The 192,465-nt window shown below is 41.9% G+C and carries 179 protein-coding genes, 4 tRNA genes, 4 rRNA genes, 2 pseudogenes and 2 riboswitches (1 of these 191 cut by a window edge); of the genes and pseudogenes, 124 read left to right on the top strand and 65 right to left on the bottom strand.

Translation table 11 applies throughout. The features are described 5' to 3' along the window. The first annotated feature begins 109 nt into the window (after positions 1 to 109). The 6 genes from rrf (PCIT_RS16265) (at position 110) to PCIT_RS16240 (ending at position 5,620) form a co-directional block, all read left to right on the top strand. Positions 110 to 224: ribosomal RNA gene (rrf, locus tag PCIT_RS16265) — 5S ribosomal RNA — on the top strand. Positions 225 to 538: 314 nt separating this feature from the next. Then, entirely contained in the window at positions 539 to 1,156 is a 618-nt protein-coding gene (lexA, locus tag PCIT_RS16260; RefSeq protein WP_010366343.1) for a transcriptional repressor LexA, read from the top strand. Between the two features lie 293 nt (positions 1,157 to 1,449). Further along, positions 1,450 to 2,595 carry a cytochrome c oxidase subunit II gene (coxB, locus tag PCIT_RS16255; protein WP_010366345.1) on the top strand — a complete coding sequence of 382 codons (1,146 nt, stop codon included), beginning with the start codon at positions 1,450 to 1,452 and terminating at the stop codon, positions 2,593 to 2,595. After that, on the top strand, positions 2,592 to 4,178 hold the full coding sequence (ctaD, locus tag PCIT_RS16250; RefSeq protein ID WP_010366348.1) for a cytochrome c oxidase subunit I: 1,587 nt from the start codon (positions 2,592 to 2,594) through the stop codon (positions 4,176 to 4,178). The genes coxB and ctaD overlap by 4 nt, the downstream gene beginning before the upstream one ends. Continuing rightward, complete coding sequence (locus tag PCIT_RS16245) at positions 4,178 to 4,735, top strand: cytochrome c oxidase assembly protein (protein ID WP_010366349.1); 558 nt, start codon at positions 4,178 to 4,180, stop codon at positions 4,733 to 4,735. The genes ctaD and PCIT_RS16245 overlap by 1 nt, the downstream gene beginning before the upstream one ends. Before the next feature lie 9 nt (positions 4,736 to 4,744). After that, entirely contained in the window at positions 4,745 to 5,620 is an 876-nt protein-coding gene (locus PCIT_RS16240) for a cytochrome c oxidase subunit 3 (protein WP_010366351.1), read from the top strand. Here PCIT_RS16240 and PCIT_RS16235 read toward each other — a convergent pair. Then, complete coding sequence (locus tag PCIT_RS16235; RefSeq protein ID WP_084622691.1) at positions 5,508 to 5,828, bottom strand: DUF2909 domain-containing protein; 321 nt, start codon at positions 5,826 to 5,828, stop codon at positions 5,508 to 5,510. The two genes, PCIT_RS16240 and PCIT_RS16235, sit on opposite strands and share 113 nt — an antisense overlap. A gap of 13 nt (positions 5,829 to 5,841) precedes the next feature. On the opposite strand from PCIT_RS16235, the gene PCIT_RS16230 reads away from it, so the two are divergent. The 13 genes from PCIT_RS16230 (at position 5,842) to PCIT_RS16170 (ending at position 18,222) form a co-directional block, all read left to right on the top strand. Continuing rightward, positions 5,842 to 6,564 carry an SURF1 family protein gene (locus tag PCIT_RS16230; RefSeq protein ID WP_010366352.1) on the top strand — a complete coding sequence of 241 codons (723 nt, stop codon included), beginning with the start codon at positions 5,842 to 5,844 and terminating at the stop codon, positions 6,562 to 6,564. 5 nt (positions 6,565 to 6,569) lie between these two features. Then, positions 6,570 to 7,061 (top strand): hypothetical protein, encoded by a 492-nt coding sequence (locus PCIT_RS16225; RefSeq protein WP_040698087.1) that lies wholly within the window; start codon positions 6,570 to 6,572, stop codon positions 7,059 to 7,061. A gap of 5 nt (positions 7,062 to 7,066) precedes the next feature. Continuing rightward, a complete protein-coding gene (locus PCIT_RS16220; protein ID WP_040698077.1) occupies positions 7,067 to 8,065 on the top strand; it encodes a COX15/CtaA family protein in 999 nt (332 codons plus the stop codon). Beyond that, positions 8,062 to 8,964: a heme o synthase gene (cyoE, locus tag PCIT_RS16215; RefSeq protein WP_010366357.1), complete on the top strand. Its 903-nt coding sequence runs from the start codon at positions 8,062 to 8,064 to the stop codon at positions 8,962 to 8,964. Before PCIT_RS16220 ends, cyoE begins: the two co-directional genes overlap by 4 nt. After that, positions 8,964 to 9,557, top strand: a complete 594-nt coding sequence (locus PCIT_RS16210) for an SCO family protein (RefSeq protein WP_010366359.1) — start codon at positions 8,964 to 8,966, stop codon at positions 9,555 to 9,557. The genes cyoE and PCIT_RS16210 overlap by 1 nt, the downstream gene beginning before the upstream one ends. A 170-nt stretch (positions 9,558 to 9,727) precedes the next feature. Next, the gene (locus tag PCIT_RS16205) at positions 9,728 to 10,000 is read left to right on the top strand and encodes an STAS domain-containing protein (RefSeq protein ID WP_010366361.1); all 273 of its coding nucleotides are present in this window, start codon (positions 9,728 to 9,730) and stop codon (positions 9,998 to 10,000) included. 9 nt (positions 10,001 to 10,009) lie between these two features. Further along, positions 10,010 to 10,372: a response regulator gene (locus tag PCIT_RS16200; protein ID WP_010366363.1), complete on the top strand. Its 363-nt coding sequence runs from the start codon at positions 10,010 to 10,012 to the stop codon at positions 10,370 to 10,372. 14 nt (positions 10,373 to 10,386) lie between these two features. Beyond that, positions 10,387 to 12,462, top strand: coding sequence for a chemotaxis protein CheA (locus PCIT_RS16195; RefSeq protein WP_010366365.1), 2,076 nt, complete (start codon positions 10,387 to 10,389; stop codon positions 12,460 to 12,462). Next, on the top strand, positions 12,459 to 12,968 hold the full coding sequence (locus PCIT_RS16190) for a chemotaxis protein CheW (RefSeq protein ID WP_010366367.1): 510 nt from the start codon (positions 12,459 to 12,461) through the stop codon (positions 12,966 to 12,968). Before PCIT_RS16195 ends, PCIT_RS16190 begins: the two co-directional genes overlap by 4 nt. 12 nt (positions 12,969 to 12,980) lie before the next feature. Then, on the top strand, positions 12,981 to 15,689 hold the full coding sequence (locus PCIT_RS16185; RefSeq protein ID WP_010366370.1) for a methyl-accepting chemotaxis protein: 2,709 nt from the start codon (positions 12,981 to 12,983) through the stop codon (positions 15,687 to 15,689). A gap of 49 nt (positions 15,690 to 15,738) precedes the next feature. Further along, positions 15,739 to 16,563, top strand: coding sequence for a CheR family methyltransferase (locus PCIT_RS16180; protein ID WP_010366371.1), 825 nt, complete (start codon positions 15,739 to 15,741; stop codon positions 16,561 to 16,563). Then, the gene (gene cheD / locus PCIT_RS16175; protein WP_010366373.1) at positions 16,553 to 17,170 is read left to right on the top strand and encodes a chemoreceptor glutamine deamidase CheD; all 618 of its coding nucleotides are present in this window, start codon (positions 16,553 to 16,555) and stop codon (positions 17,168 to 17,170) included. The genes PCIT_RS16180 and cheD overlap by 11 nt, the downstream gene beginning before the upstream one ends. Before the next feature lie 8 nt (positions 17,171 to 17,178). Continuing rightward, positions 17,179 to 18,222 (top strand): protein-glutamate methylesterase/protein-glutamine glutaminase, encoded by a 1,044-nt coding sequence (locus tag PCIT_RS16170; protein ID WP_010366375.1) that lies wholly within the window; start codon positions 17,179 to 17,181, stop codon positions 18,220 to 18,222. Positions 18,223 to 18,243: 21 nt separating this feature from the next. On the opposite strand, the gene PCIT_RS16165 is transcribed toward PCIT_RS16170, so the two are convergent. Next, complete coding sequence (locus tag PCIT_RS16165) at positions 18,244 to 19,284, bottom strand: polysaccharide deacetylase family protein (protein ID WP_010366377.1); 1,041 nt, start codon at positions 19,282 to 19,284, stop codon at positions 18,244 to 18,246. A gap of 39 nt (positions 19,285 to 19,323) precedes the next feature. Between PCIT_RS16165 and PCIT_RS16160 the strand changes: the two genes are divergently transcribed. Next, positions 19,324 to 20,592 (top strand): MATE family efflux transporter, encoded by a 1,269-nt coding sequence (locus PCIT_RS16160; RefSeq protein WP_010366379.1) that lies wholly within the window; start codon positions 19,324 to 19,326, stop codon positions 20,590 to 20,592. On the opposite strand, the gene PCIT_RS23160 is transcribed toward PCIT_RS16160, so the two are convergent. After that, positions 20,537 to 20,812: a hypothetical protein gene (locus PCIT_RS23160; RefSeq protein ID WP_040698071.1), complete on the bottom strand. Its 276-nt coding sequence runs from the start codon at positions 20,810 to 20,812 to the stop codon at positions 20,537 to 20,539. The two genes, PCIT_RS16160 and PCIT_RS23160, sit on opposite strands and share 56 nt — an antisense overlap. A gap of 7 nt (positions 20,813 to 20,819) precedes the next feature. Beyond that, positions 20,820 to 21,395, bottom strand: coding sequence for a Fe-S biogenesis protein NfuA (nfuA, locus tag PCIT_RS16155; RefSeq protein ID WP_010366383.1), 576 nt, complete (start codon positions 21,393 to 21,395; stop codon positions 20,820 to 20,822). Positions 21,396 to 21,541: 146 nt separating this feature from the next. Here nfuA and PCIT_RS16150 point away from each other — a divergent pair, with 146 nt between their 5' ends. Next, complete coding sequence (locus PCIT_RS16150) at positions 21,542 to 24,094, top strand: M14 metallopeptidase family protein (protein WP_010366384.1); 2,553 nt, start codon at positions 21,542 to 21,544, stop codon at positions 24,092 to 24,094. On the opposite strand, the gene PCIT_RS16145 is transcribed toward PCIT_RS16150, so the two are convergent. After that, complete coding sequence (locus tag PCIT_RS16145) at positions 24,074 to 24,754, bottom strand: ComF family protein (RefSeq protein WP_010366386.1); 681 nt, start codon at positions 24,752 to 24,754, stop codon at positions 24,074 to 24,076. The two genes, PCIT_RS16150 and PCIT_RS16145, sit on opposite strands and share 21 nt — an antisense overlap. A 63-nt stretch (positions 24,755 to 24,817) precedes the next feature. On the opposite strand from PCIT_RS16145, the gene bioH reads away from it, so the two are divergent. The 3 genes from bioH to PCIT_RS16130 all read left to right on the top strand — a co-directional run bounded on the left by bioH (position 24,818) and on the right by PCIT_RS16130 (position 26,884). Then, positions 24,818 to 25,555, top strand: coding sequence for a pimeloyl-ACP methyl ester esterase BioH (gene bioH / locus PCIT_RS16140; RefSeq protein WP_010366388.1), 738 nt, complete (start codon positions 24,818 to 24,820; stop codon positions 25,553 to 25,555). Between the two features lie 101 nt (positions 25,556 to 25,656). Then, the gene (locus tag PCIT_RS16135; RefSeq protein WP_010366389.1) at positions 25,657 to 25,965 is read left to right on the top strand and encodes a hypothetical protein; all 309 of its coding nucleotides are present in this window, start codon (positions 25,657 to 25,659) and stop codon (positions 25,963 to 25,965) included. A gap of 16 nt (positions 25,966 to 25,981) precedes the next feature. After that, entirely contained in the window at positions 25,982 to 26,884 is a 903-nt protein-coding gene (locus PCIT_RS16130) for a putative metalloprotease CJM1_0395 family protein (protein WP_010366392.1), read from the top strand. A gap of 106 nt (positions 26,885 to 26,990) precedes the next feature. On the opposite strand, the gene PCIT_RS16125 is transcribed toward PCIT_RS16130, so the two are convergent. Both PCIT_RS16125 and greB read right to left on the bottom strand, forming a co-directional pair. Further along, positions 26,991 to 29,312: a Tex family protein gene (locus PCIT_RS16125; RefSeq protein WP_010366394.1), complete on the bottom strand. Its 2,322-nt coding sequence runs from the start codon at positions 29,310 to 29,312 to the stop codon at positions 26,991 to 26,993. An 89-nt stretch (positions 29,313 to 29,401) separates the two neighbouring features. After that, entirely contained in the window at positions 29,402 to 29,878 is a 477-nt protein-coding gene (gene greB, locus PCIT_RS16120; protein WP_010366396.1) for a transcription elongation factor GreB, read from the bottom strand. 194 nt (positions 29,879 to 30,072) lie between these two features. On the opposite strand from greB, the gene ompR reads away from it, so the two are divergent. From ompR to PCIT_RS16105, 3 genes and pseudogenes are all read left to right on the top strand, one after another. Next, on the top strand, positions 30,073 to 30,792 hold the full coding sequence (gene ompR, locus PCIT_RS16115) for an osmolarity response regulator transcription factor OmpR (protein WP_010366398.1): 720 nt from the start codon (positions 30,073 to 30,075) through the stop codon (positions 30,790 to 30,792). 8 nt (positions 30,793 to 30,800) lie between these two features. Next, positions 30,801 to 32,114 (top strand): annotated as a pseudogene (gene envZ / locus PCIT_RS16110) (two-component system sensor histidine kinase EnvZ). Between the two features lie 122 nt (positions 32,115 to 32,236). Then, positions 32,237 to 32,995: a Rossmann-fold NAD(P)-binding domain-containing protein gene (locus PCIT_RS16105; RefSeq protein WP_010366400.1), complete on the top strand. Its 759-nt coding sequence runs from the start codon at positions 32,237 to 32,239 to the stop codon at positions 32,993 to 32,995. Here the strand turns inward: PCIT_RS16105 and hutC are convergent. Beyond that, positions 32,992 to 33,705, bottom strand: coding sequence for a histidine utilization repressor (gene hutC, locus PCIT_RS16100; protein WP_010366401.1), 714 nt, complete (start codon positions 33,703 to 33,705; stop codon positions 32,992 to 32,994). The genes PCIT_RS16105 and hutC overlap by 4 nt on opposite strands. A gap of 108 nt (positions 33,706 to 33,813) precedes the next feature. Between hutC and hutI the strand changes: the two genes are divergently transcribed. Continuing rightward, the gene (hutI, locus tag PCIT_RS16095) at positions 33,814 to 35,040 is read left to right on the top strand and encodes an imidazolonepropionase (RefSeq protein WP_040698064.1); all 1,227 of its coding nucleotides are present in this window, start codon (positions 33,814 to 33,816) and stop codon (positions 35,038 to 35,040) included. 128 nt (positions 35,041 to 35,168) lie between these two features. Next, a complete protein-coding gene (locus PCIT_RS16090; RefSeq protein WP_010366406.1) occupies positions 35,169 to 36,830 on the top strand; it encodes an EAL domain-containing protein in 1,662 nt (553 codons plus the stop codon). Between the two features lie 5 nt (positions 36,831 to 36,835). Here the strand turns inward: PCIT_RS16090 and PCIT_RS16085 are convergent, their stop codons facing one another. Both PCIT_RS16085 and rraA read right to left on the bottom strand, forming a co-directional pair. Next, a complete protein-coding gene (locus tag PCIT_RS16085; RefSeq protein WP_010366408.1) occupies positions 36,836 to 37,894 on the bottom strand; it encodes a formimidoylglutamase in 1,059 nt (352 codons plus the stop codon). A gap of 6 nt (positions 37,895 to 37,900) precedes the next feature. Beyond that, complete coding sequence (rraA, locus tag PCIT_RS16080; protein ID WP_010366411.1) at positions 37,901 to 38,404, bottom strand: ribonuclease E activity regulator RraA; 504 nt, start codon at positions 38,402 to 38,404, stop codon at positions 37,901 to 37,903. 167 nt (positions 38,405 to 38,571) lie between these two features. On the opposite strand from rraA, the gene PCIT_RS16075 reads away from it, so the two are divergent. From PCIT_RS16075 to PCIT_RS16065, 3 genes are all read left to right on the top strand, one after another. Next, entirely contained in the window at positions 38,572 to 39,093 is a 522-nt protein-coding gene (locus tag PCIT_RS16075) for a phosphatase PAP2 family protein (protein WP_010366412.1), read from the top strand. Beyond that, entirely contained in the window at positions 39,090 to 40,142 is a 1,053-nt protein-coding gene (locus tag PCIT_RS16070) for an MJ1255/VC2487 family glycosyltransferase (RefSeq protein WP_010366414.1), read from the top strand. Before PCIT_RS16075 ends, PCIT_RS16070 begins: the two co-directional genes overlap by 4 nt. 132 nt (positions 40,143 to 40,274) lie before the next feature. Next, entirely contained in the window at positions 40,275 to 42,155 is a 1,881-nt protein-coding gene (locus PCIT_RS16065; protein ID WP_010366416.1) for a methyl-accepting chemotaxis protein, read from the top strand. 175 nt (positions 42,156 to 42,330) lie between these two features. Here PCIT_RS16065 and PCIT_RS16060 read toward each other — a convergent pair whose 3' ends face one another. From PCIT_RS16060 to priA, 5 genes are all read right to left on the bottom strand, one after another. After that, a complete protein-coding gene (locus tag PCIT_RS16060; RefSeq protein ID WP_010366418.1) occupies positions 42,331 to 42,705 on the bottom strand; it encodes a gamma-butyrobetaine hydroxylase family protein in 375 nt (124 codons plus the stop codon). 57 nt (positions 42,706 to 42,762) lie between these two features. Continuing rightward, complete coding sequence (hslU, locus tag PCIT_RS16055) at positions 42,763 to 44,091, bottom strand: HslU--HslV peptidase ATPase subunit (protein WP_010366420.1); 1,329 nt, start codon at positions 44,089 to 44,091, stop codon at positions 42,763 to 42,765. 11 nt (positions 44,092 to 44,102) lie between these two features. After that, positions 44,103 to 44,621 (bottom strand): ATP-dependent protease subunit HslV, encoded by a 519-nt coding sequence (hslV, locus tag PCIT_RS16050; protein WP_010366422.1) that lies wholly within the window; start codon positions 44,619 to 44,621, stop codon positions 44,103 to 44,105. A gap of 78 nt (positions 44,622 to 44,699) precedes the next feature. Then, on the bottom strand, positions 44,700 to 45,242 hold the full coding sequence (locus tag PCIT_RS16045; protein ID WP_010366423.1) for an SPOR domain-containing protein: 543 nt from the start codon (positions 45,240 to 45,242) through the stop codon (positions 44,700 to 44,702). 6 nt (positions 45,243 to 45,248) lie between these two features. Next, a complete protein-coding gene (gene priA / locus PCIT_RS16040; RefSeq protein ID WP_010366425.1) occupies positions 45,249 to 47,420 on the bottom strand; it encodes a primosomal protein N' in 2,172 nt (723 codons plus the stop codon). A 228-nt stretch (positions 47,421 to 47,648) separates the two neighbouring features. On the opposite strand from priA, the gene rpmE reads away from it, so the two are divergent. Both rpmE and PCIT_RS16030 read left to right on the top strand, forming a co-directional pair. Next, a complete protein-coding gene (gene rpmE, locus PCIT_RS16035; protein ID WP_010366427.1) occupies positions 47,649 to 47,861 on the top strand; it encodes a 50S ribosomal protein L31 in 213 nt (70 codons plus the stop codon). 548 nt (positions 47,862 to 48,409) lie between these two features. Next, a complete protein-coding gene (locus tag PCIT_RS16030) occupies positions 48,410 to 49,663 on the top strand; it encodes a malic enzyme-like NAD(P)-binding protein (RefSeq protein ID WP_010366430.1) in 1,254 nt (417 codons plus the stop codon). A 110-nt stretch (positions 49,664 to 49,773) separates the two neighbouring features. On the opposite strand, the gene PCIT_RS16025 is transcribed toward PCIT_RS16030, so the two are convergent. Next, positions 49,774 to 52,224 carry a penicillin-binding protein 1A gene (locus PCIT_RS16025; protein ID WP_010366432.1) on the bottom strand — a complete coding sequence of 817 codons (2,451 nt, stop codon included), beginning with the start codon at positions 52,222 to 52,224 and terminating at the stop codon, positions 49,774 to 49,776. A gap of 134 nt (positions 52,225 to 52,358) precedes the next feature. Here PCIT_RS16025 and PCIT_RS16020 point away from each other — a divergent pair, with 134 nt between their 5' ends. From PCIT_RS16020 to PCIT_RS15980, 9 genes are all read left to right on the top strand, one after another. Beyond that, entirely contained in the window at positions 52,359 to 53,438 is a 1,080-nt protein-coding gene (locus PCIT_RS16020) for a pilus assembly protein PilM (protein ID WP_010366433.1), read from the top strand. Then, entirely contained in the window at positions 53,426 to 53,998 is a 573-nt protein-coding gene (locus PCIT_RS16015) for a PilN domain-containing protein (RefSeq protein WP_010366434.1), read from the top strand. Before PCIT_RS16020 ends, PCIT_RS16015 begins: the two co-directional genes overlap by 13 nt. A gap of 19 nt (positions 53,999 to 54,017) precedes the next feature. Beyond that, complete coding sequence (locus PCIT_RS16010) at positions 54,018 to 54,623, top strand: type IV pilus inner membrane component PilO (RefSeq protein WP_010366435.1); 606 nt, start codon at positions 54,018 to 54,020, stop codon at positions 54,621 to 54,623. Next, positions 54,623 to 55,162, top strand: a complete 540-nt coding sequence (locus tag PCIT_RS16005) for a pilus assembly protein PilP (protein ID WP_010366436.1) — start codon at positions 54,623 to 54,625, stop codon at positions 55,160 to 55,162. The genes PCIT_RS16010 and PCIT_RS16005 overlap by 1 nt, the downstream gene beginning before the upstream one ends. Next, positions 55,146 to 57,227: a type IV pilus secretin PilQ gene (locus tag PCIT_RS16000; RefSeq protein ID WP_420492149.1), complete on the top strand. Its 2,082-nt coding sequence runs from the start codon at positions 55,146 to 55,148 to the stop codon at positions 57,225 to 57,227. The genes PCIT_RS16005 and PCIT_RS16000 overlap by 17 nt, the downstream gene beginning before the upstream one ends. A 162-nt stretch (positions 57,228 to 57,389) precedes the next feature. Beyond that, entirely contained in the window at positions 57,390 to 57,908 is a 519-nt protein-coding gene (gene aroK / locus PCIT_RS15995; RefSeq protein WP_010366439.1) for a shikimate kinase AroK, read from the top strand. Positions 57,909 to 57,934: 26 nt separating this feature from the next. After that, entirely contained in the window at positions 57,935 to 59,005 is a 1,071-nt protein-coding gene (gene aroB / locus PCIT_RS15990; RefSeq protein WP_010366441.1) for a 3-dehydroquinate synthase, read from the top strand. Next, on the top strand, positions 59,005 to 60,429 hold the full coding sequence (locus PCIT_RS15985) for an AAA family ATPase (protein ID WP_010366444.1): 1,425 nt from the start codon (positions 59,005 to 59,007) through the stop codon (positions 60,427 to 60,429). Before aroB ends, PCIT_RS15985 begins: the two co-directional genes overlap by 1 nt. Before the next feature lie 51 nt (positions 60,430 to 60,480). Then, a complete protein-coding gene (locus PCIT_RS15980) occupies positions 60,481 to 61,314 on the top strand; it encodes a Dam family site-specific DNA-(adenine-N6)-methyltransferase (protein ID WP_010366446.1) in 834 nt (277 codons plus the stop codon). Positions 61,315 to 61,332: 18 nt separating this feature from the next. On the opposite strand, the gene PCIT_RS15975 is transcribed toward PCIT_RS15980, so the two are convergent. Beyond that, a complete protein-coding gene (locus PCIT_RS15975) occupies positions 61,333 to 61,512 on the bottom strand; it encodes a DUF2970 domain-containing protein (RefSeq protein WP_010366448.1) in 180 nt (59 codons plus the stop codon). Between the two features lie 12 nt (positions 61,513 to 61,524). Beyond that, the gene (locus tag PCIT_RS15970; protein WP_010366450.1) at positions 61,525 to 61,827 is read right to left on the bottom strand and encodes a hypothetical protein; all 303 of its coding nucleotides are present in this window, start codon (positions 61,825 to 61,827) and stop codon (positions 61,525 to 61,527) included. Between the two features lie 184 nt (positions 61,828 to 62,011). Between PCIT_RS15970 and rpe the strand changes: the two genes are divergently transcribed. The 6 genes from rpe to rrf (PCIT_RS15940) all read left to right on the top strand — a co-directional run bounded on the left by rpe (position 62,012) and on the right by rrf (PCIT_RS15940) (position 71,065). Further along, positions 62,012 to 62,695, top strand: coding sequence for a ribulose-phosphate 3-epimerase (rpe, locus tag PCIT_RS15965; protein ID WP_010366452.1), 684 nt, complete (start codon positions 62,012 to 62,014; stop codon positions 62,693 to 62,695). Beyond that, a complete protein-coding gene (locus tag PCIT_RS15960; RefSeq protein ID WP_010366454.1) occupies positions 62,692 to 63,360 on the top strand; it encodes an HAD-IA family hydrolase in 669 nt (222 codons plus the stop codon). Before rpe ends, PCIT_RS15960 begins: the two co-directional genes overlap by 4 nt. 22 nt (positions 63,361 to 63,382) lie before the next feature. Beyond that, positions 63,383 to 64,387, top strand: coding sequence for a tryptophan--tRNA ligase (gene trpS, locus PCIT_RS15955; protein WP_010366456.1), 1,005 nt, complete (start codon positions 63,383 to 63,385; stop codon positions 64,385 to 64,387). 1,727 nt (positions 64,388 to 66,114) lie between these two features. Further along, a 16S ribosomal RNA gene (locus PCIT_RS15950) occupies positions 66,115 to 67,654 on the top strand. Positions 67,655 to 67,922: 268 nt separating this feature from the next. Then, positions 67,923 to 70,811 (top strand): 23S ribosomal RNA (locus tag PCIT_RS15945). A gap of 139 nt (positions 70,812 to 70,950) precedes the next feature. Beyond that, positions 70,951 to 71,065, top strand: a 5S ribosomal RNA gene (gene rrf, locus PCIT_RS15940). The 16S, 23S and 5S rRNA genes sit together here, the layout of an rRNA operon. A gap of 267 nt (positions 71,066 to 71,332) precedes the next feature. Here the strand turns inward: rrf (PCIT_RS15940) and glnG are convergent. The 4 genes from glnG to glnA all read right to left on the bottom strand — a co-directional run bounded on the left by glnG (position 71,333) and on the right by glnA (position 75,936). Further along, entirely contained in the window at positions 71,333 to 72,727 is a 1,395-nt protein-coding gene (gene glnG, locus PCIT_RS15935) for a nitrogen regulation protein NR(I) (protein ID WP_010367127.1), read from the bottom strand. A gap of 22 nt (positions 72,728 to 72,749) precedes the next feature. After that, complete coding sequence (glnL, locus tag PCIT_RS15930; protein ID WP_010367125.1) at positions 72,750 to 73,805, bottom strand: nitrogen regulation protein NR(II); 1,056 nt, start codon at positions 73,803 to 73,805, stop codon at positions 72,750 to 72,752. Between the two features lie 105 nt (positions 73,806 to 73,910). Further along, a complete protein-coding gene (locus tag PCIT_RS15925) occupies positions 73,911 to 74,414 on the bottom strand; it encodes a DUF4124 domain-containing protein (protein ID WP_010367123.1) in 504 nt (167 codons plus the stop codon). Positions 74,415 to 74,529: 115 nt separating this feature from the next. Next, the gene (gene glnA, locus PCIT_RS15920) at positions 74,530 to 75,936 is read right to left on the bottom strand and encodes a glutamate--ammonia ligase (protein ID WP_010367120.1); all 1,407 of its coding nucleotides are present in this window, start codon (positions 75,934 to 75,936) and stop codon (positions 74,530 to 74,532) included. Between the two features lie 453 nt (positions 75,937 to 76,389). Between glnA and typA the strand changes: the two genes are divergently transcribed. Next, entirely contained in the window at positions 76,390 to 78,213 is a 1,824-nt protein-coding gene (gene typA, locus PCIT_RS15915) for a translational GTPase TypA (RefSeq protein WP_010367118.1), read from the top strand. A 68-nt stretch (positions 78,214 to 78,281) separates the two neighbouring features. On the opposite strand, the gene PCIT_RS15910 is transcribed toward typA, so the two are convergent. From PCIT_RS15910 to PCIT_RS15890, 5 genes are all read right to left on the bottom strand, one after another. Further along, positions 78,282 to 79,130 carry a CZB domain-containing protein gene (locus tag PCIT_RS15910; RefSeq protein ID WP_010367115.1) on the bottom strand — a complete coding sequence of 283 codons (849 nt, stop codon included), beginning with the start codon at positions 79,128 to 79,130 and terminating at the stop codon, positions 78,282 to 78,284. A 43-nt stretch (positions 79,131 to 79,173) separates the two neighbouring features. Continuing rightward, entirely contained in the window at positions 79,174 to 80,280 is a 1,107-nt protein-coding gene (locus tag PCIT_RS15905) for an ABC transporter substrate-binding protein (protein WP_010367113.1), read from the bottom strand. Continuing rightward, positions 80,252 to 82,339 (bottom strand): tRNA(Met) cytidine acetyltransferase TmcA domain-containing protein, encoded by a 2,088-nt coding sequence (locus tag PCIT_RS15900; protein ID WP_010367111.1) that lies wholly within the window; start codon positions 82,337 to 82,339, stop codon positions 80,252 to 80,254. The genes PCIT_RS15905 and PCIT_RS15900 overlap by 29 nt, the downstream gene beginning before the upstream one ends. After that, positions 82,317 to 84,482, bottom strand: coding sequence for a DNA helicase II (gene uvrD / locus PCIT_RS15895; protein ID WP_010367109.1), 2,166 nt, complete (start codon positions 84,480 to 84,482; stop codon positions 82,317 to 82,319). Before uvrD ends, PCIT_RS15900 begins: the two co-directional genes overlap by 23 nt. Before the next feature lie 148 nt (positions 84,483 to 84,630). Then, positions 84,631 to 85,578 (bottom strand): chemotaxis protein CheV, encoded by a 948-nt coding sequence (locus PCIT_RS15890; RefSeq protein ID WP_010367107.1) that lies wholly within the window; start codon positions 85,576 to 85,578, stop codon positions 84,631 to 84,633. A 185-nt stretch (positions 85,579 to 85,763) separates the two neighbouring features. Between PCIT_RS15890 and PCIT_RS15885 the strand changes: the two genes are divergently transcribed. Together PCIT_RS15885 and PCIT_RS23155 are read left to right on the top strand one after the other, a co-directional pair. Further along, positions 85,764 to 86,825 (top strand): potassium channel family protein, encoded by a 1,062-nt coding sequence (locus tag PCIT_RS15885; RefSeq protein ID WP_040696501.1) that lies wholly within the window; start codon positions 85,764 to 85,766, stop codon positions 86,823 to 86,825. Beyond that, on the top strand, positions 86,822 to 87,025 hold the full coding sequence (locus PCIT_RS23155; RefSeq protein ID WP_010367103.1) for a hypothetical protein: 204 nt from the start codon (positions 86,822 to 86,824) through the stop codon (positions 87,023 to 87,025). The genes PCIT_RS15885 and PCIT_RS23155 overlap by 4 nt, the downstream gene beginning before the upstream one ends. Here the strand turns inward: PCIT_RS23155 and PCIT_RS15880 are convergent. Continuing rightward, positions 87,022 to 87,474: an EVE domain-containing protein gene (locus PCIT_RS15880; protein WP_010367101.1), complete on the bottom strand. Its 453-nt coding sequence runs from the start codon at positions 87,472 to 87,474 to the stop codon at positions 87,022 to 87,024. The genes PCIT_RS23155 and PCIT_RS15880 overlap by 4 nt on opposite strands. 170 nt (positions 87,475 to 87,644) lie before the next feature. Here PCIT_RS15880 and tesB point away from each other — a divergent pair, with 170 nt between their 5' ends. Next, a complete protein-coding gene (tesB, locus tag PCIT_RS15875) occupies positions 87,645 to 88,508 on the top strand; it encodes an acyl-CoA thioesterase II (protein WP_010367099.1) in 864 nt (287 codons plus the stop codon). Positions 88,509 to 88,558: 50 nt separating this feature from the next. On the opposite strand, the gene plsB is transcribed toward tesB, so the two are convergent. After that, positions 88,559 to 90,985, bottom strand: a complete 2,427-nt coding sequence (gene plsB, locus PCIT_RS15870; RefSeq protein ID WP_010367097.1) for a glycerol-3-phosphate 1-O-acyltransferase PlsB — start codon at positions 90,983 to 90,985, stop codon at positions 88,559 to 88,561. Positions 90,986 to 91,366: 381 nt separating this feature from the next. On the opposite strand from plsB, the gene rpsJ reads away from it, so the two are divergent. From rpsJ to rpsQ, 11 genes are read left to right on the top strand one after another with little or no spacing between them, the layout of a single operon-like run. Beyond that, positions 91,367 to 91,678, top strand: coding sequence for a 30S ribosomal protein S10 (gene rpsJ, locus PCIT_RS15865; RefSeq protein WP_010367096.1), 312 nt, complete (start codon positions 91,367 to 91,369; stop codon positions 91,676 to 91,678). 27 nt (positions 91,679 to 91,705) lie between these two features. Next, positions 91,706 to 92,341: a 50S ribosomal protein L3 gene (gene rplC / locus PCIT_RS15860; RefSeq protein ID WP_010367093.1), complete on the top strand. Its 636-nt coding sequence runs from the start codon at positions 91,706 to 91,708 to the stop codon at positions 92,339 to 92,341. Between the two features lie 17 nt (positions 92,342 to 92,358). Further along, positions 92,359 to 92,961: a 50S ribosomal protein L4 gene (gene rplD, locus PCIT_RS15855; RefSeq protein WP_010367090.1), complete on the top strand. Its 603-nt coding sequence runs from the start codon at positions 92,359 to 92,361 to the stop codon at positions 92,959 to 92,961. Then, positions 92,958 to 93,260, top strand: coding sequence for a 50S ribosomal protein L23 (gene rplW / locus PCIT_RS15850; RefSeq protein ID WP_010367088.1), 303 nt, complete (start codon positions 92,958 to 92,960; stop codon positions 93,258 to 93,260). The genes rplD and rplW overlap by 4 nt, the downstream gene beginning before the upstream one ends. Positions 93,261 to 93,277: 17 nt before the next feature. Then, positions 93,278 to 94,102 carry a 50S ribosomal protein L2 gene (gene rplB, locus PCIT_RS15845; protein WP_010367086.1) on the top strand — a complete coding sequence of 275 codons (825 nt, stop codon included), beginning with the start codon at positions 93,278 to 93,280 and terminating at the stop codon, positions 94,100 to 94,102. 16 nt (positions 94,103 to 94,118) lie between these two features. Continuing rightward, positions 94,119 to 94,397: a 30S ribosomal protein S19 gene (gene rpsS, locus PCIT_RS15840; RefSeq protein ID WP_010367084.1), complete on the top strand. Its 279-nt coding sequence runs from the start codon at positions 94,119 to 94,121 to the stop codon at positions 94,395 to 94,397. A gap of 12 nt (positions 94,398 to 94,409) precedes the next feature. Then, positions 94,410 to 94,742 carry a 50S ribosomal protein L22 gene (gene rplV / locus PCIT_RS15835; RefSeq protein ID WP_010367080.1) on the top strand — a complete coding sequence of 111 codons (333 nt, stop codon included), beginning with the start codon at positions 94,410 to 94,412 and terminating at the stop codon, positions 94,740 to 94,742. A 12-nt stretch (positions 94,743 to 94,754) separates the two neighbouring features. Further along, positions 94,755 to 95,456, top strand: a complete 702-nt coding sequence (gene rpsC, locus PCIT_RS15830; protein WP_010367078.1) for a 30S ribosomal protein S3 — start codon at positions 94,755 to 94,757, stop codon at positions 95,454 to 95,456. 13 nt (positions 95,457 to 95,469) lie between these two features. After that, the gene (rplP, locus tag PCIT_RS15825; RefSeq protein WP_010367077.1) at positions 95,470 to 95,883 is read left to right on the top strand and encodes a 50S ribosomal protein L16; all 414 of its coding nucleotides are present in this window, start codon (positions 95,470 to 95,472) and stop codon (positions 95,881 to 95,883) included. Continuing rightward, positions 95,883 to 96,074, top strand: a complete 192-nt coding sequence (gene rpmC, locus PCIT_RS15820; protein ID WP_010367076.1) for a 50S ribosomal protein L29 — start codon at positions 95,883 to 95,885, stop codon at positions 96,072 to 96,074. The genes rplP and rpmC overlap by 1 nt, the downstream gene beginning before the upstream one ends. Next, positions 96,074 to 96,331, top strand: a complete 258-nt coding sequence (rpsQ, locus tag PCIT_RS15815; protein ID WP_010367075.1) for a 30S ribosomal protein S17 — start codon at positions 96,074 to 96,076, stop codon at positions 96,329 to 96,331. The genes rpmC and rpsQ overlap by 1 nt, the downstream gene beginning before the upstream one ends. Positions 96,332 to 96,794: 463 nt before the next feature. Here the strand turns inward: rpsQ and metJ are convergent, their stop codons facing one another. Beyond that, positions 96,795 to 97,115 (bottom strand): met regulon transcriptional regulator MetJ, encoded by a 321-nt coding sequence (metJ, locus tag PCIT_RS15810; protein WP_010367074.1) that lies wholly within the window; start codon positions 97,113 to 97,115, stop codon positions 96,795 to 96,797. Positions 97,116 to 97,410: 295 nt separating this feature from the next. Here metJ and metB point away from each other — a divergent pair, with 295 nt between their 5' ends. The 4 genes from metB (at position 97,411) to PCIT_RS23150 (ending at position 102,358) form a co-directional block, all read left to right on the top strand. After that, on the top strand, positions 97,411 to 98,634 hold the full coding sequence (metB, locus tag PCIT_RS15805) for a cystathionine gamma-synthase (RefSeq protein ID WP_010367073.1): 1,224 nt from the start codon (positions 97,411 to 97,413) through the stop codon (positions 98,632 to 98,634). A gap of 4 nt (positions 98,635 to 98,638) precedes the next feature. Then, on the top strand, positions 98,639 to 100,987 hold the full coding sequence (gene metL, locus PCIT_RS15800) for a bifunctional aspartate kinase/homoserine dehydrogenase II (RefSeq protein ID WP_010367072.1): 2,349 nt from the start codon (positions 98,639 to 98,641) through the stop codon (positions 100,985 to 100,987). Between the two features lie 272 nt (positions 100,988 to 101,259). After that, the gene (locus PCIT_RS15795) at positions 101,260 to 102,099 is read left to right on the top strand and encodes a hypothetical protein (protein ID WP_010367070.1); all 840 of its coding nucleotides are present in this window, start codon (positions 101,260 to 101,262) and stop codon (positions 102,097 to 102,099) included. A 16-nt stretch (positions 102,100 to 102,115) separates the two neighbouring features. After that, complete coding sequence (locus PCIT_RS23150; RefSeq protein ID WP_010367068.1) at positions 102,116 to 102,358, top strand: hypothetical protein; 243 nt, start codon at positions 102,116 to 102,118, stop codon at positions 102,356 to 102,358. Between the two features lie 72 nt (positions 102,359 to 102,430). Here PCIT_RS23150 and PCIT_RS15790 read toward each other — a convergent pair whose 3' ends face one another. The 5 genes from PCIT_RS15790 to dapA form a co-directional block, all read right to left on the bottom strand. Continuing rightward, on the bottom strand, positions 102,431 to 103,456 hold the full coding sequence (locus PCIT_RS15790; protein WP_010367066.1) for a phospholipase A: 1,026 nt from the start codon (positions 103,454 to 103,456) through the stop codon (positions 102,431 to 102,433). Between the two features lie 199 nt (positions 103,457 to 103,655). After that, positions 103,656 to 104,768, bottom strand: coding sequence for a succinylglutamate desuccinylase/aspartoacylase family protein (locus PCIT_RS15785; protein WP_010367064.1), 1,113 nt, complete (start codon positions 104,766 to 104,768; stop codon positions 103,656 to 103,658). A gap of 10 nt (positions 104,769 to 104,778) precedes the next feature. Continuing rightward, entirely contained in the window at positions 104,779 to 105,984 is a 1,206-nt protein-coding gene (locus PCIT_RS15780; protein WP_010367062.1) for a PLP-dependent decarboxylase, read from the bottom strand. Continuing rightward, positions 105,984 to 106,724: a 2,3,4,5-tetrahydropyridine-2,6-dicarboxylate N-succinyltransferase gene (locus PCIT_RS15775; RefSeq protein WP_010367060.1), complete on the bottom strand. Its 741-nt coding sequence runs from the start codon at positions 106,722 to 106,724 to the stop codon at positions 105,984 to 105,986. Before PCIT_RS15775 ends, PCIT_RS15780 begins: the two co-directional genes overlap by 1 nt. 10 nt (positions 106,725 to 106,734) lie before the next feature. After that, positions 106,735 to 107,619 (bottom strand): 4-hydroxy-tetrahydrodipicolinate synthase, encoded by an 885-nt coding sequence (gene dapA / locus PCIT_RS15770; protein WP_010367058.1) that lies wholly within the window; start codon positions 107,617 to 107,619, stop codon positions 106,735 to 106,737. Between the two features lie 113 nt (positions 107,620 to 107,732). After that, a riboswitch (Lysine riboswitch) is annotated at positions 107,733 to 107,939 on the bottom strand. A 150-nt stretch (positions 107,940 to 108,089) separates the two neighbouring features. Here dapA and PCIT_RS15765 point away from each other — a divergent pair. After that, positions 108,090 to 109,799, top strand: coding sequence for a response regulator (locus PCIT_RS15765; RefSeq protein WP_010367056.1), 1,710 nt, complete (start codon positions 108,090 to 108,092; stop codon positions 109,797 to 109,799). Here PCIT_RS15765 and PCIT_RS15760 read toward each other — a convergent pair. Together PCIT_RS15760 and PCIT_RS15755 are read right to left on the bottom strand one after the other, a co-directional pair. After that, positions 109,796 to 110,416: a hypothetical protein gene (locus tag PCIT_RS15760; RefSeq protein ID WP_010367054.1), complete on the bottom strand. Its 621-nt coding sequence runs from the start codon at positions 110,414 to 110,416 to the stop codon at positions 109,796 to 109,798. The two genes, PCIT_RS15765 and PCIT_RS15760, sit on opposite strands and share 4 nt — an antisense overlap. Positions 110,417 to 110,572: 156 nt before the next feature. Continuing rightward, the gene (locus tag PCIT_RS15755) at positions 110,573 to 111,457 is read right to left on the bottom strand and encodes a TraB/GumN family protein (RefSeq protein WP_040696495.1); all 885 of its coding nucleotides are present in this window, start codon (positions 111,455 to 111,457) and stop codon (positions 110,573 to 110,575) included. Positions 111,458 to 111,975: 518 nt separating this feature from the next. On the opposite strand from PCIT_RS15755, the gene ilvG reads away from it, so the two are divergent. The 8 genes from ilvG (at position 111,976) to can (ending at position 121,351) form a co-directional block, all read left to right on the top strand. After that, entirely contained in the window at positions 111,976 to 113,625 is a 1,650-nt protein-coding gene (gene ilvG, locus PCIT_RS15750; RefSeq protein ID WP_010367050.1) for an acetolactate synthase 2 catalytic subunit, read from the top strand. Next, complete coding sequence (gene ilvM, locus PCIT_RS15745; protein WP_010367048.1) at positions 113,622 to 113,864, top strand: acetolactate synthase 2 small subunit; 243 nt, start codon at positions 113,622 to 113,624, stop codon at positions 113,862 to 113,864. Before ilvG ends, ilvM begins: the two co-directional genes overlap by 4 nt. Positions 113,865 to 113,898: 34 nt before the next feature. Next, on the top strand, positions 113,899 to 114,825 hold the full coding sequence (locus PCIT_RS15740) for a branched-chain amino acid transaminase (protein WP_010367046.1): 927 nt from the start codon (positions 113,899 to 113,901) through the stop codon (positions 114,823 to 114,825). A 91-nt stretch (positions 114,826 to 114,916) separates the two neighbouring features. Next, positions 114,917 to 116,773, top strand: coding sequence for a dihydroxy-acid dehydratase (gene ilvD / locus PCIT_RS15735; protein ID WP_010367045.1), 1,857 nt, complete (start codon positions 114,917 to 114,919; stop codon positions 116,771 to 116,773). A 2-nt stretch (positions 116,774 to 116,775) separates the two neighbouring features. Continuing rightward, positions 116,776 to 118,317, top strand: a complete 1,542-nt coding sequence (gene ilvA, locus PCIT_RS15730; protein ID WP_010367043.1) for a threonine ammonia-lyase, biosynthetic — start codon at positions 116,776 to 116,778, stop codon at positions 118,315 to 118,317. Positions 118,318 to 118,383: 66 nt separating this feature from the next. Then, complete coding sequence (locus PCIT_RS15725; RefSeq protein ID WP_010367041.1) at positions 118,384 to 119,478, top strand: ABC transporter substrate-binding protein; 1,095 nt, start codon at positions 118,384 to 118,386, stop codon at positions 119,476 to 119,478. 25 nt (positions 119,479 to 119,503) lie between these two features. After that, complete coding sequence (locus tag PCIT_RS15720; RefSeq protein WP_010367039.1) at positions 119,504 to 120,682, top strand: methyltransferase; 1,179 nt, start codon at positions 119,504 to 119,506, stop codon at positions 120,680 to 120,682. 12 nt (positions 120,683 to 120,694) lie between these two features. Beyond that, on the top strand, positions 120,695 to 121,351 hold the full coding sequence (gene can, locus PCIT_RS15715; protein ID WP_010367037.1) for a carbonate dehydratase: 657 nt from the start codon (positions 120,695 to 120,697) through the stop codon (positions 121,349 to 121,351). A gap of 2 nt (positions 121,352 to 121,353) precedes the next feature. Here can and ubiK read toward each other — a convergent pair whose 3' ends face one another. Continuing rightward, a complete protein-coding gene (gene ubiK / locus PCIT_RS15710) occupies positions 121,354 to 121,617 on the bottom strand; it encodes a ubiquinone biosynthesis accessory factor UbiK (protein ID WP_010367035.1) in 264 nt (87 codons plus the stop codon). 102 nt (positions 121,618 to 121,719) lie between these two features. Further along, positions 121,720 to 123,201 (bottom strand): PKD domain-containing protein, encoded by a 1,482-nt coding sequence (locus PCIT_RS15705; protein ID WP_010367033.1) that lies wholly within the window; start codon positions 123,199 to 123,201, stop codon positions 121,720 to 121,722. Positions 123,202 to 123,431: 230 nt separating this feature from the next. On the opposite strand from PCIT_RS15705, the gene PCIT_RS15700 reads away from it, so the two are divergent. Beyond that, complete coding sequence (locus PCIT_RS15700) at positions 123,432 to 123,719, top strand: two-component regulator propeller domain-containing protein (protein WP_010367031.1); 288 nt, start codon at positions 123,432 to 123,434, stop codon at positions 123,717 to 123,719. Positions 123,720 to 124,039: 320 nt separating this feature from the next. On the opposite strand, the gene PCIT_RS15695 is transcribed toward PCIT_RS15700, so the two are convergent. Further along, complete coding sequence (locus tag PCIT_RS15695) at positions 124,040 to 125,077, bottom strand: IS110 family RNA-guided transposase (RefSeq protein ID WP_192992814.1); 1,038 nt, start codon at positions 125,075 to 125,077, stop codon at positions 124,040 to 124,042. A gap of 5 nt (positions 125,078 to 125,082) precedes the next feature. Here PCIT_RS15695 and PCIT_RS15690 point away from each other — a divergent pair, with 5 nt between their 5' ends. Then, on the top strand, positions 125,083 to 128,901 hold the full coding sequence (locus PCIT_RS15690; RefSeq protein WP_192992813.1) for a hybrid sensor histidine kinase/response regulator transcription factor: 3,819 nt from the start codon (positions 125,083 to 125,085) through the stop codon (positions 128,899 to 128,901). A 75-nt stretch (positions 128,902 to 128,976) separates the two neighbouring features. Continuing rightward, positions 128,977 to 130,992, top strand: coding sequence for a DNA helicase Rep (rep, locus tag PCIT_RS15685; RefSeq protein WP_010365508.1), 2,016 nt, complete (start codon positions 128,977 to 128,979; stop codon positions 130,990 to 130,992). On the opposite strand, the gene PCIT_RS15680 is transcribed toward rep, so the two are convergent. The 3 genes from PCIT_RS15680 to elbB form a co-directional block, all read right to left on the bottom strand. After that, positions 130,981 to 133,557, bottom strand: a complete 2,577-nt coding sequence (locus PCIT_RS15680) for a diguanylate cyclase domain-containing protein (RefSeq protein WP_010365511.1) — start codon at positions 133,555 to 133,557, stop codon at positions 130,981 to 130,983. The genes rep and PCIT_RS15680 overlap by 12 nt on opposite strands. A 153-nt stretch (positions 133,558 to 133,710) precedes the next feature. Beyond that, positions 133,711 to 134,100: a c-type cytochrome gene (locus PCIT_RS15675; protein WP_010365513.1), complete on the bottom strand. Its 390-nt coding sequence runs from the start codon at positions 134,098 to 134,100 to the stop codon at positions 133,711 to 133,713. A 177-nt stretch (positions 134,101 to 134,277) separates the two neighbouring features. Next, positions 134,278 to 134,928, bottom strand: coding sequence for an isoprenoid biosynthesis glyoxalase ElbB (gene elbB / locus PCIT_RS15670; RefSeq protein WP_010365515.1), 651 nt, complete (start codon positions 134,926 to 134,928; stop codon positions 134,278 to 134,280). Positions 134,929 to 135,361: 433 nt separating this feature from the next. On the opposite strand from elbB, the gene polA reads away from it, so the two are divergent. Further along, positions 135,362 to 138,109 (top strand): DNA polymerase I, encoded by a 2,748-nt coding sequence (gene polA / locus PCIT_RS15665; RefSeq protein WP_010365517.1) that lies wholly within the window; start codon positions 135,362 to 135,364, stop codon positions 138,107 to 138,109. A gap of 75 nt (positions 138,110 to 138,184) precedes the next feature. Here polA and PCIT_RS15660 read toward each other — a convergent pair whose 3' ends face one another. From PCIT_RS15660 to PCIT_RS15645, 4 genes are all read right to left on the bottom strand, one after another. Beyond that, a complete protein-coding gene (locus tag PCIT_RS15660; protein ID WP_010365519.1) occupies positions 138,185 to 138,700 on the bottom strand; it encodes a DUF2489 domain-containing protein in 516 nt (171 codons plus the stop codon). Further along, positions 138,700 to 139,278 (bottom strand): Der GTPase-activating protein YihI, encoded by a 579-nt coding sequence (yihI, locus tag PCIT_RS15655; protein ID WP_010365520.1) that lies wholly within the window; start codon positions 139,276 to 139,278, stop codon positions 138,700 to 138,702. The genes PCIT_RS15660 and yihI overlap by 1 nt, the downstream gene beginning before the upstream one ends. Further along, on the bottom strand, positions 139,275 to 139,952 hold the full coding sequence (locus PCIT_RS15650) for a class I SAM-dependent methyltransferase (protein ID WP_010365522.1): 678 nt from the start codon (positions 139,950 to 139,952) through the stop codon (positions 139,275 to 139,277). Before PCIT_RS15650 ends, yihI begins: the two co-directional genes overlap by 4 nt. Before the next feature lie 655 nt (positions 139,953 to 140,607). Next, positions 140,608 to 141,240: a c-type cytochrome gene (locus PCIT_RS15645; protein ID WP_010365524.1), complete on the bottom strand. Its 633-nt coding sequence runs from the start codon at positions 141,238 to 141,240 to the stop codon at positions 140,608 to 140,610. Positions 141,241 to 141,547: 307 nt separating this feature from the next. Between PCIT_RS15645 and yihA the strand changes: the two genes are divergently transcribed. Further along, positions 141,548 to 142,186, top strand: a complete 639-nt coding sequence (gene yihA, locus PCIT_RS15640; RefSeq protein WP_010365526.1) for a ribosome biogenesis GTP-binding protein YihA/YsxC — start codon at positions 141,548 to 141,550, stop codon at positions 142,184 to 142,186. A gap of 29 nt (positions 142,187 to 142,215) precedes the next feature. On the opposite strand, the gene PCIT_RS15635 is transcribed toward yihA, so the two are convergent. Together PCIT_RS15635 and PCIT_RS15630 are read right to left on the bottom strand one after the other, a co-directional pair. Then, positions 142,216 to 142,734: a DUF1285 domain-containing protein gene (locus tag PCIT_RS15635; RefSeq protein WP_040696913.1), complete on the bottom strand. Its 519-nt coding sequence runs from the start codon at positions 142,732 to 142,734 to the stop codon at positions 142,216 to 142,218. Next, positions 142,718 to 143,290 carry a YceI family protein gene (locus PCIT_RS15630; protein ID WP_010365530.1) on the bottom strand — a complete coding sequence of 191 codons (573 nt, stop codon included), beginning with the start codon at positions 143,288 to 143,290 and terminating at the stop codon, positions 142,718 to 142,720. The genes PCIT_RS15635 and PCIT_RS15630 overlap by 17 nt, the downstream gene beginning before the upstream one ends. Before the next feature lie 672 nt (positions 143,291 to 143,962). Here PCIT_RS15630 and PCIT_RS15625 point away from each other — a divergent pair. The 8 genes from PCIT_RS15625 (at position 143,963) to speD (ending at position 151,758) form a co-directional block, all read left to right on the top strand. Continuing rightward, positions 143,963 to 144,544 carry an anthranilate synthase component II gene (locus PCIT_RS15625; protein ID WP_010365532.1) on the top strand — a complete coding sequence of 194 codons (582 nt, stop codon included), beginning with the start codon at positions 143,963 to 143,965 and terminating at the stop codon, positions 144,542 to 144,544. A gap of 39 nt (positions 144,545 to 144,583) precedes the next feature. After that, positions 144,584 to 145,759, top strand: a complete 1,176-nt coding sequence (locus PCIT_RS15620; protein ID WP_010365534.1) for an HDOD domain-containing protein — start codon at positions 144,584 to 144,586, stop codon at positions 145,757 to 145,759. 311 nt (positions 145,760 to 146,070) lie between these two features. Next, complete coding sequence (locus PCIT_RS15615; RefSeq protein ID WP_010365535.1) at positions 146,071 to 147,282, top strand: aspartate aminotransferase family protein; 1,212 nt, start codon at positions 146,071 to 146,073, stop codon at positions 147,280 to 147,282. Positions 147,283 to 147,352: 70 nt separating this feature from the next. Beyond that, complete coding sequence (gene astA / locus PCIT_RS15610) at positions 147,353 to 148,369, top strand: arginine N-succinyltransferase (protein ID WP_010365537.1); 1,017 nt, start codon at positions 147,353 to 147,355, stop codon at positions 148,367 to 148,369. Positions 148,370 to 148,385: 16 nt separating this feature from the next. Then, a complete protein-coding gene (astD, locus tag PCIT_RS15605; RefSeq protein ID WP_010365539.1) occupies positions 148,386 to 149,858 on the top strand; it encodes a succinylglutamate-semialdehyde dehydrogenase in 1,473 nt (490 codons plus the stop codon). Positions 149,859 to 150,034: 176 nt separating this feature from the next. Next, a complete protein-coding gene (locus PCIT_RS15600; protein WP_192992818.1) occupies positions 150,035 to 150,370 on the top strand; it encodes a DUF3802 family protein in 336 nt (111 codons plus the stop codon). 80 nt (positions 150,371 to 150,450) lie between these two features. Beyond that, complete coding sequence (locus PCIT_RS15595) at positions 150,451 to 150,864, top strand: OsmC family protein (protein WP_010365542.1); 414 nt, start codon at positions 150,451 to 150,453, stop codon at positions 150,862 to 150,864. A gap of 84 nt (positions 150,865 to 150,948) precedes the next feature. Continuing rightward, a complete protein-coding gene (gene speD, locus PCIT_RS15590) occupies positions 150,949 to 151,758 on the top strand; it encodes an adenosylmethionine decarboxylase (protein WP_010365545.1) in 810 nt (269 codons plus the stop codon). A 59-nt stretch (positions 151,759 to 151,817) separates the two neighbouring features. Here speD and PCIT_RS15585 read toward each other — a convergent pair whose 3' ends face one another. Next, positions 151,818 to 153,920, bottom strand: a complete 2,103-nt coding sequence (locus PCIT_RS15585; RefSeq protein WP_010365547.1) for a TonB-dependent receptor — start codon at positions 153,918 to 153,920, stop codon at positions 151,818 to 151,820. 99 nt (positions 153,921 to 154,019) lie between these two features. On the opposite strand from PCIT_RS15585, the gene PCIT_RS15580 reads away from it, so the two are divergent. The 8 genes from PCIT_RS15580 to PCIT_RS15545 all read left to right on the top strand — a co-directional run bounded on the left by PCIT_RS15580 (position 154,020) and on the right by PCIT_RS15545 (position 161,612). Beyond that, positions 154,020 to 154,415 carry an acyl-CoA thioesterase gene (locus tag PCIT_RS15580; protein ID WP_010365549.1) on the top strand — a complete coding sequence of 132 codons (396 nt, stop codon included), beginning with the start codon at positions 154,020 to 154,022 and terminating at the stop codon, positions 154,413 to 154,415. Between the two features lie 89 nt (positions 154,416 to 154,504). Next, on the top strand, positions 154,505 to 154,915 hold the full coding sequence (locus tag PCIT_RS15575; RefSeq protein ID WP_010365551.1) for an META domain-containing protein: 411 nt from the start codon (positions 154,505 to 154,507) through the stop codon (positions 154,913 to 154,915). A gap of 29 nt (positions 154,916 to 154,944) precedes the next feature. Beyond that, positions 154,945 to 155,045: riboswitch (TPP riboswitch) on the top strand. A 135-nt stretch (positions 155,046 to 155,180) separates the two neighbouring features. After that, positions 155,181 to 157,133 (top strand): phosphomethylpyrimidine synthase ThiC, encoded by a 1,953-nt coding sequence (gene thiC, locus PCIT_RS15570; protein ID WP_010365552.1) that lies wholly within the window; start codon positions 155,181 to 155,183, stop codon positions 157,131 to 157,133. A 111-nt stretch (positions 157,134 to 157,244) separates the two neighbouring features. Next, positions 157,245 to 158,270 (top strand): FAD-dependent oxidoreductase, encoded by a 1,026-nt coding sequence (locus tag PCIT_RS15565; RefSeq protein WP_010365554.1) that lies wholly within the window; start codon positions 157,245 to 157,247, stop codon positions 158,268 to 158,270. Beyond that, a complete protein-coding gene (gene thiS / locus PCIT_RS15560) occupies positions 158,267 to 158,461 on the top strand; it encodes a sulfur carrier protein ThiS (RefSeq protein ID WP_010365556.1) in 195 nt (64 codons plus the stop codon). The genes PCIT_RS15565 and thiS overlap by 4 nt, the downstream gene beginning before the upstream one ends. Before the next feature lie 3 nt (positions 158,462 to 158,464). Continuing rightward, the gene (locus PCIT_RS15555; RefSeq protein ID WP_010365558.1) at positions 158,465 to 159,253 is read left to right on the top strand and encodes a thiazole synthase; all 789 of its coding nucleotides are present in this window, start codon (positions 158,465 to 158,467) and stop codon (positions 159,251 to 159,253) included. Between the two features lie 57 nt (positions 159,254 to 159,310). Next, a complete protein-coding gene (thiE, locus tag PCIT_RS15550) occupies positions 159,311 to 160,831 on the top strand; it encodes a thiamine phosphate synthase (protein WP_010365560.1) in 1,521 nt (506 codons plus the stop codon). Next, positions 160,824 to 161,612: a HesA/MoeB/ThiF family protein gene (locus PCIT_RS15545; RefSeq protein WP_010365562.1), complete on the top strand. Its 789-nt coding sequence runs from the start codon at positions 160,824 to 160,826 to the stop codon at positions 161,610 to 161,612. Before thiE ends, PCIT_RS15545 begins: the two co-directional genes overlap by 8 nt. A gap of 68 nt (positions 161,613 to 161,680) precedes the next feature. On the opposite strand, the gene asd is transcribed toward PCIT_RS15545, so the two are convergent. Beyond that, positions 161,681 to 162,550: an archaetidylserine decarboxylase gene (asd, locus tag PCIT_RS15540; protein WP_040696905.1), complete on the bottom strand. Its 870-nt coding sequence runs from the start codon at positions 162,548 to 162,550 to the stop codon at positions 161,681 to 161,683. Positions 162,551 to 162,601: 51 nt separating this feature from the next. Then, on the bottom strand, positions 162,602 to 163,660 hold the full coding sequence (rsgA, locus tag PCIT_RS15535; protein WP_010365567.1) for a small ribosomal subunit biogenesis GTPase RsgA: 1,059 nt from the start codon (positions 163,658 to 163,660) through the stop codon (positions 162,602 to 162,604). A gap of 205 nt (positions 163,661 to 163,865) precedes the next feature. Here rsgA and orn point away from each other — a divergent pair, with 205 nt between their 5' ends. The 18 genes from orn to alr all read left to right on the top strand — a co-directional run bounded on the left by orn (position 163,866) and on the right by alr (position 175,465). Then, positions 163,866 to 164,411 carry an oligoribonuclease gene (orn, locus tag PCIT_RS15530; RefSeq protein ID WP_010365568.1) on the top strand — a complete coding sequence of 182 codons (546 nt, stop codon included), beginning with the start codon at positions 163,866 to 163,868 and terminating at the stop codon, positions 164,409 to 164,411. Positions 164,412 to 164,515: 104 nt separating this feature from the next. Continuing rightward, a tRNA-Gly gene (locus PCIT_RS15525) sits at positions 164,516 to 164,591 on the top strand. 24 nt (positions 164,592 to 164,615) lie between these two features. Beyond that, positions 164,616 to 164,691: transfer RNA gene (locus PCIT_RS15520), tRNA-Gly, on the top strand. 35 nt (positions 164,692 to 164,726) lie between these two features. Next, positions 164,727 to 164,802, top strand: a tRNA-Gly gene (locus PCIT_RS15515). A 181-nt stretch (positions 164,803 to 164,983) separates the two neighbouring features. After that, entirely contained in the window at positions 164,984 to 165,325 is a 342-nt protein-coding gene (gene rpsF / locus PCIT_RS15510) for a 30S ribosomal protein S6 (protein ID WP_010365570.1), read from the top strand. A 36-nt stretch (positions 165,326 to 165,361) separates the two neighbouring features. Next, on the top strand, positions 165,362 to 165,688 hold the full coding sequence (gene priB / locus PCIT_RS15505) for a primosomal replication protein N (protein ID WP_010365572.1): 327 nt from the start codon (positions 165,362 to 165,364) through the stop codon (positions 165,686 to 165,688). Positions 165,689 to 165,698: 10 nt separating this feature from the next. Beyond that, positions 165,699 to 165,926, top strand: a complete 228-nt coding sequence (gene rpsR, locus PCIT_RS15500; protein ID WP_002962753.1) for a 30S ribosomal protein S18 — start codon at positions 165,699 to 165,701, stop codon at positions 165,924 to 165,926. 35 nt (positions 165,927 to 165,961) lie between these two features. Next, complete coding sequence (gene rplI, locus PCIT_RS15495; RefSeq protein ID WP_010365594.1) at positions 165,962 to 166,414, top strand: 50S ribosomal protein L9; 453 nt, start codon at positions 165,962 to 165,964, stop codon at positions 166,412 to 166,414. 325 nt (positions 166,415 to 166,739) lie between these two features. Next, the gene (locus PCIT_RS15490; RefSeq protein WP_010365596.1) at positions 166,740 to 167,153 is read left to right on the top strand and encodes a type IV pilin protein; all 414 of its coding nucleotides are present in this window, start codon (positions 166,740 to 166,742) and stop codon (positions 167,151 to 167,153) included. Next, entirely contained in the window at positions 167,140 to 167,604 is a 465-nt protein-coding gene (locus PCIT_RS15485; RefSeq protein WP_010365598.1) for a GspH/FimT family pseudopilin, read from the top strand. Before PCIT_RS15490 ends, PCIT_RS15485 begins: the two co-directional genes overlap by 14 nt. Continuing rightward, positions 167,601 to 168,065 (top strand): type IV pilus modification PilV family protein, encoded by a 465-nt coding sequence (locus PCIT_RS15480; RefSeq protein WP_010365600.1) that lies wholly within the window; start codon positions 167,601 to 167,603, stop codon positions 168,063 to 168,065. Before PCIT_RS15485 ends, PCIT_RS15480 begins: the two co-directional genes overlap by 4 nt. Continuing rightward, a complete protein-coding gene (locus tag PCIT_RS15475) occupies positions 168,065 to 168,580 on the top strand; it encodes a PilW family protein (RefSeq protein WP_010365602.1) in 516 nt (171 codons plus the stop codon). Before PCIT_RS15480 ends, PCIT_RS15475 begins: the two co-directional genes overlap by 1 nt. Positions 168,581 to 168,587: 7 nt before the next feature. Beyond that, on the top strand, positions 168,588 to 170,396 hold the full coding sequence (locus PCIT_RS15470; protein ID WP_021032238.1) for a polymer-forming cytoskeletal protein: 1,809 nt from the start codon (positions 168,588 to 168,590) through the stop codon (positions 170,394 to 170,396). A gap of 444 nt (positions 170,397 to 170,840) precedes the next feature. Continuing rightward, the gene (locus tag PCIT_RS15465; RefSeq protein ID WP_010365605.1) at positions 170,841 to 171,404 is read left to right on the top strand and encodes an RNA polymerase sigma factor; all 564 of its coding nucleotides are present in this window, start codon (positions 170,841 to 170,843) and stop codon (positions 171,402 to 171,404) included. Next, entirely contained in the window at positions 171,397 to 171,870 is a 474-nt protein-coding gene (locus PCIT_RS15460) for a hypothetical protein (RefSeq protein WP_010365607.1), read from the top strand. Before PCIT_RS15465 ends, PCIT_RS15460 begins: the two co-directional genes overlap by 8 nt. A gap of 9 nt (positions 171,871 to 171,879) precedes the next feature. Continuing rightward, complete coding sequence (locus PCIT_RS15455) at positions 171,880 to 172,824, top strand: DUF4097 family beta strand repeat-containing protein (protein ID WP_010365609.1); 945 nt, start codon at positions 171,880 to 171,882, stop codon at positions 172,822 to 172,824. A 121-nt stretch (positions 172,825 to 172,945) separates the two neighbouring features. Continuing rightward, entirely contained in the window at positions 172,946 to 174,325 is a 1,380-nt protein-coding gene (dnaB, locus tag PCIT_RS15450) for a replicative DNA helicase (RefSeq protein WP_010365611.1), read from the top strand. A 60-nt stretch (positions 174,326 to 174,385) separates the two neighbouring features. Then, a complete protein-coding gene (alr, locus tag PCIT_RS15445; RefSeq protein ID WP_010365613.1) occupies positions 174,386 to 175,465 on the top strand; it encodes an alanine racemase in 1,080 nt (359 codons plus the stop codon). 14 nt (positions 175,466 to 175,479) lie between these two features. Here the strand turns inward: alr and PCIT_RS15440 are convergent, their stop codons facing one another. From PCIT_RS15440 to PCIT_RS15430, 3 genes are all read right to left on the bottom strand, one after another. Next, positions 175,480 to 175,908 carry a secondary thiamine-phosphate synthase enzyme YjbQ gene (locus PCIT_RS15440; RefSeq protein WP_010365615.1) on the bottom strand — a complete coding sequence of 143 codons (429 nt, stop codon included), beginning with the start codon at positions 175,906 to 175,908 and terminating at the stop codon, positions 175,480 to 175,482. Next, positions 175,905 to 176,372, bottom strand: coding sequence for a chemotaxis protein CheX (locus tag PCIT_RS15435; protein WP_010365617.1), 468 nt, complete (start codon positions 176,370 to 176,372; stop codon positions 175,905 to 175,907). Before PCIT_RS15435 ends, PCIT_RS15440 begins: the two co-directional genes overlap by 4 nt. A gap of 80 nt (positions 176,373 to 176,452) precedes the next feature. Then, positions 176,453 to 176,887, bottom strand: coding sequence for a transcriptional repressor (locus PCIT_RS15430; RefSeq protein WP_010365619.1), 435 nt, complete (start codon positions 176,885 to 176,887; stop codon positions 176,453 to 176,455). Between the two features lie 470 nt (positions 176,888 to 177,357). On the opposite strand from PCIT_RS15430, the gene PCIT_RS15425 reads away from it, so the two are divergent. After that, a complete protein-coding gene (locus PCIT_RS15425; protein WP_010365622.1) occupies positions 177,358 to 177,849 on the top strand; it encodes a hypothetical protein in 492 nt (163 codons plus the stop codon). Positions 177,850 to 178,331: 482 nt separating this feature from the next. On the opposite strand, the gene PCIT_RS15420 is transcribed toward PCIT_RS15425, so the two are convergent. The 5 genes from PCIT_RS15420 to PCIT_RS15400 all read right to left on the bottom strand — a co-directional run bounded on the left by PCIT_RS15420 (position 178,332) and on the right by PCIT_RS15400 (position 182,959). Next, positions 178,332 to 178,408, bottom strand: a tRNA-Ile gene (locus PCIT_RS15420). 217 nt (positions 178,409 to 178,625) lie between these two features. Then, the gene (gene accC, locus PCIT_RS15415; protein WP_010365624.1) at positions 178,626 to 179,969 is read right to left on the bottom strand and encodes an acetyl-CoA carboxylase biotin carboxylase subunit; all 1,344 of its coding nucleotides are present in this window, start codon (positions 179,967 to 179,969) and stop codon (positions 178,626 to 178,628) included. A 26-nt stretch (positions 179,970 to 179,995) separates the two neighbouring features. Further along, complete coding sequence (gene accB, locus PCIT_RS15410; protein ID WP_010365626.1) at positions 179,996 to 180,454, bottom strand: acetyl-CoA carboxylase biotin carboxyl carrier protein; 459 nt, start codon at positions 180,452 to 180,454, stop codon at positions 179,996 to 179,998. A 19-nt stretch (positions 180,455 to 180,473) separates the two neighbouring features. Then, on the bottom strand, positions 180,474 to 180,935 hold the full coding sequence (aroQ, locus tag PCIT_RS15405; RefSeq protein WP_010365628.1) for a type II 3-dehydroquinate dehydratase: 462 nt from the start codon (positions 180,933 to 180,935) through the stop codon (positions 180,474 to 180,476). Between the two features lie 227 nt (positions 180,936 to 181,162). Next, the gene (locus PCIT_RS15400) at positions 181,163 to 182,959 is read right to left on the bottom strand and encodes a protein-disulfide reductase DsbD (protein ID WP_010365630.1); all 1,797 of its coding nucleotides are present in this window, start codon (positions 182,957 to 182,959) and stop codon (positions 181,163 to 181,165) included. Positions 182,960 to 183,356: 397 nt separating this feature from the next. On the opposite strand from PCIT_RS15400, the gene PCIT_RS15395 reads away from it, so the two are divergent. The 3 genes from PCIT_RS15395 to groL all read left to right on the top strand — a co-directional run bounded on the left by PCIT_RS15395 (position 183,357) and on the right by groL (position 185,958). Next, entirely contained in the window at positions 183,357 to 183,863 is a 507-nt protein-coding gene (locus PCIT_RS15395; RefSeq protein ID WP_010365632.1) for an FxsA family protein, read from the top strand. A 110-nt stretch (positions 183,864 to 183,973) separates the two neighbouring features. After that, positions 183,974 to 184,261 carry a co-chaperone GroES gene (locus PCIT_RS15390; RefSeq protein WP_010365634.1) on the top strand — a complete coding sequence of 96 codons (288 nt, stop codon included), beginning with the start codon at positions 183,974 to 183,976 and terminating at the stop codon, positions 184,259 to 184,261. A gap of 47 nt (positions 184,262 to 184,308) precedes the next feature. Next, positions 184,309 to 185,958 carry a chaperonin GroEL gene (gene groL / locus PCIT_RS15385; RefSeq protein ID WP_010365636.1) on the top strand — a complete coding sequence of 550 codons (1,650 nt, stop codon included), beginning with the start codon at positions 184,309 to 184,311 and terminating at the stop codon, positions 185,956 to 185,958. 313 nt (positions 185,959 to 186,271) lie between these two features. Here the strand turns inward: groL and PCIT_RS15380 are convergent, their stop codons facing one another. Together PCIT_RS15380 and PCIT_RS15375 are read right to left on the bottom strand one after the other, a co-directional pair. Beyond that, on the bottom strand, positions 186,272 to 186,724 hold the full coding sequence (locus tag PCIT_RS15380) for a hypothetical protein (RefSeq protein ID WP_010365638.1): 453 nt from the start codon (positions 186,722 to 186,724) through the stop codon (positions 186,272 to 186,274). 11 nt (positions 186,725 to 186,735) lie between these two features. After that, positions 186,736 to 187,104, bottom strand: coding sequence for a hypothetical protein (locus tag PCIT_RS15375; protein ID WP_010365640.1), 369 nt, complete (start codon positions 187,102 to 187,104; stop codon positions 186,736 to 186,738). A 918-nt stretch (positions 187,105 to 188,022) separates the two neighbouring features. Here PCIT_RS15375 and PCIT_RS15370 point away from each other — a divergent pair. Continuing rightward, positions 188,023 to 188,550 carry a hypothetical protein gene (locus PCIT_RS15370; RefSeq protein ID WP_010365642.1) on the top strand — a complete coding sequence of 176 codons (528 nt, stop codon included), beginning with the start codon at positions 188,023 to 188,025 and terminating at the stop codon, positions 188,548 to 188,550. 56 nt (positions 188,551 to 188,606) lie between these two features. Here the strand turns inward: PCIT_RS15370 and PCIT_RS15365 are convergent, their stop codons facing one another. Further along, positions 188,607 to 189,113, bottom strand: a complete 507-nt coding sequence (locus tag PCIT_RS15365) for a flagellar protein FlhE (RefSeq protein WP_010365644.1) — start codon at positions 189,111 to 189,113, stop codon at positions 188,607 to 188,609. A 666-nt stretch (positions 189,114 to 189,779) separates the two neighbouring features. On the opposite strand from PCIT_RS15365, the gene PCIT_RS15360 reads away from it, so the two are divergent. After that, positions 189,780 to 190,403, top strand: a complete 624-nt coding sequence (locus PCIT_RS15360; protein ID WP_010365647.1) for a hypothetical protein — start codon at positions 189,780 to 189,782, stop codon at positions 190,401 to 190,403. A gap of 19 nt (positions 190,404 to 190,422) precedes the next feature. Here PCIT_RS15360 and PCIT_RS15355 read toward each other — a convergent pair whose 3' ends face one another. Continuing rightward, positions 190,423 to 190,899, bottom strand: a complete 477-nt coding sequence (locus tag PCIT_RS15355; protein ID WP_010365649.1) for a hypothetical protein — start codon at positions 190,897 to 190,899, stop codon at positions 190,423 to 190,425. 93 nt (positions 190,900 to 190,992) lie between these two features. Beyond that, positions 190,993 to 191,121: pseudogene (locus tag PCIT_RS15350) on the bottom strand (ISAs1-like element ISPsesp1 family transposase); the annotation flags it as partial. A 393-nt stretch (positions 191,122 to 191,514) separates the two neighbouring features. On the opposite strand from PCIT_RS15350, the gene cysE reads away from it, so the two are divergent. Continuing rightward, a complete protein-coding gene (gene cysE, locus PCIT_RS23245; protein WP_010365651.1) occupies positions 191,515 to 192,306 on the top strand; it encodes a serine O-acetyltransferase in 792 nt (263 codons plus the stop codon). Positions 192,307 to 192,363: 57 nt separating this feature from the next. Then, positions 192,364 to 192,465: the start of a chlorinating enzyme gene (locus PCIT_RS15340; protein WP_010365653.1), read on the top strand. It continues 792 nt past the right edge of the window; only the first 102 of its 894 coding nucleotides appear in the window; the start codon lies at positions 192,364 to 192,366; the stop codon falls past the right edge of the window.

The following is a 192,465-nucleotide window of genomic DNA, read 5'->3' as shown; positions in this document are numbered from 1 at the left end:
GAAACGAAACAGCGTCGATGATAGTGTGGCAGTTGCCATGTGAAAGTAGAACATTGCCAGGCACCTAATTTAGAAAATATATAAAAATAAAAACAAAGCAAAGAATTTGCTTGGTGACAATAGCGTTTTGGACCCACCTGACCCCATGCCGAACTCAGAAGTGAAACGAAACAGCGTCGATGATAGTGTGGCAGTTGCCATGTGAAAGTAGAACATTGCCAGGCACCAAATAAGAACAACCCGCTGTAGAGATACAGCGGGTTTTTTGTGTTTAAATTTTTAAAATGACCTATCTACATTTATTTTAGAGCCATGGATTACTCACCGGCCATTTTTATTCCGATTTATACAAACTCGATCTCAGTCTCATCACCGACAATATTTTTATAGAACCGCTCACGACCAAGCTAACATTGCAAGAAAACCTCATGGCATTATTTATGTTTTGTCATGTGTATAGTTTTATGGACGAAACGTTTGCGATTTTTATGTAACTGTATATACTCACAGTAAATGTACTGTATGGAAAACCAGTTATATGCGACCTCTGACAAAAAGACAAGAACAAGTATTTGAATTGGTGAAAGTTTTCATCAAAGATACGGGGATGCCACCAACGCGAGCAGAAATTGCAGATGCGTTAGGGTTTAAAAGCGCAAACGCCGCGGAAGAGCACTTAAAAGCTTTGGCTAAAAAAGGTGTAATTGAAATGGTACCGGGTGCGAGTAGAGGGATCCGTCTGCCAGTAGAAGAAGAGCCGGAGCAATTAGGTCTACCCTTGATAGGTCGTGTTGCTGCTGGAGAGCCGATTTTGGCTGAGCAGCATATTGAAAGTCACTGTCAGGTGGATGCCGCATTATTTAAGCCTGCGGCTGATTATTTGTTGCGTGTCAATGGTATGAGCATGAGAGATATCGGGATAATTGATGGAGATCTGTTAGCTGTTCATCGAACTCAAGTTGCAGAGAATGGACAAGTTGTTGTTGCTCGCGTAGAAGAGGATGTGACAGTTAAGCGATTGGAAAAAGCAGGTAAGCGCGTATTTTTACATGCAGAGAATGACGAGTTTTCTGCGATTGAAGTTGACTTAGAGCATGAATCCTTTGCGATAGAAGGTTTAGCTGTTGGTGTGATTAGAAATGGTAACTGGATGTAATTCTCCTTGTTAGCCGCAACTTCATATAGTTAAAGGGCATATTCATGCATGAATATGCCCTTTTCATTTTTAGTACTTAGAAATTCATTTACTTAAATTCAATAACTTCCCTTCAATTCGTCTAAAAACACCCCAAAACTTGCTAATTGTTTAATTATTGACTAATTGGTTAATAGTCACACAGTGTAGTCTTCGACCTAGGTCGTAGCTAATGACAGTCATCCGATAATAAAAACATGATGCGCATTTTTAGTGAAAGGGTCATTTACTAGCGTAAAATAAAGGGGCGTCACATGAAAGCATGCCATGCTGTTGTAAGCTTATTTGCCTTGCTTATGTCTTTTGGAGCAACGAGTAACAGCGATTACAACATGCGTAAAGGAGTTACGGACATCAGCCAAAATGTCTACCAACTCCATATGACAATATTTCTTATTTGCTGTGTCATTGGCGTCATCGTTTTTGCGGTGATGTTCTGGGCACTTATCCACCATCGAAAATCAAAAGGCGCAATTGCTGCGCAGTTTCACGAAAGTACGAAAGTCGAAATTTTGTGGACTGCTATTCCATTTATTATTCTTGTCGTAATGGCCATCCCTGCAACTAAGACGTTGATTGCCATGGAAGACGCGAGCAAGGCAGATCTCACCATCAAAGTAACTGGTTCACAGTGGAAATGGCATTATGAATATATGGGACATGATGTTGATTTTTATTCGGTTCTGTCTACCCCTCGGGAGCAAATGAATGACTTAGAAGAGAAAGGAGAGCATTATTTACTCGAAGTTGATAAGGCATTAGTTATTCCTACAGGTAAGAAAGTTCGGTTTTTGATGACCTCAGATGATGTAATTCATTCTTGGTGGGTCCCTGACTTTGCAGTTAAAAAAGATGCTAACCCTGGCTTTATTAATGAAGCTTGGACCAATGTAAATGAAGCGGGGATATACCGGGGACAGTGCGCTGAACTGTGTGGTAAAGATCATGGCTTTATGCCTATTGTTGTTGATGCCAGAGCGCCTGAAGAATTTGAATTATGGCTTGCTGAGGCACAAATAGAAAAGCAGCAACAGGCAGAGGCTAGCGCAGCCTTGCTTGATAAAACATTGAGCAAAGAGGAGTTAATGGCTGTCGGGGAGCAGGTTTATATGGGTTATTGTGCAGCATGCCATCAGCCTACAGGGTTAGGCTTGCCCGGGGTCTTTCCTGCGATGAAGGGCAGTGCACTGGTTCAAGGTGACTTAAAACCACATATTGATATTTTACTCAATGGCCGCCCAGGTACTGCGATGCAAGCCTTTGGCAAACAACTGTCGATTAAACAGATTGCGGGGGTGATCACTTATAAGCGTAATAGTTGGGGGAATGATACTGGTGAAGTAATTCAGCCTAGTCAAATACAAGCAGAAATAGACGCGACTAAGGAGAAAGAGCAATGAGTACATTGGTAGATTCTCAAGACCACAATCATGACCAGCACCACACGCCAAAAGGATTTAAGCGCTGGCTGTACACGACCAATCATAAAGACATCGGTTCGTTATATTTAATTTTTTCTTTGACTATGTTCATTGTAGGCGGCGCAATGGCGATGGTGATCCGAGCTGAGTTATTTCAGCCAGGGTTACAGTTAGTCGACCCGCACTTTTTCAATCAGATGACAACAGTACACGGCTTAATCATGGTGTTTGGAGCTGTTATGCCAGCTTTCACTGGGTTGGCCAACTGGATGATACCGATGATGATAGGCGCGCCAGATATGGCATTGCCTAGAATGAACAACTGGAGCTTTTGGATCTTACCATTCGCTTTTTCTATCTTGCTCATGTCGCTATTTATGGAAGGGGGTGGGCCTGCTTTTGGTTGGACATTCTATGCCCCGTTATCTACAACGTATAGTAATGATAATACTGCGTTATTTGTATTTGCAGTCCATATCATGGGGATCAGTTCAATTATGGGCGCAATTAATGTGATTGTAACCATCGTTAACCTCAGAGCGCCGGGAATGACCTGGATGAAGCTCCCGTTGTTTGTTTGGACATGGTTGATCACGGCATTTCTATTGATTGCGGTTATGCCCGTTTTAGCTGGCGCTGTGACGATGGTATTGACGGATAAGTATTTTGGCACCAGTTTTTTTGACGCAGCTGGAGGTGGTGATCCAGTGATGTTTCAACATATATTCTGGTTCTTTGGGCACCCAGAAGTATATATTATGATTCTGCCGGCTTTTGGCATCATTTCGACCATTGTTCCCACTTTTTCTCGTAAAAAACTGTTTGGTTACGCCTCTATGGTATATGCGACTTCATCCATTGCGTTGCTTTCATTTGTTGTGTGGGCACACCATATGTTTACTACCGGTATGCCATTGGCTGGTGAGCTATTTTTTATGTATGCGACGATGCTGATATCGGTTCCCACTGGTGTCAAAGTTTTTAACTGGGTGGCAACGATGTGGCGCGGCTCCATCACCTTTGAAATTCCAATGCTGTTCTCAATTGCATTTATTGTTTTGTTCACACTCGGAGGCTTTTCTGGATTGATGTTGGCTATCACTCCAGCTGATTTTCAATATCATGATACCTATTTCGTGGTGGCACACTTTCACTATGTATTGGTCACAGGTGCTGTTTTTTCAATAATGGCCGGCGCGTATTATTGGCTGCCAAAATGGACTGGTCACATGTTTAATATTACTTTGGCGAAGTGGCATTTTTGGTTGTCGTTAGTGAGTGTGAATATTTTGTTTTTTCCTATGCACTTTGTTGGTCTTGCAGGCATGCCGCGCCGGATCCCTGACTATGCTCTGCAGTTTGCCGATTTTAACGCAATTATCAGTATTGGCGGCTTTGCTTTTGGTCTATCGCAGTTGTTATTTGTGGTGGTGGTTTATAAGTGTGCTCGTGGCGGTGAGTCGGTTCCAGATAAGGTTTGGGAAGGAGCTGAAGGCCTTGAATGGGAAGTCGCTTCTCCTGCGCCTTATCATACATTTAGCACACCACCAGAGGTGAAGTAATGGAACATGACGCGTTATTAAAGAAGTTACTATTGAGTGCAGTAGCAATGTTTGCTTTTGCTTTCGCGTTAGTACCGCTTTACGACGTCTTTTGTGATGTAACTGGTCTCAATGGCAAACCAAGCATGGAAGTGGCCGAACAAAGTCAAAAAGTTCTTAATTCAAGAATGGTTGATGTGAGTTTTACAACTCACGCGCAACAGAGCGCCCCTTTTGCTGTGAAATCTCAGCAATACATGGTGCAAGTGAAACCAGGGGAAATGACAGAAGTTACTTTTTTTGCTCAAAATTTAAGTGGTAGTGCGCGAGTGATGCAAGCAGTGCCGTCGGTATCACCTGGGAAAGCCGCCAAATATTTACATAAAATGGCTTGCTTTTGTTTTGATAAACAAGCATTTGCTCCCAGTGAACAACTTGAATTTAAATTATTGTTTTATGTAGATACTGAGTTGCCTGCGGATGTTAAAGAATTAACCCTGTCATATACCGTATTCGATATTAGTGATTCAGTACAAGCCAATATTAATGCTGCTACCGTAAATAGCGGGGCAAGTTAGGAGAAAATTGTGGACCAAAAATATGAGAACTACTTTGTGCCAGAGCAGAGTCAATGGCCAATCATAGGCGCAGTCGCCATGTTTTTAATTGCTGTCGGCGCGGGCTTAACGGTGATGCAAATTGATTCTGCAGCTTCAAGTGGTAGCTACATTTTGTATGGCGGTATTGGTATTTTGATATACATGTTGTTTGGTTGGTTCAAACATGTGATTGAAGAATCTCAAAAGGGCTTATATTCAGCACAAATGGATCGTTCGTTTCGACAAGGCATGAGTTGGTTTATTTTTTCTGAGGTGATGTTTTTTTTGGCATTCTTTGGCGCACTGTTCTATGCACGTGTTTTATCTGTCCCTTGGTTGGGGGGTGCTAGTAATAATGCTATGACTTATGAGGTGCTTTGGCCAAACTTTGAGGCCGCTTGGCCGCTTCTTACAACTCCAGGTGGTGATACTACCAATGCCATGGGCTGGCAGGGCTTACCGCTAATTAATACCATTATTTTATTAACGTCTTCAGTGACATTGCATTTTGCACATGTGGCTATGGAGCGTGATGAGCGCTTGAAACTAAAAGTATTTCTAAGCTTAACCGTGGTACTTGGTATTGTGTTTTTAGGGCTGCAGGTTGAAGAGTACAGACATGCCTACAACGATTTAAATTTAACATTACAGTCAGGCCTCTATGGCAATACTTTTTACTTACTAACGGGTTTTCATGGCATGCATGTAACGCTCGGAACCCTAATGTTACTTATTGTGCTCCTGCGCATTTTCAAGGGGCATTTGGATTCAAAGCAGCATTTTGCTTTTCAGGCGGCTGCTTGGTATTGGCACTTTGTGGACGTTGTATGGCTATGCTTGTTTGTATTTGTGTATGTTTTGTAATGACGGGATTGCTATTGAGAGGAATAAATCCGAAAAATGCGCTGCTTAAAATGAGCGCAATGACTAGGGCTGAGTAAAGCACTCTACGGCCTAAATAATGTGACATTGGTTTGCCAGATTGGTTATTAGACACCATTAAGTAAAGCGCTCTAAATAAGTTGAATAAGATAAATAACAATAAAAAAACGATAATAAATTTGACCAACATTTTAGGAGCCTATATGCGAGAAGTAAGTAAATACAAGCTTAGTTCACTTTTGGCAACTACGGCTGTTTTTGTCATTGTCGTGGTGTGTTTATCATTGGCTATGTGGCAATGGCAAAGGGCTGAGAATAAAGCACTTTTACTTGGCCAAGAAGGTGTTATTTTGACACAGGAGGAGGCACGACTAGAAGCGATGTTTGCTGATTCAGTCGATGCTATTCATAGCGCTAAGTTCAAAGTTTCAGGATCTTTTATTACGGAAAAAGTGTGGTTTCTAGATAATAAAATAGTTGCAGGGAGACCTGGGTATGACCTGATCACTTTGTTTCAAGCAAATCGTTTAAATGATGTTTTGTTGGTGAACTTGGGTTTTATCGCAGCGCCAGCACTTCGAACGTTACCAAATATACGCTTGCCAGAAGAGGACGTTGAGCTTGAGCTACAGATCAAAAGTAAAGATATTAAAGGGTTCACGCTAGCCACGCAGCCTGCAATGAGCACAAAATCTCATAATTTGCTTCAATACCTAGACTTATCCTACTTTTCAACAATCACGGGGCTCACAATTTACCCATTTGTGACTTATCAACTCGGTAATACGGTCGCAGTGGCAATACCCCATTATAAAGCTGTGGTTATGTCGCCACAAAAACATCGAGCCTATGCATTACAGTGGTTACTCATAGGGCTATCGGCGGCAGTCATAGGGTACTTTTTACACCAAAGAAAGGAGCTGTAATGATGATGAAAAACAAACCTATGTGGTTATTCCTCTTATGTTGTGCGGTCCCCTTATTGCTTGCATACACTGTGCTTTCTTTGAATTGGTTGCCGCAAAGTGCCACAAATAGTGGCAAGTTTGTAGAGGGTGAGATCACGATTTCTGATTGGCAGCAATCCCCTGATGTTTTGTGGACTATTGCGCTAAATGCCCCGGCTAATTGTCAAAATCCTTGTGAGCGGCAGTTGAATGATTTAGTAAATATTCATACGGCTCTCGGAAAGAACCAACTGCGTGTCAATTTAGCTGTATTTGGCAGGGAGTTTAAGTCTGGAAATGCGGTGAGCTATCCCAATCAGCAGAATTTAGAACCGGGCAATTTATATTTGATTGACCATAGAGGGTTGGTCGTCCTTGAATACCCACCGAGTTTGGATGTTCAGGAAAATCGAATGCGCCATAAAGGAATGCTAAAAGATTTAAAGAAATTACTTAACTATGCGCGTAGCAGCTAAGGAGTATGACGATGAACTATAGAAGAATTGCATTGTTTAGTTGTTTACTTGCTGTGGTCGTGGTTACTTTAGGCGCATATACACGTTTGAGTAACGCGGGACTGGGGTGTCCTGACTGGCCAGGCTGCTATGGCTTTGTCTCAGTGCCTACACACGCAAAAGATGTTTTACTTGCCGAGTCATTGTTTCCAAATAGCCAATTAGAGCCAAAGAAAGCGTGGATAGAAATGGTACATCGCTATTTTGCTGGTTGCTTGGGGTTGCTCATTGTATTTCTTTGTATTATTGCCCTACGTAATAAAAAGCAGAATGTATTACCCGTAAGGCTTGTGGCTCTGCTTGTTGTATTGATTGTGTTCCAGGGCGCTTTGGGTATGTGGACTGTGACACTGAATTTACAACCATTTATTGTAATGGGGCACTTACTCGGAGGTTTTAGTATTTTAGCGCTCTTGTCATTATTGTATTTTAGAGTGACAGATAGCCACGTGTTGCTCAATGATAAAGTATCCAACTCTTTTAATTGGGTGGTGGGTGTATTGATTATATTGAGCATACAAATTGCGTTGGGGGGATGGGTTGCTGCTAATTATGCCGCTCCTCATTGTACCGGACTACCTGTGTGCAACAATATTGAGCTTTTTTCTCTAGAGAGCCTGTTTCACTTGCCACTTGGTAAAGAAAATTATGAATATGGCGTACTACCCTTCGACACGAGGTTGTCTATCCATTTTGTTCATCGGCTGTGGGCACTTGTTACAGCATTAGCTATTTTTGCCATGGCATGGCGACTTTATCGAGTAGCAGTGAGTAAAACGTTTAAAATTGCAGTGTTATGGGTGGTAATACTACTGATTGTTCAGTTAACGGTTGGCTCTGCAATTGTACATCTAAAATTCCCTTTATTATTAACTCTTTTCCATAACTTTATGGCTGCCATGCTATTGGTGAGTATGGTTAGGCTTTGCTTTTTAATAAGGTGTCGGTGTCAGGAGACTATATGAAAACACTAATAATAAATCAAAGCACACCTATTTCGTTATGGATAATGGCACGTAATTATATTGCTATTTGTAAAGCAAAAGTGGTGTTAATGCTGGTGATCACAGCCTGGGTTGGTATTGCGCTTGCGCCAGAGACGGAAAGAACATGGTTTGCGCAAATTATGAGTCTCATAGGGATCGGGAGCTTAGCGGCAGCGGCAGCGGCGATTAATCATGTAGTAGACAGAGAGATCGATCAAAAAATGGCGCGAACACGGCATCGGCCTGTTGCAACCGAGCGCCTATCTGTTCGACATGCTTTGGTGTTTGCTAGTGGGTTAACTTTGATAGGCATATCCATATTGCTTGTTTGGAGTAATGTATTATGTACCGTGCTCACTTTTATGGCATTACTTGGGTATGCTGTTGTTTATACACTATTTCTCAAGCGGGCAACGCCGCAAAATATTGTCATAGGTGGGCTAGCCGGTGCTATGCCGCCATTATTAGGGTGGGTGAGTGAAACGGGGCAACTCGATGCAGAGCCATTGCTATTAGTGATGATTATTTTTGCATGGACACCTCCACATTTTTGGGCATTAGCGATTGCTCGTCGAAACGATTATAAACGCGCCAATGTTCCTATGCTTCCTGTTACTCATGGTATTCAATTTACTCAAATTTGTATGATTGTGTATACCATAGTTTTGACGCTCATTTGTGTTGTGCCATACCTGATATCTATGTCTGGCTGGTTTTATTTAATGTGTTCAAGCATTTTAAATGTATGGTTTATTGCTAAGAGCATAGGGTTGTATTTTTGGCCTTCGGATGAGAAAGCGATGGCACTTTTTCGTTTTTCAATTAGCCATTTACTGTTACTCTTTATCGCTCTTTTTGCTGATAAATGGATTGTTTAATGCGTTATTTTCTATTGATTTTTATTATGTGTTTGATGTTAGGGTGTTCTGAAAAGCCGCAAACATCAGATTTGGTCGTGCATTATACAAACCCTCAAATAGTTAAGCCTTTTGCACTAAATGATGAAAATGGCGAGATAATAACAGAAAAAAGTTTGCACGATCAATGGACTCTCCTTTTTTTGGGCTACACTAGCTGCCCTGATATATGTCCGATGACGTTGGCTAAACTGTCACAAGTTTACCAGCAACTAGAAAAAGATTATCCGGTATCTGTGTGGTTTGTGTCTGTGGATCCTCAACGTGACACGCCAGCAAAGCGTCAAGCATACATAAATTACTTCGATGATGAATTTAGAGCTTTGAGCGGGCCACACGCCCAGTTATTTCCATTCGTACGCGATATTGGATTGATATATGCGATTAATAACAGCACTGAGCAAGAATATTATGTCGATCATAGTGCGTCGGTTGCGTTAATTAACCCGCAAGGTGAGTTAGCCGCTATTTTTAAAGCAAAATATACGGTGAATGAAATCCCGCTAATCGACGTGCATACCTTAGTGCGTGACTTTAAAATCATCGCAATCTAATTGAAACCCAGCAGATATGACGACTTTAGATTGGCGTGTTAATTTATTCATGATTTCTCGCTAACACGCTAATTATTTTTACCTTTTTTGTTTTAACTTTTATGGCATTTTTTACATCTACGTCTAAGCTAAATTTATAAATATAAATTTGCAAGGACAGTGCTGCGCACATGTTAAAGCTTTCACCTGAATTGACAATCAGTCAAGTTGAAGATTTACATCAACAGCTTCGCCAAGAACTGCATGTGGAGCATGACATCTGTATTGATATATCGGAGGTAAGTCGAGCCGATACTGCCTCAATACAACTGCTATGTGCATTACAAAAGCATCTCCTGAATATCAATCATCAAATAGTTTGGCATGGGCAAAGTACTGCGTTTCATAATGCGGTTGATGAGTTAGGTCTAATAAAGTTGTTAGCCCTAGATAGTGTTAATTAAGAGGTCAGTATGAAAAAGATTTTGGCTGTAGACGATTCAGCATCTATGCGACAAATGGTCGGTTTTACATTAAAAAAAGCAGGTTTCGACGTCACAGAAGCAAAAGATGGCAGTGAAGCACTAGCGATTGCTAAACAGCAAGGGTTTGATGCGGTTATCTCTGATGTAAATATGCCGGTGATGGATGGGATCACGTTGATACGAGAGTTACGTTCCTTACCCAACTATAAGTTTACTCCTTTACTGATGCTAACAACCGAGTCTGGTTTGGATAAAAAAACGGAAGGTAAAGCTGCAGGTGCAACGGGCTGGATTGTTAAACCCTTTAATCCCGAGCAACTGCTCGCAGTGTTGAAAAAGGTTATTCGTTGAGCTAGGAGTGCCTTATGAGTATTGATTTAAGCCAATTTTTTGAAGTTTTCTTTGAAGAAAGCTTTGAAGGATTAGATGCAATGGAAGCTGAGCTACTAAATTTAGAGCCAGGTACCGAAGACTCGGAAACAATCAATACCATTTTCAGAGCCGCGCATTCAATTAAAGGTGGCAGTGGTACATTTGGTTTTACTTCAGTGTCGGATTTTACACATGTGCTTGAAACACTGCTAGATCAAATCCGAGACGGGCAGCGCCAGCTTACAGCTGAACATGTGAATTTATTGCTAAAGTCTGTTGATTGCTTGCGAGCACTGTTAAGTGCACTTCAGGCAGAACAAACGCCTGATTTAAGTGACGCTAATGATTTACGTCATAAATTTGAGGTTATTCTTGGTATGAGTGAAAGTACTGAGAACCAAGATGCACAAGCTTCCTTGCCAGTAGAAAGCGAGTCTACCTTTCAAATTGATTTTAAACCCCATCCCCATTTGTTTAAAACCGGTAATGAACCTCTTTATATGATCGGTGAGTTGGCGGAGCTCGGTGAGTTAGAAACAACGGTATTTTATGATGCGATACCTGACTTTGAAAATTTAAGCCCTGATGAATGCTTCCTAAGTTGGCGATTTTTCTTAACGACTGCTCGTACTGAAAGCGCAATAAAAGAAATATTCGAATGGGTGGAAGATGATGCACATATTGAAATTACGGTGTGTGGCGGCTTGTTTGAACATGAGGCAGAAAACGAGTCAAGTTCTCCCCCCGTAGAAGGGGGTCAGAGTACAGGTTTATCTAGTAGCTCGGTTTCCGCGCCGAAAGCGATACCCACAAAAAAAGCAGAAACTAAAAAGCCTGCAGAGCAAAGTACAACGTCTATTCGAGTTGGAATTGATAAAGTTGATTCTCTGATAAATATGGTAGGAGAGCTAGTAATAACGCAAGCAATGCTAAGTCAAATTGGCGAACAAGAAATAACCGAAACCACCATTACCTCTTTACAAGAAGGGCTCGCGCAGTTGGCTCACAATACCCGTGACTTACAAGAAAATGTCATGCGGATCAGAATGCTCCCTATCAGCTTTGTGTTTAGTCGATTCCCGAGGCTTGTAAGAGATATATCACAAAAACTAAATAAACAAGTCGAACTAAAATTAGTCGGTGAGCAAACTGAGTTGGATAAAACCGTGATGGAGAAAATTTCTGACCCCATGGTGCATTTAGTCAGAAATTCATTAGATCACGGTTTAGAAACACCGGAAGAGCGTGTTGCTGCAGGTAAAGACCCTGTAGGCATTGTTACGCTTAACGCTTTTCATCAAGGTGGTAACATCGTCATTGAAATTATGGATGATGGACAAGGGCTAAATACCCAGCGAATTAAAGAGAAAGCGATTACCAATGGGTTAGTACAGCCAGAGGATGAATTAAGTGCTGATGAAATCAACGAGCTTATTTTTATGCCTGGTTTTTCTACTGCTGATGAAGTGAGTGATATCTCAGGGCGTGGCGTAGGGATGGATGTGGTGCGGCGCAACATTCAGGCACTCAATGGCTCGGTGGAAGTATCATCAGCGCCGGGTGTGGGTTCTACGTTTACCATTCGTTTGCCTTTAACCTTGGCAATACTTGACGGTCAGTTAGTTAAAGTTGCGCAGCATACCTATATTATTCCCTTAATTTCAATTGTCGAGTCGTTACAAATTGATATCACAAAGGTGAGTCGCGTAGGTAAAGATTTAGATGTACTGCGGTTACGTGATGAATATATTCCTATCTTACGGCTTTACGACATATTTACTCATAAAGGCGCGATTGAAGAGCTTGATAAAACGCTGTTGGTGGTTGTGGAAAGCGATAATCATAAAGTAGGTTTACTGGTTGATGATTTATTGGCGCAGCAGCAAGTGGTGATTAAAAGCTTAGAAGCTAATTATCAAAAGGTGGATGGCATTTCTGGCGCGACAATTTTGGGCGATGGGCGAGTGTCGCTGATCATCGATATTAGTGGCCTTATAAAGCTCAGTGGTCTAAAGCGGCCTGGTTCTCAAGAGTTGCTTGTTGAAGCAAAGGTGATAGAGGTTGCATGATGAGTGAGCAAGCAGAATTAAATCAGCAATTGATATTGGGTGGACAGCAAGATGAAAACCAATACCTTACTTTTATGATGGCGGGTGAAGAATATGGTATGGACATTTTGGCGGTTCAGGAGATACGAGGCTGGGAAGATGCAACAGTGATACCAAATGCCCCGACCTTTGTCAAAGGGGCTATTAACTTGCGTGGCACTATAGTGCCAATTGTGGATTTAAGATTAAGATTTGGTATTGATAGCGTCGCGTATAGTCCTTTAACCGTTGTAATTGTAGTTTCTGTTGAGATTAAAGAGCAGCACAAAGTTATGGGCTTAGTCGTTGATGCTGTATCTGATGTTTACAGTATATCTGAAGAAACAGCGAAAGATGTTCCTGATTTTCAAGATTCAGACAATGCACAGTATGTGCATGGCTTGGTAAATGTTGGTGAAAAAATGGTCGTGTTATTAAATTTAGCAAAGGTGTTAGATTTAAGCGCAAATTATATGCATCATGGGTAAAGTGGAGAAGATATGAGTAGTCATAACCTACAAGGCGCGATAAGCAATAAGCTAATTTATGTTGGGATCGCTCAAGTTGCCTCTATTGCGGTAGCATTTAAGTTAATGGGTATTGAATTGTCCTTAATGACGAGTTTACTCCTACTCTTACCTATTTTTGTGACCTTAGTAGGTACTCTATATTTAAAGCAAAATTTAAGCAAGTATGCGGCCAGACTCGACTGTGTTGAGTTACTACTGCCACAGCTGAAAGTTGCTGAGCTTGATGCGATAGCGCAGATTGATTTCAGTCATTATCCACAATTAAAACAAGCTTTGTATTTACAGTCTGATAAACAAGATCAAGCTAATAAAAGCCATATTGATGGGCTGCTTCGTGCGTTGCAGGTGTGCCAAGCAAACATCATGGTCGCTGATGCTGAACTGAATATTACCTATTTGAATGATTCGGTTACGATGATGTTCAGAGAGAATCAAGTCAAGCTTAGGGAGGATTTACCCGGCTTTAATGTTGATGACTTAGTTGGTCAAAATATTGATGCTTTTCATAAAAATCCAGCCCATCAACGAGGGCTATTACGCACTTTAACGCAGGTTTATACAACCACTATCAAAGTAGCAGGGCTAACGTTTGAGTTAATAGCAACACCAGTATTTAATGACGATAATGAACGAATCGCCACGCTTGTGGAATGGAAAGACATTACTGCTAAGTTAGAGGCAGAGCAAAGGCAGCAAAAGCTATCTGCACATAATGCGAGAATTTCTAGCGCGTTAGATGTATGCCAAGCGAATGTTATGCTGGCAGATCCTGATTTAAATATTGTTTATGCTAATCATTCAGTATTAGAGATGCTCAGTGCGAATCAAACACAGCTCAGGACATCACTCCCCAATTTTGATACGAGCAAGTTAATCGGTGAGTGCATAGATGTTTTCCATGTGAATCCGAGCCATCAAAGGCATTTATTGGCAAAATTAACCCAAACATATAAGACTGATATTCAAGTAGCAGGCTTTACTTTTGGGCTAATAGCAACGCCTGTTTACGGTGATAATAATGAACGTTTAGGGACTGTGGTTGAGTGGGATGACAAGACAGAGCGTCTTGTCAGAGAGCGTAAAGAACAAGAGCAGGCAAATGAGAATTTACGCGTTAAGCGTGCGCTGGATAATGTTGCAACTAACACCATGATTGCGAATGATGAACACAACATTGTGTATATGAATAAGTCAGTTGTGCAGATGATGAGTAATGCTGAAAGAGACATTAAAAAAGACCTGCCTCACTTTGATAGTCGCACATTGGTAGGGTCGAATATTGATATATTCCATAAAGATCCGTCACACCAGCGTAGCATGTTAGAGCGACTAACATCGGTATATAAAACAGAAATTTTGGTAGGAGGTAGAACATTTGGTTTAGTTGCTAATCCTATCATTGATGCAGATGGAGAAAGAATAGGTACGGTTGTGGAGTGGTCGGATCGCACAGCAGAAGTGGCTATCGAATCTGAGGTGAATGAACTCGTTATGTCTGCAGGTCAAGGCGATTTGAGTGTACGGTTGCAAGAAGCGAATAAAGAAGGGTTTTATTTACGCTTGACACAAGGTTTAAATGAATTAGTTAGTATTGTTGATGGTGCAGTGTCTGACACTGCGCAAATGTTAGATGGACTTGCCACTGGTGATCTTACCCGTAGAGTTACAACTGAATACCAAGGTGCATTTGATAAACTAAAACAAGATGCGAATGCGACGGCGAACAAGTTAACTGAAGTACTTAATCGAATCAATTCGTCAGCGTCGCTGGTGGCCAGTGGAGCCGAAGAAATATCACAAGGAAATACTGATCTAAGTCAAAGAACCGAAGAGCAAGCTTCGTCTTTAGAAGAAACAGCGTCTAGTATGGAAGAGATGACAAGTACAGTGCGTCAAAATGCGGATAATGCAAAAATTGCTAATGGACTCGCTGAAGAAACTTGTGATAAAGCCATGCTGGGTGGTGAAGTTGTGAATCGAGCTGTGTCGAGTATGTCGGCTATTAATGAATCGAGCAAAAAAATATCTGACATTATCGGTGTGATTGATGAAATAGCTTTCCAAACTAATTTACTCGCACTCAATGCGGCAGTGGAAGCAGCAAGAGCTGGAGAGCAAGGTCGAGGTTTTGCAGTTGTTGCAGGAGAGGTTCGTAATCTTGCACAGCGTTCGGCTGGCGCAGCAAAAGAGATTAAAGATTTGATCCGCGATAGTGTTGGGAAAGTAGAAGATGGTACCATTTTAGTGAACGAATCCGGTGAAACGCTGAAGGATATCGTAGCTTCAGTTAAGCGGGTTACACAAATGATTTCTGATATAGCTGAAGCGTCTGTTGAACAAAGCTCGGGTATTGAACAAGTAAATAAAGCCGTGGCACAAATGGATGAAATGACGCAACAAAATGCTGCATTAGTGGAACAAGCGTCTGCGGCAGGCGAATCAATGTCAGAACAAGCGAACGATATGAAGCGGTTACTTAACTTCTTTTCATTAAGTGAGAATATGCAGGTCGCGAATTCAGGATTGCCTGCTGAATCAAATCAAACACAGCGAACAGTGGCAACTCGCACACCACAGCCTACAGAGCGTATAGAGTTGTCAGCACCTTCTGCATCTGCAAGCCCTGTAGCAACGGGAAATCAATTTTCTGACAGTTCAGAAGAGTGGGAAGAGTTTTAAGGGCAGTATGGCTTTTTCCTCTCTATAATCAGTTTATGGAGAGTGAAGGATGCGAGAGTTTGCATTTACAGACAGTGATTTTAAGGTGATTTCAGAGCGGGTTTATAAAGCGTGTGGTATCGTGCTTGGGCCGCATAAAAGGGAGATGGTGTACTCGCGTTTAGCGCGTCGTATACGAAGCAATGAGTTGACTTCTTTTGCAGCTTATTTGGATTATTTGGATACACATAATGACGTTGAGTTTAGTCACTTTATTAATGCGATTACGACTAACTTAACATCATTTTTTCGAGAGAATCATCACTTTGAGCATTTACATGACAAGGTTATTCCTACTTTATTAGAGTCTAATAAAGAATCTAAACGAGTTAGGATTTGGTCTGCAGGTTGCTCTACAGGTGAAGAGCCTTATAGTATTGCAATGACTTTGACTGGGTGCTTCCCTGCTTCTTGGGATGTTAAAGTATTGGCAACCGATTTGGACTCAAATGTACTGGCAAAAGCACAGCAAGGTATATACGAGCCAGTGACTATAACGGGGCTTAGTCCCGCTCAATTAAAGCAGTACTTTTTAAAAAGTGCGGATGGCAGTGCCTATCGCGTAAAGCCCCAGTTGCAACAAATGATCTCATTTAAGCGATTAAATTTACTGGAAAAATGGCCAATGAAAGGACCGTTTGACGTCATATTTTGTCGTAATGTACTTATTTATTTTGATAAAGAAACGAAAGATAATTTATTTCAGGGCTATCATCGAATGTTGGCGCGTGATGGGCATTTGTTCATTGGGCATTCCGAGACTATGGGAAAAGAGCATAGTGAATTTAAAAACCTAGGTAAGACCATGTACAAGAAGGTCTGCAATGAAGAGTGAATTCAAGCCGGTCATAAGTGGATTTGAACATGTAAAGCGGTTTTGGGACTCAAGTCGTTCTATGGTTGTTGCAAAAGTTTTACCGGGTGAGTTTTATGTGTCTAAACATAATGAGCTAATTTCAACCGTACTCGGCTCCTGTATAGCGGCGTGTATTTATGATGAGCAATTAGGTATTGGTGGCATGAATCATTTTATGTTACCGGGTGTAAAGGGCATGGAAGACGTGAATGCAGATGATCTGAATTGCAGATATGGAAATTGGGCAATGGAATATTTGATAAATGAATTACTTAAAAATGGTGCATGCAGGCATAGTTTAAAAATAAAGCTGTTTGGTGGTGGAAAAATCATTCGTTCGATGACAGATATTGGCATTGGCAATATCCGTTTTGCTAATGCTTATATTCAAGATGAGGCCTTGGAATTGGTCTCTCATGATGTAGGGGGACCATGGCCGCGTAAAGTAGTTTTTAACCCTCAGACTGGTAAAGCACAGGTTAAAAAGTTACGTCAAATGCACAACGATACGATTGAAAAACGTGAAGTGCGTTACTTACATGATATTGAAACACAAGATGCGAAAACGGATATAGAACTCTTCTAGGAGGTGCCATGATAAAAGTATTAGTGATAGATGACTCGCCTCTTATTAGAGGGATACTGACAGAAGTTTTACAACAAGCACGTGATATCACTGTTGTTGGGTGTGCAGAAGACCCTTATCAAGCAAGGGAGATGATAAAAACACTTAACCCCGATGTATTAACGCTAGATATCGAAATGCCAAAAATGGATGGGCTAAGTTTTCTGCGGAATTTAATGCGATTAAGGCCGATGCCGGTTGTTATGATTTCGACGTTAACTCAACAAGGTTCGCCTGCCACATTAGAAGCATTAGAGGTTGGGGCTATAGATTTTATTGCAAAACCTACCGTCAATGTCGCGGATCAACTTCAAGCGTATGCTTATTTGTTACAAGAGAAAATTAGAGTAGCATCTCAAGCTCGGATCAGGGCTTTTAAATCAACAGCGAGTGCACCATCAAGTGTACATGGTGAATCAGAACAGTACGATCGCAATGCAATTATCGCCATAGGCGCATCGACGGGAGGGACGGAAGCAATTAAAGAAGTGTTGATGACTTTCCCTAAACATGCTCCACCTACGGTAATAACACAACATATTCCCCCGGTATTTAGTGCATCGTTTGCTCAGCGTATGGATCGTTGTTGTACCGTTAAGGTTAAAGAAGCTGAACATGGTGACGTATTGGGACCTGGTCAAGTGTTCATTGCGCCAGGAGATAAACACTTAAAGATTGTAAAGCGTGGTTCAGTCGCTATGTGTGAGTTAGATGACACCGCACCAGTAAATAGGCATAAGCCGGCTGTAGATGTTTTATTTGACTCACTGGTGCCAATTGCAAAATCGGTAACTGCTGTGCTTTTAACCGGAATGGGCAGTGATGGCGCAAAAGGCATGTTAAAATTGCGCCAAAGTGGGGCAAAGACTGCAGCACAAGATGAAAAAAGTTGTGTTGTATGGGGAATGCCGCGAGCGGCTGTGCAGCTAGATGCTGCACAAAAAGTGGTCCCATTGAGTAAAGTCACTGAGACTTTGTTAGCGTCAGTGACAAAGCCATGTCGCAAGGCCTGAGTCACTAACAGGTTAGGTATTTTACGGTGAGTTTTTAGAGATCACCCATGGCTGAGAGTACCAGTAAAACGCACCTGATACGTTCTTAACGGGTGCCGTGCAGTTATACCTAGAGCGGCCTGATGGCAGGTGTGTAGGTGAAACCACAGACACGGTATGTTCATTTAACCAGCGTAATTCTGCCGCCCCTTTACCGGAAACGAAGCACGCAAATTGGTTCTTCTTAAAAGGTTTTTCGGTAAAAGTGAGAGTCACAATCGGTTTGGTTTCAGCCGTGACGGAGTCACTATATTTTACTGTGCCTGTCGTAAATGGGTGTGCGTGTATTTTTGTTTTTAATGTTTTTAAATTACTATAAATGCCAGATGCTGGGAAACGCGGCAAACGTGTAAAGTCGGACGTGACACCTACGGCGCCGGAATGTTGCCCTATACCGGTATAGCCTAAATCCGATACTAAACGCTGTAATGCATTATTAAATTCACCATATGGGTAGGCTAAGAGTTTCGCATTGTGACCAATCTCTTCCTTAATTCGTTGTTCTGACCAGGTGATGTCGCGACTAATTCGTGCATACCATTGGGTTTGACTCTCTCCAGGTAAGCGTTTGTGAAGGTAATCGTGCTTCGCACTGTGGTTTGCTATGAGTGCACCGCGTTTAGCGAGCGTTCTTAATTGATCCCATGTCATGACATAGCTTTGTTGCTCGTCGATGAGTTGTGGGTTAACGAAGATTGTATAGGGGTAATTAAAAGCTTCGAGAATCGGGGCTGCATCGGTAATATTGTTATCGTAACCATCATCAAAGGTGATCGCAACGGTATTGGCACTGACTTTTTCTCCTTCTTTAAGGTTATTTAATAGCGTGTCGAGAGGCACGACATTAAAGTTGTTGGTTTTTAAATACTGCAAATGAGACTTAAATGTCTCGCTACTTACAGAGGTAACAGCTGGCAGCTTTTCGCTCACGTGGTGATACTGTAAGATCACTGCTGCAAACACATTCTGTGTCATTAATATTAAGGCCAACCAAATAATATGGGTCATTTTTTTAGCAAACATAAGTCCTACCACTTCGCTTTACTCCTACTTGCGGGACCTATGATTTTATCAAATATATCAGTGCCGTTACTAGGGTTGGTTGATACAGCGGTTATTGGCCATCTATCAAGTGCACATTATTTAGCGGGTATAGCATTAGGTTCTAGTAGCATCGCGGTGTTATTTTGGCTAGCCAGTTTTTTACGTATGAGTACGACAGGTGTAATAGCTCAAGCGTTTGGTGCTAAAGATTTCAATAAAGTTAAACAATTGCTCCTTAGTAGTTTGCTGTTATCTTTACTGTTTGCTTTAACTTTAATTGCACTGAGCCCGGCGTTACTTTCGGTGATAGCTTCCTTATCAGAATCATCTGAACAAGTTATGGAGCAAGCGGGTAGTTATTTTTCTATTCGTATTTGGAGTGCTCCAGCTGCTTTATGTAATTTAGTGCTTCTTGGTTTGATGTTGGGTATGCATTATGGCAAAGGGCCATTCTATTTGGTGTTATTTACTAATTTGGTGAATATCGTACTCGATATTTTATTTGTGTTAGTGCTAGATTTTGGGGTAGCTGGTGCCGCTTGGGCATCTGTTATCGCTGATTATAGTGCGTTGGGTTTAGCCGTTGTTTTAGTTAAAAAGCTCTTTATGCGTTATGGGGTAACATGGAGTGTTAAATTTCCATCAAAAGACAGCATTGCTCGGTTATTGACATTAAACCGCGACATTTTTATTCGCTCTTTGTTATTGCAGTTGTGCTTTAGCTTTATGACCTTTTATGGTGCACGGTTAGGGGATGTGACACTCGCGGCCAATGCTGTGTTGTTAAACTTCTTGATGTTAGTGAGTTTCGCTTTAGACGGTATTGCCTACGCAGCCGAAGCGAAAGTAGGCGCAGCTAAAGGTGAAAATGATCCTTCACGAGTAAAACTATGGGTTAACGTCAGTGTTTTCTGGGGGGCGGTGTTCGCTTTGGGTTATTGTATATTTTTTGCAGTATTAGGGCCGTCAATTATTACCATGCTGACAAATATTCCAGAGGTTATCACTGAGGCAAGTATGTATTTACCTTGGCTGATTGTGCTCCCTATTATCGCTATGGGCTGTTTTTTATTTGACGGTGTGTTTGTGGGCTTGACTCGGGCTAAGGAAATGCGTAATTCAATGTTTATTGCGGTTGTGCTTGGCTTTTTTACGCCATTTTGGCTGACGCTAGAATGGGGGAATCATGGTTTATGGTTTGCAATGAGCTGCTTTATGGCGATGCGGGGTGCTACTTTGTTTTATCGTTATAGGCAGATCTGTCATCAGGGGGCATTGTTACAATAACTTGTGAAAAGCGGTTGGCGAATATGCCTATGTAGCCCCAAGCAGCAAAAAAGAGTGCTGGGGCGAGTAGCCCCAACCCAATAAGCTGAACCCAAGCATAGTGGTAATAACCATAAGCAATGCCTAATACGCTTAATGCAAATAGCCCTAAGCCAATAAAAAAACGCTTAAGGCTAAGTTTGGGGTGCTGGCCCAGTTTATAAATGACGGTTTTTAACATCGAGCGTTTAGTAGTATGAGTGGTCGCCAGCTTGGTGTTCAGTAATATCACGTACTCCGGTGATCTCATCAAACTTAGCAACCATTTCTTTTTCAATCCCTTCTTTTAGTGTCACATCAATCATTGAGCAGCCATTACACCCGCCACCAAATTGTAAGATTGCAACACCCTCAGCGGTGATCTCTACCAAGCTCACTTGACCTCCGTGATTGGCAAGCTGTGGATTGACTTCTGATACCAACATATGCTCAACACGTTCGTTTAAATCAGCATTGTCACTGAGCTTTTTCGCTTTGGCGTTCGGTGCTTTGAGTGTCAGTTGAGTCCCCATTTTATCTGTGACGAAATCGATTTCGGCTTCTTCTAAAAATGGTGCACTTTCAGCATCGACAACCGCGTCGAAGCCATTAAATGGTAGGCGAATATCGCTTTCCTCTACGGCATCTGCGGGGCAATAAGAGACACCACACTCTGCTTGTGATGTACCTGGGTTTACCACAAACACGCGAATGTTTGTCTTTTCTGCTTGATCGGAAAGCAGTTTAGCAAAATGGGATTGAGCTGTTTCTGAAATGGTTATCATAACTGTGACTATTACTTGACTAAATTACTCGGATACTTCGTATGATACTCCCCTCATCGTATTGTCGCTAGTGTTGGACGTAAAAATTTGGCAACTTATGGTTTGGCTGTTAGCGTTTAAACAATCATCAGTTTTAAGGTCTTGATATGCGGCTTGTATTATTATGTTTGGCAATGGCTATTTATTTGCCTCTGACAGTGGTGGCACAACCACTGAATTATTATTTTTCTGACGACATTCAATTTGATCCGACTATCCCCACACCGAGTGATGTTCTGGGATATGAGGTTGGGCAGTGGCATGTGCGACATGATCAATTAGTGCAATATATGCGTGTCCTGGCAGATAAAAGTGACCGTGTTGAAATAAAAACCATGGGTTATAGCCATGAGCAACGACCGTTACTGCTGTTAACGATTACAGCACCAGACAAGCTAGAACGCATTGAACAGATCAGGTCGCAGCATTTAGCAAGGCTGTCGTCTTCAGAATTGAAAGTTGACACACCGGCGGTGGCGTGGATGGGGTATAGCGTACACGGTAATGAACCCTCAGGCAGCAATGCCGCACTGCTGGTGGCCTATTATTTGGCTGCCGCGCAAGGTGACGCGGTACAGACGTTACTTAATAATACGGTTGTGTTGTTAGATCCTTCTTTAAATCCCGATGGCTTAGCACGCTTTGCGCAATGGGCTAATAGCAATCGAGGTATGAATTTGTCTGCTGATCCGCAGCATAGAGAGCATGTAGAAGCTTGGCCTTCTGGGCGCACCAATCATTATATGTTTGACTTAAACAGGGATTGGCTATTGTTGCAACATCCAGAGTCACAAGCTAGAGTGGCACAGTTCCATCATTGGAAGCCTAATGTATTAACAGATTTCCATGAAATGGGATCCAATAGCAGTTACTTCTTTCAGCCAGGCGTTGCTTCGCGCACTCATCCTTTGACGCCAAAAATGAATGTTACACTGACTGAAATATTAGCGACATTTCATGCTAAGTCGTTAGATAAAGATAAACAGTTATACTTTACCCAAGAGAGTTTTGATGATTTTTATTATGGCAAAGGATCTACCTACCCAGATGCTAACGGCGCGATTGGTATTTTGTTTGAACAGGCGAGTAGCCGTGGGCATGTTCAAGATACCGTTAACGGTCGATTGAGTTTTCCTCAGACCATAAAAAACCAACTAACGACCAGTTTATCCACATTTGAAGGTGTTATTAAAAATAAAGCGAAGTTACAAGCATATCAACAGCAGTTTTATACAGGGGCAATGGCACTCGCAAAGAAAGAAAAATTTGAAGGGTATGTGGTAGCGGCAGGTCACGACAAGCAAAAGTTTGAACAATTTTTGTCAGTGTTGTCACAGCATCAAATTGATGTGTTTGAACTGACAAAAGAGTATAAGGTGGGTAAATATCAGTATCAGAAAGGCGATATCTATGTGCCTTTATCACAATCTCAGTATCGTCTAATCAAAGCGATATTTTCAGAACAGCAGTCTTTCCAAGATAATACCTTTTATGATGTATCAGGATGGACTTTGGCACATGCGTTTAACCTACAGTTTGCTCAGGCAGCTAGCACATGGGGACTTAAGGTTGCAGACGAACCATGGCAGTCGCCTGTAAAAGAACAGTTCTCAAAATTATCAGAAACCTATGCATATGGGTTTTCATGGCAAGCATGGAATGCTCCAAAAATGCTAAATTATCTACTTAGTCATGATATTGAAGCGCGTGTCGCGATGAAACCCTTTACAGCTGAAACTGCGGGCTTACAGCATGATTTTTCAGCGGGCAGTATCATTGTTCCAGCAGGGTTACAACGTAACGCACAATGGTTATCAGTGCTTAATAATGCTCAATCGCAGTTTGCTGTAAAAATCCATCCAATAGACACGGGCTTAACGACCAAAGGCATCGACCTTGGATCACGTAATATGCGGAAGCTATCTTTACCTAAAGTCTTGCTGGTGGGTGGGCAAGGGAGTAGCCAATATGAGGTCGGAGAGGTTTGGTATCACTTAGACAAGCATCTAGGTATCGCACCAACTCTAATAGAACAGCACAGATTAGGTAAAGTCGACTTATCACGCTATAGCCATGTGATATTGACGGATGGCCGCTTCAATAAGCTATCTGATCGAGCCAAGGTTGCACTGACTGGGTGGGTAAATAAGGGCGGTGTTATTTGGGGTCACAAGCGGGGAGCAAAGTGGTTGATGGATAGCCAGCTATTAAATGCACAAAGTATCACTCGAAAGGAGATGGCTGAACAGTTCAATACTGAGGGATTACAATATGGTGCGCGTGATGCGCTAGCGGCAAAACAGCGTATTGCAGGGGCAATATTTGCGACTGAGTTAGACTTGTCTCATCCATTGTCTTTTGGCTTTCAGCGCCGCTTGTTACCCATGTTTAAAAATAGTACATGGTTACTTCAGGCCCCTGAACTGCCATTTTTACTGGTGAATAAATATACCAAAAACCCTCTTTTGTCAGGGTATGCTGCAAAAGAGAATGTCGCGAAAGTCAGTGGAAGTGCAGCTGTGGTTGCACACCGGTATGGCAAGGGCAGTGTGATTGCAAGCTCCGATAACCCCGTATTTCGAGGTTATTGGTATGGCAGTAGTCGGTTATTAACGAATGCACTCTTCTTTGGGCATACGCTATCGGTGCAAGGGCGTTAGTGCTGTTGCAATAGCATCAACTTGTAGCGCACCAGCATCTAAGCATGCTTGCGCTGCAGCACCCATCGTTGCCCCTGTGGTGATAACATCGTCTACGATGGCGACTCTTAGGCCGGCCATTGAGTCTTTGACCTGAAAGGCATAGCGTGTATTTTTTCTTCGCTGTATACCTGTTAGGTTGCTTTGCGCCTTGGTGTTATGGGTACGAAGTAAGCTTATTTTTGAGCTTAAATAGGGGTTGATACAGCTTTGCCATGTTTGGTTGACTTGATTGAACCCTCTATTAACTAACCGAGAGGTGTGCAGTGGCATGAGCACAGCGATATCAGGAGCAGTGTGTTCATTTAGCAAGTACTGTGTCCATTGGTGGATAATAACCTGCTGCAGCGCCGCTTGATAACGAGTTTGATGATGGAACTTGTAGCCACTCAGCCAACTTTTAAGCTGGCCTTCATACCAGCCACATGCCATTAACCTTGTTATATTGTCTAACTTAAAATCACGACAAATATCTGGCTGATTGAGGAGGTTTCCTTGTGAGGGGTCAAATAAACTGAGCTCATCGAAACAGTATTGGCATATTGCTTGGTTTTCAATAAGGGGGTTTTGGCAACAAATACAATAATTGGGCACGAGCCAATTAGCTACTTTCCTTAGCATGTTGGTTACTTTCCTTGGTCTTGTCGGTATCATTGTTGTAAGTTTGGTTGAGGACCTAAAAGAATGCAAAAAGAGTTAGTACTGTTACACGGCTGGGGAATGAATGCGCAAGTGTGGCAGATGATAAAGCCTGAAATTGAGCTGGTTTTTAATGGTGACGTGCGGTGTATTAATTTACCAGGTTTTGGCGGTGCCCCGAGTCCTAAATTGGACTATACGTTAGAAACGGCGGCTAACTTAGTGGCTGAACAATTAAAACCAAAAAGTATCATTATTGGCTGGTCATTAGGTGGCTTGTTTGCATTGCATTTGGCGCGTAACTTTCCAGATAAAGTCAGTAAGGTTATCTTAATTGCGTCTACGCCCTACTTTAACGAAGTAACGCAGTGGCCTGGTATACAGTCAAATGTATTAGATGCCTTTCAGGTGCAACTTGAAAAGAACACTACTAAGACTATTGAACGTTTTCTCGCTATTCAAGCGATGGGGAGTGAACATGCTAAAGAGGACATTAAAAGCTTACGGGCTTTATTAGCACAGGCCCCAGAACCAGACCCTATTGCATTAAAAGCCGGTTTAGATATTTTGAAAACACAGGATTTACGGGCTGATATGGCTAGGTTAGAACAGCCCATTTATGGTTTGTTTGGTCGCTTGGACTCTTTGGTGCCAAAAGCTGTAATAGATAAGATTCGTGGTCTAAATTCGAATTTTCACTGCGAAATTTTACCAAAAGCATCTCATGCGCCTTTTATTTCTCATCGCACTGAATTTATAACTTTCCTAAAATCAGTACTTTAAAATTATGGTATCGCGTTACGTGAAAAAGACGTAAATCATGCTTTATTTTTATGACTTTTTGCGCAATAATTAACCATATATAAAAGTTTTCGGAGCATGCTATGCCAATCGGTGATGTACTCAACAATGGGATAGAAGGCTTTAACAGAGCAACGCAAGGTATTGAGCGTGCGAGCGCTGAAATAAACCGTGCGACTATTGAAACGCAAGATGAAGGCCAGCAGGCACAGCAGCGTCAGTTGCAAGGTGCTCGTCCTGAAGAGTCTGTGACGGCGCCGGTTTCACAGTCCGCGAAAATTGATGAAGCTCTGGTTAATCTAAAAGTAGAAGAATTTAATGCTAAAGCAAACGTGCAAACTATCCGCACTGCTGACGAAGCATTGGGTACTTTAATTGATATAAAGGTATAAGTTTTACAAAAATGGTATGAGTATTGTAACGTCCTCTCCGACGATGAATTTAAATACTGCCAACGTCTACACTGAAACAGCTAGGCGCGACAACCAGCTGCGTGAAGTGATCCCCAAAGCAGCTCCTACCTCTGCAACCTTCACAGAGAACAAAGCGTTTAATGATGGTGATAAAGCAAAAGCGAACTCACCAGACGAGAGTGCTTTGTATGATAGTTCTGGCAAATTAGAACAGAACAAAACAATTGATGAAAAAGGTGCTCAAGACGGCGATGAGCGCCAGCCTAAATCTGATGAAGAGACACGCAGTGAGCAAGAACAGGCTGATGAGCAGGCTGAGCAAAAGCAAATACAAGAGCTTAAAGCAAGAGACACTGAAGTACGGTTGCATGAGCAAGCACATGCGCGCGTAGGTGGGCAATATGCCGGTTCCCCGAGCTATGAATATCAACGTGGTCCTGACGGTAATAACTATGCGGTAGGGGGGCAGGTAATGATTGATGTGGCAGAGATCCCAGGGGATCCTGCAGGCACAATCGATAAAATGCAAACTGTACGAGCTGCTGCGTTAGCACCAGCTGAACCTTCTGGTGCGGACCGAGCGATTGCCGCTGATGCAACACAAAAGCAAGCTGCTGCGCAAGCGGAATTAGCTACGCAAACCATTAGTAGAGGTAATGAAGAAGAGCAGCAGGATACGACACGAGTTGCTGGCTATGAGACGCGACGACTAGCCGAAGATGATGAAGAAATAATTGAACGCGACTCTGCTGCATTGAAAACAGAGGGTGGGCCTTACTCGGTTGCGTTACCAATTGAGCGAGACCCTCAAATACAAGCGCGTTCGTTACGCATTAGCGACTTTTATCAGCAATCAGTGCAACCCGAGGAAGTTGCTTCATTGTCGTTACAAGCATAGCTGTGATTCAGTGAAGAGCTTTGTCTAATTAAATTGTGTTAGATACCAGATAAGCATTCACAAAAAAGCCCATTCTACGATGGGCTTTTTTATTTTACTTGATTATTTACTTTTTCATTTTGGCGAAGGCTTCGGCAAATGCATTCCCCATGGCTGCATTACCTGAGTCTTTTTTTGGTTTTGCGTTGCGGCTGTGCTGCTTGGGTGCTGCTGACTTTTGCGCACTAGGCTTGTTTTTAGCCTGTGTGTCTTGTGGTGTAATTTCATCATTCAAGCGCATAGTAAAGCTAATACGTTTGCGTGCAACATCAACTTCAATCACTTTTACTTTTACAATGTCACCCGCTTTAACGACTTCACGAGGATCAGAAATAAACTTATTAGTGATCGCCGAAATATGTACTAATCCATCTTGATGCACACCCACATCGACGAATGCCCCAAAATTAGCAACATTGGAGACAACTCCCTCGAGTATCATGCCAACTTCTAAATCTGATATTTTTTCAACACCAGCTTTAAACTCTGCTGTTTTAAACTCAGGACGAGGATCACGGCCTGGTTTATCAAGTTCTTTAATAATGTCAGTGACCGTTGGCAAACCAAACTTTTCGCTGGTAAAGTCATTGGCTGCCAATTGGTTCAGTACAGCACTGTTTCCGATAAGTTCTGTGACGGGAAGTGCTTTTTGTTGTGCGATTTGTTTTACGACTGGATAAGCTTCAGGGTGCACAGATGAGGCATCTAATGGGTCTTTACCGTCGAGTATACGTAAGAAGCCTGCAGCTTGTTCAAACGCCTTTGGCCCCAATCTTTCCACTTTTTTCAGCTGGCTACGTGCAGTGAATGAGCCGTGTTCGTCACGATATTGAACAATATTGTTAGCCAGTGTTTTATTTAAACCAGACACACGTGTTAATAGGGGAGCAGAAGCCATGTTAACGTCTACACCCACAGAGTTTACACAGTCTTCTACGACCGACGTCAGTGTTTGACCCAGTTGGCTTTGCGATACATCATGTTGGTATTGACCTACACCGATAGATTTAGGCTCTATTTTCACTAATTCAGCCAACGGGTCTTGCAAACGGCGTGCTATCGATACAGCCCCACGCAGTGACACGTCTAAGTCAGGAAATTCATTTGCGGCAAATTCGGAAGCTGAGTATACAGATGCGCCAGCTTCACTGACCATGATTTTACTTAGGGCAAGCTCTGGGGCTGCTTTTAATAGCTCAGACGCCAACTTATCAGACTCACGAGAAGCGGTACCATTGCCAATGGCAATTAATTGTACTTTATGCTGACGGCATAATTGCTCTAGTGTGCGTAGCGATTTATCCCAATGGTTTTGAGGCGCATGTGGGAAAATAGTATTCGTGGCGAGTAATTTACCTGTGCTGTCGACAACCGCGATTTTACATCCCGTTCTCAGCCCTGGATCAATCCCTAAGGTAACGCGAGGTCCTGCCGGTGCTGCCATCAGCAAATCTTTTAAATTTTTAGCAAAGACGTCAATGGCGCCGGTTTCGGCGGTTTCACGTAGCGACCCGAGAAATTCATTTTCTAAATGCAGTGATAATTTAATTTTCCAGGCCCATTGCACAACGGTCATTAACCATGCACTGGCATTGGCGGATGTAACATTGAGTTGGTAGTGATCTGCTATCATTTGCGCGCAAAACTGTTGGGGCTCTGCCACATCTGGTTCTGGGTTAATAACCAATTGTAAAATACCTTCGTTACGCGCTCTTAGCATTGCTAATGCTCTGTGAGAGGGCACTTTGGTTAATTTTTCACTGTGCTCGAAATAGTCACGGTATTTGTTTCCAGAGTCTTCTTTTCCTTTAACGACTCGTGCCTCAAGTTGGCCATTTTGTTGAATATGTCGGCGAAGCTTGGCAAGCAGCTTAGCATCCTCAGCAAAGCGTTCCATTAGAATGAACTTGGCTCCATCTAACGCTGCTTTAGTATCACTGATCCCATTCTGGTCATTAACATAGTCTTGCGCTAGTTGCTCAGGAGATAATGCGGCATCACTAAATAGCGCCTCGGCCAGTGGTTCTAACCCAGCTTCAATTGCTATTTGACCTTTGGTGCGGCGTTTTGGTTTGAAAGGTAAGTATAGATCTTCCAATTCAGTTTTACTTTGCACATCATTGATGTCAGCTAAGAGTGAGTCAGATAATTTACCTTGTTCTTTAATGGTAGAGAGAATAAAGCTTCTGCGCTCCTCTAACTCTCGTAAATAGCCTAAACGTTGCTCTAATAAACGTAGCTGCGTATCGTCTAACCCACCGGTAACTTCTTTACGGTAACGGGCGATAAACGGTACGGTTGCCCCTTCATCAAGTAATGCCGTTGCAGCGATAACTTGCTGCTCTTTTGCGTTTAGCTCATGTGCTAAACGTGCAGAGATATTGCTCATGCAAAATCCTTATAAAGTTCAATGCTATACGCGTTTTTTTAGCGTACGTCTATGGTCTAACTATATCACAGCAAAAGGGAATAAGAAGCTTAGCTGATCACGTAATCAATTTTGTTAACAAACCAAGTTTTTTCGCCCTCAGGGGTATTAACAGTAAAGTCATCATCCACTTGTTTACCGAGTAAAGCTCGGGCCATCGGTGAGTCGATGGAAATGTAATCGTTGCGCTCATATATTTCATCTGGCCCAACAATTCTAAATTTTTTGCACTCTTGTGCTTCATTTTCAATTTCGACCCAAGCCCCAAAAAATACTTTACCGGCCTGTTGCTGAGAGTACTCAATAATTTTTAGATCAGGTAGTCGTTTTCTCAGATATCTAACTCGCCTATCTATTTGCCTTAGGACACGTTTATTAAATGTATAATCAGCATTTTCAGAACGATCGCCTAAGCTCGCAGCCCACGATACAATTTTGGTTATTTCAGGGCGCTTTTCATGCCATAAGTGGTCATGTTCTTGCTGTAATTTTCGGTACCCTTCAGGGGTGATCAGATTGGTTTTCATTTACTTGATTTGCTCTGAGTTCGTGCTGTGACAACTTAAATAAAAAATAAATATATGTCGAGCTTTCTAGATTAAACGGCGCTATTTTTTTGTTTGTAACGTTCCGTAACAAAACTTCTTTTAAGGTATGGTGTCTAGTTGGCATTTTTTCAATTATATTAAGCCAAGGTATTCAATAAAAAGAAGAATCAACAATGGGGAATGAAACGACCAAAGTGTTAGTCGTAGATGACGATATGCGTTTACGTAGCTTGCTAGAGAGATACTTGGTTGAACAAGGTTTTATTGTTCGTACTGCAGCCAATAGTGAGCAAATGGATCGTTTACTAGAACGTGAAAATTTTCACTTGATGGTGCTTGATCTGATGCTGCCAGGTGAAGATGGGCTATCTATTTGTCGCCGCTTAAGACAAAAAGAAAATGAGATCCCTATTGTAATGTTGACGGCAAAAGGAGATGAAGTTGATCGCATTATTGGTCTTGAGTTGGGTGCTGATGACTATATACCAAAGCCGTTTAACCCAAGGGAGCTGTTAGCAAGAATTAAAGCCATTTTACGTCGCAGAGCAAAAGAAGTGCCAGGTGCGCCTGCAGCCCAAGAAAATGAAGTGGTCTTTGGTATTTTTAAACTCAATCTAGCAACGCGCGAAATGCAAAAAGGGGACGAAGTCATTTCGTTAACGAGCGGTGAGTTTGCAGTACTAAAGGCATTGGTTAATCACCCTCGTGAACCATTAAGTCGAGACAAGTTAATGAATTTGGCGAGAGGGCGCGATTATAGTGCGCTGGAGAGAAGTATTGACGTACAAGTCTCTAGGCTACGTCGTATGATTGAAGAAGATGCAACCAACCCTCGTTATATTCAAACTGTTTGGGGGCTAGGGTATGTCTTTGTGCCTGACGGCCAAGGTTAGTTGTATTTATGAGTTTATTTCCAAAAAGTGCATTCGGGCAAACCGTTTTTTTTGTTGGGGCATTGTTACTCGTTAATCAAATAATGTCTTACATCACGGTGACTCTGTACGTGATTAAGCCGACATTTGAGCAAGCAAACCTTATGCTGGCGAAACAAGTAAAAACAGTCTTTATTGATTGGGAAGATGGCGTTGAAGTGTCTTCAGAGTTGTCTGATGTGTTTTTTGAGATAACGGGAATAGAGGTGATGACGCAAAGAGAGGCCTATATTAATGGCCTTGGTGACGCCAAAGAGTACACGTTATTGTCTAAGAGTATGTCTGAGCAATTAAATGGTTCAGCACGAGTGAGGATAAGCCAAGGAGATCCGATAGTGTATTGGGTTGAGGCACCGCAAGCACCAGGTTATTGGGTACGGGTTCCTTTAACCGGTTTTAGCGAAACAAAGTTAGAATTTTTGGTCTTTTACCTTTCTAGTATTGGATTTTTAAGTGTACTCGGTGGGTGGTGGTTTGCTCGACATCTTAATCGACCGTTGAGGGCACTTCAAACAGCCGCTGGACGAGTGGGGGTTGGGGATTTTTCAACGCGTCTTAAAGAAAGTGGTGCAACTGAAGTTATTGAAGTGACCAAGGCATTTAATCAAATGTCGAAAGGGATCGCTGAGCTTGAAAGTGACCGTCGCTTGCTGATGGCTGGCGTGTCGCATGATCTGTGAACGCCTCTCACACGTATTCGGTTAGCTACTGAAATGATGTCGGATGAAGAAGATTACCTCAAAGAGGGGATCATTGACGATATTGAAGATATGAATGCGATTATTGATCAGTTTATTGAATATTTACGGCATCATAATTCCAGTGAGATGGTACTTGAAGATATCAATACCATCGTTGAAGACGTGGTCAGTGTAGAGCAAAAACATCAGCGAACAATTCAGCTTGAAACGGAGGCATCGCTGCCAACGGTTTTATTAAATACGGTCGCATTAAAGCGAGTGCTAACGAATATGATTGAAAATGCGATCCGTTATTCCGATGGGGCTATTTCAGTGTCTACGGGGTTCAGTAAACAGCACAAATCAGTACTCATTAAAGTACAAGATCGGGGCCCTGGTATTCCAGAGAGTGAATTGGAAACTGTGTTTGAGCCGTTTAAGCAAGGAGATCAAGCTCGCGGTAGTGAAGGAAGTGGTTTAGGACTTGCCATAATTAAACGAATTGTGACCACACATGGTGGTACGGTAAGGCTCCGCAATCGCAAGCAAGGTGGGTTAAGTGCTGAAGTACTGCTGCCAGTGATGCGCTCAAGTCAAAGCTAAAATAGCAATTTTATAACGTTTTACGCGGTGATGCATAATTATATAGACACCTTTAAAGGTTTTTATTATGGCTGAGTAAAGTGTGACACTGAAGATCTGTAACTGAAATTTGGAAGTAAATTATGACGCGATTAGTTGTGGTAGGTGCAGGCTGGTTAGGGCACCCTTTATGCCAGCAAGCACGTGATTTGGACTGGCAGGTCGAAGGTACTCGGCGTAGCCCCGATGAGGCCGTTTCATTTGAACGTTATTTAGCGATGCCAAATGAGCACATTGAGCATACGCTATCTTTACATGATGCATGGTGGGTCTGTGCGTTACCACCTAGAGCCAGGCATGCTGATAGTAAGTATTTGCTTATGTTGCAGCAGGCTTTAGCGCTAAGTAAAACAATGTCCGCTCGGGGGTTTCTACTTTGTTCTAGTACAGGTGTATATAGTAATGCAGAGGGTATATATAGCGAGTATAGTGACCTTGATACTTCCACAGAGCGCCAGCAAGTATTAGTCACGGCAGAAGAGCTGGTGACCAGTCAGCAGGGTAAAGTGTTACGTCTAGCTGGATTGGTTGGTCCGGGCCGAGAGCCGGGTAATTTTGTCGCAGGGAAAACATTAAAAAGCTCTTCGCAAAGCTTGGTAAATATGGTGCATCAGCAAGATGTGATCAATGCCATTTTTACGGTATTGTCACAGTGGCGAGCAGCTCAGCCAATATACAATGTGTGTAATGCGTGGCATCCTACACGCACACAGTACTATCAAAAAAAATGTCAGGCACTTAACACCTTAGTTCCTGAATTTAGCTCTGCCGAAAAAGTGGAGCGTATTATAGATGGCTCAGCTATTTGTCAGCTGGGATTTGAATACCACCATACAATTTAGTGACGTTTAAATGTTAAATGCCCGCCTAAACGGTATTTACTGCCGGGCGAAATAAGGCGTGCAAAGCTGACGATCCCCTCTGATGACCATGTACGCCTTATGACCTGCAAACACGGCTCTTCATTGTATAAACTTAGCCATTGGCAAACTTCATTGCTTGGCATAATAGCTTCTACCGTATGGCGAGCTTCAGTTAATGGGGCAACTTGTGACAAATATTCGTGTGGCGTGATGTGATTAAAATCTTGTTGTAAATAGTGTATGGCAAGTGCTGGATTGACAAATCGTTCTTCTACTTGCAGCGGTTGCTCGTTTTCATTATGTACCAATACACTGCGATATACTTGGCTATTTATTTCTACACCGAGTGCAATTGCAATTGGTGCGACGGCCGAGATAGATTCTAACGATAAAACACTACAAGAGTACACCCCATTGCGTGCCTGTACTTCATCAGCTATGTTTTTAATTTCGAGTAACGATGATTGCGACTTAAGGCTGGCAACGAAAGTTCCTAATCCTTGGCTGCGAGTGAGTATGCCCGCTTCAGTCAGTTCGCTGAGTGCCCGTCGTGCGGTCATGCGACTGACAGAAAACTGCTCTGCGAGCTCATTCTCAGAGGGTACACGCTGATTTTCAACCCATTTTGCTGCTTGAATATTATCAATGATATGCTGTTTTATAAGAGCAAACTTGGGCGTTTGTGTCACGGCCTGAATACCTATTTTTATGAAGATATGAATAAAGGTGGCACAGATATCTTGTATATACAAGTAAGCTTGTTAAACTCAAACCAGATATTTTTTGGAGTAGTAGCAATGATTGAGCCTGATTTAGTAATTACAGATGTTAACCTTGCGACAATGGACGCAGAGCGCATTGCACCCTATGGCATGATAGAGCAAGGGGCGATTATGATTAAAGAGGGCGTGATCAGCTGGCTTGGCCTGCAAGCTGAGATGCCTGAATTTGATGCACTGGCGACCCCAGTCCACAGCGCAAAAGGGGCTTGGTTGACACCCGGACTCATTGATTGCCATACCCATATTTTGTTTGCAGGGGATCGTGCTACAGAGTTTGAGCAGCGGCTGCAAGGTGTTTCTTATCAGCAAATTGCGGAGCAAGGTGGTGGTATAGCCAGTACTGTTAGAGCAACGCGAGAAGCTGATCATGAAACGTTATTTGTTAATGCAAAGGGGCGTTTAAATAGTTTATTACGTGAAGGGGTAACGACTGTTGAAAGTAAAACGGGTTATGGCTTAGATACTGAAAATGAACTGAAGCTATTGGAAGTGAATAAGCTGCTTGCTGAACATCATCCAATTGATATACACAGTACGTTTTTAGGCGCGCATGCGTTACCTCCTGAATATAAGAATCAAGCCGATGCTTATATTGATATTGTATGTGATGAAATGTTACCTCAGGTTGCAAAGCTAAAGCTGGCCAGTGCAGTGGATGTGTTTTGTGAAAATGTGGGGTTCAGTTATGAACAAACGCGCCGAGTATTTGAAGCCGCGACAAAGTTAGGACTAAAAGTAAAGTGTCACGCTGAGCAGTTGTCCAACCAAAAGGGCACAGAGCTGGTGGCTGAGTTTTCTGGGTTATCGGCGGATCACATAGAATATTTAGATGAAGCAGGTGTTATGGCAATGGCGAAGGCTGGCACGATCGCTGTGTTGTTACCTGGTGCATTTTATTTTTTACGAGAGACACAGTTACCCCCATTAGAGTTGTTGCGTAAGCACAAGGTACCCATGGCCATTGCCAGTGATTTTAATCCTGGTACCGCACCATTATGCTCATTGCGTTTAATGTTGAATATGGGGTGTACGCTATTTAGGATGACCCCGGAAGAAACATTGCAAGGTGTTACCTGCCATGCAGCAAAGGCACTGGGTTTATCTGATAGAGGTATGCTGAAAGTAGGGATGCGAGCTGACTTTGCATTGTGGGATATTAGTCACCCAGCACAATTAAGTTACCAATTTGGCGTAAATGATCTGTTAAATCTCTGGATATTAGGTAAACTTACTCAGAATTAATTATTTATATCGGGGTGTTGATGTCGGTGTTCACATATATGTGGTCCGTCACAACTATTCCTGTAATCAACGGAATGCAACAGGGGGGGATCCCCCTTCTAGCGGCGCTGCTAGCGGGTGTAGTATTGATGGGCAGCATCGCAGCTATCGTGGTAACTAAATCCGCCAGTTTACGCATACTTCATGCATTGACTGCGAGTATAAGCTTGGCGCTCCTGGCGCTCAATACCGAATGGTTGTCGTATTTATTCGGACTTTCCCTCCTTGCGCACATTCATTTTGGCCTACGCCATGATGAAGATAATTACTTGGTACTTGCCTGTTTATCAACGGTTCTATTTATTATACTGCTTGGTGGACATATTCTTTGGCTTTGGCCTAGGCCATTAGGTATCACTGTATTGGCGGTTTTGTATCTAGGCCAACTTTACTTTATGACGCGAGAGAAAGAAGCCTCAGTGCCGCACAATGAAGTGGTGAGCGATCAAGCGCATGATATTCTTGGGTTACCCGATAGAGCGAGTTTAAGAGCCGCATTTACAGAATATAGAGTCACAGAGCCAGGGCCAGCTATGTTAGTGATGATTCGCCTTGAAGGGTTTGAACAGGTGAATCTACATTTAGGTCGAGAGTTTGGCGACTTACTCTTAGCGCAGTCTGCAAATCGTATAAAACAACAATTACAAAGCCATGATGTCGTCGCGATTGCCAATGGCAATGATATGGCGCGGGTGGCGCATTTAGGCGGGCTCAATTTTGTCTTTGTCTGTGGTCTGAGCAACCAAAAACATCTTCATGAGCAGCTAATTGACGATATCATTCGCAGTACATTGAAACCTTTCAATGTGGGTAACTGTACGTTGGAAGTGAGTGCACGCGCCAGCTATGTTAATTGCGACGAAGAACTCGGTCAATTTGACAACCTGATCACCTGTGCATTCTTGGCGCTAGATAGCCAACCAAATCGCTCGGTGTGTGCTTATCAACAGCAAATGCAAATTACGAAGTTAGAGCAACAGGCACGACTCGCTGAGCTGGCACACATTGATTTTCGCAGTGAATTTGAACTGTATTTTCAGCCGGTGATCCGCCATAAAGATGGAGAAATAGAGTTTTTAGAACTATTACTTCGCTGGCAGCACCCAAAGCAAGGTATTTTGGCAGCCGGTAAATTTATAGAAGATATTAGATTAGCAGGACTGGCTGTTCCTGTGGCGTATTATGTGATTGAGCGTGCAGCAGAGATTGCAATGGCATTGCGTATGGATAACATTCATATGCCACTGAGTGTAAACGTTTTTGGTCCAGAGATGTTGCACGAAGAGTTCATTGAATTTTTAGATAGAATCTTGCTTGAACATCATTTGCTACCGGGGGATTTGATCATTGAGTGCCCATCAGCATTATTTATGTCGCTGGATGCACAAGGCGTAGCAATGGTCGCTCGGTTGCGAAGCATTGGTGTGCGTTTGTGTGTTGATGGGTTTGGTGAAGCGCCGCTTATATTAGCGAAATTACCAAAATTGAGCGTGGATTATGTGAAAGTGGGTCGCTCTTTGACTGCAGGGCATCAACAACAAGGTCAATTTAAAAGCGTGGTGCGTGGTATGGTAGAGATGCAGCAACAACTGAACAGTAAAGTAATTTGTGAAGGGGTTGAAACACAAGAGCAGCTCAATTTTGTACAAAATCTTGATACCTTTGCTGCTCAGGGTTACTTTTTTGCAAGGCCTCTGAGCAGTGTGGGTATGATCAGTTGGTTAAAGCAATGGAAAATAGAGCATGAGTAAATAGACTATTGCTCAATGCGGGCTCGACTTGCTAAGTAACTACATACTAAACCACTGAGTACTTGCCCTGCTTCGATCATCCCTTGTGCAAGGCCTTGTGGATGATTGGCTGGCGCAGCTTCACACAGGTGTAAATAAGCCACATTGCGTTGTTCTGCTGATAATGACACAAAATGTTCAGCGTCATTCGTACTAAAACCACAATTGGTAAATGCGCTGACTGGCATACCGCTGATACTGTCAACGTCTACCTCAATCCCTAATGGTTTATCATCGGTAAAGCGCTTTAATCCGGTGGTGATTGCGTGGGTTAATGTTGCCTTTCGAGTGACTAAAATATCTTGATAACTGGTATAGGTGAATTGTGCTTTGTGTAAAGCGTCGATGATTGCCTGATTATTTTTTTGTTCATGCAAGCCGACCACATGATAATCATTAAGCATATTTTGTTGGTAAGCATAATGGAAGCCGTTACCGCTATGGCGACCTTCTATTGCTCTAAAATCAGCGTGTGGATCAAAGTTGATAGCATTGCATGATGTACCACTGGCATTATGTAACGCTTTTAAGATGCCAAAACAATTATTATGGCCGCCACCAATAATGATAGGCTCTAGCCCTGCTAAAAACACCATGCTGAGGACATCATTGACACGTTGATCTATTTCGGCGCATAAATCTCGTAATTGCGATAGCTGCTCAAGGTCTGTATTACACAAGTCGGTACTGGCGGTTTGTAAGTCGTCACAAACGATTTCACCTAATAACAAAACATTCTTTGGGTCTAAGAACTGGTTACAAGGGAGGTTTAAGAAGCGCTTTAAAAAGGCTTGCCAGCCAAGAGTTGCACCACCTTGGCCACAGTTTGCTCTAGGACCAATATCTTCATTCACGCCAATAAGTACATATTTTATACCGAACGAAGCCGCATCTTTTAATGCTTGCACCGTGGCTATATTTGTATCTAAAAAGGTCAGTGATTGCCAAAATTTACGTTCATTCTTACGTTCGGTAACGAGGCTGTTGATGTCAGCCTCGTGATATATGTGTAGGTATTCTGTCATGGTTTACTAATCTTGGGTGTCATCTACTTCAAGGAGTAATTCTTCGGCTGAGATAATTATTCCTGTACTGTCGGCATAAAGGTAGTCGTCATCGAAAAAGGAGACACCGGCAAAGTTAACGGGTATACCTTGCTCGCCAGCGCCTGAACTGTCGGCGGATACAGGAATTGACGTAATTGCTTGAATACCGATGCTACACTCTTCCAGTTCGTCCACATGGCGAACGGCACCATAAACGATAATACCTTGCCAGTTATTTTCAACCGCTAATTCAGCAAGATCAATATCAATGAGCGCCCGTCTAGTTGAGCCGCCGCCATCAATTAATAGGATGCTATCGCTACCATCTTGTCCTAGCATTGACCTGATCAATTCGTTATTTTCAAAACATTTTACAGTTTGAATACGGCCGCTAAAGGCGGTTTTCCCCCCAAAGTTAATAAACATAGGTTCGAGAACATCAACCACGTCAGCAAAATGATCACATAGGTCTGAAGTGCTGTAATCCATACTTTAAATCCTCTGAAAAAATAACAAAAGTTGGATTCAGTATACTCCCATAATTGGCCATAGCAATGCTAAACAGTAACTTACATATTAGTGTCGCAAAACTGTCACCGCTTTGTTATTTAGCTCTTCTATGCTGAAAATGTAGGCAAATAACAGGTGCATATAAAATGAAAGGTAAATTAGCACAGTTAGACACAGTTCTTTATTTTGCGGTTTTTACACCGAGCCCAAAGCATTGGTGGCGAATTGCTGCGCTGGCCTTCTCGAAAAGTGGCAATGGCGGTTTATATATTGTATTAGCATTAATATGCGCGCTGTTTTTTGAGCAATTGGGCCAACAATTTGCTTTGACTGCGGTATTGGCATTTGCAATTGAACGCCCGCTTTACTTCTTTCTTAAAAAGCGTATTGCACGTGTTCGACCGTGTGACTGTTATGCATTAAAAGCACTCTTAACGCCGGCAGATAAATTTAGTTTGCCGTCAGGCCATAGTGCAGGGGCGTGGCTTTATGCTGTGTGTATTGTCGAGCATTTGTCAGTGTACTGGTGGTTATTGTTTATATGGGCTGCTGGAGTCTCTTTGTCACGTGTGGTGGTTGGAGTACATTATCCACTGGATGTTGTTGTCGGCGCTTTAATGGGGATCGGTTGTGCGAGCTTATCTATTTTTTTAGTAGGGATGTTATGAAGATATTATATGGCGTACAAGGCACCGGAAATGGGCATATTACCCGAGCTCGAGTTATGGCTGATTGCTTTGCAAGAAAGAATGTAGATGTTGACTATATATTCTCAGGTCGTGATAACACGAAGTATTTTGATATGGCATCGTTTGGTGACTATCAAACTAAAACTGGGCTGAGTTTCAGTACGCGTAACGGGCAAGTGAATCAGATTGATACGTTAAAAAATATTAAGCTAGGTCAGTTTGTTAAAGACGTACGTCGATTAGAGGTAGACCAATATGACTTAGTGTTTAATGATTTTGAGCCGGTGAGTGCCTGGGCTGCTAGGCTTGCCAAAGTTCCAGTCATTGCGATGAGCCATCAAGCGGCTTTTCTTAGTCCGGAAGTACCTATGCATAGCCATGGCTTCTTGAAGCGTACTTTCCTAAAGCAGTTTGCGCCGGCAGATATTCACCTCGGTGTGCATTGGCAGCCGTTCTCTAAAAATATAATTCCGCCCTTTATCCCTTATGAAAAGCCAATTAACCATTGCCGTTCGATTGAAAATAAAGTGTTGGTTTACCTCCCATTTGAAGACTTAAATCGGGTGTTAGAGTTTCTACGTGATTTTCCAGATAAGGAGTTTTATTGTTATCACCCTGATGCGAAAGACTGTTCTAAAACACACATTCATTTGCGCGCACCGAGTCGAGAAGGGTTCCTCAAAGACTTAGCTAATACCAGCGGTGTAGTGGGTAATGCGGGGTTTGAACTCTCCAGTGAAGCGCTTAAGTTCGGTAAAAAATTATTATTAAAGCCGTTAGAGGGGCAATTTGAACAGCATGCTAATGCACAGACTTTACAGGATATGGGGTTTGCACGCGTAATGCACTATCTTAGTTCAGATGCACTGGAAGAGTTTTTGGTTGAGCCAAGTGGTAAAAGCATCGATTTTCCCGCAGATCCATGTGTCCTTGTCGATTGGTTGTTATCTAAACAATGGCATGATTTGGAAGGTTTACATAATTCACTTTGGCAAGGATTGCGAGTGCAGTCATCTAAAGCAGCCTAACTCCCTGCTTTATCCTATCTTTTTGCAATAGTGATGCAGAGTTTTTTCTTTAGTGTAATGCATTTGTGATACGCATTGGCACATATTCTCGGCTATACTGTTCGTTAGGTAGCAAAAAATATAGGTAACAGTATGGCCTTATTGGAAAATTTAACCATTAAACGACGCTTGCAACTGAATGCCCTTGTTGTGGGTATCGCAATGTTAGTGATGCTGTTCGTGATAATTCTAGAAGCAAAAACAATGCTCAGACTCAATGAAACCATTGAATATGCTGAAGAATTAGACATTCATGAATTGGCAATGCGTAAGTATGAGAAAAATTTCCTGTTTTATAAGGACACGGACGCCCTAGAGAAATTTGAAGCAGAGTATGCAAAATTACAGCAAAAAACAGTTTACTTAGCGGAAATATTCACTGAGTTTGATATCGATGCATCACAACTTAATGAATTCAAACGCCTTGCAGCGGCTTATAATCAAGATTTTCATGCGGTTGTGGAACTTCAAAAAGTCATTGGCTTGCACCCAAAAGATGCACTGTATGGTGAGTTAAGAGGGGCAGTTCATAAAGTTGAGACACTATTAAAACAACGCAAAAACTTCGAGTTATTGACCACAATGCTGCAGTTAAGGCGAGCAGAAAAAGATTTTATGCTGCGATTTAACCTTAAGTACTTAACTAAGTTTGATAAGTTGATTGCCACTTTTAACACACAAATTACGCAGGCAGGGTTTGATCGGTCATATCAGGAGAGTTTGTTGGCGTTAGTGGCTGAGTATCAACAAAAGTTTGGCGCATTAGTCAGTGCACAGCAAACCTTAGGGCTAAGCCTTGACGACGGTGCGTTGGGTAAAATGAAAGTTAATGTACAAAAAAGCGACCAAGTAGTTGCTGATATTGTAGAGCAAACGAAGCAAGAAATTAAACTCAATGCTGATCACACCCAATTTATGGGGATTACAATTTTTGTCGTTGCCGCTGTCATCGTAATGATTTTAGTGCTTCTAACGAGCCGCTCAATTATTCAACCAGTAGAGCGTGTTTATCAAACTATTGAGCGAATTCGCCGGGAAAATAATTTAGGTGTGACGATTGAGCAATCTGGTAATGATGAAATAACAGTGATGACGCGTGATTTTAATAGCTTAGTCGGTGATTTTAGAATTCTTATTTCAGAAGTTAATTCAGCGTTAGGCACGATTAATGATGCAACGCAGCATTTAACAGAAACAACAGCACAGACTAGCTCTGGCATGCATGAGCAATTACATGAAGCAGATATGGTGGCAACCGCAGCAACTGAAATGCAGGCGACCATTCAAGATATATCTCATAATACTGAGGCTGCTGCGCAAAAAGCAGAATCAACTAACAATAATGCTCAGCAAGGTCGTAATGAAGTAGACGCGACCATTAAGCACATTATGGTTTTATCTGACTCACTTGCGGGTGCGTCAGATGTGGTTTCTCAGTTAGAAAAAGACGGTGAAACGATAGGGTCTGTTTTGGATGTTATTCGCGGAATTGCGGAGCAAACCAACTTACTCGCGTTAAACGCGGCTATTGAGGCTGCGCGAGCAGGTGAGCAAGGTCGTGGGTTTGCAGTGGTAGCAGATGAAGTGCGCTCATTGGCACAGCGTACCCAAGACTCTACCCAAGAGATCGAAAGTATTATTTCGACGTTGCAACAACGCACGAGAGAGGTTGTCAATATTATGGAGCAATGCCGAGTACAGGGGAGTGAAAGTGTATCGCAGGCTGAAAAAGCAGGCGAGTTACTGACGTCCATAACAACAGATGTACAAACTATTATGGATATGAGCACGCATATTGCCACTGCCATTGATGAGCAAAACCAAGTAGCCTCTGAAGTGAATAAGAATGTAGTGCGCATTAGAGATATTGCACAAGTAGCCTCTGAACATGCGCAATCGAACGCGCAAAGCAGTGAAGAAGTATCAGAACAGGCCAGTGTGCTTCATCAGGCAGTCGCGAAATATAAAGTGTAAACGGCTTATATATCATTCTTAAAACGCAGCTGAACGCTGCGTTTTTTATACCTGAGATAAAGAGATATATCTGAGCATAGTAATAGGTTGGTCATTGTTGTAACGCAAAGGCCCGTTTACTTAAGTAATATGTTTTGGATTACAAATTACCTGTGAAAATCGTTTTAGCACAAGGCTACGGCATAAATTTTATCGGCACGCTATGAGCGTGTTTATTATGCTGGGCGACTCTGTCACTGTAGGTTTGCCAGTAAGTCGTGTGGTTTACACCGAGCTCTCGTAAGTATTGCCAACTGAATAGGCCTGAATTATGGCCATCATCAAAGCTGAGTCGTACCGCATAGTGGCCTACAGGCTCGAGGGTTGTAATTGCAACGGCGTGTTTATTTAATACCAGTTTACTTTGCTCAGCGCCGTGGCCTTGTACTTCTGCAGAAGGAGAGTGTGTACGCAGGTACTCACAACTTAGTGAGTAAATCATATCATCGTCAAAATGAACATCTAGTATGTTGCTTTTACGATGTAAATGGAGTTTCGTGACTAAATACATAACAATGAGTCCATAAAAAAACGGAGCAGAGGCTCCGTTTTATCATAGTTGCGCTGCTTATAAAATAAAGCGGCTTAAATCTTCATCTTGCACTAATGCATCCAGATGTTGTTCAACATACTGAGCATTAATTTCTAGTGCTTCACCATTGCGCTCTGAAGCATCAAATGAAATTTCTTCCATGAGCTTTTCCATGACAGTATGTAAACGACGGGCACCTATATTCTCGGTTTTCTCGTTTACACGCCATGCTGCTTCAGCAATACGAGTTAGCGCATCTTCTGTGAAATTGATATCCACTTGCTCTGTTTTGAGTAGTGCTTGCTGCTGCTCAGTTAACGACGCATGGGGCTCTGTTAAGATACGCTCAAAGTCTTTCGCTGTGAGTGCTTCTAGCTCAACTCGGATCGGTAATCGACCTTGTAATTCAGGGATCAAATCAGATGGTTTTGACATCTGAAATGCACCAGATGCAATAAACAGAATATGGTCAGTTTTTACCATGCCATGTTTCGTACTAACGGTAGAGCCTTCAATTAAAGGTAGTAAGTCGCGCTGTACACCTTCACGGCTTACATCTGGACCTTGTGCTTCACCACGTTTACAGATCTTGTCAATTTCATCGATAAAGACGATACCATTTTGCTCAACAGCAAATATTGCCTGCTCCTTAAGCTCTTCCGGGTTCACCATTTTAGCGGCTTCTTCTTCAATGAGTAGCTTAAACGCATCTTTGATTTTAAGTTTGCGACTTTTCTTTTTCTCACCGGTCATGTTTTGGAACATGCCCTGTAATTGGTTCGTCATTTCTTCCATACCAGGAGGTGACATGATCTCAACTTGAGGCTGTGCTTCAGCAATATCAATGTCGATCTCTTTATCGTCCAGCTGGCCTTCACGCAACTTTTTACGGAAAACTTGTCGTGTAGAAGTATTGTCAGCTGGTTGTGATTCACCCCATGCATCTTTCGCTGGCGGCAATAACGCATCTAAAATACGTTCTTCAGCGGCTTCTTCAGCTCTATGCTGATGCTTTTTAGATTGTTGCTCACGTGTCATTTTAATTGAAATATCGACTAAATCACGGATGATAGTTTCAACTTCTTTACCAACATAACCGACTTCGGTGAATTTGGTCGCTTCTACTTTTAAAAATGGGGCATTGGCTAACTTTGCTAAGCGACGTGCTATTTCAGTTTTACCAACACCAGTAGGACCAATCATTAAAATGTTTTTTGGGGTTACTTCAGCACGTAAATCATCACTTAGTTGCATACGGCGCCAGCGATTACGTAGCGCGATAGCCACAGCTTTTTTTGCTTTATTTTGACCTATAATGTGTTGATCTAATTCGTGGACAATTTCTCTTGGGGTCATTGCAGTCATGGCAATTCCTCTTACAATTCTTCGATGGTATGAAAGTTGTTGGTAAATACGCAGATATCACCTGCGATCTTAAGGCTTTTCTCAACAATTTCTGCGGCACCTAAATCGGTATTTTCTAATAAAGCAGTGGCTGCTGATTGGGCAAAGTTACCGCCGCTACCGATGGCAATTAAGTCATTCTCAGGCTGAACTACGTCACCATTACCGGTAATGATCAAAGAAGCGGTTTCATCTGCAACTGCAAGTAGTGCTTCAAGTTTACGCAGAGCTCTATCACTACGCCAATCTTTGGCCATTTCTACAGCGGCTTTTGTTAAATGCCCTTGGTGCATTTCAAGTTTACTTTCAAAGCGTTCAAACAAGGTAAAAGCATCTGCAGTACCGCCAGCAAATCCAGCGAGCACTTTGCCGTTGTATAAACGTCGCACTTTACGAGCGTTGCCCTTCATTACGGTATTACCAAGTGATACTTGGCCATCTCCACCAATAACAACTTTATTGTCACGGCGGACGCTTACGATGGTAGTCATAGTATTCCTTAATAGAGAGGCAGTTAGTGCCTCGTATTAAATTTAATTACAGCAGAGATGAGGGCGATTGGACTAAAATCAAGTCCAGCCCCAAATAGCACAGCCAACAATGTGGATCCGCTTCAATTTATTTTTGTCACTTTCGGCTTTTCGCTTACTATCATAAGGGCCTAAGCGAACGCGGTACCATACCCCGTTGCTGCCTTCAGTGCGGCGAATCTCCGCAACAAGCCCTGCAAAGGCGATTTTAGCTTTGAGGGCTTCGGCTTCAGAATATTTTCTGAGTGAAGCGCATTGCATTTGGTAAGGGCCTTGGCGTTTAATCTCTTTTACATCGACCTTTATCTCGTGGTTTTTAATTTCTTCTAAAAACTCAGGTGGGCGAGGCTTTTCAAGCACTTTATCAACTTGCTTAGCAACAGGTGCTGTTTTTTGAACAGATTCCACTTGTGCGGGATCTGCATTGGTTTTGATATACCAAAGTCCGTAAACGAATCCTGAAATTAAAACGAGTGCGGCGACCGCTAAAAACGTAGGAAACGGTTTACGTTGCGATACTGGTTTATTGTTTTTGCCTTTATTACTTTTAGGCTTTCTATTTATATAATCGTGCTGTGCCATAAATTACTAATAGGTATCCGTGGGATCTACGTCAATGCTCCATCGAATTCTATTTGCTAACTTATGCTCGCTAATGTACTGCATTAACTGAGCAAGGTAGCTATGCAAAGTAGGTCGCTCTGAGGCTTGAATATGTAATTGGTATCTGTACTTTCCAGCTACGCGCTCCATAGGGGCAGGTACTGGCCCGAGTAATTGTATACCAGAGTATGGGCTGACAGGAACCAAATCTGCTAAAAAGTCGATTACTATTTTAGAATTAGTCCCTTCAACACGTACTAATGCTAAATGCGTGTAGGGAGGAAGCGCTGCCTCTTGCCGTTCTTGTAGCGCGTAGCGAGCGAAATCTTGGTACCCGTTATTAACCAAATCTTGTAACAAAGGGTGCTCAGGGAAGTGAGTTTGCAGGAGAACCGTCCCTGGTTCGCCACTTCGTCCAGCACGCCCCGCAACTTGAGTGATTAATTGTGCCATGTGTTCTGTAGCTCTAAAGTCGCTCGAATAGAGTCCACCATCGACATCGAGCATAATGACGAGGCTGACATCAGCAAAATGATGGCCTTTGGCGAGCATTTGCGTACCCACTAATATGCGTTTTCCTCCAGCGTTGATGTCTGCAAGAGCGCCTTCCAACGCGCCTTTTCTGCGGGTTGAGTCTCTATCGATACGACTGATAGGGGTATCTGGGTAGTGTTGTTGTAAAAAATCTTCTAACTGCTCTGTGCCGAGCCCAACAGGCATTATCTGGGTACTACCACAGTCTGGGCATTGGGCTGGTACATAGCTTTGTTGTGTACAGTGGTGGCAAACTAAACGTGCCATTGCTTTGTGAAAAGTGGTGCTGGCTGAACAATGAGAGCACTCACTTAGCCAGCCACACTCATGGCACAGCAAGGTAGGCGCATAACCACGACGATTTAAAAACACCATGACTTGTTTGCCACGCGCCAGCGTATGCTCGATATGTTTGAGAGTTGCAGGTGCGAAACCATTTTGCTCAGCCTGACCTTTCATATCGATAAGTAAAAATTGGTTGTCTGCTTTTGTTTGGGCTCTTTTCGATAAGGTGAGTAATTGAAACTTCTTATCAATGGCTTTATATAGCGTTTCTAAGGCAGGAGTGGCAGTACCTAAAATAAGTGGAATGTTTATACGAGCGCATCGATATACCGCCAAATCCCGAGCATGGTAGCGTAAGCCATCTTGTTGCTTGAAAGAACTATCATGTTCTTCATCAACGATGACCATACCCAAATTTTTAAAGGGGAGAAAAATACTCGACCGCGTGCCTATTACTAGTGCGCAGCTACCTTGTTCTGAACGACGCCAAACATGTAAGCGTTCATTGTCCGTTAAATTAGAGTGCCATAAATCTATAGGTGTGTCGGGGAAGCGACGGCGAAAGCGGTTAACGGTTTGAGGCGTTAAGCCGATTTCAGGTACTAAAATTAATGCTTGTTGTCCTGAGTTGATGATGTTTTCGAGACATTGTAAGTAGACTTCTGTTTTACCACTACCAGTGATCCCTTCTAGCAAGAATGTTTGGTAGCCTTGATGTTGATTAATGACGCTGCAAGCGGCAGCTTGCTCTTCATTCAAACGCGGTTTATGAGATATTGTTCTTTGTGAGAGTGCCCATTGTGTGTCGTGTTCTAAATACTGTTTAACGAGCGCTTTGTCTTCGAGACCATCAATTTGTTGTTTTGTAAAACCTAGTGCTTTGAGCTCAGTGATACTTGAAGCGCCTGATGCGTGCAGTTGGGTTAACAATGCTTGCTGCTTCTTTGAGCGAAGTTTTGGCTGTGTGAGTCCTGACTCTGTCAAAGAGACGGTGGCAACAGTGGTTTTATCGGGGTGGTCGCCACTGCGCAGAGCGCCAGGTAAAGCGGTAAAGAGTGTTTCGCCTAATGGGTGGCAGTAATATTGTGCAGTAAAACGTAAAAATGCAATATGTTGTGCTGATAACACCGGTTCAATATCAATTATACGCGTGATGGGCTTTATTTTATTCTCGGGTACTTGAGTGTCGCTTTTTAGTGCGACCACCATCGCGACTAAACGTCGATTCGCAAAAGATACTTCGACTCTAGCGCCAATAGATACAGATTGCCCCTCGTCTAGTTTATAATCAAACGTACGGGGTAGAGGGACCTTAATTGCAACTTCAACAAAAGACATTAAAAACTCACATTCACTCGGATATGATTAATTTACTAGAGGGAGGTCTAAAAACCCAGTTTAAACTGCTTATATAAAAGTAGGTTGAGTGAAATTTAGCTAAATAGTGTATTTAGTGCTTGTAGATTGTGCTGTAGTTACATAAAATACGCGTCCAATTATTTGTATAACTACGTATGGTGCCAAACTTCGGGTTTGGAGAGCGATACGGCCTAACCAGAGGTTGCTATGAAAGAAGGTATTCACCCTAAGTACGAAACGATTAACGCATCTTGTTCATGTGGTAATAAATTTGCGACTCGTTCAACGCTATGTAAAGATATTCACCTAGACGTATGTTCTGAGTGTCACCCATTCTATACTGGTAAGCAAAAAATCTTAGACACAGGTGGTCGTGTTGACCGCTTCAACAAGCGTTTTGGTTCTCTTAGCAGTAAGTAAGACAACCCGTTTGATAAAAGCACCTACGGGTGCTTTTTTTGTGTCTTAAATTTAATGATATTATCTGTAGAGCTTAGACTCTAATTTCTATTCCTTATGTTCGGTATTTAATTTACCTCATTTCACTTTTTCAAAAGAGCTTCTATAGTCGTAGAACGGACTGAATGGTTTTTTTGCGTATCTTTGTTAGTTTTATGCATAAAAATTCAAAGTGTCGTTAAAGTTACTGTTTTTAAAATTCATTAAAGTATGCCAACTGCGGTGAAATCTCTACTTTTTTGGTCTATCTTGGTAGTTTGCTCTATTTTGGCTAGGGTGGGTTGTTTTTCATTCAATTTAGGTGGAATAAAAGTAGATGGTCAGTAGTTTTTGATGAATAAAAGCAGATAAAATAAGTTAAATACCCGTAAAAATCTGTGAAAATGCCTTGAACTAGTAAATACAGGATCGACCTGATATTGCTTGAATATATTTGCAAACAGGGTATTGTTGACTTAATTGCGGAATTTCACTCTCACTTTTAACTTCTTGCAGGAATATATCGCGTCATGTCAGACTTTCGTGAACAAGCTCTACATTATCATGCTCATCCCGTTCCAGGTAAAATCAGTGTTGAACTGACTAAGCCAGCGGAAACCGTTAAAGATTTAGCCTTGGCGTATAGCCCAGGTGTTGCCGAACCAGTGCGTGAAATCGCGGCTGATCCTGCAAACGCGTACAAATATACCGGTAAAGGTAATATGGTTGCAGTGATCAGTAATGGTACTGCCATTTTGGGCTTGGGTAATTTAGGCCCCTTAGCATCTAAGCCAGTAATGGAAGGTAAGGCACTTCTGTTTAAACGTTTTGCCGGATTAGATTCAATTGATATCGAAGTTAAGCATCGCTCGACTGAAGATTTCATTAATACTGTAGCTAATATAGCCGATACATTTGGTGGTATTAACTTAGAAGACATTAAAGCCCCTGAATGCTTTGAAATTGAAAAAGCGCTGATTGAGCGGTGTGAAATCCCCGTTTTTCATGATGATCAACATGGTACTGCCATTGTGACGGCTGCGGGCATGCTTAATGCGCTAGAAATTCAGGGTAAAGACATACAAGATGCGATCATCGTATGTTTGGGTGCCGGTGCTGCAGCCATCGCATGTATGGAGCTATTAATTAAGTGTGGTGCACAACGTGAGCACATTTATATGCTCGATCGTAAAGGCGTTATTCACACGCGTCGTGACGATTTAAATGAGTATAAGCAATTATTTGCAAATAATACGGATAAGCGTACGTTGCAAGATGTGATCTCTGATGCTGATGTGTTTGTTGGAGTATCTGGCCCTGATTTATTGTCTGCCGATGATTTAAAGCTAATGGCAGATAAGCCTGTAGTATTTGCATGTTCTAATCCAGATCCTGAAATCAATCCAGAGCTTGCGCACAGTGCACGCACCGATCTGATTATGGCCACAGGCCGTTCTGACTATCCAAATCAGGTAAATAACGTCTTGTGCTTCCCATTTATTTTTCGCGGTGCGCTCGATGTTAGAGCCACAGCGATTAATGATGAAATGAAGATTGCTGCGGTTGAAGCGATTCGTAGTATTGCGAAAGAGCCTGTACCAGAACAAGTGTTGACTGCGGCTGGTGTTGATAGCTTGGAGTTTGGTGCACAGTATATTATTCCAAAGCCAATGGACCCGCGATTATTGCCACGCATAGCTAAGGCTGTGGCACATGCAGCGATCGAGTCCGGTGTTGCGCAAATTGAGCTACCAGCAAACTATATGTCTGATTTAGAAGCCTAATTTACTTATAGATTCGCCTTAACTCAGCATCAATAACGAAAAAGCCAATCAGGTAAATGATTGGCTTTTTTGTATTTAGATATTACTGAGGCGCTTAACATGTTGATGTTTTAAAATAACTCATCTTGTATTGGCAAAGGATCATCAAATGGTGTGCTTGCACCTTTGTCTAATACATATTTGGTTGGTACTGTACCGGGTTCAAAATATTCGAAACGACTTGTGTAATCATTCTTATGACTCAGTAAACCCGTTTTTAAATCAATGCGTACTGAGATTAAACCTGGTGGTGGTTCAATGGGGGCGAGAGGCTGATTGTTGAGGGCGGTGCGCATAAACTCAATCCATGCCGGTTGTGCAGAAATAGCCCCAGATTCTGCGCCTACCAACTGATTTTTGCCTAGGTTATTGTTATATGATGCACGTCCTAATGGCTTGCTTGCATCATCAAAGCCCACCCATACCGTTGTTAATACGTTTTGATTAAAGCCACTAAACCAAGTATCTATCGACTCGTTAGTAGTCCCTGTTTTACCAGATAAATCTCGGCGTTTTAAATTCTGTGCACGCCAGCCAGTACCCGTCCAACCCGTTTTGTGTCGCCAACTGCCCCCGCCCCAAATAGCACTGTGCATAGCACTTGATACTAAGAATGCATTTTGTTCTGAGATCACTTGGGGTGCGCAGGTATGAGAGTACATCTCTAGCTGTTCTTCATCACATGCGATTAGAGGTTGCGCTGACCCCAGGGTATTACCATACGCATCTTGAATCTCACTAATAAAATACGGATCGATAAGATGACCGCCATTGGCAAAGGTGCTCATTCCTCTGGCCATCTCCAGTGGTGTCATGGCAGCACTGCCGAGCGCCAGAGATTCACTGCGATTAATGTCTTCATCTTGAAAACCAAATTTAAGTAAGTGATCAGCGCTCTTGTGTAAGCCTACACCTTGTAATAGCCTGACAGATACAACGTTTTTTGATTGTGCCAGTGCACGACGAATTCGGATCGGACCACTATACACATCGGGGCTATTTCTTGGACGCCATGCATATCGCTGGCTTTTATCCCAATGATTGATTGGTGCATCGTTAATAATGGTTGCTAGTGAGTAGTCACTTTCTATCGCTGCTGAATAAATAAAAGGCTTTATATTTGAACCAACTTGCCTTTTTGCTTGAGTCGCACGATTATATTGACTCTGTGTAAAGCTATACCCGCCTACTAAGGCTTTTATTCTGCCATCTTGTGGGTCTAGTGAGACCAGTGCACTTGATGGTTTAGGGTATTGGCTTAGTTGCCATTTATCTTTATGTTTCCTAAGCCAAATTTGCATGCCTGGTGCTAATATTTCAGCTGCTGTTTTGGGTGGTAGGCCTTGACGGGTCTGTGAAATAAAGGCACGAGCCCAGCTTAGCCCATCCCAATTTATGGTTTGATATTCACCTGACTTAGAAAGCACGGTTGCAGACTGTTCAGATATATCGGTAACAACCGCTGCTTGTAATGGAGCGATTTCTTTCACTGGCTTTAAATGCGCCAATATTGCTTGTTCCGTCCAAGGTGCTTCATTTTCAAATTGCCATAATGTTTTTTCAGGGCCACGATAGCCATGACGCATATCGTACTTGTGTAAGTTATTGACCAGTGCCTGTTGAGCGGCAGCTTGAATATCAGACTCAACGCTGGTAAAGACTCTAAACCCACTATTATAGGCTTTGTCAGTCCCATAACGCTCTACCATATAAGCGCGGACCATTTCGGAAATATAAGGTGCATAAAGCTCTATTTCTGCCCCATGGCGTTTTGCTGTAATAGGTGTATTTTTGGCTTTTTCGTAGGTTGCTTTATCTATATATTTTTCTTTAAACATTCTGCCTAATACAACATTACGACGCGCTTTTGCTCGGGTTGCACTGCGAATGGGGTTGAGCGCCGAAGGTGCTTTTGGCAGTCCTGCGATCATGGCCATTTGTGGCAATGTGAGTTCATGGAGCTCTTTGCCGTAGTACACCTGCGCCGCTGCACCAATCCCAAATGCCCGATGCCCTAATTCAATTTTATTAAGGTAAAGGGCGAGGATTTCGTCTTTCGAGAGGAGCTGTTCAATATGTAATGCGATAAAAATTTCTTTGACTTTACGTATATACGCTTTTTCACGAGTAAGGAAAAAGTTTCGAGCAAGCTGCATGGTTATAGTACTGGCACCTTGTTTCTTTTCTCCCGTACTGACTAAGACAATAAATGAACGCACAATGCCGATTGGATCGATGCCAAAATGTTCGTAAAATCGATTGTCCTCCGTGGCGAGTATGGCATCAATAAGGGGCTGTGGAATATCGTCAATTTTTACTGGAATTCGTCGTTTCTCACCGAATTGGTTAATGAGTTTGCCATCTTTGGTAAAGACTTGCATGGGGGTTTGTAATTGTACCTCTTTAAGTACCTTTACGCTGGGGATATCAGATTTGACATAATAATAAAGACTGATTAATGTTAACAGACCTAAAATAGTACAAGCGATAAAAAACTGTAAAGCTCTCTTCAATATAGTCACGGAATATTCCCTAGTTAGACTCCCAATTATAGGTAGACACTGCTAGTATATCTTGAATAAAAAATGATTAATAATAAATGTGTATATAATTATAACTTGTTCATACATAAAACAAAGGATATTAGGCGACAGCCATGCTTAGCAAACTCTTCAATAAACAAGCACCGATGATGTTCGGCATCGACATTGGCTCTCATTGTGCAAAAGCGGTGTTGCTGTCACAGTCCAATGCCGGCTATCGAGTAGAGGCTGTGGCGATTGAGCCTATCCCAAAAGGTGCAATATCGGAGCGCGCAATTCAAGATATTGAAGCCATTGGACGAGTTATCAGTAAATTAAAAAAGCGTTTACCAAAACATACCCAATATGCCGCCGTTGCTGTGTCTGGTCAGTCGGTTATTACTAAAGTGATTTTTATGGATGTTTCATTAACTGATGCTGAATTGGAGTCGCAAATTGCGATAGAAGCTGACAGCTTAATTCCTTATCCATTGGATGAGGTAAGCTTAGATTTTGAGAAAATCTCGGTGAATGAAGCGGATCCTTCACGGGTCAATGTATTACTTTCAGCTGCGAGAACAGAAAGTGTTCAAGCACGAGTTGGTGCCTTAGAAGAAGCTGGCTATAAGGCAAAAGTGGTTGATGTAGAAAGTTATGCCTTGGGTCGTTCACTAGATGTATTGTATGGGCAATTACCGTCAGATGCCTTTGATAAAGTCGTTGCAGTAATCGATATTGGGGCAGTGATCACCCTAGTTAGTGTGATCCAATCAGGTAAAGCTATTTACACCCGAGATCAAGTGTTTGGCGGCGAGCAATATACAAATAGTATTGTTGCCTACTACAATAAAAGTTTTGATGAAGCTGAAATTGCAAAAACAACTGGGGATTTACCACCTAACTATACGTTTGAAGTGTTAGCGCCTTTTCAAACTGCATTACTACAGCAAGTGCGCAGAGCGGTGCAAATGTTTATGACCACAAGTGGTAAAGACCATGTAGACTATGTTGTTCTAACTGGCGGTACTGCTTTAGTTGAAGGGTTAGATAGATTATTGGTTGATGAGTTAGGTATTCACACGATCGTTGCAGATCCTTTTGTGGATATGGAGGTGTCTCCTAAAGTAGATAGGAATGTATTGCAAAGGCATAAGCCACAATTTGCTATTGCAACAGGGCTCGCATTGAGGAGCTTTACGTCATGCCACATATAAATTTATTACCATGGAGAGAACAGCAGCGTCAGGCGTCGCAACAAAAGTTTTTAACGATTATCGGCTTAATAGTTGGCGTTGTGTTTTTAGTTATGTACTTTATTGGTGCATTTTATGATGGCTTGACTGCTGGCCAAAACATAAAAAATAGTTATTTGAAAACAGAAATTGCGAAATTAGATACTCGTATTGTTGCGATTAATGACTTAAATAAAAAGAAAGACAACTTACAGCGACGTATTCGGTTGATTGAAGAGTTACAAAGTAATCGAAACTTAGGAACACAGATTATTGATGAGATCACACGTGTTGTGCCTGCAGGGGTCTATCTCACTAGTTTAGAAAGACAAGGGAATTTACTCAAGGTGATTGGACGAAGTGAATCTAATAATCGTTTATCACAAATGTTACGGCAAGTAGAAGCGTCATACTTACTTGAGCGCCCGATAATACAGGGCATTGTAGCAGGAGAGCAGCGTTCAAGGCTATTGAGTGATTTTACTATGCACTTTTATGTGAAATCGTTTAAACAAATTGAAGAATCTCAGCGTGAGCAGTAATTTAAAGGCGGCTTAAAGAGTGAATTTTGATCTTAAATCATTGCAAGATATCGATTGGAATGAAATTGAATTAGATAACATCGGCGAATGGCCTTTTGCAGTAAAGGTGCTGTGTTGTGTTTTAGTGGTCGTGATCACACTTGCGGTAGGATATAGCTTATTAGTATCTACGTCGATTAGCCGATACGACAGCGCCGTTAACGCTGAGCAGGAATTAAGAACAAGTTACCGTATAAAGTATGCGCGTGCTAATAACTTAGATTTATATCGTCAGCAAATGCTCGATATGGAGGAGCAATTTTCACAGCTACTAAGACGCTTACCCACTTCAAATGAAACTCCAGGGTTATTAGATGACTTGACTTATGTTGGGACATCGAGCGGTCTCACGTTTTTAAAAATTGGCTGGTTACCTGAAATCACAAAAGAGTTTTATACGGAACTGCCGATTAAACTCGAAATTGTAGGGACTTACCATGAATTTGGTGAATTTGTTAGTAAGGTTGCTGAGTTACCGCGTATTGTGAGTCTACATGACTTTCAAATTGAAAATGCAGGGAATAATAATTTAGTATTCAGTGTGGTGGCAAAAACATATCGCTATGAGCAAGAGGGACGTAAGTAATGTATCGGCTTGCTTTGATAGCAATAGGAGTGCTGTTGCTGACTGCGTGTAATGATGACACTGCGGAACAAAAAGAATTTATTGATCAGATACAGGCGAGCGCTACACCCAAGGTAGAACCTATACCAAAAATGCGAGAATTTACACATTTTTCATATGATGCGGTGAGTCTGCGGAGCCCTTTTGTTGCGCCTGAGCCAGAAGTGATTGAAAGTAAAATGGTACAGGTGCGTAATTGTTTACACCCTGATCCAAATAGAGCAAGAGACCCACTAGAGAAGTACCCGTTAGATAATCTAGAGATGAAAGGCACTATCGCCACAACGAATGCAACATGGGCGTTAATTAAAGCATCAGATCAAGGTCTATATCGAATAAAACAAGGACAATATATGGGGCTTTACCACGGTGAGGTTGTTAGTGTTAATCCTGATCATATTGAACTATTAGAATTGATACCAGACGGCACAGGGTGTTGGAAAGAGCGACTAACAAAAGTAGAAATACACGAATCAGAAGAAACTGGTACAGGTGAATAACAATAAAGGTAAAATGATTATGGCTCGTAAGAGTGTGAATTTTGGTTTCAGAGCAACGATTTCTGGAATGTTGTTAGTGCTATCAGGGTTAGTTCAGGCTGTGCCTATGCTCTATGATGTGCGTTATAACCCAGTTCCAAATGAAGAAACTGAATTGCAGTTCGTTTTTGATGAGCAATTAGATATCGAACCGACTGTCACAGTGTTAAATTCACCTGCTCGACTTGCGTTATTTTTCCCCGGTGCGGAATTTGAAGAAAGCTTGAAGTCGTTAGCTGTTAATAAGGCTGGCATACAGGTTATTAAAAGTAGAATGGAAGAAAAGGGTTTTACTTTAACGGTCGTAATGGACAAGCTAAAGCTGTATAAAACCAGAGTGAAGAACAATCTCGTTTATTTGCAGGTATCGGATAACCCGATAGCTGCAGATATGACAAATGAAGCGACAGCCTCAGTTTCAACTCATATTAATACCATACAATCTATAGATTTTCGCCGTGGGGAAAAGGGTGAAGCCAAAGTACTCGCTTTTTTGCAAAGTGCCCAAGCTGCAATAGACGTTCAAGAGCGTGGCGGTAAGATCATTGCTGACTTTCACCATACCGCGATTTTAGATGAGTTACTTTATGAATTAGATGTTTTAGATTTTGGCACGGTTGTCAGTAAAGTCGAAACATTTAGAGAAGAAAACAGCAGTCGTTTAGTCATCGAACCTAACAGCGCGTTCAAATATACCTACCAGCAGCTGGATAATATTTTTACGCTGACGGTCGAAAAAGACACCGAACAACAAGTTTTTGGACAGAAAAAGGAGTATCAAGGTCAGCCAATAACGCTTAATTTTCAAGATATTCCTGTACGCTCTGTACTGCAAATAATTGCTGATACCAATAATTTCAACTTGGTTACGAGTGATTCTGTTAGTGGTAATATTACCTTACGTCTTGATGGTGTGCCTTGGGATCAAGCGTTAGATGTGGTGTTACGAGTAAAAGGGCTTGATAAAAGAATGGAGGGCTCTATTTTAATGGTTGCTCCTTCAGAAGAGTTAGCGGCCAGAGAAGCTAAAGAGTTACAAGCACGCAAGCAAGTAGAAGAGCTTGAGCCGCTGTATAGTGAGTATATTCAATTAAATTATGCAAAAGCGGAAGAATTTGCGGATTTATTAAAGACAGACATAAATAGCATTGTCAGTGATCGTGGTAGTGTATCGGTTGATAACCGCACTAATACGTTATTAATAAAAGACAGTGCACGTAGTATTGAAAGCATTCGTCGCATGGTTGAGACATTAGATGTACCGGTGAAGCAGGTGCGCATTGAATCTCGAATGGTGACGGTTAAAGACAATGTACAGGAAGATATTGGCATACGCTGGGGGTTTAATGATCAGCAAGGGTCTGATGCGATTTCAGGCTCATTAGAAGGTGCTGATTCATTGTCTAATGGAAACATACCTGACTTTACTAATCGCTTAAATGTTAATTTACCCGTTTCGGGACTATCCGCTGGGCGTATTGGTGTACACATAGCGAAGTTAGCAGATGGGACATTAATTGATCTTGAGTTATCAGCATTAGAGCAAGAGAATAAGGGTGAAATCATTGCTACACCAAGCATCACCACGGCGAATCAGAAGAAAGCACGGATTGAGCAAGGTACTGAGATCCCATATGTTGAAGCGGCATCGAGTGGTGCAACGTCAGTCAGCTTTAAAAAAGCGGTGTTAAGTTTAGAAGTAACGCCACAAATCACACCTGACAACAAAATTATACTAGACTTGATCATTACGCAGGATACTCGAGGTGATAATGTTCAAACACCAAGTGGTCCTGCTGTTGCGATTAATACACAGCAGATCCAAACACAGGTTTTAGTGGAAAATGGTCAAACTGTGGTACTTGGTGGGATATACCAACAAGAAATAACCAGTGCAGTGAGTAAAATTCCACTGTTAGGTGACATCCCTTACGTGGGAATGTTATTTAGAAATACTCGTGAAATAAACGAGAAGAAAGAATTATTGATATTTGTGACCCCAAAAATAATGCTAGATGGTCAGTAATTGTCTAGTAATCCGCTGATTTCAGGTCTAGTAGATGCTTTTTATACTATTTGACTTGAAATCGTTCACGAATTACTGAGATAATCCCCTCCTTAATTTTGGGGCCAGGTCGTTAGGCGGGGTTTTATTTCAAATTTTAGAGTTCGTTAGTACTAAAAAGATATGGCTGAGAAACGTAATATATTTCTAGTGGGCCCGATGGGGGCTGGTAAGAGCACGATTGGTCGACACCTTGCTGATCAATTACACCTTGAATTTGTAGACTCGGATCAAGAAATTGAACGCCGTACTGGCGCAGACATTGCGTGGGTGTTTGATCTTGAAGGTGAAGATGGGTTTAGAGTGCGCGAAGAAGGCGTCATTTCTGACCTAACCGAGATGCAAGGCATTGTTTTGGCGACGGGCGGTGGTTCAGTAGTCAGCAAAGAAGTGCGCAATAAGTTATCTGCGCGCGGCATTGTTGTTTACTTAGAAACTCCTATCGAGAAACAAGTTGCTCGTACACAGCGTGACAAGCGTCGTCCACTTTTACAAACCGAGGAAGCGCCAAGAGATGTTCTTGAGCGTTTGGCAGAAGAGCGTGAACCACTTTACAAAGAAGTGGCTGATCATATTGTTCGCACAGACGAGCAAAGCGCAAAAGTAGTTGCTAATCAAATTATAGATAAACTAGATTTCTAGTTAAATGACCAATCTGAGAGGGATACATGCTTGAACTAAAAGTTGAATTGAACGAGCGTAGTTATCCCATTTATATTGGTCAAAATCTGTTATCAGATAGTCGACAGTTACAACATTATGTTGGAGCATGTCGACCTGTTATTGTCACTAACCAGACTGTTGCACCATTGTATTTAGATGGGTTATTGCAAAGCTTGGACGCATGTGCGCCTTTACATATTGTATTACCTGACGGTGAGCAGTATAAAACTTTAGAGTATTTTGAACAGGTTTCAGCTTTTTTGTTGGAAAACAATTGCGGCAGAGACACGTGCTTGATTGCTTTAGGTGGAGGAGTCATTGGTGACTTAACAGGCTTTGTCGCAGCGTGTTATCAGCGCGGCGTACCCTTTATTCAAATTCCAACCACATTACTTTCCCAAGTAGATTCCTCCGTTGGTGGAAAAACTGCAGTTAATCACCCATTAGGTAAAAATATGATTGGGGCTTTTTATCAACCGAAAGCCGTTTTTATTGATACCGATACCTTAAGTACTTTACCAACGCGTGAATTTTCCGCTGGTATGGCAGAGGTTATTAAATATGGACTGATCTACGATATCGACTTTCTTACTTATCTTGAAGAGCATCATGCTCAGCTAAAAGCACTCGAAGTAAACTCACTTACCAAAGTGATTTATCGCTGTTGCGAAATTAAAGCTGAAATTGTTGCACAGGATGAGAAGGAAGCTGGCTTACGTGCATTACTGAACTTAGGCCATACATTTGGTCATGCTATAGAAGCGCAAATGGGCTATGGTAAATGGTTACATGGTGAAGCTGTGTCAGCCGGCATGATGTTAGCCGCTAAGCTTGCGTATGAGCGCAATACATTGACTGGCGAAGAGGTTGATAGAATCGCAACGCTACTTGCGCTGTATGATTTACCAATCACTATTCCGGATTGTATGACCAGTGCTGAATTCTTATTACATATGCGTAAAGATAAGAAAAACAAACAAGGTCGTATTCGATTTATTGTGCCCACAAAGCTGGGAGAATGTGCTTTAGTAGATGATGTGTCAGATGACGCGGTGAGCACTCTTATAGGCCGCTAATGCAATCTCAAATATTGCCCAGTAGAGCTGCTTTAGTAAATCGAATTGAATTACAGTTTGAATACGGGCAAAATCTAATCTGTTTGATTGGCGCATCTGGATTAGGTAAAAGCTATTTAGCAGAGTCTTTTATTACCGATAAGTATCCAGAGTTTAATAAAGCCTTTGTTAAGTTATCTGCACATACCAAAGACAGTGAACTCACCGTTCAACTGTTACAGCATAGTTTTCGCTCTCCGCTTATCGATCAAACTTTGTCATTAAGTGATAACTTCATCACTTTACATAGTGAATCTAGTTCAGGACCGTGCTTATGGGTGTTAGATGGTGCAAGGCACTTATCTGATGAGATGATCGTAGAGCTGCAGAAGCTTGCGAAGCAGACTGTAGAAAAAGTGTATATTCTCATTACCGCACAATCACCGATGATGGTACCACAAGCGTTAGATTTACACTTAGAGCCTTTGTCGCTCTCTGAATCCAAAGCATTGATGAAAATGTTTTTCTCGCAATTACCTGTCGATGAAGATCCGATTTTTCAAGCATTTCTGAGTGAATCTCATGGTAATCCCGCTGTATTATTAGATTGGCGACCTGCAGAACAACAACTGGCACAACCGGGACCAAGTAAATATACAAAAGCACAGTGGCATCTCACTCTTTTGACAGTATTGCTGGCATTACTGATGATTGCGTTTGTTTATAAAAAAGAGCTCAGTGAATTAGTACCTGAAAAGAATGAGCAACCAGCGGTTGATACTGTTCTCCCTAGTGAGCAAGTTTTTATCGGGAAAACAGTTGATGATGTTGTTATGCTAAATGCAGAGAAAGTCGCATCGACTGGTGCTCAAGATGTTATAAATGATGAAGAGCAACTTCTCGTTGTCGTCAATGATAAACCAGACTCCGTAAAAAAGGTTGGTTCTGAACCGCGTCGTGTGGCCGCTGTGTTAGCTGCATTGACAGAGCCACGTGATGAACTAAGTGGGGAAGTGATTGAAGATAATTCCGCAGAAGACACCCGAGCAGAAGCAGTTCATAAATCTATTGATCAGCCATTACTGAAAGATGTTCAACCGAAAAGAAAAGTTATGAGTTCTACCGATATCAATTCTTTGGAACATTCTCACCTAAGTTTGTTAGCGCAAGCCGATACTAACTGGGCTATCCAACTCTTAGCGGTAAAAGATAAGGTAATTGCCGATGCATTTATTACAAAGAATACACAGCGAATATTGCATCTAGAAATATACGGTACTCGTCGTTCAGAAGTTATTTGGTGGATTGTTGTACAAAGTGGCTTTACGACATTAGATAGTGCTAAACAAGCAAAAGCACAATTACCAACTGATATACTGGCCGGACAACCTTTTTTCAAAAAGCAGACTAAAATCAAGCAGGAAATTACTGAGTTTGCTCGGTAATTATCAGCTTTTAGTGTAAAATCGCGCAACTTCAAAATAATTAGAGTTTGTATGCAACAAAAGACCCGAGCCTTTTTAAAGTGGGCAGGTGGAAAATATAGTTTGGTTGAAGGCATTGCGCAGCGTTTATCGTTGGCGAGCCGTGACGCCGACACTTTAGTGGAGCCTTTTGTTGGTGCAGGATCTGTGTTCCTTAATACAGACTTTAAACACTATATATTGAATGACATTAATGCTGATTTAATTAATTTATATAATGAATTGAAGCAGCAGCCAGATGAGTTTGTGAGTGATGCACGAAAGCTATTTGTTGATTTAAACAATCATGCCGACGCTTACTATGAATATAGAAAGCAATTCAATAGCAGTGTTGATATTTATGAGCGTGCTATTTTGTTCTTGTATATGAATAGACATGGTTACAACGGACTATGTCGATATAATTTGAAGGGGATCTTCAACGTACCTTTTGGTAAATACAAGAAGCCATATTTTCCTGAAAAAGAACTCTATGCGTTTGCTAAAAAAGCCCAAAGCGCAACTTTTACTTGCCAAGGCTATGCGCAAGTTTTCAAGAGTATCCCAAAAAATGCGGTTGTTTATTGTGATCCCCCATATGTGCCACTGAGCAAAACAGCCTCTTTTACATCGTATGCTAAGGGCGGTTTTGATTTAAACGATCAAGCGACCTTGGCAAACTTAGCTGAAACGACGGCATTTGAGCGATCAACGCCAGTTTTGATATCAAATCATGACACGGTATGGACGCGTAAAATTTATAGCGAAGCTAAATTAGATGCTATTCAAGTTAAGAGGACGATTAGCCCTAAAGGGACTGGTCGGACAAAAGTTAACGAATTAATGGCGTTGTATTGTAATAACTAAAGTGTAGCTTAATGCCCGTTATCGCAAAATATAATGAACTAACAGCGCTATGCTGATTACAAAACCTAATACGAATACAATACCAATGATTAAAAACGGCAAAAATGACTCTGAGTTGAAATCGTGTTTGTACTTACCATGGCTTTGAACGCCAAAAATAGCTGCAAGAACACTTTGTACGATACTTAGTAGTCGCAAAGTGATGTCCTTTTAAAGTGGAGAAGTAAACCCATCATTGGTAGAGCTTGACTCTTTAGACCCCAGCAAAAGCTCTAAAAGATCTAAATAATGAAACTGAGCGCTGCTACTTTCTCCAGACAGCCAGGCATACCAACTGGTGTGTGCATCGTGTTTACAGGCTTGGATATCCGCAGGTGATTGAGAGGTGACGTTGCAAGCGCAACGGCTATAAAGTGAACTTATGATCTGGGAGTCATCATAGGAAATCGCTCCTAAAGATACAATCGCAATCGCTGAAAGCCCAAACATCCGTCTTTTTTGCCGACTCAACATAATAACTACTCCCCTTTCCATTATTGGTAAATAATACACAATAGGTGTTCATAAAACAAACATAATTCAACTCTGTAAATGCTTTAATTTGAGTCAGCTAAGTAAGCGCTGATTTTTGTTGGGTTAACAGCGCCAATTACGGTAAAGTTAATTTAAAAGTGAGTAACTTTAGGAAGTACATATTTTGTCTCTAGAAAGTAAATATTTAATAGCACCTTCTATTTTGTCAGCAGATTTTGCACGGCTTGGTGAAGATGTTGAGCGTGTTCTTAGTGCTGGCGCAGATGTGGTCCATTTTGATGTGATGGATAATCATTATGTGCCAAACTTAACGATTGGCCCTATGGTATGTAAAGCACTAAGGACCTATGGGATCGAAGCTCCCATCGATGTGCATTTGATGGTAAAGCCTGTTGATAGCTTGATCCCTGATTTTGCAAAAGCTGGAGCAAGCATTATCACTTTCCATCCTGAGGCGAGTGAACATATGGATAGAACGCTCAGTTTAATAAAAGATCAAGGCTGTAAAGCTGGGCTTGTTTTTAATCCTGCAACTCCATTACATTATTTGGACCATGTAATGCATAAACTCGATGTAATTTTGTTAATGTCGGTTAACCCAGGTTTTGGTGGGCAGAGTTTTATCCCAGAAACGATTGATAAACTTAAGCAAGTTAAAGCATTGATCACGGCATCTGGTCATGATATTCGCCTCGAGGTAGATGGTGGTATAAAGGTAGAAAATATTGCTGAAGTGGCAGCAGCAGGTGCTGATATGTTTGTTGCTGGCTCTGCGATATTCAATCAACCCGACTATAAAACGGTCATAGACCAAATGCGTCTAGAATTAGCAAAGGGTGAATCATGAGTTACCAAGGTGTGTTATTTGATTTAGATGGAACCTTGGTCGATAGCGTAGAAGATATGTATATGGCATTAAACCTCACGCTAACGGAAGTAGCGTATCCTATCGTCAGCTACGCGCAGGTAAAAACATGGGTTGGCAATGGTATAGCCACATTAGTGGAACGTGCATTATCAGGAGATACTGAGATAAACCCCGACTTGAGTCAATCGCTTGTCGATCATTCAATTGTCCGATTTAAGCTGCACTATCATGATATTGTAGGGGATTACGCGGCGTTGTATGCGCATGTAGAAACAGGCTTATCGGCGTTGGCGCACCTTCCAAAAGCATTAGTCACTAATAAAGACAGAGCTTTTACTGAGTTATTATTGAATAAACTAAAACTCAGCCATTATTTTGATGTATTGATTTGTGGAGATGATACCGAGAAAAAGCCAAGTCCAAAGCCCTTAATCATGGCGTGTAAATCTCTAGATCTCAATGTCGACGACGTAATGATGGTGGGTGATTCAAAGAGTGATATATTAGCAGCGAAAAATGCTAAGGTAGACGTAATAGCGGTGAAGTATGGTTACAACCAAGGGTACAATCTAGAAGATTTTAATCCAGAGTACCTCTGTGAGGGATTCTTAGATATAATCCCTATTTTAAACAAGCGAAATTAATAGTTAGATATAAAGGAACATCATGAGTAAACCAGTAGTGTTGAGTGGCATGCAGCCAACAGGTGGTATGACGATAGGCAATTATGTTGGCGCGATTAACCAGTGGCTTAACTTACAAGAAAATCATGAAAGTTACTTTATGCTTGCTGATCTTCATGCCATTACTGTACGTCAAAAACCGGAAGAACTGCGTGAGCGGGTTTTAAATGGTATTGCATTGTATGTTGCTTGCGGTATTGATCCAGAAAAAGCCGCTTTATTTGTGCAGTCTCAGGTGCCAGAGCATGCTCAGTTGGGTTGGGTCCTGAATTGTTATGCACAAATGGGTGAGCTCAACCGTATGACACAATTTAAAGATAAGTCAGCAAAACATGCAAATAACATCAATGTTGGTTTATTTTCATACCCTGCATTGCAGGCTGCTGACATTTTACTGTATCAAGCAGCACAAGTACCTGTGGGAGAAGACCAAAAGCAGCACCTAGAATTAACGAGGGACATAGCAACGCGTTTTAACAATTTATATGGTGATGTATTTAAATTACCAGAACCGTTTATTCCAGAGTTGGGTGCACGAGTGATGAGCTTGCAAGATCCTTTGAAGAAAATGTCTAAATCAGATGATAATCCCAATGCGTTTATTATGATGTTGGACGAACCGAAAAAAATTGAGAAGAAGCTCAAAAAAGCGGTCACAGACTCTGATGAACAAGCGCGGATCTATTTTGATCGAGCAGAAAAACCAGGCGTATCTAATTTACTCACATTACTTTCAGTCGCAACAAAGCGATCTGTTGCAGATCTAGTGCCTGAATACGAAGATAAAATGTATGGTCATTTAAAGAAAGATACAGCCGATGCAGTTGTAGCAATGATTGAACCGATTCAATCTCGTTTTAAAGAGATCCGTGAAGATCAAAACCGCCTTGACGAGATCATGCGAAGTGGTGCCGAGAAAGCGGGAGCGCGAGCGCAAACGACATTAAAGGCAGTATATGATGCGGTTGGTTTTATTCCTCGGCCATAATATGCCATATAAAATATAGATTTGAGCCGGAGCGTAATTAAGCGATCCGGCTTTTTTGTTTAAGTTGTTTGTATAAAAACGTATGGAGTAGTTAAACACAATATTGGAGTATGTTTTTTGTGCAAAAATTAAGGGTTTTACATCTTTTTGAGTGTTATTTATTCACTTAACTGTTTTTTTTAATTTTTCCGAAAGTAGAACATTGCCAGGCATTAAATTAGAGAAACCCGTTGCAGAGATGCGACGGGTTTTTTGCTTTCTGGGGTTTAGGAAATAGAGTTGGGGAAAGCTGCTTAGGGAAAAGGGTTAGAGAAAGCTTCGAATAAAAACCCTATGGACCCTGAAACTAGTTCAGGGAGACGGAGTTTTGTATTTAGAGGCGATGTTTTGATTTCGCCCACACAGTTGTCTTCCTGACGTAGGTCAGGATCCAAAACACTCATGCTTGCCGTTGTTATTTTTACACATTTCTGTACTTCTAAAAGGAAGTGAAAACCATGGACCCTGAAACCAGTTCAGGGAGACGGAGTATTTATTTAGAGATAGCGCTTCACTTTGGAGTCCTCCTGACGTAGGTCAGGATCCAAAACACTCATGCTTGCCGTTGTTATTTTTACACATTTCTGTACTTCTAAAAGGAAGTGAAAACCACGGACCCTGAAACCAGTTCAGGGAGATGGAGTATTTATTTAGAGACAGCGCTTCACTTTGTAGTCCTCCTGACGAAGGTCAGGATCCAAAACACTCATGCTTGCCGTTGTTATTTTTACACATTTCTGTACTTCTAAAAGGAAGTGAAAACTATGGGCCTGAAAAAGGTCCAAAGAGGTGGGGTATTTATTTAGAGATTGCGCTTCACTTTTTAGTCTTCCTAACGCAGGTCTGGGTTCTTGTTGTAGTTAAAAACTAAGTTTCAGTGTTACTCCCCCAAAAATAGATCCTAAGTAAATTTTTATTGAGTGAAATCAGAATCGAATTTTGCAGAAAAAGATTTTATAGTACGAGTTTACTTAGCTTAATCTCGAACGATGCCGGTATAGTGCAGTAAAGATTGCGAATATAATATGATTAAACTCTTAATTTTAGGCTGTGGCTTATGTCTGTTTTGGAATTAATGATGATATTTTGAGAGGTAAATGACCTAAAGGGCTTTATTATTCATTGGTGATTGAGCTGACAGTTGTATTTTACTTATCAAAGTTATCGCAATTATACGTTTTGTTGATTGTTAATTAGTCAAAAAAAGACGTTTAGCTGTTTATTTGTGCGAACAGACAAAAAGTTTAAAAAAGTGCTTGAACAAATTAATGAACGCCCTATAATGCGACCCCACTGACACGGAGCAACACGCTGAAAAGCAAATTGAAACGAGTCAGCGTCAAGTAAAACTTAAATTTAAAAACTTTTAACTTTAAGTGTTGACAAAAAAATAGGAAAGCGTAACATGCGCAGCCCTAGCGAGATAAAGCAAAGCGCTTAATCTTCGCAATGTTCTTTAAAAATATGAAGCAATCATCTGTGTGGGCACTCGTACAGATTGAGTTCTAACAGCGAACCTTCTTTCTTAGATTGAAGGAGAGCAAAAAATTTAGAGTCTCAATTGATTTTCTCTTAGGAGAAACTGAGTGACCAACAGCAATAAATTTATTTATTGGTCAATTCGTTCTTGGCAACAAGAACAAAATCAGAATTCAATGAGCACGAAACTTCGGTTTCAACAAAACTTTTAATTGAAGAGTTTGATCATGGCTCAGATTGAACGCTGGCGGCAGGCCTAACACATGCAAGTCGAGCGGTAACAGAGATAGCTTGCTATCTGCTGACGAGCGGCGGACGGGTGAGTAATGCTTGGGAATATGCCTTTTGGTGGGGGACAACAGTTGGAAACGACTGCTAATACCGCATAACGTCTACGGACCAAAGTGGGGGACCTTCGGGCCTCACGCCAAGAGATTAGCCCAAGTGGGATTAGCTAGTTGGTAAGGTAATGGCTTACCAAGGCAACGATCCCTAGCTGGTTTGAGAGGATGATCAGCCACACTGGAACTGAGACACGGTCCAGACTCCTACGGGAGGCAGCAGTGGGGAATATTGCACAATGGGCGCAAGCCTGATGCAGCCATGCCGCGTGTGTGAAGAAGGCCTTCGGGTTGTAAAGCACTTTCAGTCAGGAGGAAAGGTTAGTAGTTAATAGCTGCTAGCTGTGACGTTACTGACAGAAGAAGCACCGGCTAACTCCGTGCCAGCAGCCGCGGTAATACGGAGGGTGCGAGCGTTAATCGGAATTACTGGGCGTAAAGCGTACGCAGGCGGTTTGTTAAGCGAGATGTGAAAGCCCCGGGCTCAACCTGGGAACTGCATTTCGAACTGGCAGACTAGAGTGTGATAGAGGGTGGTAGAATTTCAGGTGTAGCGGTGAAATGCGTAGAGATCTGAAGGAATACCGATGGCGAAGGCAGCCACCTGGGTCAACACTGACGCTCATGTACGAAAGCGTGGGGAGCAAACGGGATTAGATACCCCGGTAGTCCACGCCGTAAACGATGTCTACTAGAAGCTGGGGTCTTCGGACAACTTTTTCAAAGCTAACGCATTAAGTAGACCGCCTGGGGAGTACGGCCGCAAGGTTAAAACTCAAATGAATTGACGGGGGCCCGCACAAGCGGTGGAGCATGTGGTTTAATTCGATGCAACGCGAAGAACCTTACCTACACTTGACATACAGAGAACTTACCAGAGATGGTTTGGTGCCTTCGGGAACTCTGATACAGGTGCTGCATGGCTGTCGTCAGCTCGTGTTGTGAGATGTTGGGTTAAGTCCCGCAACGAGCGCAACCCCTATCCTTAGTTGCCAGCACATAATGGTGGGAACTCTAAGGAGACTGCCGGTGATAAACCGGAGGAAGGTGGGGACGACGTCAAGTCATCATGGCCCTTACGTGTAGGGCTACACACGTGCTACAATGGCGCATACAGAGTGCTGCGAGCCTGCGAAGGTTAGCGAATCACTTAAAGTGCGTCGTAGTCCGGATTGGAGTCTGCAACTCGACTCCATGAAGTCGGAATCGCTAGTAATCGCGGATCAGAATGCCGCGGTGAATACGTTCCCGGGCCTTGTACACACCGCCCGTCACACCATGGGAGTGGGTTGCTCCAGAAGTAGGTAGCTTAACCTTAGGGAGGGCGCTTACCACGGAGTGATTCATGACTGGGGTGAAGTCGTAACAAGGTAGCCCTAGGGGAACCTGGGGCTGGATCACCTCCTTATACGATTTAGAACTTATTTGTTCGTAGTGTCCACACAGATGATTGTTAGTTAGTTTTATCCTAAGGGATTAACTAATTAATATTGCTCTTTAAAAATTTGGAAAAGCTGATAAATAAATTCTTATAGATATTCGTATCTATAAAGAGTTTTCAAAAGTAAAACAATGCCAATTAATCAATGATTAATTAGCATCTACTTTAGTATTCAATATTAACTTCTGGCGAAGTTTAAACTGTCTTTGACGATACAAACCATTTTGGGTTGTATGGTTAAGTGACTAAGCGTATACGGTGGATGCCTTGGCAGTTGGAGGCGATGAAGGACGTACTAACTTGCGATAAGCCTAGTTGAGCCAGTAAGAGGCGCTTGAGACTAGGATTTCCGAATGGGGAAACCCACCTGCTTTGCAGGTATCATATGGTGAATACATAGCCATATGAGGCGAACGCGGAGAACTGAAACATCTAAGTACCCGTAGGAAAAGAAATCAACCGAGATTCCGAAAGTAGCGGCGAGCGAAATCGGAACAGCCCTTAAGCTGTTTTGTAATTAGTGGAAGGCTCTGGAAAGTGCCACGATACAGGGTGATAGTCCCGTACACAAAAATTTATAAGCAGTGAAATCGAGTAGGTCGGAGCACGTGAAACTTTGACTGAATATAGGTGGACCATCATCTAAGGCTAAATACTCCCAACTGACCGATAGTGAACCAGTACCGTGAGGGAAAGGCGAAAAGAACCCCTGTGAGGGGAGTGAAATAGAACCTGAAACCGTATACGTACAAGCAGTAGGAGCATACTAGTTATGTGACTGCGTACCTTTTGTATAATGGGTCAGCGACTTATATTCTGTAGCGAGGTTAACCGATTAGGGTAGCCGTAGCGAAAGCGAGTCTTAACTGGGCGCTTAGTTGCAGGGTATAGACCCGAAACCCGGTGATCTAGCCATGGGCAGGTTGAAGGTTGAGTAACATCAACTGGAGGACCGAACCCACTAACGTTGAAAAGTTAGGGGATGACCTGTGGCTAGGAGTGAAAGGCTAATCAAACCGGGAGATAGCTGGTTCTCCCCGAAATCTATTTAGGTAGAGCCTCGGACGAATACTTACGGGGGTAGAGCACTGTTAAGGCTAGGGGGTCATCCCGACTTACCAACCCTTTGCAAACTCCGAATACCGTAAAGTACTATCCGGGAGACACACGGTGGGTGCTAACGTCCATCGTGAAGAGGGAAACAACCCAGACCGCCAGCTAAGGTCCCAAAGTATATGTTAAGTGGGAAACGATGTGGGAAGGCTAAAACAGCTAGGAGGTTGGCTTAGAAGCAGCCACCCTTTAAAGAAAGCGTAATAGCTCACTAGTCGAGTCGGCCTGCGCGGAAGATGTAACGGGGCTAAACATATCACCGAAGCTGCGGATTCAATCATTAGATTGAGTGGTAGGGGAGCGTTCTGTAAGCGGTTGAAGGTGTACCGGGAGGTATGCTGGACGTATCAGAAGTGCGAATGCTGACATGAGTAACGATAATGCGGGTGAAAAACCCGCACGCCGGAAGACCAAGGGTTCCTATCCCATGTTAATCAGGGTAGGGTAAGTCGACCCCTAAGGCGAGGCTGAAGAGCGTAGTCGATGGGAAACGGGTTAATATTCCCGTACTTGGAATAATTGCGATGGGGGGACGGAGCAGGCTAAGCAAGCATGGCGTTGGTTGTCCATGTGAAAGTGAGTAGGCTAATGACTTAGGTAAATCCGGGTCGTTGTTAGGCTGAGACACGAGACGAGCTACTACGGTAGTGAAGTTGCTGATGCCTTACTTCCAGGAAAAGCCTCTAAGCTTCAGATTATTTCGAATCGTACCCCAAACCGACACAGGTGGTCAGGTAGAGAATACTAAGGCGCTTGAGAGAACTCGGGTGAAGGAACTAGGCAAAATTGTACCGTAACTTCGGGAGAAGGTACGCTCTTGATTGTGATGGGATTTACTCCTTAAGCGATTGAGAGCCGCAGTGACCAGGTGGCTGGGACTGTTTATTAAAAACACAGCACTGTGCAAAATCGTAAGATGACGTATACGGTGTGACACCTGCCCGGTGCCGGAAGGTTAATTGATGGGGTTAGACTTAGGTCGAAGCTCTTGATCGAAGCCCCGGTAAACGGCGGCCGTAACTATAACGGTCCTAAGGTAGCGAAATTCCTTGTCGGGTAAGTTCCGACCTGCACGAATGGTGTAACCATGGCCACGCTGTCTCCACCCGAGACTCAGTGAAATTGAAATCGCAGTGAAGATGCTGTGTACCCGCGGCTAGACGGAAAGACCCCGTGAACCTTTACTACAGCTTGGCACTGAACATTGAACCTACATGTGTAGGATAGGTGGGAGACTTTGAAGCACAGTCGCTAGATTGTGTGGAGTCAACCTTGAAATACCACCCTTGTAGTTTTGATGTTCTAACGTAGGTCCCTGATCGGGATTGCGGACAGTGCCTGGTGGGTAGTTTGACTGGGGCGGTCTCCTCCCAAAGAGTAACGGAGGAGCACGAAGGTTGGCTAAGTACGGTCGGACATCGTACGGTTAGTGTAATGGTAGAAGCCAGCTTAACTGCGAGACAGACACGTCGAGCAGGTACGAAAGTAGGTCATAGTGATCCGGTGGTTCTGAATGGAAGGGCCATCGCTCAACGGATAAAAGGTACTCCGGGGATAACAGGCTGATACCGCCCAAGAGTTCATATCGACGGCGGTGTTTGGCACCTCGATGTCGGCTCATCACATCCTGGGGCTGAAGTCGGTCCCAAGGGTATGGCTGTTCGCCATTTAAAGTGGTACGCGAGCTGGGTTTAGAACGTCGTGAGACAGTTCGGTCCCTATCTGCCGTGGGCGTTTGAGAATTGAGAGGGGTTGCTCCTAGTACGAGAGGACCGGAGTGAACGAACCGCTGGTGTTCGGGTTGTCATGCCAATGGCATTGCCCGGTAGCTACGTTCGGAACTGATAAGCGCTGAAAGCATCTAAGCGCGAAGCAGGCCTCGAGATGAGTTCTCACTAGAGCTATAAGCTCTCTGAAGGGCCGTTGGAGACTACAACGTTGATAGGCTGGGTGTGGAAGCATAGTGATATGTTAAGCTAACCAGTACTAATTACCCGTGAGGCTTAACCATACAACGCCAAAGTGGTTTAAGCGACAGAAGTTAGTGTTACTAAAGTAGCGTTTTACAAGAATTAGTTATAGATTGATTAATATTTATCAGAATTCCAGATTTAGTTGGCTTGCGATAGCGAGTTAACACACCAGATTTGCTTGGTGACAATAGCGTTTTGGACCCACCTGACCCCATGCCGAACTCAGAAGTGAAACGAAACAGCGTCGATGATAGTGTGGCAGTTGCCATGTGAAAGTAGAACATTGCCAGGCATTAAATTAGAGAAACCCGTTGCAGAAATGTGACGGGTTTTTTGCATTTGGGGTTTAGGAACAGGAGTTGGGGAAAGCTGCTTAGGGAAAAGGGTTAGAGAAAGCTTAGAGTAAAACCCTATGGACCCTGAAACCAGTTCAGGGAGACGAACACGAAGACAAAAGGGTAAAGCTGAGAGCTGTATGAACTCACACCGTTGTCTTCCTGACGCAGGTCAGGATCCATAAAAGGGCAGTGATAGAGGAAGACATTGAGTTTAGCTAATCTCAAGCTTGAATATCACGCTCTTTCAACTTTCGGGTGAGCGTATTACGACCCCACCCAATTTTTAATGCGGCATCCTGCTTGTGCCCATTACAGGCAGTAAGTGCTGTTTTGATCAAGCGGCTTTCAAGTTGCGCTTGAATATCTGGCCAGATGTTCTCTTTCCCTTGCTTAAGTTCTTGATTGAGCCAGTTTTGAAAAGCATCTAACCAATCCCCTTCATTGGCGTGTGAACTTGGAACTTGGGATAGCTCTTCAGGCAGCTCTTGAGGGTTAACAGTTTGACTTGGTGCCATCACAGTGAGCCAGCGACAGGTATTTTGTAATTGACGAACGTTGCCTGGCCAATGATAAAGCTGCATGGCCTTTATTGAGTCTGCTGTCAGCGTTTTTGTTTCAACTTGAAGTTCTTCAGCGCTGGCGGATAAAAAGTGATGTGCTAGTGCTTCTATATCTTCAGGTCTTTCTTTAAGTGCTGGTAGTCTGAGGCGAACTACATTGAGGCGATGGAACAAGTCTTCTCTAAATTGACCTTGCTTTACTAAGGCCTCTAAATTTTGATGAGTTGCAGCAATAATTCGCACATCAACACTGACACTATGGTGCCCGCCAACACGGTAAAACTCTCCATCAGCTAATACTCGCAGTAATCTAGTTTGCACATCTAGCGGCATGTCGCCTATTTCATCTAAAAATAGCGTGCCACCGTTTGCTTGTTCAAAGCGACCTCTTCGGACACTGTCTGCCCCAGTAAATGCGCCTTTTTCGTGACCAAACAGTTCAGACTCAACTAGGTCCTTTGGTATTGCAGCCATATTCAATGCGATAAAGGTATTGTCTTTTCGTGGGCTATGATTGTGCAAGGCTCCAGCCACCAGTTCTTTGCCGGTACCTGATTCTCCATTAATTAATACGCTCATGCTGGACATGGACAGCTTTCCTATGGCCCTAAATACTTCCTGCATTGCCGGTGCTTCACCGATAATATCTGGGGTATCTTTTGACGCTTTTACCCGCTTGGTTTTTTTTGCCTGAGCATTTGCTTGATATGCGCGCTCCACTAAGTCTGCTGCATCGTTTAAATCAAATGGTTTGGCCAAATATTCAAAAGCACCTTTTTGAAAAGCGTTGACGGCAGAGTCTAAATCAGAATGGGCGGTCATGATAATTACAGGTAGGTTTGGATGAGTCTGAGTAATTTCTTCGAGCAATGCCATTCCATCTAATCCAGGCATACGAACATCTGAAATCAGAACTGACGGCTGACTATAAGACAGAGCGGTAAGTACGTCTTGGCCATTTGAGAAGCTTTCGGTGCTAAACCCTGCTCGAGAGAGTGCTTTATCGAGTACAAATCGAATAGAGGCATCATCATCAACTAACCATACTGTTTTCATTTAGTGCTCCGTACCCGCTTAATCAAAACGGTAAGTAAATATTAAATTCTGTGTGCCCTTGCCAGCTGTCGCAATCAATCATACCTTCATGTTGCTCAATCAAAGTTTGCGCAATAGATAGCCCCAACCCTGAGCCACCATCTTTATTTGTGATCATTGGAAAAAAGAGCGTTTCTTTGAGCTCATCTGCTATACCTGGTCCATTATCGGTAATTTGAATAAGGAGCGCTTTTTTCATTAATCGTTCACCACGTCGTAGTCGATGTTTGATACGTGTTGTGAGTGTGATCTTTCCACCTTTTATCAAAGCCTGTTGAGCATTGCGAACAATGTTCAAAACGACTTGTTGAATTTTTGCTTGGTCGATTGATATATCAGGTATGCTTGGGTCATAATCTTTAACTACTTTTATATTATGTTCATTGTCTAACATACTCAGCTTTATCACAGACTCCAAAGTCTGATGAATATTACAAGACGCTTTGTGCAATAGCTGATTTGGTCCGAGCAATCGGTCTACCAATTCAGTTAATCGATCTGCTTGTTCAATTATTAACTCGGCACATTGATCTCTTTCACTTTGACACCCTTCGTATTGCAATAATTGCGCCGCCCCTCTAATTCCACCCAGAGGGTTTTTAATTTCATGTGCTAAGCCTCGGATCAAAGTACGGGCTGCATGATATTGATGTAATTGATTGGATGCTTGATCAAAGCGCAATTCGTCATCAATTCTGCGACACTCTAACAAAATATAGGGCATATTTTTTTGTTGAATACGGCGAGCATGAAGGTTCAAAGTAGCAGCACGGTTATCGATGAAGACTACGTCTACTCTATGCTGCTGACAATCTACGCCGTCGAGTAGTACATATTGATTGAATCGTTCAATGTTAATATTATGGTGACTGAATGTGCCACTAAGTGGTTGCCCGATCAAACGCTTTATCCCTAAACCAAATAACTCACTGCAGCTATTATTTGCATAATGGATCATAAACTTTTCATCAAGAACCAGAACAGAAGTTGCTAAATTATGCCATAAGGTTGGGAGTAAGCTTTCTGCAGAATGTACCATAATGGGTCGCCTATAATTGCTATTGCACCATATTGGTGCGCAACCAGCATAGCACTGTTATTATTCTTTTTCCTAGTCAGTTATGATACCAAGCATAGTGACTTTTTAGTTACCAACGCTTTTACGATGTAGAAAAAAAGTCGTAGAGTCGCTTTGAGCGAGAGTTTTCCCCTGTGCGTTGTAAAGTTTGAGGACTAAAGTGTGCTCTCCCCTTGGTACATTATTGATTACAAATGTGGTACTGGTCTGCATGGGTCCCGTTGCTTTTCCATCTAAAGTTAATTGTACTTTTAATCCGTTCGTAAAGCTTGGCTCGATTTGACCTGTAACATAAATAGTACCGGTGTTTTCTCTGAGGGTTTGTTCGTTATTCGGCGAGGTAATACTTGCCGTATAGCTTGTGGCTTGTTGCTGAATTTTCGTATCAAATATTTTTGTATCAACGGCAGGCATCGTCATTGATTTATTTAATTGTACTTCTTGTGCACCTTTACGTGGCACATCTGAAAACACCCAGTTGCCATTATCGTCTTTCCAACGATATACCTTAGAATCAGCCGAGCTTGCACAGCTAATGAAAACTAAACACCCTATTATAATGAGACGCATGGACTTCTTGCCGGAGTAAAAAATATTCCCTATTACTCTAGACCTTTGTATCTTTATTTTCCATAAAAAAGCCCGCTTTAGCGGGCTTTAGAACACATATGATTTAAAAGCGCAATTAAACGCTGTAGTACATTTCAAACTCAACTGGGTGAGTTGTCATGTTCAGTTTTTCCACTTCTTGTGACTTAAGCGCAATATAAGCGTCAATAAGGTCATGAGTGAATACGCCACCTTGTACTAAGAACTCGCGATCTGCGTCTAGGCTTGACAATGCTTCGTCAAATGATGCCGCTACAGTTGGAATTTCAGCCGCTTCTTCAGCTGGTAGGTCGTATAAATCTTTATCCATTGCATCACCAGGGTGGATCTTATTCTTGATCCCGTCAAGGCCGGCCATAAGCATTGCTGAGAAAGCAAGGTATGGGTTAGCTGTTGGGTCAGGGAAACGAACTTCAATACGGCGTGCGCGTTCTGTTGGTACAACAGGGATACGAATAGATGCTGAGCGGTTACGTGCAGAATATGCAAGCATAACTGGCGCTTCAAAGCCTGGAACTAAACGCTTGTATGAGTTGGTTGATGCATTAGCAAACGCATTGATTGCTTTTGCATGCTTGATGATACCACCAATGTAGTAAAGGGCATCTTCAGATAAACCACCGTACTTGTCGCCTGCAAATAAGTTTTTACCATCTTTAGCAAGGGATTGGTGACAGTGCATACCTGAACCATTATCGCCAACAACAGGCTTAGGCATGAAGGTTGCTGTTTTACCGTACAAATGCGCCATGTTATGAATAACATACTTCATTTCTTGAATTTCATCCGCTTTCAATACCATAGTATTAAAGCGTGTTGCGATTTCGTTCTGTCCAGCAGTGGCTACTTCATGGTGGTGTGCTTCTACGACTTGGCCTAGTTCTTCAAGTACTAGACATGTCGCGCTACGCCAATCTTGGAAGTCATCAACAGGGGCAACTGGGAAGTAACCACCTTTAACGCCTGGGCGGTGACCAGTGTTGCCACCTTCATAGTCTTTATCTGAATTCCAAGCTGCTTGCTTAGAATCAATTTTATACATAGAGCCTGACATATCAGTTTTGTATTTTACATCGTCAAACACAAAAAACTCAGGCTCTGGACCAAACAAGACAGTGTCAGCAATGCCTGTTGAGCGCATGTACTCTTCAGCGCGTTTTGCTACAGAGCGAGGATCACGCTCATACCCTTGTAATGTTGCTGGCTCTACAACATCACAACGTACAATCATTGTAGTTTCTTCAGCAAATGGGTCTAATTTAACAGAAGCCGCATCAGGCATCAGTACCATGTCAGATTCATTAATACCTTTCCAACCGGCAATTGATGAACCATCGAACATTTTGCCTTCTTCGAAGAAGTCTTCATCGGCTTGGTGATGAGGAATAGAAACGTGTTGCTCTTTGCCTTTAGTATCTGTAAAGCGTAAGTCTACAAATTTAACATCATTTTCTTTTATAAAATCTAAAACCGATTGTGACATGTGTCCTCCGACTCGTGGGTTATATTTTTGTGCAGCATATTGATGCGCTATTGATAAAGTATAAGCGTGATCTATGCCAATTATCTAATTTATTGATATGAATAACAAAATAAATATTTCAATACATTTAAAGTTAAATGTTGCACCACTGTGGTGCGTAATTGTTTTGTAATGGTGCGCACTAGAATCGAATGCGCTAGTGTGGTGCATAATGAAATAAGCTTAGTGGGGTTTATCTGTTGTGCAATTTATTACTCTGAAAATCCACGAAAAAACACACTGACTTTATAAAGTCACAAAATTTATGTTGGATAAACTTTCATCCATGGCCGGAATAAGGGATAATGTGCGCCGTTTAATTCCTATATTGGGACATCTCTGGCGCGCCAACATTTAGTGAAATCGCGTAGATCGACTAGGATCACTGAGATTCAACTTTCTCTGAGTAATAATATGAGCATCGAAAAGTTAAGAAATATTGCGATTATCGCACACGTTGACCACGGTAAAACAACCCTAGTTGATAAGTTGCTAGAGCAATCAGGCACACTAGAAACACGCGGCGGTAACGAAGAGCGTGTAATGGATTCAAATGATATCGAAAAAGAACGCGGTATCACAATCCTTGCAAAAAATACTGCGATTGAGTGGAATGATTACCACATCAATATCGTAGATACTCCAGGACACGCCGATTTTGGTGGTGAGGTAGAACGTGTACTTTCAATGGTAGATTCAGTTCTTCTATTAGTAGACGCGCAAGAAGGTCCAATGCCGCAAACGCGTTTCGTAACGCAAAAAGCATTCGCATTAGGTCTTAAGCCAATCGTTGTTATCAACAAGATCGATAAGCCTGGAGCACGACCTGATTGGGTTATGGATCAGGTATTTGATTTATTTGACAACCTAGGTGCGACTGACGAACAGCTAGACTTCCAAGTTATCTACGCATCAGCTATCAATGGTTGGGCGACATTAGACCTTGATAATGAATCAGATAACATGCAACCGATGTTTGAAGCGATTGTAGAGCAAGTTGAAGCGCCAGATGCTGATCCAGCAGGTGACTTCCAAATGCAGATCTCTCAGCTAGATTACAATTCATATATTGGTGTTATCGGTGTAGGTCGTATTAAGCGTGGTTCTGTTAAGCCTAATCAGCAAGTAACAATCGTGGGTGCTGATGGCACAACGCGCAATGGCAAAGTTGGCCAAGTAATGAGTTACTTAGGTCTTGACCGTCATGAAGCTGCTGAAGCACAAGCGGGCGACATTATCGCAATCACAGGTCTTGGTGAGCTGAAAATTTCAGACACTATCTGTGATGTTAATGCTGTAGAAGCGTTACCAGCATTGTCAGTTGATGAACCAACTGTAACAATGACTTTCTCTGTAAACACTTCACCATTTGCAGGACAAGAAGGTAAGTTTGTTACTTCACGTAACATCCTAGAGCGTCTTGAAAATGAATTAGTTCACAACGTAGCATTACGTGTTGAAGAAACTGAAAACCCAGATAGCTTCCGAGTATCTGGCCGTGGTGAATTACACCTAGGTATCTTGATCGAAAACATGCGTCGTGAAGGTTATGAGCTGGCAGTTTCTCGTCCAGAAGTAATTCTTCGTGAAGTAGATGGTCAGTTAGAAGAACCGTTTGAAACAGTAACTATCGATGTTCAAGATGAGCACCAAGGTTCTATCATGGAACAACTTGGTCTTCGTAAAGCTGAAATGACGGATATGGCACCAGATGGTAAAGGCCGCGTTCGTATGGACTTCATGATGCCTTCACGTGGTCTAATCGGTTTCCAAACTGATTTCATGACACTGACATCAGGTTCTGGCTTAATGTACCACACGTTTGACCACTACGGCCCATACAAAGGCGGTACTATTGGTAAGCGTAAGAATGGTGTATTGATTGCGAATGCAACAGGTAAAGCCCTAACTAACGCATTATTCAACCTACAAGAACGTGGTAAGTTGTTTATTGGACACGGTGTAGAAGTTTATGAAGGTATGGTTATCGGTATTCATAGCCGTGATAACGACCTGACTGTTAACGCACTTAAAGGTAAGCAGCTAACAAACGTTCGTGCATCTGGTACTGATGAAGCACAAACACTTGTACCACCAATCAGAATGTCTCTTGAGCAAGCGCTTGAGTTCATCGATGATGATGAGCTAGTAGAAGTAACGCCTGAGAATATCCGTATTCGTAAAAAGTTATTGACAGAAAGTGAGCGTAAGCGCGCTGGTCGTCAAATTAAAGACTAATACAGACCGTATACGTTAAAAACGCCGCTCTTTGAGCGGCGTTTTTTTATGTGATACAAACCCACAGATTAAAATAAGCCGTAGCTTTCAGTTTCTTCTGGTTCATAGTCTTGTAGGTGGTCTGGTCTAAATATCGCACTGGGATCAATCACAACGCTGTGTGTGTCACCCCGTTTAATGAGTCCTCGCATCATTTTTTTAGTCTGTGAATCTATTTCAAAGCCCACGTTTGTCAATTCACTTAACGACTTGATTTCACTCTCTTCACAGTGAATGTTATCTTCAACTTGGTCCACCAACAACCCGATATGTGGCTGTTGCCCATCTTGTGTTGTAAATACGATGATTGGTTTATGATCTAATGAAATTTGCTCCCTAGCAGATTCAAATAAGCGAATAAGCTTCATATAAGTTGTTGATTTTTCTTTTGCTAACAACCGCTTTGCTTCTTCTACATTATCATCATGATACAGTGCAAAGATTTTATCTGGTAAGGAATGCAATTGGGTATGCGGTTTATCAAAGCGCGCGAGTATGGCTTTTAAGTCTTCATTGTCTGTTTTAAAGTGATAAAGCCACTTACCAAACTCACAATGTTTGGCATCTCTCGTTCCGCTAAACACAGAGCCATTGTTTACGCTTTGCTCTAGTGCTTGAAACCAAGATTTTTGCTCTTGCTCATGCTCCATCAATAAATCAATGAGTGCACGATTTATATCATGGGAAGATTGATTATTAAGAATAAGACCCAAATCGAAAATAGGCGTCGGAGCGCCCATGTAGTCTTTGACACCTAAAAAACTAGGGTTGCCGTTAGGTAGCGAGGTTAGGTTCCCTTCATAACGTTCAGTGAGCAAAATATCCAATATCTTTAGGGATATGGTCTTTTGTCCAACTCGAAAGTTTATTAAATCCATGTTCGCCTCTTAAAAATTATAATTATCTTTTAAGAATAGAACATTATGACGAATATGAGCGGAAAACCGGTAATTTCTTTTTATCGGTATTCAAGTTAAATAGTTCTTTTAAATCAGTGTCATGCTCTAGCATCAAAGACAGTTTATCAAGTATACATTGATCATCAAAATTCACAGGGCATTGCTGAGCTGCTTTACTAAATACAAGAGCATTTAAATACCCTTCAAACAGGACGTGATCAATTGTAATGTTTGGGTGGGCTGCGGTATGCACTCTAAACTCTTTGCATAATCGCGATGAGCAATTAAAGGGATCAGGAACAACTTCAGTGATCATCAATAGTTGCGATGACTTTATACGGGCAAGCAGTTCATTACTGGAGGCGAATGACACACTGGTATAATCGGCTTTAACTCCTTTTAATTGTGCTCGATTAATCAATTTTGCTAAAGGTTTGTATGTACCAATGAGTGCAACCGCTGTAGCCCGTGATGCTTTTATTTTTCGTAAGGCTTTATCTACGTTACTCGAATTGCGACGAAAACGGGTGATCACCGAAGGGCTAAGGCCTTTATTTGCTAATAGCTGTGTCAGGCTTTTTTCTAATGTGATCCCAAACTCATCAGCCTGAATAAATAAAGCGATATTGGTGTGCTTTCGTTCGTTGACTAGGTAATTAATTTGTTCTGCAGCTTCATCAAAATAACTCGCTCTTAAATTAAATACTTTAATTGCACGGTTGTTACGTAAAAAATCGGCACCGGAGAATGGCATAAGTAAAGAAGTTTGACTGTGTTCTAACAAGGGTCGTATTGCTGAGATTGTTGGGGTGCCCATAAAGCTAAATAAAGCATCGACTTTTTTTTCATAAATAAAGTAGCGAGTGTTATTCACGGTTCGGCTAGGCTCATACCCATCATCTAATACCAAAAGGTCTACTTTGGCACCTTTTATTCCACCATTTTGGTTAAGCTGTTCAAAATAAATATTTGCACCGGCTTTGAGTTGACTGCCGATGGCCTGCGCAGGACCGCTCAAAGCAGTAGACATCCCTAACTTAATATCTGCGGGAGCTTGTGCGAAACAATAGGTGTGTAGTATCAGATAACAGAGAGCTACTTTACTCGCTTTTAATAGAGATCCGTGCATAAAGTTCTTTCACCAAAGCTTGCAATGCAATATTAAACTGCTTTTTTGAGTGCAGCGACAGTGTTTGCTGGACCCATTCCTTAGTATTATTTTGTAATAATAGACTAATAGCTAACTGTTGGGAAATACGCGGTAAGTCTGATAGCAGTGTGGGGTGTGTTGTGATCACTTGCCAGATCATCGGTGAATATTGTTCGAGATTGGTATTTTTAGTCACGATAAAGCGAAACTGCGTAAGTAATGCGTCAGAGAGCGGTTTTGCTTTGAACTTTAGAATTATTTTGAGTATCAAGGAGCACGGCAAATCACGATAATGATTCATTAGCTGATAGTAAAATGCTTTTTCAAAGTCACTTTGCAAAGACTGTTGCTGGCACTGCAAAGCGGATTGGCTCTTGATGACCATTGCAGCATATTGCCCGCTTGACTTGTCTTTTTTGAAGCCTAATTTAACCAACTGATAGCCATTATTTTGCCAAAATTGGAGTAATTGAGAGTCGCAGCCAAAACTGCTGCCAAAGTAGTCAACTGTGTTGTTGAGCTGCTGCTCCGTATAATTTAATAACTGAGTACCTAATTGGCGTTTTTGTCGCTGTGGTGCAATGGCTATTCTGACGATTCGTGCGCAACGAGCGGATAAAAAAGCCATTTGCCCCTGAACCTGAAATAGCTGTTGGGGCAGCAAATGCCCTTGTGGCCGACGAGTCCCTTGGCTGATAGCACTTTGTATGGTTTCTTCTAACTGGCCTTCAATATTGACTAGGCATATCCCTAATATAGTGCTTTGTTGCATTACGGCAAATAGTCGTTGGCTGGGGCTATCAAGTAACTGCCTAAAGTCGTTTACTGTAGTTTGATAATGCGCGGTCACCAGCAGAGCAAAGGTTTGCTGTAGTAAAGATTCGTCTAGTTCAAGTTGTGGAGCTGTCAACTCAGTAAAGTGAATGCTATTCAATGTAGCGATAGCATCAGTCTGGTAGTGACTGTCTAAGGCAAATAAACGATTTACCGCAAATTCTAACGGATCACTGTGATTGTATCTGAGTGGCTGTGTGAGCGTAAGTTGCGTATAGGTTGTATATTTCTTTGATAGATAATCAGCAAACTTGAGTGTATACCCTCGGCCATTTCCTTCATAACCAACCAAAGTACTGGAGAAAATACACTGTGAAGCGCGTTGCTCGATAGCGACCAAAGTCGGTACTGGTAAGGTGGCGGCTTCATCGATTAACACGACTGTGTCATCTAGTGGCATAGTTAATACTTGATCGGGTGGCACATAGTGCAGATTCGCTAATTGCTTTTCATGTCCATTGTATTCTACCCCTAGCTCTAGGGCTAAATGCTTAAAGGCATTTTTTATTGCTCGGTACTGTATTGTGCAAATAACGAACTGTTGTTCAGGCATGCTGGCAGCCAACAAGCCCAGTGTTGCAGACTTTCCCCTACCTCTATCTGCACTGAGTAAGCTTGGTGAAGTAGAGCCTTTTTGTAATTGTGTACGCAGTGTTGATATAACATGCTCTTGTGTTTGGCAGGCAGTGTTTGCGTGGTTGTCTTGGGCTGCTGGTATATTAAGGTTCGCACCATACTTTTGAGAAAGTACACTGATGGGTAAACTCGGAATAAGTCTCTGCCAGCGCTTTAAAAACAGACTGCGATTAGCGTTATGGCCACAGGAAAGATATTTTTTTATCGCGGGGTCTATCCAGCTATCGAGTTGTGATAATTCAGGAAGGATGAGTATTAATAGCCCGCCTGCTTTTATGGTTCCGCTGAGCGCAGCAAGTTTATTTGGCGTGATCCCACAGTAACCATCATAAAGCGCTACTGAGAATTCCTGGCCCAATATTTCATGTATATGTTCAGGCCACTGAGCGCTTTTTAGGTTGCTATGCTGCGATAAAGCTAAAGCCTGCTCAGAAGTAGAGCTAATAAGCTGGGTGTATTGGGAAATCGCCCAGTTATGGTCGCCACATAGAATAAGCAACTGGCGATGATGGTTTTTTGCCAGTTGCGTTATAAGGGGCGTTAAATCACATGGCTTGAAGGCGTGCATATGCCGTGACTAACCACTTACTACCAACATCATCAAAATTTACTTGAATACGAGATTGCGCACCACTGCCTTCGTAATTTAAAACGGTTCCCGCACCAAATTTTGCATGTAACACCCGCTGGCCAAGAGTATAACCACTGTCTTCAAATACCGCATGAGTAACCGAAGGGCTAAATCTGCCTGTTGCGGCTGGGCGTGATACCTGCGTTTTAATTCGAATTTCTTCTACGCAGTCATCAGGTAATTCACGTAGAAAGCGTGATGGACTATGATGTTTTTCTTGTCCGTAGAGCCTACGACTTTCAGCATGGCTGATGTACAGCTTTTCCATTGCTCGGGTCATACCGACATAACACAGTCGACGCTCTTCTTCTAACCGTCCTGATTCTTCATGACTTTGCTGAGAAGGAAACATGCCTTCTTCGACGCCAACCATGAACACAAGTGGAAACTCAAGCCCTTTGGCGGAGTGCAAGGTCATCATTTGCACGGCATCTTCATGCTCGTCGGCTTGACCTTCACCAGACTCAAGGGAGGTGTAGGCTAAAAAGCCTTGTAATGGAGAACTAAAATCTTCGTCAATCGGTAGGTCATATTGACCACAGGCACTGATCAATTCTTCTAAGTTTTCGACGCGCGCACGGCCCTTTTCGCCTTTTTCAGCTTGATACATGGCCATAAGGCCTGATTGATCAATTGTCAGCTTTGCTTGCTCGGCAAGCTCCAGCTCAGTAATGTTGTCGTCTAATTGTTCCACAAGCTCAATGAATCGGCTAATGGCTGTTGCAGCTCTACCTGCTAAGTGTTTTTCTTCTATTACAGCTTTGGCGGCATACCACAACGGCATAGACTCATTGCGTGCACAATCACGGATATGGCTTAGCGTTTTATCGCCAATACCCCGTGCGGGCGTATTAATAACACGCTCAAAAGCGGCATCATCTTGTCGGTTACTGATGAGCCTTAAATAAGCCAGTGCATCTTTTATTTCTTGTCGCTCGAAGAAGCGCATACCGCCATAAATACGGTATTTTAAGCCTTCTTGTAATAATGCTTCCTCAAGTACCCGAGATTGTGCGTTGTTTCGATATAAAATGGCACAGTGCTCTAACAGGTTTCCTGCGTTTAGCCAGCTGCGTATTTTGCTGGCAGTAAAGCGCGATTCATCGAGTTCATTAAATGCGGCATAAATGGAAATCGGCTCTCCTTCTGTGCCTTCTGTCCATAAGCTCTTACCCATACGATCCGAGTTATTTTCTATCAGGGCATTTGAGGCTTTGAGTATCGTGGCGGTCGAGCGATAGTTCTGCTCAAGACGTATAGTTTCTGCATCAAAATCAATGACAAAGCGTTTTATATTTTCAATTTTAGCGCCTCGCCAGCCGTAAATACTCTGATCGTCATCACCGACAATCATCATGGTATTCTCAGTGCCAGCTAATAGCTTTAACCATTGATATTGAATACTATTGGTATCTTGAAATTCGTCCACAAGCATGTAACGAAAGCGCTGCTGGTAATGTTGCAATAAAGTGGGGTTGTGCTGCAGTAATTCATAGCAGCGCAGAAGTATTTCAGCAAAATCGACTAACCCGGCGCGATCACAGGCTTCTTGATAGGCAGTATAAACTTTGAGTAGTAGTTGCTCGTTGATATCATAGGCTTGAATATCTTTAGGACGTGCCCCTTCATCTTTTTTGGCGCTGATATACCAAGCTATTTGTTTCGCTGGCCACTTTTTCTCGTCAATATTCATTGCTTTAAGTAAGCGACGGATCATACGAACTTGGTCGTCTGTATCTAGTATTTGAAAAGATTCAGGTAAATTGGCATCACGATAGTGTGCGCGCAAAATCCGATGTGACAAACCATGGAAGGTACCGATCCACATACCACCAACTGATGATTTGATGGTTTCCTCGACGCGAGAGCGCATTTCTTTGGCTGCTTTATTGGTAAATGTGACCGCAAAAATACTATAGGGTGATGCATGTTCGACTTGCATTAACCAAGCAATACGATGTACCAGCACCCGTGTTTTACCTGAGCCAGCGCCAGCCAAAACCAACATATTTTGCAGTGGAGCGGCTACAGCCTCGCGCTGTTTATCGTTTAACCCATCGATTAATTCAGAAACGTCCATCATCACGCCTGTTATAGAAAATGAGCGCAAAGTATACCTTTGTGTACTTCGGATGCCCAGTTTAGTTCGATGTTTTGGCGTCTGAAATTATTTAAATCATTGATCGTATTTAAAAAATTAATTACACATACACTGTATAAACAGCCAGTTATTTGGCCGGTAAAACATCTTTTAAACGATTTTGCACTTCCTGAACAAGTAAATCCGGCTGGAACTTAGATAAAAACGCATTACATCCGACCTTTTCAACCATTGCTTGGTTAAAGCTGCCGCTCAAGGAAGTGTTTAAAACCACATATAAATCTTTTAAACGGGGGTCGTTACGAATTTCATAAGTGAGCCGATAGCCATCCATCACTGGCATCTCAGCATCGGTGATCACGGCGAGTAGCTCTTTATTTACATCCACGCCTTCATCAGCCCAGTTGGTAAGTAGATTTAATGCTTCTTGTCCGTCGGTTGCTGGGATGATTTCAATACCAAGCTGAGCCAGTGTATCGGCCACCTGCCGGCGTGCGGTAGGGGAATCATCAGCATGTAATATTTTGCGACCTTTAAAGTCTTCTCTGATTGACTCATCTAATATATTGTCAGAAATACCAATATCATATTCGATTATCTCTGCCAGTACTTTTTCTACGTCAATAATTTCTACAATGTGCTCTATATCATCACGGGTGACTTTAGTCAGAGCAGTGAGATAATGGTTTTTACCAACAGAGCTTGGTGTTGGCATGATGTCAGACCAAGTGGTGTTTACGATCTGGTCTACTTTACCCACTAAAAACGCTTGAATGGAGCGGTTATATTCGGTGATAACTAAGTTACAATCGACATCTCTTTCACATTCGGGCATACAAATGGCTTGTCGTAAATCAATGACGGGAATAGATTCACCACGAATGGTTGTCACGCCACACACTTTGGGGTGTGCGTTAGGCATAATATTTAAGTGTGGTAGTTTAACAACCTCTTTGACTTTAAATACATTGAGCGCGAATAAATGGCGGCTATGTAAATGAAACAGCAACAGTTCAAGACGGTTCTCACCGACTAGTTGCGTTCTTTGATCTACAGATGCTAATACACCAGCCATTAAATTAACCTATTTTCATCGTGCAATTTCATATTTTAGTATACCCAAGTTATTTCAAATTACGAGCCTATCGAAAAGTTTCCATTATTCAATGGTATCTATATGACCTGCACATGAATTTGAGCTGAGGTTTTCAAAATTAGACAAATCAAGTAATGTAACGACATATTTATTTTAGTCTCTTTATTATGATTATTTTTAAACGCTTAGTGGTTTTATTACGTGCTCATGTTGATAGAGCAAGTTGGCGCTTGTTATGTTTGATTACCTCACTGCATATGGGATTAGTGTGGGGTTTGTTAGTGCTTGCTAATGAGGAAGCGCTTTTACCCGCTAATGTATTTTTTTACTATTACATAATTACGACCTCAACTGTAGGATACGGGGACTTTAGTGCAACAACGGATTTTGGACGGTGGGTTGTTGCACTCATACAAATCCCATTTGGTTTAGGGTTATTTGGCGTCTTGCTAGGCAAAGCAGGGCAAATGGCAACTTTTTGGATAAAACGAGCAATGACTGGCGACAAAGATTACTATCATTTACGCAATCACATTATTATTTTTGGTTGGCACCCGATAAGAACAAAAAAAATAATTGATTATATCTTGGCTGATACTAAGCGCGATAATCGTCGTATTGTACTGGCTGTGACAGATACGATTGAGCACCCATTAATGAGTTACCCTGACGTTCACTTTGCACGTTTAACCAGTTTTACAGAAGATGAGCAATTATCAAGAATTGCCATTGCCAGTGCCGATAAAGTCATCATTGATGGTCAAGATGATGATCAAACATTTACCACGGCACTTAAACTGAGTCCGATGATTAAAGTAGATGCACATATTAGCGCGCATTTTCAAGATGAAAGTAAAGTGTCATTGTTGCGCTCACATTGTAAAAATGTCGAGTGTTCATCAGCAAAGTCGGCTGAAATATTAGTGCGTGCGATGCAGGACCCTGGTTCGAGTCGCGTACAAGAAGAATTACTGTCGAGCTTACATGGTGACACGCAGTTTAGTTTACAGTTACCACTGGGTGTAAAAGAGTATCAATTTGGAGAGTTATTTCCTTACTTTAAGGCACATCATAATGCTATTTTGCTTGGTGTGGCCGATGATAAAAGTGCGCAAAACTTAGATTTGAACCCGCCGTTAGATTATAAGATTTGTGCAGGGGATGTATTACACTACATAGCGCCAAGTCGTGTGTTAGCCAAAGAGGTGCTCTGGCAGGCAATATGACCTATGAACTCCTGCTTTTAGTAGGTGCTATCTGTGCCTACTTGATCCCTATTGGATTGGTTTCTGGGAGTCGTAGAACACATAAACATGAAAAGAATGGATGGCTCATTGGGACTTTATTCTTTTCATGGTTAGCGTTACTGATGTATTTTTCGATAGTTCCAAAGCAAGGTATGAGGCCTAAACGCAAAAAACCTTAACCTAGCGCCATTAGTAATTCCCACTCCAGCTCGTTGACGGGCATAATAGATAAGCGATTTGCTTTTTTAAGGGCAAGCTCGGTGATGTCATCATTGGCTTTAATAGCAGCCAGTGTAATGGGTTTTAGATGTTGTTGATATTGTATGGTGACACCGACCCATCTTGGTAAATCAGTAGTGGCTTTGGCGTCGTAGTAGTCACTACTCATATCGAATTGGTATGGATCGGCTTCAGCAGCATGAGTAACAATGGCAACCCCGACAATCGCCGGCGTTTTGCAGCTGGAGTGATATATAAATACTTGGTCACCCACCTTAACGTGGTCACGTAAAAAGTTTCGCGCTTGGTAGTTTCTGATCCCTTCCCAAAACGTACTTTGCTGTGGCGCATTTTTTAAATCATCTATCGAAAATGCATCTGGTTCTGTTTTAAATAACCAATAGGCCATGGTAATTATCCTAGTCAACTCAATATCAGATAGTGTGATAGGTTTTAATAAAGAATGGCACCCCTTAGTAAAATAAAAACCAAAACGCATGGCGTTTATTCTTATGTAACTTGGGATCGTTGTAATTTATAGTATGATTAAGATAATGAATCAACGTAGTAGGAAAGCTGATGAGTCAGGTACTAGATGACCTTCTGTCATTATTAAAATTAGAAGAAATTGAACAGGGTATTTATCGAGGACAAAGCCAAGATTTAGGTTTTCCACAAGTATTTGGTGGGCAAGTGATGGGGCAGGCATTATCGGCAGCGAAATACACTTTGCCTGAAGCTCGATATGTGAACTCATTACATTCTTACTTTTTGCGTCCAGGCGATCCTGCGAAACCTATTGTGTATGATGTTGAAACAATCCGTGATGGAAAAAGCTTTAGCACACGTCGAGTCAGTGCGATTCAATATGGCAAACCTATCTTTTATATGACGGCGTCTTTTCAAGGTGATGAAGCTGGGTTATCTCACCAAAGTGAGATGCCAAAAGTACCAGAGCCAGAAACCCTCAAATCATCTATTGAGTTTTACCAAGAGAACGCCAGCTTGATACCAGAGTCGTTGCGCCATAAATTTACTCGCGAAATGCCACTTGAAATGCGCCCAGTGGATTTTCAAAATCCATTTAAACCACAAAAAACCGCACCGCAGCGGCATGTTTGGTTTAAAGCGAATGGTGCGATGCCAGATGATCGCCGCATTCATAACTACTTGCTAGCGTACGCGTCTGATTTTGAGTTCTTACCGACGGCATTGCAGCCCCATGGCTTATCATTTATGCACCCAAGTATGCAAGTTGCGACCATTGATCATGCAATGTGGTTTCATCGTCCATTTCGATTAGATGATTGGATTTTATATAGTGTCGACAGCCCAAGTGCGAGTAATGGCCGAGGCTTAGTGCGTGGTCAGTTTTTTAATCGTGATGGGGAACTAATTGCGTCGACGATGCAAGAAGGTGTGATGCGTCAACGCGATCTGTAAGGGTCATTGTGGAGCCTGCAATGAGTCGGCTCCACAAAAACGGGTGATGTTTAGAGAGTATCGTTAATTGATTGCCAGATACTTGCAGGTAATAGGGCGTGAAGTTGGCTTTTTAATTGTGCCAACTGTTCAGTCGGTTCAATACATTTCTGGTCAGAAATACGAATAAAGCCCTGTGTCTTTAGGCTTGAAATAAACGACACCAATACCTTCTTATCAAAGAACTCCGGACTTTTAATGCCGTGCAAAGTCCCTAAACGTTTAGCCAAAACATCATTTTCAGACTCAAGGCTCGTACGTGTAAGGCCTTGATTCGAGTCAATCAAGCTTACTGTAATAGCATACCGTTGTAAGGTTAAATGACTGACTTTACCCAGCATTTCAAGTTGTGCGAGTGCGTTATTTTCTGAATGTGTCGTGGCCGTGTTACCATCAAACTTGATGAGTCCATTCTTGGTAAATGAATGGAGTATCTCTGTGATGTAGCCATCACGTAGTGGGGTTAAAAACCACTCTTTGGCAAAAAATGGATATATAAGGGCTAATTGAGTTTCACACTCTTGGACTGTCACACGGCGACAATTGACCAGTTGCTGTGCTATGACACTCGGTACAGCAAAGAGGTGAATAATGTTATTTCGATAGTAGTTAAAGAGTGTGCGCTCTTGCTCTTTTATTGCGATAATATCGCCTAACTCATCCTGTAAAACATCAAACTTATTTAACTTTAAAGCGTGCTCAATCAGTTGTTCAGCGCTGTCTGCAGGTAAAGTCACTTGTTCATTGTATTTTGCATCGCGATGCAATGAAAGGTAAAACTCAAGTTGGGCAATGAGCTTTTGTCGACTCAAGGCAAACTGGCTATTACTTAATAAAATAGTGGCGAGCAAGTTGACTGCATTCAGTGCGGCTGCACTATTTATGTTCGTCATAATACCGTCGGCTAAATCAGCCACTCGGCTATTTAACCAAGCTGGTTTTTGCACATCAGTCGGGTGTACTGCTTGATGCCAATCGGCTTGGTGTTCATTGAGATATTGGTTAACGTTAATGGGTTCACCAAAATTTAAATAACCACGACCATAGTTTTTCAAGTTCTTCATTGCTTTGAATACAGCAAATACAGACTCATTTTTTTTGTTACTTCCTGCTAACTCTTTAAGGTAGGTGTTGATCTCCATGACGTGCTCGTAGCCGATGTAAACGGGTACAATGGAAATCGGTCTATCAATGCCACGTAGCATCGATTGGATAGTCATTGCTAACATACCTGTTTTAGGCGGCAATAATCGACCTGTGCGACTACGGCCCCCTTCAGTATAAAACTTAACGGAATACCCTTTAATAAAGAGTTGACTTAAATACTCTTTGAATACGGCTGAATAGAGTTTGTTACCGGCAAAAGAACGGCGAATAAAGAATGCCCCAGAGCGTCTAAATATGCCACCGGCAGGGAAAAAGTTTAAGTTAACACCGGCTGCAATATGGGGAGGAACCAACCCTTGGTGATAAATTACGTAGGTAAGTAGCAGATAATCCATATGGCTGCGGTGACATGGAACATAAATGATTTCGTGTCCCTTATCGACCAAGTTGTGTACACGGTCGGCATACTTTATTTCTATCCCATTATAAAGCTTGTTCCAAAGCCACGTTAGGAGTCGCTCACCAACTCTCACCATTGCATCTGAATAGTTTGCGGCTATTTCTTCTAATAAATTTTGGGCATTTAACCGTGCCTCGTCATGGGTGAGCCCTTTACTCTTTGCTTCTTCAGCAATGGCTTTTTTAATGCTTGGCGATGCGAGTAAAGAGTTAAACAGTTGTTCTCTAGAAGGCAGCTTTGGCCCCGTTGCTGCTAATTTTTGACGACGGAAATGTACTCGTGCTACGCGGACCAATTTTTGTGGAAGTTCATCTACATCAGCTTTGTCGTTGATCAGTTGATTGAGTTCTATTGGCTTACTGAACCTTACTAAGTTATCGCGTCCTGAAAAAATCAGCACAAAAAGCTTTCGCAGCCAACTGGGGGTTAACGAATGCGAGAATAAAGTGCCAATACCCGGCTTTTCTTTTCCGGGGTTTCGGCCCCATAAGATTGTGACAGGAATTATTTGTGCTTGGCATTGTGGATCTAGTTGTAGCGCTTCAAAAATTTCCTTCCCGATATCGAGGGCGTTACTGGGTTTCGCTTGTTTCGCAAATAGGGGGGTTGGATTTTGCAAACCGATAAAGCGTGGCACCTCTTTCCCTGCGATGGTTTGAGGTTGTATTGGGCGTGGCAACTGTAGTTGCCTACAAACACTGTCTAGTGCTGCTATATCGGAACGAGCGTTTAAGCGCGCCACATAAAATGTGGGTAATTCGGGATTGAGTTTAAATTGCTCTACGGGGTTTTCGGGCAACAGTTTAGTTCGAACCAATAATGTATTAGCCCATCGTGACAGCTGATTTAAACCTTGCGAGAGAAGTCTCATAAAACACCACATTTAAAAATTTGCGATAGCATAGCAAGCTTTGACTGGACTGACCATTTCAGCATGCCCTGATTATAGTTATGAAAGCGGGTTGAGCAGAACCACCACAATATATAACTCCCCCTAAGATAATTGCGCAGCAGTAAATAACTTAGCATTACTTGTTGCATTTATCACCAATATCATTATAATGTGCGGACTTTCTACTGTTATAGACAGTTAGAAAGCAAATAGAGCTTGGATTTCAAGCTAAAAACAGGAACTCCGATTTGGAGTTCAATGGTAGAAATAAGAATCCCAACCGGCAAATAATTCGTTATTTTGTTCTGGTGGTATTTTTATGCTCTTTTTAAATGCTCTTTTAATTGAGGTTGTTAAAGAATGTCAAATCAACGCATTCGTATTCGCCTAAAAGCTTTTGACCACCGTTTGATTGACCAATCAACGGCGGAAATCGTGGAAACAGCGAAACGCACTGGCGCTCAGGTACGTGGTCCAATCCCACTTCCAACTCGCTTTGAACGTTTTACAATATTGACTTCTCCGCACGTGAACAAAGACGCGCGAGATCAGTATGAGATCCGCACCCATAAACGTCTGATCGACATCGTAGAACCAACTGACAAGACTGTAGACGCTCTAATGCGCCTAGACCTTGCTGCTGGTGTTGATGTTCAAATCAGCCTGGGTTAATCGGAAGATTAGAGAGGTTTTAGGAAAATGGCATTAGGTCTAGTCGGTCGTAAAGTGGGTATGACACGCATCTTCACTGAAGATGGTGTATCTATCCCTGTGACAGTTATTGAAGCAACTCCTAACCGTGTTACTCAGATCAAATCTGACGCAACAGACGGTTACAATGCGCTTCAAGTTACTGCAGGCGAGAAAAAAGCAAGCCGTGTAAACAAAGCAGATGCGGGTCATTTCGCAAAAGCTGGTGTTGAAGCGGGTCGTGGCCTGTGGGAATTCCGCCTAAATGGTGGTGAAGGCGATTTTGAAGTAGGTAATGAACTTACTGTTGAATTATTTACTGATATCAACAAAGTAGACGTTACTGGTTCTTCGAAAGGTAAAGGTTTCCAAGGTGGTGTTAAGCGCTGGAACTTCAGCATGCAAGACGCTACACACGGTAACTCTTTGTCTCACCGTGCTCCTGGTTCAATCGGTCAAAACCAATCACCTGGTAAGGTGTTTAAAGGTAAGAAAATGGCCGGTCATATGGGTGCTGAGCGTGTAACGACTCAGAATCTTGAACTAGTACGTGTTGACGCTGAACGTAATCTGCTTCTAGTTAAAGGTGCTGTACCTGGCGCTATTGGCGGCGACGTTATCGTTAAACCTGCTGTTAAAGCATAAGTCCTGGAGATTTAGTGATGGAATTAGCAATTAAAGGCGCTGGCGCGCTTGAAGTTTCCGAAGCTACTTTTGGACGTGAGTTTAACGAAGCATTGGTACACCAAGTAGTTGTTGCATATGCAGCAGGTGCTCGCCAAGGTACTCGTGCTCAGAAGACACGTTCTGAAGTTAGAGGCGGTGGTAAAAAACCATTCGCTCAAAAAGGTACTGGCCGTGCACGTGCTGGTACAATCCGCAGCCCAATCTGGCGCAGCGGTGGTGTAAGTTTTGCAGCTAAGCCGCAAGACCACAGCCAAAAAGTTAACCGTAAGATGTATCGCGGTGCAATCAAAAGCATTTTGTCTGAGCTTGTTCGTCAAGAGCGTTTAATCGTTGTTGAAAGTTTTGGTCTTGAAGCACCAAAAACAAAAGAATTAGTTTCTAAGCTTAAAGAACTTGAGCTTAAAGACGTGCTTATCGTGACTGAAGAAGTAGATGAGAATCTATTCCTATCTTCACGTAACCTTTATAAGGTTGACACTCGTGATGTAGCTGGCATCGACCCAGTAAGCCTAATCGCATTCGATAAGGTACTTATTACTGCAGGTGCTATTAAGCAACTTGAGGAGGCGCTAGCATGATCCGTGAAGAACGTCTTTTAAAAGTAATTCTTGCTCCACACATCTCTGAGAAAAGCACGATCGCTGCTGAAGAAAACAACACGATTGTTTTCAAAGTAGTAAACGATGCAACTAAAGCTGAAGTTAAAGCGGCAGTTGAGAAGCTTTTTGAAGTAGAAGTAACTGGTGTTCGCACTCTAAACGTTAAGGGTAAAACAAAACGTACAGGTCAACGTTTCGGTCGTCGTAGCGACTGGAAAAAAGCCTACGTTACTCTTAAAGAAGGTAGCGAGCTAGACTTTGTCGGCGGCGCCGAGTAATAAGGGGAGTTAGAATTATGGCACTTCAAAAGTGTAAACCAACTTCTGCGGGTCGTCGTCACGTCGTTAAAGTGGTTAACTCTGAGCTACACAAGGGTAAGCCATACGCACCGCTTTTAGAGAAAAACTCTAAATCAGGTGGTCGTAACAACAACGGTCGTATCACGGTTCGTCATATCGGTGGTGGTCATAAGCAACACTATCGTTTAATCGACTTCAAACGCACTAAAGATGGCATTCCAGCCACTGTTGAGCGTTTAGAGTATGATCCTAACCGTAGCGCAAACATCGCTCTTGTATTATATGCAGACGGTGAGCGTCGTTACATCATTGCACCTAAAGGCCTTAAAGCCGGTGATCAGATCCAGTCAGGTGTTGATGCACCTATCAAAGCTGGTAACACATTACCGATGCGTAACATGCCTGTAGGTTCGACTGTACACAACGTAGAGTTAAAACCTGGTAAGGGTGCGCAAATTGCACGCTCTGCTGGTGCATACGTTCAAATCCTAGCACGTGAAGGTCAATACGTGACTCTACGTCTTCGTTCAGGCGAAGTTCGTAAAGTTGAGTCTGACTGTCGCGCTACCTTAGGTGAAGTAGGCAATGCTGAGCATATGCTTCGTTCACTAGGTAAAGCAGGTGCTAACCGCTGGCGTGGTATTCGTCCGACAGTTCGTGGTGTTGCCATGAACCCGGTTGATCACCCACACGGTGGTGGTGAAGGTCGTACTTCTGGTGGTCGTCATCCTGTGTCTCCATGGGGTAAGCCTACTAAAGGTGCTAAAACGCGCAAGAACAAGCGTACGGATAAACTAATAGTACGTCGTCGTACTAAGTAATAGTTGAGGAATTGCCATGCCACGTTCTCTCAAGAAGGGTCCATTCATAGACCTACACTTGCTGAAGAAGGTAGAGAAGGCGTTGGAAAGCGGTGACAAGAAGCCTATAAAGACTTGGAGCCGTCGTTCAATGATCATCCCTAACATGATCGGATTGACCATCGCTGTCCATAATGGTCGTCAGCACGTACCTGTATTCGTTACAGACGAAATGATCGGTCACAAACTAGGTGAGTTTGCACCTACTCGTACTTACCGCGGCCATGCTGCGGATAAGAAAGCGAAGAAGCGTTAATAGGGGAATATGATGGAAGCATTAGCTAAACACAAATTCGCCTCTGGTTCGGCGCAAAAAGCACGTCTAGTTGCAGATCAGATCCGCGGACTTCCGGTAGATCGCGCACTAGAAATCCTGGCATACAGCCCAAAGAAAGCGGCTGTATTGGTAAAGAAAGTACTTGAGTCTGCTATTGCTAACGCAGAGCATAACGAAGGTGCTGACATTGATGAGCTACGTGTAGCTACGATCTTTGTGGACGATGGTCCTACAATGAAGCGTATTATGCCACGTGCTAAAGGACGCGCAGACCGCATCCTTAAGCGTTCAAGCCACATCACTGTTGTGGTTTCAGATAGCTAGGAGATATAAGTAATGGGACAAAAAGTTCATCCTACTGGTATTCGCCTAGGTATCTCTAAACCTTGGGTTTCTACCTGGTACGCGAGTACAAAAGATTTCTCTGGGCAGCTTTTTGGCGATCACAAAGTACGTACATTCCTTACTAAGGAATTGAAAGCGGCTTCTGTGTCTAAAATCGTTATCGAGCGTCCAGCTAAGTCAATCCGTGTAACAATTCACACAGCTCGTCCTGGTGTTGTTATCGGTAAGAAAGGCGAAGATGTTGAAAAACTTCGTCAAGCTGTAACTAAGATTGCTGGTGTACCTGCTCAGATCAACATTTCTGAAGTACGTAAGCCTGAACTTGACGCACAATTAGTTGCTGACGGTATTGCATCTCAGTTAGAGCGTCGTGTTATGTTCCGTCGTGCTATGAAGCGCTCGGTACAAAACGCAATGCGCATTGGTGCTAAAGGTATCAAAGTTGAAGTAAGTGGTCGTCTAGGCGGCGCTGAAATCGCACGTTCTGAATGGTATCGTGAAGGTCGTGTACCTCTACATACTCTACGTGCTGATATCGACTACGCAACTTCTGAAGCTTTAACCACTTACGGCATCATCGGTGTTAAAGTTTGGATCTTCAAAGGCGAAGTAATTGGTGGTTTACCACTAGTTCAAGAGCAAGAGAAGCCAGCTAAACGTGCACCGAAGAAAGCCAAAAAAAGTGCTAAGTAAGGGGTAGCGATTAATGTTACAGCCAAAACGTACAAAATTCCGTAAAATGCATAAAGGTCGCAACCGCGGTCTTGCTACAAGCGGAAACAAAGTAAGCTTCGGTTCTTTCGGTTTGAAAGCAACTGGCCGTGGTCGTATGACTGCACGTCAAATTGAAGCAGCTCGTCGTGCTATGACACGTCACGTAAAGCGTCAAGGTAAAATCTGGATCCGTGTGTTCCCAGACAAGCCAATCACAAACAAACCGCTTGAAGTTCGTATGGGTAAAGGTAAAGGCTCTGTTGAGTACTGGGTTGCAGAAATCCAGCCAGGCAAAGTACTTTATGAGATGGAAGGTGTGCCAGAAGAGCTTGCTCGTGAAGCATTCAACCTTGCAGCTCGTAAATTACCTTTCAAAACAACATTTGTAACTCGGACGGTAATGTGATGAAAGCTAGCGAACTTAAAGACAAAAGCGTTGAAGAGCTTAATGCTGAACTTCTTGAGCTTCTTCGTGAGCAGTTTAACCTGCGCATGCAAACAAGCACTGGTCAGCTAGCTCAGACTCACGAGTTAAGAAAAGTACGTCGCAGTATTGCGCGTGTTAAAACGGTTATCAACCAGAAGGCAGGTGCATAATGACTGATAAAATCCGTACTCTTCAAGGTCGTGTGATCAGCGATAAGATGGAAAAGTCTATTGTTGTAGGTATCGAACGTCAGGTTAAGCACCCGATCTACGGTAAATACATCAAGCGTACAACTAAGTTGCACGTACATGACGAGAGCAATACAGCTAAAGCAGGCGACACAGTTACTATTCGTGAATGTGCTCCTATCTCTAAGAATAAATCTTGGACTTTAGTAGACGTTATTGCACGTCCTAAGCAAGCTTAATTTTAGTTTTAAACTAATTTAAGATTTGTCTTTGAAAGCCCCGGCCTTTGGTTGGGGCTTTTGTTTTTGTAGGTCCATATAAATTCATCTATGTTCTTACTGACCTCAGCATGCTGACATTGCTTAGTGATAGCCATTGTATTGCACTATTTCACGATACCCACACAGTCTAATTACACCACTTCTATTTTACTCTGCTATTTATAAACTTGCGCTGTTATACGGTTTACAGAGCGGGTTTTAGGCAACGTGTTTTGTCATATTTGGTCGATGAACATAGGTTTTTGGATGTAAAGTGATGTGTAATAACAATTGTATTGAATTAATAAGCGTATAGTGTAATTAAGAATGAGGACAATGGGTTCGATTAGTGCGGTGATACGGTTATTTCGGGTGGTAAGCTAAAGGATGTCAAAGAGTATAAAAACGAGAAGAGGAAGCCCACGACGGGGCTTCATATTGGCTATTCTTCGTCAATGGTCGGCACTTCTAACCCCATTGATTCCATAATTTGACGTACTTCTTCTGGCACTTTTTCTGGATTATCTTTACGTAAGTCTTCGTCATTGGGTAACGGTTGACCTGTAAACGCGTGTAAAAATGCTTCACACAGTAATTCACTGTTTGTTGCATGACGTAAATTATTAACTTGTCGGCGCGTGCGCTCGTCAGTTAATACTTTTAATACGTTTAACGGTATAGATACCGTTATCTTTTTTACTTGTTCAGATTTTTTGCCGTGTTCTGCATACGGGTGAATATATTCACCATTCCATTTAGCCATAATGTTGTTGTTGCCTTTATTGTGTAGTGCCTATCCGACGGAACTATTTACTTACTGCTGCCATTATATGACATTGTTTACGATGGTCTAGGCAAAAGCCCCTTTACTTGCCATAGTAAGTATTTTATTCAATCGTACTCGCGACCATTTTTTTGAAGTGGCGAAATTTTATCGGTTTAAACAAGATAGTCAAATACTAAGTAAATAGCCATTTAGCAGTATAAATGTTTTGACTTCTAGTATTTATTAATCTAACCTTTTAGACGTCTAAACATCCAACTATCTAGGTGATGATATGAGTGAACGTAATAAATCAACCATCGCAGTACGCCATGGCATAGAAGCAGACAAGCACCATGGTGCGGTCGTACCGCCATTGTACCTTTCAACTACGTACTCATTTGCAGATTTTGATACCAAACGAGACTACGATTATGGCCGCAGTGGTAACCCTAATCGAGATATTTTAGCTGAAACATTAGCTCAGCTAGAAGGCGGTGAGAGAGGCATTATTACCGCAACGGGCATGTCTGCTGTTCACTTAGTGACGCAACTATTAAATAGCGATGATACGTTGGTGATCCCCCACGACTGTTATGGCGGCAGTTATCGTTTATTCACATCATTACAAAAGCGTGGCTTATTAAACCTAGTGGTACTCGACTTAACAAAGCCAGACAGTTATCAGCAAATTTTAGAGATCAAGCCTAAAGTTGTATGGATTGAGACACCGAGTAACCCAATTCTTCGCCTGACAGATATAGAAGCTGTGGTAAAAACCGCTAAGCAAGCAGGTGCATTAGTGGCTGCAGATAACACCTTTTTATCACCTGCATTACAAAATCCGATTAAGTTTGGTGTAGATATAGTGGTTCACTCAACCACTAAATATATTAATGGTCACTCAGACGTGGTTGGTGGTGCCGTGATCGCACGCACTGCGGAACTGGGTGAGGAGCTAGCATGGTGGGCAAACAACATTGGTATCACCGGCGCACCCTTTGATAGCTATTTAACACTTCGTGGCTTACGAACGCTGAATGTACGTTTAAAGCAGCATCAAGAAAATGCCTTGGCGATTGCCAAGTATTTGGAGCAATCGGACTATGTGAGTCAGGTGTATTACCCAGGCTTAGAGTCTCACCCACAACATGAATTAGCCAAAAAGCAGCAAGCTGGTTTTGGCGGCATGGTGAGCTTTGACATAAAAGGCGGCTTAAGTGACTCAGCTGCATTTTTGACTTCATTAAAAGAGTTTTCATTGGCGGAATCACTGGGTGGCGTAGAGAGCTTAATTTGTCATCCGGCAACCATGACGCATGCGGGTATGGATGCGACAGCGCGTCTTGAAGCAGGCGTAGGTGATACGCTGATCCGAATTTCTGTGGGTATTGAAGAATTAGATGATTTGGTGGCTGATCTAGAGCAAGCGTTTAAACGCACTACACCAGGTCAAAGCAAAGGATCTGATGAGGCAAAAACTTTTAAATTAACACCGGCTCATACGGTTTTGTGGTAGAAAAATGACAAGAGTAGTACATAAATTCGGTGGCTCAAGCTTAAGCTCTGCGTCACGCTATCAAGCCGTTGCTCAAATAATCCTTGGGCACTGTAAAAGTGGTGATTGTGTCGTAGTCTCTGCGGCGGGTAAAACCACTAATACCTTAGTTAAACTTTGGCAAAGCTATCAGCAGCAAGATCAACAAGCTTTTTCAGATGTATTGATTCAGTTGGAAAAGCACCAGTGCGAGCTGGTTGACGAGTTGTTCTCTGGCGATGTGCACCGAGCACTCAAAGGGCAGCTAGACGCTGAGTTAGTGGCCATTACTAAACTAGCTCAACAATCAGAATTACAAGAGGCGCCTTTACTTGCCCATGGTGAGTTATGGTCGGCTCGCTTATTAGCGAATTATTTAAACGAACTTAAGGTGGCCGCACGTAGCATTGATGCGCGGCAACTGTTTACGTTGCATGATGCACAGCTGCTGCATCAACAGAATAAAGCTGCATGTTACGCCCAGCTGCAAGATGCGGTGGTCTATGTGGTTACCGGGTTTATTGCGCAAGATTGCGATAAAAATACCGTAACATTGGGTCGTAACGGCAGTGATTATAGTGCCACGTTGCTCGCCAGCTATATTGATGCCAGCGCGGTATCAATTTGGACCGATACGCAGGGCGTATATAGCACTGATCCACGTAAAGTGAGTAATGCGCTGAAATACCCTAAGGTATGTCGTGCTCAAGCTAATTTATTGGCAAGACTTGGTAATCCCGTTTTGCATGCCAAAACACTCTCTCCTTTAAAAGGCAGCAACATAAAATTACAAGTGCGCAGCAGTTATGAACTTGATGCGACTCCAACAGAAATTGTCAAAGAAGGTTACAGTAAAGCAAAGCGCTTTATTACTACCTTTGAAAACCTAGACTTGGTTCGGGTTGAAAATTTGGCAAAGGGCGAAGTGCGTACGTTGAGCCAGCTTATTCAACATAGCATTCATCATTTTACTGTAAATGGTGAAGCGTATTTGCTATTGCCTGCTCCATATACCCATATTGTTGCTCAGCAGCTTGCTGGGCGTATTAATATTGTAGAAAGTAATTTGCAAGGGTGTGCATTGGTTGCACCTTCCTCAGAGCTTTCTGGGCTTAAACAGCAAGCAGAGCAACTATTCAGTGATCGCGAAGTGGTTGTTCGCTTCGTTCATCAAGACAGTGAATACGCTTTATTCTTAACTGATCAGGCGTTAGATAGCGACTTTCTGGCTATCTTACATGATAAATTGATAAATAAAGGCAGAGAGCTGGCTGTTATTATTGCGGGATTGGGTAATGTCGGTGATGTGTTTTTACAGCAATGCCAGCAACAAATTGCGCGCTTACAGTCGCAATTTGACTTAAAAGTTGTAGGGCTATTGCGCTCAAAGGAAATGGTGTTTTCACCGAGTGGTATCGAGTTGTCGACATGGCAAACGCAATGGAAAAATGAAGCGCAGAGTTACGACAGTAAGTCGCTTGTCGAACATATTGCAGAATTAGATTATGAACATAAGGTGGTGATTGATATCACTGCCAGTGAAACATTTAGCTTGCTGTACCCTGATTTTGTGGCCAGTGATTGTCATTTGATAAGCGCCAATAAATACGCCGGTACTGCCGACAGAGGTTGGTATCAATCATTACGAGAGCAGCAACGTGAGCGTAATTTACATTGGCGTTATAACACCAGTGTTGGTGCTGGTTTGCCTATCAACTTTGCCTTGGCTGATTTACAAAATAGCGGTGATGTGATCACGTCAATTGAAGGGGTATTTTCAGGTACTCTCTCATGGTTATGTAGCAGTTTTACTGCAGATCAAAAGTTTTCTGACTTAGTGCTAGCTGCACAAGAGATGGGGTATACCGAACCAGACCCTAGAGAAGACTTATCAGGTAGAGATATGCAGCGAAAGTTGCTCATATTGGCGCGTGATTTAGGGTTAGAACTTGATGTTGATGATATTGCATTAGAGCCTTTAATGCCGGTGCATTTAGCTGAAGGTAGTTGGGATGATTTTTTAGCGAAACGTGATGAATTAGACACATTTTACGCTGCGAAATACCAACAAGCCGCTGATGAAGGTAAAGCGCTGCGTTACACTGGGCAACTAAGCCTTAGCGACAGTGGCAAGGTCACGGCAAAAGTGGGCATTGCTTTTGCTGAGGCTGGCTCGGCGATTGCGAATTTAACTCCGGGTGATAATATTTTTGTGATAAAAAGTGTGTGGTATGAGCAAAACCCGCTGGTTATTCAAGGTCCAGGTGCGGGTAAAGAAGTCACTGCTGCAGGTATTCACTCAGATTTGTACTGGTTAACACAGCAACTTAAATAATATTTGGTGATCTCAATTAATTTAAAAGGTGATGCACTAAAGTTCATCGCCTTTTACATAGAACGATACTGCGCGCACTCGTTGTTCATAATTTGCATGTTAAGAACAGGATAGCGCGCATCCTTAAATAACACATCGATTTAAAAATAAAACTTAAATACTATTTCTTTCGTATTATTACCTACTAAATAATTGCTTAATATCAGCTCTTGGTCTAGCTTGTAAATTGTCAGTTAATGGATAACTGAAATTACCTATAAGGACATTAGAAAATGAAACATAGCAAACTTCTCATTATTACATTTTGTTTTTTACTTTTTTTATTTACCCACGATAGCAAAGCTGCGATAAATGTGACTTGTAATCCATGCTCTTCGGCATTGCAAATGCACACCAAAGCGGTGAGTAAAGTGAAAGAGATGACTGAGTATGACAGTGTTAGCTCTGAGTATAATGTGCATGTTATTAGTATTAAAAATGGCCTAGTTAAGTCGTTTAGGGTGACGTCTAGACCAGAGTTAGATCGTCGCGGAGAACTGGTCACTGTGGTTACCGGTCGATATACAGCAACTTCTTCAGATTTGCAGAACAGAGTGAATCAAGCGCATGTTTATTTTAATAGTATAGAAGCATCGACCACTGTGCCTGTACCGTCTTCTTCAGGATTCGGGAGTGCATGGAGTTTGTCGCAAAATTTTAGTAACCACGACAAGTTAGATAGCTGGTATCAATCTGCTTATCCACTTACGTATTGGTCAGCAAATCTTACCTCAATTGTTGGGGGCTCGTTTATTGGTCCGTTAAACGGTCTTGAACTGAGGTTTAAGTTTGAAGATGGATCGATCTTGTTAATGACAGCTTCAACATTGGGAAGTGCTGTTTTAAAATTGAATTATAAAGCTAACAGCGCGCGGGATGCCAATGGCAATAGAATCCCCGATGCTGGTGCATCGATTCAAGGCCAGTATACATTTAGCAGTAGTGCGGCTTTAGAGCGCTTTTTAGATAAGGCTGCTGAATACGGTATTGCAGTTACGGTGGTGTATAGCGAAGGTTGGATGGGCGGTAGTGGCGGTGGAAGTGTGACCATAGTGCCCATTTCTCCAGAATAATATACAAAGGTGAGACATGGAATTTTTAGAACTATTCAGGACAGGAGAACTACCGCCGATACTACTAGGCGGCATAGTATCCATAATAATAGCGCTGCCGTTTAATTTATTGATTGCGAAGTTAAAGGGTTTCAGGAAAAAGCCCGCAATAATTTCATCCTGTATTCCTATATTGAACATGTATGTATGTGTTGGTTATTTACTTGCTGCAATATTTTATCAAAGGCGAGATAAAAAAAGCCTATCTGAAGACGAGTAATGACAATAAGAAGCGCCATAAACAGGGCGCTTTTTTATATCGTGGGTCTATTTTCAGGGTAGAGCGTGGTATTTATAAAATATCGGTAAGCAGTATACCCACCCCAAATCGTTGAATGTCTGCGTTATAGTCAATCAGGCTTTCACCGTAGCCATTAAAGTATTGCGCGTAGCCACGCAGTCTACCCCAGATAGGGAATGACCAATCTAACTGTATCGCTCCTCGGTTATCACTATTGAGGTTATTTCGAGTCATAAAACCAAATTCATGCTCTTCATAACGGTATACGCCACTGAATTCAAAGTAACCCATGTATTTGTGAATATCGGGGTTATCGTCACCTTTTGCATCTAAAGGTGTCGGCTTATCATCTTCAGGAAGTCGATACCAAGGTTTAAAACTAAACACAAAGCCATTATTTTCCCATATGAAATTGGCATATAGGCGATTCCAAGAGCGAGAGTTTGGTTGGCTTCTACCATTTGATTGATGCGAAATACCCAGTACCACGGCCATTTCGTCGCCCCACAGTACATTCTCGTCATCTAAAAAATTTATCCAGAATAATTCGGGCTCATAATTTGTTTCACGAAAAGGTGAAGAAATATCTTTGTTATAAAACTGCCAATAAGATTGCAAAGTGAAACCCATATAGATGGCTTGGTCGCTATCGGAGAAGTTATTGTAAATGGGGACTTTGAGTGAAAGCTGGTATTTAACTTCAAAGTTATCTAATGGCTCACCGGCTTCTTGGTCAATGTCTTTTAGGCCATCGAAGGGGCGGTTATTCGGACTACTAATATAAGAAACCGGTAATATATAGTTACGATGATGCGGAGTCAGTACATTGCGGTTTTTTTCACTAACTCGCTCACGCGCAACACGCTTATCTAAAGAGCTGAGCTGTTTGGCTGCGTCAAGCTTCGCGCAGCGAGCTCTTAATTGTTCGACTGTTTGATTTTTATCACCGCCAATAATTTCATTGAGTATACATTGCTTAACGAGATCAATTTCATCCTGAGTGTTTGGCGTTTCGGCAAACGCAGTGAATGAAAGCCCTGAAAGTAAAGTGCCAAAAACAAGTGAACGCAGTTCCATAGTATGTTGTTTCATTGAGTATTATTGAAGCGATAAGTATACACAGCTTTGTGTTAAATGAGGATGAATAAATGAAAAGTGGCAGCCGTGGAGTAAAGGATATTGATGCTAATTTATTATAAAAAAGGGTGGCGACAGAGCCGCCATTCCTTAGTAAGCAAAGTTCAGTTTGCTTACTCTCACGCAATATGTTGATTAATTACAGCTCAAAATAGTTGGTAAAGAATTTATACAACTCTGTGCCTTGGTTGACGCTAGCGGAAGCAAAATGCAAGATTGCAATGGCATCTTGGTCAAGCGTGATCGTGTGCAGCGGTTGCTCTGATAAATAACGCTCCATTCGCAATATATGCGCAATGCTCTCACCGGCTTTTACATGGCTGCCAAGTGCCGCTGTGTACTCAACCATGCCTCCCATTGGGGCGTAATAGGCTAGGTAATCTTGCAGCATGCAGCCATAGCGTGTGATTGCTTGCGGCTTAAACGGTGAATCCAGTAATACTTCTTTATGTGTTAAGTAACTAAGTAGACTTTCAGCATCTGCTTTGGCTTCGGTTAAGTCTATTTTTTCTTGTGAGCCGAGTTCAACAGTGAACGCTTCTACTAGCACGGGAATATCTCGTCCTTGCTTTTTATAAGCGTTACTTAATGCCCACCAAGGACAAAAACACGCTTCATCGAGTGCCCCATCAAACTCATTGGGAATGAGCAGTACATGTGGAATATTAAAGTAGCTGGCGCTTGCCTTTGCATATTCAGGGCAATATAAGTGTTTTGATGAAATTGGCCCAGTGTGTAAGTCCAGTACAATGTCGGCTTCATGAGCCAAGCGTTGTAGATTTAAAGCAATGCGTTTACCTGTATTGATGCTATAGGCTGGTCCATCAAGTAGGGTCTGAGTTGCTTGTACCAAAGCAGCGGAGAATTGCTCTTTGATTTCAGTTAAAGGACTATCGAGGTGTTCCGCCACAAAGCTATCAACTAATGATAGATGACTTTGGTACATTCTATTCCAATTAGTGCCTGTAATTGGGTCAAAACGGCCTAGTGTAAATTCCCCTGACTTTTGATTACACCCAATTGGGTTGGCGTAAGGCACTAATGTAATATCACTGGCTAAAGTTTGTTGTTGCAACAGTTCGAGTAACTGATAAATAACGGCGTTGCCCTGTACCTCTGCACCGTGCATATTGGCTTGAATGTAAACGCGTGGACCGGTGCCATTGCCTTTTAAACGATAGACAGGAATGGTTAACGGTAGGCCATTTGCTATTTCACCAACTTGAATGTCTTCATGGGTAATTTTATTCATATCGGATACTCTATCTTAAATAATCACTGGCATGCTGCATGGCTCTAACTTGACTGACGCTACCGTGTTCAATCACATATTCCGCAGGTAATTCATGACATAAAAAGTATGGCATGCTTTCGGTAAAGCCGTAGGCGCCACATTGACTAAATACCAACCAATCATTTTCGTTGATGTCTTGAGGTAAGGGGTGTTGGCCTAAATGGTCTAATGCTGTGCACAGTGGCCCGTGGATCAGGTAATTACGTGTTGTAGCGTTTGAGCTGCGCAGTAATTCGCACGGAAAAGCTTGATTGGTTACTGCTGGACGAAGTAGATGATTAATACCACCAGCCACAATCAGTTGATGTGCCCCATAATTCTGTTTTTGTTCTACAACAGGGTTGGCATAATGACCAAACTCACCGACGGCATATCGTCCAAGCTCCATCCATAACTCTGTGACACCGGCTGACGCTTTAATTTGTGCAAGTGCATCGATTAATGCTGACCAAGTCAATTGGTCGTCATGCTTAGAGTAAGGGATCCCTAAGCCACCGCCTAAGTCTAATATCTCTAATTTAAAGCCTAGGTTTTCTGCCAGTGCTTTAAGTGGCGGCACCATTTGTGCCCACAGTTGGGCTAGCTTGTCTGTACTCAACATGTTGCCCCACTGGAAAATATGCAGGCCAACAAAATTGAGTGCTGGATAATTATCTAATTGAAGTGATTGCCATTGTTCTGTACCTAAACCAAACGGCGTTAAACTGTCACCACCGAGTGGGTTTTTATCACCTTCAGGCCACCGCAGTTGCACTCTAAGTAAAATGCGCAGTTGAATATTGTGCTCTGTTGCTGCTTCATTCAGCCACTGAACTTGATTGTGGCTTTCTGCCACAAAGGTACGTACCCCTTGTGACAAAAAGTGCTGGATCTGCCTTTTTGATTTGGCAGGGCCAGTATTGAGCACTCGGCTTGCATCGATGTCTTGACGTAAAACCTGATCAAGTTCACCGCTACTGGCCACATCGAAATCAAACCCTGCTTTATCTAAGGTTTGGATCACCTTCGATAAAGGATTCGCTTTAACTGCATACCATAATTTTACAACAGATTGTTCTGTTAGGGGCTTTAGGTGTGACAGTAAGCCATCTAAGTCATAAATATAGAACGGTGTATGCTCTTGTTCGGTTAACTTAGTAATGGTTTGACGCAATGGTGTGCTCAAAAAAGACATTATCGTAATACCTCTTCTAATTCTAAAGATGCATCACTTTGTTCATCGCGATATTTTACGATAAGCGCACATGACATGCTTAAGCCTTGTTCACGGCCCCATTCACTTGATGAAGGGCGAGAACCAGGAATAACAATGGCATTTTCTGGAATGGCTTCACCTTTGTCTAACTGACGTTCGTTGATACAGTCATAGACAGGAATAGTTGCTGATAAACGCACGCCAGGTGCAAGTACAGCCCCTTTTTTAACAACAACGCCTTCAACGATAACACACCCAGCACCGATGAATGCATCGTCTTCAATAACAACTGGGCTTGCGCCAATTGGTTCAAGTACGCCACCTAGTTGCACTGCGGCACTTAAGTGAACATTTTTACCAACTTGTGCACATGAACCAACCAATGCATGGCTATCGACCATAGTCCCTTCACCAATGTAAGCACCGATATTCACATAAGCTGGTGGCATGATAATAGTACCAGAAGCAACGTGTGCGCCGCGACGAACACTGCTGCCGCCTGGCACCATGCGCACACCAGCGTCAGCTGCAAACCCCTGTGGTGCAAGGTTGTGCTTATCTACAAAGCCACCTGGGAATTCGGTATTATTACCATTTTTAAAGGCTTCTAAGATCCCTTGTTTTACTTCGATGTTAGCATGCCAGTTGCCTTGCTCATCTTGTGTTGCAGCACGCACTGTGCCATTTTCTAAATTGTTTAGTAGTTCTAACCAGCTCATAATAACTGCCTTAATTCCAAGATAAAATTGTGGTGTTTGCACTGTTAATTGCCTGAGTACAAGGCAGCTCCAAGTGCGTTAAAGGGGGACGTAAATTCGGGGTGTTAAGTTTGCCTTGTGCATGCATCAATACTTTAACTGGTATGGGGTTAGCGGCTGCAAATAGGCTATTAACCGCATCGGTCCAAGTGGTAAATAGATTTGGGAAAGTACCAGCCAGTGAGCGGCGCACAAACTCAGCGGTTTGTTGTGGCCATGCATTGGCAGCGACAGAAACAAGACCCGTTGCGCCCGCCTGTGCAAAATAAGGCATTAAGCCATCATCACCACTATAAATAGCTAATTGTGGTGCGGCTTTACGGAATGCTTCAAATACTGCAATGTCACCACTGGCTTCTTTGAGTGCCCACAAGTTGGTGTGCTGCGCTAGGTTTTGGAGTACTTGAGGGTCAATCGCCACGGCACTGCGACCAGGGACGTTATAGAGCATACAAGGTAATTTAGCAGTGCTCAGTAATGTATCAAACCAGTGAGTTTGTCCGACGATACCTGGCTTTGCATAAAGTGGAGAGCCGAGTAAAAAGGCATGGATTGGCTGAGTGTTACAAAATTCAACCCACGCGATTTGTTCTTGCAAATTAGCACCACCGACAGCGACCATCAAGGGCACGTCTAGCTTCAGGCTACATACATACTCAACGATGTGTTGATGTTCTTCTGTTGTAAGCGCTAGACCTTCACCTGTGCTACCAAGGAGCAGAATGCCATTGTTCGCTTGTGCTTGTTCGCACACTAAAGTGCGTAATACGTCATAGTCAACTTGGTTATTGTCGTCGAAAGGCGTAACCAAAGCTGTCCATAAGGGATAGTTGGATAAATCGTATTGTGATTTCATCTCTACCGAACTTATATCTTGTCCGGAGTTAAGGAAGGAGCCCAAACTTCGAACAGTTAAAATTCGAAGAGCAATGGACTTAAAAATGACAAGGCTTATGGCCTTATTATTTTAAGACCAGAAGCTCTCCACCAAACTAATGTGTATGCTTATTTTATTAGCAATACAATTGGTGACAGTCGCTGGGATTCAACCCAGTCGCCCGAAACAATGACTGAGCAAATAGTCATTGTTTCTCGGCGTTAATTCCCCTCACTGCATGTCATCGGAGTTTGCTCTCCTCAATACAATTACCTGAATAACGCACCTCTTCCAGCCCTAGGCCAATGTCTACACTGTAGGTAATTACATTGGCCCTCAAATAGGGTGAGCGCACATTGAAACATTTTAGCCATCTAGGTGTCAAGTGAGCGTGTGTGAGTTTTATACTTTTTACACTACACTTAGAATGAACAAAATGGATGGGACAGATGCGTCAAATTATTAAATCGATGCGCAGCCGATATGTGATAGCAGTAGTGGTTATGGCTATTTTAGTAACATTGGCAGCGGCAGCAATGCAATATTTATTACAGCAAAAGCAACAAGATGCTGAGTTAATTAATCGTGCGGGGATGCAGCGTATGCTCTCGCAAAAAATCGCCTTGCATGTGAATCAGCTTGTTTTGTATGCGCAAGATGATAAACCGTCTGATGCGATACGTATGGAGTTAGAGAAAAGCGTTTCGACTTTCTTAATGAATCATCAATTTATTTTACGAGAAAAAGATGGTGAATATGAGTTCTTGTCTACGGAGCAGGTCTCTTTCTATTTTGCCCCTCCGGTGAATCTAATGCAGCGCAGTGAAGACTTTTTGGCACTTTATAAGCAAGGGGAATATACAGCAGAGCTTGCCTATGAAATTTCAGGAAGCGCACAAGAGTTACTATTTTACTTAAATCAAGCGGTAAAGTCTTTTGAGCATTCAGCCAATAGAAAAGTCGAGATGACGCGTATTTTTGAGTTCGTCTTTTGGGTGAGTGCGGTGGTGTTATTGTGCTTAGAAGTTGTTTACATTTTTCAGCCAATGGAGCGGCAGGTTAAGCGAGTGATAGAGTCATTAGAGCAGCAAAAACAAGAAACACAGCATGCACTTACGATGAAAACACACTTTTTGGCACGAGCGAGTCATGAATTACGGACGCCATTACAAGCGATTTTGGGGTTCTTAAACTTATACCGTCAAGATGGTAAAAATGAACAGTTGTTACAAGTAGAAGTATCAGCAAAGCAGTTGGTTAATCAATTGAATGCGATTCAAGAATTTAGTCGGTGGGAGAAAGGAGATATACCGGTCAGTGTCATTCCTGAAGAAATAACTAAAACACTGTTACAGGCAATTTCGCCCTATAAATTGGAAGCTCAAAGGAAGGGGGTGACGTTAAGGACAGAGTTTGAGTTTGACAAATCACTCAATGTAGCATGTGATCACGACCATTTGGCTTGGGTTGTTGGCCAGTTAATTGACAATGCCCTTAAGTTTACTGAGCAGGGCTCAGTGACATTAAAAGCAGCTTTATGTGAGTCACAGAATTTCGTATTAATAACCGTACTGGATACTGGATGTGGCTTTTCTGGTGCATCCCCTTTTTCGACCAATGTTGATGACACTCACTTTCAAGGGCTACAGCTAGGTTTAGTGCGATGCAAATGGTTGCTAGACGCTATGAATGCCGAAATTAATTTTGAAAAGGGGGAAAAATCGGGTACTAATGTTTACGTGAAGGTACCTATTTATATGGTTGAAGGTACCTCTAAGGGGCATACTGAACAAAAGAAAATTACCAGTTTATTGGTTGAGGATAACCCGCTTAATGCAGTAATAATTAAAAAAATACTCGAGACACTTTCAATCGGTGTAAAACATGTGGAGCATGGTTTAGCGGCCATTGATGACTTGAGTTCAAATCAATATGATGTGATTTTCATGGACTTGAATATGCCCGTTATGGATGGATTTCAAGCCATTGAATATATACGTAATTCATTGAATTTAGTGGAGCCCATTATTGTTGTTACTGCGAATAGTGAGCCTATAGAGTTAGAGCGCGCGAAAACACTTGGTGCGAATGCGACTGTGGTTAAACCATTAGATGCAAAGTCGGTACGCCAAGCGTTAACGCATGTCGGAGTCATTTAGTGTTGCACTTTAATATCACCAACGCCAACTTCAACCTCAATGCGATGGGTTCCTTTCCCATGATATAACGTCTCTGAACGGGTAATTTTTTTATGCTGCGTTGGGGCATTGACAAGACCTTTGACGCTGGTCGTGCCAACTCCGGATTCTAGGGATATAGACTGAAAATCAGCTTCGTTAGTATCAATGCTCACCTTGCCTACACCGACCTCAATATCTGCCGAATTGGCGAGTTCTGAAATTTTAACATTACCGACGCCCACTTCGATGTCTAATTGCATTGAGCTGGGAGCTTTAACTTGCCAATATTGTTTTAAATCTTTTTCAGTAATTTTAAGTGACAGGGTGTCACTTTTAGTGTGGTGATTAAGCGCTATCTCATCTAGGTTTACGTTACTATTAAACCAACTATTATTTTGTTGCGCTTCTAAGCGGATGGATACTTCAATTTTATCACCATCATAGCTTGTCATATCTAAGCTTCCAACAGGAAAGTCAATCTCAAGTTGCTGATTATTATTTGCAGCAAAGCTCTGTTTAATAGTGTGGCTTTCGCTTGCCATTACATTGAAAGATAAGCTTGTCGCAGCTGCAGTCAAAAGTAAAAATTTTTTCATAATATGCATCCTTATTGAGGGTGTTATACATATTTGACGCAGATACATCAGTAATGGTTTAAACTCGTTGAAAAATATATCTGTGAGTTAACCTGACCCCAAAGAAGCATGGTTAGATGCTTTCTCTATGGGGTGTAAATGCTGGAGTGAAATGCATTACTGCATTTTTTTGACCGTAAACCCTTGTTGTTTTAGCTGGATGAGCAAGCCGTGCTTTTCGGGTAAATGAAGGGCACCTACCGCAATAAATAAAGGCTGTTTTACAAGCTGACTAGCTAGTTGCTTTATCCAGTTATTATTACGTTCTACAAGCATCACTTTTTCACTAAATTGGCCATATTCACTGTCATCAAAGCTCAACCGGTAGTACTTACTTAAGGTTGTCATATCACCTTCTTTCCATGCACGGATTAAATCTAGAAAGTAATGTTCAATATCACCCATTTGCTTAAATGTTTCCGTTAGCATGTGATCACCTTGTGTACTGAGGTGGTTAAACATTTCAAGCTGCTGCTCTAAGGTCTCAAGTTCGATAATTGGCATTGCTTTACTTTGCGCATACTGAATAGCCTGTTTATCAATACCAAAATCATCTTTAAATCCTAATTTTTGATATTCCATTTGCAATATAGTGACCATAACCGCCCAAGGGGCAAATTGGCTAAATAGGTCAATACTAATGTTTTTCTTGGCTAAGTAGTTTGTAAGTCGCGTGTAATTATAGGCACTGATCTGGTTCTTTAGGCTTTTTGGGGGCGTTAAAAGCATAAAAGGTGCAGAGCGACGCTGAATCTCACTTGGGCTAAGTGCGTTGATATTTACTTCTACGACTAACGCGTTGGTGGCGTCTATCGCAGAGGTGATCCGCTGACTTAACCCTTCCATTGAGTGATCGCCAACATGCACAGTCCCCAATAGGTAAGATGTGACTCCCGCTTTTTCTACCTTATAGAGGGCAGGAGCTGCGTATCCTAATCGACTAAATAGTGACAGACATATTAAGATGCAAATGGTACTCACATAAGTGATAGGTTTGGGCATGGTTATCCTTAATAATTGATTGCTGGTACACATCATAATCAAACTATGAGGCAAATCATAAAAGTTTCATATGATTTTTTCGGTGAATGAAATGTGTTGTAAATAAAATATGAACACTTTAAATGCGAAAGGAATGTTGAAATTTAGGTTTTTTTATTCCTTATTACTTTTTATTTGAATATATACACCTAATTGTGTTTGTTTTGGCACTTTTAAAGCATCATTTTTATGGTTGACTTACATCAGCCTTCGGGTTACTAATAGAAAAAGAGCAAGGCTCGCTGTGAATAAGCGGGCGATTACAAGCAATAATTTAATTTGGTGATACTAAATATGTTAACAACAGCACTTACTCTAGTCGTGATTATCAACGTGGTGATTATTATTACCGCGGGGGCTAGTTAGTGCTTTAAAAAAGTATCAACGAGAAGCCCCCCGCACTGAAAAGTTCGGGGGGCTTCTTGGTTTTAGGGTTAAATTTTTAGAAATTATTGAAAAGATTGGGAATGGGGAACACGATGACAGGCGCACAATTACTTATCGACTTACTGGCCAAGCATGGCGTTAAAGAAGTCTTTGGTTATCCAGGCGGCGCGATTATGCCGATCTATGATGCACTCTACGGTGCGCCTGTAAAACATTACTTGACTCGCCATGAGCAAGGGGCTGGTTTCGCGGCGGTGGGATACGCGCGCAGCACTGGCAAGCTTGGCGTTTGTTTTGCAACTTCAGGGCCTGGTGCGACAAACCTAGTGACTTCACTTGCTGATGCCATGATGGACTCGGTGCCTTTACTCGCGATCACCGGGCAAGTGCCTACGGCAGCTATCGGTTCTGATGCTTTTCAAGAAGTTGATGTATTAGGTATGTCTTTGTCATGTACGAAACACAGTTACATGGTTGAGCGTGCTGAAGATCTGGCGGAAATATTACAAGAAGCGATGCATTTGGCACTCTCTGGCAGACCTGGTCCGGTATTGGTTGACATCCCAAAGGACATACAGCTGGCGCAAGCCCCGTTTAAACCTTGGTTGGCAAGAGAGGAGTCTTCTCCAGAGTTATTAAGCAGCGAAGTGCAAACTGCAGAAGCGTTATTGTCTGAAGCTCAGCGCCCTGTGGCGTATGTTGGGGGAGGCGTACAAAATGCGGATGCACAAGCTGAATTGATGCACTTTTTAAACAAAACTCATATGCCTGCTGTCTCTACTTTAAAAGCACTGGGTAGCGTGTTACCTGAATATGAGTATGACCTAGGTATGCTGGGTATGCACGGTGGACAAGCAGCGAACATCGCAGTGCAAGAATGCGATTTATTGGTGTGTATTGGCGCACGCTTTGATGACCGTGTGACGGGGAATTTGGCTAAGTTTGCCGCAAAAGCGAAGGTGATCCATTTAGATATAGACCCTGCGGAAGTGGGTAAGCGCAAACCCGCTGCTGCGTCATTAATTGCTGATTTAAAAACGTCTATTCCAGCCTTAGGCTGTTTTGTTACCAACGTTGAGTGGTTAAACACAGTGATGCAGCTAAAAACAACACATGCATGGCGATATGATTATCCTGGTGAAAAAGTATTTGCTCCGTATTTATTGAAAGAATTAAGCAGAAAAATGCCAAATGATGGGGTGGTATGTTGTGATGTAGGCCAGCATCAAATGTGGGTTGCACAACATATGAAGTTTACGCATCCGAGTAATCACCTCAGTAGTGGCGGTGCTGGAACAATGGGGTTTGGTTTGCCGGCAGCTATCGGTGCACAAATTGCACGGCCACAGAACATGGTAGTGACGGTATCAGGCGATGGCTCAATCATGATGAATATTCAAGAACTTGCGACGATTCGCCGTAACAATTTACCCGTAAAAATAGTGATATTAGACAATCAACGCCTGGGGATGGTACGTCAATGGCAGCAGTTATTTTTTGAAGGGCGTTATAGCGAAACTAACTTATCTGATAATCCAGATTTTGTGCAGCTAGCTGCAGTATTTGGCATACCTGGTCAGACAATTACCCATGCAAATGAAGTAGATAGTGCCATTGATGCATTAGTGAATTCAACAGGGCCTTATATTATTCATGCCTGTATAGATGACAAAGAAAACGTTTGGCCTTTGGTACCACCAGGGGCTGCGAATGATGAAATGATGACGGAGAAAGCGCAATGAAACACCAATTAACAGTGGCAGTTAAAAACCAAAGTATCGCCGTTGAGCGCTTTTTAAGAGTTGCGCGTCATCGTGGATTTCATTTGACCCAATTAGAGTTGGAGGGCCATGACGATTTGTTTCACGTCAAAATGACGGTAGACAGTGACAAGCCTATCTATCTATTAACGACACAACTGAGTAAGCTGGTTGAGGTGCAACAGGTTGATTTGCACACACTACAGCAACAGGCTATTTAAAACTAATTATTAAGAAAAGAACAAGGTATTACAAATGACTAAAACTTCGGAATTAATTTGGCACAACGGCGAGATGATCCCTTACGAGCAAGCAACGACTCATGTACTTAGCCATGCATTACATTATGGCAGCTCAGTGTTCGAAGGGATCCGCGCCTACGATACGCCAAATGGCCCGGCAATCTTTCGTTTAACGGATCATATTCAGCGTTTATATGACTCAGCAAAAATTTACCGTATGGAGATCCCATTTACCCCAGAGCAAATTATTCAGGCATGTAAAGATGCTGTGCGTGAAAATGGCTTTAAAGATGCCTACATTCGTCCATTTGCGTTCTTAGGTAATGTAGGGTTGGGTTTAAATCCGAAATCACACCTTGCTGATGTCACGGTTGCCGCCATGCAGTGGGGCGCCTATTTGGGAGATGACAGTTTAGCTGAGGGCGTTGATGTATGTATTTCTTCTTGGAATCGTTTAGCGCCAAACACCATGCCGACGGCAGCAAAAGCAGGTGGTAACTATTTGTCTTCACAGCTTATTTCTGGTGAAGCGAAGCGCAATGGGTATGTTGAAGGGATCGCGCTAGATGTAAATGGGTGCTTAAGTGAAGGTGCCGGCGAAAATCTATTCGTTATTAAAAAAGGGGTACTTTACACACCGCCGACGACTGCGTGTATTTTACCGGGTTTGACGCGTGACACCATTATGGAGCTTGCTCGTGCTAGAGGATATGAAGTACGAGAAGAGTCAATTGCGCGTGAAGCACTCTATTTAGCAGATGAGTTCTTTATGACGGGCACCGCAGCTGAGGTTGTGCCGGTTCGCAGTGTAGACCAAATTCAAGTGGGTGATGGGAAGCGAGGACCTATTACTGAAGAGCTACAAAAGGCGTACTTTGATTTAGTTAAAGGTCAAAGTGACGACAATAACGGGTGGTTAGAGTACGTTAATCAGGCATAAGATATGGAAAGCCACAGTTGCGTGGCTTTTTTGGGAATGAGGAAAAGACGGCGCTATAAAAGTAGCGACGCATAACATGAAGGGGTTTAGCATGGCCAAGTTAAGAAGCAAAACGACAACAGAAGGTAGAAAACGAGCTGGCGCAAGAGCGCTGTGGCGTGCAACAGGCATGACGGATAGTGACTTTGAAAAGCCAATTGTTGCCGTCGTCAATTCTTATACACAATTTGTACCTGGTCATGTGCATCTTAATCAGCTAAGTGACTTAATGGCTGATACTATTCGTGATGCGGGCGGTGTGCCTAGAGAGTTTAATACCATCGCTATTGATGATGGTATTGCGATGGGTCATGGCGGCATGTTGTATTCACTGCCATCACGAGATCTTATTGCTGATTCAGTGGAATATATGGTTAATGCGCACTGCGCTGATGCGATGGTCTGTATTTCAAACTGCGATAAAATCACCCCAGGCATGTTATTGGCGGCACTGCGATTAAATATTCCAGTTATTTTTGTGTCAGGTGGCCCGATGGAAGCGGGTAAAACACGTCTGGCAGATATCGACATCAAACTAGATTTGGTCGATGCTATGGTAAAAGGCGCTGATCCAACGGTGAGTGATGCAGATTCCGAGCAGGTTGAGCGTTCAGCGTGTCCAACCTGTGGTTCATGCTCAGGTATGTTTACTGCTAACTCGATGAACTGTCTATTGGAAGCGCTTGGATTGGCACTTCCAGGTAATGGTACAACGTTAGCAACCCACAAAGATCGTCAGCAATTATATGAAGCCGCAGGTAAGCGTATAGTTGCTTTGTGCAATGAGTATTATCAAAAAGATAATGATGCCGTACTGCCAAGAAATATCGCCAATAGAGCGGCTTTTATGAACGCGATGACCTTAGACATTGCAATGGGTGGTTCATCAAATACGGTATTACATTTATTAGCCGCGGCGCAAGAAGGCGGGGTTGATTTTGATATGAGCCATATCGATGAGCTTTCTCGCAAAACACCATTTTTATGCAAAGTTGCGCCGGCAACTCAGCAGTATCATATTGAAGATGTACATCGCGCTGGTGGCATGATGAGTATGCTGAATGAATTAGCGAAAGGGGATCGTTTAGATTTAACGGTAGGCCATGTTGCGGGCGGCACATTAGGCGAGGTGATAACGCGTTGGGATGCAACAGATCACAATAATGAAAAGGCACAAACCTTCTTTCGTGCTGGCCCTGCAGGGATCCGCACAACCAAAGGAATGAGCCAGGGATATCGCTGGGATACATTGGATCTCGACCGAGAGAATGGCTGTATACGTAGTATTGAGCATGCATTTCGACAAGATGGCGGCTTAGCGGTGTTATCGGGTAACTTAACACCAGATGGCTGTATCGTTAAAAGTGCCGGTGTGGTTGACGAAATGCTTGATTTTACGGGCCCTGCAGTAGTTTTTGAGTCTCAAGATGATGCGGTCGAGAGCATTTTGGCTGGTGAGATTAAAAAAGGCGATGTCATCGTCATTCGTTATGAAGGGCCTAAAGGTGGCCCTGGTATGCAAGAGATGTTGTATCCAACCAGTTATTTAAAATCAATGGGGTTAGATAGAGACTGTGCGCTACTCACTGACGGGCGTTTTTCTGGTGGAACATCTGGTTTATCAATAGGCCATGCTTCCCCTGAGGCGGCAAGTGGTGGTGCGCTGGCTTTAGTCGAAAATGGCGACTTGATCCATATTGATATTTATAATCGAGGGATTCATTTATTGCTTGATGATACGCAATTGCAAGCGCGTCGGGAAAAGCAATTGGCACGTGGTAAGGATGCGTATAAACCGTTGGACCGACAGCGTGTTGTGAGTCCTGCTTTAAAAGCGTATGCGTTATTAGCAACCAGTGCGGATAAAGGTGCTGTGCGTGACTTAGCTAAGTTAGAGGAGCTAAGCTAACAATGGTTTCACAAGAGTTAGATTATTTTCGTGCCATCATTCAAGCTGATATGTCACCGTTAGTTAAGGTGACTGAATTAAGTGAAATGAGCGCACTTTCAGAGCGTTTGGGACAAAAAATCTGGCTCAAACGTGAAGACCAGCAACCGGTTTATTCTTTTAAATTGCGTGGCGCATATCATAAGTTACAGAAACTTCCCGTGGGTAGCCAAGTAGTTACTGCATCTGCAGGTAATCATGCGCAAGGTGTGGCGTTAAGTGCAGCGCATTTGGGCCATCAAGCAACCATTGTTATGCCAGTGACAACCCCTGAAATAAAAGTGAACGCCGTGCGTAACTTTGGCGCTCAAGTTGTTTTACATGGGCATAATTTTGATGAAGCAAAAGCGCATGCGCATACATTAACTGAACAAGCTCAGGCAGTATTTGTCCCGCCTTTTGATGATAAAGACGTTATTATCGGTCAAGGGACGGTAGCACGAGAGTTGATGCAGCAAGTTAATGAGTTAGATGCGGTCTTTATTCCTGTTGGGGGTGGGGGCTTGCTTGCTGGTATGGCTGTTTATATTAAGTCATTGCGTCCTGATATCAAGATTATTGGTGTCGAAGCGCAGGAAAGTGCGTGTTTAAAAGCCGCTTTAGATGCAGGGGAGCCTGTTATTTTGCCACAAGTTGGTAGTTTTGCTGATGGGGTCGCAGTTAAAGTGATTGGCACCGAAACGTTTCGCTTAGCACAAAAGTTTTGTGATGAAGTTGTGACGGTAAGCTCAGATGAAATTTGCGCCGCCGTACAAGATATCTTTGTTGAAACGCGAGCGATTGCAGAGCCCTCGGGGGCGTTATCAGTCGCGGGCATAAAAAAGTGGAGTGCGCAAAGTAATCGGGCTGGACTGACGTTAGCAGCAGTGCTTTCGGGGGCGAATTTAAACTTTGATCGTTTACGTTACATCGCTGAGCGTACTGCGCTTGGAGCTAAAAACGAGGCTTTGTTTGGTGTGACAATTGCGGAAGAAAAAGGCAGTTTCAAACAGTTTTGCCATGATTTAGAAGGGCGTGCAATTACCGAGTTTAATTACCGTTATGCTGGTGAACATAAAGCACAGATTTTTGTTGGGGTGGGTTTGCGCGGTGGGCAAGTTGAGCTAGATGACGTAAAAAGCACATTAGAGTGTAAGGGATATGCATTAACAGATCTTTCTGACAATGAGTTGGCAAAGTTACATATCAGGTACATGGTTGGTGGCAAGCCACCTGTTGAATTGCAAGAGCGATTATTACGCTTTGAGTTTCCGGAATATCCTGGAGCCCTTGCTCGATTCCTAGATACGTTGGGGTGTAATTGGAATATCACCTTATTCCATTATCGAAATCATGGTGCGGCAGAAGGTAATGTGCTCGCGGCATTTGATATTGCCCCGAGTGACTATGAACAGTTTGATAAGCATTTATCGCAACTTGGTTATGCTTATCAAGATGAAACCAGTAATCCATGCTTTAACCAATATTTACAGGCTCCTTTTGAAGAAACTCGTAAGGTTGGGTAATTGGCAAATACAGTTTACTTTCCTATAGTTAATGGCGGTAATTTACTGGGAAAGTAACAAACGTGTATGAATAGAGTTCAGCTAGGTTTATTTATTTTACTCACGATTTGGTGTTCAAGTCTTAACGCACTTGAACCTGTAGTACTGCAGCTTAAGTGGACACATCAATTTCAGTTTGCCGGTTATTATATGGCAGCAGAGCAGGGCTTTTATAAAGAAGCGGGGCTCAAAGTCAGTATTTTACCTGCCAATCCCAGTAACCCAGATACACACTTTAAAGTGCTTTCAGGCCAAGCCCAATTCGGTGTGACACACTCCGGAATCTTGAAAGCGAAGATGCAGGGAAAACCTTTAGTGGCGATGGCTGCCATATTTCAATCGTCACCATATTGTTGGATGGTGAAAGAAAGCAGTGATATATATACGCCGGAAGACTTCGCGGGTAAAAAAGTCAGTCATTTAGGTAAAGAGGAAAGTGCAGAGCTCACCGTTATGCTCTCGCGAGCTGGAATAAATATTACAGATTTACCTATGTATGCTGGGCTTAATCCGCTGGTCGATTTTAAACGTGGGGTGTTTGATGCACTTCAAGTCTACGTGACCAATGAACCTTATAAAATGCAGCAGCAAGGAATAAAAACACGACAGATTTGCCCTAAGCAATACGGGCTGAATGTATACGGTGATATTTTGTTTACCAGTGAAAATATGCTGTCTCAAAAGCCTGATGTGGTTGATAAGTTTAAGCGAGCGAGTTTGAAAGGTTGGCGTTACGCATTATTGAATATGCAGCATAGTATTGAAGTGATACACGAAAAATATGCACGTCATAAGACAAAAGAGCAATTGAGCTTTGAAGCGGATGAACTCGCCGTCTACATTACGCATTCCGGGGGGCCTATTGGCAGCATGTCAGAGACTCGTTGGCAGTGGATCGCACAATTATACGGCCTAGATCTGACTCAGTGGGATATTATTAAATCTTCTTTTATTTATCAACGAACGCGAGACTCTGCTGAAGAAGCATGGTCTTGGATGTTAGTGTTGGCGTGTATTTTAACGCTTCTATCTTTGCCTATGTATGGCTATCTGATGTTTTTTCACAAGCGAAAATATCGCATTCAACAACTGCCCTATAAAGACGAAAACACGGTAGAATAGCGTTTTATTTTATGTGCAGTGGTTCATGTCGTTACTTTCTCAATTTCAGCAATTAGATGCTTATCTAACAAACACGCGTGATTTTTGGCAACGTGTGGCATTTGATCATTTAACCTTACCATTTAATGAGCCATTAAATCGGTTTCTATTGAATCTCGATGATGCTGAAGTAGCACGCCTTGATGCTGATCAAACTCGCTTATATGACGTGTTTTCTGCCTATATACCGGATGTTTCTTTGTTGGCATCAGTCACAGCATTGCCTTATCTCGAAAAACCAAGAGCAGTACTACCATTTTGGCTAAGTAATGGTATTAAAGGTCGCAAACTAACACAGTTGCAAGATTTCGTGAGTCATGTGCCTGAGCGGCAACTCCCGGTGTTAGAGTGGTGTGCCGGTAAAGGTCATTTAGGTCGGTTGATGGCACATTTAGGTGCACCATCTGTTCATAGCATTGAATTGCAGTCGGCTTTGTGTGAGCAGGGCGCACATAGTGCAAAACAGCAAGAACTAAACGTCCAGTTTAGTTGTGCAAACGTGCTTACTGACGATACAGATGCCTACTTTAAACCAAAACAACATGCCGTTGCACTGCATGCGTGCGGTGCTCTGCATCAAACGTTTATGAATAGAGCGACACAACATAAATGTGAAAAAATAAGCCTCTCACCGTGTTGTTACCATTTGTTTACTGAGCCGACTTATCAACCAATGAGTCAGGCTGCCAAGTTGAGTGCACTTCGTTTGAATCACAGTGACATGAAGCTGGCGTTACAAGAAACGGTGACAGCTGCGCCACGAATCGCAACTGTGAGGCGAAAAGAGGTCACTTGGCGGTTAGGGTTTGATGCACTGCGCCGAGATTGTACTGGGTCGACGGAATATATTAGTGTGCCGTCAGTTAACAAAAGCATATTTTCTGGGGATTTCTCGGTGTTTTGTCATTGGGCCGCAGAGCAAAAAGGCATCACCTTACCATCAGGCATTGATTATGCCGCTTATTTGGCACAAGGTGAGCAGCGTAAACGAGTGACAGATCGTATTGAATTAGTCAGGCATGTTTTTCGCAGAGCGTTAGAGATTTGGTTGGTACTCGATAGGGGTTTATATTTACAGCAAGCTGGGTATGATGTCAGCCTGAGTGAGTTTTGTGAAAAGCAGCTCACCCCAAGGAATGTTTTAATCCACGCTACTCGACAATAGAGGAACTCAGCGATGTGTAAGCTCGACCACTTATTAGAAAACAACCAGCAATGGGCTGAACGCGAACGAGCGAGAGATCCTGATTACTTTAAAAAACTGTTAGGCCAACAAAAGCCAGAATATTTATGGATTGGCTGTTCTGATTCACGTGTACCTGCGAATGAAATTGTCGATTTGATGCCTGGTGAGCTATTTGTGCACCGTAATGTGGCAAATGTGGTGGTGCATACTGATCATAATTGTTTGTCAGTGATGCAGTATGCAGTCGAGGTACTGAAAGTAAAACATATTATGGTGGTTGGTCATTATGGCTGTGGTGGCGTTCAAGCTGTGCTCGATGAAGCGCGCTTTGGTTTAATTGACAATTGGTTACGTCATGTTGCTGACGTCAAAGAAAAGCACCAAAGTATCATTGATAATATTACGCCGCAAAGACGATGTGATGCGTTGTGTGAGCTAAATGTTATCGACCAAGTACGAAATGTTTGCCAAACAAACATTGTGCAAGATGCATGGCGAAGAGGGCAAGACTTAACCATTCATGGTTGGGTATATGGGTTGGCAGATGGGTTATTACATGAGCTTAATGCACATGCGGCTAAACCAGAGCAAATAGCGGATCAATATGCTCTGGCTATTACACAGGTCAAAGACCGCTACGCAAAATAGCGCTATTCAGCGTGTTTGTCGCTGTCTAGCTTAGCTTCTATGTCAGCGACTTTTGCTTCAAGTTCAGCAAGCTTCTCTCGAGTTCTAATAAGTACTTTACTCTGAATATCAAACTCTTCTCTGCTGACAAAATCCATTTCAGCCAATTTGTTTTGAATGGCTTGTTTGGTTTTTGATTCAAATGTATCTGCTAAGTTTTTTACGCCTTGTGGCATATTACTTGAGATCTGTTTCGCAATTTCTTCAATTTTTGCTGGGTTAATCATCATCATTACCTATAAAAGTTGCTTGTTGCTATAGTAGCAAATGATCACAGAACAAAATAGTGAAGTGACTGGCGTATAGCCATTCACTTCACTCAGCGTTGATTAATTACAACGTAGCCATTTTTCACCGTCAGTACTACATTGTGTTACATGTGTACCATCACTTGCATAGGTATATTTTACCCACTCATTGAGGTGATTGCGCTCAGTGATAATACGGTTAGCTAAACTGTCATCAGTGAGTCTTTTAAACCATGAAGAAAAAGCAATGCTTGGTTCTTCATTGAAAAAATAACCAGAATTCCCTAAGTGGTCGATAAGTTTCTGGCTATCAAGAGACGTTGATTTGTTAGATAAGTTATACCAATCGTTTAGGTAGACCTTACTGCTATTACTGAGACGTTGATGTATTTCAGTATGGTGGTTAACCAAGTTCTCATTATGTGAGATAGAAAAAACACGTTGCTCAGTTTCTTTAAAGTCAGTTGTTGTATCACAACTTTGATTTACTCTGGGTGAGCCCGAATACCAATTACTGAGTGTAAATTTAGTCACGCCTTGCGTTATAGTCACTTGCTCATCATGGTAACAGGTATCAAATCGATTTGAGTTATTAGCTGCAAAGTCAGTTTGTTCAGTATAACTGCCATTTTCACCCCAAGGTTTTGATTCAGTGCTCCGTTGATAGTAAACAAATAGGACCTCGCTTAAGTCATCGGCCATGCGTGCATCTTCACTGATGAAAAAGCTATCATCGGAAGTGAATATTGCTATTTCTCGGTGCCATACTAACTCGTTGATACCTTCATATTCTTTTGCTGGTGCCAAATAATGGATCACTCTTACTTCACTGGCGTTTGGGTACTGCGCTTCTAATTCGATTTGCTTTTTCAGACTTGCTTGTAGTCCTAGTACAATCGATTCAGCAAGTGCTTGCGTTTCTTTGTCGCCTGTAGAGATGTAATCACTAAACAATTGGCTTTGTGAAATATTAAAACGCGCTGTGGTTGATTGAATTACATTGTGTAATTTGTTTAACAGTACTTCTCGAGAAGCATGACTTTGTTGCAGCTGTGCACAGGTCTTATTTTTAAATTCAGGAGCGTCGTTGAGTGATTGCCATAGCACAGTGGTAAGTGGAGTAATGTGCAGCATCTGATCATCAGTCAATGCTTGCAAACTCGGAGGAATAGCCATTTGATAGGCTTGGGTTACCACGCCTAAATCTTCATCAATCGCGCCAACAGGAACATCGACATACGTTGGAACATAAGCGCTACATTCATAGTCTTCTTCACTGAGCTCTAATAAATAGTTACCTTTGGTGGTGGAGAGTGTGGATGGTTCGTGTTCATCATGAATGTGGTTATTGTTAAGATCTAGCCAGACGGTTGCACCTGAAATATAGCCATCTATAACACGACCACGGCGAGTGCGTTTATTATCTTCAATCGAGACTTTATTTTGCTCTGTTGCTGTTTGATTGATCGTGGGCTTAATATTGGCATTTGCACTACCACCGCATCCTGTGATCAAGCCAATAAGTGCGGCTGTTAATACTTGGTTGAGATATGAGATACGCATATTTTCTTCCTTTGTTATGCAGTTAAAAATAGTTAATCATTGTTTTGATGTGGACAATTTTATGTTAAATACAAATTAACAGGTATTAAATATCAGTCTGTGTTGATAATAAAAAAGACTTTCTGTAAATTGAAAATATTGAACCTTTTAAAGGTACTTTTGAGCTTCTTGATATTTTTTAAATATACTTATCAATTGCTTGGCATTTTATTCGTTGGTGATAAATAAATATGACTGTGGTTTTTTTATATATTTCTCTGTTTTTCATTGCAATAAACGTATTTGCCTCGAGTGCATTTGCCGCTGTGGAAATGAATGGCAGAATTGCGTTTACCGTGCAGCATGGGTTACCGAGTAATCGTATTTTTGATATCGAAAGGGACTACAAAGGGTATATTTGGTTGGCAACCGATCAAGGGGCGGTTAGGTTTGATGGGGCCAAGTTCCTTCAATTTTCTCATAGAAAGACATATATGGACACTCCCGGTATGTCAAACAAAATAACTCTGGCGGGGTAGAATAAACTACCTCGTTTTTTCATTTCGTCGCTGCCACTGTTTGACGTTTGACCCATTTGCAATAAAGCGTTGCTCTGACATATATCCGGGCTTAACTGTTATTTCAGTGCCCCTAATGAGCTTCGAGCCTATACACCCTAATTTGAATACACCCAAGCGGTTTATATACCGTGCCTTTGCCGGGTTTTGTATAGGCAGGCTAGGCCTTTTTTCATCTAACTGTAGCGAACAATGATAGGCGATTGGCAAGTACTCTCAACACCCACTCGGGTTAAGTCACCCTTGTCTTTTACGAGCTGCTTGCCAATCTAACTTGGTGTTTAAACATTACCTTGAACCTGGTTGCATGAACGTATGGGGCGGTAATATTCATTTTTTTGAAGTAATATCCACATTAATCTTGCCAGACGATGCGCCATTGCAACCGCAGCTTTATTCACACCACGCCTTTGCTTGATGGCAGTGACCCATAGGTTCAGGTCATCGTCTTTTTTATGCGCGTGGTTCACAACCGTTCGAGCACCATGAATAAGTTGTTTTCTGAGGTACCCATCTCCACGTTTAGTAATTGTGCCCAAACGATTTGTTTCACCAGACGCATATTGCCTAGGCGTAAGGCCAAGCCAGACGCTAAAGTCTTTCGCACTTTTAAATGCTTGCCCTTTATCGATACTAGCGCTAAACGCGGAGGCAATGATAGGGCCAATCCCAGGAATTGATTGCATAATTTCTGCACTGGTGTTGTGGGTATTAGTTTGTTGAAACAAGGTATCCATTAGTTTAATTTTTTTATCATAGTTTTCTAACTCTTGTTGTACTTCTAACAACATGAGGCGAATAACAGGTTGAACATCTTGTGATAAAAGTTCATGGATATGCTTTTTGAATACAGAGTATGCTTTGGGAATGTGAAACCCAAATTCGAGGAGTAAACTTCGAGTTTGATTTATACAGGCAGTACGAGTACTGAGTAGCCTTTCTCGTATTCTATGTAGACAAAGCACAGCTTGTTGCTGTTCACTTTTTATGGGAACAAAGCGAATGTTAGGCCTTCTACTTGCTTCATATATTGCCAAACAATCATTTTTATCATTTTTGTTACCACGTACAAATGGGGTGACATGTTGTGCAGGGATTAAATTAACTTGATGACCAGAATTTAAACATGCTCTGCCCCAGTAGTGAGAGGATGAACAAGCTTCCATAACGACTTCACAAGGCGGTAAATTAAGGATTATTTCATGGAGTTTTACTCTAGAAACCCGCTTTGAGAAACAAGGTTTTCCGTGTTCATCAATTCCAAGAAGTTGAAAGACATTTTTTGCTAAATCGATGCTTAATATACTAACGTTATTCATGATGGATGCTCCTACTAACTATCGTTAAAAACACACCTTTAGTTTGGCGCATTGACGCCGATTTGGGAGTGTCCATCTCATCACCCAAATTATCTCAGTCACATTGGGTGAGAAAAATTGTCGAAGATAGCCAAAAAAGACTGTGGATAGGGGGGAAGCAAGGACTTGAATTATTAAATAAGGATGCTGATTTTTTTGAAAAAATTGCAGTTGAGTCTGAAAGTTCGGAGAATATTTATGACATACTGGAGTCGACTGATCAACAAATTTGGGTTGGTACAGAGCAAGGGTTAGGGCGAATAGTAGATGAGCAACTGATCGCTGTTTCACCATATAGCTCACCGTCAGTTCTGAATTTGGAAACTGTGCTGTCATTGACTGAAGTGGATGCTGAAAATTTATTGTTAGCTTCTAAATCAGGAGTTTACATTTTTAATAAAGAGTCTAATCATACAACACGTATTGTATTTAACTCTCAGGAGCCTGTGTATGCCGATAAAGTTGGGAAGTTACCAGATGGCACTATTTGGTTGTCTGTTCATGGTTTGGGGTTAGGCTATTACGATCCTGCTAAAAATGAAGTGCGTTTAGAACATTTAGATCTCGAAGGGTTTGAGACAACAGGGTACGTATATGATGTCACCACCCAAGGTGAGAAAGTTATTGCTGCCTCATTAAACAGTGGTTTAATAAGTATCACCTCTGCTGGTGTTGAACCTTCATCATTGTACCCTCCACTATTGACGTTATTTTCAGATGCAGACGTTAATATTTACGGCAGTTTTAATGATGGTATTTTTAAGAGTACGCCAAGTAGCCAAGCCTTTCGCAATACATTATTTAACCATGCATCACCTTACTCAAGCTATGAAATCAATGATATAGCATACCACCAGCGGGCAGTTTGGGTTGCGGATCACCTCTTTGGGTTGTGTAAATATTCAGTTGATGGAGTACGGTTAAAGTGTATTGAAAAAAGTAGCTCTGTTCATGGTTTATCTGTCGATGGAGCAGGGTATATCTGGGCGAGTATGTATGATGCACTACTCAAAATTGATCCTCGCTCAGGGCAAGTGCTGGACAGATTTGATTTGTTAGAACTTACTATTCCTGAGCAAATTTATTCTATCGGTAATAGTGCGCTTCATGAGTACTGGTTAAGTCATAGTTTTGCGGGAATAACGCACTTAAATATTCTTACCCGTAAAGTCATACGCTACGATACCGGCAACTCTCGGTTACTGAGTGATCGAGTCCATAAACTAATCATTGAAGATAAGCTATTATGGATAGCTACCTCAAAAGGCCTTCAATCTTTCGATTTAGTATCGGGTGAATTTAGTGATGCGCTCTTGCCACCACAGTCTTCTGAATTGAGCGTCTATGACTTTGCTTTAGACGACTCGCATATTATGTGGATGCAAACTAATGATGGAACGAAGGCATATGACACGCAATTAAAACGTTGGCTCGCACTGCCCAATCAAATAGCAAATATTGAAAATGCCAGTATGAATAGTGCGCACGGCCTAATGTGGTTTGCTTATGCTAAAGGCATTGTTACTTGGCATCACAAAAATCAGCAATTGCGTTACTATGATAAAGGTGATGGACTGTTTCCAAATGGGTATTTGCCCGGTGCGACGACCACAACGGAACAGGGCAAGTTGTTATTTACTTCAACGAAGGGCTTTACAGCAATTTCACCCCTTAAATTGCACGTGATGAGCTCCCGACCTACCGTGAGTGAGGTAATGGTGACGCACGCTTCAGGAGAGCAACAACGGTCTTTTAATCAATTGCAATTGCATAGTATTCCTTATGATCATGCAAGTCTGCGCTTCTCATTTGCCAATTTGAATATGCAAAGTTCGTCAAAGCACGTTTTTAAATATAAAGTACTAGGCCTTTCAGATATTTGGGTTGAATTGGCAAATGAGCGGGATTTAATTATTCCCAAATTACCTTGGGGTCAGTATTCACTGATCGTAAAAAGTACTGATAGTGAAGGGAATTGGGATCCTGTGAGTACTCAATTCGATTTCTCAGTTGCGACGCCTTGGTATGCAACGAAAGTTGCAATGTCAGTCTATGTATTTGTTGTTTTACTAGGGATCACGTTAATCTATAGAGCGCGCCTGCGTGCTCTGCGAGAAAAGCAGCAATTATTAGAACAAGAAGTGCAGCGCCAAACTGCGAAAATAGGGCGTCAAAACGAAAAGTTGAGTGCCCAAGCAAGAGATTTGTCAAAGGCAGAGTCAGAGCGCTCAAGCTTGTTACGGACATTATCACATGAATTGATGACGCCTATCACTTTGCTACAAGGGCCTGCAGAGCAGATTATAAGGCAAGAAGAGCATAGTCAGCGTGTACTGTTAGCACAGTTAATCGCGTCGAATGCTAAGCGGTTAAAAGTTTTGGTTGAGCAGTTGATGATGGTATCCAGCGAACAACCAGATAATGCAGTTATGACAAATCGGTATGATTTTTCTGCAATTTGCTTAGCGCAAATCAAAGTGTTTAATAATCTTTTAGTCAGTAGAAATATGACATGCCACATAGATATTGTGGAGGGTATCTATGTGATGGCGGGGACTGATGAACTAGAAAAGTGTGTGAGTAACCTGCTAAGTAATGCCATTAAGTATAGCCCCATGAATAGTCGCATGGAGGTTACCTTGCGCAGTTTTTCACAAAATGAAAAAGAGGTCTGTCTACTACAAGTTAAAGATCAGGGAATTGGCATAGAAGCGGGCTACTTAGAGCGTATATTTGAGGCTGAGTATAGAACATCAGCTGGGAAACAGTTCACACAAGGGCAAGGGATAGGTCTGAACTTGGTTAAAGAGTTAGTACATAAAATAGGAGGGCATATTTCGGTGTCATCAGAGCTGGGCAAAGGGAGCTGTTTTGGTATTGAGTTTGCTGTTTCTTCCCGTTTAGATCTGAATCCTATAAAAACAACATACGGCTCGGCATTCCCTGAGGAGATTTTAGACCTTAATTACAATGTCAGTATGTATGACGATACTACAGAAAGCTTGAGTAAATTGACGTTATTAATCATAGACGATACGCCCGATATGCTGAATTTTATTGTTAGTATTTTTGCACAGCAGTTTCAAGTCGTGACAGCCAAAGATGGTTATGACGGTGTATTGATGGCAAATGAAGTTTTACCAGATTTGATTATTTCTGATGTGATGATGCCAAAGCTTGATGGATTTGAATTAGTTACACAGATAAAATCAAACGAGCTCACAGGGCATATCCCTGTACTACTTCTGACTGCAAATATGAGTGATGAGAAAAAGCTCAAAGGATTAAAGTTGCATGCTAACGACTACTTACACAAGCCTTTCAGTGTACCTGAACTTGAATTAAAAGTGCGTAATATTCTGCAACTTCAGAACGCGAATAGGCAGCGTTGGCAACGTGAAATTCAACAACGCAAGTCAAAAGATTATTCACCTGAGCTATTTGATAGCGCCGCCGTATTATTTATAGCCAAAATAGATAAGGCGCTTAGTAGTCTGTATTCAGACGCTTCATTGTCAGTCTCTCAACTTGCTAAAGAGGTTGCATTGAGCGAGCGTCAGTTACATCGCAAGTTAACTTCAGTGGCTGGAGTCACGCCAAATGAATATATCCGCCAATATAGATTATTTCAATCCCAATCAATATTGCGCCGAGGAGTCAGCGTATCGCAGGTGTCTGATGATGTAGGTTTTAACTCCCCCGCTTATTTTAGTGCTTGCTTTAAAAAACAATTCTCTATGACCCCTAAACAATATGTACAAGGCATACATGATGCCGAATGTTAAGTTAACATGGTTGCTAGGCGCATAGTACGGTTTACGTTAAAATGCTGTCATTGATGGTATTTAATAAGCACGATGATGAAACTGAATCCAAAACAAGATGAAGCAGTAAAATACATAAGTGGACCATGTTTGGTCTTGGCTGGAGCAGGCTCAGGAAAAACTCGTGTTATCACGAATAAAATCGCGTATTTAGTACAAGAATGTGAATATCACGCTAAAAATATTGCGGCTGTGACCTTTACTAATAAAGCTGCGAAAGAAATGCGGGAACGGGTACTACAAACACTAGGGAAAAAAGAGTCTAAAGGATTATGGGTTTCTACGTTTCACACATTGGGCTTAGAGGTGATAAAGAAAGAGCTGAAAACTTTGGGTTATAAGCCTGGCTTTTCATTATTAGATGATCAAGATACCAATCAGCTATTAAGCGATTTAACAGAAAAAGAACTAGAAAAAGATAAGGATTTGCTGAATTTGCTGAAAATGCAGATTGGTAATTGGAAAAATGAGCTTATTCTGCCAGAGCGTGCAATACAAGATGCACGAGAGCCACAAAAAGCACTGTTTGCTCAGCTTTATGCTCGGTATCAAATTCAGTTACGTGCCTATAATGCATTAGATTTTGATGACTTAATTATGATCCCAACCCTTTTACTGGGTCAAAATGCTGCAGTAAGAGAGCGTTGGCAAAGCCGTTTTCGTTACTTATTGGTGGATGAATATCAAGATACCAATACCAGTCAATACCAACTTGTTAAATTGTTAGTAGGCGAACGTGCTCGGTTTACCGTAGTAGGGGATGACGACCAGTCCATTTACTCATGGCGAGGCGCAAAACCACAAAACTTAGTGCTACTTTCCAAAGACTTTCCGGGCTTAAAGTTGATTAAGTTGGAGCAAAATTACCGCAGCGTAAAGCGGGTGCTTAAAGCGGCGAATATATTAATTGCGAATAACCCACATGAATTTGATAAGCAATTATTCAGTGAGTTAGAAATGGGAGAGCCCATTCGTGTGATTGCCACCCGAGACGAAGAGCATGAAGCTGAGCGTGTGGTTGCTGAAATTATCTCGCATAAGTTTATGAAGCGTACTAGTTATAGAGATTATGCCATTTTGTACCGTGGTAATCATCAGGCTCGGGTATTTGAAAAATCTTTAATGAGTAACCGTATTCCCTATAAAATCAGCGGTGGTATGTCGTTTTTCTCACGCAGTGAGATTAAAGATATTATGGCGTACTTGAGGCTATTGGTGAATCAGGACGATGATAATGCATTTCTTCGCGTGGTGAATACGCCACGCAGAGAAATAGGCCCTGTGACGTTAGAGAAGTTAGGAAGCTTGGCCAATGAGCGTCATATTGGTTTATTTGCCGCCTGCTTTGAAGCTGAACTTACTCAGCGTTTAGCGGGACGTGGTTACAACGCTTTGATGGGTTTTGCACGTTGGGTTGTGGAATTATCAGATAGAGCTGTACGAGGCGATACGTTGGAAGCAGTGAAAGACATGGTACGTGAAATTAATTATGAAGCGTACTTATATGAGTCTTCACCCAGCCCGAAAGCCGCAGAGATGCGCATGAAAAATGTGTCTGAGCTGTATAAGTGGATCACAGATATGCTTACGGGAGATGCGGATAATCCGCCGATGACTTTACCTGAAGTGGTGAGTAAGCTCACATTGCGTGATATGTTGGAACGTAACGAGGAAGAAGATGACAGTGACGCCGTTCAATTACTTACGTTGCATGCATCTAAAGGCTTAGAGTACCCTCATGTATTTATGGTTGGAATGGAAGAAGGTTTTTTACCGCATCAAACTAGCATTGATGAAGAGAATGTTGAAGAAGAACGACGTTTGGCGTATGTGGGCATAACACGAGCGCAAGAAACATTGACAATGACCTATGCGAAAAATCGTCGCCAATTTGGCGATGTGTCTACCCCAGAGTTAAGTCGCTTTGTATTAGAGTTACCGCAAGATGATTTACAGTATGAAGGTAAAAAGAAAACCGTTGCGTCGCAAAATGAGCGAATGGAGCAAGGGCAGGCACGAGTTGCTAACTTAAGGGCAATGTTAAAACGTTAGTTTTTCTGACTCAGGGCGGGTATCCCGCTCTGATATATTTGTGTTATGTATCTGTTCTATATTGTGTTGCTTGCCAAAGAACCGTGTAAGACCATGACTTTCTAGTAAACTTCTAAAATTCAAAATAGCAGGCCCTTTGGCAATGACTTGCATATCCTGCAATTGGGTGACGGCTAATATTCCTTTTAACTGCGCTTCGTAGCTAGTTTGTTGCAGCACTCTTTTACTAAACGTCGAACTTAATAATACATAGGTGAATGGAATTTGACTGAGCAAGGTCAGATCACAGCGGTCTTTAGCAAAGTCATTGATACCAATTGTGTAACCTAGATTGGTGAGTGTGTTTAGGTTTTCTTGTTGTTGATTTGAAGCATAGCGAATTTCCGTTTCCTCGAATAACAAACACAATGAATGGGGCTGACGGGCTAACTTTTCGCATAATTGCGTAAAGACCTGCTGCTCTAATAATATAGTGGAGCAGGAAAGTAATAAATCTTTCCCTGGTAGACTCGCTAATTTCAGTGCTTGTTCCAATAGCTGTAATTCGATGGCAATATGTTCGGCCTTTTCAGCAGCAAATTTCTTTAATATATCAAAGCTTGTGCTGCCAAGAACAGGATGCTCCCCAAAAGCTTCCAGCATAGTTATATCATCACTGGCGAGTGTTAAATCACTAATATCCGTGCCTCTAAAGTGAGTGGGTAAGGCGCTTAAGTGATGATATTCGGGCGGCTTATGATTCCCGGTAGCAACCGTTAATAATGGGTGATAAAACTCGTAGCGACCTCTCCCCGCATTTTTTGCATAGTACATGGCTGCGTCTGCATCACGAATAATTTCATCGGTATTATGATAATGCTTATTACTGTATGTAATGCCGATACTGGCACCACTTTGCATACATACTCCTTTCATACAAAAAGGTTGTTGCATCACTTTAATAATACGTTTAGCCACATCTTCCGCTTGCTGCCGGTCACTTAAATGATCAAGTAAGATGACAAACTCATCGCCAGCCAGTCTAGCGAGCAAATCATGTTCGCGTATACACTCAGAAAAAGCTTGTGCAACCCAAATTAAAAACTGGTCGCCAGCTTGGTGACCAAGTTCGTCGTTGATCCGTTTGAATTTATCAAGATCAATAAAGAGCACTGCAAAATTATGCTCTGGGTGGCGTTGGAACTTCTGTAATGTTTTTTCTAGTTGAGTCAAAAAAAGGCTACGATTAGGTAAGCTCGTTAGTGAGTCATGATGTGCGTCATGATATAACTGTTGCTCAATTTTTTTTCGCTCTTCAATTTGCATTTGCAAGTGCATATTTGATTGTTGCAGTGCTTTTGTTTTGTCTGCAACGCGATGCTCTAATTGTGAGTGACTTGCTTTGAGTGCTTGATTTGCTAAATGTGTTTGTAATACCGATGCAATTTGGTTTGAAACAAATGAAATGAGCTCAATATCATCATGATTAAATTCGTATTTATGGTCATAAGCTTGGCAAGCAATGAGCCCGATAACTCCATTCGCAGTTTTAAGGGGGGCACCCATCCAGCTGGTCGCGAATTTTTGTAGTTTATAATGTTTAGATCGCACTACAATCTGGCTATCCACTAGCGCTTGTGCCCTTTCAATGTCAATAAGCTGACTCTGTTCAGTACTAATGACTAATTCACTATAGCCTTTAGCGAATGGTCGAGGTTTATAATCTGAGACTTCATCAACACAATAAGGGAAGCTTAGCCATCCTGTATTTTTATCATATAGGGCAATAAACAGATTATCGGCAAATGTAATGGAACGAATAATATGATGAACTTGTTGGTATACATCATCAATATCATTAAATTGTGTCGCTAATTCAGAGATCTTAAATAGGATCTGTTGGCGTTCTAGCGCGCGTTTTCTCTGATCAATTTCTTTGTTTAAAGCTTCATTACTTTGCATTAAAGCTCGGGTACGGATTTTGACCTCTGATTCAAGTAGCTCTCGCTTTTTTACCCGCTCTATCGCGGTAGCCAAATAAAGTGACATAACTTCGAGTAACTCTATTTGTTGTTCATTATAGCTTTGTTCTTTTTGATAGCTTTGAGACACCATGACACCAATAATGATTTTTTCACGGTAGATTGGTACGCCAACCCAGTGTTCAGCAGGGCTTCCAAGCGCTTTAAATAAACCCGTTTCAGCTTGTTTTTGCATTTCATCGAGGGTTAAATAAAGGGTTTTTCCTTCTCTAAAAACATGGCCAGTTACGCCTTGTGAAAAGTGATGAGCTTCGTGTAACGGTACAGCAATACCATCTTTTTCATCTACGAAATAGGATAATTCCAGTGCTTGAGAAAATTGGTTTTGCAGAACAACATAGAAACTTTTACAGGGAAGGTGTTGAACGAGAATATCGTGAATAGCAGGGTATAGCAGCGTCAATTCTGCAACCGTACTTGCTTGCTCAGAAAGAAGAATTAGAGCATGTTGCAGATGGTTGTTTTGTTTGTACTTTTTTAACAAGGACTCGAGTTTTTGGTTTTTACGAGTAAGCTTGCGCAGTAGTGCTGCGGGATCTTCCAATGATTTAACCCAAAGTTATTATTATTTGCACGAATATTAATCGTATATTTTCATTTTTATGAACAAGGGTCAAGGCAATCTTCATGATAAATTTTGAAGCGTCGTACTAAATGGGAGTTGAGCTGAAGATCTTAGAATCTTCAGCTCTAAAAGCTATTTTGCTGTCATGAAATCAACGGCTGCTGCAATTTCATCGTCAGAACAGTCCATACACGTACCACGTGGTGGCATCGCATTAAAGCCATTGATAGCGTGATCGATTAACATATCGCGTCCTTTAGTTAATCGTGTGGCCCATTCATCCGTTGTTTTCGGAGCACCAAGCGCACCAGTACCATGACAGGCAAAGCATGAAGCTTGATAAACTTGCTCACCAGAGCGAGGGCCACTTGGTACAACTTCAACAGGCGCTGCACCAGCTAAATATACAGTTCCAACAGGAGCTAAGCGTTTTTTTATTGCTTCTTCAGTTAAAGCATTGTCGTAAGGTTGCGCTATTGCCGTTGTAGATAGCAATAAAAGTGCTGCTGAAAGTTTTTTCATTTGTCTTGCCCACTTCGGTTGTGACGTGATCAATCACGATAGATGACGGAATTTTTGCCAATTATAACGCCACCTACTCATTTATAAAACGTAAACTTACTTATATCACGACAAAAAAGTCATTTTCTTGCGTTGTCGCAAAAAAGCACCTGATTGATCTGTTTTATATGTGGGATGTTAGGTCATATCAATCAGTTGTTGAATGGCTTTGGCAATGCCATTAGAGGCTTCAGAAATTGAATTAGCTAACATGTAGGCTGGGGTACTTATCACTTTATGTTCCGAGTCGACGACAATATCTGTTGCAGAACACGGGACATGTTTAATACCGAGTGCTTCAGCTGCTTTGGCTGTATTTATGTCGTTACCAATTGTAGCAACAGTTCCGCTGGGATGAATGTGACCTATTAAAGCGGGTGCAATGCACAAGTAGGCAATGGGTTTTTTTTGTGCAGAAAAATTTTGGCAAGTTTCTTTAAAGGTGTCTAATATTTTAGAGTCTGCTCCATTGAAGGCAAAGTCACTGAGGTTTTTAGCAACACCAAAACCGCCAGGCACAACCAATGCGTCAAAATCACTAATATTAAGCGTGGCTAAATCGTGAATGTCACCACGCGCGATGCGAGCAGCTTCAATTAATACATTACGTGACTCTTGTTGCTCTTCGCCATTGATGTGGTTGATGACATGATGTTGGGCTAGATCTGGCGCAAAGCACTGGTATTGCGCGCCGAGCTGTTCAATATGCAGCATGGTTAATACGGTTTCGTGGATTTCTGCACCATCGAATACGCCACAGCCACTGATAATGATCGCAATTTTTTTCATTAGATACTCTCGTCTAGTCAAATAGTAAGGGGCTTATGCTTGGGGTAGTGTAGCGACAGATAAAAATATTATAAAGGATCTTCTGTGATCTAAGATCGTTTGTGGTAGTATACCCTCCCGCTTGAAAATAGCAGCTTGATTTTTGACCGGAGTGTTCTAATATTTTTGCAGCGTAGAAATATTTTTCCACATTTTAGCGTTTTATAAGAATAAAAAAGAACTAGTATTTTCTTTTTGTTATCAAATACTTAAAACTTACGGGCGGCATTTTTATTTATGTCGGCTGCGTATTTCTGTGTTTATCTACAAACTTATCCACAGTTTACTCTATGAATTTATGACGTATTACCTGTGTATTACTCCTCGTCTTATGGTTAGCCATATGGCATGCTTACGATGTTTTTATTGAAGCTCACTTAGGATCCTCCTTATTATGTCTCAGATCCCAGAAAATCCTTTGATCTTGGTTGATGGCTCGTCTTACCTCTTTCGTGCTTATCATTCACCACCACACTTAACGAATTCTAAAGGGGAAGCAACAGGTGCTATATATGGTGTTATTAACATGCTCAAAAGTTTGTTAAAACAATATAGCCCAAGTCATATGGTTGTTGTTTTTGACGCTAAAGGTCCAACATTCAGAAATGAGATGTATAGCGAATACAAAGCAAACCGCCCACCTATGCCTGATGATCTGCGCACGCAAATTGAACCGATACACGAAATCATTAAAGCCATGGGCTTACCTTTGGTTTGCATTAGCGGGGTTGAAGCCGATGATGTGATTGGCACTTTTGCTAAAATTGCATCTGGGCAAAAGCGTCATGTATTAATAAGTACTGGTGACAAAGATATGGCTCAGCTTGTCGATGATCATGTTACGCTTATCAATACCATGACAGATACCATTTTGGATCCGCAAGGTGTCGTCGATAAGTTTGGCGTTGCGCCTGAACTGATCATTGATTATTTAGCGTTGATGGGAGACAAGGTCGATAATATTCCAGGTGTCCCAGGTGTTGGAGAGAAAACAGCCTTAGCGATGCTGCAAGGCTTGGGCTCTATTGATAATTTATATGCTAACTTAGATCAAATCGCTGGCTTAGGCTTTCGTGGTTCAAAAACTATGGCGAAAAAGCTGGAAGAGCACAAAGCTCAATTAACACTGTCATATGAATTAGCGACGATCAAATTAGATGTTGATGTAGAACAAGATCTAAATACTTTTGCTATCACTGAGACCAATAAAGATCGTTTGATCGAGTTGTTTGCTGAGTGTGAGTTTAAACGTTGGTTAGCGGATTTATTAGATGGCGCTGCAGCACCTGCAATAAATCAAGCAGATCCTACGCCTTCCGCACCTGCGATTGAAGCAAATTATGAAACGATTTTAACGCAAGCACAGTTTGATCTATGGCTAAATAAACTCAAGTCAGCAGAGTTAGTCGCATTTGATACAGAAACCACGAGTCTTGATTATATGCAAGCGGATCTCGTTGGTATGAGCTTTGCCGTAGAACCGGGTGAAGCAGCGTATTTACCTATTGCACATGATTATATGGGTGCGCCAGAGCAGCTCGATAAAGCGATGGTTTTTGAAAAAATGGGTGAAATATTAGCTGATAGCAATATTAAAAAAGTGGGTCAAAATTTAAAGTATGATAAAAGTGTTTTAGCAAGAGCGGGTCTTGAGCTGAATGGTATTACATATGACACTATGCTGGAGTCTTATGTCTTAAACAGTGTTGGCACACGTCATGATATGGACTCGTTGGCACTCAAGTACTTAGGTCATAAAAATATTTCTTTTGAGGAAATTGCAGGAAAAGGAAAAGCACGGCTGACATTTAACCAAATTGAGTTAGACAAGGCTGGACCGTATGCCGCTGAAGATGCCGATATTACTTTGAGACTGCACTTACATTTGTGGCCCCTTTTAGAAGAGCATAAAACATTATTGTCGGTTTTTAACGAGATTGAGCTGCCTTTATTAAGTGTGTTATCTGAAGTTGAGCGCACTGGTGTGCAAATAGACAGTGATATGCTGGCCCATCAAAGCGTCGAAATTGCTGCAAGATTAACTGAAATCGAAAAGTCAGCATTTGAATTGGCAGGTGAGGAGTTTAATTTAAGCTCTACAAAGCAGTTACAAGCTATATTGTTTGAAAAGCAAGGCTTGCCAATTATTAAGAAAACGCCAAAAGGTGCGCCATCAACGGCAGAAGAAGTTCTACAAGAGCTAGCTCATGATTACCCACTTCCTAAGCTGATAATTGAACATCGTGGCTTAGCAAAGTTAAAGTCAACATACACTGATAAACTCCCTAAATTAGTGAATGAGCAGACAGGTCGTGTACATACATCTTATCATCAAGCTGTTACGGCTACGGGTCGTTTAAGTTCAAGTGATCCAAACTTACAAAATATCCCTATTCGTAATGAATCTGGTCGTCGTATTCGACAGGCTTTTGTGACACAGCAAGACAAAGTGATTTTAGCTGCGGATTATAGCCAAATAGAGCTGCGCATTATGGCGCATTTGTCACAAGATAAAGGTTTATTGAATGCCTTTGAGCAAGGCAAAGATGTTCACAGTGCAACGGCTTCAGAAGTATTTTCGGTTGACTTAGCGGATGTCACGTCAGATATGCGTCGTAAAGCTAAAGCGGTTAACTTTGGATTGATATACGGAATGAGTGCTTTTGGTTTGGCACGTCAATTGGATATTCCGCGTAATGAAGCGCAGCATTATATGGATAAGTATTTCGAGAGATTCCCTGGCGTACTCGAGTATATGGAGCGTACGCGTGAAGCCGCAGCGGATAAAGGCTATGTTGAAACCTTATTTGGTCGTCGTTTACATTTACCTGATATAAATGCGCGTAATGGGGCTCGACGCAAAGCAGCAGAGCGTGCAGCGATCAATGCGCCAATGCAAGGTACCGCAGCTGATATTATTAAAAAGGCGATGTTAGATGTGTCGACTTGGCTGCACACGCAATCACGTGATGATATTCAGTTACTTATGCAGGTACATGATGAATTGGTATTTGAGATAGCTGCTGACAAAGTTGATGAGTTTGGCGATAAAATCTGTCAATTGATGTCAAATGCGGTGTCATTGGATGTGCCATTAATTGTTGAAGCAGATCATGGCGCTAACTGGGAACAAGCGCATTAATTGAAGGCGATATAATAAAAAACCGATAGCAACTCAGTTGCTATCGGTTTTTTTATAGGTTTTTTATGAGGCGTTTTACTGAAAAACCACATTCTGGCTGCTTGGCAATGCTTGAAATTCACTCGAAAGCTTTTCACAATCTGCCATTATCGCGTTTTCTAGACGCTCTTCAGCGCGCCAACGCTGTTTATCCATCTTGAAAATTTCTTTTTTAGAGTATTTCTTACGACTCTCATGCGTCGGCATATCTTTTACTTCTTCGTACATCTGATGTACGCCAGGATAGGTGTCTGATAATGATATTTCTTTATCAAAGCTATACTGTGAGATAAGCACCCATATTCTTAAACAGCCTTCAGAGTACTCACATTGTTTTTCTTTCATGGCACGGGCAAGAAGATTGATGCTATCGGCAAGCTTGGCATTACGCGTCTGACGCGCTTCTTTAAGCTTTGCTTGCTGCTCAACCTGCTTTTTTTCAATTTCTATTTTTTGTGCTTTTAATTGCCAGAGTAATTTACCCGCATAAAAAGATAGACCGGCAATAATAGCTGCACCTACTACTATCGCGATTATCCAAATTAAAGCCATTATTTTTCCTCTTCATCATCTAACCATTCATCAGCCAGATCATTACTCATTAATGATGATAATGGATCATCTTCAATCACTTCTTGTTCTTCAAACTCATCATCGATTCCTAACATCTCACATAGCTGCTGATGGCGTGCGATTGATCGGTTAAAGAACTTGGCATCTTTACCTGTAAGTAACTCACCGCGTTCGTGACGGTCTAATAAGGCCATTAAACGCTCGTCGTTTTCTAGCTGGTTTAGCTCTTGTTCAGGTGTTAATGTTTCTTTGACTTTCTTCAATTCAACCTGTGGTGCTAAGTGGCGTTGTAACTTAGGCTCTGCCACTGGTGTTACAAGTTCAGGTGTAAGAGCGATAGGCTTTTTACTACCAACACGTTTGTCTTTATTTTTGTTTGCCTCAGAACTGGATGTCTCTATTTTCGCTTCTTGGGCATTACGCGATCCTGGCTTGGCACCTTTATGCTTTTTAGTACGCTGCTCTTTAATCGCACGCAATTCACGTAGTTTATCTTTGCTCAATCTAGCTGGCCCATTGCTCGGTGCTACTTTACGATTCTTTTTCTCTCTGGTCATAGTATTTCTTCACTCAACGCCTTTGGCGCGATAGGTTTAGTTAGGATAATGACATCTTTGCCAATAAATTCGAGCTCGCAGTGATAGTGCACCGCGATATATTCAAATGTTTTACGACTAAAAAATGAGATGTGTGTCATGTCATTTTTATAATGCCAATTTGCGAAACGATCCACATCAATAACCAGCTTGGTCATTATTGCTAGTGGCGCTCCGTGCTTTAATTGGGTTAATAGTTGTATTAATGTTTTTCTAGGTTGCGCTAAGTGTTCAATGACTTCTGTACACGTTATAAAATCGTATTGGCCATTGAGTACAGATATATCATTTGCGTAGTATAGGTCATATACTGACATGTTATGACCTGCTTCAGTAAGCATTTGGGCTAATAATGGCCCAGGGCCACAGCCAAAGTCTAATCCATCACTTGCTGGCCTTAGCCGAGAAAGCAATGGTTCACTCACACGAGACAGAAAATGTCTGTAACCTAGATCTTCTAAGGTATTTTCGTGACTATCATAAATCGCTTTTTCTTGTGTTGAACTTAAATGTTGAGCACTTCCTACAAACACTAAGTGACAGTGTGAGCATTGCCAGTAATCACGACGCTTATCGCTAAAATAGTGAATAACATCATTTGAGTCACATAAGTTGCAATTGGGAGCCGGCTGCACGAAAAAACTCTTGAAAATAAATTAGGGCGGGTAGTGTAACAGTAATCAAACAATCCATAAATAAAAAGACGGTAGAGATCACTCTCTACCGCCTGCTAATCTGAGCGTCACAATCTGGACACTTCTCCCTTCGACTATTTAAGTCTTTGTTATTTTTATTATGTTGTCATCCGTTTTGTTTTTATTTTTACTTCCTTGCTTCTTTCCATATTGTTTTTATTATCTAACTTCCATGCATTTATTATTGTCGGTCTTCTCTGACACTTTATTGTTATTTCCTTTATGGTGATATCCATCCGATATCAAACTTGTCACCTACGCTTCCCTATCGACTTGTCCCTTTTATTGTTTTGCCTTGGCGACAGCAATTAATCTACGCTTTATTGAATTAGTTACAACTAATTAATAACAAAATTCTTACGCTCAGTTGTATGAGTAAAATTAAAGTTTTGTAATTACAATGATTTATATTTTTTTACTAGATTAAAATAAGTTAAAGCGCACAAATCTATATGGTCAATGTCTTACAAGGTACTTGAGATATATCGTAAGGAGGAGGTCATAAAAAAAGGTAGCCTAAGGCTACCTTTTTTACTTAAATACTATTTTTTCATCAGTACATCAGAATGTTGAGTACGACTTTGGTCGCAACTGATTAGTGCAAGCCACCCAAGTATTTAGATAAAACTTCGATGTCTTTATCAGTCAGCTTTTTCGCAATATCACCCATCATACCGTTCATGTCGTTATTACGACTGCCATCACGGAACTTTTCAAGCTGTGCTTTGATATATTCAGGATGTTGGAATGAAATTTTCGGGAATTTAGCAAGCGACGTACCGTTACCACGTGGGCCATGACACGCGGCACATGACGGAATGCCTCGCTCTGCATCACCTGCGCGATATAGTTTTTGCCCTACTTCAATAACGTCTTCTGGTGTTGTACCAGCACTCATTTTCAAAGTAGCAAAGTATGCTGCTAGATCTTTCATGTCTTGATCTGATAATGGCATCGCCATACCACTCATGACAGGCTCCATACGACCTTCGCTACCACCTGATGTCATACCAAGTTTAAATTCCTTTAACTGCTTATAGATATAATCGGCGTGTTGGCCCGCAATTTTTGGATAAATATTAACAGGTGCATTGCCATCTGGGCCGTGACACGCTGCACATGTTGCAGACTTTGCTTTACCCGCTTCGGCGTCGCCATCAAATGCTGTTGCGTTGCTTGCTGACAACGTACCAAGCAACACTGTTAAAGTTAATGCTATTTTTTTCATGGTAAATTCTCTGTTTCCGACCCTGTAATCTAAAACTCAGGCGACCCGAAAAGTACTTTTCGTGCAGCTTGAGTAAACAAACTCTATCTTTACATTGCAATTTTTACATTCTACACGATATTAAATTCTCTGGCACGTTTTCTACTCATATTAGACCTATAAATTATGAGGTTTTGACTTAGATTAAGTTTGTATGGCACGAAATGACGGTTTTTATCATGCCCCAATACTAAATGTTTACTTTTGCGCAGCGGCTATCTGATATAAACTATAGTCGTCATTGCTATTTGTTTTTGTAGGAGAGCGCGTGCTCAAATCTCGTATTAAGTATAACACTGCTAGTTTTATTACCAGTGCCCCTGATATTTCAAAGTTACCTTTAGATGAAGGTATTGAAGTAGCGTTTGCTGGTCGATCTAATGCGGGTAAGTCTAGTGCACTAAATGCATTAACGGATCAAAAATTAGCGCGCACCAGTAAAACCCCTGGACGTACTCAGTTGATAAACACCTTCGAGCTTGATGAAGAAAAGCGTTTGATAGATTTACCTGGCTATGGCTTTGCCAAGGTACCTATTGAAATGAAGAAGAAGTGGCAACGTTCTTTGGGTGAGTACCTACAAAAGCGTAAAAGTTTAAAGGGATTGGTGGTCTTAATGGATATTCGTCATCCATTAAAAGATTTAGATATGGATTTAATCAACTGGGCTGTCGATAGTAAAATCCCAATACTGGCTCTGTTGACTAAAGCTGATAAGTTAAAGCAAGGTAAGCGAAAGGCTGAAGTTCTTCAAGTAAGACGGGCTTTGGCTCAACTTGATGCCGATATTACGGTTCACGCGTTTTCTTCTTTGAAAGGGATAGGCTTAAACGAATTAGCCTGGAAATTGGATGACTGGTATTTAGGTCCATTTGTAAAAGAAGAAGCAACACAAGAGCAAGCGTAACTTTTGTGTCATCAACATATTTAACGGCGTTAAGTTAAATAGTAACGAGTATTTGCCGAGTTAAGATATGCACCTTGTATATCTTGCTCTGCAATGTCAGCCCATTGGTAGTAAACATTACGCTGTAATCTTGCGGTGAGGCCATGAGGCAGCATTAAGTAAGGCACCCATTGCCCTTTGTACTGTTTGATTTCTAATGGAAAGTGTTCGCATAAAGGCCAATGACGTCCCAAGTTATCTTCACAAACAATCACTGACCCTATATCCACTGGGTGAATATACCACGCGGTAATTAAAAAGGGTGCATCTTGAACGTCAATGACACACTGTTCAGAAGGCGTCGTTAAAGTATAAATGCCGTTTTTACAACTTAATACTGATGCGAAGAGTTTAACTAAGCCTGCTCGAGTAATTTCGCTGCCTTGGTGATGCCATTTAGCTTGGCTATCTATTGAAATATCGATAAGTCCACAAGTACTCGGTTGCCATTTTTCGGTAGGTGCATGCGGCGTTTTAAGCGCCGCCACGAGATCAGTTAGACTGTTCATTAAAGGTGAGAGTAAATGTCACAGGAACCGTGGTTGCAATACGATCTAATCCAGCAACTTTCCTCAAAGCTTCTATCCCTCGAGTTAGGTCGTATGATGCAGCATTAATTAAGATTGCACGCACAGGATTAATCTGTAGCTGACTATTGTGTTTATTTATGACCAAATCCATGGTGAAAGTTTGCTGCTGACCATGTAAGTCTAATCTAGCACTAACATTTTTGAGTATTTGTGTGCCACTTTTTAATGAGGTTAAGTGTTTTGATACATCGGCAGTGACATAAGCTTTTGGAAATTTAGCGACCTCAAAAAGCATGGCTTGCATGCGCTGATTACGGATTGGGATCATCGACTCTACGCTACTTAGGTCGATATTAAAGTGTAACTTCCCTGCATTATCTATCTGGCCTTCGAGTTTCTTAAAGTGATGATTTTCTGCGATCTGAGCTTTTTTAATTGACGTAAAGCTTAAGTCGCTTTTGGTGTGATCTAGTTGCCATGTAGCTAGAGCGTTAGTTGAGAATACACTCAGTGCGATCAGTAAAGGTTTTAACACTATGATGTCCTATTTCATACGAAGGAAAGCAATATATTATCACGCAAGAATGGAAAGAGTGTGGAAAGAAGCGAAAAACGTGGTGCAAATTTTAACGGTGTGAGAAAAACACGGCCCACCAATATAGTGAGCCGGTATAGCAATCTGGGGAGAAGCTATCAATACGGTGTATCCTCTTGCGAGAGATACATCATCAACAGGATGTCCTACAGGATGAGGACGCGCGCACTCTAACAAATAGCGCAATAGAAATAAATGCTTTTAGCAAATTTCGGGCCAAATTGATATCTCATATACATTCTATTGTTTTCTTTAACTGTTTTTTTACTTAAATGGCTTGAAAGGCCCATTCTAAAAGGGTGTTCCTATTTTGTTTTGATAGGTTCATGTGATGTGCAGAACATGATTATATTGGCTTTTTGACGCATTGTGCTGGGGTGGCCGCAGTATTCCCTGCTTAAAATTGTTACATCAATTCTGATAATGCTTTAAAATATGACTGCGCAATAGGGCCTAATTAAGGTCATAAATGATAAGCGCAGCATGCGTTGTCCAAGGTATAACGTGATCTAAGTGACTTGATGTATCTTACAACAGTTTGAATAAACACCCTTTTTAAGGGTATACCTTTATTGTAAATAATAGAAAAATGATTGAAAGAGTAATAACTGAATGCTGTTGATGATAGATAATTATGATTCATTTACGTATAACTTGGTGCAGTATTTCCAGCGTTTAGACCAAGAGGTTTTGGTGAAACGTAATGATGAATTATCTATTGCACAAATAAAAGCGCTAAACCCAGAGCATATTGTATTGTCTCCTGGCCCATGTACACCTGATGATGCAGGAGTATCGCTCAGTGTTGTTGAGCAGCTAAAAGGTATATATCCTATTTTGGGTATATGCTTAGGACACCAGAGTATAGCCCAAGCGTTAGGGGCTAAAGTGCTCAGGGCACGGCAAGTAATGCATGGAAAGACCAGTAGTATCCGTCACAATAATAAGGGGATATTCTCAGGGCTTCCTGACCCTTTGACGGTATGTAGGTATCACTCATTGATTGTTGATAAGTACTCATTACCTGATGCGCTTAAAATCACCGCATGGACCGTTGATGAATATGATGAGATAGATGAGATCATGGGCTTATCTCATAATGACTTAGCACTGGAAGGTGTACAGTTTCACCCTGAAGCGATTTTAACAGAGCAAGGTTTAGCATTACTTGATAACTTTCTCAGGCGCTTCTAATCTATAGATGTATCATGCTAAAAGCGAAATTATCCATATATGACTGAAGACACAAAGCAGGTGAGAATCGCTCAAGCTCTTGCGGAACGAGCACATGATTTATTGATTAGCCACAATTTTGCTCAGCAGCAAATTGGTTATATTCATACGCTTGAGATTAACTATGGCGAGAAAATAGCACAGCGCACCATGCTTGAAGTGGAAATCGCGGCTGCGGCAAAACGTCAACAAACTAGCACGAGCCATCATAAATATATTGCTAAAGCGAGTATTCACTTACATCAGATCATAGAGTCGTCTATTGAAACGCAGCTTGCTGATGTTGATAATATTTATTATGAAGTGGTGGGGATTCAAGATTCAGTTCCAACTATCTTAGATTTATTAGCTGTTAAGTCAGCTTCAATAGGCCGCTTGGAACCATTAGTTAACGATTTGCCTTGGCTTGGGAGAGATCTGGTATCATTGGTTAACTTACCTCAATATCGCAAGCAAAGTGCAAAAGGCACGGCAATTAAAGTTGACACGCCAGCATTAGCTTTGCGGTATCTAGGACTAGAAAACTTACAAATGGTGATCCCAACGTTCGCTATGCGTCATTGGATGCCACATTCAACAGAGCCTTTTCCTTTGTTGAAGCGTAAACTTCGCGACATGAGTATGTCAACTGCCATTGCTGCAAAAGAGTTAGCTCCTCTGTATGGTGTTAAGGAACAGCACGCTTTTACACTGGGTATGTTGGTTGATGCAGGTAAAATCGCATTAACGCGCTTGTATTTACATACCTTTGAAAAGGTATGGCAAGACAAGGTACGGATAGCACGAGATAAAAGCCATAAAGATTTACATACTGCTTTGCTGGAGTTGGGTCCTGATCCGCTATTTTTAAGGCACCTTCTGCTAGAGCGTGCACCAACGTTGTCGCGTACTTTAATCGAGAAAATGGCTTTTCGTTATCTTCCTTTTAATGCCGCAATGGAGGAGTTTACCGCGGGGTATTTACCGACAACAACAAAAAATGTCACTGACCCATTGCCTTTAACTGAAGTCGTACGAAAAGCACATGGCTATGCCCAGTATTTATCATTAAAGGACAGCCAGTTGATTGAACCGGATGAAGCTCAGGTGTGGTTTATGCACTTGGGTCTGTCACAAGAAGAGCAAAAAATACTGGCTAAATGTGCTTTCCAAAGCCTACAGCTGACTATTTTATAAAAATTAAGCAAAGTTTTTTACGACTATTCATTCATGCTTGGTTTTTATACACTCTCGAGGATGACTTGATACCCTATAGGATCTTCTAACTTTACGATAGATAGTTATTCACTCACTATGAAAATTTACCCCGATCCCTTGCATAACAAGGCCTGTGCGTAAGTCTTATAAGAGACTTTTGCTGGGTTTTCTGGAATAATAAGCGAATGAATTTTGCACCATGTGATAATTTTTGAGCAAATTACCCGTGAAGGTTCTTGCTTTTTAATCCACAATATAGGGTGCTGTACTCAACCTAATGAGGAAAATAAATGACTATTAATCGTGAACTATTTGACCAAGTAATGGTACCTAACTACGCACCTTCAGCTATTATCCCTGTGAAAGGAGAAGGCTCTAGAGTTTGGGATCAAGAGGGACGTGAGTTTATCGACTTCGCCGGTGGTATTGCGGTAAATTGTTTAGGCCATTGTCATCCTGCGTTGGTGAGTGCATTAAAAGAGCAAGGCGAAAAAATTTGGCACTTGTCGAACGTAATGACGAATGAACCGTCATTACGTTTAGCTAAAAAACTGGTTGATGCAACATTTGCAGATAAAGTCTATTTTGCAAATTCAGGTGCTGAAGCTAACGAAGCCGCATTAAAACTGGCACGTCGTTTTGCACTTGATAATCATGGTGAACACAAGTCACAAATTATTTCTTTCAATAAAGGCTTCCACGGTCGTACTTTCTTTACCGTAACCGTTGGTGGGCAGGCAGCCTATTCAGATGGTTTTGGTCCGAAGCCTGGTGATATTGCACATTGTGACTACAATGACCTTGCGGCATTTGAAGCACTTATTTCTGACAATACATGTGCTGTTATGATGGAACCATTACAAGGCGAAGGTGGAATTGTTTCTCCAGAAGCTGACTTTGTTAAAGGTGTTCGTGCACTATGTACTAAACATAATGCGTTACTGATTTTTGATGAAGTACAGACAGGTGTTGGCCGTACCGGTGACCTATATGCATATCAAGGCTTAGATGTAACTCCTGATATTTTAACTACAGCGAAAGCGCTGGGTGGTGGTTTCCCTATTGGTGCGATGATCACAACTACAGAGATTGCAAAGCATCTTAAAATCGGTACTCATGGGTCAACATATGGTGGTAACCCTCTAGCATGTGCGGTTGCTGAAGCTGCTTTTGACACAGTGAATACTGAAGAAGTACTTGCGGGCGTTAAAGCAAAAGAAGCATTATTCCGTGAATTGTTAACCGCAATCAATGATAAATACAATGTATTTAGTGAAATTCGTGGTAAAGGTTTGTTGTTAGGCGGTGTTGTTACTGAGCAATATAAAGGCCGTGCTAAAGAGTTTTTAGTGGCTGCTACGCAAGAAGGTGTTATGTCTTTAGTTGCAGGCGCAGATGTTGTGCGTTTCACGCCATCTCTTGTTATTCCTGAAGCGGATATCCGCGAAGGTATGGCACGCTTTGAAAAAGCGGTAGCCAGTGTTGTTGCTAACAACGCCTAATTCTTATTGGGGTCGAGTTTTTGGCCCCAATCTACCGTCAAGTGTATTTATTTGAGGAGTAAGCGGGCTCATGATGATCCTTCGCCCAATCCAAGAAAGCGACTATCCAGCGCTTTTAAACATTGCTCATGAATCTGGGCATGGCTTTACTTCATTACCAATTAATGAAGAGCTTTTACAAAACAAAATTGCACGCTCAGAAGCGTCATTTGAAAAACAAACAGATGTTCCCTCTGATGAAGGGTATCTGTTTGTACTTGAAGATAGTGAAACCGGAGAAGTTGTAGGGACCAGCGCTATTGAAGCGGCAGTGGGCCTTGATGATGCTTTTTATCATTATCATTTGAGTAAGGTGATCCATTCTTCGCGGACACTCGATGTTTATAAAGCAGTGGATATTCTAACGCTTTGTAACGATTACACTGGTGCAACAGAGCTATGTACTTTGTTTTTAAAAGGTGATTATCGCAAAGGCTTAAATGGCAAACTTCTGTCTAAATCGCGTTTTATGTTTATAAAGCAGCATCAGCAGCGTTTTGCTGACACCGTTATTGCTGAAATGCGTGGTGTTTCAGATGACTCAGGTCAAAGCCCATTTTGGCAATGGCTAGAAGAACATTTCTTTTCAATGGACTTCCCAACAGCCGATTATTTAACGGGCATAGGGCAAAAGGTCTTTATTGCAGAACTAATGCCGAAGTACCCAATTTACGTAAATCTCCTTAGCAAAGCAGCACAAGAAGTGATTGGTCAGGTACATGACAATACGCGTCCGGCTATTGAGTTGTTAAAAAGTGAAGGCTTCACGTTTAACGGTTACGTTGACATCTTTGACGCGGGGCCGACCGTGGAAGCAAAAGTCGACAATATTCGTACAGTGCGTGGCTCACAACAAAAAGTTGTAAAAGTTGGCAATAACGCAGGTGGTTTCCCTGTGATGATTGCTAATGATAAACTTGCTGGATATCGGGCAACGGTTGCTGATCTTCATTTTGACAGTAGCAGCAATGAAATCATCATTGGGGCTGACGTTGCTAATGCACTTAACATCGTTGATGGTGACTCTGTCAGCATCGCAACACTCTAATTTGTAGGGACTAATTATGACAACACATCCTGCTCAATTAATTAATGGCGAATGGGTAACAGGTTTAGGTACTGAGTTTAGTTCAGTGAATCCAGCTAATAACGACGTGATTTGGACTGCAAAGGCTGCGTCATCTGAACAAGTAGACACGGCAGTTAATGCGGCACGCCAAGCGTTTTTTAGTTGGAGTGACTTAGATTTTTCAGAGCGCTTAACTATTGTCAAGCGTTTTGCTGAAGTTTTAAAAGCAAATAGTGAAGAACTTGCGATTACGATTGCAAAGGAAACAGGCAAGCCATTATGGGAAACTCGCACTGAAGCGGGCGCCATGGTGGGTAAAATTGCAATCTCTGAAAAAGCATACCAAGAAAGAACTGGCACGGTAGAAAATGCAATGCCAGTAGGGCGCGCCGTAATTCGTCATAAAGCGCATGGGGTTGTTGCAGTATTTGGTCCTTATAATTTTCCTGGTCACTTACCTAATGGTCACATAGTACCTGCACTTTTAGCAGGTAATACCGTGATCTTTAAACCATCAGAGCTCACACCACAGGTTGCAGAGCTAACGTTAAAGTACTGGCTTGAAGCGGGTTTACCAGCAGGCGTGATCAATCTAGTACAGGGTGAAGTAGAAACAGGCAAAGCGTTAGCATCGCATAAAGGGATCGATGGCTTATTCTTTACAGGTTCCTCTCGTACAGGCCATATTTTACATGAGCAGTATGCCGGTCAGCCGGGTAAAATTCTTGCGCTTGAAATGGGTGGAAATAACCCATTAATCGTTAAAGGTGCGAGTGACACTAAGGCTGTTGTTCATGACATTATTCAATCGGCGTTTATCTCAAGTGGCCAACGTTGTACCTGTGCGCGTAAGTTATTTTTACCAAACGATGCGCAAGGTGATGAAATCCTAGCACACCTAATTCGTGCAACTAAAGCGATTAAAGTCGGTGACTTTGATGCAGCTGATCAGCCTTTCATGGGGTCAATGATCTCATCTCAAGCTGCTGCTGGTATGGTTGCTGCGCAACAACAGCTGCTTGATTTAGGTGCTGAAGCCCTCATTGAGCTAACGCATACTGAAGGCACTGGTTTTGTAACACCGGGTATTTTAGAGTGCTCTAATGTAACTGATTTCCCAGATGATGAGCATTTTGGTCCATTACTTAAAGTATTCCGTTTTGATGACTTTGATGCCGCAATTGAAAAAGCCAATGATACAAGCTTTGGTTTATCTGCTGGCCTTCTAAGCGATAGCGAAGCGGATTATGACTATTTCTTACGTCGTATTCGTGCTGGTATTGTGAATTGGAACCGCCCAATTACGGGTGCTTCAAGCGCAGCGCCATTTGGTGGTATTGGAGCATCGGGCAACCACAGGGCAAGTGCATATTATGCCGCTGATTACTGTGCATACCCTGTAGCTTCAGTGGAGCTTGAAAAGGTTTCTCTGCCAGGCACTCTTAGCCCAGGCCTAAATATCGATTAAAGGTACTGGTAAGCTTGGTTGACGGAATAAATTACCGTATTATCCAAGTCTTTAGAATGATAAAAAGCAGCTTCGGCTGCTTTTTTGTCCTTGTCGACGCTACAAAAGTAGCAATAGACATGAGTTTCTGCTTAAATCAATAGGAGATGTCTTTGATAGAATCAGGTGAGCAAAGTATGGTGTTGGATAAGCAGGGTTATGATGAGTTGGTCATGTACTTAACGCAAAATTTAGCCTTATTTGAAAAGCCAGGCGAAATAGTTCCTGGTGCACCAACGGTGATGGAACTAATCGAAGATGTGATTGCTGAGAATGTGATCAGGATTTGTGAACAACATACAGAATTAACGACTGAGCAGCGTAGCTTGATCGTACGTGAAGTCGATGGCATTGTATACGACTTACAAGAAGTGCTGTCGAGTGTTACTGATCAGCGCGTTACGAAAGAGCAAAATGCATTCATTGAAGAGTTTGCAGGCTTAGTAAAAAATTTGTTCGATTCAGCTGTTTAAGCAGTAGCTGCTGTAAGCAGCAAATAATTTAAATAACACCGCCTACAGGGCGGTGTTATGCTTTATAACGAGGTAGTAGTATGCAAGCAAGTGTTAAGTGGGTAGACGGCGATACGTTTATTGGCCGTTCAGAATCAGGTCACAATGTGGTGTTTGATACGGGTGCCGATGGCGCAGCACCCAGCCCAATGGAAATGGTACTAATGTCAGCGGGTTGTTGCTCTTCAGTGGATGTGGTGAGCATTTTGAAAAAAGCAAAGCAGCAAATTGAAAACGTTGAAGTGAAGTTGACCAGTGAGCGTGCAGAGTCTGCTCCTAGAGTATTTACGAAAATGAATCTACACTTTGTTGTGACAGGCACTAACGTGTCAGAAAAGCACTTGGCCAGAGCGGTTCAATTGTCAGCTGAAAAGTATTGTTCTGTTGCGTTAATGCTTGATAAAACAGTAAAAATTACGCATAGCCACGAAGTCGTAGCGAGCGACGTAAAATAACACTTTTTCATAGTCCAATTTTCGTATAAAATCCGCGAACTTTTCGTTCTGCATCGCAGATTTACAGTTTAAAGGTTGTCTATCGTGAACAAGCCCTTTGATAAAATTAAACTCCATGGCTTTAACAACTTAACTAAGAGTTTAAGCTTCAGTATTTACGATATTTGCTATGCTAAAACAGAGCAACAGCGTAAAGAATATCTAGAATACATTGATGAGCAATATAGTGCTGATCGGTTAACTGATATTTTGAAAGATGTCGTAGATATTATTGGCGCCAATGTATTGAATATCGCGCGTCAAGATTATGATCCTCAAGGGGCGAGTGTAACGATATTGGTATCGGAAGAGCCTGTTGAACAACAGACTTTTGATAGCAATGAAACACCAGGACCGTTACCTGAATCTGTGGTCGCACATTTAGACAAAAGCCATATATGTGTCCATACCTATCCTGAAGCACACCCAAATGATGGTATATGCACCTTTAGAGCGGATATTGAAGTGTCGACCTGTGGCGTGATCTCTCCACTGAAAGCGCTTAATTTCTTAATTCACTCTTTAGAGTCAGATGTGGTTACTATTGATTATCGTGTACGCGGTTTTACCCGAGACATAAGTGGTGTGAAGCACTATATTGATCATGCGATCCATTCAATTCAAAATTATATGAGTGAAGACACCAAAGAAGCATATCAAATGCTCGATGTGAACGTATATCAAGAGAATTTATTTCATACCAAGATGATGCTCAAAGAAACCGATCTTAATACCTATTTATTTGGTATTACGACCGATGATTTAAGTCGTGATGAAGAAGAAGAGATCAAAACGCGTTTGAATCGTGAAATTCAAGAAGTGTTTTATGGTCGTAATTTGCCTGACGTAGAATAATACCTAGGCATTGGTTGCAAAAAAGCGCTCACTAGATAGAGCGCTTTTTTATTGTAACTTTACAGTTGGTAGCTAAAAGTGAGCCCTGCAACGCGCGGTTCGCCATACTGTACAAACGTTTCAGTTGCATAATCTTTTAAGGCATTATTACCAAATCTAAACCCTCTAACTGGCACGTCGCGGTCAGCTAAATTACGCCCCCATGCTGTCAGCGTCCAATTATCACCATAATAGCTTAAGCTTGCGTTGATTAAATTTTGGTTACTAGCTTTGGCATTGTGGCTATCTGAGTAGTAATAGTCATCTTTGCCTTCAAAACCAATTTGAGCTTCTAGATTATCGCTAAAGAAATAGTTAGCTCGCAGCGCATATTGATACCTTGGTGCTTGGGCTTGTTCTCTGCCATTTTGATTGATGCCGCTTTGCGTCACGAAGTCTTCAATTTTGGTATCAAGATAGCCAGCACTATAGGTAAAGCTTAAGCTATCAGTATATTGAACGCTACCTTCTAGCTCTAAACCGTAATTACGGCCTTGACTTGCGTTGGCAATATAGCCGGCAAATTGCTGATCTTGTACTTGCCATGCTTTGAGCTGCATGTCATCACGATGCATATAAAATGCACTTAAGCTTAATATATGGCGCTTATCTTCTGATTGTCCTTTAACGCCAAACTCCGCATTCCAAAGATATTCCGGTGCAAAGGTAAAGTTTTCTGCGGGAATATTTAATCCTTCGTCATTTGCTTTAGCAAGCGCTTCACCATTGACCCCGCCTATCTTATAACCACGTGATAAGCTTGTGTAAATCATGGTACGTGGCACCACTTGGTATTCTAGCGCGACTTTTGCGCCCCACATGGTGTCATCTGCTTTGTTTACGATTTGGTTGTTATCAAAGTAGTCTGTGTCGTAGCGTTCTGCGCGAACGCCTGTGATCAGTGATACATTCTCAGTAAGGTCTGTGATCTTTTGGCCATATAAGGCAATTTGGCTCACACTATTGTGTGAATTAAAGCCGCTATCGTTATATTGACGCCTAAGTTCTACATCTCGACGTTGTGCATATAACCCTGTTACCCAGTCATTATTTTTACCGGATAGCTTAAACTCAAATGTACCACGCTGGTGATCGCGTGCGTAGCTGTCTTTTGATGTATAGCTGTATGGTTGTAGGCCTGGTGCGCATAATATGGGTTGTGTCAGATCACTACAGACCCAGTCTTCATCATAGCTGTAGAGCGTATCAGCGTTCAAATGCGTAGTGGCAATGTCTAAATTAACAAGTTCGCTGCCACTGTATTTAAGATTAAACGCGATGGCATTACTTTTTTGGTTATCTTTACCAGGTTCATCGGCAACACTATTTCGGCTGTTATCGAGTGTAAAGCCATCATAGCCATTATCAATATCGATGTTGTGTGCAACCAGCTCCGTTTTTAGAGTGTCACTCCACATGGTATGAATTTTAAAACGTGCAACTTGCTCATCTTGCTGGTTGGTCGGTGTATTAACATATAAATTTTCTCCGTAACCATCCGAGCGTTTTTTAAAAAAGCTGGCTCTGGCAGAAGTATCATCGGTAATACCTGTTCCTACGGCTATTCCTGCTTCTTTACCATCGTAGTTGCTCACGCCTAACTTTAGATTTAGGGCGTTTTCTAGCGTTGGTGCATTCGATTGCATATCAATCATGCCAGCCATTGCGTCGGCACCAAAGCGTGTGCCTTGAGGGCCTCGATATATAGCTACTTGCTCAACATCGAACAATAAAGCGCTACCACCAAGCCCTGAGTAATTAATCCCATCAATTAATAGACCAATACTTGGGTTTATTGGGTCAACAAATTGTGATCTTAATCCAACACCACGGATCTGAATAAAGCGTCCGCGAGAGGCGCCTGCGGTAAAGTTAACATTCGCTGCGTTATTTAGTATTTCATCTAAATAGGCAGCACCTCTAGCATTTAAGGTTTTTTGATCAAATACAGATGCACTGGCACTGAGCGTGAGTACACGTTCTTTATGAAAGTCTCCAGTGACTTCGATGGTTTCAATAGATTTATTATCAGCACCAGCAAAAGCCGGCTGAGAAAGTAATGGCAATAATGCCGTAGCAAGGCAAGAGAGTTTGAGCTTGTTCATATTTTTGAGTGGTTCCATGTGAATTGCCCACATTTTAGCAAATGCCCAGCAACTTAGAATCATTATCATCTAGAAATATGTTATAAAGCGCATAAATATTAGCTTCGGGATATGACAGTGACATTTACGGTAGATTTTAAGGTGCGTGATTATGAATGTGATTTGCAAGGTATAGTGAACAACAGTGTTTACTTTAATTATTTAGAGCACGCACGACATGAATTTTTACTGTCTAAAGGACTCGATTTTGCGGAACTTGCCGCCTGTAATATTAACTTAGTCGTGATCCGCTCCGAGGTTGATTATAAAAGTTCACTTAAGCCCGGAGACACCTTTTTTGTTGAGGTGAAAGTCGAACGTGTGAGTAAACTAAAATCACAATTTTTACAGAAAATTGTGCGGAAAATAGATGGAAAACTCATGCTTAATGCTGTGACCACATGGACATCGGTGAATGAACAGGGCCGTCCGTACCTACCAGAGGAAATAAGCTGTCTTTTTGATTCACTTTAAGTGTTTTAGCCCTAAAAACTCGGCTTTTTTCATAATTAGCAGCAAATAAGAGTGTATAATTGTCATAATTCAGTTTTATTTGGTTTACCATGAAAATCAGCATGTTTTTATGCGCATTGGGCGCTTTTTTAGTCGGGTGTGTATCAACAGGGAGCGTGAGCAATACACAGCTAAAATATACACAGTGGCAGCTTACACATATCGGGCAAGAAGCGATTGTCGACTCCTCGGTTTCTTTGCGCTTTATTGAAGCATTACAGGTAAATGGTTTTACGGGTTGTAACCGTTTTTTTGGCTTGGGTGAAATTGCAGATGGCCAGCTATTTATACGTGACATGGGCATGACCCGAAAGCTCTGTGATGAGCCGGTGAATCAAGTGGAACAAATGCTACTGAATATGTTGGAAATTGGTGTACCTGCAAAAATAGAACAGGGTGTATTAATTTTAAATGGAGAACCACGTTTAATGTTTAAATCTGCCGTTTCAGTTGCAGGTTGAGTACATCTTAAGTAGACTCCTCATTAATTCGTTACTTGTCGGAGTGCCCTTTGGGCTGAGATCGCATTCGTGCGGGATCCGTGAACCTGATCAGGCTAACACCTGCGTAGGGAACAAGCTGCCTGTATTACAAACGTAAGTTTGTAGGCTGCCTTAAATTATCATATGTTTTTTGATGCGATAATTTAGATCTTCTGGGGGAAACCTCATCTCGCTCCTTTAATGGAGTTCTGACAAGACACCTTAACTAATAATGAGGCAAGTCATGTCAAACAATAGTAGCAAGCCGTCCCGCCGTGAAACTCGTGCAGCAGCATCTGAGTATATTTATAACTTAACGGGCCAACCTTTTCCTAGTTCTCATAAAGTATACGTAGATGGCGATGCATCTGGTGTTCGTGTTGGTATGCGTGAAATCACTCAAACAGATACTTTTGTTGGCGGGACAGAAGAAAACCCTGTGTATGAAAAGAATGAGCCAATTCGAGTGTATGACACATCAGGCCCTTACACAGATCCAGATTTTGAATTAAATGTGCGAGAGGGACTACCTAAGTTTAGACAAGCTTGGATAGACGCGCGTGAAGATACACAGTGGCTTGAGTCAGTGACTTCGCAGTTCTCACAGCAGCGTATGGCTGATGAAGGGCTTGATCACCTACGCTTTGAACATTTACCAAAAATTCGCTGTGCAAAGCCGGGTAAAAACGTGACACAGATGTACTATGCACGCCAAGGTATAGTGACACCTGAAATGGAATATGTCGCAATCCGTGAAAACATGGGCCGTGCAAAACTACGTGAAGAGATTTTGGCTGAACAGCACAAAGGTAACTCGTTTGGCGCGTCAATCCCTGACTTTATTACCCCTGAATTTGTTCGTGATGAAATTGCCCGTGGCCGTGCCATTTTACCTAATAACATCAACCACCCTGAATCAGAGCCGATGATTGTTGGCCGTAACTTTTTGGTTAAAGTAAACGCCAATATCGGTAACTCTTCGGTGACTTCATCAATTGAAGAAGAAGTTGAAAAGTTAGTTTGGTCTACCCGTTGGGGTGCAGATACGGTGATGGATCTCTCAACAGGACGCTATATTCATGAAACACGTGAATGGGTGGTACGTAACTCACCTGTACCAATCGGTACCGTACCTATCTATCAAGCGTTGGAAAAAGTAAATGGTGTTGCAGAAGATCTTACGTGGGAAATTTTCCGTGACACTTTGATTGAACAAGCAGAGCAAGGTGTGGATTACTTCACGATTCATGCGGGCGTATTGTTGCGTTATGTACCAATGACGGCAAAGCGTGTGACGGGGATTGTGTCACGTGGTGGTTCTATCATGGCGAAGTGGTGTTTAGCGCATCATAAAGAAAACTTCTTATACACCCATTTTGAAGATATCTGTGAAATCATGAAGCAGTATGATGTGTGTTTCTCTTTAGGTGATGGTTTGCGCCCAGGTTCGATTGCTGATGCTAACGATGATGCGCAGTTCTCAGAGCTACGTACATTGGGTGAGTTGACCCAATTGGCTTGGAAACATGACGTGCAGGTGTTCATTGAAGGCCCAGGTCACGTGCCAATGCATATGATTGAAGAAAACATGAAAGAGCAGCTTGAGCACTGTCATGAAGCCCCATTTTATACCTTAGGTCCGTTGACGACAGATATTGCACCTGGTTATGACCACTTTACGTCAGGGATTGGTGCTGCGCAAATCGCTTGGTATGGCTGTGCAATGTTATGTTATGTAACACCAAAAGAGCACTTAGGTTTACCGAATAAAGAAGACGTAAAAGAAGGCTTGATCACCTACAAGATTGCAGCACATGCAGCGGACTTGGCAAAAGGTCACCCTGGCGCACAAGTGCGCGATAATGCCTTATCGAAAGCGCGTTTTGAGTTCCGCTGGTATGATCAGTTTAACCTAGGTTTAGACCCAGATCGTGCCCGTGAATATCATGATGAAACCTTGCCACAAGAGTCAGGAAAAGTGGCACACTTTTGTTCTATGTGTGGACCTAAGTTCTGTTCAATGAAAATTACCCAAGAAGTGCGAGATTACGCTAAAGATTTAGAGTCACGAGGTATTGATCCTAATAACGTGGGTGACGCCATCGAAATAAAAATGGTGGACGTGGAAGCTGAAATGAAAGCTAAATCAGAAGAGTTTAAAAGTACCGGCTCTGAGATTTACCACAAAGCGGTATAACGTTACGCGTTTAATTTGAGGGTTAGTAAGCCCTCACAGTTATCTCATGGCAAGTTAAATAAAGCGCTTGTCATGAGAATATCACTCTTGCGCGCAAAATAGGACGTTATGATGAACACGCCAAAAGTTGCGATTTTAGGGTTTGGCCTTATTGGGCGTGTTACCGCGCTCATGTTACATGAAAAAGCCCAACTTAGTGTATATGAAGCCAGCGATGAACATGCCAGTAATAGTGCAGGAGCGTTAGCGGCAGCAATGCTTGCACCCTTGGCTGAATCGGTTATTTGTGAAACTGATTTGGCAGAGTTAGGCCTTAAGTCAATGACAATGTGGCCAGCGCTTTTAGCGCAATTATCAGACCCCGTTTTTTTTCAGCAATCGGGTACCTTGGTTGTCGCACATGCACAAGATAAAGGCGATCTAAATAGCTTTTCTCAGCGTTTAAAGCCTTTAGATAGCCACATTGCGCACTCGCTGAGTACGGCACAAATTCGCGAACTAGAGCCTGATTTAGCAGGGCGCTTTCATCAAGGATTATATTTGCCGTGCGAAGGGCAGTTAGATAACTTAGCTTTTTATCGAGCCAGCTTTGCTTTTTTGCAAAAGTGTGATGTTTCATTCCATTTTAATCGTCAGATCACCTGCTCAGATACTATAGCTGAGACGATGTCTATTGATGGCGAACACTTTGACTGGGTCATTGATTGCAGAGGGCTTGGTGCGCAAAACGAGGCTAAGGATTTACGCGGAGTCAGAGGTGAGGTTGCGCGGGTTTATGCCCCTGAAGTGGAGCTAAACCGCCCTGTGAGATTAATGCACCCTCGCTATCCTATCTATATTGCGCCTAAGCCAAATCACGAGTTTGTGATTGGGGCAACTGAGATCGAGTCACAAGATAGGGGGCCTATTACAGTGCGTTCTACATTGGAGTTGTTATCGGCGGCTTATACTGTCCACAGTGGTTTTGCTGAAGCACGTGTCATGGCAATCAATGCTGGTTTAAGACCTGCATTTAGTGATAATCGACCGCGTATTGAACACAATGGTAATGTGATCCGTATCAATGGACTGTACCGTCATGGTTATTTACTTGCCCCAGCGGTAGTGTCTGAGGCACTTAGTAAAGGTTTGTTATGAAAGTAGTTTTTAATGGTAAAACAACGCAGTTGACTACACCAAATTTACGAGAGTTTATTTTGGCAAAGGGAGCGAAAGAGCCGTTCGCTGTGGCAGTAAATGGTGAGTTTGTACCCCGCAGCCAATGTGCAGAAACAGATTTAAAAGCGGGAGATAACATTGATTTACTTTCCCCTATTCAAGGGGGGTAAAATATGCGTGAAGATACCCCGTTAACTATTTACGGAGAGACGTTCTCTAGCCGATTATTGATAGGTTCTGCGTTATATCCATCGCCAAAAATCATGCAAGAATCGATAGTTGCAGCAGGCTCTGAAATTGTCACTGTGTCATTGCGTCGACAGAACTCAGTTTCTGCGGGTGAAGACTTTTGGCAATTAATTAAAGATACCGGATTGACGGTATTGCCTAATACCGCAGGGTGCCACAGTGTAAAGGAAGTGGTGACCTTGGCGAAGATGTGCCGTGAAGTGTTTGCCACCGATTGGATAAAATTAGAATTGATTGGCGATGAATATAATCTACAGCCTGATCCAATTGCTTTGTTAGAGGCCACTGACATCTTATTAAACGATGGCTTTAAAGTCTTGCCGTATTGCACGGATGATTTGGTTTTGTGCCAACGTTTGGCGGCACTAGGCTGTGAAGTATTGATGCCGTGGGGCGCGCCAATTGGGACCGGCAAGGGGTTGTTAAATCCTTATAACCTAAAAACCATTCGCGAACGCTTGCCTGATATGACCTTGATTGTGGATGCCGGACTCGGTCTGCCATCTCACGCTTGCCAAGCGTTAGAAATGGGGTACGATGCGGTGCTATTAAATTCAGCAATAGCTGGGGCGGGTTGCCCGGTATTGATGGCGAAGGCCTTTTCTCATGCCGTTAGTGCAGGACGCAGTGCTTTTTTAGCACAAGCGATGCCAGAAAAAGAAGTGGCAGCGCCTTCTACGCCCACGATGGGTATGCCATTTTGGCATCAGTAGTTATTGTATAAACTCGTAACTATAAATACTGAATGTGAATAATTTTAAGGAGTCTTTGTGGCTGATGTTGTATGGAGTATAGCTGGATCTGATTCTGGCGGTGGAGCAGGTATTCAAGCTGATATAAAAGCAATGCAAAGCTTTAATGTACATGCTTGTACAGTTATAACTGCGTTAACGGCGCAAAACAGCTTAGGGGTAGAAGCGCTAAACGCCATGTCAACCGATGTCATAGAATCCCAGCTACAAGCACTTATTCATGATATGCCAGCCAAAGTGATTAAAATTGGTATGTTGGCAAACGTGCAACAAATTCAATTGATTGCTGAGCATTTGAGTCATTATAAGCAAACATGGTCAGAGCCGCCGATTGTTGTTTATGATCCGGTAGCAATCGCCACCAGTGGTGATTTATTAACAGAAGAAGATACGGTTGATGCGCTGAAAGCCCACTTGTTGCCTTTGGTTGATGTGATCACACCGAATACCCATGAAACACAGCTTCTGACCGGCGTGTATTTAATCGGCCCCAGTGCGGTAAAAGAAGCGGCAAGAAAGTTACAATCTTTTGGGGTTAAATCGGTTGTCATTAAAGGGGGGCATTGGGACTTTCCCAAAGGCTACTGTGTCGATTTTGCTGTATCAGCTGAACAAGAAGAGTATTGGCTAGGTAATGAAGCGGTTGTTACGCCACATACTCACGGTACTGGTTGCAGCCTTGCATCTTCTATTGCAGCATGCTTAGCCAAAGGCTACCCACTTAAAGATGCTTTTATTCTGGGTAAAGCTTATATCAATAAAGGGTTGAGCATCGGCAGACGATATGGCGAAGGGATAGGGCCTGTTGCTCATACGTCTTTTCCTGAAGAGCTTGAATATTTTCCTCAAGTTATTGAAGCGGGAAGTTGGTTAGGTGATGAGTTAGAGTTAGAGACACCGAGTGACTTTAATTTTTCAGCGGGGTTTGCCAGTACACAGGGTGAGCTAGGTTTGTATGCCGTGGTTGATACCCTTGATTGGGTTGAAAAGTGTTTGGCTGCGGGTGTACCAACAGTGCAATTACGGGTTAAAGACGCTCAGTCGCCGACCTTAGAACAGGATATTGAAACGGCGATTACCTTAGGCAAAAAATACCAAGGGCGTGTCTTTATTAATGATCATTGGCAGTTAGCGATTCAGCACGGCGCATATGGTGTACATTTGGGTCAAGAGGATTTAGATAAAGCCAATTTAGCAGCCATTCAAAGCGCTGGGTTATGCTTAGGGTTATCTACGCATGGTTTTTATGAAATGGTTCGTGCGCATAATTATAGGCCTAGCTATTTAGCATTTGGTGCTATTTACCCGACCACCACCAAGGATATGACTGGGCAAATTCAAGGTTTAGAGAAATTACAGCACTTTGTACCACTGATGCGTGATACCTATCCTACAGTTGCGATTGGAGGGATAGATTTAACGCGTGCTGCACAAGTTGCCGATACTGGAGTGGGTAGTGTTGCTGTGGTACGAGCCATTACTGAAGCCGATGACTATGAAGCCGCAATATCTCAATTAAATGCTGTGCTTCATGGCTGAGTTTGATCACACGAATCACCGCGATATGAGTGATGAAAATTTGTTATTAACGGAGAAAGAACAGATCCGTTACAGCCGCCATTTATTGCTCAGTGAGATCGGCTTAGAAGGGCAGTTAAAATTAAAGAATGCCCATGTGTGTGTTGTCGGCTGTGGTGGGTTAGGTAGCCCAGCCCTATTGTATTTGGCCGCAGCTGGGATTGGGAAGTTAACCTTTATTGATGATGACGAAGTTGATTTGTCTAATTTACAGAGGCAAATCTTATACAAGGTAAATCACTTAGGGCAGGGAAAAGCAAAAGCGGCGAGTAAAGTGTTAGCCAGCTTGAACAATCAGATTGATGTGCAGCCAATTCATGCGCGTATTGATGCAGACAATATTATGCAACACATCGGCTCTCCTGATGTCGTGCTAGATTGTAGTGATAATTATCAAACGCGTTATTTATTAAATCGCTTTTGTTCTAAGCATCACATTATTTTGATATCTGGTGCCGCAATTGGCACGCAAGGCCAAGTGATTCATTTTGATTTTAGGCAATCATCGCCATGTTATGCATGTGTGTTTCCTCAGAGTGATCATGACGCGCCACTTAATTGCGATAACTTTGGCGTATTAGGGCCCTTGCTGGGGATGATAGGGTCGATGCAGGCATTATTGACGGTGAATATGCTACTGGGACACGTATCCGGTAGCGGTATGCGGCAAGTTGAGGCGATGGGGCTCTCGGTACGAGAATTTCAGTTGCATGTTGACCCTGAATGTCACAATTGTGGGTGACTAGGGCACCGACAGAATGACTAAAAAAGCCTGCGTTCTGCAGGCTTTTTGATAAGAATTAGCGGGTTTTAAACAGACACTCTTTGGGCAAACGGAGTCCCCATGCGAGTGGTTGTTTCAGGTAGCTCGCCTTCTAAGAAATCAGCTTCATTGGCACTCCAAGCTAAAATAACCGTTGAACCTAATTTAAAGCGACCCATTTCTTCGCCTTTTTTCAAATGAACGGCATTGGTGCCGCTCTCAGGGTAATCCCAGCTAAATACATCTTTACCAGCAGGGGGAGTGACAGTACCCGCCCAAATGGTTTCAATGCTGGCGACTATTGTTGCGCCAACTAACACCATGGCCAGTGGACCCATGGCCGTATCAAAAATGGCGACTACACGTTCATTGCGCGCAAACAAATTTGGGACATTTTGGGCGGTGAGTGGGTTGACTGAAAACAAATCGCCTGGCACATAAATCATGCGCTTTAGCACGCCATCAACTGGCATGTGAATACGGTGGTAATCTTTTGGAGCAAGGTAAATACAAGCAAATTTACCCCCTAAAAAAGGCGAGACATCTTCTTCTTTGCCACCGAGTAAAGTTTGTAGGCTGTAATCGTGGCCTTTGGCTTGAATAATTTGTCCATCAACGACATCACCTAATTGGCTAATTGCACCATCAACCGGATGAGCAACGATATGCTCATCTTCTGCAAGGGGACGGATCCCCGGTTTTAATGGGCGAGTAAAAAATTCATTGAAGGTTTTATAATGAGCGGGATCTTCATATAACGCTTCACGCATATTAATTTTGTATTGTTTTATAAAAAGCTTAATTAACTGTGTGGTTAATGCGCCCGCTTGTGCTGCTGCAAGTTTACCGACAAGGCGTGATATCGCATGCTTTGGCATGGCATATTGCATGGCAATTTTAAATTTATCCAAGTTCACTTTACGATTCCTAAAAAATTTGAATTAGTCTAACATACTTTTAGTTTACGCTTAGACGCGCGGTGCTCTAGCGCCTGCTCGGCCATCAGCCATGGACTCCAGTATGCGATGATAGCTATCAAAACGTAATTGGCTAATTTTTCCTTGCTCAACCGCTTCAATTAATAAGCAACCTGGGTCGTTCAAATGTTTACAGTCTCTAAAGCGGCATCCGCCGATATACTCTCTAAACTCTTTAAAGCAAAAAGTCACACGCTCAACATCGAGGTGCCATAAACCAAATTCACGAATACCCGGTGAATCAATGAGGTTACCGCCAGATGGTAGGTGGTGAAGTCGAGATACGGTCGTGGTGTGTTGGCCAAGCCCGCTATTTTCAGAGACTTGTTTCGTCAGAATGTCTGCATTGGGTAAAACCGTGTTCACTAAAGTCGACTTACCCACACCAGATTGGCCAACAAAAATACTGTTTTTATCTACAAGCTGCTGTTTTAATTCATCAATACCTTGCTTTGACTTATTGCTTACCAACAAAACTTTATATCCTAAGCCTCGATAAATATCGAGTACTTCTTCGATATGTTGCAGCCCTTCGTCATCTAGCAAGTCAATTTTATTGAGCACTAAAATTGGTTCAATACCCATATCTTCACAGGCGACCAAATAACGGTCGATAATTTGCGGTGTAAACTCAGGTAAGACAGCGGAAACCATTAAGATTTGGTCAATATTGGCCGCAACAACTTTGATACCATCATAAAAATCAGGGCGAGTAAGTTGGCTACGGCGCTCTTCTGTAGCTTCTATCACGCCAGCTAAATCGCCTTCACTGACTTTTGCGCGACGGAATATCACTTCGTCACCACACACTAAGTTCGAGACTGTACGACGAATATTACAGCGTAAGACTTCGCCACCGTGTGTTTCAATATCGGCATGTTGACCAAAGCGGCTGAGTACCACAGCAGGTTCGGTTGGGCCTAAGTTATCAGCCTGCCACGTGGTATCTGTCGTGTCTGCTTTTTGCTGTTTCGCTTTGTGCAAACGTTTTTGGTGGTTGGCGCTTATCCGTCTGGATTGGCCTTTACTAAGTTTCTTTTGTTTTGCCATGTTCACTTTGATCTTTCGTTCAGTAACAGGAAATTTGTTTAAATTTGCCTATTAATGTACTGTTTGTTTTGTGAGCCGCATGTAATTGGTCTATAACTCAATTAAATGCCCCGCTTTTTAAAAAAAAGCTTTAGGTCAACTGATGAAGCTAATATGATATATCTTATTGCACTGGATCTAAAGGAAAGTACCGCTAAGGTAGTTTATGTCTTTTAATGAATCAAATTTGATTTGGCTTGATCTCGAAATGACGGGGTTAGAACCAAAAACAGATAAAATACTAGAAATAGCCACAGTGATCACTGATGGCGACTTAAATATATTGGCTGAAGGGCCAGTAATCGCGGTTCATCAAAGTGATGAGCTCCTTGATGGTATGGACGAGTGGTGTACAAACCAGCACGGCCGTTCTGGGTTAACTGCGCGCTGTAAAGCCAGTAAGTTCACTGAAGAAGATGCCATTAAACAAACACTCGATTTTTTGAAAGCATGGGTACCGCCAGCTAAATCACCAATGTGTGGTAATTCAATTGGTCAAGATCGTCGATTTTTAAATAAATATATGCCAGAGCTTGAAGCGTATTTTCATTATCGCAATTTAGATGTGAGTACAGTGAAAGAGTTGGCACGACGTTGGAAGCCTGAATTACTAAAAGATGTGACGAAAAAAAGTTCACACCTTGCTTTGGATGACATCAAAGATTCAATTATGGAATTAAAGGTATACCAACAAAAATTCTTTAATCTGTAAAAAAGTGCTTGCAAAGCTTTTTTTATCTTGTAAAATCCTGCCCCGCTTAAGACGAGAAGCCTTGCGGGGTTTTTTATACCAGACTTAAGCGCGTAAGTTATAAAGCGGCACTAGCTCAGTTGGTAGAGCGCGACCTTGCCAAGGTCGAGGTCACGAGTTCGAGCCTCGTGTGCCGCTCCAAATTTTTAACTTACACATTGTGATGCGGCACTAGCTCAGTTGGTAGAGCGCGACCTTGCCAAGGTCGAGGTCACGAGTTCGAGCCTCGTGTGCCGCTCCAATTTCAAATTATATCTGTTTTGTCAGATCTGCGATGCGGCACTAGCTCAGTTGGTAGAGCGCGACCTTGCCAAGGTCGAGGTCACGAGTTCGAGCCTCGTGTGCCGCTCCAATATTTATATTCCCCTGTTTTATATTATCTTTTCGATACACTTAATTTCCTAAAAAATCTTATTGCGTATTTTTCAATCTACGCGTAAAATACGCGCTCATTTCGGCTATCATATTTAGTTCCTTGCCTTACCCCGACTGGCCGAAACGGGACAAGGCTATATTAACCGTAAGGAATATCCATGCGTCATTACGAAATCGTATTCATGGTTCACCCAGATCAAAGTGAGCAAGTACCTGGTATGATCGAGCGTTATACTGGTTCTATCACTGAAGCTGGTGGTACTATTCACCGTCTTGAAGACTGGGGCCGTCGTCAATTGGCATACCCAATCGAGAAGCTTCATAAAGCACACTATGTTCTTATGAACGTTGAAGCAACAACTGAAGTAATCAACGAGCTTGAAACTTCTTTCCGCTACAACGATGCAGTACTTCGTAACTTAGTTATGCGTACTAAAACTGCTGTAACTGAAGCATCTCCTCTTGTAAGAGAAGAGAAAAAAGAAGCAGCTACTGCTTAATCGTTATTGACTCTGGATATTGACTGAGGGTTTGCGGTGCAACAACAGGCTGACCTGTATACAAATCAATATGTGCTTTCGGGCATGATTTGTAAAACACCCAAATTTAGTCAAAGTCCTGCTGGTATTCCACATTGCATTTTTGTTCTTGAACATAAATCGATGCAAATTGAAGCAGACCTTAACCGTAATAGTTATGTTCGACTTCAAGTGGTTGCTAGCGGGGAATCATTCCAGGATCAAACTCAGCATTTATACGTTGGGCAAGCAATACAAGTCCGCGGTTTTTTAAACCGCCACGAAAGCCGAAGTGGTTTGAGTCAACTTGTGTTACATGCACAACATATTGAAAGAATTAATTGAGGAATTACTCATGGCACGTTATTTCAGACGTCGTAAGTTCTGCCGTTTTAAAGCGGAAGGCGTACAACAAATCGATTATAAAGATCTAGCTACTCTTAGAAACTATGTAACAGAAAGTGGCAAAATCGTACCTAGCCGTATCACAGGTACTAGCGCTAAATACCAGCGCCAGCTAGCAACTGCTATCAAGCGTGCTCGCTACTTAGCCCTTCTTCCATACACTGACTTACATAAGTAAGCAGCGGATTAACAGTTTTTAAAAGGTGTAGAGATATGCAAGTTATTCTACTAGACAAGATCGCTAACCTAGGTGGCCTAGGTGACCAGGTTGCAGTTAAATCTGGCTTCGCACGTAACTTCTTATTCCCGAAGGGTAGAGCAGTTCCTGCGACTAAAGCAAATATCGAAACTTTCGAAGCACGTCGTGCTGAACTAGAAGCGAAAATCGCTGAAGGGTTAGTTGCGGCTCAAGCACGCGCTGACAAACTTGAAGCATTAGCTGAAGTTACTTTAGTATCTAAAGCTGGTGACGAAGGTAAGCTATTCGGTTCTATCGGTACTCGCGACATCGCTGACGCTATCTCAGCTGTTGGTGTTGAAGTTGCTAAGTCAGAAGTTCGTCTACCTCTAGGTACTATCCGTGAGACTGGCGAATTTGACGTTGCAATCGCAGTACATTCAGACGTAACAGCTACTATTAAAGTAATCGTTATTGCTGAAGCTTAATCTTTATTAAGCAAAGCCGTGCATGCCAATGTGCGGCTTTTTAGTTTCCTTCCCCTGAAAAATAAAAACAATTCATATTTTCAGTGTAAAAATCGGTTGTTATAACAACAAAAAGATGACTACACAGGATGTACATAACCGTTTAAATTCTTAATAAGGGCATTTTGCTCATTTTATTGATTTAGATTGGGCTCGTCATAATTTTTAAATATATGCTGAATGTGATAATTTGGTTAATAAATAAGTATTAACAAACGACAACTCGGTCTATACTTGTTCCTGTTATTGGTTTTATGACAGCGTTATCATTTGTTTTGGAGTTTATGTGCAAATACGTTCATTAAAAGGGTTTACCTTAACTGAGTTACTCATCTCGGTGTTGATTGTTGCTGTGCTTGGCAGTTTGGCCTTGCCTTCTTATTTTCAGTATGTTCAAGAGAGCCGCCGTTCAGAGGCGCAGCAAAAGATGTTACAAATTGCGGCGATATTAGAACGTATTTATTCACGCAACGGGGGTTACCCTGATAGTGGTATATTTCCAATCTCACAGACAGCTGATGGCTATGATTTTGTCTATGAACATAAGAATAAACATGACGATAGTGGTGAGACGAATAGTCTTGAATTCTCATTATCGGCTAAGCCTAAAGCTGGTGGCCCGCAAGCTACAGACAAATGCGGCACGTTGACACTTAATCACCAAGGTATAAAAGGGCCAGTAGACAATGATTGTTGGTAAATATAAAAAAGTCCAGGGTTTTACGCTAATAGAGTTACTTATTACAGTAACCATTATCGCAGTACTAGCCAGCTTAGCAGCGCCTTCATTTGCAGCTTTTATCAAACAGGATCGTTTAACAACGAGTGCCAATCATTTAAGTGCTGTTTATAAATTTGCGCGTAGTGAAGCAGTTAAACGTGTTGAAATCATTACACTTACGCAAGATGAGAATAGTTGGTTGGTACAAGCAACACGCAATGATGTTGTTGTCACGCTGAAGCGTTTTGAACCGCTGCATGAAAGTATAGATGTAGGCCTAGTTGAGCGAATTGTTCGCTCCACAGGGGAACTAAACTTGGCCAGCAATATCTTAGTAACAGATAAAGATAATAGTACGACAGATTTACGCTTGTGTATTTTACAAAGTGGGCAAAGTTGGGTTGATAAGGCTGAGAACAATTGCGCATGAGAAAGAATGGTTTTTCGTTGCTAGAAGTCATGGTGTCTATGCTCATTGCTGGACTTGCCTTGTTAGGCCTTGCTGCGACGCAATTAAAATCATTACAATTTGCCAATAACAGCTTTGATTACACAATATCCCTAATACAAGGGCAGAATGCGATAGAACGCTTATGGGTACGTTTATGTGATGTGCAAACAAATAATATTGACGTTACAAGTGATGCGTTTATGGCGCAGCTAAAACCGGCACAATCAATTGCCTATCGCTATGATTTAAAAAAAATTGCTGTTAATAAGAGTAACAAGAACGATATGACTTTTACTGTGAGTTGGGTAGATAAGCGTACTATTCAATCAGGTGAAACACACTATGATATAGCAGATCAAGTAAGTTTGAATACCAGTTATATACAGCTGTATATTCCAGCAACACCATCGACACCAGTAAATGGGTGTACTGTATTATAATGAAGGGGTATACGTTACTTGAGTTAATGGTTGCTATGGCCGCAGGGATGTTTTTACTGGCAGGGGTTAGCATGTCGTACTCTGCGATTAAAAGTACCATTGTTGTTACTCAAGAACTATCTCATGCACAAGAGGTTGTGCGTTATACAAGCCAAGTGTTTACCCGCAGTATTAAGCAAACGAATGACCTGCCTATTGTTGACAATAGTGGCATTGCGTTGAGAGTACTACAAGTGAGTGGGACTCTATCATGCCATGGTGATACACCAGCATTTGATTATACTGAATACTATACGTTAGTGAGTGGGTTTCTGGTGTGTACTGTTACCCCGCAAGCTGGCGGAGACGGAGTGAGCGTTAATTTATTAAAAGGGGTTCAAGCTCTGAGTTTTAGTACTTCACACCAGGGCCGTTTAGCACGTATTACGATAACGCCTGATAATGTTCCTGCGTTATTTAAAAATGGTATTGATATTGATATTGCAGTTACCCGATTAATAGTTAGTGAGTTTTAGCGTGAATATGATGACGAGTCAGCACGGTTTCACCTTAATTAAAGTTATGCTGCTAAGCACCATGGCCAGTGTTGTGGTGTTTGGAGCCTTGCAAGAAAGTATTGTTCAAGAGCGTTTAACGGGTAACTTTCAAAAAGAGCTTAATGCAAGACTGCAAGCTGAAAAAGGCGTCATAGACAGTATCACCGCAATTAAAAACCAAAGTGATAATTCTCCCAGCATGTCAATAGCCCAATTACTCGCAACCCACGGACAGCTCGATCAGGAAGCCAATGATCTTGTTAGTGGTGCGCAATATAGTACCACGGTGACAAATCCAAGTGGTGATATTATTGAGATCCGGAGTCATGGTTCTCGCTATAACCAAGATGCAAATAGTTATCTGGTTGCACAATTTGAATATCTGCCAGCAGTAGAAGAGTCATTATTTGCTAACGCAGTTACTGGCTGTAAAGGGGTTAATTTATCCGGCAGTGGTTCGGTAGATAGCTATGATTCTTCAAAAGGCACCTATGAAGAAACTAAAACCAATAATGGCGATGTTAACACCGTGATTGGTGATTCAGATGTAGTCATAAATGGCCACTCGCCCATTAAAGGGGATGTAAAAGCGTCAGGTATTGTGTATTTAAAGGGGTCCTCTCCGGTTATCGGTAATATTCAATCGAATACTGGTGTAGATATCTCTTCAGGTAGTGGTGTTCGTGTTGTCGGCAATGTATTGTCTCGTGGTTTTGTGATGCATCGTGGTGGTACTGTGTCAGGGCATGTGCGCGCGCACGGCGATGTGACGATGAACTGGGGCAGTGATATTGCGAACGTAAGTGCGAATGAACTTGATATTCGCTATGGTGGCGTTGGTACATTTCCAGATGATGCAGCTTTTACTCAAAATGGTGTTCATTACTCGGATGAATTTTACCAATTTGACCCAACAGTAGAAGAAGTCGTGCCTCCGGTAAAAGTATACGACCCCAGCTCTCCTGATTATGATCCAAACAACCCGAATAAAGAGTGCGATCCGTTAGCACTGCCTTTGAATATGGCTGATGTAATCGGAGATAGCACAGAATATAGTGACTTTTCTATTGGCGCTCAAGAGAAGTACACTTTTACGCCCAAACATGGGTACTTTACCCAAAGTGCTACTGATATGGGGATGAGGAGTGCGAAGCCTCATGACATCTATATTTTTGATGTTGTAAAACAACAACATGGATACAGTGATGTTGATACTGAGTATGTGTTTGGCATGAAGAACTTTAATCTGGGCAGCGATGGCGAAATTGTTATCAACCCAGGAAATGCGGTGAATGATAAAGGTGAACCAACCGGTGGTGATGTAATTTGGCTGGTTGATGGTGACTTTACTTTATCAGGCCATACCAAGATCACCATCGAAGAGCATGCGACTTTGACGGTATTTGTCACAGGTAAGACAAACTTTGGTGCAAGTGCACAAATTATTACTGAAAAAGAAGGCATAGCTAAAACAGAGCATATGGTCTTTAGCATTTATTCATCTTATGATCAGGCCGATGGTATCATTGTCAATGGCGCTGCGGATCTCTATGCCTCTATTTATGCACCACTGACATCCATTCAGCTCTCTGGTAGCGGCCAGCTATATGGTTCTGTAAGAGGTGCGGTGATTAACTCTTCTGGTGGCAGCGGCGTACACTTTGATGAAATACTGAAAACATCGAGAATAGGTACTGGCAAAACAGGGAATCAAGCACAGTTAAACTTTTTAGGCTGGTCTTATAAACATGCTGAGGCATCACCGGTGAATAATGCTGACGCTTCTAGCAAATAGCTATGGTGTCATTACTCTTACTTTTACATTTATGTGATAAGAGGTAAGCTCCTCTGACATTAAGCTATATTGCGCTTAAATAATGTACTAAATAACCTCAGCTCTGGATAAGCGAATTTTCCCAATAAAGCTATTTTTCTCACTCTCGGCGTTGCTTTCATTTGTAATAGCCCGCTATTACTGCATAAAAGCGCCTTGATATCGAGCAAAGTATCATCATTGGATTGTACGTAAGTTTGCTTTTAAAACATTTTCTATTCCAAAATCCTTATTCAAACCTGAGGTTAAATAGGCTAGTCCCTCCTTACTAATCAACTTCCTTAACTTTAAAAAATATAAATCACCTTTAAACCTTTTTATCTCTTTACGACGTCTAACTTAGTAACTTGAAAGTAATGCGCATTTATATCAAGCTAGTCTGATAATAATAAAGGGAACAGGATAATGTTAATTGATGCCCAGCAGGCATTTTCAAAAACATCAGATGATGGTTCCAGTGATGCTGTTATACGCCGCGTACAAGAAGGTGATCAAGCGGCATTTGCACAGTTATACCGCGAGCACCATCGGCGGGTTTATGCACTGTGTTTGCGATTGCTGGCTGATAAAGATTACGCTGAGGATGTTACACAAGAAGTATTTGTGCAGTTATGGCATAAAATTGCACAGTTTAAAGGCCAATCAAAATTTACCACCTGGTTGCATAGCGTTACGAGCAATATTGCTATCAGTTACCTTCGACAGCACAAAAATTGGTTACAAAAAGTGGTAAGTATTGAAGGTGCGGGGATGGATGAAAGCAGTGTGACGTTATGTAAAGGTTTGAATGGGCTAGATAAACTGATAGTACGTTTACCTGAACGTGCGCGTATGGTGTTTGTGCTTCATGCAATTGAAGGCTATAGACACGAGGAGATAGCGACGATGCTCTCAATGGCTGTCGGGTCAAGTAAATCACAATATCATCGTGCTAGGCAGCTGTTAATGGAGTGGTATGACAATGAATAAACCAGATTTTGACACATTTGTTTCTCAATCAATTGCTGAGCCTAGTGAAATTGCGCCTGATAAGGATTTGTGGCCAGGCATTGAGCGGGCAATTAACGGCGAGGTTACGAGTGTTGCCAATAGCTCATATTGGCCAAAGGTCACGGGTATTGCGGCCTGCTTTATGGCTGGCTTAGTTGCTTGGCAAGTTGTAGTTAAGCAACCTGACTATGACACGATGGCGTCAATGAGCCATTTTTTTGAACAGCAAAAGCATGTTTTGTTAGTAAAGTATGAGACGCAGCCGGCGATCGTAAATGATTGGCAAATCCAATTACAGGAACTAGAGAACGCCGAGCAAGCAGTGAAGCTAGCACTGCAAAATGATCCTGAAAACGCCGCATTATTAAAGATGTTAGCGCAAGTGTATCAGCAACAATTGGATTTAATTAACAAGGTTCATGAGCCTCGTTGGCAGCAAATTTAGGAGAACAGAATGAAAAATATAGTAGCGAGTATCGCTTTATTGCCTTTGGCAGCGTTGGCGGGGGACAAGATTGACCAACAAGTTGAGGTGCCAAAAGACGGCAAGATACTGATTGAAAATCAACGTGGTGATGTAACGATAAAATCGTGGGATAAAAATGCGTTTAAGGTAACAGGTACGTTAGATGATAAAGCACAAGGCTATACTTTAGAAACGCAAGGATCTGTCACTGAATTTACCGTAAAAATGCCAAAGCGTACCCGAGGATGGAATTATGGCGGCGGCGATGGTTCGACCTTAACTATTTATATGCCTAAGACCAGTGAACTGAGTTTTGAAGGTGTAAATGTTAATGTATCGGCGACAGATTTATCAGCGGGTGCGCAATTAAAGACGGTGAATGGCAATGTTAAAGCAACAAAGTTAACAGGAAAAATCGCATTGGAGACTGTTAACGGCGATGTAGATGCCACTGATTTAGCAGGGAATATCCGCTTTGAAACCGTTAATGGTGAGATCAATGATAACAACTCTTCTGGAAAATTACGCTTTAATGCTGTGAATGGCGATATTGAAAGTAATACCAGCGCAACGGATATCAGGCTAGAGAACGTTAATGGCGAAGTTGAATTTACAATAAAAGAGCTGGAAGATTTGCGTTTGAACACGGTGAACGGCGAGATTGATATCCGCGTGGCAAAAATGGGGGGCAACGCGAGCATTAATATGGACACCGTTAGTGGTGATGTACAATTGTTTTTACCTCAAGATGTCTCGGCCCGTTTTGATATTGATGCCCACTCTGGCGGGAATATTTTTAATGACTTGAGTGAACATAAAGCAGAAAAAGCGAAATATGGTCCTTCTAGAGAACTTGAGTTTATTTTAAATGGTGGCCAAGCTGATGTTGAAATCGACACGGTCAGCGGTCGTATAGAGTTAAAGAAAAACTAAGATGCAATGCGTCGTTACCTCAAGCGTAATGACGCACATTTTAAAGATACACTATATATTGCTTTGCAGTTACCCGCCAAAAAGATAAAATGTCAGTCTTATTCGCAAAAACTGTAGTGCTATGGCTAAACCTGATCTCCAAGTCGACTCCTTAAAAGTTCCTCCTCACTCTATTGAAGCAGAGCAATCTGTTTTGGGTGGCTTAATGCTCGATAACCAAGCGTTTGACAGAGTTGCAGAACATGTCGTAGCACAAGACTTTTATACCCGTACCCACAAGCTTATTTTCGAAGCGATGGAAAAGTTGGTTGAATTAAGTGAGCCAATCGACTTAATCACTATCTCTGAGAATTTAGAGAAAAATAATCAACTGGCGATGGTGGGTGGCTTTGCCTATTTAGCAGAGATTGCGAAAAATACGCCCAGTGCCGCCAATATTGATGCGTATGCGAACATCGTAAGGGAGCGAGCGGTTGTTCGAGAGATGATTGGTGTTGCCAATGAAATTGCCGAAGCGGGTTTTAATCCAGAAGGTCGAGATAGCCATGAGTTATTAGACTTGGCAGAAAGCAAGGTATTTAAAATTGCCGAGCAGAGAACCAAAAGCAGTGAAGGGCCGCAAAGCTTACATAACATTCTAGAAAAAACGGTTGATAAAATAGAAGAGTTATATCAATCACCGCAAGATGGTATTACAGGGGTAAGCTCTGGCTATACAGATTTAGATAAAATGACCACAGGTTTACAGCCATCAGATTTGATCATTGTGGCAGCTCGTCCATCTATGGGTAAGACGACCTTTGCGATGAACCTTGCTGAGCATGCAGCGATGACGCAAGACAAGCCGGTACTTATTTATTCACTGGAGATGCCGTCGGAACAGATCATGATGAGGATGCTGGCATCGCTTGGGCGCATTAACCAAACAAAAGTGCGTACAGGTCAGCTTGATGATGATGACTGGGCACGATTGTCTTCAACCATGGGACTACTCATGGAGAAAGGGAAAATGTACGTAGATGACGCATCAGGTCTAACTCCAACAGATGTGCGTTCACGTGCTCGGCGTATTGCCCGCGACCACGGGGGGATCAGCATGATCATGGTTGATTACTTACAGCTAATGCGTGTGCCATCCTTATCTGATAATCGTACTTTAGAGATAGCAGAAATATCTCGTTCCTTAAAAGCACTAGCGAAAGAGCTACAATGTCCTGTGGTAGCGTTATCTCAGCTTAACCGTACTCTAGAGCAACGTGCAGATAAACGACCAATTAACTCTGACCTACGTGAATCAGGCTCTATTGAGCAGGATGCCGATTTGATCATGTTTATTTATCGAGACGAAGTGTATAACGAAGACAGTATGGATAAAGGCGTGGCAGAGATTATTATCGGAAAGCAGCGTAACGGACCGATTGGTAAGGTTAGGTTAACGTTCCAAGGTCAATACTCTCGATTTGATAATTATACTGGGCCAGCTGTAGACGACGAGTACTAAAGTTTGAAGTACTAAAGTTTAAAGTACTAAGCTGGCAGTATCGGGTAGTAGTGGAGCATTATGAGACTTGCGATTGCTAAAATTGATTTAGTGGCTTTGTCATACAATTTGTCAAAGACTAAACAGCTGGCGCCTCACAGCAAAGTGATGGCGGTACTCAAAGCGAATGCGTATGGCCATGGCTTAGTGACAATTGCTCAGCACCTGACGAGTGTTGATGCCTTTGCTGTCGCACGAATTGATGAAGCACTGGCTTTGCGCGCTGGAGGGGTTACAAAGCCCATAGTTCTGCTTGAAGGCTTTTTCAATAAAAGTGACTTACCGATTTTACTGGCCAATAATTTCCAAACTATCATTCATGATGAAAACCAATTGGCTATGCTGGAATCTGCAGAGCTTGATGCCCCAATCGCAACGTGGTTAAAAATTGATACAGGCATGCACCGTTTAGGGATTGAACCTGCACAGTTAGAGGGGTTTTATCATCGTTTGAAAGCGAGTAAAAATACACACAGTGCCGTGAATTTGATGACCCACTTCCCATGTGCAGATGATCTAAACAACGCCCGTACGCAAAATCAAATTACGGCATTTAAACAGCTCACTAATGATCATAATGAACAGCTTTGTTTGGCTAATTCCGCGGGGGTTTTAGGTTGGACTGAGAGTCACTGTGATTGGATCCGGCCTGGGCTAATGATTTATGGAGTATCACCCATGCTAAACTGCAAAGGTGTTGATCATGGTTTGAAACCGGTTATGCGGTTAACGACTAAAGTTATCGCGATACGTGATATACCTGCAGGAGAACAAGTAGGTTATGGCGGTCGTTGGCAAAGTAACAAAGCAGGCAAACTCGCCATAGTTGCCATGGGTTATGGAGATGGTTATCCGCGACATGCCAAACAAGGGACTCCGGTGGTTATTAAAGGGCATCGTTATGGCATTGTCGGCAGTGTCTCTATGGATATGATCACGGTTGATATTGGTATGAATAGTGAGCAGGTTGCAGTGGGTGATGAAGTCGAAATGTGGGGGCCAAATTTAGCGGTAGAGGAAGTAGCAGAGTGTGCTGATACCATTGCGTATGAATTGCTTTGTAATGTGACACCACGCGTGGGTTATCAATATATTTCGTAACGAAAAACACTTATTTAGTTTTTGGCGCCTTGTAGCGTTGCTATAACAGTTCGGCTTGAAGCATGATCTCTATGCTCACCTAAATAAATGCCTTGCCAAGTTCCTAACTGCAATTGGCCTCGTTTAATAGGGATAGTGAGTTCGCAGCCTAAGGTGCTCGATTTAATGTGCGCAGGCATATCGTCATCTCCTTCATAGTCATGCTTATAATACGCCTGACGCTCAGGTACAAAATGATTAAAATGGCTTTCTAAATCCATACGTACAGTCGGATCTGCGTTTTCATTAATCGTTAAGCTGGCGGAGGTGTGTTGGAGAAATAAATGTAACAAGCCTACGTGATAGTCTTGTATTTGCGGTAAATGCTGTACGATTTCTCCATCAATAAGATGAAAACCTCGGCGCTTTGCCGAGAGTTTTATCAATATTTGCTGCCAACTCATAAAGTGTCGAAGCTAACCTCAATATGCGCATTGCCATCTTCAGATGTGAACGGCATCATTAATTTTGCGCCATCACATTTGTGGGTAATGGTGTGCCCAGTACCCGAGACGACAATGGGTGTTGCCATTTCAAAGTCATAGCCTTTTTCACCTAGCAAGTTCTTTGCGCCACCAGTGACCATGTTGGTTATTTCTCCAACCATGTCTGTCACTTCTTCGTTTATGCCGTCAGGACGTTCGCCAAGCATGCGCTCCATGATGGTCAGTGCAAGGCTCTCATCAAAAGAAATTGAAAATGATCCTTTCGTCTGTGGACCAACCATACCGATCAAGCCTGATACATCTCCACGAGCCACTTCGTCTTTTTTGACTTTTGGCTTCCCTGGAGTCAGCTCAGTTTGTGCCATTGTCGATAGTACGTTAATTAAAGATGCCAAAAAAGGATTGATGAACTCTACCTTCATTAGTGGTTCCCTTGTTCTTTTTTATTTAATAATGCACGTTGCCAGTATATCAGTGTAGTGCTTTTTACAGGCTATTGCCTCTACTGTTTACATTTTTCGCATTGACCATGTGCTTCTATGGTTTGTGCGCTGACAATAAACCCTTTTTCTGCCGCTAAGTTATTTAATTCATGAGAAATAATACTAGAGTGTAACTCATCAACATGGCCACATGTATCACAGATCAATAGCTGAACTGGGTGAATGTGATCAAAATGATGGCAAAGCATAAAAGCATTGGCACTTTCGATTTTGTGAATGAAACCTAGCTCAGACAAAAAATCGAGTGCACGATAAATCGTGGCTGGCTTTGCACCGCTCTCTGTGAGTTTTAGCTCTTCTAATAAGTCATAAGCGCCAACACCACCTTGTTTACTTGCCAATAGGCGGAACACTTTTTCACGAATTGGTGTAAAGCGGGCCCCTTTGTTATCACAAACTTGCTTAGCTTTACTTACCAACAATTCAATATTCATAATTTAAATCCTTACACTGCTTAGCAATACTAACATATTCTTTTTAATAGTCTTGTGTTGATAAAAATTATTATTAAGTCAACAAAGTAGAATCGTATCGCTATATAGCACCGTTGCTATGGATAGGATCACATTGTAAGTGAATCAGTGCAAATGTGCGAGTTTTAGTAGAGAGATTCAAAGATGAGAGTCTGTGCTGTAATGACCCTCAGCATTCGTCGGGGGCAATTAATCTTAAAGCTGGCTACGATTAGTTTGTTACTTGTTGTATTTTTAATGCTTTTGCAGCAACTATTTACATTTGTGTTGATAGTGTTGTGCTAATTTAATGAATATGAACATATTTATATTGCTCGGAGTATAGTTTTATACGGTAATAGTCATTGTGTTCTTTGCTCGGTATTTGTGCATTTAAGTGCTAGGTACGGCTAGACGAGAGATTGGGTTTGAAAAGATATTAGGAGGTAGATATGTTTCAAGAAGCACAAATAAAGCTGAAATGTTGGTTTCATAATTTAGCTCAAAGACCTAATTATCGTCGTTATGCAAATATTGATATGGATATTGATGAAGCGTTAAAAAATAATACATATTCGCCGCACCTGTTGATCATTGATGATATAAAATCAGAAAGAGTAACGGATCAAGCTGTGGAAGACGTCTCAAAGTACACATTGAATGCACGCTCTGTCTATGTAAAGCATGTATTTATAAATGAGTTAAAAGATCAAATAAAGCCAACAATTTCGGCGTCAGATATTGATTTTTTTAGGGCGCTAGATCAAATATCTATGTACTGTTATGTTTTGGTTTATGTCAAAAACTATCAAACTAAACAATATGATAGCGCATTTTTTTTAGATGATTATGAGGCTATCCAAGGTGTAGGAAAAGCCGAGGCACAAAGTCGCATTACAGATTTAACATCTATTTCAAAGATCATAAGAACAGTATTATTGTGAGTGTAGGCCGCGTGCCCTTCTTGCTTTAGCGGGTTAGTCATGTGGTCCTTTATGTATATGCTTACTTAACCTTTATATGCATTGCTGCTGTTTTTCTACACTCCCGTTCTATGTATAAAGCTATGGATCTATAGCAATATTTGGTCATCCTTATTGGATGAACTCAGATAGATATATGATCTAGAAAACAGCTGAGTCATCTTATTAATCCAAGCAATTATTTGCTTCCAACCGGCCGTCCTTAAAATGAAAATTACCTTAAGCTTTGTACATTTAGTTTGTATAGTGCAAGGGTTCTCTAATTCGTTACAAGAAGGAGCTCGCTTCGAAGAATAAAGTGAAGTTTTGATAGTCATCATCTTTTTTCATAAGAAAAGAAATTGATACCTACTTATAGGAATATCAATAATAGTAAGTGATTTAGTAATGATGAATTGATAACTGTAAAAGGATGCTTTTAATATGAAAACTAACGAATGAAATGGTGGCCCCTCCCAGACTCGAACTGGGGACCTAACGATTATGAGTCGTGTGCTCTAACCAACTGAGCTAAGGGGCCATCAGCAATATGATAAGAAATGTCATATTGAATTTTTGCTTGAAAGTATTAGCAAGCGGGATGCAGTATAAAAACTTTTAAAAGCCTTGTCACTAGGAAATGTAATAAATTTAACTATCTGTAAATCAAACGGTTAATTTTTCTTCTATTTTAGTGAAATACCTAGATTAAAAACAAGAAAGTCGACTACAAGCCGACTTTCTGAGTTGCGATGTAATTAGGCAATGCCTAATTTCTTCTCTAAATAGTGGATGTTTGTGCCGCCATTATGGAAGTTTTCATCTGCAAGAATTTTCTTATGCAGTGGTGTATTGGTTTTGATCCCGTCGATAACGAGTTCATTTAACGCATTACGTGCACGTGCAATAGCCACATCACGGTTTTCACCATACGTGATTAATTTACCAATCATTGAGTCATAATGAGGAGGAACTGTGTAATCAGCGTAAATATGGCTGTCCCAGCGAATACCTAAACCGCCAGCAGGATGGAATCGGGTGATTTTACCTGGTGATGGAATAAACGAGTCTGGATCTTCAGCGTTAATACGACACTCAACTGCATGGCCTCTGATCACAACGTCATCTTGTGTGAATGACAAAGGTTGGCCTGCTGCGATTTTAAGCTGTTCTTTAATTAAGTCGACACCAGTTACCATTTCAGTAACAGGGTGCTCTACTTGAATACGCGTATTCATTTCAATGAAATAGAACTCGCCATTCTCATACAAGAACTCAAATGTACCTGCACCGCGATAACCAATTTCAATACATGCACGGGTACAGCGTTCACCGATGAATTTACGCATCTCTTCAGTAATACCTGGCGCAGGTGCTTCTTCAACCACTTTTTGGTGACGACGCTGCATTGAGCAATCACGTTCACCTAAGTGAACTGCATTACCTTGGCCATCAGCTAATACCTGAACTTCAATATGACGTGGGTTTTCTAGGAATTTCTCCATGTAGACCATGCCATTACCAAAGAACTGCTTGGCTTCTTGTTGTGTCAATGCGATAGAGTCAATAAGCTCTGATTCACTGCGTACAACACGCATACCACGGCCACCACCGCCGCCTGCGGCTTTGATGATAACTGGGTAACCAATACGCTTGGCGATTTGTACGTTGCGATCTTGGTCTTCAGTTAATGGGCCGTCAGAGCCTGGTACACACGGTACTCCAGCTTTACGCATCGCTTCAATAGCGGCAACTTTGTCACCCATGATACGAATTGTGTCGCCTTTAGGGCCGATGAAAATGAAGCCACTTTGCTCAACCTGATCAGCAAAGTCGGCATTTTCTGATAAAAAGCCGTATCCTGGGTGAATAGCAACGGCGTCGGTGACTTCTGCAGCTGCGATGATACGCGGAATATCTAGGTAGCTTTCAGTTGCTGCTGGTTTACCGATACAAATGGTTTCATCTGCAAGCAAGACGTGCTTAAGATCACGGTCTGCTGTTGAATGCACAGCGACAGTTTTGATCCCAAGTTCCTTGCAGGCACGCAATACGCGAAGTGCAATTTCACCTCGGTTTGCAATGACTACTTTATCTAACATAGCGTTTGCCTTCTAAAAGTGCGTGATTATTCGATGATGAATAGCGGTTGGTCGAATTCAATTGGTTCGCCATTTGCTACTAGGATCGCTTTAACCACACCCGCTTTGTCAGCTTCGATTTGGTTCATCATTTTCATTGCTTCAACGATACATAACGTGTCGCCAACATTTACTTTAGAGCCAACTTCTACATAGGCAGGCGCTTCTGGAGAAGCGGCAGTGTAAAAAGTACCAACCATTGGAGAAAGGACTTGGTGACCAGCCGGCGCAGCAGGAGCCGCAGGCGCTTCAGCTGTTGGAGCCGGAGCCGCTGCCGTAGCAGGTGCTGGTGCCATAGGCGCTGCAAACTGCTGAGGTGCAGCGACTACAGGTGCATTACTATAACGATTAATGCGTACTGATTCTTCACCTTCGGTGATTTCTAGTTCTGCAATGCCTGATTCTTCTACTAATTCGATAAGTTTTTTGATCTTGCGAATATCCATACAATGACCCGCCTGTTAGTTAATTTGAGTTATTTTCGCTGTGCAATGTGCTAATCGCAGCCATTAAAGCTGCCTGATAGCCCATTGCGCCTAATCCACATATAACGCCTTGCGCCACGTCTGAAAAGTAAGAGTGATGGCGAAAGGCTTCTCGTGCATATACATTGGTAATATGCACTTCATAAAAAGGTATAGAGACACTTAATAATGCATCGCGCAGTGCGATACTCGTATGTGTAAACGCTGCGGGATTAATGATAATGGCATCTATTTTTTGCCACGCACCATGTATTGCATTTATAAGCTCTGCTTCGCTGTTGCTTTGCAGGTGTGTGAGCGTCACATTGTGCTGTTTTGCGTAGTCAGTTAAGGGCTGCATAATGTCGTTTAGCGTCTGTGTGCCATATTTCTGCGGCTCGCGGCGCCCTAGCATATTCAAGTTAGGGCCATTTAAGACTAAAATCTGTAACTGTGTAGACATAATGCGTGAAATTCCCTTAAATATAAAACTAACGAGTAATTTAGCTTGCTCTATAAGTTAACTTAAGCTGTTCAACAAGAAATAGCAACTTTTTCTCACGTTCGCAGACTATTATAGAGAGTTCGAGGTAAATAGCAGCAAAATACTGGTCTAATGAGCAGATGTGAGAAATAAATGAAAATAACGCAAAAGAAGAGAAAGTGAGCCTTTCTCTTCTTTATTCGACTTTATTGAAGAGCGGTACGGACTTTTTGAAGGTGAGCGGCAAATTCATCGGCATCTAAGTAGCCGGTGACTCTAAGCTCAGGCATTTCATTGCCTTGTTTATCAAAGAACAAAATGCTGGGCAGACCAAACACCGTGTATTCTTCCATGATCTCAATGCTGGTCTCATTTGTTTCGGTTAGATCAAGTTTCAATAGTGAGAAATGTTTAAACTCAGCTTGGACGTTCTCTGCTGGGAAGCTATATTTTTCAAACTCTTTACAGGCAACGCACCAGTCAGCATACAAATCAACCATGGCAATTTGACCGTTGTTATTGGCCTCACTGGTGGCTGCTTTCAACGCTGCAAGGTCTGCTAGTAGGTTAAACTCTTTTTTACTGACTGCGTCAGCGGACTGTACCGTGGTATTTTGACTAGGCAACAATACTTGTTTTGTTGTTAACGCACTAACGAGCAATAACACACTAGCGCAAGCCCATAATAGGGTTTTCAGTTTTCCAGCCGTTTGCGTGCTTTGCCAATAGTGCAAATACAGCGCTGTTGCAGCCATTAAGCCTGCAGCCATCAGTAAAATGGTGTTAAAGTCTAAAATACGCTCAAGCAGAATGAGCGGAACCACGAGCATGATGAATCCAAACAGTGTTTTAACTTGCTCCATCCAACCACCAGCTTTGGGTAGTAGCTTACCACCTGATGTGCCGAGCAGTAATAAAGGTAATCCCATGCCCAAACTCAATACATACAGTGTAACGCCACCGACAACATAGTCACCGCTTTGCGCAACATAGAGCAATGCCGCTGATAAGGGAGCGGTAGTACAAGGGGAAGCAATTAAGCCTGACAATACACCCATAGAGAAGACGCCAAAGTAGCTGCCACCTTGTTGCTTATTGCTGACAGAGGTCAGTTTATTCATCATGCTGCTAGGCAGCTTTATTTCGTACCAGCCAAACATCGACATGGCGAGAAGTACAAACAGTAAACTAAAGCTAATTAGTACAGCAGGGTGTTGAATATACCCTTGCACTTGGCCGCCCAGAGCCGCAACAACTAAACCCAGCGCAGCATAGGTAACTGCCATCCCTTGAATATAAACAAACGATAAGCGAAATGCTTTTTTAGTCGATAAGCCTTGTTGACCAGCAATGAGGCTTGAAAGGATTGGGAACATGGGAAACACACACGGGGTAAAGGCTAAGCCAACCCCAACAGCAAAGAAGATAGCTAAATTCGTTAAAAAGCTTTGCTGAGCAAGTTGCTCTGCAAAAGAAAGGTCTTCTGAATTTTCACTTGTCTCGTTTGACACTACAGCATCTGTTGTGTTGCTCGTATCGATGCTACTGCTTGCATTTGATGAGCTTAACAGTGGCGTTAATGGGATTGTGATCACTTCGGGCGGGTAGCAAAGCCCAGCCTCCGCGCAGCCTTGATAGCGTACTTTAACAACGGCACCTTCTTTTATATCGCTTAACTTTGACACTACGGAAAAGGAATCAAAGTACACGGGGGTTTTGCCAAAGAACTCGTCTTCAATAATAACGCCTTCGGCAAAGGTTGGGATTTTGATGCTCGCCTCTTTGGCGATGATCTCAAGCTTCTTCTGATAAATGTAATATCCAGGTTCTATATCCCAGCCAATAAATAGAATGTTACCTTGCTGATCAAAGTCAAACTTGAATGCTTCATCAACAGGTAAAAATGTGTCTTGTTTAGGTGCTAACAGGCTGTCGAGTACAGTGTTTGTTGCATGCACTGGCAATAGCCATATTAAAGAAAAAAGAAAAACCAACAATCTCATTAATTGAGTACCTCATCTATATCAGAAACAATCTTTTACTATACGCTCAATTCAACGATTAAGTGCTGATATGATCTGACTGTGTTTAAACAACAGCGTTGTTGTCCTGTGTATTACTTAATTTGCCGTAATTAGGCAGACCCTGATGTATAACGGTTTGTTCCCATCAGCGGCAAGTTTTTGTTACATATATATTCAGCCAACATAGTGATGTGCGAATGATAGGCGCATTTTCTTAAAACACCGGTGTAATTGTGGCATCATACAGACATCATATGTGTGAAATTTAAATCAAGATCATAGTAGCGGATTGACTCAAAATTCCCAAGCGTATTGCGCTGGCTTGAAATGAGACCTGATCACCCATATTTATCTTTCATAAGCGTTAGGAGAAAGTATGTTTCGTATTTTATTTGTGCTGTTTATTGTCATTCCAATTATAGAAATAGCTTTATTAATTCAAGTCAGTGATATTATCGGTGGCTTTGCAACCATTGCATTGGTCGTGCTGACTGCGGTCATTGGTGCGAAGTTGGTAAAACAACAAGGCCTCAGTGCATTTACCAATGTACAAGGGCAAATGGCGCAAGGGCAAATGCCAGCCAGTGAATTGTTTAGTGGTTTGTGCGTGATCATTGCCGGTGTTTTATTGATGACGCCCGGGATCATGACAGATGTAATCGGTTTTATGTTATTAACTCCTGCTATTCGAGTGCATTTAGCAAATGCGTTGGTTAAGCAAATTGGCGCACAAATGCATGCCAAAATGTCGGCTCAGCAAGGAGGCTTTTCACACCACGCGCAACAAAATCCATTTGAGCGACCACCATCACAGTTTGATAAAACCGAAGGTGTGCAAGAGCAATCAAGCACCATTGAAGGTGAGTATCAGCGAAAAGATTAAAAAAATTACAATTTTTACTTGGGTTTTAAAAATGCCATCCCCATTAATGATGGCAACTGAAAATTAACTTTTTTTCTGTATATGCAGAAACTGTTAGGAGAACAAATTTTATGAATATTCGTCCTTTACATGACCGTGTAATCATCAAGCGTCTTGAAGAAGAAACAAAATCTGCTGGTGGTATTGTATTAACTGGCTCTGCTGCAGAAAAATCAACACGCGGTGAAGTGGTTGCTGTAGGTAACGGCCGTGTTTTAGACAATGGCGAAGTAAGAGCACTGGAAGTAAAAACAGGCGACACAGTACTGTTTGGTTCTTACGTTGAAAAAACTGAAAAGATCGAAGGTCAAGAGTACCTGATCATGCGTGAAGACAACATTTTAGGCATTGTAGGCTAATCCTACTTTTCAACTTTCAAAGCATTCAAATTTAGAGGAATTTAATCATGGCAGCAAAAGAAGTATTCTTTGCAAACGACGCACGCACAAAGATGCTTGCGGGTGTAAACACGCTAGCGAACGCAGTACGAGTTACTTTAGGTCCTAAAGGCCGTAACGTTATTTTAGACAAGTCATTTGGTGCACCAGTGATCACCAAAGATGGTGTATCTGTTGCAAAAGAGATCGAACTTGAAGACAAGTTTGAGAACATGGGTGCACAAATGGTAAAAGAAGTTGCATCTAAAGCAAATGATGCAGCGGGTGACGGTACAACAACAGCAACAGTATTAGCACAGTCTATCGTAAACGAAGGCTTAAAAGCCGTTGCTGCGGGTATGAACCCAATGGACCTTAAGCGCGGTATCGACAAAGCAGTCATTGCTGCTGTTGCTGAGCTTAAAACATTGTCAGTACCATGTGCTGATACTAAAGCAATTGCTCAGGTAGGGACTATCTCTGCAAACTCAGATAAAGAAATTGGTGAAATCATTGCCAATGCAATGGAGCGTGTAGGCCGTGAGTCTGGCGTTATCACAGTAGAAGAAGGTCAATCTCTAGAGAATGAACTAGATGTTGTTGAAGGTATGCAGTTTGACCGTGGTTACCTTTCTCCTTATTTCATCAATAACGCAGAAAAAGGCGCTGTTGAACTAGATAGCCCACTTATTCTGTTAGTTGATAAAAAAATCTCTAATATCCGTGAATTACTGCCTACATTAGAAGCGGTTGCTAAAACAAGTAAGCCATTACTTATTATTGCTGAAGACCTTGAAGGTGAAGCACTGGCAACGCTCGTTGTAAATAACATGCGTGGTATTGTTAAAGTTGCTGCGGTTAAAGCCCCAGGCTTTGGTGACCGTCGTAAAGCAATGCTACAAGACATCGCAACTCTAACGGGTGGTACAGTTATCTCTGAAGAGATTGGTCTAGAGCTTGAGAAATCAACAATTGAAGACTTAGGTACTGCTAAGCGCGTTGTGATCACCAAAGATGACACAACAATCATTGATGGTGCAGGTGAGCAAGACGGTATCGACGGTCGTGTTTCACAAATTAAAGCACAAATTGAAGAAGCAACGTCAGACTATGACAAAGAAAAGCTTCAAGAGCGCATGGCGAAACTTGCTGGTGGTGTTGCAGTCATTAAAGTTGGTGCAGCGACTGAAGTTGAAATGAAAGAGAAAAAAGACCGCGTAGAAGATGCATTACATGCAACACGCGCAGCGGTTGAAGAAGGTGTGGTACCAGGTGGTGGTGTTGCGCTAGTACGTGTAGCGAACAAGCTTACAGAACTACTAGGTGACAACGAAGATCAAAACCACGGTATTAAAGTAGCGCTTCGTGCGATGGAAGCACCACTTCGTCAAATCGTATCAAATGCGGGTGATGAAGCCTCTGTTGTTGTAAACAACGTTAAAGGTGGTGAAGGTAACTATGGTTACAACGCAGCAAACGGTGAATACAGCGATATGATTGCAATGGGTATTCTTGACCCAACTAAAGTAACACGCTCTGCACTACAATTTGCAGCATCGATTGCAGGTCTTATGATCACCACTGAAGCAATGGTTGCAGAAATCCCACAAGAAGCAGCACCAGCAGCACCAGATATGGGCGGCATGGGCGGTATGGGTGGAATGGGCGGCATGATGTAGTAAAAATCGGTCCAAGTCGCTTTTTAGAAAAACCCTAACAGTTTGATGTTAGGGTTTTTTTGTATCTGAAATTTCATAAAGCTTCATTATTTTAGGGGTATAAAGTGGGGTATTGATTGCTAGGTGTGGTTCGCTACGATCACAGCCTTTTATTTTCAATGGTTATGTGTAAATCCCCATTTACAGGGTGAATTACACATTAGCATACTGACCTTGTGATCAAGTTTGCGACAATAAAAAGGCAGCTCAGTGGCGGCCTTCTCATTTGAATAAAAAAGTGCTCAATTGAAAATTGGGTTTGTAAAAACTAAAATTAATATTTTCTACGGTTTATAGAAAAAGTAACTTTAGCTTCTCCAGTGTTAAGGTTAAAAGAATCCAATTTACCTGAACAAATAGCTTTATCTCTATATGATCCACCTTCATTCTCAGCAATTACTTTTTGAGGTAACATTTTTCCACTTCGATAATCTTTCATAATAACCAAACGAAAATGACAACGCGGAGCTACCGAACTATCACTAAATTTATATTCCAAATCTACTAGGCGAACTACATCAGGGTAATTACTATATACAGAAAATCGGTCAGCTGAATTAGCAGCGAGAGTTGCTTGAGGATCTGGTGAATATGTGGATGTTTGAACGTCTTTACTCGTTAATACGACGTCATAATTATTAGAGTCATTCTCAACATTAACTTTTATATTTGCTACTGCTGAAGAGCTTATAACTAAAGCTGAGGTGAACAATATCTTTTTTAACATAAATTAATCCTTTATATTTTGTTGTGATAATAACTTCCTGATTTATAAGAAGTCATAAAAGAGAGTACACCATTATCACTTTTTTTAACAGCTAAATTAGGTACAAATTTATTGTCTTTATCTAACTCCACGACTTGTCCTATCCGACCAGAATTTAATCCTAATTGCTTGCCTAGCTGTTCCATTTCCTGCTGCATTTTAGGAAGAATTTCTGTTTTTAACTGCTCAACTGCTTGGGCATATCGCTCTCTTTCTTCTGGAGTTTCAGCATTTTTAGCTCGTTGATCAAACTCAGCTATATCTTCTTTTGCTCCCTTAACATCACCAACCCTACCGTTATAACCAAAAAAAACATCCATAAGATTTTTAGATAACTGCATAAAACTTTTTCCTTGTAGAATTCAATTAGAGAGAAAAGTTTAGAATAAATAATGAATATTGAACAGTGTATATGCTCACTTCTTTAACATGAAATATGTTTAATTAGACTTATATACAATGAAAATATAACAGGAGATCAATAGTTGCAAGGATTAGCTTTGGGTACGTGCTAGACAGTCAAAGTTGGTCTTACCTAATTTTGACTGTCCCTACTTTGAATACTATTTATTTGCTTTTCTTTCCTGTAATACCCCGTATGAGAAAGAGGGCAAGTTTTACTGGCGTTTAAGTTTGGTTCTTTAAATTTTTAACATAGATAACAATATGAAAAATAAATAAATTCCCCTTTATTTCGCTCTAGGGGTATAAAGTGGGGTGTCACTACTTTCTCCCATGTTAATAGTGCAATTAAAACAAGTTCTTAAGCTCTATATGGGCGGCATGATGTAGTAAAAATCGGCCCAAATCGCTTTTTAGAAAAACCCTAACAGTTTGATGTTAGGGTTTTTTTATGTCTTAAATTTGCTAAAGCTTCATCATTTTAGGGGTATAAAGTGGGGGGAACGATTTAACGCCCATGTTACATTGAGGAACGGTTGCAGTAATTAGCTCTACATACTTTCCGCCAAGAGCAATTTAAAAAAGAACGAAACAAATTTATTTCGGATAGTAAAACCTTCTGCTATTGCGCCAAGGAACTTTATCCATGAACTGTTGCAGTTCATTTATTTTTTATTCAAAGAATGCTTTTACACAGTTGTAAATATTTGGTGCGTAAATTGCTAATAACTTGAGTGTGGCATGGCTTTGACACTAATTATTAGCAGCATTAAATATTCAAGTGGCAAAAGATTGCCTAAAACGGCAAATAGATTGAAAGATCTGCTAAGTCTACGGCAATGTAAGAGGGAATTTTTATGTATGTAAATAGTTATACAGCAACCAATTATGTAAATAGATCAAATAACATAACAGTGGGTTCGACTGAAAGAACGTCAAATTCGCCAGTACACAATAGTGGCACTTCACCAGAAATAGATAACCGAGAAAGTTACGTAAAATATATAAATTCAGCTAGCGAGGAACAGCTGGCAGGATCTATTGATGCAATTAAAAAATATGGACCTCCAATAGCGATGTTTAGAATGAGCGATATTGTAAATGCAGCCAACCAAGACGAAGTGCATGGTCGTATTGGTAGGGCGATTGATCACTTTGATGTAGAAGCACAGCAATATCACACACAGGAACTCGCAATTATTAATGAAGGTGAGCAAGCAGGAAAGTCTTCAAAGGAAATTTTACAAGAGATTGTTGCGTTGCGCGATCAACAATCAGAGTTATTCAAGATGGGTACTAATTGGGGAAGCAAAGGGCTTGCTCACCCTGACAATTACGAGAAGTTGGTTGCAGCAACTCCAAATTACGTTAATCTTTATGCGTAGCTGGAATAATAAAAGTGCAGTTTAATTGCTAAATAGACTACACATAGAATTTTAACTTATTGATAAGTAATAGCTACTGAGCCAGTTTGTCCATACATAGTTGGGCTTACATTTCCACTTCCTGGCATATAGAATAAGTATTGCCAAGATGTTGAGGCCGATACATTAGCTCCTTCTAGGTTTGCTCCTGCACCAAAGTTGCCACTAACATCAATACATCTGCCTTGTGCCGTTTCACACAAATAGGTAATAAGACCTGAGTTATAATTAAATATATTCCATTGCCATGTGATGTTTGTAACTTTTGATGTTGAAGGGGTATTCGCAGATGGAGACATAATAGGGCCGCGGTAAACTTGACCCGCATTTCTAATTGTTGGGTTGGTTATTACATCTGTCCAAGCGCCTGATGCTACAAATGCTTCTATACCACCTTCTGATTTTAGAGGTAATGGCTTATTCAACTCAAGAAGTGTTACATCATTGATGTTGAAAGTCTCCTCGTTTGCGAAAACTGAAGTAGAAGCTAAAGTAAGAGCAAGTAAAATTATATTTTTTTTCATTCTATCAATCCTTAATATTTAAATTGTTAACTCACTACAATGCTTGTGGGCCTTGAAAATATGCCAGCAGTAAAAATAATATGCAACAAGTTTATATATTTGTTTTTTAATTGATTTATTTGTGATTTATTTGTGATTTTTTTGAATTTATTTTATTGTGCTCGACCGAAGGTAGTGAAAACTATCTTAAAGCACGGTTCTACCATTAAGTTTGGCTATTTAGATTTTTAATATTGAAAACTGGATGAAAAATCAATAAATTTATCCTTTATTTCACCCTAGGGGTATATAGTGGGGTATCACCACTTTTTCCCATGTAAATAGTTTAATAGATACAAAGGTTTAAGCTCTAGGTGGGCGGCATGATGTAGTAAAAACCGGCCCAAATCGCTTTTTAGAAAAACCCTAACAGTTTAATGTTAGGGTTTTTTTGTGTCTGAAATTTGCTAAAGCTTCATCATTTTAGGGGTATCAAGTGGGGTGTCGATTTAACGCCCATGTGTTGTAAAAAATGTGTTTTTGCTGTTTCACACAAATAGGCTCATAACCGGTAACATGCTTAGATGGGCTAACAAGCCGATGTATAACAGCCATAGAATCCAACACAATAGGCTAAAGTAAAATAGAAATACTGCCGATACTAGGGCAGTACAAAAAGGAGCTTTTATGACTATTAATTTTAATATCCACTCGGCGTCAACAACGAATACGCCAACATCAACACAACCGCTTGCTGCGCCCGTAAAAACGGAGTCAGAGCCTAATCAGGCTAAAGTTACCAAAGAGAAACAAGTATCTGACGAGCCTGTTTCTATTGCTGCATTTTCAGGTGATGCGCCGAGCAGTTCACCATACAATGCCCTACTTAATCCTGAAGGCTTTGATTTTGAGAACATGTCTATCAATGAATTTAAAGGTATTGTTGACGCAATTCGAACGTTGGAGTCTGATATAGCACGGTCGAGTGGGTATACAGGAAGCTTACGTGACACTTTTTGGTCTGATGTAATGGGGGTGAAAGGTTCTTTAAATGGCGTTAATTTTGAGGAAAAAGGTTTCAAGCCCGACGAAAAAATAAATATTATCGACTTCTTTGTAGATCATGTAGAAGGCGCGGCACAGATGGAAAAAGAGAACTACCGCTCATTTCATGGTATGTTGGGAAATGCTCAAAAGAAGCAGCAAACAGTGGCTAAAATCACTTCAGAATCTTTTCTCCAAGAGTATCAAGAGAAAGTGATCAATTTCCTAAAAAGCCAAGAAACTAAACTTGTTGATACGCAGGCTTAATTAGCCTGCGTGATATAAATTAATTCTCGCGGTATTCGTAACGCACACCGCCACGTGTACTTGTACCGCCGCCATTGTTTACCAGAGTTAATTGATAGCTGCCACGAGGAAGGTATCTCCCAATATGGGTACCTCGGTCAATTTCTCTGTCATCACGGTATAAAATTAACTCCATATCATGGCCATCATAGTTTCTTTCTATTGTAAAAAAGTAAGAATTACAGGTACCGCCAAAGCTTGAAAAATGGGTAAGAGTAATTCCTTGGTCTACTTTAGCACTTGCATACTTTGTATATTTATAGGTCTCGCAGCGTCCCCATTCAGCATTTAATTCAGCGGCTCTTTGATTTACGTCTAGTTCGCCACTTTCAGAACGGTCTAGCAGCTCAGCCATAGTAATACCTTCAGCTTTAGCGACCGCTTCAGCTCTTTGAACTAATCCACCTTCGAGTTGAGCATAAGAAATAGCAGAAGTGCTCACCAATGTCGCTAACATAAGTGATTTTGTTACTTGACTCTTGAAAGCCTTTTTTCAGAATCAAACACGGAGAAAGTTTTAATTTATTTACGTTTCTATTTCAATATCTTACCAACCTTCATAGTCTGAGGTTATGGCGCTTATTCTCAGAAACATGATATCAACCAAATTATGATGCTGATTAATCGTTGAACGGTTTTCTTTGACTAGCTCGAGATGGGAAAATAAAGATGTTGCGATAGGTAAATAGGAAAAAATGATGCTATTAGATCATCAATTCACCTTGTTTATAAAGCGTGATCCTGTCCTAGGTTTTCATATAGTAAAAGGCAATAATTAATAACTTATATTTGTAAATGCCACAATGTAAATGTTGTTTTAAGGTGTTTATTTGAAGTTATTATAAAAAATATAAATTATATATTTTTTATCAGGTTTTTAAGTTTTTCTAGAGTAAGTTTCTATTTGTTTTTATTAATTGCTTTTTTTTGAATGGTTAGCTTTTATCATTGTTCTGCTTTTTGCTTTATGAAATTTATAAATTTTTTGTAAAATTACATGGTAATTTTATTTACTTATATGTGGTGTTGAGTTAGATTTGTCCTTCTTTAGGGGCGGGGTTAAATTTATATCATGGAAGAATCTGTTGTGGAGCAGCTGTTTGTATGGGAAGAAATAAATAAAACTATTTCTATTTTAAAGGTGGAGGAGCCGATTTTATATGATTATATATTGGGTTTTTTAATTTTGCCTGGTGATTTTAAGTCTGGTTTATCATCGGTTTTGAATTATTATTTGTTTTCCTCGGTTGAAAGTGAGTTTAATTTGTTTTATGAAATTATTTATAAAGCTATAGATTCATGTCCAGATATATGCCGTTCTGCCATTGCTGATTTATTGGCTTTTTGTGATAGAGATCCAGCTTCCTTAAGCATGTTACAAACTTTTATTTTCGCAAAAGGCTATATTGCTATTCAAGCATATAGAGTTGCACATGCATTATGGTGTAGCGGTAATAAATATTCAGCGCAAATGATTCAATTAAAGATGTCTAATATATTCTCTGTCGACATTCATCCTGCCGCTCGTTTAGGTAAAGGTCTATTTTTTGATCATGCTACAGGCGTGGTTATCGGGGAAACGGCGGTTGTTGAAGACAATGTTTCTATCCTCCACGAAGTGACATTGGGTGGAACAGGTAAACAGAAGGGTGCTCGTCATCCAACTATCCGAGAGGGCGCGCTACTTTGTTCTGGAGCAAAAATACTCGGAAATATAGAAGTAGGAAAGGGTTCGAAGGTTGGGGCTGGTAGTGTTGTGCTTAAGGATGTCCCTCCTAGCTCAACTGTTGTTGGGATACCAGCGAAAGTGGTCGGTGCACTCAAGTTTAACCCTGCCTTTGAAATGGATCAGCATTTAATTTAATTGGTTCCGTATTTATTTTAATCGAATATCAAATTTATATTAACAAGGAAATGTGTTTTGTCAGATTATTCATTAACGCAAGAAGAAATTGATTTTTTTCATGAAAATGGTTATGTGAAGCCTTTTAAAGTGTATGAAGTCGAAGAGGCGGAAGAAATG

The sequence above is a fragment of the Pseudoalteromonas citrea genome, from assembly GCF_000238375.3.
GTDB lineage: Bacteria > Pseudomonadota > Gammaproteobacteria > Enterobacterales > Alteromonadaceae > Pseudoalteromonas > Pseudoalteromonas citrea.
This window is presented reverse-complemented; position numbering and strand designations above follow the sequence as displayed.

Coding starts and splice junctions, on each gene's coding strand:
- lexA (WP_010366343.1), top strand. CDS start 539: ATGCGACCTCTGACAAAAAGACAAGAACAAGTATTTGAATTGGTGAAA.
- coxB (WP_010366345.1), top strand. CDS start 1,450: ATGAAAGCATGCCATGCTGTTGTAAGCTTATTTGCCTTGCTTATGTCT.
- ctaD (WP_010366348.1), top strand. CDS start 2,592: ATGAGTACATTGGTAGATTCTCAAGACCACAATCATGACCAGCACCAC.
- PCIT_RS16245 (WP_010366349.1), top strand. CDS start 4,178: ATGGAACATGACGCGTTATTAAAGAAGTTACTATTGAGTGCAGTAGCA.
- PCIT_RS16235 (WP_084622691.1), bottom strand. CDS start 5,828: ATGTTGGTCAAATTTATTATCGTTTTTTTATTGTTATTTATCTTATTC.
- PCIT_RS16230 (WP_010366352.1), top strand. CDS start 5,842: ATGCGAGAAGTAAGTAAATACAAGCTTAGTTCACTTTTGGCAACTACG.
- PCIT_RS16225 (WP_040698087.1), top strand. CDS start 6,570: ATGAAAAACAAACCTATGTGGTTATTCCTCTTATGTTGTGCGGTCCCC.
- PCIT_RS16220 (WP_040698077.1), top strand. CDS start 7,067: ATGACGATGAACTATAGAAGAATTGCATTGTTTAGTTGTTTACTTGCT.
- cyoE (WP_010366357.1), top strand. CDS start 8,062: ATGAAAACACTAATAATAAATCAAAGCACACCTATTTCGTTATGGATA.
- PCIT_RS16210 (WP_010366359.1), top strand. CDS start 8,964: ATGCGTTATTTTCTATTGATTTTTATTATGTGTTTGATGTTAGGGTGT.
- PCIT_RS16205 (WP_010366361.1), top strand. CDS start 9,728: ATGTTAAAGCTTTCACCTGAATTGACAATCAGTCAAGTTGAAGATTTA.
- PCIT_RS16200 (WP_010366363.1), top strand. CDS start 10,010: ATGAAAAAGATTTTGGCTGTAGACGATTCAGCATCTATGCGACAAATG.
- PCIT_RS16195 (WP_010366365.1), top strand. CDS start 10,387: ATGAGTATTGATTTAAGCCAATTTTTTGAAGTTTTCTTTGAAGAAAGC.
- PCIT_RS16190 (WP_010366367.1), top strand. CDS start 12,459: ATGATGAGTGAGCAAGCAGAATTAAATCAGCAATTGATATTGGGTGGA.
- PCIT_RS16185 (WP_010366370.1), top strand. CDS start 12,981: ATGAGTAGTCATAACCTACAAGGCGCGATAAGCAATAAGCTAATTTAT.
- PCIT_RS16180 (WP_010366371.1), top strand. CDS start 15,739: ATGCGAGAGTTTGCATTTACAGACAGTGATTTTAAGGTGATTTCAGAG.
- cheD (WP_010366373.1), top strand. CDS start 16,553: ATGAAGAGTGAATTCAAGCCGGTCATAAGTGGATTTGAACATGTAAAG.
- PCIT_RS16170 (WP_010366375.1), top strand. CDS start 17,179: ATGATAAAAGTATTAGTGATAGATGACTCGCCTCTTATTAGAGGGATA.
- PCIT_RS16165 (WP_010366377.1), bottom strand. CDS start 19,284: ATGTTTGCTAAAAAAATGACCCATATTATTTGGTTGGCCTTAATATTA.
- PCIT_RS16160 (WP_010366379.1), top strand. CDS start 19,324: ATGATTTTATCAAATATATCAGTGCCGTTACTAGGGTTGGTTGATACA.
- PCIT_RS23160 (WP_040698071.1), bottom strand. CDS start 20,812: ATGTTAAAAACCGTCATTTATAAACTGGGCCAGCACCCCAAACTTAGC.
- nfuA (WP_010366383.1), bottom strand. CDS start 21,395: ATGATAACCATTTCAGAAACAGCTCAATCCCATTTTGCTAAACTGCTT.
- PCIT_RS16150 (WP_010366384.1), top strand. CDS start 21,542: ATGCGGCTTGTATTATTATGTTTGGCAATGGCTATTTATTTGCCTCTG.
- PCIT_RS16145 (WP_010366386.1), bottom strand. CDS start 24,754: ATGCTAAGGAAAGTAGCTAATTGGCTCGTGCCCAATTATTGTATTTGT.
- bioH (WP_010366388.1), top strand. CDS start 24,818: ATGCAAAAAGAGTTAGTACTGTTACACGGCTGGGGAATGAATGCGCAA.
- PCIT_RS16135 (WP_010366389.1), top strand. CDS start 25,657: ATGCCAATCGGTGATGTACTCAACAATGGGATAGAAGGCTTTAACAGA.
- PCIT_RS16130 (WP_010366392.1), top strand. CDS start 25,982: ATGAGTATTGTAACGTCCTCTCCGACGATGAATTTAAATACTGCCAAC.
- PCIT_RS16125 (WP_010366394.1), bottom strand. CDS start 29,312: ATGAGCAATATCTCTGCACGTTTAGCACATGAGCTAAACGCAAAAGAG.
- greB (WP_010366396.1), bottom strand. CDS start 29,878: ATGAAAACCAATCTGATCACCCCTGAAGGGTACCGAAAATTACAGCAA.
- ompR (WP_010366398.1), top strand. CDS start 30,073: ATGGGGAATGAAACGACCAAAGTGTTAGTCGTAGATGACGATATGCGT.
- PCIT_RS16105 (WP_010366400.1), top strand. CDS start 32,237: ATGACGCGATTAGTTGTGGTAGGTGCAGGCTGGTTAGGGCACCCTTTA.
- hutI (WP_040698064.1), top strand. CDS start 33,814: ATGATTGAGCCTGATTTAGTAATTACAGATGTTAACCTTGCGACAATG.
- PCIT_RS16090 (WP_010366406.1), top strand. CDS start 35,169: ATGGGCAGCATCGCAGCTATCGTGGTAACTAAATCCGCCAGTTTACGC.
- PCIT_RS16085 (WP_010366408.1), bottom strand. CDS start 37,894: ATGACAGAATACCTACACATATATCACGAGGCTGACATCAACAGCCTC.
- rraA (WP_010366411.1), bottom strand. CDS start 38,404: ATGGATTACAGCACTTCAGACCTATGTGATCATTTTGCTGACGTGGTT.
- PCIT_RS16075 (WP_010366412.1), top strand. CDS start 38,572: ATGAAAGGTAAATTAGCACAGTTAGACACAGTTCTTTATTTTGCGGTT.
- PCIT_RS16070 (WP_010366414.1), top strand. CDS start 39,090: ATGAAGATATTATATGGCGTACAAGGCACCGGAAATGGGCATATTACC.
- PCIT_RS16065 (WP_010366416.1), top strand. CDS start 40,275: ATGGCCTTATTGGAAAATTTAACCATTAAACGACGCTTGCAACTGAAT.
- PCIT_RS16060 (WP_010366418.1), bottom strand. CDS start 42,705: ATGTATTTAGTCACGAAACTCCATTTACATCGTAAAAGCAACATACTA.
- hslU (WP_010366420.1), bottom strand. CDS start 44,091: ATGACTGCAATGACCCCAAGAGAAATTGTCCACGAATTAGATCAACAC.
- hslV (WP_010366422.1), bottom strand. CDS start 44,621: ATGACTACCATCGTAAGCGTCCGCCGTGACAATAAAGTTGTTATTGGT.
- PCIT_RS16045 (WP_010366423.1), bottom strand. CDS start 45,242: ATGGCACAGCACGATTATATAAATAGAAAGCCTAAAAGTAATAAAGGC.
- priA (WP_010366425.1), bottom strand. CDS start 47,420: ATGTCTTTTGTTGAAGTTGCAATTAAGGTCCCTCTACCCCGTACGTTT.
- rpmE (WP_010366427.1), top strand. CDS start 47,649: ATGAAAGAAGGTATTCACCCTAAGTACGAAACGATTAACGCATCTTGT.
- PCIT_RS16030 (WP_010366430.1), top strand. CDS start 48,410: ATGTCAGACTTTCGTGAACAAGCTCTACATTATCATGCTCATCCCGTT.
- PCIT_RS16020 (WP_010366433.1), top strand. CDS start 52,359: ATGCTTAGCAAACTCTTCAATAAACAAGCACCGATGATGTTCGGCATC.
- PCIT_RS16015 (WP_010366434.1), top strand. CDS start 53,426: ATGCCACATATAAATTTATTACCATGGAGAGAACAGCAGCGTCAGGCG.
- PCIT_RS16005 (WP_010366436.1), top strand. CDS start 54,623: ATGTATCGGCTTGCTTTGATAGCAATAGGAGTGCTGTTGCTGACTGCG.
- aroK (WP_010366439.1), top strand. CDS start 57,390: ATGGCTGAGAAACGTAATATATTTCTAGTGGGCCCGATGGGGGCTGGT.
- aroB (WP_010366441.1), top strand. CDS start 57,935: ATGCTTGAACTAAAAGTTGAATTGAACGAGCGTAGTTATCCCATTTAT.
- PCIT_RS15985 (WP_010366444.1), top strand. CDS start 59,005: ATGCAATCTCAAATATTGCCCAGTAGAGCTGCTTTAGTAAATCGAATT.
- PCIT_RS15980 (WP_010366446.1), top strand. CDS start 60,481: ATGCAACAAAAGACCCGAGCCTTTTTAAAGTGGGCAGGTGGAAAATAT.
- PCIT_RS15970 (WP_010366450.1), bottom strand. CDS start 61,827: ATGTTGAGTCGGCAAAAAAGACGGATGTTTGGGCTTTCAGCGATTGCG.
- PCIT_RS15960 (WP_010366454.1), top strand. CDS start 62,692: ATGAGTTACCAAGGTGTGTTATTTGATTTAGATGGAACCTTGGTCGAT.
- trpS (WP_010366456.1), top strand. CDS start 63,383: ATGAGTAAACCAGTAGTGTTGAGTGGCATGCAGCCAACAGGTGGTATG.
- glnG (WP_010367127.1), bottom strand. CDS start 72,727: ATGAAAACAGTATGGTTAGTTGATGATGATGCCTCTATTCGATTTGTA.
- glnL (WP_010367125.1), bottom strand. CDS start 73,805: ATGGTACATTCTGCAGAAAGCTTACTCCCAACCTTATGGCATAATTTA.
- PCIT_RS15925 (WP_010367123.1), bottom strand. CDS start 74,414: ATGCGTCTCATTATAATAGGGTGTTTAGTTTTCATTAGCTGTGCAAGC.
- glnA (WP_010367120.1), bottom strand. CDS start 75,936: ATGTCACAATCGGTTTTAGATTTTATAAAAGAAAATGATGTTAAATTT.
- typA (WP_010367118.1), top strand. CDS start 76,390: ATGAGCATCGAAAAGTTAAGAAATATTGCGATTATCGCACACGTTGAC.
- PCIT_RS15910 (WP_010367115.1), bottom strand. CDS start 79,130: ATGGATTTAATAAACTTTCGAGTTGGACAAAAGACCATATCCCTAAAG.
- PCIT_RS15905 (WP_010367113.1), bottom strand. CDS start 80,280: ATGCACGGATCTCTATTAAAAGCGAGTAAAGTAGCTCTCTGTTATCTG.
- PCIT_RS15900 (WP_010367111.1), bottom strand. CDS start 82,339: ATGCACGCCTTCAAGCCATGTGATTTAACGCCCCTTATAACGCAACTG.
- uvrD (WP_010367109.1), bottom strand. CDS start 84,482: ATGGACGTTTCTGAATTAATCGATGGGTTAAACGATAAACAGCGCGAG.
- PCIT_RS15890 (WP_010367107.1), bottom strand. CDS start 85,578: ATGGCTGGTGTATTAGCATCTGTAGATCAAAGAACGCAACTAGTCGGT.
- PCIT_RS23155 (WP_010367103.1), top strand. CDS start 86,822: ATGACCTATGAACTCCTGCTTTTAGTAGGTGCTATCTGTGCCTACTTG.
- PCIT_RS15880 (WP_010367101.1), bottom strand. CDS start 87,474: ATGGCCTATTGGTTATTTAAAACAGAACCAGATGCATTTTCGATAGAT.
- tesB (WP_010367099.1), top strand. CDS start 87,645: ATGAGTCAGGTACTAGATGACCTTCTGTCATTATTAAAATTAGAAGAA.
- plsB (WP_010367097.1), bottom strand. CDS start 90,985: ATGAGACTTCTCTCGCAAGGTTTAAATCAGCTGTCACGATGGGCTAAT.
- rpsJ (WP_010367096.1), top strand. CDS start 91,367: ATGTCAAATCAACGCATTCGTATTCGCCTAAAAGCTTTTGACCACCGT.
- rplC (WP_010367093.1), top strand. CDS start 91,706: ATGGCATTAGGTCTAGTCGGTCGTAAAGTGGGTATGACACGCATCTTC.
- rplD (WP_010367090.1), top strand. CDS start 92,359: ATGGAATTAGCAATTAAAGGCGCTGGCGCGCTTGAAGTTTCCGAAGCT.
- rplW (WP_010367088.1), top strand. CDS start 92,958: ATGATCCGTGAAGAACGTCTTTTAAAAGTAATTCTTGCTCCACACATC.
- rplB (WP_010367086.1), top strand. CDS start 93,278: ATGGCACTTCAAAAGTGTAAACCAACTTCTGCGGGTCGTCGTCACGTC.
- rpsS (WP_010367084.1), top strand. CDS start 94,119: ATGCCACGTTCTCTCAAGAAGGGTCCATTCATAGACCTACACTTGCTG.
- rplV (WP_010367080.1), top strand. CDS start 94,410: ATGGAAGCATTAGCTAAACACAAATTCGCCTCTGGTTCGGCGCAAAAA.
- rpsC (WP_010367078.1), top strand. CDS start 94,755: ATGGGACAAAAAGTTCATCCTACTGGTATTCGCCTAGGTATCTCTAAA.
- rplP (WP_010367077.1), top strand. CDS start 95,470: ATGTTACAGCCAAAACGTACAAAATTCCGTAAAATGCATAAAGGTCGC.
- rpmC (WP_010367076.1), top strand. CDS start 95,883: ATGAAAGCTAGCGAACTTAAAGACAAAAGCGTTGAAGAGCTTAATGCT.
- rpsQ (WP_010367075.1), top strand. CDS start 96,074: ATGACTGATAAAATCCGTACTCTTCAAGGTCGTGTGATCAGCGATAAG.
- metJ (WP_010367074.1), bottom strand. CDS start 97,115: ATGGCTAAATGGAATGGTGAATATATTCACCCGTATGCAGAACACGGC.
- metB (WP_010367073.1), top strand. CDS start 97,411: ATGAGTGAACGTAATAAATCAACCATCGCAGTACGCCATGGCATAGAA.
- metL (WP_010367072.1), top strand. CDS start 98,639: ATGACAAGAGTAGTACATAAATTCGGTGGCTCAAGCTTAAGCTCTGCG.
- PCIT_RS15795 (WP_010367070.1), top strand. CDS start 101,260: ATGAAACATAGCAAACTTCTCATTATTACATTTTGTTTTTTACTTTTT.
- PCIT_RS23150 (WP_010367068.1), top strand. CDS start 102,116: ATGGAATTTTTAGAACTATTCAGGACAGGAGAACTACCGCCGATACTA.
- PCIT_RS15790 (WP_010367066.1), bottom strand. CDS start 103,456: ATGGAACTGCGTTCACTTGTTTTTGGCACTTTACTTTCAGGGCTTTCA.
- PCIT_RS15785 (WP_010367064.1), bottom strand. CDS start 104,768: ATGAATAAAATTACCCATGAAGACATTCAAGTTGGTGAAATAGCAAAT.
- PCIT_RS15780 (WP_010367062.1), bottom strand. CDS start 105,984: ATGTCTTTTTTGAGCACACCATTGCGTCAAACCATTACTAAGTTAACC.
- PCIT_RS15775 (WP_010367060.1), bottom strand. CDS start 106,724: ATGAGCTGGTTAGAACTACTAAACAATTTAGAAAATGGCACAGTGCGT.
- dapA (WP_010367058.1), bottom strand. CDS start 107,619: ATGAAATCACAATACGATTTATCCAACTATCCCTTATGGACAGCTTTG.
- PCIT_RS15765 (WP_010367056.1), top strand. CDS start 108,090: ATGCGTCAAATTATTAAATCGATGCGCAGCCGATATGTGATAGCAGTA.
- PCIT_RS15760 (WP_010367054.1), bottom strand. CDS start 110,416: ATGAAAAAATTTTTACTTTTGACTGCAGCTGCGACAAGCTTATCTTTC.
- PCIT_RS15755 (WP_040696495.1), bottom strand. CDS start 111,457: ATGCCCAAACCTATCACTTATGTGAGTACCATTTGCATCTTAATATGT.
- ilvG (WP_010367050.1), top strand. CDS start 111,976: ATGACAGGCGCACAATTACTTATCGACTTACTGGCCAAGCATGGCGTT.
- ilvM (WP_010367048.1), top strand. CDS start 113,622: ATGAAACACCAATTAACAGTGGCAGTTAAAAACCAAAGTATCGCCGTT.
- PCIT_RS15740 (WP_010367046.1), top strand. CDS start 113,899: ATGACTAAAACTTCGGAATTAATTTGGCACAACGGCGAGATGATCCCT.
- ilvD (WP_010367045.1), top strand. CDS start 114,917: ATGGCCAAGTTAAGAAGCAAAACGACAACAGAAGGTAGAAAACGAGCT.
- ilvA (WP_010367043.1), top strand. CDS start 116,776: ATGGTTTCACAAGAGTTAGATTATTTTCGTGCCATCATTCAAGCTGAT.
- PCIT_RS15725 (WP_010367041.1), top strand. CDS start 118,384: ATGAATAGAGTTCAGCTAGGTTTATTTATTTTACTCACGATTTGGTGT.
- PCIT_RS15720 (WP_010367039.1), top strand. CDS start 119,504: ATGTCGTTACTTTCTCAATTTCAGCAATTAGATGCTTATCTAACAAAC.
- can (WP_010367037.1), top strand. CDS start 120,695: ATGTGTAAGCTCGACCACTTATTAGAAAACAACCAGCAATGGGCTGAA.
- ubiK (WP_010367035.1), bottom strand. CDS start 121,617: ATGATTAACCCAGCAAAAATTGAAGAAATTGCGAAACAGATCTCAAGT.
- PCIT_RS15705 (WP_010367033.1), bottom strand. CDS start 123,201: ATGCGTATCTCATATCTCAACCAAGTATTAACAGCCGCACTTATTGGC.
- PCIT_RS15700 (WP_010367031.1), top strand. CDS start 123,432: ATGACTGTGGTTTTTTTATATATTTCTCTGTTTTTCATTGCAATAAAC.
- PCIT_RS15695 (WP_192992814.1), bottom strand. CDS start 125,077: ATGAATAACGTTAGTATATTAAGCATCGATTTAGCAAAAAATGTCTTT.
- PCIT_RS15690 (WP_192992813.1), top strand. CDS start 125,083: ATGCTCCTACTAACTATCGTTAAAAACACACCTTTAGTTTGGCGCATT.
- rep (WP_010365508.1), top strand. CDS start 128,977: ATGAAACTGAATCCAAAACAAGATGAAGCAGTAAAATACATAAGTGGA.
- PCIT_RS15675 (WP_010365513.1), bottom strand. CDS start 134,100: ATGAAAAAACTTTCAGCAGCACTTTTATTGCTATCTACAACGGCAATA.
- elbB (WP_010365515.1), bottom strand. CDS start 134,928: ATGAAAAAAATTGCGATCATTATCAGTGGCTGTGGCGTATTCGATGGT.
- polA (WP_010365517.1), top strand. CDS start 135,362: ATGTCTCAGATCCCAGAAAATCCTTTGATCTTGGTTGATGGCTCGTCT.
- PCIT_RS15660 (WP_010365519.1), bottom strand. CDS start 138,700: ATGGCTTTAATTTGGATAATCGCGATAGTAGTAGGTGCAGCTATTATT.
- yihI (WP_010365520.1), bottom strand. CDS start 139,278: ATGACCAGAGAGAAAAAGAATCGTAAAGTAGCACCGAGCAATGGGCCA.
- PCIT_RS15645 (WP_010365524.1), bottom strand. CDS start 141,240: ATGAAAAAAATAGCATTAACTTTAACAGTGTTGCTTGGTACGTTGTCA.
- PCIT_RS15635 (WP_040696913.1), bottom strand. CDS start 142,734: ATGAACAGTCTAACTGATCTCGTGGCGGCGCTTAAAACGCCGCATGCA.
- PCIT_RS15625 (WP_010365532.1), top strand. CDS start 143,963: ATGCTGTTGATGATAGATAATTATGATTCATTTACGTATAACTTGGTG.
- PCIT_RS15620 (WP_010365534.1), top strand. CDS start 144,584: ATGACTGAAGACACAAAGCAGGTGAGAATCGCTCAAGCTCTTGCGGAA.
- PCIT_RS15615 (WP_010365535.1), top strand. CDS start 146,071: ATGACTATTAATCGTGAACTATTTGACCAAGTAATGGTACCTAACTAC.
- astA (WP_010365537.1), top strand. CDS start 147,353: ATGATGATCCTTCGCCCAATCCAAGAAAGCGACTATCCAGCGCTTTTA.
- astD (WP_010365539.1), top strand. CDS start 148,386: ATGACAACACATCCTGCTCAATTAATTAATGGCGAATGGGTAACAGGT.
- PCIT_RS15600 (WP_192992818.1), top strand. CDS start 150,035: ATGGTGTTGGATAAGCAGGGTTATGATGAGTTGGTCATGTACTTAACG.
- PCIT_RS15595 (WP_010365542.1), top strand. CDS start 150,451: ATGCAAGCAAGTGTTAAGTGGGTAGACGGCGATACGTTTATTGGCCGT.
- PCIT_RS15585 (WP_010365547.1), bottom strand. CDS start 153,920: ATGGAACCACTCAAAAATATGAACAAGCTCAAACTCTCTTGCCTTGCT.
- PCIT_RS15575 (WP_010365551.1), top strand. CDS start 154,505: ATGAAAATCAGCATGTTTTTATGCGCATTGGGCGCTTTTTTAGTCGGG.
- thiC (WP_010365552.1), top strand. CDS start 155,181: ATGTCAAACAATAGTAGCAAGCCGTCCCGCCGTGAAACTCGTGCAGCA.
- PCIT_RS15565 (WP_010365554.1), top strand. CDS start 157,245: ATGAACACGCCAAAAGTTGCGATTTTAGGGTTTGGCCTTATTGGGCGT.
- thiS (WP_010365556.1), top strand. CDS start 158,267: ATGAAAGTAGTTTTTAATGGTAAAACAACGCAGTTGACTACACCAAAT.
- PCIT_RS15555 (WP_010365558.1), top strand. CDS start 158,465: ATGCGTGAAGATACCCCGTTAACTATTTACGGAGAGACGTTCTCTAGC.
- PCIT_RS15545 (WP_010365562.1), top strand. CDS start 160,824: ATGGCTGAGTTTGATCACACGAATCACCGCGATATGAGTGATGAAAAT.
- rsgA (WP_010365567.1), bottom strand. CDS start 163,660: ATGGCAAAACAAAAGAAACTTAGTAAAGGCCAATCCAGACGGATAAGC.
- orn (WP_010365568.1), top strand. CDS start 163,866: ATGTCTTTTAATGAATCAAATTTGATTTGGCTTGATCTCGAAATGACG.
- rpsF (WP_010365570.1), top strand. CDS start 164,984: ATGCGTCATTACGAAATCGTATTCATGGTTCACCCAGATCAAAGTGAG.
- rpsR (WP_002962753.1), top strand. CDS start 165,699: ATGGCACGTTATTTCAGACGTCGTAAGTTCTGCCGTTTTAAAGCGGAA.
- rplI (WP_010365594.1), top strand. CDS start 165,962: ATGCAAGTTATTCTACTAGACAAGATCGCTAACCTAGGTGGCCTAGGT.
- PCIT_RS15485 (WP_010365598.1), top strand. CDS start 167,140: ATGATTGTTGGTAAATATAAAAAAGTCCAGGGTTTTACGCTAATAGAG.
- PCIT_RS15480 (WP_010365600.1), top strand. CDS start 167,601: ATGAGAAAGAATGGTTTTTCGTTGCTAGAAGTCATGGTGTCTATGCTC.
- PCIT_RS15475 (WP_010365602.1), top strand. CDS start 168,065: ATGAAGGGGTATACGTTACTTGAGTTAATGGTTGCTATGGCCGCAGGG.
- PCIT_RS15470 (WP_021032238.1), top strand. CDS start 168,588: ATGATGACGAGTCAGCACGGTTTCACCTTAATTAAAGTTATGCTGCTA.
- PCIT_RS15465 (WP_010365605.1), top strand. CDS start 170,841: ATGTTAATTGATGCCCAGCAGGCATTTTCAAAAACATCAGATGATGGT.
- PCIT_RS15460 (WP_010365607.1), top strand. CDS start 171,397: ATGAATAAACCAGATTTTGACACATTTGTTTCTCAATCAATTGCTGAG.
- PCIT_RS15455 (WP_010365609.1), top strand. CDS start 171,880: ATGAAAAATATAGTAGCGAGTATCGCTTTATTGCCTTTGGCAGCGTTG.
- dnaB (WP_010365611.1), top strand. CDS start 172,946: ATGGCTAAACCTGATCTCCAAGTCGACTCCTTAAAAGTTCCTCCTCAC.
- alr (WP_010365613.1), top strand. CDS start 174,386: ATGAGACTTGCGATTGCTAAAATTGATTTAGTGGCTTTGTCATACAAT.
- PCIT_RS15440 (WP_010365615.1), bottom strand. CDS start 175,908: ATGAGTTGGCAGCAAATATTGATAAAACTCTCGGCAAAGCGCCGAGGT.
- PCIT_RS15435 (WP_010365617.1), bottom strand. CDS start 176,372: ATGAAGGTAGAGTTCATCAATCCTTTTTTGGCATCTTTAATTAACGTA.
- PCIT_RS15430 (WP_010365619.1), bottom strand. CDS start 176,887: ATGAATATTGAATTGTTGGTAAGTAAAGCTAAGCAAGTTTGTGATAAC.
- PCIT_RS15425 (WP_010365622.1), top strand. CDS start 177,358: ATGTTTCAAGAAGCACAAATAAAGCTGAAATGTTGGTTTCATAATTTA.
- accC (WP_010365624.1), bottom strand. CDS start 179,969: ATGTTAGATAAAGTAGTCATTGCAAACCGAGGTGAAATTGCACTTCGC.
- accB (WP_010365626.1), bottom strand. CDS start 180,454: ATGGATATTCGCAAGATCAAAAAACTTATCGAATTAGTAGAAGAATCA.
- aroQ (WP_010365628.1), bottom strand. CDS start 180,935: ATGTCTACACAGTTACAGATTTTAGTCTTAAATGGCCCTAACTTGAAT.
- PCIT_RS15400 (WP_010365630.1), bottom strand. CDS start 182,959: ATGAGATTGTTGGTTTTTCTTTTTTCTTTAATATGGCTATTGCCAGTG.
- PCIT_RS15395 (WP_010365632.1), top strand. CDS start 183,357: ATGTTTCGTATTTTATTTGTGCTGTTTATTGTCATTCCAATTATAGAA.
- PCIT_RS15390 (WP_010365634.1), top strand. CDS start 183,974: ATGAATATTCGTCCTTTACATGACCGTGTAATCATCAAGCGTCTTGAA.
- groL (WP_010365636.1), top strand. CDS start 184,309: ATGGCAGCAAAAGAAGTATTCTTTGCAAACGACGCACGCACAAAGATG.
- PCIT_RS15380 (WP_010365638.1), bottom strand. CDS start 186,724: ATGTTAAAAAAGATATTGTTCACCTCAGCTTTAGTTATAAGCTCTTCA.
- PCIT_RS15375 (WP_010365640.1), bottom strand. CDS start 187,104: ATGCAGTTATCTAAAAATCTTATGGATGTTTTTTTTGGTTATAACGGT.
- PCIT_RS15370 (WP_010365642.1), top strand. CDS start 188,023: ATGTATGTAAATAGTTATACAGCAACCAATTATGTAAATAGATCAAAT.
- PCIT_RS15365 (WP_010365644.1), bottom strand. CDS start 189,113: ATGAAAAAAAATATAATTTTACTTGCTCTTACTTTAGCTTCTACTTCA.
- PCIT_RS15360 (WP_010365647.1), top strand. CDS start 189,780: ATGACTATTAATTTTAATATCCACTCGGCGTCAACAACGAATACGCCA.
- PCIT_RS15355 (WP_010365649.1), bottom strand. CDS start 190,899: ATGTTAGCGACATTGGTGAGCACTTCTGCTATTTCTTATGCTCAACTC.
- cysE (WP_010365651.1), top strand. CDS start 191,515: ATGGAAGAATCTGTTGTGGAGCAGCTGTTTGTATGGGAAGAAATAAAT.